221 protein-coding genes, 2 tRNA genes and 1 riboswitch (2 of these 224 only partly in view) are annotated in these 223541 nt (G+C 64.2%); of the genes, 131 read left to right on the top strand and 92 right to left on the bottom strand.

The window, feature by feature from the left end; all coding sequences use genetic code 11:
- Both tilS and ftsH read left to right on the top strand, forming a co-directional pair.
- Positions 1-1273: the 3' portion of a tRNA lysidine(34) synthetase TilS gene (tilS, locus tag MJ8_RS30055; protein ID WP_201412169.1), read on the top strand. 116 nt of this gene lie to the left of the window's left edge; 1273 of the gene's 1389 nt are visible here — the last part of the coding sequence; the start codon falls outside the window, past its left edge; it ends in the stop codon at positions 1271-1273.
- A gap of 104 nt (positions 1274-1377) precedes the next feature.
- On the top strand, positions 1378-3312 hold the full coding sequence (gene ftsH / locus MJ8_RS30050; RefSeq protein ID WP_040991702.1) for an ATP-dependent zinc metalloprotease FtsH: 1935 nt from the start codon (positions 1378-1380) through the stop codon (positions 3310-3312).
- Positions 3313-3529: 217 nt separating this feature from the next.
- Here ftsH and MJ8_RS30045 read toward each other — a convergent pair whose 3' ends face one another.
- Complete coding sequence (locus MJ8_RS30045) at positions 3530-3991, bottom strand: hypothetical protein (protein WP_201412168.1); 462 nt, start codon at positions 3989-3991, stop codon at positions 3530-3532.
- 240 nt (positions 3992-4231) lie between these two features.
- A complete protein-coding gene (locus MJ8_RS30040; RefSeq protein WP_201412167.1) occupies positions 4232-5062 on the bottom strand; it encodes a hypothetical protein in 831 nt (276 codons plus the stop codon).
- Positions 5063-5426: 364 nt separating this feature from the next.
- Here MJ8_RS30040 and glmM point away from each other — a divergent pair, with 364 nt between their 5' ends.
- The 5 genes from glmM (at position 5427) to serA (ending at position 12023) form a co-directional block, all read left to right on the top strand.
- Positions 5427-6779 (top strand): phosphoglucosamine mutase, encoded by a 1353-nt coding sequence (glmM, locus tag MJ8_RS30035; RefSeq protein WP_201412166.1) that lies wholly within the window; start codon positions 5427-5429, stop codon positions 6777-6779.
- A gap of 216 nt (positions 6780-6995) precedes the next feature.
- Positions 6996-7832, top strand: coding sequence for an outer membrane protein (locus MJ8_RS30030; RefSeq protein ID WP_201412165.1), 837 nt, complete (start codon positions 6996-6998; stop codon positions 7830-7832).
- A gap of 297 nt (positions 7833-8129) precedes the next feature.
- Entirely contained in the window at positions 8130-8990 is an 861-nt protein-coding gene (locus tag MJ8_RS30025; RefSeq protein WP_201412164.1) for an outer membrane protein, read from the top strand.
- Between the two features lie 198 nt (positions 8991-9188).
- Positions 9189-10364 (top strand): phosphoserine transaminase, encoded by a 1176-nt coding sequence (locus tag MJ8_RS30020; RefSeq protein WP_201412163.1) that lies wholly within the window; start codon positions 9189-9191, stop codon positions 10362-10364.
- A gap of 57 nt (positions 10365-10421) precedes the next feature.
- On the top strand, positions 10422-12023 hold the full coding sequence (gene serA / locus MJ8_RS30015) for a phosphoglycerate dehydrogenase (RefSeq protein ID WP_201412162.1): 1602 nt from the start codon (positions 10422-10424) through the stop codon (positions 12021-12023).
- Between the two features lie 106 nt (positions 12024-12129).
- Here the strand turns inward: serA and MJ8_RS30010 are convergent, their stop codons facing one another.
- The gene (locus MJ8_RS30010) at positions 12130-13029 is read right to left on the bottom strand and encodes a DMT family transporter (protein WP_201412161.1); all 900 of its coding nucleotides are present in this window, start codon (positions 13027-13029) and stop codon (positions 12130-12132) included.
- 247 nt (positions 13030-13276) lie between these two features.
- Between MJ8_RS30010 and MJ8_RS30005 the strand changes: the two genes are divergently transcribed.
- Both MJ8_RS30005 and MJ8_RS30000 read left to right on the top strand, forming a co-directional pair.
- Complete coding sequence (locus MJ8_RS30005; RefSeq protein ID WP_140752732.1) at positions 13277-14575, top strand: adenylosuccinate synthase; 1299 nt, start codon at positions 13277-13279, stop codon at positions 14573-14575.
- Between the two features lie 70 nt (positions 14576-14645).
- Complete coding sequence (locus MJ8_RS30000; RefSeq protein WP_201412160.1) at positions 14646-16442, top strand: hypothetical protein; 1797 nt, start codon at positions 14646-14648, stop codon at positions 16440-16442.
- Positions 16443-16570: 128 nt separating this feature from the next.
- On the opposite strand, the gene MJ8_RS29995 is transcribed toward MJ8_RS30000, so the two are convergent.
- Positions 16571-18385: an ABC-F family ATP-binding cassette domain-containing protein gene (locus MJ8_RS29995; RefSeq protein ID WP_201412159.1), complete on the bottom strand. Its 1815-nt coding sequence runs from the start codon at positions 18383-18385 to the stop codon at positions 16571-16573.
- A gap of 1 nt (position 18386) precedes the next feature.
- Positions 18387-19034: a thiamine diphosphokinase gene (locus MJ8_RS29990; RefSeq protein WP_201412158.1), complete on the bottom strand. Its 648-nt coding sequence runs from the start codon at positions 19032-19034 to the stop codon at positions 18387-18389.
- A gap of 138 nt (positions 19035-19172) precedes the next feature.
- A riboswitch (TPP riboswitch) is annotated at positions 19173-19278 on the top strand.
- 42 nt (positions 19279-19320) lie between these two features.
- Here MJ8_RS29990 and thiB point away from each other — a divergent pair.
- The 4 genes from thiB (at position 19321) to MJ8_RS29970 (ending at position 24579) form a co-directional block, all read left to right on the top strand.
- Complete coding sequence (thiB, locus tag MJ8_RS29985) at positions 19321-20331, top strand: thiamine ABC transporter substrate binding subunit (protein WP_201412157.1); 1011 nt, start codon at positions 19321-19323, stop codon at positions 20329-20331.
- A 236-nt stretch (positions 20332-20567) separates the two neighbouring features.
- Positions 20568-22181 (top strand): thiamine/thiamine pyrophosphate ABC transporter permease, encoded by a 1614-nt coding sequence (thiP, locus tag MJ8_RS29980; RefSeq protein WP_201412156.1) that lies wholly within the window; start codon positions 20568-20570, stop codon positions 22179-22181.
- Complete coding sequence (gene thiQ, locus MJ8_RS29975; RefSeq protein ID WP_201412155.1) at positions 22178-22960, top strand: thiamine ABC transporter ATP-binding protein; 783 nt, start codon at positions 22178-22180, stop codon at positions 22958-22960. Before thiP ends, thiQ begins: the two co-directional genes overlap by 4 nt.
- Positions 22961-23112: 152 nt before the next feature.
- Complete coding sequence (locus MJ8_RS29970; protein WP_201412154.1) at positions 23113-24579, top strand: M48 family metalloprotease; 1467 nt, start codon at positions 23113-23115, stop codon at positions 24577-24579.
- A gap of 72 nt (positions 24580-24651) precedes the next feature.
- On the opposite strand, the gene MJ8_RS29965 is transcribed toward MJ8_RS29970, so the two are convergent.
- Positions 24652-26628, bottom strand: a complete 1977-nt coding sequence (locus MJ8_RS29965) for a caspase family protein (protein ID WP_201412153.1) — start codon at positions 26626-26628, stop codon at positions 24652-24654.
- A 161-nt stretch (positions 26629-26789) separates the two neighbouring features.
- On the bottom strand, positions 26790-27653 hold the full coding sequence (locus MJ8_RS29960) for an RNA polymerase factor sigma-32 (protein ID WP_201412152.1): 864 nt from the start codon (positions 27651-27653) through the stop codon (positions 26790-26792).
- A gap of 289 nt (positions 27654-27942) precedes the next feature.
- Between MJ8_RS29960 and MJ8_RS29955 the strand changes: the two genes are divergently transcribed.
- From MJ8_RS29955 to MJ8_RS29945, 3 genes are all read left to right on the top strand, one after another.
- Positions 27943-28716 carry an amino acid ABC transporter substrate-binding protein gene (locus tag MJ8_RS29955; protein ID WP_040991744.1) on the top strand — a complete coding sequence of 258 codons (774 nt, stop codon included), beginning with the start codon at positions 27943-27945 and terminating at the stop codon, positions 28714-28716.
- Positions 28717-28877: 161 nt separating this feature from the next.
- Positions 28878-29558: an ABC transporter permease subunit gene (locus MJ8_RS29950; protein WP_201412151.1), complete on the top strand. Its 681-nt coding sequence runs from the start codon at positions 28878-28880 to the stop codon at positions 29556-29558.
- A complete protein-coding gene (locus tag MJ8_RS29945; protein ID WP_201412150.1) occupies positions 29555-30325 on the top strand; it encodes an amino acid ABC transporter ATP-binding protein in 771 nt (256 codons plus the stop codon). Before MJ8_RS29950 ends, MJ8_RS29945 begins: the two co-directional genes overlap by 4 nt.
- Before the next feature lie 251 nt (positions 30326-30576).
- Here the strand turns inward: MJ8_RS29945 and MJ8_RS29940 are convergent, their stop codons facing one another.
- The 6 genes from MJ8_RS29940 to MJ8_RS29915 form a co-directional block, all read right to left on the bottom strand.
- Positions 30577-31158 carry a CarD family transcriptional regulator gene (locus MJ8_RS29940; protein ID WP_071071352.1) on the bottom strand — a complete coding sequence of 194 codons (582 nt, stop codon included), beginning with the start codon at positions 31156-31158 and terminating at the stop codon, positions 30577-30579.
- Positions 31159-31530: 372 nt separating this feature from the next.
- A complete protein-coding gene (fdxA, locus tag MJ8_RS29935; RefSeq protein ID WP_112129660.1) occupies positions 31531-31869 on the bottom strand; it encodes a ferredoxin FdxA in 339 nt (112 codons plus the stop codon).
- Positions 31870-32071: 202 nt separating this feature from the next.
- Positions 32072-32458 (bottom strand): RNA-binding S4 domain-containing protein, encoded by a 387-nt coding sequence (locus MJ8_RS29930; RefSeq protein WP_201412149.1) that lies wholly within the window; start codon positions 32456-32458, stop codon positions 32072-32074.
- Between the two features lie 69 nt (positions 32459-32527).
- Positions 32528-35953, bottom strand: coding sequence for a helicase-related protein (locus tag MJ8_RS29925; protein WP_201412148.1), 3426 nt, complete (start codon positions 35951-35953; stop codon positions 32528-32530).
- 755 nt (positions 35954-36708) lie between these two features.
- Positions 36709-37434, bottom strand: coding sequence for an acetoacetyl-CoA reductase (gene phbB / locus MJ8_RS29920; protein WP_201412147.1), 726 nt, complete (start codon positions 37432-37434; stop codon positions 36709-36711).
- 131 nt (positions 37435-37565) lie between these two features.
- A complete protein-coding gene (locus MJ8_RS29915) occupies positions 37566-38750 on the bottom strand; it encodes an acetyl-CoA C-acetyltransferase (RefSeq protein WP_201412146.1) in 1185 nt (394 codons plus the stop codon).
- A gap of 305 nt (positions 38751-39055) precedes the next feature.
- Here MJ8_RS29915 and phaR point away from each other — a divergent pair, with 305 nt between their 5' ends.
- On the top strand, positions 39056-39649 hold the full coding sequence (phaR, locus tag MJ8_RS29910) for a polyhydroxyalkanoate synthesis repressor PhaR (RefSeq protein ID WP_041004768.1): 594 nt from the start codon (positions 39056-39058) through the stop codon (positions 39647-39649).
- Positions 39650-39841: 192 nt separating this feature from the next.
- Here phaR and MJ8_RS29905 read toward each other — a convergent pair whose 3' ends face one another.
- Complete coding sequence (locus tag MJ8_RS29905) at positions 39842-40987, bottom strand: citrate synthase (protein WP_201412145.1); 1146 nt, start codon at positions 40985-40987, stop codon at positions 39842-39844.
- An 89-nt stretch (positions 40988-41076) separates the two neighbouring features.
- On the opposite strand from MJ8_RS29905, the gene MJ8_RS29900 reads away from it, so the two are divergent.
- The 6 genes from MJ8_RS29900 to MJ8_RS29875 all read left to right on the top strand — a co-directional run bounded on the left by MJ8_RS29900 (position 41077) and on the right by MJ8_RS29875 (position 50080).
- A complete protein-coding gene (locus MJ8_RS29900; protein WP_201412144.1) occupies positions 41077-42162 on the top strand; it encodes a citrate synthase/methylcitrate synthase in 1086 nt (361 codons plus the stop codon).
- A gap of 188 nt (positions 42163-42350) precedes the next feature.
- A complete protein-coding gene (locus MJ8_RS29895; protein ID WP_201412143.1) occupies positions 42351-43481 on the top strand; it encodes a patatin-like phospholipase family protein in 1131 nt (376 codons plus the stop codon).
- A gap of 125 nt (positions 43482-43606) precedes the next feature.
- On the top strand, positions 43607-45028 hold the full coding sequence (locus MJ8_RS29890) for a coniferyl aldehyde dehydrogenase (protein WP_201412142.1): 1422 nt from the start codon (positions 43607-43609) through the stop codon (positions 45026-45028).
- Between the two features lie 357 nt (positions 45029-45385).
- Positions 45386-46579: an efflux RND transporter periplasmic adaptor subunit gene (locus tag MJ8_RS29885; protein WP_201412141.1), complete on the top strand. Its 1194-nt coding sequence runs from the start codon at positions 45386-45388 to the stop codon at positions 46577-46579.
- A 67-nt stretch (positions 46580-46646) separates the two neighbouring features.
- A complete protein-coding gene (locus MJ8_RS29880; protein WP_201412140.1) occupies positions 46647-49823 on the top strand; it encodes an efflux RND transporter permease subunit in 3177 nt (1058 codons plus the stop codon).
- 98 nt (positions 49824-49921) lie between these two features.
- Positions 49922-50080: a DUF3309 family protein gene (locus MJ8_RS29875; protein ID WP_041000854.1), complete on the top strand. Its 159-nt coding sequence runs from the start codon at positions 49922-49924 to the stop codon at positions 50078-50080.
- A 50-nt stretch (positions 50081-50130) separates the two neighbouring features.
- Here MJ8_RS29875 and MJ8_RS29870 read toward each other — a convergent pair whose 3' ends face one another.
- Positions 50131-51087 carry an SDR family oxidoreductase gene (locus tag MJ8_RS29870; RefSeq protein ID WP_201412139.1) on the bottom strand — a complete coding sequence of 319 codons (957 nt, stop codon included), beginning with the start codon at positions 51085-51087 and terminating at the stop codon, positions 50131-50133.
- 96 nt (positions 51088-51183) lie between these two features.
- On the opposite strand from MJ8_RS29870, the gene MJ8_RS29865 reads away from it, so the two are divergent.
- On the top strand, positions 51184-52098 hold the full coding sequence (locus tag MJ8_RS29865) for a LysR family transcriptional regulator (RefSeq protein ID WP_201412138.1): 915 nt from the start codon (positions 51184-51186) through the stop codon (positions 52096-52098).
- Here MJ8_RS29865 and MJ8_RS29860 read toward each other — a convergent pair.
- Complete coding sequence (locus MJ8_RS29860) at positions 52056-53237, bottom strand: MFS transporter (protein WP_201412137.1); 1182 nt, start codon at positions 53235-53237, stop codon at positions 52056-52058. The genes MJ8_RS29865 and MJ8_RS29860 overlap by 43 nt on opposite strands.
- A 177-nt stretch (positions 53238-53414) precedes the next feature.
- Between MJ8_RS29860 and MJ8_RS29855 the strand changes: the two genes are divergently transcribed.
- Positions 53415-54008 carry a hypothetical protein gene (locus tag MJ8_RS29855; RefSeq protein ID WP_201412136.1) on the top strand — a complete coding sequence of 198 codons (594 nt, stop codon included), beginning with the start codon at positions 53415-53417 and terminating at the stop codon, positions 54006-54008.
- Between the two features lie 23 nt (positions 54009-54031).
- Here MJ8_RS29855 and MJ8_RS29850 read toward each other — a convergent pair whose 3' ends face one another.
- A complete protein-coding gene (locus MJ8_RS29850; RefSeq protein WP_201412135.1) occupies positions 54032-54340 on the bottom strand; it encodes a DUF1244 domain-containing protein in 309 nt (102 codons plus the stop codon).
- A gap of 28 nt (positions 54341-54368) precedes the next feature.
- Positions 54369-55166 (bottom strand): N-formylglutamate amidohydrolase, encoded by a 798-nt coding sequence (locus MJ8_RS29845; RefSeq protein WP_201412134.1) that lies wholly within the window; start codon positions 55164-55166, stop codon positions 54369-54371.
- A gap of 236 nt (positions 55167-55402) precedes the next feature.
- Between MJ8_RS29845 and MJ8_RS29840 the strand changes: the two genes are divergently transcribed.
- Positions 55403-55894, top strand: a complete 492-nt coding sequence (locus tag MJ8_RS29840) for a DUF1036 domain-containing protein (RefSeq protein WP_140901679.1) — start codon at positions 55403-55405, stop codon at positions 55892-55894.
- On the top strand, positions 55891-57318 hold the full coding sequence (gene pyk, locus MJ8_RS29835; protein WP_201412132.1) for a pyruvate kinase: 1428 nt from the start codon (positions 55891-55893) through the stop codon (positions 57316-57318). The genes MJ8_RS29840 and pyk overlap by 4 nt, the downstream gene beginning before the upstream one ends.
- Positions 57319-57595: 277 nt before the next feature.
- On the opposite strand, the gene MJ8_RS29830 is transcribed toward pyk, so the two are convergent.
- From MJ8_RS29830 to ykgO, 3 genes are all read right to left on the bottom strand, one after another.
- Positions 57596-58657 carry an alpha/beta fold hydrolase gene (locus tag MJ8_RS29830; RefSeq protein WP_201412131.1) on the bottom strand — a complete coding sequence of 354 codons (1062 nt, stop codon included), beginning with the start codon at positions 58655-58657 and terminating at the stop codon, positions 57596-57598.
- Positions 58658-58778: 121 nt separating this feature from the next.
- Complete coding sequence (locus tag MJ8_RS29825) at positions 58779-59399, bottom strand: tetratricopeptide repeat protein (RefSeq protein ID WP_201412130.1); 621 nt, start codon at positions 59397-59399, stop codon at positions 58779-58781.
- A gap of 137 nt (positions 59400-59536) precedes the next feature.
- Positions 59537-59662, bottom strand: a complete 126-nt coding sequence (gene ykgO, locus MJ8_RS29820) for a type B 50S ribosomal protein L36 (protein WP_040974291.1) — start codon at positions 59660-59662, stop codon at positions 59537-59539.
- Positions 59663-59905: 243 nt separating this feature from the next.
- Here ykgO and MJ8_RS29815 point away from each other — a divergent pair, with 243 nt between their 5' ends.
- Positions 59906-60328: a lysozyme inhibitor LprI family protein gene (locus MJ8_RS29815; protein ID WP_201412129.1), complete on the top strand. Its 423-nt coding sequence runs from the start codon at positions 59906-59908 to the stop codon at positions 60326-60328.
- 6 nt (positions 60329-60334) lie between these two features.
- On the opposite strand, the gene MJ8_RS29810 is transcribed toward MJ8_RS29815, so the two are convergent.
- From MJ8_RS29810 to MJ8_RS29800, 3 genes are all read right to left on the bottom strand, one after another.
- On the bottom strand, positions 60335-61411 hold the full coding sequence (locus MJ8_RS29810) for a 5-(carboxyamino)imidazole ribonucleotide synthase (protein ID WP_201412128.1): 1077 nt from the start codon (positions 61409-61411) through the stop codon (positions 60335-60337).
- Positions 61408-61905 (bottom strand): 5-(carboxyamino)imidazole ribonucleotide mutase, encoded by a 498-nt coding sequence (gene purE, locus MJ8_RS29805; protein WP_201412127.1) that lies wholly within the window; start codon positions 61903-61905, stop codon positions 61408-61410. The genes MJ8_RS29810 and purE overlap by 4 nt, the downstream gene beginning before the upstream one ends.
- A gap of 220 nt (positions 61906-62125) precedes the next feature.
- Complete coding sequence (locus MJ8_RS29800; protein ID WP_040985243.1) at positions 62126-62329, bottom strand: YdcH family protein; 204 nt, start codon at positions 62327-62329, stop codon at positions 62126-62128.
- 233 nt (positions 62330-62562) lie between these two features.
- On the opposite strand from MJ8_RS29800, the gene MJ8_RS29795 reads away from it, so the two are divergent.
- The 3 genes from MJ8_RS29795 (at position 62563) to MJ8_RS29785 (ending at position 65109) form a co-directional block, all read left to right on the top strand.
- Positions 62563-62742, top strand: a complete 180-nt coding sequence (locus MJ8_RS29795; protein WP_040998838.1) for a YdcH family protein — start codon at positions 62563-62565, stop codon at positions 62740-62742.
- Positions 62743-62993: 251 nt separating this feature from the next.
- Positions 62994-64244 carry a flavodoxin-dependent (E)-4-hydroxy-3-methylbut-2-enyl-diphosphate synthase gene (gene ispG / locus MJ8_RS29790; protein ID WP_201412126.1) on the top strand — a complete coding sequence of 417 codons (1251 nt, stop codon included), beginning with the start codon at positions 62994-62996 and terminating at the stop codon, positions 64242-64244.
- A 4-nt stretch (positions 64245-64248) separates the two neighbouring features.
- Positions 64249-65109, top strand: coding sequence for a lytic transglycosylase domain-containing protein (locus tag MJ8_RS29785; protein ID WP_201412125.1), 861 nt, complete (start codon positions 64249-64251; stop codon positions 65107-65109).
- Here MJ8_RS29785 and MJ8_RS29780 read toward each other — a convergent pair whose 3' ends face one another.
- The 3 genes from MJ8_RS29780 to MJ8_RS29770 all read right to left on the bottom strand — a co-directional run bounded on the left by MJ8_RS29780 (position 65110) and on the right by MJ8_RS29770 (position 68172).
- Complete coding sequence (locus MJ8_RS29780) at positions 65110-67443, bottom strand: response regulator (protein ID WP_201412124.1); 2334 nt, start codon at positions 67441-67443, stop codon at positions 65110-65112. It lies immediately after the preceding gene.
- Positions 67444-67615: 172 nt separating this feature from the next.
- A complete protein-coding gene (locus MJ8_RS29775; protein WP_201412123.1) occupies positions 67616-67834 on the bottom strand; it encodes a hypothetical protein in 219 nt (72 codons plus the stop codon).
- Between the two features lie 14 nt (positions 67835-67848).
- On the bottom strand, positions 67849-68172 hold the full coding sequence (locus MJ8_RS29770) for a hypothetical protein (RefSeq protein WP_201412122.1): 324 nt from the start codon (positions 68170-68172) through the stop codon (positions 67849-67851).
- Positions 68173-68269: 97 nt separating this feature from the next.
- Between MJ8_RS29770 and MJ8_RS29765 the strand changes: the two genes are divergently transcribed.
- Entirely contained in the window at positions 68270-70273 is a 2004-nt protein-coding gene (locus tag MJ8_RS29765) for a PAS domain-containing sensor histidine kinase (protein WP_201412121.1), read from the top strand.
- Positions 70274-70290: 17 nt separating this feature from the next.
- On the opposite strand, the gene MJ8_RS29760 is transcribed toward MJ8_RS29765, so the two are convergent.
- Positions 70291-70863: an HXXEE domain-containing protein gene (locus tag MJ8_RS29760; protein WP_201412120.1), complete on the bottom strand. Its 573-nt coding sequence runs from the start codon at positions 70861-70863 to the stop codon at positions 70291-70293.
- Positions 70864-71265: 402 nt separating this feature from the next.
- Between MJ8_RS29760 and MJ8_RS29755 the strand changes: the two genes are divergently transcribed.
- Entirely contained in the window at positions 71266-72240 is a 975-nt protein-coding gene (locus tag MJ8_RS29755; protein ID WP_201412119.1) for an alpha/beta fold hydrolase, read from the top strand.
- A 76-nt stretch (positions 72241-72316) separates the two neighbouring features.
- On the opposite strand, the gene MJ8_RS29750 is transcribed toward MJ8_RS29755, so the two are convergent.
- Positions 72317-72535, bottom strand: coding sequence for a tautomerase family protein (locus tag MJ8_RS29750; RefSeq protein WP_201412118.1), 219 nt, complete (start codon positions 72533-72535; stop codon positions 72317-72319).
- Positions 72536-72727: 192 nt separating this feature from the next.
- Positions 72728-73645 (bottom strand): polyprenyl synthetase family protein, encoded by a 918-nt coding sequence (locus tag MJ8_RS29745; RefSeq protein WP_201412117.1) that lies wholly within the window; start codon positions 73643-73645, stop codon positions 72728-72730.
- A 128-nt stretch (positions 73646-73773) separates the two neighbouring features.
- Between MJ8_RS29745 and MJ8_RS29740 the strand changes: the two genes are divergently transcribed.
- The 4 genes from MJ8_RS29740 (at position 73774) to MJ8_RS29725 (ending at position 75666) form a co-directional block, all read left to right on the top strand.
- The gene (locus MJ8_RS29740; RefSeq protein WP_201415622.1) at positions 73774-74481 is read left to right on the top strand and encodes a biosynthetic peptidoglycan transglycosylase; all 708 of its coding nucleotides are present in this window, start codon (positions 73774-73776) and stop codon (positions 74479-74481) included.
- 154 nt (positions 74482-74635) lie between these two features.
- Positions 74636-74818: a 50S ribosomal protein L32 gene (rpmF, locus tag MJ8_RS29735; RefSeq protein WP_006203806.1), complete on the top strand. Its 183-nt coding sequence runs from the start codon at positions 74636-74638 to the stop codon at positions 74816-74818.
- 122 nt (positions 74819-74940) lie between these two features.
- Positions 74941-75105, top strand: a complete 165-nt coding sequence (locus tag MJ8_RS29730; RefSeq protein WP_412177081.1) for an arginase family protein — start codon at positions 74941-74943, stop codon at positions 75103-75105.
- 159 nt (positions 75106-75264) lie between these two features.
- Complete coding sequence (locus MJ8_RS29725) at positions 75265-75666, top strand: hypothetical protein (RefSeq protein ID WP_095816725.1); 402 nt, start codon at positions 75265-75267, stop codon at positions 75664-75666.
- 169 nt (positions 75667-75835) lie between these two features.
- On the opposite strand, the gene MJ8_RS29720 is transcribed toward MJ8_RS29725, so the two are convergent.
- Complete coding sequence (locus MJ8_RS29720; protein ID WP_201412116.1) at positions 75836-76354, bottom strand: winged helix-turn-helix transcriptional regulator; 519 nt, start codon at positions 76352-76354, stop codon at positions 75836-75838.
- A gap of 91 nt (positions 76355-76445) precedes the next feature.
- Here MJ8_RS29720 and MJ8_RS29715 point away from each other — a divergent pair, with 91 nt between their 5' ends.
- The 4 genes from MJ8_RS29715 to MJ8_RS29700 all read left to right on the top strand — a co-directional run bounded on the left by MJ8_RS29715 (position 76446) and on the right by MJ8_RS29700 (position 78834).
- Positions 76446-77273, top strand: a complete 828-nt coding sequence (locus tag MJ8_RS29715) for an alpha/beta fold hydrolase (protein WP_201412115.1) — start codon at positions 76446-76448, stop codon at positions 77271-77273.
- An 86-nt stretch (positions 77274-77359) separates the two neighbouring features.
- On the top strand, positions 77360-78016 hold the full coding sequence (locus tag MJ8_RS29710; RefSeq protein ID WP_201412114.1) for a glutathione S-transferase family protein: 657 nt from the start codon (positions 77360-77362) through the stop codon (positions 78014-78016).
- A gap of 6 nt (positions 78017-78022) precedes the next feature.
- Positions 78023-78358 carry an ArsR/SmtB family transcription factor gene (locus MJ8_RS29705; protein WP_041011211.1) on the top strand — a complete coding sequence of 112 codons (336 nt, stop codon included), beginning with the start codon at positions 78023-78025 and terminating at the stop codon, positions 78356-78358.
- An 11-nt stretch (positions 78359-78369) separates the two neighbouring features.
- The gene (locus tag MJ8_RS29700) at positions 78370-78834 is read left to right on the top strand and encodes an SRPBCC family protein (protein ID WP_201412113.1); all 465 of its coding nucleotides are present in this window, start codon (positions 78370-78372) and stop codon (positions 78832-78834) included.
- A gap of 200 nt (positions 78835-79034) precedes the next feature.
- On the opposite strand, the gene MJ8_RS29695 is transcribed toward MJ8_RS29700, so the two are convergent.
- From MJ8_RS29695 to MJ8_RS29685, 3 genes are all read right to left on the bottom strand, one after another.
- Positions 79035-79310, bottom strand: a complete 276-nt coding sequence (locus MJ8_RS29695; RefSeq protein WP_040998815.1) for an ArsR/SmtB family transcription factor — start codon at positions 79308-79310, stop codon at positions 79035-79037.
- A 32-nt stretch (positions 79311-79342) separates the two neighbouring features.
- Entirely contained in the window at positions 79343-80590 is a 1248-nt protein-coding gene (locus MJ8_RS29690; protein WP_201412112.1) for an MFS transporter, read from the bottom strand.
- A gap of 95 nt (positions 80591-80685) precedes the next feature.
- Positions 80686-80880 carry a DUF1192 domain-containing protein gene (locus MJ8_RS29685; RefSeq protein ID WP_040998812.1) on the bottom strand — a complete coding sequence of 65 codons (195 nt, stop codon included), beginning with the start codon at positions 80878-80880 and terminating at the stop codon, positions 80686-80688.
- 109 nt (positions 80881-80989) lie between these two features.
- On the opposite strand from MJ8_RS29685, the gene MJ8_RS29680 reads away from it, so the two are divergent.
- The 3 genes from MJ8_RS29680 to MJ8_RS29670 all read left to right on the top strand — a co-directional run bounded on the left by MJ8_RS29680 (position 80990) and on the right by MJ8_RS29670 (position 83450).
- Positions 80990-82000: an NAD(P)H-quinone oxidoreductase gene (locus MJ8_RS29680; RefSeq protein ID WP_201412111.1), complete on the top strand. Its 1011-nt coding sequence runs from the start codon at positions 80990-80992 to the stop codon at positions 81998-82000.
- Positions 82001-82356: 356 nt separating this feature from the next.
- Positions 82357-82497 (top strand): DUF1127 domain-containing protein, encoded by a 141-nt coding sequence (locus MJ8_RS29675; protein WP_071074868.1) that lies wholly within the window; start codon positions 82357-82359, stop codon positions 82495-82497.
- Positions 82498-82751: 254 nt separating this feature from the next.
- Positions 82752-83450: a DUF1013 domain-containing protein gene (locus MJ8_RS29670; RefSeq protein WP_201412110.1), complete on the top strand. Its 699-nt coding sequence runs from the start codon at positions 82752-82754 to the stop codon at positions 83448-83450.
- Positions 83451-83521: 71 nt separating this feature from the next.
- Here MJ8_RS29670 and MJ8_RS29665 read toward each other — a convergent pair whose 3' ends face one another.
- Complete coding sequence (locus MJ8_RS29665) at positions 83522-84241, bottom strand: helix-turn-helix transcriptional regulator (protein WP_127225314.1); 720 nt, start codon at positions 84239-84241, stop codon at positions 83522-83524.
- A 355-nt stretch (positions 84242-84596) separates the two neighbouring features.
- Positions 84597-84761, bottom strand: a complete 165-nt coding sequence (locus MJ8_RS29660; RefSeq protein WP_095767353.1) for a hypothetical protein — start codon at positions 84759-84761, stop codon at positions 84597-84599.
- Between the two features lie 187 nt (positions 84762-84948).
- Here MJ8_RS29660 and MJ8_RS29655 point away from each other — a divergent pair, with 187 nt between their 5' ends.
- Entirely contained in the window at positions 84949-85128 is a 180-nt protein-coding gene (locus tag MJ8_RS29655) for a hypothetical protein (RefSeq protein ID WP_042641561.1), read from the top strand.
- 15 nt (positions 85129-85143) lie between these two features.
- Here MJ8_RS29655 and MJ8_RS29650 read toward each other — a convergent pair whose 3' ends face one another.
- From MJ8_RS29650 to tkt, 7 genes are all read right to left on the bottom strand, one after another.
- The gene (locus MJ8_RS29650; RefSeq protein WP_201412109.1) at positions 85144-85869 is read right to left on the bottom strand and encodes an SGNH/GDSL hydrolase family protein; all 726 of its coding nucleotides are present in this window, start codon (positions 85867-85869) and stop codon (positions 85144-85146) included.
- Positions 85870-85933: 64 nt separating this feature from the next.
- On the bottom strand, positions 85934-86674 hold the full coding sequence (locus MJ8_RS29645; RefSeq protein WP_201412108.1) for a DUF899 domain-containing protein: 741 nt from the start codon (positions 86672-86674) through the stop codon (positions 85934-85936).
- A gap of 154 nt (positions 86675-86828) precedes the next feature.
- Positions 86829-87854 (bottom strand): class I fructose-bisphosphate aldolase, encoded by a 1026-nt coding sequence (locus MJ8_RS29640; protein WP_201412107.1) that lies wholly within the window; start codon positions 87852-87854, stop codon positions 86829-86831.
- Positions 87855-87970: 116 nt separating this feature from the next.
- A complete protein-coding gene (locus MJ8_RS29635) occupies positions 87971-89167 on the bottom strand; it encodes a phosphoglycerate kinase (RefSeq protein WP_201412106.1) in 1197 nt (398 codons plus the stop codon).
- A gap of 105 nt (positions 89168-89272) precedes the next feature.
- Positions 89273-91162: a potassium/proton antiporter gene (locus tag MJ8_RS29630; protein WP_201412105.1), complete on the bottom strand. Its 1890-nt coding sequence runs from the start codon at positions 91160-91162 to the stop codon at positions 89273-89275.
- A 156-nt stretch (positions 91163-91318) separates the two neighbouring features.
- The gene (gene gap, locus MJ8_RS29625; RefSeq protein WP_201412104.1) at positions 91319-92329 is read right to left on the bottom strand and encodes a type I glyceraldehyde-3-phosphate dehydrogenase; all 1011 of its coding nucleotides are present in this window, start codon (positions 92327-92329) and stop codon (positions 91319-91321) included.
- A gap of 155 nt (positions 92330-92484) precedes the next feature.
- On the bottom strand, positions 92485-94476 hold the full coding sequence (tkt, locus tag MJ8_RS29620; protein WP_201412103.1) for a transketolase: 1992 nt from the start codon (positions 94474-94476) through the stop codon (positions 92485-92487).
- A gap of 260 nt (positions 94477-94736) precedes the next feature.
- Between tkt and MJ8_RS29615 the strand changes: the two genes are divergently transcribed.
- From MJ8_RS29615 to MJ8_RS29605, 3 genes are all read left to right on the top strand, one after another.
- Positions 94737-95009: a DUF4164 domain-containing protein gene (locus tag MJ8_RS29615; protein WP_023763725.1), complete on the top strand. Its 273-nt coding sequence runs from the start codon at positions 94737-94739 to the stop codon at positions 95007-95009.
- A 4-nt stretch (positions 95010-95013) separates the two neighbouring features.
- Entirely contained in the window at positions 95014-95379 is a 366-nt protein-coding gene (locus MJ8_RS29610; RefSeq protein ID WP_140755654.1) for a cell division protein ZapA, read from the top strand.
- A 197-nt stretch (positions 95380-95576) separates the two neighbouring features.
- Entirely contained in the window at positions 95577-96236 is a 660-nt protein-coding gene (locus MJ8_RS29605; RefSeq protein ID WP_201412102.1) for a peroxiredoxin, read from the top strand.
- A 257-nt stretch (positions 96237-96493) separates the two neighbouring features.
- On the opposite strand, the gene rpoH is transcribed toward MJ8_RS29605, so the two are convergent.
- Both rpoH and MJ8_RS29595 read right to left on the bottom strand, forming a co-directional pair.
- A complete protein-coding gene (gene rpoH / locus MJ8_RS29600; RefSeq protein ID WP_201412101.1) occupies positions 96494-97405 on the bottom strand; it encodes an RNA polymerase sigma factor RpoH in 912 nt (303 codons plus the stop codon).
- A gap of 215 nt (positions 97406-97620) precedes the next feature.
- Positions 97621-98685, bottom strand: coding sequence for an RluA family pseudouridine synthase (locus tag MJ8_RS29595; protein ID WP_201412100.1), 1065 nt, complete (start codon positions 98683-98685; stop codon positions 97621-97623).
- A 26-nt stretch (positions 98686-98711) separates the two neighbouring features.
- Here MJ8_RS29595 and MJ8_RS29590 point away from each other — a divergent pair, with 26 nt between their 5' ends.
- The 3 genes from MJ8_RS29590 to MJ8_RS29580 all read left to right on the top strand — a co-directional run bounded on the left by MJ8_RS29590 (position 98712) and on the right by MJ8_RS29580 (position 99664).
- A complete protein-coding gene (locus MJ8_RS29590; protein ID WP_201412099.1) occupies positions 98712-99095 on the top strand; it encodes a fimbrial protein in 384 nt (127 codons plus the stop codon).
- A complete protein-coding gene (locus MJ8_RS29585; protein WP_201412098.1) occupies positions 99092-99505 on the top strand; it encodes a VOC family protein in 414 nt (137 codons plus the stop codon). The genes MJ8_RS29590 and MJ8_RS29585 overlap by 4 nt, the downstream gene beginning before the upstream one ends.
- A gap of 84 nt (positions 99506-99589) precedes the next feature.
- A tRNA-Glu gene (locus tag MJ8_RS29580) sits at positions 99590-99664 on the top strand.
- A gap of 29 nt (positions 99665-99693) precedes the next feature.
- Here MJ8_RS29580 and MJ8_RS29575 read toward each other — a convergent pair.
- The 3 genes from MJ8_RS29575 to MJ8_RS29565 are packed head-to-tail and all read right to left on the bottom strand — an operon-like array spanning position 99694 to position 102423.
- Entirely contained in the window at positions 99694-100200 is a 507-nt protein-coding gene (locus MJ8_RS29575; protein ID WP_201412097.1) for an ADP-ribosylation factor-like protein, read from the bottom strand.
- On the bottom strand, positions 100200-102068 hold the full coding sequence (locus MJ8_RS29570) for an OmpA family protein (protein ID WP_201412096.1): 1869 nt from the start codon (positions 102066-102068) through the stop codon (positions 100200-100202). Before MJ8_RS29570 ends, MJ8_RS29575 begins: the two co-directional genes overlap by 1 nt.
- A gap of 1 nt (position 102069) precedes the next feature.
- Positions 102070-102423, bottom strand: coding sequence for a hypothetical protein (locus MJ8_RS29565; protein ID WP_201412095.1), 354 nt, complete (start codon positions 102421-102423; stop codon positions 102070-102072).
- A 388-nt stretch (positions 102424-102811) separates the two neighbouring features.
- On the opposite strand from MJ8_RS29565, the gene MJ8_RS29560 reads away from it, so the two are divergent.
- From MJ8_RS29560 to MJ8_RS29545, 4 genes are all read left to right on the top strand, one after another.
- Entirely contained in the window at positions 102812-103162 is a 351-nt protein-coding gene (locus tag MJ8_RS29560; protein ID WP_201412094.1) for a YidB family protein, read from the top strand.
- Positions 103163-103263: 101 nt separating this feature from the next.
- Positions 103264-103605 (top strand): DUF2853 family protein, encoded by a 342-nt coding sequence (locus tag MJ8_RS29555; RefSeq protein ID WP_201412093.1) that lies wholly within the window; start codon positions 103264-103266, stop codon positions 103603-103605.
- 137 nt (positions 103606-103742) lie between these two features.
- Complete coding sequence (gene mscL / locus MJ8_RS29550) at positions 103743-104165, top strand: large conductance mechanosensitive channel protein MscL (RefSeq protein WP_201412092.1); 423 nt, start codon at positions 103743-103745, stop codon at positions 104163-104165.
- 145 nt (positions 104166-104310) lie between these two features.
- A complete protein-coding gene (locus tag MJ8_RS29545; RefSeq protein ID WP_201412091.1) occupies positions 104311-104532 on the top strand; it encodes a hypothetical protein in 222 nt (73 codons plus the stop codon).
- 174 nt (positions 104533-104706) lie between these two features.
- Here the strand turns inward: MJ8_RS29545 and MJ8_RS29540 are convergent, their stop codons facing one another.
- Together MJ8_RS29540 and MJ8_RS29535 are read right to left on the bottom strand one after the other, a co-directional pair.
- Complete coding sequence (locus tag MJ8_RS29540; RefSeq protein ID WP_201412090.1) at positions 104707-105372, bottom strand: response regulator transcription factor; 666 nt, start codon at positions 105370-105372, stop codon at positions 104707-104709.
- A gap of 4 nt (positions 105373-105376) precedes the next feature.
- On the bottom strand, positions 105377-106450 hold the full coding sequence (locus MJ8_RS29535) for a sensor histidine kinase (protein WP_201412089.1): 1074 nt from the start codon (positions 106448-106450) through the stop codon (positions 105377-105379).
- A 74-nt stretch (positions 106451-106524) separates the two neighbouring features.
- On the opposite strand from MJ8_RS29535, the gene MJ8_RS29530 reads away from it, so the two are divergent.
- The 6 genes from MJ8_RS29530 (at position 106525) to MJ8_RS29505 (ending at position 110074) form a co-directional block, all read left to right on the top strand.
- Positions 106525-106827, top strand: a complete 303-nt coding sequence (locus tag MJ8_RS29530) for a hypothetical protein (RefSeq protein ID WP_201412088.1) — start codon at positions 106525-106527, stop codon at positions 106825-106827.
- A 51-nt stretch (positions 106828-106878) separates the two neighbouring features.
- Positions 106879-107304 (top strand): helix-turn-helix domain-containing protein, encoded by a 426-nt coding sequence (locus tag MJ8_RS29525; protein WP_201412087.1) that lies wholly within the window; start codon positions 106879-106881, stop codon positions 107302-107304.
- Positions 107305-107472: 168 nt separating this feature from the next.
- Positions 107473-107832, top strand: coding sequence for a hypothetical protein (locus MJ8_RS29520; RefSeq protein ID WP_201412086.1), 360 nt, complete (start codon positions 107473-107475; stop codon positions 107830-107832).
- Positions 107833-108012: 180 nt separating this feature from the next.
- Complete coding sequence (locus MJ8_RS29515; RefSeq protein WP_201412085.1) at positions 108013-108594, top strand: VOC family protein; 582 nt, start codon at positions 108013-108015, stop codon at positions 108592-108594.
- Between the two features lie 22 nt (positions 108595-108616).
- Positions 108617-109450, top strand: a complete 834-nt coding sequence (locus tag MJ8_RS29510) for a glutathione S-transferase family protein (protein ID WP_201412084.1) — start codon at positions 108617-108619, stop codon at positions 109448-109450.
- 258 nt (positions 109451-109708) lie between these two features.
- A complete protein-coding gene (locus tag MJ8_RS29505) occupies positions 109709-110074 on the top strand; it encodes a hypothetical protein (protein ID WP_201412083.1) in 366 nt (121 codons plus the stop codon).
- A gap of 88 nt (positions 110075-110162) precedes the next feature.
- On the opposite strand, the gene MJ8_RS29500 is transcribed toward MJ8_RS29505, so the two are convergent.
- Together MJ8_RS29500 and MJ8_RS29495 are read right to left on the bottom strand one after the other, a co-directional pair.
- Complete coding sequence (locus MJ8_RS29500) at positions 110163-110384, bottom strand: hypothetical protein (RefSeq protein WP_201412082.1); 222 nt, start codon at positions 110382-110384, stop codon at positions 110163-110165.
- Between the two features lie 170 nt (positions 110385-110554).
- On the bottom strand, positions 110555-110902 hold the full coding sequence (locus MJ8_RS29495; protein WP_201412081.1) for a hypothetical protein: 348 nt from the start codon (positions 110900-110902) through the stop codon (positions 110555-110557).
- A 197-nt stretch (positions 110903-111099) separates the two neighbouring features.
- Here MJ8_RS29495 and MJ8_RS29490 point away from each other — a divergent pair, with 197 nt between their 5' ends.
- The 7 genes from MJ8_RS29490 (at position 111100) to phoB (ending at position 120125) form a co-directional block, all read left to right on the top strand.
- Positions 111100-114438, top strand: coding sequence for a response regulator (locus tag MJ8_RS29490; protein ID WP_225248072.1), 3339 nt, complete (start codon positions 111100-111102; stop codon positions 114436-114438).
- A gap of 487 nt (positions 114439-114925) precedes the next feature.
- Positions 114926-115984, top strand: coding sequence for a phosphate ABC transporter substrate-binding protein PstS (gene pstS / locus MJ8_RS29485; RefSeq protein WP_201412080.1), 1059 nt, complete (start codon positions 114926-114928; stop codon positions 115982-115984).
- Positions 115985-116049: 65 nt separating this feature from the next.
- Positions 116050-117036 (top strand): phosphate ABC transporter permease subunit PstC, encoded by a 987-nt coding sequence (gene pstC, locus MJ8_RS29480; RefSeq protein ID WP_201412079.1) that lies wholly within the window; start codon positions 116050-116052, stop codon positions 117034-117036.
- Between the two features lie 3 nt (positions 117037-117039).
- Positions 117040-117891 carry a phosphate ABC transporter permease PstA gene (gene pstA / locus MJ8_RS29475; protein WP_201412078.1) on the top strand — a complete coding sequence of 284 codons (852 nt, stop codon included), beginning with the start codon at positions 117040-117042 and terminating at the stop codon, positions 117889-117891.
- The gene (pstB, locus tag MJ8_RS29470) at positions 117888-118691 is read left to right on the top strand and encodes a phosphate ABC transporter ATP-binding protein PstB (RefSeq protein WP_201412077.1); all 804 of its coding nucleotides are present in this window, start codon (positions 117888-117890) and stop codon (positions 118689-118691) included. Before pstA ends, pstB begins: the two co-directional genes overlap by 4 nt.
- A 20-nt stretch (positions 118692-118711) precedes the next feature.
- The gene (phoU, locus tag MJ8_RS29465) at positions 118712-119419 is read left to right on the top strand and encodes a phosphate signaling complex protein PhoU (protein WP_201412076.1); all 708 of its coding nucleotides are present in this window, start codon (positions 118712-118714) and stop codon (positions 119417-119419) included.
- 16 nt (positions 119420-119435) lie between these two features.
- Positions 119436-120125, top strand: coding sequence for a phosphate regulon transcriptional regulator PhoB (phoB, locus tag MJ8_RS29460; RefSeq protein WP_010911896.1), 690 nt, complete (start codon positions 119436-119438; stop codon positions 120123-120125).
- Between the two features lie 150 nt (positions 120126-120275).
- Here the strand turns inward: phoB and MJ8_RS29455 are convergent, their stop codons facing one another.
- The gene (locus MJ8_RS29455) at positions 120276-121511 is read right to left on the bottom strand and encodes an ROK family protein (RefSeq protein WP_201412075.1); all 1236 of its coding nucleotides are present in this window, start codon (positions 121509-121511) and stop codon (positions 120276-120278) included.
- A gap of 270 nt (positions 121512-121781) precedes the next feature.
- Here MJ8_RS29455 and xylF point away from each other — a divergent pair, with 270 nt between their 5' ends.
- The 4 genes from xylF to MJ8_RS29435 all read left to right on the top strand — a co-directional run bounded on the left by xylF (position 121782) and on the right by MJ8_RS29435 (position 126972).
- Complete coding sequence (gene xylF, locus MJ8_RS29450) at positions 121782-122822, top strand: D-xylose ABC transporter substrate-binding protein (protein ID WP_201412074.1); 1041 nt, start codon at positions 121782-121784, stop codon at positions 122820-122822.
- A gap of 224 nt (positions 122823-123046) precedes the next feature.
- A complete protein-coding gene (locus MJ8_RS29445; RefSeq protein WP_201412073.1) occupies positions 123047-124399 on the top strand; it encodes a sugar ABC transporter permease in 1353 nt (450 codons plus the stop codon).
- Positions 124400-124416: 17 nt separating this feature from the next.
- Positions 124417-125217 carry an ATP-binding cassette domain-containing protein gene (locus tag MJ8_RS29440; RefSeq protein WP_201412072.1) on the top strand — a complete coding sequence of 267 codons (801 nt, stop codon included), beginning with the start codon at positions 124417-124419 and terminating at the stop codon, positions 125215-125217.
- A gap of 132 nt (positions 125218-125349) precedes the next feature.
- Positions 125350-126972: a CHASE domain-containing protein gene (locus MJ8_RS29435; RefSeq protein ID WP_201412071.1), complete on the top strand. Its 1623-nt coding sequence runs from the start codon at positions 125350-125352 to the stop codon at positions 126970-126972.
- A gap of 93 nt (positions 126973-127065) precedes the next feature.
- Here MJ8_RS29435 and MJ8_RS29430 read toward each other — a convergent pair whose 3' ends face one another.
- From MJ8_RS29430 to MJ8_RS29410, 5 genes are all read right to left on the bottom strand, one after another.
- Positions 127066-127311, bottom strand: coding sequence for a YMGG-like glycine zipper-containing protein (locus MJ8_RS29430; RefSeq protein WP_027166589.1), 246 nt, complete (start codon positions 127309-127311; stop codon positions 127066-127068).
- Between the two features lie 83 nt (positions 127312-127394).
- A complete protein-coding gene (locus tag MJ8_RS29425; RefSeq protein WP_201412070.1) occupies positions 127395-127721 on the bottom strand; it encodes a hypothetical protein in 327 nt (108 codons plus the stop codon).
- Positions 127722-127845: 124 nt separating this feature from the next.
- The gene (locus MJ8_RS29420; RefSeq protein ID WP_201412069.1) at positions 127846-128016 is read right to left on the bottom strand and encodes a hypothetical protein; all 171 of its coding nucleotides are present in this window, start codon (positions 128014-128016) and stop codon (positions 127846-127848) included.
- 129 nt (positions 128017-128145) lie between these two features.
- A complete protein-coding gene (locus MJ8_RS29415; protein WP_201412068.1) occupies positions 128146-129177 on the bottom strand; it encodes a sensor histidine kinase in 1032 nt (343 codons plus the stop codon).
- A 174-nt stretch (positions 129178-129351) separates the two neighbouring features.
- On the bottom strand, positions 129352-129516 hold the full coding sequence (locus MJ8_RS29410) for a DUF1328 domain-containing protein (protein ID WP_018429836.1): 165 nt from the start codon (positions 129514-129516) through the stop codon (positions 129352-129354).
- On the opposite strand from MJ8_RS29410, the gene MJ8_RS29405 reads away from it, so the two are divergent.
- Entirely contained in the window at positions 129515-129658 is a 144-nt protein-coding gene (locus tag MJ8_RS29405) for a hypothetical protein (protein WP_201412067.1), read from the top strand. The two genes, MJ8_RS29410 and MJ8_RS29405, sit on opposite strands and share 2 nt — an antisense overlap.
- 27 nt (positions 129659-129685) lie before the next feature.
- On the opposite strand, the gene MJ8_RS29400 is transcribed toward MJ8_RS29405, so the two are convergent.
- Positions 129686-130480 carry a response regulator gene (locus tag MJ8_RS29400; protein WP_201412066.1) on the bottom strand — a complete coding sequence of 265 codons (795 nt, stop codon included), beginning with the start codon at positions 130478-130480 and terminating at the stop codon, positions 129686-129688.
- A gap of 218 nt (positions 130481-130698) precedes the next feature.
- Here MJ8_RS29400 and MJ8_RS29395 point away from each other — a divergent pair, with 218 nt between their 5' ends.
- The 3 genes from MJ8_RS29395 to MJ8_RS29385 all read left to right on the top strand — a co-directional run bounded on the left by MJ8_RS29395 (position 130699) and on the right by MJ8_RS29385 (position 132520).
- A complete protein-coding gene (locus MJ8_RS29395; protein ID WP_140755541.1) occupies positions 130699-130902 on the top strand; it encodes a NepR family anti-sigma factor in 204 nt (67 codons plus the stop codon).
- A 3-nt stretch (positions 130903-130905) separates the two neighbouring features.
- Complete coding sequence (locus tag MJ8_RS29390; protein ID WP_201412065.1) at positions 130906-131457, top strand: RNA polymerase sigma factor; 552 nt, start codon at positions 130906-130908, stop codon at positions 131455-131457.
- Between the two features lie 136 nt (positions 131458-131593).
- A complete protein-coding gene (locus MJ8_RS29385) occupies positions 131594-132520 on the top strand; it encodes a DMT family transporter (protein WP_201412064.1) in 927 nt (308 codons plus the stop codon).
- Positions 132521-132555: 35 nt separating this feature from the next.
- On the opposite strand, the gene MJ8_RS29380 is transcribed toward MJ8_RS29385, so the two are convergent.
- Positions 132556-132933 (bottom strand): response regulator, encoded by a 378-nt coding sequence (locus MJ8_RS29380; RefSeq protein WP_201412063.1) that lies wholly within the window; start codon positions 132931-132933, stop codon positions 132556-132558.
- 166 nt (positions 132934-133099) lie between these two features.
- Here MJ8_RS29380 and MJ8_RS29375 point away from each other — a divergent pair, with 166 nt between their 5' ends.
- The 4 genes from MJ8_RS29375 to MJ8_RS29360 all read left to right on the top strand — a co-directional run bounded on the left by MJ8_RS29375 (position 133100) and on the right by MJ8_RS29360 (position 135314).
- On the top strand, positions 133100-133861 hold the full coding sequence (locus MJ8_RS29375) for a Crp/Fnr family transcriptional regulator (protein ID WP_201412062.1): 762 nt from the start codon (positions 133100-133102) through the stop codon (positions 133859-133861).
- A 148-nt stretch (positions 133862-134009) separates the two neighbouring features.
- Positions 134010-134336 (top strand): DUF883 family protein, encoded by a 327-nt coding sequence (locus MJ8_RS29370; protein WP_201412061.1) that lies wholly within the window; start codon positions 134010-134012, stop codon positions 134334-134336.
- Positions 134337-134342: 6 nt separating this feature from the next.
- Positions 134343-134822, top strand: coding sequence for a phage holin family protein (locus MJ8_RS29365; protein ID WP_201412060.1), 480 nt, complete (start codon positions 134343-134345; stop codon positions 134820-134822).
- Positions 134823-135092: 270 nt separating this feature from the next.
- Complete coding sequence (locus MJ8_RS29360) at positions 135093-135314, top strand: hypothetical protein (RefSeq protein ID WP_201412059.1); 222 nt, start codon at positions 135093-135095, stop codon at positions 135312-135314.
- A 14-nt stretch (positions 135315-135328) separates the two neighbouring features.
- On the opposite strand, the gene MJ8_RS29355 is transcribed toward MJ8_RS29360, so the two are convergent.
- Positions 135329-136249, bottom strand: a complete 921-nt coding sequence (locus tag MJ8_RS29355) for a diacylglycerol/lipid kinase family protein (protein ID WP_201415620.1) — start codon at positions 136247-136249, stop codon at positions 135329-135331.
- Positions 136250-136493: 244 nt separating this feature from the next.
- Here MJ8_RS29355 and MJ8_RS29350 point away from each other — a divergent pair, with 244 nt between their 5' ends.
- On the top strand, positions 136494-137861 hold the full coding sequence (locus tag MJ8_RS29350) for a PRC-barrel domain-containing protein (protein WP_201412058.1): 1368 nt from the start codon (positions 136494-136496) through the stop codon (positions 137859-137861).
- Between the two features lie 36 nt (positions 137862-137897).
- Here MJ8_RS29350 and MJ8_RS29345 read toward each other — a convergent pair whose 3' ends face one another.
- Complete coding sequence (locus MJ8_RS29345; RefSeq protein ID WP_225248070.1) at positions 137898-139466, bottom strand: alkaline phosphatase family protein; 1569 nt, start codon at positions 139464-139466, stop codon at positions 137898-137900.
- Between the two features lie 213 nt (positions 139467-139679).
- Here MJ8_RS29345 and MJ8_RS29340 point away from each other — a divergent pair, with 213 nt between their 5' ends.
- The 4 genes from MJ8_RS29340 to MJ8_RS29325 all read left to right on the top strand — a co-directional run bounded on the left by MJ8_RS29340 (position 139680) and on the right by MJ8_RS29325 (position 142917).
- Positions 139680-140612 (top strand): VOC family protein, encoded by a 933-nt coding sequence (locus tag MJ8_RS29340; RefSeq protein ID WP_201412056.1) that lies wholly within the window; start codon positions 139680-139682, stop codon positions 140610-140612.
- 3 nt (positions 140613-140615) lie between these two features.
- Positions 140616-141245 carry an alpha/beta hydrolase gene (locus MJ8_RS29335; protein WP_201412055.1) on the top strand — a complete coding sequence of 210 codons (630 nt, stop codon included), beginning with the start codon at positions 140616-140618 and terminating at the stop codon, positions 141243-141245.
- Positions 141246-141302: 57 nt separating this feature from the next.
- On the top strand, positions 141303-141602 hold the full coding sequence (locus MJ8_RS29330; RefSeq protein WP_059188038.1) for a GNAT family N-acetyltransferase: 300 nt from the start codon (positions 141303-141305) through the stop codon (positions 141600-141602).
- Between the two features lie 256 nt (positions 141603-141858).
- Positions 141859-142917, top strand: coding sequence for a dipeptidase (locus MJ8_RS29325; RefSeq protein WP_201412054.1), 1059 nt, complete (start codon positions 141859-141861; stop codon positions 142915-142917).
- A gap of 7 nt (positions 142918-142924) precedes the next feature.
- On the opposite strand, the gene MJ8_RS29320 is transcribed toward MJ8_RS29325, so the two are convergent.
- The 4 genes from MJ8_RS29320 to MJ8_RS29305 are packed head-to-tail and all read right to left on the bottom strand — an operon-like array spanning position 142925 to position 147655.
- Positions 142925-143182, bottom strand: a complete 258-nt coding sequence (locus MJ8_RS29320; protein WP_201412053.1) for a hypothetical protein — start codon at positions 143180-143182, stop codon at positions 142925-142927.
- A 1-nt stretch (position 143183) separates the two neighbouring features.
- Entirely contained in the window at positions 143184-144422 is a 1239-nt protein-coding gene (locus MJ8_RS29315; RefSeq protein ID WP_201412052.1) for an aminomethyltransferase family protein, read from the bottom strand.
- Positions 144423-144474: 52 nt separating this feature from the next.
- A complete protein-coding gene (locus MJ8_RS29310; RefSeq protein WP_201412051.1) occupies positions 144475-146049 on the bottom strand; it encodes a phytoene desaturase family protein in 1575 nt (524 codons plus the stop codon).
- Positions 146036-147655 carry a phytoene desaturase family protein gene (locus tag MJ8_RS29305; protein WP_201412050.1) on the bottom strand — a complete coding sequence of 540 codons (1620 nt, stop codon included), beginning with the start codon at positions 147653-147655 and terminating at the stop codon, positions 146036-146038. The genes MJ8_RS29310 and MJ8_RS29305 overlap by 14 nt, the downstream gene beginning before the upstream one ends.
- A 199-nt stretch (positions 147656-147854) precedes the next feature.
- On the opposite strand from MJ8_RS29305, the gene MJ8_RS29300 reads away from it, so the two are divergent.
- The 5 genes from MJ8_RS29300 to MJ8_RS29280 all read left to right on the top strand — a co-directional run bounded on the left by MJ8_RS29300 (position 147855) and on the right by MJ8_RS29280 (position 152991).
- Positions 147855-148649, top strand: coding sequence for a class I SAM-dependent methyltransferase (locus tag MJ8_RS29300; protein WP_201412049.1), 795 nt, complete (start codon positions 147855-147857; stop codon positions 148647-148649).
- 6 nt (positions 148650-148655) lie between these two features.
- Positions 148656-149339 (top strand): transcriptional regulator BetI, encoded by a 684-nt coding sequence (gene betI, locus MJ8_RS29295; RefSeq protein ID WP_140755503.1) that lies wholly within the window; start codon positions 148656-148658, stop codon positions 149337-149339.
- A gap of 82 nt (positions 149340-149421) precedes the next feature.
- Positions 149422-150504, top strand: a complete 1083-nt coding sequence (locus tag MJ8_RS29290; protein WP_201412048.1) for an ABC transporter substrate-binding protein — start codon at positions 149422-149424, stop codon at positions 150502-150504.
- A gap of 115 nt (positions 150505-150619) precedes the next feature.
- Positions 150620-151696, top strand: coding sequence for an extracellular solute-binding protein (locus MJ8_RS29285; RefSeq protein WP_201412047.1), 1077 nt, complete (start codon positions 150620-150622; stop codon positions 151694-151696).
- Positions 151693-152991: a flavin monoamine oxidase family protein gene (locus MJ8_RS29280; protein WP_201412046.1), complete on the top strand. Its 1299-nt coding sequence runs from the start codon at positions 151693-151695 to the stop codon at positions 152989-152991. The genes MJ8_RS29285 and MJ8_RS29280 overlap by 4 nt, the downstream gene beginning before the upstream one ends.
- On the opposite strand, the gene MJ8_RS29275 is transcribed toward MJ8_RS29280, so the two are convergent.
- The 3 genes from MJ8_RS29275 to MJ8_RS29265 are packed head-to-tail and all read right to left on the bottom strand — an operon-like array spanning position 152955 to position 155801.
- Entirely contained in the window at positions 152955-154028 is a 1074-nt protein-coding gene (locus tag MJ8_RS29275) for an ABC transporter ATP-binding protein (RefSeq protein WP_201415619.1), read from the bottom strand. The two genes, MJ8_RS29280 and MJ8_RS29275, sit on opposite strands and share 37 nt — an antisense overlap.
- Before the next feature lie 37 nt (positions 154029-154065).
- On the bottom strand, positions 154066-154887 hold the full coding sequence (locus MJ8_RS29270; RefSeq protein ID WP_201412045.1) for an ABC transporter permease: 822 nt from the start codon (positions 154885-154887) through the stop codon (positions 154066-154068).
- Entirely contained in the window at positions 154884-155801 is a 918-nt protein-coding gene (locus tag MJ8_RS29265; protein WP_201412044.1) for an ABC transporter permease, read from the bottom strand. Before MJ8_RS29265 ends, MJ8_RS29270 begins: the two co-directional genes overlap by 4 nt.
- 290 nt (positions 155802-156091) lie before the next feature.
- Between MJ8_RS29265 and MJ8_RS29260 the strand changes: the two genes are divergently transcribed.
- Positions 156092-157510 carry an aminotransferase gene (locus tag MJ8_RS29260; RefSeq protein WP_201412043.1) on the top strand — a complete coding sequence of 473 codons (1419 nt, stop codon included), beginning with the start codon at positions 156092-156094 and terminating at the stop codon, positions 157508-157510.
- Positions 157511-157553: 43 nt separating this feature from the next.
- On the opposite strand, the gene MJ8_RS29255 is transcribed toward MJ8_RS29260, so the two are convergent.
- Positions 157554-158756, bottom strand: coding sequence for an aromatic ring-hydroxylating oxygenase subunit alpha (locus MJ8_RS29255; RefSeq protein WP_201412042.1), 1203 nt, complete (start codon positions 158754-158756; stop codon positions 157554-157556).
- A 478-nt stretch (positions 158757-159234) separates the two neighbouring features.
- On the opposite strand from MJ8_RS29255, the gene MJ8_RS29250 reads away from it, so the two are divergent.
- Positions 159235-159645 carry a hypothetical protein gene (locus tag MJ8_RS29250; protein ID WP_201412041.1) on the top strand — a complete coding sequence of 137 codons (411 nt, stop codon included), beginning with the start codon at positions 159235-159237 and terminating at the stop codon, positions 159643-159645.
- Between the two features lie 238 nt (positions 159646-159883).
- On the opposite strand, the gene MJ8_RS29245 is transcribed toward MJ8_RS29250, so the two are convergent.
- The gene (locus MJ8_RS29245) at positions 159884-161992 is read right to left on the bottom strand and encodes an ATP-binding protein (RefSeq protein WP_201412040.1); all 2109 of its coding nucleotides are present in this window, start codon (positions 161990-161992) and stop codon (positions 159884-159886) included.
- 136 nt (positions 161993-162128) lie between these two features.
- On the bottom strand, positions 162129-162857 hold the full coding sequence (locus MJ8_RS29240; protein WP_225248069.1) for a response regulator transcription factor: 729 nt from the start codon (positions 162855-162857) through the stop codon (positions 162129-162131).
- 93 nt (positions 162858-162950) lie between these two features.
- Here MJ8_RS29240 and MJ8_RS29235 point away from each other — a divergent pair, with 93 nt between their 5' ends.
- A complete protein-coding gene (locus tag MJ8_RS29235; protein WP_201412038.1) occupies positions 162951-163652 on the top strand; it encodes a response regulator transcription factor in 702 nt (233 codons plus the stop codon).
- Positions 163653-163721: 69 nt separating this feature from the next.
- On the opposite strand, the gene MJ8_RS29230 is transcribed toward MJ8_RS29235, so the two are convergent.
- Both MJ8_RS29230 and MJ8_RS29225 read right to left on the bottom strand, forming a co-directional pair.
- Entirely contained in the window at positions 163722-163886 is a 165-nt protein-coding gene (locus MJ8_RS29230) for a hypothetical protein (RefSeq protein WP_201412037.1), read from the bottom strand.
- A gap of 30 nt (positions 163887-163916) precedes the next feature.
- Positions 163917-164249: a hypothetical protein gene (locus MJ8_RS29225; RefSeq protein ID WP_201412036.1), complete on the bottom strand. Its 333-nt coding sequence runs from the start codon at positions 164247-164249 to the stop codon at positions 163917-163919.
- A 350-nt stretch (positions 164250-164599) separates the two neighbouring features.
- On the opposite strand from MJ8_RS29225, the gene MJ8_RS29220 reads away from it, so the two are divergent.
- Positions 164600-165055 carry a L,D-transpeptidase gene (locus MJ8_RS29220; RefSeq protein ID WP_201412035.1) on the top strand — a complete coding sequence of 152 codons (456 nt, stop codon included), beginning with the start codon at positions 164600-164602 and terminating at the stop codon, positions 165053-165055.
- Positions 165056-165233: 178 nt separating this feature from the next.
- On the opposite strand, the gene MJ8_RS29215 is transcribed toward MJ8_RS29220, so the two are convergent.
- Entirely contained in the window at positions 165234-168317 is a 3084-nt protein-coding gene (locus MJ8_RS29215; RefSeq protein WP_201412034.1) for an efflux RND transporter permease subunit, read from the bottom strand.
- On the bottom strand, positions 168314-169621 hold the full coding sequence (locus MJ8_RS29210) for an efflux RND transporter periplasmic adaptor subunit (RefSeq protein ID WP_201412033.1): 1308 nt from the start codon (positions 169619-169621) through the stop codon (positions 168314-168316). The genes MJ8_RS29215 and MJ8_RS29210 overlap by 4 nt, the downstream gene beginning before the upstream one ends.
- 146 nt (positions 169622-169767) lie before the next feature.
- Between MJ8_RS29210 and MJ8_RS29205 the strand changes: the two genes are divergently transcribed.
- Both MJ8_RS29205 and MJ8_RS29200 read left to right on the top strand, forming a co-directional pair.
- Positions 169768-170301 (top strand): TetR/AcrR family transcriptional regulator, encoded by a 534-nt coding sequence (locus tag MJ8_RS29205; protein ID WP_201412032.1) that lies wholly within the window; start codon positions 169768-169770, stop codon positions 170299-170301.
- Positions 170302-170468: 167 nt separating this feature from the next.
- A complete protein-coding gene (locus MJ8_RS29200; RefSeq protein WP_201412031.1) occupies positions 170469-172079 on the top strand; it encodes an inorganic phosphate transporter in 1611 nt (536 codons plus the stop codon).
- Between the two features lie 153 nt (positions 172080-172232).
- On the opposite strand, the gene MJ8_RS29195 is transcribed toward MJ8_RS29200, so the two are convergent.
- The 3 genes from MJ8_RS29195 to MJ8_RS29185 form a co-directional block, all read right to left on the bottom strand.
- Positions 172233-173075 carry an MFS transporter gene (locus tag MJ8_RS29195; RefSeq protein WP_201412030.1) on the bottom strand — a complete coding sequence of 281 codons (843 nt, stop codon included), beginning with the start codon at positions 173073-173075 and terminating at the stop codon, positions 172233-172235.
- Positions 173076-173258: 183 nt separating this feature from the next.
- Entirely contained in the window at positions 173259-174422 is a 1164-nt protein-coding gene (locus tag MJ8_RS29190) for a patatin-like phospholipase family protein (RefSeq protein ID WP_201415618.1), read from the bottom strand.
- Positions 174415-175203, bottom strand: coding sequence for an acetoacetate decarboxylase (locus MJ8_RS29185; protein WP_040989343.1), 789 nt, complete (start codon positions 175201-175203; stop codon positions 174415-174417). Before MJ8_RS29185 ends, MJ8_RS29190 begins: the two co-directional genes overlap by 8 nt.
- Positions 175204-175454: 251 nt before the next feature.
- Between MJ8_RS29185 and MJ8_RS29180 the strand changes: the two genes are divergently transcribed.
- Complete coding sequence (locus tag MJ8_RS29180; protein WP_201412029.1) at positions 175455-176243, top strand: 3-hydroxybutyrate dehydrogenase; 789 nt, start codon at positions 175455-175457, stop codon at positions 176241-176243.
- A gap of 21 nt (positions 176244-176264) precedes the next feature.
- Here the strand turns inward: MJ8_RS29180 and MJ8_RS29175 are convergent, their stop codons facing one another.
- On the bottom strand, positions 176265-177461 hold the full coding sequence (locus MJ8_RS29175) for an ROK family transcriptional regulator (protein ID WP_201412028.1): 1197 nt from the start codon (positions 177459-177461) through the stop codon (positions 176265-176267).
- 134 nt (positions 177462-177595) lie between these two features.
- Here MJ8_RS29175 and MJ8_RS29170 point away from each other — a divergent pair, with 134 nt between their 5' ends.
- From MJ8_RS29170 to msuE, 15 genes are all read left to right on the top strand, one after another.
- Positions 177596-178861, top strand: a complete 1266-nt coding sequence (locus MJ8_RS29170; RefSeq protein ID WP_201412027.1) for an ABC transporter substrate-binding protein — start codon at positions 177596-177598, stop codon at positions 178859-178861.
- A 55-nt stretch (positions 178862-178916) separates the two neighbouring features.
- Positions 178917-179852, top strand: coding sequence for a carbohydrate ABC transporter permease (locus MJ8_RS29165; protein WP_201412026.1), 936 nt, complete (start codon positions 178917-178919; stop codon positions 179850-179852).
- Entirely contained in the window at positions 179845-180741 is an 897-nt protein-coding gene (locus MJ8_RS29160) for a carbohydrate ABC transporter permease (RefSeq protein WP_201412025.1), read from the top strand. Before MJ8_RS29165 ends, MJ8_RS29160 begins: the two co-directional genes overlap by 8 nt.
- Positions 180738-181859, top strand: a complete 1122-nt coding sequence (locus tag MJ8_RS29155; RefSeq protein ID WP_201412024.1) for an ABC transporter ATP-binding protein — start codon at positions 180738-180740, stop codon at positions 181857-181859. The genes MJ8_RS29160 and MJ8_RS29155 overlap by 4 nt, the downstream gene beginning before the upstream one ends.
- A gap of 26 nt (positions 181860-181885) precedes the next feature.
- Positions 181886-182653, top strand: coding sequence for an SDR family NAD(P)-dependent oxidoreductase (locus MJ8_RS29150; RefSeq protein WP_201412023.1), 768 nt, complete (start codon positions 181886-181888; stop codon positions 182651-182653).
- A gap of 40 nt (positions 182654-182693) precedes the next feature.
- The gene (locus tag MJ8_RS29145) at positions 182694-183695 is read left to right on the top strand and encodes a sugar phosphate isomerase/epimerase family protein (protein ID WP_201412022.1); all 1002 of its coding nucleotides are present in this window, start codon (positions 182694-182696) and stop codon (positions 183693-183695) included.
- Positions 183692-184504 (top strand): SDR family NAD(P)-dependent oxidoreductase, encoded by an 813-nt coding sequence (locus MJ8_RS29140; RefSeq protein ID WP_201412021.1) that lies wholly within the window; start codon positions 183692-183694, stop codon positions 184502-184504. Before MJ8_RS29145 ends, MJ8_RS29140 begins: the two co-directional genes overlap by 4 nt.
- A gap of 11 nt (positions 184505-184515) precedes the next feature.
- The gene (locus MJ8_RS29135) at positions 184516-185292 is read left to right on the top strand and encodes an SDR family oxidoreductase (protein WP_201412020.1); all 777 of its coding nucleotides are present in this window, start codon (positions 184516-184518) and stop codon (positions 185290-185292) included.
- Between the two features lie 139 nt (positions 185293-185431).
- On the top strand, positions 185432-186250 hold the full coding sequence (locus MJ8_RS29130; protein WP_201412019.1) for a chromate resistance protein ChrB domain-containing protein: 819 nt from the start codon (positions 185432-185434) through the stop codon (positions 186248-186250).
- Complete coding sequence (gene chrA / locus MJ8_RS29125) at positions 186247-187635, top strand: chromate efflux transporter (RefSeq protein ID WP_201412018.1); 1389 nt, start codon at positions 186247-186249, stop codon at positions 187633-187635. Before MJ8_RS29130 ends, chrA begins: the two co-directional genes overlap by 4 nt.
- Positions 187636-187883: 248 nt before the next feature.
- Positions 187884-188093: a hypothetical protein gene (locus tag MJ8_RS29120; protein ID WP_201412017.1), complete on the top strand. Its 210-nt coding sequence runs from the start codon at positions 187884-187886 to the stop codon at positions 188091-188093.
- 16 nt (positions 188094-188109) lie between these two features.
- A complete protein-coding gene (locus tag MJ8_RS29115; protein WP_201412016.1) occupies positions 188110-188682 on the top strand; it encodes a sigma-70 family RNA polymerase sigma factor in 573 nt (190 codons plus the stop codon).
- Complete coding sequence (locus MJ8_RS29110; protein WP_201412015.1) at positions 188669-189583, top strand: anti-sigma factor family protein; 915 nt, start codon at positions 188669-188671, stop codon at positions 189581-189583. Before MJ8_RS29115 ends, MJ8_RS29110 begins: the two co-directional genes overlap by 14 nt.
- Positions 189584-189764: 181 nt before the next feature.
- Entirely contained in the window at positions 189765-190655 is an 891-nt protein-coding gene (locus MJ8_RS29105; RefSeq protein ID WP_201412014.1) for an adenylate/guanylate cyclase domain-containing protein, read from the top strand.
- Between the two features lie 274 nt (positions 190656-190929).
- Positions 190930-191493, top strand: coding sequence for an FMN reductase (msuE, locus tag MJ8_RS29100; RefSeq protein WP_201412013.1), 564 nt, complete (start codon positions 190930-190932; stop codon positions 191491-191493).
- Positions 191494-191517: 24 nt separating this feature from the next.
- Here the strand turns inward: msuE and MJ8_RS29095 are convergent, their stop codons facing one another.
- Entirely contained in the window at positions 191518-192948 is a 1431-nt protein-coding gene (locus MJ8_RS29095; RefSeq protein ID WP_201412012.1) for an NAD-dependent succinate-semialdehyde dehydrogenase, read from the bottom strand.
- A gap of 129 nt (positions 192949-193077) precedes the next feature.
- Between MJ8_RS29095 and MJ8_RS29090 the strand changes: the two genes are divergently transcribed.
- The 10 genes from MJ8_RS29090 (at position 193078) to MJ8_RS29045 (ending at position 204079) form a co-directional block, all read left to right on the top strand.
- Positions 193078-193755, top strand: coding sequence for a GntR family transcriptional regulator (locus tag MJ8_RS29090; RefSeq protein ID WP_201412011.1), 678 nt, complete (start codon positions 193078-193080; stop codon positions 193753-193755).
- Between the two features lie 5 nt (positions 193756-193760).
- Positions 193761-194753: a proline racemase family protein gene (locus MJ8_RS29085; protein WP_201412010.1), complete on the top strand. Its 993-nt coding sequence runs from the start codon at positions 193761-193763 to the stop codon at positions 194751-194753.
- Between the two features lie 29 nt (positions 194754-194782).
- The gene (locus MJ8_RS29080) at positions 194783-195625 is read left to right on the top strand and encodes a transporter substrate-binding domain-containing protein (RefSeq protein WP_040989330.1); all 843 of its coding nucleotides are present in this window, start codon (positions 194783-194785) and stop codon (positions 195623-195625) included.
- A gap of 88 nt (positions 195626-195713) precedes the next feature.
- Positions 195714-196370 (top strand): amino acid ABC transporter permease, encoded by a 657-nt coding sequence (locus MJ8_RS29075; protein ID WP_201412009.1) that lies wholly within the window; start codon positions 195714-195716, stop codon positions 196368-196370.
- The gene (locus MJ8_RS29070) at positions 196367-197221 is read left to right on the top strand and encodes an amino acid ABC transporter ATP-binding protein (protein ID WP_201412008.1); all 855 of its coding nucleotides are present in this window, start codon (positions 196367-196369) and stop codon (positions 197219-197221) included. Before MJ8_RS29075 ends, MJ8_RS29070 begins: the two co-directional genes overlap by 4 nt.
- A gap of 74 nt (positions 197222-197295) precedes the next feature.
- Positions 197296-198771, top strand: a complete 1476-nt coding sequence (locus MJ8_RS29065) for an aldehyde dehydrogenase family protein (protein ID WP_201412007.1) — start codon at positions 197296-197298, stop codon at positions 198769-198771.
- 13 nt (positions 198772-198784) lie between these two features.
- Entirely contained in the window at positions 198785-200479 is a 1695-nt protein-coding gene (locus tag MJ8_RS29060) for a GMC family oxidoreductase (protein ID WP_201412006.1), read from the top strand.
- 14 nt (positions 200480-200493) lie between these two features.
- Positions 200494-201276, top strand: a complete 783-nt coding sequence (locus tag MJ8_RS29055) for an HpcH/HpaI aldolase family protein (protein ID WP_201412005.1) — start codon at positions 200494-200496, stop codon at positions 201274-201276.
- Positions 201277-201331: 55 nt separating this feature from the next.
- The gene (locus tag MJ8_RS29050; protein ID WP_201412004.1) at positions 201332-202567 is read left to right on the top strand and encodes an NAD(P)/FAD-dependent oxidoreductase; all 1236 of its coding nucleotides are present in this window, start codon (positions 201332-201334) and stop codon (positions 202565-202567) included.
- A 105-nt stretch (positions 202568-202672) separates the two neighbouring features.
- Complete coding sequence (locus MJ8_RS29045) at positions 202673-204079, top strand: NAD(P)-dependent oxidoreductase (protein ID WP_201412003.1); 1407 nt, start codon at positions 202673-202675, stop codon at positions 204077-204079.
- Between the two features lie 42 nt (positions 204080-204121).
- Here MJ8_RS29045 and MJ8_RS29040 read toward each other — a convergent pair.
- Positions 204122-204198: transfer RNA gene (locus MJ8_RS29040), tRNA-Arg, on the bottom strand.
- 137 nt (positions 204199-204335) lie between these two features.
- Positions 204336-205499 carry a M20 aminoacylase family protein gene (locus MJ8_RS29035; protein WP_201412002.1) on the bottom strand — a complete coding sequence of 388 codons (1164 nt, stop codon included), beginning with the start codon at positions 205497-205499 and terminating at the stop codon, positions 204336-204338.
- Positions 205500-205720: 221 nt separating this feature from the next.
- On the opposite strand from MJ8_RS29035, the gene MJ8_RS29030 reads away from it, so the two are divergent.
- Complete coding sequence (locus tag MJ8_RS29030; RefSeq protein WP_201412001.1) at positions 205721-206893, top strand: D-alanyl-D-alanine carboxypeptidase family protein; 1173 nt, start codon at positions 205721-205723, stop codon at positions 206891-206893.
- An 8-nt stretch (positions 206894-206901) separates the two neighbouring features.
- Positions 206902-208017: a CobW family GTP-binding protein gene (locus tag MJ8_RS29025; protein ID WP_201412000.1), complete on the top strand. Its 1116-nt coding sequence runs from the start codon at positions 206902-206904 to the stop codon at positions 208015-208017.
- A gap of 8 nt (positions 208018-208025) precedes the next feature.
- On the opposite strand, the gene MJ8_RS29020 is transcribed toward MJ8_RS29025, so the two are convergent.
- From MJ8_RS29020 to MJ8_RS29000, 5 genes are all read right to left on the bottom strand, one after another.
- Complete coding sequence (locus MJ8_RS29020) at positions 208026-208265, bottom strand: sulfurtransferase TusA family protein (protein ID WP_201411999.1); 240 nt, start codon at positions 208263-208265, stop codon at positions 208026-208028.
- 30 nt (positions 208266-208295) lie between these two features.
- Complete coding sequence (locus MJ8_RS29015) at positions 208296-209585, bottom strand: L,D-transpeptidase family protein (protein WP_201411998.1); 1290 nt, start codon at positions 209583-209585, stop codon at positions 208296-208298.
- A 209-nt stretch (positions 209586-209794) separates the two neighbouring features.
- The gene (locus MJ8_RS29010; protein WP_140756454.1) at positions 209795-210745 is read right to left on the bottom strand and encodes an acetyl-CoA carboxylase carboxyltransferase subunit alpha; all 951 of its coding nucleotides are present in this window, start codon (positions 210743-210745) and stop codon (positions 209795-209797) included.
- Positions 210746-210845: 100 nt separating this feature from the next.
- The gene (locus tag MJ8_RS29005) at positions 210846-211760 is read right to left on the bottom strand and encodes a site-specific tyrosine recombinase XerD (RefSeq protein WP_201411997.1); all 915 of its coding nucleotides are present in this window, start codon (positions 211758-211760) and stop codon (positions 210846-210848) included.
- Entirely contained in the window at positions 211757-211933 is a 177-nt protein-coding gene (locus MJ8_RS29000; RefSeq protein WP_140756185.1) for a histidine kinase, read from the bottom strand. The genes MJ8_RS29005 and MJ8_RS29000 overlap by 4 nt, the downstream gene beginning before the upstream one ends.
- A gap of 290 nt (positions 211934-212223) precedes the next feature.
- Here MJ8_RS29000 and MJ8_RS28995 point away from each other — a divergent pair, with 290 nt between their 5' ends.
- From MJ8_RS28995 to MJ8_RS28985, 3 genes are read left to right on the top strand one after another with little or no spacing between them, the layout of a single operon-like run.
- Positions 212224-212844: a shikimate kinase gene (locus tag MJ8_RS28995; RefSeq protein ID WP_201411996.1), complete on the top strand. Its 621-nt coding sequence runs from the start codon at positions 212224-212226 to the stop codon at positions 212842-212844.
- The gene (gene aroB / locus MJ8_RS28990) at positions 212841-213956 is read left to right on the top strand and encodes a 3-dehydroquinate synthase (protein WP_412177080.1); all 1116 of its coding nucleotides are present in this window, start codon (positions 212841-212843) and stop codon (positions 213954-213956) included. The genes MJ8_RS28995 and aroB overlap by 4 nt, the downstream gene beginning before the upstream one ends.
- Positions 213953-214849: an HlyC/CorC family transporter gene (locus MJ8_RS28985; protein ID WP_201411995.1), complete on the top strand. Its 897-nt coding sequence runs from the start codon at positions 213953-213955 to the stop codon at positions 214847-214849. The genes aroB and MJ8_RS28985 overlap by 4 nt, the downstream gene beginning before the upstream one ends.
- 27 nt (positions 214850-214876) lie before the next feature.
- Here MJ8_RS28985 and MJ8_RS28980 read toward each other — a convergent pair whose 3' ends face one another.
- The 3 genes from MJ8_RS28980 to MJ8_RS28970 are packed head-to-tail and all read right to left on the bottom strand — an operon-like array spanning position 214877 to position 219713.
- Positions 214877-216421, bottom strand: a complete 1545-nt coding sequence (locus MJ8_RS28980; protein WP_201411994.1) for a SpoVR family protein — start codon at positions 216419-216421, stop codon at positions 214877-214879.
- Between the two features lie 11 nt (positions 216422-216432).
- On the bottom strand, positions 216433-217743 hold the full coding sequence (locus tag MJ8_RS28975; protein ID WP_201411993.1) for a YeaH/YhbH family protein: 1311 nt from the start codon (positions 217741-217743) through the stop codon (positions 216433-216435).
- A gap of 20 nt (positions 217744-217763) precedes the next feature.
- A complete protein-coding gene (locus MJ8_RS28970; RefSeq protein ID WP_201411992.1) occupies positions 217764-219713 on the bottom strand; it encodes a PrkA family serine protein kinase in 1950 nt (649 codons plus the stop codon).
- Between the two features lie 291 nt (positions 219714-220004).
- Here MJ8_RS28970 and MJ8_RS28965 point away from each other — a divergent pair, with 291 nt between their 5' ends.
- A complete protein-coding gene (locus MJ8_RS28965; protein ID WP_201411991.1) occupies positions 220005-220811 on the top strand; it encodes an alpha/beta hydrolase in 807 nt (268 codons plus the stop codon).
- On the opposite strand, the gene MJ8_RS28960 is transcribed toward MJ8_RS28965, so the two are convergent.
- Positions 220812-221114 carry a BolA family protein gene (locus MJ8_RS28960; protein WP_201411990.1) on the bottom strand — a complete coding sequence of 101 codons (303 nt, stop codon included), beginning with the start codon at positions 221112-221114 and terminating at the stop codon, positions 220812-220814. It abuts the gene before it with no gap.
- Between the two features lie 136 nt (positions 221115-221250).
- Here MJ8_RS28960 and MJ8_RS28955 point away from each other — a divergent pair, with 136 nt between their 5' ends.
- From MJ8_RS28955 to cobT, 3 genes are all read left to right on the top strand, one after another.
- Entirely contained in the window at positions 221251-221874 is a 624-nt protein-coding gene (locus tag MJ8_RS28955; RefSeq protein WP_201411989.1) for a J domain-containing protein, read from the top strand.
- A 123-nt stretch (positions 221875-221997) separates the two neighbouring features.
- Positions 221998-222984 carry a cobaltochelatase subunit CobS gene (cobS, locus tag MJ8_RS28950; protein ID WP_201411988.1) on the top strand — a complete coding sequence of 329 codons (987 nt, stop codon included), beginning with the start codon at positions 221998-222000 and terminating at the stop codon, positions 222982-222984.
- Between the two features lie 55 nt (positions 222985-223039).
- Positions 223040-223541 carry the start of a cobaltochelatase subunit CobT gene (cobT, locus tag MJ8_RS28945; protein ID WP_201411987.1) on the top strand. The gene runs 1397 nt beyond the window's last position, so 502 of the gene's 1899 nt are visible here — the first part of the coding sequence; the start codon lies at positions 223040-223042; its stop codon lies beyond the right edge, outside the window.

Below are 223541 nucleotides of genomic sequence, written 5' to 3'. Positions count from 1 at the left end.
CCTCCTCAAAGATCATCTCGACCGGGCCGCATCGGGCGCCAAGCTGCTCGTGGTGACGATCGATCACGGCTTGCGGCCGGACTCGGCCGTCGAGGCGCGGCAGGTCGCCAATTTCTGCGCCGAGCGCGGCATCATGCATCGCATTCTCGCCTGGCGCGGCGACAAGCCTGCAAGCGGCCTGCCTGCGGCGGCGCGCGAGGCGCGCTACCGACTGCTTGCCGAAGCAGCCGGTGCCGAAGGCATCCAGCTGATCCTGACCGGCCACACCGCCGACGACCAGGCCGAGACGGTGCTGATGCGCCAGGCGCGCGACGATGACGGCCGCGGTCTCGCCGGCATGGCGCCCGCCACGCTGCACGACTGGCGGACATGGATCGTCCGGCCGCTGCTCGGCATAAGGCGCGCGGCGCTGCGCGACATGCTGCGGCATCGCAAGATCGGCTGGATAGAGGACCCGACCAATAGGGATAGCCGCTTCGAGCGGCCGCGCGTGCGGGCGAAGCTCTTGGCGGGTGAAGGCGAACGACGCATCGCGGAGGCGTTGGCACGCTCGCAGCAGGCGGCTTTCCTGCGCCAGGACATTGGTCGCCGCGCCGCCATGCTTATCGACGCCCTTGCCGACAGACCGTGTGCGGGCCTCATCCGCCTCGATCGTGATTTCGCCGGGCAGGAGGATGGCGAGGCGGCCATCTATGCGCTGCGCATCCTTTTGGCCGCCGTCGGCGGCGTGTCCTTTCTTGCCGACGAGGCGCGCTGCGCCGCGCTGTTTTCCCGTCTGCGGCTGGGATCGCTTCGCGCCACATTGTCGCGGACGGTGGTCGACGCGCGCCGCACAGGCATTTTCCTCCACCGCGAAAACCGCAACCTGCCCGTCCCGGCGCCGCCGGTTGACAACCGGCTCTGGGACAATCGCCTCCGCATCAGTTTGAAAGAAGGCATCACTTTGAAAGACAGGCCGGGCGATTTGGTGATCGCGCCGCTGGGGCCCGCCGCCGCCAGGCGAGCCTCACCGAGCGAGATTCCACAAAGCCTCGCACGCGCGGCGCTGGCTGCGGAGCCTTCGTTATGGTCTAACGGCGAACACGTTGATTTTACTGGTGATGCCGGCCCACGGTCGATCTCAATCGATCCGGTGGTCGCCCCCTTCGCGCGCTTCCTGCCGTCCTTCGATCTCAAGCCCGCCGCCGCCATCGCGGCGCTTGTCGGCGCGCCGCCTTTGCCGGCGCCGCCATTCCTCGGCCATGATGGTGGTCGAGGGTGGGCGAAAGCTTAACCGATACATGCTGTTCTGCTTGGCAAGGGGAGGCGCTCTCCCTATGTTAAGCCCAAGCTTCTCCATCATCGCGGGCTCGCAGGCGAGCCCCAACGGGACAATAGATGAATCCGAATTATCGCAACCTCGCGCTCTGGGCGATCATAGCCGTCCTGCTCATCGCCCTGTTCAATCTGTTCCAGACGCCTCAGACGCGCGGTGCCACGACGGATATCGCCTATTCGCAGTTCCTGCAGGATGTCGCCTCCGGCCGGGTCAAGAGCGTGACCATCGCCGGCGCCCGCATCTTCGGCAATTACACGGACAACGCCAACGGCTTCCAGACCTATTCGCCAGGCGATCCGTCGCTGGTCTCCAGGCTGCAGGACAAGAACGTCACCATCACCGCCAAGCCTGAGACCGACGGCTCCAATTCGCTGTTCGGCTACTTGATCTCGTGGCTGCCGATGATCCTGATCCTGGGCGTGTGGATATTCTTCATGCGCCAGATGCAATCCGGCTCCGGTCGCGCCATGGGCTTCGGCAAGTCGAAGGCAAAGCTGCTCACGGAGGCGCATGGCCGCGTCACCTTCCAGGATGTCGCCGGCGTCGACGAGGCCAAGGAAGACCTTGAGGAGATCGTCGAGTTCCTGCGCGATCCGCAGAAGTTCCAGCGCCTCGGCGGCAAGATCCCGCGCGGCGTGCTCTTGGTCGGCCCGCCCGGCACCGGTAAGACGCTGCTCGCCCGCTCGGTCGCTGGCGAGGCCAACGTGCCGTTCTTCACCATTTCCGGCTCGGACTTCGTCGAGATGTTCGTCGGCGTGGGCGCAAGCCGCGTGCGCGACATGTTCGATCAGGCCAAGAAGAACGCGCCCTGCATCATCTTCATCGACGAAATCGACGCGGTCGGCCGCCATCGCGGGGCCGGCCTCGGCGGCGGCAATGATGAGCGCGAGCAGACGCTGAACCAGCTGCTGGTCGAGATGGACGGTTTCGAGTCCAACGAGTCGATCATCCTGATCGCGGCCACCAACCGGCCCGACGTGCTGGACCCGGCATTGCTGAGGCCCGGCCGCTTCGACCGTCAGGTCGTGGTGCCGAACCCCGACATCGTCGGCCGCGAAAAGATCCTCAAGGTGCATGTGCGCAACGTTCCGCTGGCGCCCAATGTCGACCTCAAAGTCATCGCGCGCGGCACGCCCGGCTTCTCCGGCGCCGACCTGATGAACCTCGTCAACGAATCCGCGCTGATGGCGGCGCGCCGCAACAAGCGGCTTGTCACCATGGCCGAGTTCGAGGACGCCAAGGACAAGATCATGATGGGCGCCGAGCGCCGCTCGTCGGCGATGACGCAGGCCGAGAAGGAGCTGACCGCCTATCACGAGGCCGGCCACGCCATACTGGCGCTCAACGTGCCGACGGCCGATCCGCTGCACAAGGCGACCATCATCCCGCGCGGCCGCGCGCTGGGCATGGTCATGCAGCTGCCGGAAGGCGACCGCTATTCGATGAGCTACAAATACATGATCTCGCGGCTCGCGATCATGATGGGCGGCCGCGTCGCCGAGGAGTTCAAGTTCGGCAAGGAGAACATCACCTCTGGCGCCTCCTCCGACATCGAGCAGGCGACCAAGCTGGCGCGCGCCATGGTCACGCGCTGGGGTTTCTCCGATAAGCTCGGCCATGTCGCCTATGGCGACAATCAGGAAGAGGTCTTCCTCGGCCATTCGGTGGCGCGCCAGCAGAACATCTCGGAAGAGACCGCGCAGATCATCGACGCCGAGGTGCGGCGGCTGATCGACGACGCCTATTCGACCGCGAAGTCGGTGCTGACCAAGAAGAAGAAGGATTGGATCGCTTTGGCCGAAGGGCTGCTCGAATACGAGACGCTGTCCGGCGACGAGATCAAGCAGTTGATCGCCGGCCACAAGCCCGCCCGCGATCTCGGCGACGACACGCCGCCCAGCCGCGGCTCGGCCGTGCCGAAGGCCGGCACCGGCGGCCGCCGCAAGAAGGGTCCCGAGCCGGAAGGCGGCATGGAGCCGCAGCCGTCAAGCTGAGGTTGGTGCGAGAAAGACTGATCGAGAAACGCCGCGGCTTGGTCCGCGGCGTTTTTGTTTGGGCATCGGAGACAAGGCAAGGCTTCCCTCGTTCTGGCGCCAGAGCATTTCACCGTTTCACGGAAACGGTGAATGCTCTATCTCCTTGTTTTTACGCAATTCCGGGCGGAAAACCGCTCACACTTTTCCTGGAATTGCTCCAGCCGTTTTTGATTTTTTATGATTCAGCTTTCAGCCGCGCATTGCAGAGGCTGTAGTAACCGCCGCCCTTCTGGATCCAGCGAAGGCCGTTCAACGTACCCGCCTCCTTGTTGTCGTGATAACCCTGCAGGCAGGTCTTCATCCGGGCCTTCGCGGGTTTTTCGGTCTTGAACTCGGCGGCGAGGGTGGTCGGGAATGTCACGCCCGCCGGCGCCACAGTGGAGGCGACCGACGCCGCGCTGGTTTCTGTTTTCTGCTGCTCCGCGGTTTTGGCCGAATCCGCGCCGACATTCTCCCCGGCGGACGTCGCGCACTTCTCCTTGCGGAAAGCGGCCCAATCCATGCCGTTCAGAGTGCCGCCTTCCTTGGCTGCCCGATAGGTCTCGCCGCATTCCTTCATCGTCAATGCGCTCGCAGGTGAGGCGTTCCACGCGACCAGTGCCGTCACGGCCAGCGCCGCCAATTTCAAACTGAACATTGAGAACCTCCTGAGTAATGATAAAGTTGACGCCCGTTTGTATACTGTTTGTTCCTGATATGTTCAATCAGAATCTTTGCGAACTACCGACAGGCCTGGGTGGTGGCAATGTGGGCAGATCGACGGTGCCGACAGTCCGACATATGCACAAAGCGAGCAGGGCCGCGGCGTGTTCGCCCGCAACAAAAAGGCCCGCGCATCTTGCGATGCGCGGGCCTTCCTCTTCGACTGTTTAGGCGATCAGCTCTTCAGCTTGGCATTGCACAGGCTGTAGAAGCCGCCGCCCTTCTGGATCCACTTCAGGCCGTTCAGCGTGTTGGCATCCTTGTTGGCATAGTACTGCTCGAGGCAGGTATGCATGCGGCCCTTGGCCGGGGTCTCGTTGGCGAATTTCGGCGAAATCGCCTTCGGGAAGGTCACGCCCTTCGGCGCCGCGACGGTCGGCTTTGCCGGCTCGCTGGTGTAGGTGGCTTCCGTCGGTGCCGGCACGGTGTCGTCATCGGCGGCGCTGGCGCCGCACTCGGCCTTGCGGAAGTCGTTCCACTTCATACCGTTCAGCTTGTTGGCGGTCTTCGCGGCCTGGTACTTGGTGCTGCATTCGGCCATGGTCAGGCCCTTGCCGCCATCGGCGGCGGCGGTGGAGGTCTTGGTCGTCGTGGCCGGGGCGGCGGCAGCCGCGGCGGTTGCGCCAGGACCGCACTCGGCCTTGCGGAAGTCGTTCCACTTCATGCCGTTGAGCGTGCCGGCGGATTTTGCAGCCTGGTACTTGGCGCTGCACTCCTTGGAGCTCAGGCCCTTGGCTGCGTCGTCGGTAGCGGCGGCGGTCTTCGCCTTCTTGGTGTCGGCGGCCTTCGTATCGGTCGCCGCCTTGGTGTCGGTCGCCGCCGAAGCATCGCTGCCGCACTGCGCCTTGCGGAACTGGTTCCAGGTCTGGCCGCCGAGCGTTCCCGCATCCTTGGCCGCGTTATACTTGGTGCTGCACTCGGCCATGGTCAGCGCGTTGGCCGGCGCCGCCATGAACAAGGTTGCGACGGCGAGACCCGTCAAAGCTGCAAGTCTATGAATAAGCATGGCGTTTTCTCCCTTGCTGCCGCCAATAAGTGTCCCTATGCCAAATCAATAGCTCTCAATGTGCGGTTGCGCCAGATGCTTCCGGCGCGGGGCGCGTCACAAAGTGTGTTGCTCCCGATATGGTGATGAATTGCTTGCGGGTTCGCCGCTGCCCAAGGTTTACCGGTGGATAGGGCGCCGACAAGCCTCGCGTGGGCAGGTGCAGCGCCGCCAAGCCAAAGGTGGTGATAGGCCGTCGAACCACTTGCCCCGCCCGCGACAATGTTTTTCTAAGGATTGGTAATATATAATCACGAAATTTGATGATCGGATGCGGCCCAATTGTGGCAATACGGGCGGCTGAAAACCCGATGGGGACTTAAGCATGGCAGGTCAGTATTTCGGCACGGACGGCATTCGCGGTCGCGCCAACAAATTTCCGATGACGGCAGAGGTCGCCATGCGCGTCGGCATGGCCGCCGGGCTCTCGTTCCAGCGCGGCAATCATCGTCACCGCGTCGTGCTCGGCAAGGATACGCGGCTTTCCGGCTACATGATCGAGAACGCCATGGTGGCCGGGCTGTGCGCCGCCGGCATGGACGTCTTCCTGCTCGGCCCGATCCCGACGCCCGCCGTCGCCATGCTGGTGCGCTCGCTGCGCGCCGACATCGGCGTGATGATCTCGGCCTCGCACAATCCTTATTACGACAACGGCATCAAACTGTTCGGGCCCGACGGCTACAAGCTTTCCGACGAGATCGAGGAGCGCATCGAGAGCATGCTCGACAAGGACATCGAGCTTGCGCTCGCCGATTCCGACGGGCTCGGCCGGGCCAAGCGCGTCGATGGCGTGCATGACCGCTATATCGAATTCGCCAAGCGCACGCTGCCGCGCTCGATGTCGCTTTCGGGCCTGAGGATCGTCGTCGACTGCGCCAACGGCGCGTCCTACAAAGTGGCGCCCGAGGCGCTGTGGGAACTCGGCGCCGAGGTGGTGGCGATCAATGTCGAGCCGAACGGCTTCAACATCAACAAGGAGTGCGGCTCGACCCATCCGGCCGGCCTGCAGAAGAAGGTGCATGAGGTGCGCGCCGACATCGGCATCGCGCTGGACGGCGACGCCGACCGCGTCGTCATCGTCGACGAGAACGGAGCGATCGTCGACGGCGACCAGATCATGGCGCTGATCGCCGAATCCTGGTACCAGAGCGGACGGCTGGCCGGCGGCGGCGTCGTCTCCACCGTGATGTCCAATCTCGGCCTGGAACGCTTCCTCGGCGACATGAAGCTGCAGCTTCATCGCACCAAGGTCGGCGACCGCTATGTGGTCGAACATATGCGCGCGCATGGCTTGAATGTCGGCGGCGAGCAGTCTGGTCACATCGTGCTTTCCGATTTCTCGACCACGGGCGACGGCCTGGTCTCCGCCTTGCAGGTGCTGGCCTGCATCAAGCGGCAGAATCGCCCGGTCAGCGAATTGTCGAAGAAGTTCGAGCCGGTGCCGCAGCTTCTGAAGAATGTCCGCGTCTCCGGCGGCAAGCCGCTCGAGGAGGCGACGGTCAAGGCGGCGATCGAGGAAGGACGCAACCGGCTTGGCAAGTCCGGCCGCCTCGTCATCCGGCCCTCGGGCACCGAGCCGCTCATCCGCGTCATGGCCGAGGGCGACGATCCGCAACTGGTCGAGGCCGTCGTCAACGACATCGTCGGCATCCTGCAGGAAACCCGCAGCGCCGCCTGAACCCGTACGCCGGGCTTACTCAGGTCACCGAGCCCGCCGTCTGGCGGGCTTTTTCGTCGATGGGGAGCCGTTCGGACAACGGGGTTCCCTCTAAAATTGTATAGATTCGTGGTTAATCGGTACGGTTAAACGGCTTTTAACCTTTGCAATTCATTATCCACACCCGAGGCAACCATCTTCGGGCGGCGTCGTCCCGAGGCTTCTTAGGGGTGATGCATGTTCAATATAAAGAGAATGGCAGTGCTTGCCGCGCTGTTCGCGGGGCTAGCCGGCCCGGCGCTGGCGGCCGATCTTCCGCAGCCGATCGAAGAGGCTCCGCCGCCGGTCGTCGAAGCGCAGCCCATCGATGTCGGCGGCTGGTACATCCGCGGCGACATCGACTATCACAAGTCGACCGTGCGCGGCATCGACTATATGACCTATGCCGTCGATCCCTGTAACTGTTCGGTCACTCCCGGCAGCAAGAGCTTCGATTTCGGCAAGCTGAAGGGCGGCTTCTCGCTCGGCGGCGGTGTCGGTTACAAGGTCAATGACTACTTCCGCACGGACGTGACCGCCGACTACTGGTTCAAGTCGAATTTCAACGGCGGAACTTCGGATCTCAGCGGCGCAACGTCGGTTGAAGTGTCGAAGATGAGCGCCCTGCTGCTGCTCGCCAACGCCTATGTCGATATCGGCACCTGGCACGGTATCACGCCCTATGTCGGCGCCGGTATCGGCGGCGCGCACATCAAGTGGGACACTGTCCACGATCCGAACACCACCGAGACCAATCCGGGCTCCTCCAACTGGCGCTTCGCCTACGCCCTCATGGCCGGCGCATCCTACTGCCTGACCGACAGGGTGATCCTCGACGCCGGCTACCGCTTCACCCACATCCAGGGCGGCCGCATGTTCGAATGGAGCCCGACCAGCACGGGTCCGGGCTTCGACCGCGGCATCAACACGCATGAGGTGCGCGGCGGCCTGCGCTACCAGTTCGGCGGCAACAATGGCTGCGCCGCACCGGTGGTCGCCTATCAGCCGGAACCGGAACCGATCTACACCAAGTAATCGCTTTCTAGGGCGTTCACCGTTTCGCAGAAACGGTGAACGCCCTCTCTCTTGCTTTACGCTATTCCGACGGAAAACCGCTCACACTTTTCCTGGAATTGCTCTAGATCCTCGATTGAAAGCCGCCCGGCGCCAGCCGGGCGGCTCTTCGTTTGTGCAACGGCGATAAATATCGATCGAAATCAATTCGGTAACCGGCTGTTATCCTTAACCGGCACTTAACCACTATGGTTAACAATAGGATCTTGAAACGGCGCCTGCGTTCGTGATTGGCGCCAATTTCAGGAGCCGGGGACCATGATATCCAGATCGCGTATCGCGTCAGCGCTTGCCGCAATCATCCTGTTGCCGATGACGCCGGCGCTGGCGGCGGACTACGATCCGCCGATCTATGTCGACCAGGCGCCGGACTACCAGCCCGTCGAAGTCGGCTCGGGCTGGTACCTGCGCGGCGATGTCGGTTATGCCTTCAGCCATCCGTTCGAACACAGGGAGGTGTCCTCCGGCCCTCTTAACAGCTTCAGCGACGAGGCCAGCCTCTTCACCGGCAGCATCGGTATGGGCTACCACATCAACGATTATCTCCGGGTCGAGTTGAACGGCGGGATTCTGCCAACCGACAAATTCAAAGAAAGCGCCAAGCTGGCGGCGACCTGCAACGGACATACGCTGGTGGACGATGGTTTCGGCACCATCAATTCCGTCGCGGCCACCCAGGCATGCGACCTCACCGATAACGCTTCCAACAAAGGCTACAGCATCATGGCCAACGGCTATGTTGATCTGGGCACTTATGTCGGGATCACTCCATATCTCGGCGGCGGCATCGGTCTCGCCTACAATAAATACTATAGGAGTATAGGGGCGCGCGACTGTATTGAGGTTGCCCCTAATTCTGCCGGCACAGGCGGGTTTACCTGCGACGACCCCGCAGGATACGAAGGTCAGACCGACACGGAGGGCAAATTCAATTTTGCGTACTCGATCGGCGGCGGCCTATCCTACCAGGTGACCAAAAACGTGTCTGTCGACCTCGGCTACGAGTATTTTTCGGTGCCGGGTGCCAAGTATGTCGCGTATGACGGTGGAGCCTTCAACATCCACAAGGGCATCGACTACCAGACAGTCAAACTCGGATTGCGCTACGACCTCTGGTAAGCAGCAAGGCCGACTATTAGACAGCGACGGCGGATCGGTCAGTCCGCCGTTTCCTGTTTCACTCGTCACCGTGATGTGAAGCCAGTGTCCCGTCCGCGACAAAAACTTTGCTCTTGACGCCGAAGCTCTGAGCGCATATCGCCGTCCGTGGGCCACCCCTCCCCAACGAGGGGCCACTATCTGGAAGGATAGACCACGATGACGACACCTACCAAGCCCGGACTCCGTCCGGCAAACCCCAATTTCTCTTCAGGTCCCTGCGCAAAACGTCCCGGCTGGTCGGCCGAGGCGCTGAAAGCCGCCGCGCTCGGGCGATCCCACCGCGCCAAGATCGGCAAGGCCAAGCTCGAACAGGCGATCGAGCTGACGCGCGAGATCCTCAAGGTTCCCGCGAACTATCGCATCGGCATCGTGCCGGCGTCGGACACCGGCGCGGTCGAGATGGCGCTGTGGTCGCTGCTCGGCGAGCGCGGCGTCGACATGGTCGCCTGGGAAAGCTTCGGCTCTGGCTGGGTGACGGATGTCGTCAAGCAGCTCAAGCTCGCTGACGTGCGCAGGTTCGAGGCCGGCTACGGCAAGCTGCCCGACCTCAAGCAGATCGATTTCGATCGCGACGTGGTCTTCACCTGGAACGGCACCACCTCCGGCGTGTGCGTGCCGAACGGCGATTTCATTCCGGCCAACCGCGAGGGCCTGACCATCTGCGACGCGACCTCGGCGGCGTTCGCGCAAAGGCTCGATTTCGAGAAGCTCGATGTCGTCACCTTCTCCTGGCAGAAGGTGCTGGGCGGCGAGGGCGCGCATGGCATGCTGATCCTGTCGCCGCGCGCCGTCGAGCGGCTGGAGACCTACAAGCCGGCCTGGCCGCTGCCGAAGATCTTCCGCCTCACCTCGGGCGGCAAGCTGATCGAGGGCATCTTTAAGGGCGAGACCATCAACACGCCTTCGATGCTGTGCGTGGAGGATTATCTCGATGCTCTTCAGTGGGCGAAGTCGATCGGCGGCCTGGAAGCGCTGATCGCCCGTGCCGACGCCAATGCCGCGGTGCTCGACCGGTTCGTGGCGAAGTCGCCCTGGCTCGGCCATCTCGCCGTCGATCCGGCGACGCGCTCGAATACGTCCGTGTGCCTTTCCTTCACCGATCCGGATGTTGCGGCGCTCGACGCCGACGGCCAGGCGGCCTTCGCCAAGGGGATCGTGTCGGCGCTCGAGAAGGAAGGCGTCGCCTACGACATCGGCTCCTACCGCGATGCTCCGCCCGGCCTGCGCATCTGGTGCGGCGCAACCGTCGAGGGCGCCGATCTCGAAGCGCTGCTGCCCTGGCTCGACTGGGCCTTCGCTACGCAGAAGGCGTCGCTGAAAGCAGCGGCCTGAGTTCCATGGCGGCCCCGGGCCGCCATTTCCCGACATTTCCACGTCAAGGAGGCCGCAATGGCGCCCCGCGTTCTCGTTTCGGATAAACTTTCAACCACCGCCGTGCAGATCTTCAAGGATCGCGGCATCGACGTCGACTATCTGCCCGATCTCGGCAAGGACAAGGAAAAGCTCGCCGAGGTGATCGGCCAGTATGACGGTCTCGCCATCCGCTCGGCGACCAAGGTCACCGAGAAGCTGATCAATGCTGCCAGCAGGCTCAAGGTCGTCGGACGCGCCGGCATCGGCGTCGACAATGTCGATATCCCGGCCGCCAGCCGCAGGGGTATCATCGTGATGAACACGCCCTTCGGCAATTCGATCACCACGGCCGAGCATGCCGTCGCGATGATCTTCGCCCTGGCGCGGCAGATCCCGGAGGCCAATGCCTCGACGCACGCCGGCAAATGGGAAAAGAACCGCTTCATGGGCATCGAGATTACCGGCAAGACGCTCGGCGTGATCGGCTGCGGCAATATCGGCTCGATCGTCGCCACACGCGGCGTCGGTCTGAAGATGCATGTGATTGCCTTTGACCCGTTCCTTTCGGACAGCCGCGCCGAGGAGCTCGGCGTCGAGAAGGTCGAGCTCGACGAGCTCTTCGCCCGCGCCGATTTCATCACCTTGCACACGCCGCTGACCGACAAGACGCGCAACATCATCGACGCGGCCGCGATCGCCAAGATGAAGGACGGTGTGCGCATCATCAATTGCGCCCGCGGCGGGCTGGTCGTCGAGGCCGACCTGGTCGCGGCGCTGAAGAGCGGTAAGGTGGCCGGCGCCGGCATCGACGTCTTCGAGGTCGAGCCGGCGGAGAACAACCCGCTGTTCGGCATGGAGAATGTCGTGGCGACCCCGCATCTCGGCGCCTCGACCACCGAGGCGCAGGAGAATGTCGCGCTGCAGGTGGCCGAGCAAATGAGCGACTATCTCATCAAGGGCGCCGTCTCCAATGCCATCAACATGCCCTCGATCACCGCGGAGGAGGCGCCGCGGCTGAAACCCTTCGTCAAGCTCGCCGAAGTGCTCGGCGCCTTTGTCGGTCAGGTCACCGAGGACCCGATCAAGGAGGTCGAGATCCTGTTCGACGGCTCGACTGCGACGATGAACACGCGCGCGCTGGTGAGCGCCGCCCTTGCCGGCCTCATCCGGCCGCAGGTCTCAGACGTCAACATGGTGTCGGCGCCGATCATGGTGAAGGAGCGCGGCATCATCGTCGCCGAGGTCAAGCGCGACAAGTCGGGCGTGTTCGACGGCTATATCAAGCTCACCGTCAAGACCGAGCACATGACGCGCTCGATCGCCGGCACCTGCTTCTCCGACGGCAAGCCGCGCTTCATCCAGATCAAGGGCATCAATCTCGACGCCGAGGTGGGCCAGCACATGCTCTACACGACCAATGCCGACGCGCCGGGCATCATCGGCCTGCTCGGCACCGTCTGCGGCGAGAACGGCGTCAACATCGCCAACTTCCAGCTCGGCCGCAACCGGCCGGGCGGCGATGCGATCGCGCTGCTTTACCTCGATGCGCCCTTCCCGGAAAAGGTGCTGGAGCAGGTGCGCGCGCACAAGTCGATCGATTCGGCGAAACGGCTGCGCTTCGACGTCGGCGCCGAGTAGCCGTGCCGGTCGATAGAATCGAAACGGCCCGCCTGCGGCTCCAGGCGGGCCGCTAATTTATGATATGGCCGTCACCCGGCGGCTGCTTGGTGCATGATTTGAGACATCACCCTGCCTGCAGCGCTGCTCGGCTGCCGCTGTACTCGGCAAGCGCGATGCCGCCGAGGACCAGCGCCAGCGCGAGGGCCTGATAGGGCTGGAACTGCTCGCCGACGATCAGCACCGAAAGCAGCGTGCCGAAGATCGGCACGAGGTTGATGAACAGCCCGGCGCGGTTGGCGCCGATCAGCTCGTTGCCCTTGATGTAGAGAACCTGAGAGACGACCGAAGCGCCGAGCGCGGTGTAGAGCGTGAGCGCCCATCCGCTTGCGTCCGGCATGACGGCGCGGCCGGCCACGATCTCCCAGACCAGGAACGGCACGGATACCAGCAGCGCGGCGATCGACAACGCCAGCATGAAACTTTGCCAGCGGATTGCCGGCTTGAGGCGCAGTCCCACCGAATAGAGGCTGTAGCAAAGCACCGCGACGAGCATGATGGCGTCGCCGAAATTGAGGTCGAGCTTCAGCAGCTGGCCGAGGTCGCCATGGCTGGCGGTCAGCGCGACGCCGACGATGGTGAGCACGACGCCGACGATCTGCAGAGGCTGCACGCGCAGCCTGAACAGCACGAAATTGGCAAGGATGATGACAATCGGGATGGCTGCCTGCTCGATCGAGACGTTGATGGCGGTCGTATAGTTGAGCGCGGTGTAGAAGATGACGTTGAAGATGGTGAAGCCGCAAGCGCCGAGCCCGGCAAGCAGCTTCCAGTGGCTGCGCACTTCGGGCCAATCCTCGCGCAGCGTCCGCCAGCCGACGGGCAGCAGGATCAGCACCGCCATCACCCAGCGCAGGAACACCAGCGTCATCGGCGAGACATGGCCGACCGCAAGCTTGCCCGCCACCGAATTGCCGCCCCACAAGAGCATGGTCGACAGAAGGAACAGATAGGCGGCTCGGTGCATGGAGGATCCGGCCCTGCAGGATATTCGAGGGTTCAGGCCGACCTAGAGCGGCGGCGGCGACAAGTAAATGATGCGAAAGCCGGATTTTGTTGTGCCTGGATCAGGTTGATGTTCGCCGGCCTTCGGCTCGCGGATCATGCTGCAAGGATGGTTTCGGCGGCAAAGAAAGGGTCGCGCCGGCCGGCGCTTGACGCTATAGAGGCCTGTCGTTTCAGGCCGCCCGCGCGGCATTTCAAGGGAAAAGAACATGGCCAATGTGGTGGTCGTCGGCTCGCAGTGGGGCGACGAAGGCAAGGGCAAGATCGTCGACTGGCTGTCGGAACGGGCCGATGTGGTCGTGCGCTTCCAGGGAGGCCACAATGCCGGCCACACGCTTGTCGTCGACGGCAAGGTCTACAAGCTGTCGCTGCTGCCTTCGGGCGTGGTCAGGCAAGGCAAGCTTTCGATCATCGGCAATGGCGTGGTGTTCGACCCGCATGCCTTCGTCGCCGAAGCCAAGAAGCTCAAGGAGCAGGGCGTGGAGGTGACGCCGGAGCGCCTGAAAATAGCCGAAAACACCGCGCTTATCCTGTCGCTGCACCGGGAGCTGGACGGATTCCGCGAAGACGCCGCCTCGAATTCCGGAACCAAGATTGGCACGACCCGTCGCGGCATCGGCCCCGCCTACGAGGACAAGGTGGGTCGGCGCGCGGTGCGGGTGATGGATCTGGCGGATTTGGAAACGCTCCCCTTGAAGGTCGACCGGCTGCTGACCCACCACAACGCCCTGCGCCGCGGGCTCGGCCATCCGGAAGCGACGCATGAGGCGATCATGCAGGAACTGACCTCGGTGGCCGCCGAGATCCTGCCTTACATGGACCGCGTCTGGAAAGTGCTCGACGACAAGCGCCGCGCCGGCGAGCGCATCCTGTTCGAGGGCGCGCAGGGCACGCTGCTCGACATCGATCACGGCACCTATCCCTTCGTCACCTCGTCCAACACGGTCGCGGGGCAAGCCGCCGCCGGCTCCGGCGTCGGCCCCGGCGTCATCGGTTATGTGCTCGGCATCACCAAGGCCTACACGACGCGCGTCGGCGAGGGACCGTTCCCGACCGAGCAGAAGAACGAGATCGGCGAGTTCCTCGGTACCCGCGGCCACGAGTTCGGCGTTGTCACCGGCCGCAAGCGCCGCTGCGGCTGGTTCGACGCGGTGCTGGTGCGCCAGGCCGTCGCCGTCAACGGCATCAAGGGCATCGCGCTCACCAAGCTCGACGTGCTCGACGGGCTCGACGAGATCAAGGTCTGCACCGGCTACCGGCTCGACGGCGAGACGATCGACTACCTGCCGGCCAGCCAGGGCGCGCAAGCGCGGGTCGAACCCATCTACGAGACCCTCGAAGGCTGGAAGGGAACCACGGCCGGCGCCAGAAGCTGGAACGATTTGCCGGCGCAAGCCGTCAAATATGTCCGCCATATCGAGGAACTGATCGGCGCCCCGGTGGCGCTGCTCTCCACCAGCCCGGAGCGGGACGACACAATACTTGTGACCGACCCGTTTCAAGACTAGCTTCGCAGCCCTTCCCGGCGCTATGGCTGATTTGCGGCCAGCGGGAAATAGAATGCAGGTCACCTGACGCATGGCAGATTTCGTTAGCGTTCTGAAAAAGCAGCTCGACAAGAAGGGTGATCCTTCCTTCGAAGTGCGCAAGCAGATATATGACGGTGCCCGCGCGGTGCTGGCGAAGAAGCTCGCCGACTATTCCCCGCCGCTTGGGCCCGACGTCGTCGCCAAGCAGAAACGCTCGCTGGAAGACGCCATCTCCAGCGTCGAGCGCGACTATGTCAAACGGGTTCCGGCCGAGGACCCGCTGGCGGAGTTGGAGCATATCTTCTCCTCCATCGATCGTAACAGAAACCAGCCCAACCACTCGCGCCAGCCGGCGACGTCCGCACCCGCGGCTGCGCCTGCCAAGCCGGATCCGTTCAAATCCGAACCGTTCAAGCCGCCGGCCCCGCCCGCCAGGACGGAACCGAGCTGGCAAAGCGCGCCGAAGGCGGAGCCCGCGCCGCCAAACCCTGTGAAGGCCGAGCCGGCCTGGCAGAATACGGCAAGGACCGAGCCAAGCTGGCAGCCTGCGCCGAAGGCGGAACCTGCCTGGCAGAAGGCGGCGCCACCGATGCCGTCGCCGCGTGAAGATGATGTCGGCCTGGCGGGGATGGACAATGCCGACGATGGCGGCGACGTCTTTGCCAATGACGAGCAGCCGGCGGCCGACACTTTTCAGCGCCTGCGGCCGCAGCCGCAGCAGCGCAAGCGCGGCTATGGCGGCTTGATCGCCGCCGTCATCGCGCTCCTGGTGCTGGCGGGCGGCGGCTACGGCGTATGGCTGAACAAGAATGCGTTCGGCTCGCTCTTCGGCCTTGGCGGCGGCAGCAAGACGGTCTCGACCGAGCCGCTGGTGAAGCCGGCTCCGGCCAAGCCCGCCACCGAGACGGCCGCGGCGCCGGCCCCCGCCGGCGCCAGCGAGCCTGCCGAGACGACCAAGTTCACGCAGCGCCTGACGCCCGAAGGCAAGGAGACCGATCCCGGTCCCGCCGGCGGGCAGGCCACGATCGGCGAAGGCGAATCGGTCGCGGCGCTGACGTCGCGGCCGCCGGCTGCGCCGGCAACGACCCCGCCCGCTGCGGCTACGCAAACGCCTGGGGCGCCTGCGGCGGGAACAACGCCGGCGGCGCCGGCGACCGCCGCGGCCAATCCGACCCCGCCGGCGGCCGGAACCGCACCGCCCGCGGCTGGCGCTACGCCGCCCGCCGCCGGAGCAACGCCGCCGGCCGCAGGCACGACGCCATCCGCGCCGGCGGCAGCCGAGGCGACCGTGCCGGTCGGGCAGAAGGCGATCTTCTATGAGGAGCGCACCAGCACTCAGCAGGGCACGGCCGAGCCCGGCAGCATCGTCTGGTCGCTAGTGCAGGAATCGCCCGGCGGCGACCTGCCGCCGGAGCCGGCGATTCGCGCCGAGGCGACGATCCCGGGCAAGAATATCCAGCTGCGCATGACGATCCGGCGCAACACCGACCAGACCCTGCCCGCCAGCCACATCATCGAGATGATCTTCCTGACGCCTGAAGGGTTTGACGGCGGCGGCGTCGACAACATCCTGCGCATCGCCATGAAGAGCTCCGAGCAGGATGCCGGCAGCCCGCTGATCGGCATTCCAGCCAAGATCGCCGACGGCTTCTTCCTCGTCGCGCTGAACGATACCAAGGCCGACGAGGACGCCAATCTGACGCTGCTCAGGGGGCAAGACTGGATCGACGTGCCCGTGGTCTACAAGACCGGACGGCGCGCGTTGCTCACCATGGAAAAGGGCATCCCGGGCGAGAAAGTGTTCGACGAGGCGCTGAAGGCCTGGGCTGCGAAGACGTCGGGGTGAGGTGGAAGCGGCTTAAAGCGCGTCGCAATTGACTGGCTGGCGGTTTGCGTTCGTCGCGATCTTGCGCCTGGCGTCACCTTGATATGCGCATACTTTATGCGCATCAGTGCGTCGGCGCAATGACGATGCTACCCCTCCATCTCCTCCCGCAGCATCTCCAGCTCCAGCCACTCTTCCTCGAGCGCGGCAAGCGTCGTGCGCTCCTTGTCGAGCGCGGCGATGGTCTTCTGGAAAGAGACCGGATCGCGTTCGTAGAAGGACGGGTCGGCGATGTTGTTTTCCAGCCGCGAGATCGAGGCCGTCACTGCTTCGATCTTCTTCGGCAGGGAGTCCAGCGCGAATTTCTGCTTGAACGAGAGCTTTCTTGCCGGGCCCTTTTGCACTGTCTGGTCGGCTTTCGGCGAAGTTTCGGTCGCCTCGGCCTTCGACCTTGCCTTGCGGTCTGCCAGCTTCGAGCCGCCGCGCTGCTCCAGCATGTCTGAATAGCCGCCGGCATATTCGATCCAGCGGCCGTTGCCCTCCGGCGCGATCACGCTGGTGACGGTGCGGTCGAGGAAGTCGCGATCGTGGCTGACCAGGATCACCGTTCCGGCAAAGCCCGCGACCAGTTCCTGCAAAAGCTCCAGGGTCTCCATGTCGAGATCGTTGGTCGGCTCGTCGAGCACCAGAAGGTTCGCCGGCCGAGCCAGCACGCGGGCGAGCAGCAGCCGCGCGCGCTCGCCGCCCGAAAGCTCGCGCACCGGCGTGCGCGCCTGCTCCGGCTTGAACAGGAAATCCTTCATGTAGGAGACGACGTGGCGCTGCTCGCCGTTGACGAGCAGGTTCTCGCCGCGCCCGTCGGTCAGGTAATGCGCCAGCGTCTCCTGCGGGTCGACGGCCTCGCGCTTCTGGTCGAGCGTCGCGATCTCCAGGTTGACGCCGAGCCGCACGCTGCCGGCGTCCGGTGCGAGTTCGCCGGTCAGCATCTTCAGCAGCGTCGTCTTGCCGGCGCCGTTCGGGCCGACCAGGCCGACGCGGTCGCCGCGCTGGATGCGGGTCGAGAAACCCTTCACCACGGCCAAGTCGCCAAAACTCTTGTCGATACCCTTGGCCTCAATCACCAGCTTGCCGGATTCGGCAGCGTCGCTTGCCACCATGGTGGCGGTGCCTTCGGCGCCGCGATGGCTGCGGAAGCGCTGGCGCATGGTCTGCAATTCGCCGAGGCGGCGCATGTTGCGCTTGCGCCTGGCGGTCACGCCGTAGCGCAGCCAATGCTCCTCGCGCACGATCTGGCGGCCGAGCTTGTGCTGCTCGCGCTCTTCTTCTTCCAGCACCTGGTCGCGCCACTCCTCGAAATGCGCGAAGCCCTTGTCCAGCCGCCGCGTCTGGCCGCGATCGAGCCAGACGGTGGCGCGGGTGACACGTTCGAGAAAGCGGCGGTCGTGCGAGATGAGGATAACGGCGGAAGAGGTGCGGGCAAGCTCCTCTTCCAGCCATTCGATCACGGAAAGATCGAGATGGTTGGTCGGCTCGTCGAGCAACAGAATGTCCGGCTCGGGCGCCATGACGCGGGCAAGTGCGGCGCGCCGTGCCTCGCCGCCGGACAGGTCGTTCGGACGCTCCTCGCCGGTAAGGCCGAGATGTTCCATCAGATAGGTGGCGCGATGCGGATCGTCGGCCGGACCGAGGCCGGCTTCGACATAGGCGCGCACCGTAGCGAAGCCTTCCATGTCCGGCATCTGCGGCAGGTAGCGGACCGTGGCCGAAGGCTGGCGGAAAACCTCGCCATCTTGCGGCTCGATCATGCCGGCGGCGATTTTGAGCAGTGTCGACTTGCCCGAGCCGTTGCGGCCGACCAAAGCGATCTTCTCGCCGGCGGATGCGCTGAGCGCCGCGCCGTCGAGCAGCGGGGTGCCGCCGAAGGTCAGTTTAATGCCGTCGAGATTGAGGAGTGGCGGCGCCATGTCAGCTTTCTGGAAGAGGATAGGGGTGGGCCAGAAGCAGCGCCCGGCCGCGCTCCAGCGCGATGCCGAGCCGCCCTTTGACCTCGTTTGATATAGTGAGCGAGGAGCCGAACGCCACCTCGACGCTGTCGAGCGGCCATTTGGCACCGGTCACCGTCAGGCCAGAGAGATCGGAGAAACCGAGCACGGAGAACAAAGTACCATCGGCATAGTCGAAACCGGCTGCTTTCCCTGACAGGATGGGGGCGCCTTCCTGCGCGCCGCTGGTCAGCAAGACCTTGGTGCCGGTCTCAGCCAGACGCACAGCCAGCGCAAGATGCAGAAAGGCATGGTCGGCGCGTTTGCCGCCGAAGGCGCCGGCCAGCACGAGGTTCGTGGCGCCGCGCTTGAGCGCTTCCGCTATGGCAAGCTCGCCGTCGGTCATGTCCTTCTCGGCCGGAAAGACTTTTCGCGGAACGGCGGCCAGTTCATCGGGCAGGTTGGGCGGCACGGAGTCGAAATCGCCGACCCAGAGTTCGGGAACGAGCCCAAGCATGCGGGCATGGCCGATGCCGGCGTCGGCGGCAATGACGCGCGAGCCGGCGATCTGGCGTTCGAGCCGGGGCGTACGGAAAAGCTCGCCGCCAAGCAGGATGGTGAATGTGCCCATGGCCGTCGCCCTTACCAGCCCTCCAAGCGAAACGGAAGCCGGATGGGCCGCGCTTCGGGTGCGAGTCTTGCCCAGGAACATTAGCTGCCCCCGGCAAACTTCCGCTTGCGCGCCGCTGCCGCCCGCCGTATCTCTCGAAACGCTCTAACGGGGTGCCGGACGTGATCCGGCTGAGAGGCAGTCAAGCCAACCCGCTGAACCTGATCCGGTTTGTACCGGCGGAGGGATTAGACGTCTCGGACATCCGGCGCCTCAATTCCTTGTCACTCGAACGAAGGAGGCGCCGATGCGCGCAGTGCTGTGCAATCTCATTCTCGCAACCGGTCTTGTTTCGCTTCTGGCCGGCGTCGCGCCCGCCGAGGCCAAGGACAAGCTCACCGTCTACACCTATGAGAGCTTCACCGCCGACTGGGGTCCCGGTCCGGCCGTCAAGAAGGAGTTCGAAGCCGAATGCGGCTGCGACCTCGAATTCGTCTCGGTGGCCGACGGCGTGGCGCTGCTCAACCGCGTCAAGCTGGAAGGCGCCGGCACCAAGGCCGATATCGTGCTCGGCCTCGACACCAATCTGACGGCGGATGCCAAGGCGAGCGGCCTGTTCGCGCCGCATGGCGAGGTGTCGGGCATCAACGTGCCCGGCGGCTGGAGCGACGACACTTTCGTGCCCTTCGACTATGGCTATTTCGCCGTCGTCTATGACACTGAGAAGCTCAAAGTTCCGCCGAAGAGCCTGAAGGAACTGGTCGAAGGCGCCGGCACGGACAAGATCGTCATCCAGGATCCGCGCACCTCGACGCCCGGCCTTGGGCTGCTCTTGTGGGTGAAATCGGTCTATGGCGACAAGGCGCCGGAGGCCTGGGCCAAGCTCAAGACCAAAGTGCTGACGGTGACGCCGGGCTGGAGCGAGGCCTATGGGCTGTTCACCAAGGGCGAGGCGCCGATGGTGCTCTCCTACACCACCTCGCCGGCCTACCACATGGTGGCCGAGAACACCGAGCGCTATCAGGCGGCATCGTTCGAGGAAGGCGAATACCTGCAGATCGAGGTGGCCGGTATCACGACGGCCGGCGCGAAGAATCCGCTGGCGCAGAAATTCATCGCCTTCATGACCGGGCCGAAGTTCCAGGACGTCATTCCGGAGACCAACTGGATGTTCCCGGTCGGCAAGACCGACAAGCCGCTCAATCCGGCCTTCGACAGACTGGTGAAGCCGACCAAGACCCTGCTGTTCAGCCCGGAAGAAGTGGCGGCCAACCGCAAGGCCTGGGTGGATGAGTGGCTGGCGGTGATGAGCAAGTAGGCTTTGAGGCCAATCGCGTGAGATGACCGCTTTACGGCGCCCCCCTCTGTCCTGCCGGACATTGCCCCCACAAGGGGGGAGATTGGCTTTCATCGGCGATTTCGCTAGCCGCCGACGTAGGAAAGAGCGGGGCGTCAAAACTGCCAATCTCCCCCCTGGAGGGGGAGATGTGCGGCAAGACAGAGGGGGGCGCGAAGGAACGCGGCATGCGTTAACTCGAACCCAAATGGTGCAGCGTGCACCCTGCGCGTGACTCCCGCGTCACCGCCGGCCTCATCGCGCTTGCGGCCATAACGCTGCTCATCGGCGGCGCCTTCGCCGGCCTCATCCTCGAGGGCGCGCGGGATCTCTCCGGCGCCGCCGCCTTCGACGGCTACCTGCTGCGCGTCGCCCGCTTCACACTTTGGCAGGCGCTGCTGTCGACGCTGTTGTCGGTCGCGCCGGCGCTGCTCGTGGCGCGCGCCCTGTCCCGGCATCCAGCCTTTCCCGGCCGCCGACTGATCCTGCAACTTTTCACCGTGCCGCTGGCTCTGCCGGCGATCGTCGCCGCGCTCGGCATCTTGGCGCTCTACGGCCGCGCCGGATTTTTTGCCGGCATCTTCGCCGGGCTTGGCGGCGGAGGGTGGCCGGGCATATACGGCCTCTCCGGCATCCTGATCGCGCATGTCTTCTTCAACCTGCCTCTGGCGACGCGCCTGTACCTGGAGGCGTTGGGCACGATTCCCGCCGACCGGTGGCGGCTGGCGAGCCAACTCGGCATGGGCGCCCGGCCGGCCTTCCGGCTGATCGAATGGCCGGCGCTGCGCGCAGCTTTGCCGGGCGTCGCCGGACTGGTCTTCATGCTCTGCGTCACCTCCTTCACCATCGTGCTGACGCTGGGCGGCGGTCCGGCCGCGACGACGCTGGAGGTCGCCATCTACCAGGCGTTGCGCTTCGATTTCGATCCCGCGCGCGCCGTGGTGCTGACGCTGATGCAGATCGCGCTGACCTTCATCGTGGTCGTCGCCCTCACGCGGCTCGGCGCCAACACGGTCGGCGACGCCAATCTACCGGTGGCGCCGCGCCGCTACCTTTCGGTGAGCCGCATGGAGAGCATGCTGAATGCCAGCCTAATCATGCTGGCCCTGCTGTTCGTCGCCGGACCGATGGCGGCGACGGTGTTCTCAGGCCTCGGGGCCGATCTCGGCCGATTGGCGGGCGAGGAAGCGGTGCGCCGCGCGACCCTCACCAGCGCGGGCCTCGGCTTGCTTGCGGCGCTGCTCAGCGTGATCTTGTCGCTGGCGTTGATCGCGGCGCGGCGCTCGCTGGCCCTGCGGCGCCGGGCAGGCGGCGCCATGGGCCTGCTCGAGCATGCCGCCGACACCGGAGCCGGATTCGTGCTCGTCGTGCCGCCGATCGTGCTCGGCGCCGGCTGGTTCCTGGCGCTGCGCAACATCACCGATGTCTTCGCCGTCGCGCCGGTCATGGTCGTCGCCGTGAACGCGGTGATGGCGATGCCCTTCGTCATCCGCGCCATTCGCCCGGCCTATGATGCGGCGAGCGAGCGCCATGAGCGGCTTTGCCTTGCGCTCGGCATATCCGGCTGGACCCGGCTCAGCCTGATCGACTGGCCGTCGCTGCGGCGGCCGCTCGCCACCGGCTTCGCCTTCGCCATGGCGCTGTCGCTCGGCGATCTCGGCGTGATCGCGTTGTTCGGCAGCGATTCCGTGCAGACCTTGCCCTATCTGCTTTTGGCGCGCATGGGCAGTTACCGGACCGCCGACGCCGCGGGACTCGCCTTGCTGCTCGGCCTCGTTTGCCTGATGTTGGTCGTCGTTGCCGACCGGCTGGGGCGGGAAGGAAAGTCATGACGACGAGCACCGACGGCTCGCAAAAGGGCCTCGCCGTCGCGCTGGACGGCGTCTCGTTCAGCTATGGCGAGTCTTCCTTCCGCTTCGATGCCGAATTCGCTGCCGGCAGGATCACCGCCATCATGGGACCGAGCGGCTCCGGCAAGTCGACGCTGCTCAATCTGATAGCCGGCTTCGAAACACTCGACGCGGGCAAGGTGCTGATCGGCGGCATCGATGTCGGCAACGCGCCGCCCTCGGCGCGACCGGTGTCAATGGTGTTCCAGGAAAACAACCTCTTCGCGCATCTTTCCGTCGAGGCCAATGTCGGGCTCGGCCGCTCGCCGTCGCTGAAACTCGGTGACGCCGACCGCATTGCCGTCGCCGACGCGCTGGCGCGTGTGGGCCTGGCGGGCAAGGAAAAGCGGCTGCCGCGCGAGCTTTCCGGCGGCGAGCGGCAGCGCGTGGCGCTGGCAAGGGTGCTGCTGCGCGACCGGCCGGTCCTGCTGCTCGATGAGCCCTTCGCATCGCTCGGCCCGGCGCTGCGCGAGGACATGCTCGACCTTGTCGCCGGCATCCATGCCGAGCGCGAAATGACGGTGCTGTTCGTCACACATCAGCCGGAAGATGCGCGCCGCATCGGCCAGGAGGTGGCCTTTCTCGATGAAGGCACGATCGCGGCGGCCGGGCCGGCCGACGATTTCTTCGGCCGGTCTGGACCGGATGCATTCCGGCGCTATATCGGCGATCGAGGCGGCACCGTTGCCGGATCACAACATATTGCCCGGAAGCGGACATAATTTATGGCCAAACCGGCAACGGGCGATCCGGCGTTTCCTTGCCTTGTCCGGGGGAGTGTGGCTAGGTCCGGCCATGCTGGTCCGGCTGGGCCGTGATTTGCCGAAAGATTGGAAAGGAAGCCGACCTGTCGACCGGCGCTGAGAAAGTGTGGATGAGGCCCCTGGCGCGATTTTTCGCTCTGGCGAGCGTCGCCGTGCTGGCGAGCTGCCAGATGTTCACGCCGCCGGACGTGCAAGAGAGCGGCTTCCAGCCTTCCGACAAGCCGATCACCGTCGACAATGTCGTCGCCAACGCCAAGCTCGCCGAAATGGCGAAAGCCCAGCATCCGCGGATTCTCGCCACCTATGGCGGCGAGTATTCCGATCCGAAGCTGGAACGTATGGTGGCCAAGGTCGTCGGCAATCTCACCGTGGTGTCGGCCAACCCGACCCAGACCTACCGCATCACCATCCTCAATTCGCCCAACGTCAACGCCTTCGCGCTGCCGGGCGGCTACCTCTATGTGACGCGCGGCCTGCTGGCGCTCGCCAACGATTCCTCCGAGCTTGCCGCGGTCATCGCGCATGAAATGGGCCACGTCACCGCGAATCATGGCCTGCAGCGGCAGCAGCTCGAGGCCGAGGAAGGCCTGGCGACCAAGGTCGTCTCCGACGTGCTCGGCGACAGCCCGACCGCCAAGGCGGCGCTGATCCGCGGCAAGCTGAGGCTCGCGCAATTCTCGCGCAATCAGGAACTCCAGGCCGACGCCATCGGCATCAAGTCGATCGGCGAGGCGGGCTACGATCCTTATGCCGCGGGCCGCTTCCTGCAGTCGATGTCGGCTTACACGGATTTCCGCTCGGTCAGCGGCGCCACCGACGCCAGCCTCGACTTCCTGGCGACGCACCCCAACACGCCGCAGCGTATCGAGCTGGCGCAGCGGCTTGCGCGCAACTTCGGCCCGCCCGGCGTCGGCACGCGCGATCGCGACGCGTTCCTCGCCGGCATAGACGGCCTGCTTTACGGCGATACGCCGGAAGAAGGCTATGTGCGCGGCCAGACCTTCATGCACCCCAATCTCGGCGTTTCCTTCACTGTGCCGGACGGCTTCGTCATCGACAATTCGGCGGCCGCCGTCACCGCGACCGGACCGGGCGACATCGCCATCCGCTTCGACGGCGTGGCGATCGACAAGTCGGTCTCGCTCACCGATTACATCCGCAGCGGTTGGGTGGCGGGGCTCGAGGACGCCAGCGTGCGCCAGGAGACGGTCAACGGCAACGAGGCGGCGATGGCGCATGCCACCGCGCAAGGCTGGCAGTTCGACATCGCGGTGATCCGCGCCGGCGGGCAGGTCTACAGGCTGCTGACGGCGGCGCCATCGGCCAGCACGGCGCTGGATTCGGTCGCACGCTCGGTCAGCGGCTCCTTCCGCGTTCTCAGCCCGGCCGAGAAGGCGGCGCTCAAGCCGCTGCATATCCGGGTCGTCACCGTCCAGGCCGGCCAGACGATGGGCTCGCTCGCCGCGCAAATGGTCGGCGTCGACCGCAAGCTCGACTTGTTCCGGGTGCTCAACGCGATGTCGCCGGGCGCCAGCGTATCGGCCGGCGACAAGGTCAAGATCGTCACCGACAGGTAGGGACCTGCGGGTTCAGCCCGACCGAGCGTCGTCGGATATTTGAGCAATCGCTCGGCCGGGGAGCAGCTGTCGTCACAAGCCGTCGCTACTGGTGTCGCCACCTTCGCCGCCGCCGGTATTGCCACGGCTGGTGGGACCAGCGCCTTGGTTACCGCCACTCCAGGATGTCCTGCCGGTTCCCGTCGGCCCCGGCTTGACCTTTGGTGCTCCCGGAATTGTCCGTGTGGTGGTCTTCGGTTTCGACACGGGCACGCGAACCACCTTTATCTTCGTGATGACCTTCGGGGCCTTGCACGCCATGACCACCGGGGTGTTACGCGCGGTGGGCACGGCAAGGCCCAGGATGCCCATCGAGTACACGTCCTGACGCTCCATGCCGGCCTTCAGGAAAGCCAGGGCGCGGTCCGGGTCGGCGGGCACGCCGTTGCGCCCTTCCTTGAAGATCATCGCAAGGTCCTTCATGGCATCGACATGCCCCATCGCCGCTGCCTGGAGCAGCAGGTCCAATCCCTTGCCGGTATCACGCTGAACGCCGAGACCGCCGAACAAAGCGCGGCCCCAGGCGGCCATGGCGTAGGGGTCTCCCTTGTCGGACGCTTTCGAATAGAGGTCATTGGCCTTCGACACGTCGACAGCCATCCCGGACGAGGCGATGGAGCCGAGCGCGAACAGGGCGCGTATATGTCCCTTGTCCGCGGCCTCCTGGATCGCCTGCCTGGCTTCGTCGATCCTGCCCGCTGCCAGAAGCGCCCGCCCCAGTTCGTAACGGAAGCGCGCAATGTCGGGATAGGATTTCACCGCCGCCTCGCAGGCGTCGACAGCCCCGCCGCCGATCTCGTTCGGCAACCGGCCCGGGGTAGCGCCCTGCAGGTCGAGCGGCTCGCCGGCGGCCTGGTCGCAAGGGTCGACGTTCGGCGACAGTTTCACCGTCGCCTGCTTCGCGGCGTTGCCCACGCCAATCTGGAAGCCGATGTCGACGGGAGCGGACGAGCCGATCTGTGGCTCGTAGCGCAGATTGCCGACCTCGGCGGCCATCAGGCTCGATTGCGGCGACAGCACGCGATCCGGCAGGGACAGCGTTCCGGTCGCCGGGTAGCTCGCAAGCTTGAGGCTGACCCCGGCATCCCTGGCCGGGAACTCCAGCTTCAGCGGCACCGGACCGACGCCGACCGGCACGCGGATGTCGCGATTTCCAATCGCTTCGGCGGCGGCGGCGACTTCGATCCCGCGCTCCGCCGTCTGCTGATCCTGCTCAGTATCGGGCGGCGGCGCCGGTTGCTCGGTCCCGCGCATCAGCACGACGTCGTCAATCAGCGATGAGTTCTCCCACGGTACCTGCTTGCCGTTGGTCGCCTTGACCACATCGCGGCGCACGGCAGCCATCACCGAGCGTATCTCCTGGTTCGGCGTCAGCGCGCGGCGGGAGAAGGCAGATGAAAACGGGCTGAGATCGCCGGATCCGTCATAGGCGACCGCCCCTGGCTCGGTGGCGAAGGCGATCAGCGTGTTCTGCGAGCCTGTCACCTGCGCAAGGCCGCTGCCGCCGGCGACGATCAACTGATCGCGCAGCCAATAGTCCTTGCGCGGGAACGGGTTGTTGCGGCAGGCATCGAGAATGATCATCTGGATCTTCGATCTCGAGCGCAGCTGCCGCAGTATGTCGTCGACCTTGATGGCCTGGACTTCCATGTCGGCCGCGTCTTTCAGCGACGCGTCGACCGGGATCAGGAAATTCTCGCCGCCGATCTGAAAGCCGTGGCCGGAATAATAAACGACCGCCAGATCGGCGCCGTCGGCCGCCGCCAGATAGTTGCGGAACTTTTCTTCGAACTGAAGCCTGGTGAGGTCCTTGGCCGCGAAGACCTCGAAGCCGGCCAGCCGGAATGTCTTCGATACATCCTCGGCGTCCTTGTCGGGATTCTTGAGCGCCGGGATTTCGCGGTATTGCGAATTGCCTATGACAAGGGCAACCCTTCGATCGGCATGCGCTTCAAACGTCGTGAGACCCACGAGGATCAAGGCAGCAAGGAGTGCGCAGCATCGCAGCATGGCAAATCCCCCAATATGTGAGCTGGAGGCTTCAAAGAGGCCAATTGCGACGCAGTGATCTGTTAAAGACCTCACAATTCAGAAGTAAAGATGAGGGAAAATTGCCCAGGTGACGATAATTTTCTTGTTTACTAATATCTTATCGCCGAGCGCTGTTAGCCTCAGGCGGCCTCCGCCAAAAATTCCGGGTTCTGTTTCACCAGGGCCAGCTTCAGCTTTTCCATGGCGCGGGCCTCGATCTGGCGGACGCGCTCCTTGGAGATGCCGAGCTGTTCGCCAAGCGATTCCAGCGTGGCGCCGTCATCGCTCAACCTGCGCTCCTCGATGATGCGAAGCTCGCGGGCGTTGAGCGCGCCGAGCGCGCTCTTCAGCCAGACGGCCCGGCGCTGGACATCGATTCTTTCGCCGACGATCTCGTCGGGAAGCGGATCTTCGGAGACCAGGAAATCCATCCGCTCGGCGGCGCCGTTCTCGTCGGCCAAAGGCGCGTTGAGCGAGCTGTCGGGCGAGGACAGGCGCGAATCCATCATCGCCACGTCGGCTTCCGGAACGCCGAGCGCCGCCGAAACCTCGCGGTAGAGCGAGGCGTTGGAAATCGGCTCGGTCCCATTGGCAAGCCGGGCGCGCAAGCGCCTGAGGTTGAAGAAGAGCGCCTTCTGCGCCGAGCTGGTGCCGCCGCGCACGATCGACCAGTTGCGCAGAATATAGTCCTGCATAGAGGCGCGGATCCACCAGGTGGCATAGGTCGAGAAGCGCACTTCGCGCGCGGGCTCGAAGCGGGCCGCCGCCTCGAGCAGGCCGACATGGCCTTCCTGGATCAAATCGCCGAGCGGCAGGCCGTAATGGCGGAATTTCGAGGCCATAGAGATGACCAGGCGCATATGGGCGACGGTGATCCTGTGCAGCGCGTGCTGGTCGTTCTCTTCCTTCCAGCGGAGCGCAAGCACATGCTCCTCGTCGCGCTCGAGATAGGGAGCCCTCATTGCCGCCCGGACCAGTGTCCGTCCTGCCGCGTCCTCGATCATGCCAGCTCCTGTGGGCCGTATTGCACCGACGATGGTTGAAAAGACGCCGTCGCGCCCTACAACAGCCATGCAACGTGTCAGGCGCAGGGATGGTTCCGCCCGCCCGAGGGGCAGATGTTGCCAGCGGGAACATTTTGTTATCGGCTGGGAAAGCTGGTTGGTTTTGAGAATCAGATTTCTGACAGAGCTGATTTTTGAAATCTGGTTCCTTATTTTGCAGCCTTCTATCTGTCAGTTTCCGGCTCTCACAATCGCGCCGGGGCACCGGTCAAAACGGGATCACAGAAAAATGAAATGGCTTAAACCGCTCCTTATCGCCGGAACGCTGCAGGTTCTGGCGATCACCGCCGGCCATGCCGGCGCCAATCTCGACCAGATCAAGCAGGCCGGGGTGTTCAAGGTCGGTACTGAAGGCACCTACGCGCCCTTCACCTATCACGACGAGTCCAACGCGCTGGTCGGCTTCGACGTCGAGATCGCCAAGGCCATCGGCGACAAGCTCGGCGTCAAGGTCGAGTTCCTCGAAGGCAAGTGGGACGGGCTGATCGCCGGCCTCGACGCCAACCGCTACGACGCCGTCATCAACGAGGTCGGCATCACCGATGCCCGTAAGGCCAAGTATGATTTCTCCGATCCCTACATCGCCTCGAAGGCGGTGCTGATCGTGCGCGGTGACAACACCGACATCAAGACCTTCGCCGATCTCAAGGGCAAGAAGTCGGCGCAGTCGCTGACCTCGAACTTCGGCAAGCTCGCCGAGAAGAACGGCGCCGAGCTCGTCGGCACCGATGGCTTCGACCAGTCGATCCAGCTTCTGCTCACCGGCCGCGCCGACGCCACCATAAACGACAGCCTGTCCTTCCTCGACTTCAAGAAGCACAAGCCGGACGCCAATGTGAAGATCGCCGCGCAGGAAGAGAATGCCGACTATTCCGGCGTCATCGTGCGCAAGGGCGATCCGGAGCTGGTCGCCGCCATCAACAAGGCGCTGGCCGACATCAAGGCCGACGGCACCTATCAGAAGATCGCCGACAAATATTTCGGCCAGGACGTTTCGAAATAAGACAATCGTCCTCTTGTTCGCAAACCGGCGGGCCGTCTTTGGCGGCCCGCCCTTTTTTGCACGACATTCATCGGGGCCGTCTTTGACGGCCCGCCGGTTTTTGCATGATAGTCTGTCCATACGGGGGAACGCGCCGCCGTATCTGAAGGGAGAAGCGCCCCGTGCCGCACTGGCTGCAATTGATGCTGGAATCGTTGCCGACGCTGTTATGGGCGGCGCTGATCTTCACCGTGCCGCTGACGCTTTTGTCCTTCGCGCTCGGACTCATCGCCGGGCTGGTGACGGCGCTGATCCGGCTGTTCGGCCCGAGGCCGCTGGTCGCGCTGGTGCGATTCTATGTCTGGATCTTTCGCGGCACGCCGCTTCTGGTGCAGCTCTTCCTGATCTTCTACGGGTTGCCCTCGGTCGGCATCCTGCTCGATGCTTTTCCCGCCGCGCTGATCGGCTTCACGCTCAACATCGGCGCCTACACCTCCGAGATCATCCGCGCCGTCATCGGCTCGGTGCCGAAGGGGCAGTGGGAAGCGTCCTATTCGATCGGCATGACCTGGAGCCAAGCGATGCGGCGCACCATCCTGCCGCAAGCCGGCCGCGTCGCGGTGCCACCGCTTTCCAACACCTTCATCTCGCTGGTCAAGGACACCTCGCTGGCGGCCGCCATCACAGTGCCCGAAATGTTCCAGGCCGCGCAGCGCATCGTCGCCACCACCTATGAGCCGCTGATCCTCTATGTCGAGGCGGCCGCGCTCTATCTCGTAATGAGCTCGGTGCTGTCGGCGCTGCAGGCGCGGCTGGAGGTGCGGCTCAACCGCTATGGCGGGTTCCTGGAGGCCAACGCATGATCGGCCTCACCGACATCGAAAAGCGCTTCGGCGACAATCTGGTTCTGAAGGGCGTCACGGTCAGCCTCGACGAGGGCAGCGTGACGGCGCTGGTCGGCCCTTCGGGCGGCGGCAAAAGCACGCTCCTGCGCTGCATCAACCTCTTGGAGATCCCGACCTCCGGTTCCTTGCGCATCGGCGACGAGACGCTGGCGTTCCATCCCGGCATCAAGGTGCCGGCCAGGGACATCCAGCGCATCCGCCTGCAGACCGGCATGGTGTTCCAGAATTTCCAGCTCTTTCCGCATCGCACGGCGGTCGAGAATGTCATGGAAGGGCTGGTGACGGTGCTGAAATGGCCCGAGCCGAGGGCGCGCGAGCGGGCGATGGCGCTGCTCGAAAAAGTCGGCATGGCGCACAAGGCCGACGCCTGGCCGGCGACGCTGTCCGGCGGCCAGCAGCAGCGCGTGGCGATCGCCCGGGCGCTGGCGCCATCGCCGCGTGTTTTGCTCTGCGACGAGCCGACCTCGGCGCTCGATCCGGAACTGGCGCAGGAAGTGGTCGACGTGCTCGGGCAGTTGGCCCGCGAAGGCACCACCATGGTGATGGCCACGCATGATCTGAGGCTCGCCTCCAAGATCGCGCAGGAGGTTGTCTTCCTCGATGCCGGCGCGATCGTCGAGAAGGGGCCGGCCTCGGTCGTGTTCGACAATCCGGAGCGCGAGCGTACGAAACGCTTCATCGCCTCGCTGCGGCAGGAGGAAGCACAGAAGGAATCTGGCGGCTGAGTTGCCCACTTTCCACTTTGTGGGCCACTCGCATATGGCAGCGCCAGCCCCCTCATCCGGCCGCTTCGCGGCCACCTTCTCCCCAGCGGGGAGAAGAGGTTGGCGCCGGCGCTGACAGCCTCCTCTCCCCTTGGGGAGAGGTCAGCCGAGCGAAGCGGAGGCTGGGTAAAGGGGGAGCGCCGTATGCGAGAGGCCACAAACAAAAAACCCGGCGCGAGGCCGGGTTTTCGTAACTCCAGAAGCGAAAAAGCTCAGGCAGCCTCTTCCTGCTCGGCTTCCTCGTTGTCGGCCTTGGCGCCGCGCTTCGGACCCTTGTTGAGGTTGACCTCGATGAGGCGCACCGCCTCGGTCTCCGACATGCGGTTCACCGCAGCGATCTCGCGGGCCATGCGGTCGAGCGCGGCTTCGTAGAGCTGACGCTCGGAATAAGACTGCTCCGGCTGGTTGTCGGCGCGGTAGAGGTCGCGCACCACTTCCGAGATCGAGATCAGGTCGCCGGAATTGATCTTGGCGTCATATTCCTGCGCGCGGCGCGACCACATGGTGCGCTTGATGCGGGCGCGGCCCTGCACGACCTTCAGCGCGCGATCGACATAGTCCTCTTCCGACAGCTTGCGCATGCCGATCGAGGTCGCCTTGGCGACCGGAACCTTGAGCCGCATCTTGTCCTTCTGGAAATCGATGACGAACAGTTCCAGCTTGTGACCCGCAACTTCCTGCTCTTCGATCGCCACGATCTGGCCGACGCCATGCGCCGGATAGACGATGAACTCGCCAGTCTTGAACCCGTGGCGAGCCGCGTTGGACTTCTTCTGCGGGGTGATCGTTGCCATTACGCCCTGAACTCCTTAGTTGTGCAGCCGGCATCATGCCGGCTCGAACCCATGGGGTCGGCCATAGCCGACCATTAGCCGCGCAACAGGGTGAGCCCACCGGAAAAAGCAGAGGCCGGCAAACCGCACGAATGCGACCGCCTGCCCCAGATCGCTCTGGTCCGGATCTAAAGCTCACCTTTCAGTGATTTGGGGCGTTAGCGCCTTAAATCGACGTTGTGTCACCGGCATGTTTCGCTTGTGTAACACAAAAAGTCGGAAGAATCAAGGTTTTGCTGCATTCGCTAACGCCAAGCGGCAGCGCTGCCTGTCAAGACAGTAATTGTATCGATCCCGTTACGTCGCGTCAGGCCGACGTCATCGGCTCTTATATCAATCGCCCTCGCCAGGCTCCGCCGAAAAATATTTCTCGAATTTTCCGGTCTCGCCGTCGAAGGTCTTGGCATCCGCCGGCGGCTCTTTCTTGGCGGTGATGTTGGGCCATTTCTCGGCGTATTCGGCGTTGATCTGCAACCATTTGTCGAGGCCGCCCTCGGTGTCCGGCTTGATTGCGTCGGCCGGGCATTCGGGCTCGCACACGCCACAGTCGATGCACTCGTCGGGATGAATGACGAGCATGTTCTCGCCCTCGTAGAAACAGTCGACCGGACAGACCTCGATGCAGTCCATATATTTGCATTTGATGCAATTATCGGTCACGACATAGGTCATTGCAGGCTCCGGAACGTCCCATTTTGTTGGGCTTTTTGGCTGAGGTAACGCCTTTGCCCGCCGCATGCAAGGGCAGGGATTGCTGCCAGGGCCAGGGGTCCGGAATGGAATTACGGCCGGAGGGTCACATCGAGATCACCGAGCCTGATCGCCATGCGTTCTTCCCGGAATTGCTCCGGCCGCGCCCCGAGGCGGTGATATCTCAATCATCGCCGAGCAGACGGTCGGTTTGCCGCCGCTCGCGCTTGGTCGGGCGGCCGCTACCGGCCTCGCGCAGCGCCGGAATGGCGTCCGGAACCGCCCCGCCTTTGGGTGTCGGCGCCGGCGACATGTCCTCATAGAGCAGCCGCGCCTCGTCGGCCGGTCCGCGCCGCGTGCCGCAATTCACCACCTTCCAGACCAGAATGCGGCCCTCGAGCGTGATGGTCAGCACGTCGCCGGGCTTGACCAGATCCGAGGCCTGCGCTGCTTTGTCGCGATTGATGCGCACACGCCCGGCGACGACCACCTTCGCCGCCAGCGAGCGCGATTTCACCGCGCGCGAGAAGAACAGCCATTTGTCGATGCGCTGGCGGCCTTCTCCAACCATCAGGGCTAGCTTTGTTGGAGCATGATCTCGCCCGAAAACCGGTTCCCGCCTTTCAGGATCATGCTCTAGCTATTTCTTCAGCTGGTCGCGCAAGGCGGCGAGCTTGGCGAAAGGCGAATCCGGGTCGAAGCGCTGCGGGCGTTCCTCGCGTGGCTTACTCTGGAAGGCCGGCTTGCCGCCAGGAGGGTTGCGACCGCTCTGAGCGTTGCCCTTGCCGTCCTGCCTGTTGCCCTTCCAGTCGGGCCGGCCCTCGCGACGACCTCCTTCGTGGCGATCCGGGCGCTCGCCCTGCGGCCTGCCTTCGCGCCGGTCGCCTGCATCCGGCCTCGGCTTGAACTTCGAGCGGTCGAAGCGCGGCTTGCCGGCGCCATCGCGGTGGCCTTCATGCGCCGGCTTGTCGCCAGGCTGGCCGCCGGCGCCGGCCTCGCGTGCGGGCTGTCCGCCGCGCGGACGATTGTCGCGCCGGTTGTCATGACGGTGACGCGGGCGTTGATGGTCGAAACGCGCCTGGCGCCACAAAAGGACAGGCTTCGGCTCTTCAGCCTCGGCCGGGGTTTCGCCAGCCTTGCCCTCTCCCTCGAGGGGGGCGTCGGCGCGCAGCGCCGGGGCGGCGGCGGGAGTGCCAACCGTATCGGTGTCTGTGTCGCCGGCGCCGTCACCCCCAGCCGCGCCGCTTCGCGCCGCGGCCTCCCCCATTGAGGGGGAGGCAGGCGCCTCGGTGGTCTCGGTCGCCTCAAGAGCTACAGTGTCCTCTGCAGGATGAGCCTCTTCCGCCACCTCGGACAAAGCTTTCGCCGGCTCTCCCGCGGCAGGTGCCGCTGCCGCTTCCGCGACGGCTTCAGCCGGAGCTTCGGCTACGGGTTCGACGGTGGTCGGCTCCGAGCCCTCGGCCGATGTCTCGGCAGCCGTGTCCGTCGTTACAACTTCAGCCGCCGCCGCCTGCGCGGCGCGCGCCGCCTCTTCCGCGGCGAGCTTGGCCGCTGCCTGCTCACGGGCGGCATCGTCCAGCGCGTCGAGCTTCGCCTTCACCTCGGCGGCCGGCTTGGCCTCGGAGCGATAGCCGAGACCCTTCAGGATCTCTTCCATGTCGTCAGCCGTGGCACCGAGGATCGACATCATCGGTGGCGTCACCATGAAGGCGTGGCCGTCATAGGCACCGTCCGGACGCTGGCCGAGGCCGGGTTTCCAGTTGGTCGCGGGGCGAATGAGGTCGGCAAGCCGCTCGAGGATGTCGACGCGCACCGCGCGGCGGCCGAGATTACGGTAGCCGGCGAGCTTGTAGAAGGTCTTGTCGAAGGCCGGGTCGATGACCACCGAGGTGCGGCCGGAGGCCAGCGCATGCACCACGTCGCCGAAGCCCGGCTTGTCCTTGCCGTCGTTCTTCAGCGCCCACAGCAGCGTCACCAGTCCGGCCGGAGCCGGCTTGATCAGGGCAGGCACAAAGACGTGATAGGCGCCGAAGCGCACGCCGAGGCGGCGGAGCGCCGCGCGGCCCTCCTGGTCGAGCGACTTCATCTCCTCCGCGATGTCGCGGCGGTTGATCAGCCCGAAATGCTCGACCAGCTGGAAGGCGAGGCCGCGCGCGATGCCGGTGATCTGGTCGGCATTCTTCAAGTCGACCAGCGGCTTCAAAAGCTGTTCGATCTGGAAATTGACGAAACGCTCGGCCCGTGCCGCGACCTTGTCGCGGGCAGGGCCGGTCAGTTGCTCATCGGCAAGCAGGACCAGGCGCGGCTTCAGCGCGTCCTCGCCGGCGACCAACGTGCCGATCGGTGCGCCGATCCAGCGCAGGATGCCATCCGAGCCCAAAGCCAGGTCGCCATTGGCGCAGGCGGCAAAGCGTTCGGCACGCGCGTCGAACTCGGCCGCGAGCGCCTTCTGGGCGGCGGTGCGCACCGCCTTGGCGTCCTCGCCGCCGGCGCTCTGGTCGGCGGTGAAGCGGAACCCTTGCAACTCGCCGACATGATGGCCTTCGACGAGGACGGTTCCGGTAGGGCTGATTTCGGCTTCAGGCATGGTATTTTCTCTAAGGCGCCGCATGAGGACGGAAGTCCTGCGGTCTACGAAGCGTTTCGTCAACCGCTCATGCAGCGCATCCGACAATCTGTCTTCGATTTCGCGCGTCTTTTCCTGCCAGTGTAGCTGATCGGCCAGCCAGCCTGGCCTGTTGGAGACGAAAGTCCAGGTGCGGATCTGCGCGATCCGGTGCGAGAGCGTGTCGATATCGCCGTCCGTCGTGTCGGCGCGCCGCACCTGCTCGGCCATGTAATTCTCATCGACATGGCCGTGGCGCGCAAGGTCCATATAGATGGAGGCGATGAGGTCGGCGTGCTGCGCCGGCGCGATCTTGCGGTAGTCGGGCAGCGCGCAGGCCTCCCAAAGCAGCGCCACGCGCTCCTTGCCGGTTACCAAATCACGGATGTCGCCATCGCGCGACAAATGCTCCAGCGCCTGCGCGTCCACCGCCGGCAGCGCGCGGGTCAGCCCTTCGACCGGCGCATTGGCCTCGATCGAGCGCTTCAGCGCGTCGAGGCTGGAAAAGTCGAAATCGGCGGTGCGCCATTGCAGCACCTTAACCGGGTCGAAATCATGCGCCTCGATCTTGGCGACCAGTTCCTCGTCGAACGGATCGACCTGGCCGGTGACGCCGAACGTGCCGTCGCGCAGATGCCGGCCGGCGCGGCCGGCGATCTGGCCGAGCTCGGCGGCGGTCAGGTTGCGATATTGATAGCCGTCGAACTTGCGGTTCTGGGCGAAAGCGACATGGTCGAGGTCGAGGTTCAGGCCCATGCCGATGGCGTCGGTGGCGACGAGATAATCGACATCGCCCGACTGGAAGATTTCCACCTGCGCGTTGCGGGTGCGCGGCGAGAGCGCGCCGAGCACGACGGCCGCACCCCCCTGCTGGCGTCGGATCAGCTCGGCGATGGCATAGACCTCGTCGGCGGAGAAAGCGACGATCGCCGTGCGCCGCGGCAGCCGGGTGAGCTTCTTCGACCCGGCATAGGCGAGATGCGACAGCCTGGGCCGCGTCACTACCGACACGCCCTTCAGCAGGCGCTGCAGGATGCCATGCATGGTGGCCGCGCCCAGGAGCAGCGTCTCCTGGCGGCCGCGCAGATGCAGGATGCGGTCGGTGAAGATATGGCCGCGCTCAAGATCGCCGGCGAGCTGCACCTCGTCGATGGCGACGAAGGCGGCGTCGGTCTCGCGCGGCATCGCCTCGACGGTGCAGACCGAATATTTCGCGCCGGCAGGCACGATCTTCTCCTCACCGGTGATCAGCGCCACCTTGTTGGCGCCGACCTTCTCGCAGACGCGCGAATAGACCTCGCGGGCAAGCAGCCTCAGCGGCAGGCCGATGATGCCGGTCTCGTGCGCCACCATGCGCTCGATGGCGAGATGGGTCTTGCCGGTGTTGGTGGGGCCCAGCACGGCCGTGACGTCGCGGCCCGAAAGGATCAGCGGCTGGGAGTGTTTCGGCTGGATGTTCATCGGCTCTGAAATAAGTGTTTCTGCCGCTTTGATTGTTTAAGCACGATCTTTCTCCGAAAACCGGTTCCCCCTTTTCGGGATCATGCTTTTGGTCGGAGCGCGGCGGTGTCGCCGCGTGTGACAGCCGACACATAGGGATTTAGGACGCCGAGCGAAAGCGGAATGTTCTTCTGGGAGCAGACGAGCATGGACGCGCCGGTCAAAACCGGCTGCTGTTAACGGCTGGAACGAGTCTGGAACGAATCAGCGACGAATCGCTGACTCGTTCTGATTCAGGTTTTGTTCACGGCTATATGTGGATTTTTTGGCGACGAGTCGCACCACATGCTGAATCGGGAAATTGGCCCGATTCATGCTTCGCCTTCGCAGGAGCTGGACCGTCGTTAACCTTTGCCAGAGAACAGTCGCGGTCGGCTCGGGGTCCGTCGTCAAGGTTATGAAATTGTTGAACTTTCCTAATTGCTTTTAACGATTTCAGCGATGTTTGGGTCGCCCGCCGTTAACTTTTCGGCCAAAGCCGGAACGAATCGGCGACGAATCAGCGATCCGGCGATTTTCCCGGTTTGTTCACCCCTAGATATGGTGTTGTCCACAGCTTACCCACCGAGGATTCACAGTTTGTCAGAGGGGTTGTGCACAGATTGCGGTCAGGCCGTTAACTTTTGCGTGCCGGATTGAGGCAAGGTGTCGCGCCGGCTCGGCCGCCGGCGAAAAAAGGCGGCCCCGGTGCCGGAGCCGCCTTGCGACAAATGATGTCAGGCGAAGTACTGGCCGCCATTGGCGGTGATGGTCGAGCCGGTGATGAAACCGGCCTCGTCGGAAGCCAGGAAGACGACGCAGCGCGCGATCTCTTCCGGTTCGCCGAGACGACCGACCGGGATCTGTGGGATGATGCGCTCGTTGAGCACCTTCTCGTCGATCGCCTTGACCATGTCGGTGGCGATATAGCCCGGGCAGATGACGTTGACGGTGATGCCCGCACGCGCCCCTTCTTGCGCGAGCGCCTTCGAGAAGCCGATATCGCCGGCCTTCGAGGCCGAATAGTTGACCTGGCCGGCTTGGCCTTTCTGGCCGTTGATCGAAGAGATGGTGATGATGCGGCCGAATTTGCGGTCGCGCATGCCGGTCCACAACGGATGCGTCATGTTGAAGACGCCGGAGAGGTTGGTGTCGATCACTTCCTTCCACTGCGCGGGCGTCATCTTGTGGAACATGGCGTCGCGGGTGATGCCCGCATTGTTGACCAGAACCCCGACCGGACCGAGATCGGCCTCGACCTGCTTGATCCCGGTGGCGCAGGCGTCGTAGTCGGCGACCGACCATTTGTAGACCGGGATGCCGGTCTCGGCCTTGAATTTCTGCGCCGCTTCGTCATTGCCGGCATAATTGGCCGCGACCGAATAGCCAGCGTTCTTCAAGGCGACCGATATTGCGGCACCAATGCCGCGCGATCCGCCGGTGACGATTGCTACCTTGCTCATGTGGTCCTCCCTTTGAAATCGTCTGAGCGAATAGGGAGTAGCGAGTAGCGAGCAGGGATCTGATGTCCCGCCGCGCGACGCTTTTTTCTTCCCTATTCCCTATTCGCTACTCCCTATTCGCTACTGGCTGTTCAGAGCGCTTCCACGCACATGGCAACACCCATGCCGCCGCCGATGCACAGCGTGGCAAGCCCCTTCTTGGCGCTTCTGCGGCGCATCTCGTAGACCAGCGTGTTGAAGATGCGGGCGCCCGAAGCGCCGATCGGATGGCCGATGGCGATGGCGCCGCCGTTGACGTTGACGATCGAGGGGTCCCAACCCATGCCCTGATTGACCGCGCAGGCCTGCGCGGCGAAAGCTTCATTGGCCTCGACGAGATCGAGATCCTTCACCGACCAGCCTGCCTTTTCCAGCGCTCGCTTCGAGGCAGGGATCGGACCCGTGCCCATGATCGCCGGATCGACGCCGGCGGTCGCCCAGGAGGCGATGCGCACGAGCGGGGTGATGCCGCGGCGGGCGGCCTCCGCCTCGGTCATCAGCAGGGCGCCGGCGGCGCCGTCATTGATGCCGGACGCATTGGCGGCAGTGACCGTGCCGTCCTTGTCGAAAGCGGGCTTTAGCTTGGTCATGGCGTCGAGCGTCGCGCCATGGCGGATATACTCGTCCTGGTCGACGATGGTGTCGCCCTTCTTGCCCTTGATGGTGAAGGCGACGATCTCGTCCTTGAATTTGCCGGCCTTCTGCGCGGCCTCGGCTTTGTTCTGCGAGGCCAGCGCGAACTCGTCCTGGGTTTCGCGGGTGATCTGGAACTGGCGGGCGACGTTCTCGGCGGTGTTGCCCATATGGTAGCCGTTGAAGGCATCCCACAGGCCGTCCTTGATCATGGTGTCGATCATCTTGTAGTCGCCCATCTTGACGCCGGCGCGCAGATGCTCGGCGTGCGGCGACAGCGACATCGATTCCTGGCCGCCGGCGACGATCACCTTGGCGTCGCCTGTGGCGATCTGCTGCATGCCGAGCGCAATCGCGCGCAGGCCCGAGCCGCAAACCTGGTTGAGGCCCCAGGCGGTGGTCTCCTTCGGCAGGCCGGCATTGATCGAGGCCTGGCGGGCCGGGTTCTGCCCCTGGGCGGCGGTCAGCACCTGGCCGAGAATAACCTCGTCGACTTCCGCCGCCTCGACCTTCGCGCGCGCCAGGAGTTCCCTGATGACGACGGCGCCGAGCTCATGCGCGGGCGTGGCGGCGAAGCTGCCGTTGAAGGAGCCGACCGCGGTGCGGGCGGCGCTGGCGACGACGATTGAATTGGAAGCGGACATTTTCTTCTCCAGACTTCGAGGTGTCGTATTTTCGAGATCGCTTTAGGACTTTCTTGCCCGTTCGAACCCTTGAGTCAAACCGGAAATGGGCATGGCCGTCATGCGCGGCAAGCAGGCCGCGCGGCAGTCGCGGTAACGTGACGTCGGCCATGCGGCGGATTTTGCAATGGCTGTGCAGCATTAAATGATGCCGCAGTGCACAAACCGCTTGGAATTGTGACGCTTTTGCGCGTATCCTCGTCAAAGGGCGCAATCGTTACCGGCCGCTTACTCCTAAAGGTGCCGGTGTCCTGGGGAGGATACGGATGGCCGCAAAAGACGACCCGATCGTCATCAAGAAATATGCCAATCGCCGGCTCTACAATACCGGCACCAGCACCTATGTGACGCTCGAGGACTTGGCCGAGATGGTCAAGAAGGGCGAGGAGTTCACGGTCCAGGACGCAAAGACCGGCGACGACATCACCCATCCGGTGCTGACGCAGATCATCTTCGAGCTGGAGAACAAGGATGGGCAGAACATGCTGCCGATCCCGTTCCTGCGCCAGCTCATCTCCTTCTACGGCGACCAGATGCAGATGATCGTGCCGAGCTTCCTCGAACAGTCGATGATCGCCTTCTCAAAGGAACAGGAGCGGTTTCGCGAGCAGCTCAAAGGCGCCTTCGGCAAGACGCCGATGGACATGATGAAGACGCCGATGAAGGCGCTCGAGGAGCAGACGCGACGCAATGTCGAGATGTTCCAGAACGCCATGCGCATGTTCACGCCGTTTCCGTCCGCCGGCGGCAATGCCGCGGCGCCCGCCGAGCCGCCGAAGAAGGAAGAGAAATCCGACGATCTGCAGGAACTGAAGGCGCAGATCGCGGCCATGCAGCGCAAGCTCGACACAATGTCTTAGCTTGTGTTGATATTCAGGTGAGGCCGGTCTGCAAATAGCGGCTTTCTGCGCTTCCGGTGCTCACGTACTTTAAGTACGCTCCGCTCCGGTTCTCGAAATCCACTATTTTCGACTCGGCCTGACCCGAATCTCAACACAACCTGGCGCACTTCATCCTGACGGTGAGGCGCTAAATGTTGCCATCAGTCCCCATCATCCGGCGCCCGTAGGCCCATCATAGCGGGCGCGCGGCCTGATCGGCCTGTTGCTGGTCACCTGCTCGATGGCATGCGCGGTCCAGCCGACGCTGCGGCCGAGCGCGAACAGGCGGAACGGCGCGTCGGCCGGCAAGCCCAGGCTGCGGGTCATCGCGGCCAGCGCGAAATCGATGTTCGGGTGCAGGCCGGTCGCAGCAAGGACCGCCTTGCGCAGCCGCGACAGCCCGTCATCGATCTCGAGGCCGGAGAAGACGCCCTCGGCGCGCGGGTCGCCTTCCGGATAGAGCGGATGGCCGAAGCCGGGCAGCGGGCGATCTTGCGCCAGCCAGCGGGCGATCGCTTCGTCCGCGCCCAGCCGCTCGGCATCCTCGACGAGCGCGATCGCCGCCGCGCCCGCGCCGCCGTGACGCGGTCCAGTGAGCGTCGCGAGACCGGCGAGCAGGCAGGCGGCGACCGGCGCGCCGGTGGAGGCCGCGACGCGGGCTGCGAAGGTCGAGGCGTTGAGCTCGTGATCGGCCAAAAGCACCAGCGCCTTGCGGATGAGATCGGCGCCGGCGGCTTCCACCGACCAGCCCTGGGCCAGCCTGATGTGCACGGGTTCGGATCCCGGCATCGCGCCGAGCGCCGTCGCCAGCGCGCTGGTCGCGGCGGCGCCGTCCTGCTGCAGCATGACCGGCCTGCGGCCAAGCGAGGACCAGCCTTCGGCCGCAAGCGCCGAGAGCCGGGTAAAGGCCGTCGGCGTGCCGCTTTGCCGGGCGGCTGACGGCGTCAGCGAGGCGAATGACACCGGACGGTCGGAGGCCCACAGCAGGGCGGCGGCCTCCTCGAGCGTCGCCGTCGCCGAAAATTCCACCGCGTCCCTGCCGCGATAGATGAGGCGGCCATGCAGCACCGTCGAGATCGAGGTGGCGATGGCCGGCTCGCCCCAGGCGATGGCGCTTTCGGCGATCGCCTGCGGGCTCCTGCCGCGGTCGCGGCGCGTGGCAAGCGCCGCGATATCGTCGGCGCGGTACTGGCTGCGGCGCGGGTCGGCGTCGTCCGGCTTCATGCCGATGCGGCCGCGGCTGACATAGGCATAGAGCGTCTGCGGCCGGATGTTCAGCCGCTCCAGCGCTTGCTCCCGCGTCAGCCATTCCGTCATTTGCCGCCTTACATTGATTATCTTGATCAAGATTGATGCATTGATTGACGAGCATTAATTGCAAAGCGCAAAAGGTCAAGGAGACGGTCATGGCGAATGGGCTCGATGATGTTGTGGCGGCCGACACGGTGCTTTCCGATGTCGACGGGGCGGGCGGGCACCTCACCATCCGAGGACATTCGCTGGCGGAGCTCGCCGGCCGCTGGCGCTACGCGCAGGTGGTGCATCTGCTGTTCGACGGCTTCTTCGACGATCTTCCCGGCGATGCCGAACTGGAAAAGGCGATCGGCAAGGCGCGGGTGGACGTATTCGAGCGTGTGAAACCGCTGCTCACCCAGCTTGCCCGGCTCGACATCTACAGCGGCATGCGAGCGGGCATGGCCGTCCTGCCGGACGGCGACGGGCTTGCCGACGCGCTGCGGCTCATCGCGGCGCCGGCGGTGCTGACGCCGGCCCTGCTGCGCCTCGGCCGGGGCGAGACGCCGGTCGCTCCCGACGCAAAAGCCGATCATGCCGGCGACATGCTCAGGATGCTTGCCGGCACCGCCTCGCCGGCGCTTGCAAAGGCGCTCGACAGCTATCTGGTGACAGTCTGCGACCACGGGCTCAATGCCTCGACCTTCGCGACCCGCGTGGTGGCGTCCACCCAGGCCGGCCTGACCTCCGCGATCCTGGCCGGGCTCGGCGCGCTGAAGGGCCCGCTGCATGGCGGCGCGCCGGGGCCGGTGATCGAGATGCTGGACGCCATTGAGGCGAGCGGCGATGCGACCGCCTGGCTCCGCAACGAGATCGCCCGTGGCGAGCGCATCATGGGTTTCGGCCATCGCATCTACCGCGTGCGCGATCCGCGCGCCGACGCGCTCAAGGCGGTCGTGCGGCAACTCGGCTCGCGCAACGAAACCGGTAGCCGGCTGGCCTTCGCCGAAACGGTGGAACTAGCCGCGCTCGAGGTGCTCAGGATCGCCAAGCCGCAGCGCTCGATCCAGACCAATGTCGAGTTCTACACCGCGCTTCTGCTCGAAGCGGTCGGCTTCCCGAAAGAGGCGTTCTCCAACGTATTTGCCGCAGGCCGTGTCGCCGGCTGGATCGCGCACGCCCGCGAGCAGCAGGCGACCGGACGGCTGATCCGGCCGCAGTCGCATTATGTCGGGCCGGTGCCCGATCTGGTGGCTTGAGCTCAGTTCCTCGCCCGCACCTCTCCAACTTCGTGCACTTCGTGGGCGAGGAAAAAATCTCCTGATCACACTTGTGTGTTCGTGTTCTTGCCTTGGTCCGCCCTTATATGCTGCACTGCAACATAGGCTGATGGCGCCGACTCCGTTCAAATGACGGCGGCAGGCGGCGCATCGAGACAAGGAACGCCATGGCGAAGAACGGCAAGGCGGAGGAAAAGAAGAAGATCAACGTCGCGCTCCAGGGCGGCGGCTCGCACGGCGCCTTTTCCTGGGGCGTGCTCGACCGTCTGCTTGAGGATGGGCGGCTGGGGATCGCGGCGGTGTCCGGCACCAGCGCGGGCGCCATGAACGCGGTGGCGCTGGCCGACGGATTCGTCCGGGGCGGCGTGGAAGGCGCGCGAAAAAAGCTCGACGATTTCTGGCGGGCGGTGGCCTCGAAGGGACGTTTCAGCCCGGTGCAGCGCATGCCGTGGGACGTGGTCTGGGGCAACTGGTCGATCGAGAACACCCCCGGCTATGTCTTCTTCGACACGATGTCGCGGGTGTTCTCGCCCTATGTCGCTAACCCGCTCGGCCTCAATCCGCTGCGCGATGTGGTAGCGAAGGAGATCGACTTCGACAATGTTCGCGCCTGCAAGTCGATGGAGCTGTTCATCTCGGCGACCAATGTCGAGACCGGACAGCTGCGCGTCTTCTCCGACGGCGAGATCGACCTCGACACGGTGATGGCGTCGGCCTGCCTGCCGCAATTGTTCCGCGCCGTGGAGATCAAGGGCGTGCCCTATTGGGATGGCGGCTATGGCGGCAATCCGGCGCTCTATCCGTTCTTCAAGACGGCGGCGACCGAGGACGTGCTTCTGGTGCAGATCAATCCGGTGGTGCGCGAAGGCACGCCGAAAAGCGCCAACGAGATCCAGAACCGCATCGATGAGATCACCTTCAACGCCGGGCTGCTGCGCGAATTCCGCTCGATCGCCTTCGTCAAGGAACTGATCGCGGCCGGACGCCTGCCGCATGGCGAATATCGCGACATCCGCATGCACCGCATCGATGCCGACGAGGCCTTCAAGGACCTTTCGGCGTCGTCCAAGGTCAATGCCGAATGGGCTTTCATCGCCTATCTGCGCGATCTCGGCCGAAGTGCGGCCAGCGACTGGCTGGAAGAGAATTACGAGGCCGTCGGCCAGCGCGCCACGCTCGATCTCTCGGGCGAGCTCGACGACGGCTTCAAGCCGCTGCGCGGTCCGGCGCCGGGGCGGCGCGTCAAGGAGTTCCTGGCAGCGCGCATCAAGCCGGAATCGGCGCGGCGTCGGGCTTAGAGCGCCTCGCGGCCTGGCAGCAGGTCCGTCTCGACTGTCAGTGGTTTCCCCTGCGGAACCGGCGGGGCGCTGGATCACATCTGCGGCGCGATGTAGTCTTACCTGAACGTAAAGGGGAGGTCGCGATGCTGCAGACCAGACAGAACGCCCTCGGGGTCCGGTTTGAAGCGCAATGCAGGGCTTTCGAGAAGGAGCCTTTCCCGACACTTGCCGCGCGCAAGGACAGGCTGAAGCGCCTGCTGGCGCTCACGGAAAAGCATCAGGCCGAGATCTGCGCCGCGATCGACAGCGATTTCTCGGCGCGCTCGGCCGAGGAAACGCGGCTTGCCGAATTGTTCGTCGTGCGCGCCGGCATCAGACATGCGCTGTCGCATCTGAGCGCCTGGATGCGCGAGCGGCGCGTCGCCACCAGCCTGCCGTTCCTGCCCGGCCGCAATCGCCTCCTGCCGCAGCCGCTCGGCGTCGTCGGCATCGTCTCGCCCTGGAACTATCCGTTCCAGCTCGCCATCGCGCCGGCGACCGCGGCACTCGCGGCGGGCAACCGCGTCATGATCAAGCCGTCTGAGCTGACGCCGAAGTTCTCGGACCTGCTCGCCAACCTGGTCGAAAAATATTTCGCCGCCGACGAGGTCGCCGTGATGGTCGGCGACGCCGATGTCGGCAAGGCGTTCGTGTCGCTGCCTTTCGACCACCTCCTGTTCACCGGCTCGACCGCCGTCGGCCGCCAGGTGGCGCTGGCCGCCGCGGCCAATCTGACGCCGGTGACGCTCGAGCTCGGCGGCAAATCGCCGGCGATCTTCGATCCCTCCTGCGACCTCGACGCGGCCGTCGCCAGCGTCGCCTATGGCAAGCTGCTCAATGCCGGCCAGACCTGCATCGCGCCGGACTATCTCCTGGTCCCGCAAGGCCAGGGCGCGGCGATCGCGGCCAAATTCGCGGTCGCCATGGCCAAGCTCTATCCGCGCCTTGGCGACAATCCCGACTATACGGCGATCGTCAGCGAGCGGCATCACCGGCGACTGAGCGAGATGGTCGCCGAGGCGCGCGACAGCGGCGCCGATATCATCGAGGTCAATCCGGCGAATGAGACGCTCGGCATCAGCGACCGCAAGATGGCGCCGGTGCTGGTGCGCAACGCCGGCGACAATCTGCGGCTGATGCGCGAGGAGATTTTCGGGCCGGTGCTGCCGATCGTCGAATATGACACGGTCGACGAGGCCATCGAGCATGTGAACCGGGGCGAGCGGCCGCTGGCGCTCTACTGGTTCGGCAGCGACAGCGCCAACCGCCAGAGGATGATGCGCGAGACGGTGGCCGGCGGCGTCACGATCAATGACTGCATGCTGCATCTGGTGCAGGAGCGGCAGCCCTTCGGCGGCGTCGGCGAGAGCGGCAGCGGCGCCTATCACGGCGAATGGGGGTTCCGTACCTTCAGCAAGGAAAAGCCGATCTTCATCCAGTCTAAGCTCAGCGCCGGCGGTTTGCTGCGCCCGCCTTACGGCAGGACATTCGAGCGGATCTTCCGGCTGCTCAATCTCATCACTTGACACCTTCAACCCGAGGGTAACGGGGGGTGACCGCGTACCGACCGGGCGGCTGTCGCCGATTATGGACGATTTCTCGCATCATTGCTGACGGCTGTTGCCAGTAACCTCAAGGAAACCTGCCGCCGCGCCGGCAAAAGCGGCGGCCGGCTGGCGGAAAAGCCTGCGTTTGTCGAGGCACAGCGTTCCACGCCGCAATGTTCCCGCAACTTTTCCGACTATATTGCGCCGCAACTTTCAGGTAGAAGCGCGCGTCCGCCGATCACGGCAAATTGAACTAGGCCCCGCGCACACCCATATCGGCCGCGCGCCCAAGTCGGAAGCGCCGACCTCGCCAGGTCCTGCTACGGAAAAATGACGATGCCGAAAATCAGGTTTCACAAGCTTGCAGCCATTGCCGTGCTCATCGGCTTCGCGGCCTGGATGGGAACGGGCGAGTTTTCCTCCGTCGGCAGCGCCGCCGACAAGTCGGTCACCACCGACAAGTCGGTAACCACCGACAAGCAGGCCGAAGCCGGCAAGCCGGAGGTCGCCAAGCCGAACAAGGCAGAGACTGAGCCGAAGGCGGCGCCGCGCACCGTCGCGGTGGTGACGCCGCCGCGCAAGACCTTCGCGCGCGCCATCCGCATCTCCGGCCTGACCGAGGCTGACAAGCGCGCCGTGCTGGCGACGCGCGTCGCCGGCGTCATCGAGAAGCTGCCGGTCAAGCAGGGCGACCGCATCAAAACGGGCGATCTCGTGCTGATGCTCGCGGCCGAGGAGAAGATTTCCAATGTCGACAACGCCAAGCAGCTTCTTGTCCAGCGCAAGGCGGAGCTCGACGCCGCCGAGCGCCTGGCCAAGACCGGCAATCTGCCGAAGCTGCAGCTCGACACCGCACGCTCGAACCTGACGCTGGCGCGATCGCAGCTCGACACCGCGCAGGCGGAGCTCGACCGCAACGAGGTCAAGGCGCCCTTCGACGGGGTCATCGACCGCATCCCGGTCGAGCTCGGCAGCTCGGTGATGCAAGGCGGCGAGGTGGCGACGATCCTGAAGCTCGATCCCATAATCGCGCGCGGCGAGATCAGCGAGCGCGACCTGCGCTACATCAAGATCGGCGACGAGGCTGATGTGCGCCTGGTCAACGACCAGAAGGTCACCGGCACGGTCCGCTACATCAGCCGCGACGCCTCGGCGCAGACCCGCACCTTCCGTGTGGAAGTGGCGATCCCCAATGCCGACGGCTCCATCCCCGCCGGCATGACGGCCGAGATCACGCTCAGCGCCGAGCCGACCAATGCGGTCATGCTGCCGCGCTCGGTGGTGACGCTGGGCGACAAGGGCGACCTCGGCATCCGCGCCGTCGGCAAGGACGACAAGGTGGCATTCTTCCCGATCGACCTGGTCGACGACACGCCGCACGGCCTGGTGCTGGGCGGCATTCCGGAAGATGCGCGCATCATCGTAGCCGGCCAGGAACTGGTGAAGGAGGGCGATCCGGTGAAGCCGGTCGAGGCCGACCAGGCGACCATCAACAAGCTGATCGGCGAAGCTTCCGCCGGCACGCAGTAAACGCGCGATTGCCGGATCAATCCGGCGATGGCGGTCCGCAGCCTTTGAAGCATAACAGGCCGAAGTCATGGATATCGTCAGACTCGCCATCAATAACGCCCGCCTCACGATTTCGGCGCTGCTGTTCCTGCTCGTCGCGGGCTGGGTCGCCTATCAATCGACGCCGAAGGAAGCGGAGCCCGACGTTCCGATTCCGATGATGTATGTCAGCCTGATCTATCAGGGCATCTCGCCGGAGGATTCCGAGCGGCTGCTGCTCAGGCCGATGGAAAGCAAGCTCAAGAGCCTCAAGGGGCTCAAGGAGATGCGTTCGGCCGCATTCCAGGGCGGCGGCTACGTGCTGGTCGAGTTCCAGCCGCAGACGGATCTCGCGACGGCTCTGCAGGATACCCGCAGCAAGGTGCAGGACGCCAAGGCCGACCTGCCGCAGGCGGCCGAGGAGCCGACGGTCAACGAGGTCAACGTCTCGGAATTCCCGGTTCTGGTCGTGACGCTTTCCGGCGACGTGCCGGAGCGCGTGCTGACATCGGCCGCGCGCGAGTTGCGCGACCGCATCGAGGAAGTGCCCGGCGTGCTCGAAGGCTCGCTGCAAGGCGCGCGCGACGACCTCGTCGAGGTGGTCGTCGATCCGGTGAAGCTGTCCTCCTACGGGCTGCAGCTCGACCAGGTGATCCAGGGCGTCGCTTCGTCCAACAGCCTGGTCGCGGCCGGCAATCTCGAGGGCTCGGAAGGCAAATACGCGGTCAAGGTGCCGTCGCTGATCGAAACGCCCGAAGATGTCGCCAACCTGCCGGTGGTCGCCACGCCGAACGCCGTGGTGCAGGCCAAGGACATCGCGACCATACGCTCGACCTTCAAGGACGCCGAGACGGTCACGCGCCTCGACGGCAAGCCCGCCATCGCCATCGAAGTGAAGAAGCGCATCGGCGCCAATCTGATCGACACGCTGACCCATGTCCGGGAAGTGTCGGACAATTTCATCAAGACGATGCCCGAGGGCATGCACGTCACCTACACGCAGGACAAGTCGGTCTTCGTCAACCAGCTGCTGGGCGACCTGCAGAACCATGTGATGATCGCCGTCATCCTGGTGTTCATCGTCATCCTGTACGCGCTGTCGGGGCGTGCTTCGCTGCTCATCGGCCTTGCCATCCCGTCGTCCTTCCTGATCGGCATCCTGCTGCTCGCGATGATGGGCTACACGATCAACATGATCGTGCTGTTCAGCCTGATCCTGGCTGTCGGCATGCTGGTGGACGACGCCATCATCGTCACCGAATTCGCGGAACGGCGCATGAGCGAGGGCATGCCGAAGGCGGACGCCTTCGCGCTCGCCGCCAAGCGCATGGCCGGGCCGGTGATCGCGGCGACGATGACGCGCATCGCCGCCTTCTCGCCGCTCTTGTTCTGGCCCGGGATCATCGGCGACTTTATGAAATACATGCCGATCACGCTGATCGTGACGCTGTCGGCCTCGATGCTCTACGCTCTGGTCTTCGCGCCGACTTTGGGCGCGATCTTCGCCAAGGCGCCGGAGCATCACGAGGAGGGCAATCGCGACGGCTGGTACATGGCTGTCGTCAAGCAGGCGGTACGCTTCCCGATCACCGTCATCCTGCTCACCGTCGGGCTTCTGGTCGGCGTCGGCTTCGCCTATTCGAAATATGGCGCCGGCGTCGAGTTCTTCCCCAGCGTCGAGCCGGATTACGGCCTGCTCTATGTGCATGCGCGCGGCAATCTCTCGCTGGCGGAAATGGACGCCGCGACCAAGACGGCGGAAAGCCGCCTGCTCGGCTGGCCGGGCGTGAAGTCGGTCTATACGCGTGTCGGCAAGACGCAGGGCGGCGGCCAGGATATTCCCGAGGACGTGGTCGGCGTCATTCAGTACGAGTTCGTCGACTGGCGCCAGCGCAAATCCGCCAACCAGATTCTCGACGACCTGCGCGGCGTGATGGCCGGCATTCCCGGCGTCGATGTCGAGGTGCGCGTGCCCGAAGCCGGCCCGCCGACCGGCAAGCCGATCCAGATCCGGCTGTCGGCCGCCGATCCGGCCGGGCTCGACGACAAGGCGCGGGCGGTGGCGGCGCGCATCGCCAAGATCCCCAACGTCATCGACATTTCGGACGGCCTGCCGCCGCCCGGCGTCGACTGGGCGATCGAGGTCGACCGCGCCAAGGCGGCGCAATACGGCATCAGCCCGACCTCGGTCGGCACGGTGGTGCAGCTGGTGACCAACGGCCTCAAGCTGTCGGAGTATCGGCCGGCCGGCGCCGACGACGCGGTCGACATAAGGCTGCGCCTGCCGGAGGACCGGCGCACGCTGTCGACGCTCGACGAGCTGCGCGTGCAGACCTCGCAAGGCTCGGTGCCGATCTCGAACTTCGTCGTCAGGAAGCCCGAGCCGACCGTCGGCGTGCTCAACCGCATCGACGGCGCGCGCACCGTGGTGGTGCAGGCCAATGTCAGCGCCGGCGCGCAGGTCGCAGCGGTTCAGGAACAGGTCACCAAGGCCGTCGCCGACATGGATCTCGGCAGCGGCATCCGCTGGAAGCTCGCCGGCTCCAACGAGGACAGCGCGGAAGCCAGCGCCTTCCTCGGCAAGGCCTTTGGCGCGGCGATCTTCCTGATCTTCCTGGTGCTCTTGGCGCAGTTCAACAAGTTCACCAGCGTGTGGCTTGTCTTGTCCTGCGTGGTCATGGCGACGATAGGCGTGTTCTTAGGATTGCTTCTGACAGGCGAGGCCTTCGGCATCGTCATGTCGGGCATCGGCGTGATCGCGCTGGCCGGCGTGGTGGTGAACAACAACATCGTTCTCATCGACACTTATGACCGGCTGCGCGAGGAAGGCTGGGACAAGATGGAGGCGGTGCTTCAGACCTGCCGCGAGCGCGCCCGTCCGGTGGTGCTCACGGCGGTGTCGGCGATCCTCGGCGTGCTGCCGATCGCCTTCGGCCTTGGTCTCGAAATCTTCCATCACGAGACGACGATCAACGCGCCGTCGACGCAATGGTGGATATCGCTGTCCTCGGCGATCGTCTTCGGCCTGTCCTTCGCGACGCTGCTGACGCTGGTGGTGACGCCGTCGATGCTGATGGTATTCACCCGCGCTAAGGTGAAGCCCGGCCAGCGGCGCGGCTGGCTCAGCCGCCTGTTCCGGCGCGGCAAGGGCGAGGTCTCGACGGGCGAGGCGGCCCAGGAAGCCGCCGCCGAACCAGCGGTCGCCTTCCCGAAAGCCGCGGAATAGAGCGGTTTCGGTAACCCCAAGGACAAAAGCTGTCCGGAACAACCGGGCGGCTTTTTGCATTGTCCCCTCGAGGTTCAACCAGACGGCGAGGGTTTTTCATGACGATCGGCACAATTCTCGTAATCATCCTGATCCTGATCCTGATCGGCGCCGTGCCGGCATGGCCGCATTCGCGCTCCTGGGGTTATGGACCGTCCGGCATTGTCGGCGTCATCCTGATCGTGCTGCTGATCCTCCTGCTGATGGGCAGGATCTGACCCAAAACGAATTGCGGCCGGGCTGAGCCCGGCCGGTCTGATCAGTCATATCAGGCGGCGAGGCGTGACGGTTCCGCGGCGACACCGATATCCTGCAAAGCCTCCTTCACCGCCTGGTCCAGCGGGGTATGCGGGATTTCGCCGATGACCTCCTCCAGCCGCGTCGAGACCAGCCGGTGCGCTTCGAAGCGCAGATAGGACATCGAGACGATCTCCTTCCACATAGCGACAAACGGGCTGCCGGCGCGCAGCACCCACCAGGGCATGAAGGAGAGCTTCAGCTTGCTGCCCAGCGCCTTTTCGGCCGCCGACTTCATGTCGAGGTCGGTGATGGCGTGGCCGGGGAAGTTGATGGTTTCGAAGAAGCCCGTTTTGTCGAGGTTCTTCGCCAGGCCGACGAAGGCAACGGCGAAGTCGGGCAGGTACGCCCATTCGTGCGTCAGATCGGCCGGCCCAGGCGCGGTGTAGATGCCCTTCTTCATCTTGGCGGCGACGACGAGGTCGAACCAGGAGCCCGAACCGGTGCCGCCGAAGAAATCGCCCGCCCTGAGCACAATGGTGCGCACGCGGCCGGCTTCGGCCTCGCCGCGGAACAGGTCTTCCATGGCGCAGCGGATGCGGCCCTTCTCGGTCGTGGGATGGAAGGGCGTCGCTTCGGTGATCACCTGCGGCATCGGCGAGCCGTAATTGTAGACGGTGCCCGGGAAGAGGTGCAGCGCGCCATTTTCGCGGCAAGCAGCCATGACGTTCTCGGCCATCGGCATGCACTTGCCCCAGTCGGTGTAGATCGGGTTCAGGCCGTTGAAGACGATGTCGACGCCATGCGTCGCGCGGATCAGGGATTGGCGGTCCAGTGCGTCGCCGGCGACTGCCGTGGCGCCCTTCAGCTCCGCAGGAACCTTGCCGGTGCGGGTGACGGCGCGCACGTCGAAACCGGCGTCGATGAAAGCCTTGCCGACCACGCGGCCGAGCCGGCCATTGGCGCCGAGAATTGCGATCTTGGTCATGTGTTTTCTCCGTTGTTTGCGGTTGCCAAGCCAATCTGATGCCTTCATCGACGAATTGAAATTGACTGAAATCGGCGATTTGTTATTCAAGGATGAATGAAAGAATTCGACTGGAACCTGATCAAGAGTTTCGTGACAGTGGCCGAGACCGGCAGCCTTTCGGCCGCGGCACGCAGGCTGGCGGCCAGCCAGCCGACGCTCGGCCGCCACATCGCCGAGCTGGAACAGGCGCTCGGCGTCACGCTGTTCCGGCGCGGGCGGCGCGGCTATGAGCTGACGGAAGCCGGCAGCGCGCTCTACGAGCGCGGGCGGGCGGTCAGCGAGCAGGCCAATGCGTTCTCGCTGCTGGCGCTGGGTTCCGTGGAGGCGATCGAGGGCACGGTGCGCATCGCGGCAAGCGAGGTGGTCGCCGCCTTCGTGCTGCCGCCGATGATGGCACGGCTCGGCGAAGAAGAGCCGGGCATCGAGGTCGAGATCGTCGCCTCCAACCAGGTCGAGAACCTGTTGCGCCGCGATGCCGACATCGCCATTCGCATGGTGAAGCCGGCGCAGAACGAGCTGGTGGCGCGCAAGGTCACCGACATTCCGCTCTGCCTATGCGCGGCAAGTGCCTATCTCGACCGGCGCGGCCGGCCGGAAACACCCGCCGATCTGGCCGAGCAGGCCCTGGTCGGCTTCGACCGCAGCGACGAGATCATTCGCGGGTTCACCGCATTCGGCATTCCGGTCGGCCGCAGCCATTTCCGCTTCAGGACCGACAACCAGATCGTGCTGTGGGAGGCAGTGCGGGCGGGAAACGGCATCGGCATCGGCCAGGAGCCGCTGGTCGACCGCGATCAGGACCTGGAGAAGCTGCTGCCTGACGTGCCCCTGCCGGTCCTGCCCGTATGGCTCGCCATGCATCGCGACGTGCGCACCAGCATGCGCATCCGCCGCGTGGCGGATTTCCTGCACGAGGAGCTGAAGCGCTATTCCGCGGGCACAGGTTCGGGAGCGAATTCAGCCCGGTGAGCGAGCCCGGCCATCAGGAGCACGATGACCAGCAATCCGGACAGCGCGACGAAGATCGGGCCGAAGCTCGAATGCTCGGCGACGAAGCCGATCGCCGAGGGCGCCACCAATATGCCTGAATAGCCCATCGTGGTGACGACGCTCATGCCGGTGCCGGATGACATGCCTTCCTGGTTGCCGCCAGCCGAAAACAAGATCGGCACCATATTGGCGATGCCGAAGCCGCAGAAGGCGAAGGCGGCGATGGCAAGGTAGGGCGAGGGCGAGAGACCGGCGACCAGCATGCCGGCCGCGGCCACCAACGCCGAGCCGCGCAGCGTCGCCACCGCGCCGAAGCGGTTGCGCACGCCGTCGCCCAGGAAGCGCATGAGCGCCATGACGCCGGAGAAGGCGGCATAGGCGAGGCCGGCGACCGCGAGATCGGCGCCCAGCTCCTGGTGCAGGAACAGCGCCGCCCAGTCGAGCACCGCGCCTTCGGAGATCATGGTGAGCAGCGCCATCAGCCCGACCAGATAGACGGCGGCGTGCCGCGGCAGCGTGAATTTCTGGTGCTCGACCGCCTGCGGCTTGTCGTCCGCGACGAGATAGCGAATGGCGAAGGCGATGACGGCAAAGGCGATCACCGTCACCACGACGGCATGGGGAAGATAGCCGTAGGTCTGGATCGAGTAGCCGCCGAGCGCGCCGCCGGCGAAGCCGCCAAGGCTCCAGAAGCCGTGCGAGGACGACATGATCGCCCGCGAAAGCCTTCTTTCCACCACCACGGCGTTGGAGTTCATCGCGACATCCATGCCGCCGATCGAGCCGCCGAAGATGAGCATGGCGATGGCCGCCAACGGCACGTTGGGCGCGAGCGCCACGATCAGCAGGCCGAAGCTGCCGCAGACGCCGAACCAGCGCGTCACGCTGCGCGAGCCATGCCTGGAGATGAGATGGCCGCACCAGGTCATGGCAATGACCGCGCCGACTCCGAACAGGAAGATCAGAAGGCCGAGCGTGAATTTGGTGATCTCCAGCCGGGTCAAGAAGACCGGGATCTGCGGCGCCCAACTGCCGGTCAGAAAACCATTGGCGAGGAAGATGCCGGCGACGGCCCAGCGGCCGCGCGTCGCGGCCTGCATCATGGTTTGCACGCTCATGGTCCGATGCCTGCCAAGCAAATGGTTCGCGCGGCAAATTAGATCGATTCAATCGGCAGTCAAGCGCTGCCGCCCGAAAGTGCTTGGGCCAAGCCGCGTCACCGACACGGTGCTTACCGTTCGGGCCGGAACGGGGCACAGTGGCAGTGTCCATCCCTAGACAACACAGGACCCAGCATGACCGCTCTGCTTCCCGCCGAACTCGCCTGGTACGCCACCGGCCGCTTCTATCGCGCCAAGGATGGCGCGATGGCCGATTACGGATATTTCCTGCATCTGCCCTTCTTCGACGTGCCGCTGTCCGACGCCAAGCGCGCCGAGACGGGGGCGTGTTTCACTTTCGCGGCAAGGCCTTTCAAGGCTCAGGGGATCGAGAATGGGGCGTTGTCGCTCGGGCTCGACCCGGTGGGCGAGTTCTCGCTTTATCTGCAGCGCCGGCCGACATGGACCTTTGACGACCCAGCTTCCTTCGCGCAAGGCGAATGCATCGCCACCTTCCGCCGCACCAGCCTGGTGGCGGGCACGACGGTTGCGGTCTCCGCCGGCACCACGATGGTGCAACTGATCGGCACCAACGTGTTCAGCGCGCGCCTTGTCGCCAGCAGCGCATTCGAGTTCGGCGGCGGCCGCCACGATCTGGCGCGCTATATCGGCGAGGGCGTGACCCAGTTCGGCACCTCGGCGGCGACGCCGATCGCGCCGCCGCCGACCGGCTATGATCTGGTGCTGCCGTTCACGGGATACGCCATAGCGCTGGGCCGAGCCGGGTAACGCTTCGACCAGGATCGCGATCGTCAATGATCCTTCGGCCGCTTTGCCTCGAACTCGGCCTTCTTGGTTGCGGAAGCCTCGGTCTGGTGGAGCGCCTGCCATTCGGCATAGGGCATGCCGTAGATGATCTCGCGCGATGCATCCTTCGACAGCGCGACACCCTCGGCCTCGGCGGCTTCGCGATACCAGTTGGACAGGCAGTTGCGGCAGAAGCCGGCGAGGTTCATCAGGTCGATGTTCTGGACATCGCCGCGTTCGCGCAGATGCGCCACCAACCGACGGAAGGCTGCCGCCTCGAAGTCGCGCTTCTGGTCGTCGCTGAGTTCGGTCATGGCGAAAACTCCCGGCCTGTCGGCTTTCTCACACCGGCCCGGTGCGCGAGCCGAACATTTTAACCTGGTGTATATCGGGACGGCGGTCGATGGCGTCAACGATCGGCGCCAGCCGCTCGGCCCAGGCAAGCGCCCCGGCGCGGTCGGCGATCAGGTCCTGGCGGATCTCGATCAGCGCATGCGCGTAGCCGTTGACGATGGCATGGCGGAACATGGTGTCGCCGCGCAGGGCGCCGTCATAGGGTTCGTTGTCGCCGACGACGAGAGACTTGTCCTCAGCCAACATGTCGATCAGCGGCCGCGCCACGCGGTCGTCGCGGTCCCACAGCACGCCGACATGCCAGGGGCGGACGAAACCTTGCATCACCGGCGTGAAGGAATGGACAGAGAAGATGAACGGCGCCTTGCCGGAGGCGTGCGCCACGGAAGCGATCATCGCGCCGACGGCGTCGTGATAGGGCCGGTAGAAACGTTCGAGCCGCCGCTCGCGTTCTTCCGCGCCAATTGGATAATTTCCCGGCACCACGGTTCCGTCATAGAGCTGACGGATCATGGTCGGGTCGTCCTCGCCCCGGTTGGGGTCGATCAACAGCCGCGAGAAACCGGCCAGTACGGCCGGCGCGTCGAGCGCGGCCGCCAGTTCGCGCGTCACCGTCTCGACGCCGATGTCATAGGCGATGTGACGGTCGAATTCGGCCGCCGGCAAACCGAGGCTGCCATATTCCTCCGGCAGGTCGCGGCGGGCGTGATCGGCCAGGAGCACGACGCCTTTCTTGCGGTCGCCCTCGACGACGTCGAACGGCGTGAAAACTGTGGATCGGGTCATCGGCTGAAAATGGGACGGCGGCTGCGATGTGGTATCGTCATTTCATGAAGAGGACGCCGGCGCAATGCCGTTGTTTGGCCAAGGTTTCCGCAAAAAATGTCCGGTACGGGGAAAATTTGCGCGAGGGGCCGTTCTAAATCGATTGGAATTGAACAAAACGGCGCGTTGACATGCGACCGGAGTTTGCTGAAAAGGGGCTTCGAGAGATGCAAATGTGGTTCGCAAGGGGATCTGCGATGGGTTTTGCCGGCCGGTTGCGCAAGCGCCTGGCCGTGCCGTTGCTGATCATCGGCGCGGGATTTTTCGCGATTGCCGCGACCTCGCCGGCCCGGGCCGACTTCCGCGTTTGCAACGCAACGCAAAATCTGGTGGGCGTCGGCATCGGTTATCGCGCCAAGGCCGGCTGGATCACCGAGGGTTGGTGGCATATCGAAGGATCGACCTGCAAGACGCTGATCGAGGGGCCGCTGTCATCAAGATTTTATTATCTTTATGCAGAAGACGCCGAACGTGGCGGGCGCTGGGACGGCCCGATCAACATGTGCGTCGCCGAAAAAGAGTTCAAAATCGCCGGCGTAAATGATTGCGTCGCCCGGGGCTTCCAGCGCGCCGGATTCCAAGAATATGACACGGGCGAGCAGGCCAGCTGGATGGTCCAGCTGACCGACGAGCCCGCAACGGGAGGCGCGCCAGCAGCGGCCCCCGCTCCGGGAACAAACAGTCAATGAGACGTAACCGCAAGGTCAAGATCCTCGCCACCATCGGTCCGGCTTCCTCCTCCGAGGAAATGCTGCGGAAGCTCTTCGAAGCGGGCGCCGATGTCTTCCGCATCAATATGAGCCATACGGACCACGAGCTGATGCGCACGCTGGTCGGGCGCATCCGCGCGGTCGAGGCCGCCGTCGGCCGGCCGATCGGCATCCTCGCCGATTTGCAGGGACCGAAGCTCAGGGTGGGCAAGTTCGCCAACGTCAAGGAAGCGCTGACACCCGGGCAGACCTTCACCCTCGACGACAATCCGGAGCCAGGCAATTCCAGCCGTGTCTACCTGCCGCATCCCGAGATCCTGAGTTCGGTCGAGGCCGGTCACAGACTTTTGATCGACGACGGAAAGCTGGAGCTGAAGGCGGTGAAGGCCGACGGCAAGTCGATCACCTGCACGGTCGTCGCCGGCTCGGGAATTTCCGACAAGAAGGGCGTCAGCCTGCCCGACACCGACCTGCCGGTCGGCGCGCTGACCGAGAAGGACCGGGCCGACCTCGACGCGGTGCTCGCCGCCGGTGTCGACTGGGTGGCGCTGTCCTTCGTGCAGCGGCCGGAGGATCTGGCCGAGGCGCGCAAGATCGCGCGCGGCCGCGCACTGATCATGGCCAAGATCGAGAAGCCGCAGGCGGTTGCCCGGCTCCCCGAAATCATCGAGCTCTCCGACGCGCTGATGGTCGCCCGCGGCGATCTCGGCGTCGAGATGCCGATCGAGGCCGTGCCCGGCATACAGAAGCAGATCACGCGCGCGGCGCGCCGCGCCGGCAAGCCGGTGGTGATCGCCACGCAAATGCTGGAATCGATGATCACCGCGCCCGTGCCGACCCGCGCCGAGGTCTCCGACGTGTCGATCGCGGTGTTCGAAGGCGCGGACGCGATCATGCTGTCGGCCGAATCCGCGGCCGGCGCCTATCCGGTCGAGGCGGTCGGCATGATGAACCGCATCGCCACCAAGGTCGAAACCGACCCGACCTATGCCGGCATCATCAATGCGCAGCGCTCGGAGCCCGAGGCGACCGGCGCCGACGCCATTTCGCTCGCCGCGCGCGAGATCGCCGAGACACTGAAACTGTCGGCGATCATCTCCTACACGGCGTCCGGCACGACCGGCCTGCGCGCCGCGCGCGAGCGCCCGCAGGTGCCGATCGTGGCGCTGTCGCCGATCCTCAACACGGCGCGTCGCCTGTCGCTTTTATGGGGCACGCATTGCGTCGTCTCGGAGGACGCCACCGATCTCGACGACATGGTCGACCGGGCCTGCCGCATCGCGCTGGAGGAAGGTTTCGGCAAGCCGGGCGACCGGGTGATCATCACCGCCGGCGTGCCGCTGAGGACGCCCGGCTCGACCAATATGCTGCGGATTGCCTATGTGGGGTCTGAGACGCATTAGGGCGTTTCACCGTTTCACGGAAACGGCGAAAACGCTCTATCTCTTTGTTTTTACGCAATTCGGAAAACCGCTCATACTTTCCTGGAATTGCTCTATCTATGCCGATATTCAGGTGAGGCCGGTCTGCAAGTAGCGGCTCCTTCGCTTCCGGTGCTCACGTGCTTTGAGTACACTCCGCTCCGGTTCTCGGAAGCCACTACTTTCGACTCGGCTTGACCTGAATCCCGACATAGCTGACCGTCTCGCCGTGGCATTCAGGAGCCAATTCCCGAAAATTTCAGCCCGGCGCGAGCTCGGCGTCGGGCACTTTGATGTCGGGGCATTTGCCGTCGTTGTGGGCATCGCCGGCGATCCGGCCCTCCACGGTCCTGGCCAGCGCTTGCAGATCGACATCTTTGCCTGCGACTTTCTGGATTGCGCCAACGATGAGGTCAGGGGCGATCCAGTCCGGCTTGTGGCCGAGATTTGGGACCCAGATCAATTCGGCGCCGGGAATGTCGCGCTTCAGGCCAACGGAATGGATCGTGGCGTAGACCACCTTGTCGCGGTCGCCCGAGATGACGATGGTCGGCGCCTTGATCTCGCGGTATGAGGGTGCGGCGGCGCGGACATAGTCGTAGAGCTGGGCGACGTCGCGGGCATTCGCCCGGAAAGCGGATGGCCTGAGCACCAGCGGGATCGAGGCGTCGCCGATATAGAGTTCCGGCACTTTGTTGGGCGAGAAGACGCAAGCGGTGGCATCGCCGATCCGCAGCATGCCGGCCGGATAAGCGAGCGTTTCGGAAAACAGCCAGCCGATCGCCGGTGTGACGGTGAGCTTGTAATACCAGGCGGTCGCGCCGCCCGGCCAAGGATGCGTGGCGGCTGACACGAAGACGAGGCCGGCTGTTTTGTCTGGATGCTGGCGGGCGAAAGCCGTGGTGATCGCGCCGCCGAAGGAATGCGCGACGATGACGGCCTTTGCGATGCCGAGCCGGTCCATCAGCGCGGCGATCGTGTCGGCCTGCGCGGCAAGCGTTTCGTTGTCGCCGCGCTCCGACCAGCCGAAACCCGGACGGTCGAGGAACAGCATCTCGGCGCGGCCTTCGAGCAAGGGCTTCAGCGGCAGCATCTGGTCCTTCAGATTGGCGCTGGCGCCGTGGATGAACACGACCGGCGGCAGGTCGGCGCCGGCCGGCGCCGGGACATGGACATAGTGGACGCGCGCGCCCCTGATCTCGGCGAACGCGCCGACGGGCGGGCTGCGGCGCTCGATCGACCGGGCGCCGACGCGGGTGATGCCGGCCAGGGCAAAGAGGAGCGCAACGAGGAAGAGGAGGACGGCGCAGGTGAGATTCATGCAGGGGAGATACGGGCGAAGGCTGGATTGGTTTTAGGGGGCAGTAGGGCAGTAGGGCAGTAGGGCAGTTGGTGAGCTCTTTCCCTACTGCCTTACTGCCCTACTCCCTTACTGCCTTAAATCAAATTCCCTCGCCGGCCAGCTCTTCCGAGAGCGTCGAGACCTGGTTCTGGGCGCTGCGCATCATCGGGTAGATCGCCAGCACCTTCTGCCAGGCTTCCAGCGCCGACTGCTTGTGGCCGGTCTCGGTCATGATCTGGGCGAGGCCCGAAAGCGCGCCGAAATGGCGCGGCTCGAGCTGCAAGGTGCGGTCGATGTCGGCCATCGACTTCCCGTAGTTCTTCATCAGGAAATGCACGGTGGCGCGGCGGTTCCAGCCCTCGGCATAGTCGGGCTGCAAGGTCACGACCTGGTCGAGGAAGTCGAGGGCGACGTCGAACTTCTGGTCTTCCGTCGCCTTTTGCGCCCACTGCATCATCAGGTCGATCGAGGCGCTGCCCGACTGGTTCCACTCGTTCCAGATGCGGCCGGCGATGCGCTCGGCCGCCTTCTCATTGCGCTCGCGCTTCAGCTCGGTGAAGAGCTGGTCGAGACGGCCTTGCTTGGTCGGGGCAGTTGGCGGCGGCGTGGCGGCCGGCGGCGCGGTATCCGGAGGCAGCGCGCCCGGCACCTCCTCAGCCCCCGCAGGCAAAACCGTGCCGGAAAGCAAAAGGGCGGCGAAAAATGCAAAAAGAATCCGCATCGCCGGAATCTAGTCCCGCACGGCGGATCGTCAAAGTGATTTTAGCGTGAGAGCGCCGGCGAACCGGCGTTCGACATCAGCGCGGCTGCCGCATGTCACTTCCTTCGGGCGACATGCATCGCGCCGCGCAGCAAGGCTCAGCCCTGGCGCGCCTTGTAGCGCGGAGCGGTCTTGTTGATGATGTAAATGCGTCCCTTGCGGCGAACCAGCCGGTTGTCGCGGTGACGCGCCTTGAGCGCCTTGAGCGAATTCTTGATCTTCATGGTCTTGCCTGTTCGGTCAGGGCCCGTCCCGGGCCGAATTTTAAAGGCGCGCCCGGAAAAAGCGCGCCTTTGAACTTGGCGTGGCTCATAAACGAGGACTGTTGTCCGTGTCAACCACGTGACGATGCCCGAATGCCACAAGTGGCGCGGCATATCAAATATTCGCCATCCGGCCGCATGGCATTGCGCGACTCAAGGGCGGCTGGAATGGTGGAATCAGCGCGAAGCGACCGGAGATTGCACATGCGCCGCCTGCTTTTGCCTGCCTGTCTGGTCTTGGTTGCGACCGCCCCGGCCGCCTGGGCGGAAGATTGCGACCGCAACGACGACAGCCAGTCGATGCTGAACATCTGCGCCGATGCCGACTACCAGGCGGCCGATGCCAAGCTCAACGCCGCCTATAAGAATATAATCAGCAGCAACGACCAAGCCTCGAACAAGCTGCTGCAGGCGGCGCAGCGCGCCTGGATCGCATTTCGCGATGCCGAATGCGCCTATTCGACCGCCGACAGCGAGGGCGGCTCCATCCACCCGATGGAGGTGTCGCAATGCCTGACGAAGCTTACCGACGAGCGCATCAAGCAGCTCACTTCCGGCGCCAACTGCAAGCTCAGCGATCCGAGTTGCGCCGGCTCGGACGCGGGCGACGACCAGGATATCCAGTAGCGACGCCTATCGGGGCCTGATGAGGCGCGTGAAATGGCCCATCTTGCGGCCGGGGCGCGACTCGGCCTTGCCATAAAGGTGCAGCATCAGGTCGGGTTCGTTAAGCAGCGTCGCCACCTTCAGCATGTCGTCGCCGATCAGGTTTTCCATCACGCAGTCGAAATGGCGGAAAGGCGAGCCCAGCGGCAGCCCGGCGACGGCGCGGATATGCTGCTCGAATTGCGAGACGACGCAAGCGGCTTCCGTCCAGTGGCCGGAATTGTGCACGCGCGGCGCGAGCTCGTTGGCGAGCAGCGAGCCGTCGGCGAGAACGAAGAACTCGACGCCGATGACGCCGACATAATCGAGCGCGGCGAGGATTTTGGCCGCCCCCTCCTTGGCCGCTGAAGCCGTTTGCCCACCGATGCCGGCAGGCAGGGTCGAGGTCCGCAATATCCCTTCGCGGTGAACATTCTCGGCCGGATCGTAAACCGCGACCGCGCCGCCCAGCCCACGCGCGGCGATCACCGAAATCTCGCGCTCGAAGGCGACCAGCGATTCCAGGATAAGCGGCACATTGCCCATCGCCTCGCAAACGCCGGCAAAGCCGCCCGTTTCCATGTTGCGGAAGACACGCTGGCCCTTGCCGTCATAGCCCATGCGGCGCGTTTTCAGCACGCCGCGGCCGCCGAACTTCTTCAACGCTTCGGTCAGCTGGTCGTCGTTGTCGACCGGGCAGAATTCGGCGGTGGGAATGCCGATGCCGTTCAAAAAACTTTTCTCGGTGACGCGATCTTGCGCCACGTCGAGCGCGCGGGCCGGCGGATAGACCGGAACCCTCGCCGCCAACGTTTCGGCAGCGACGACCGGGACATTCTCGAATTCGTATGTGACGACGGCGCAGGCAGCCGCCAGATCGGCAAGTGCCGCCGGATCGTCATAGGCGGCGACGATCTGGCGGTTGGCGACTTGCGCGGCCGGGCAGTCGGCCTGCGGCTCCAGCACGATGGTGCCGTAACCGAGGCGCGCGGCAGCCATGGCCAGCATGCGGCCAAGCTGGCCGCCGCCAATGATGCCGATGGTCGATCCGGGCGCCAGGCTCACGGGGCGTCCGTCGGCTCGGCGGCAACCTTGGCGGTTTGCGCCGCGCGCCAGGCGTCGAGCCGGGCGGCGAGCTTGTCATCGCTGAGCGCCAGCACGGCGGCGGCGAGAAGGGCGGCATTGGCGGCGCCTGCCTTGCCGATGGCCAGCGTGCCGACCGGGATGCCGGCCGGCATCTGCACGATGGACAGCAGCGAATCCTGGCCCGACAGCGCCTTGGATTCGACCGGGACGCCGAAGACGGGCAGCGGCGTCATCGCCGCCGTCATGCCGGGCAGATGCGCCGCGCCGCCGGCGCCGGCGATGATCACCTTGAAGCCGGCGGCCTTGGCGCCCTTGGCGAACTCATAGAGGCGGTCGGGGGTGCGGTGCGCCGAGACGATCAGCCTCTTGTGCGGGATGCCCAACGCCTCCAGCGTTTCCGCGGCCTGACGCATCGTCGCCCAGTCGGACTGGCTGCCCATGATGATGGCGACGTCGGCACGCTGATCGGTCAAGGTTTCGCTCCCGGCGGCAAAGGCGCGCCTTAGCGGAATTCGCCGATAGGCGCAAGGATTGTCGCGACGGCGGTCCTCCCGGCCGGCGGGGTCCGCAGCCTTGGCCGTCGCCCTGCGCCTGAAGCGCGTCGCGATCTTTCAGGTTCGCTCCCTGCGCTTTAGGCTTTGATTGTGCGCATGTCTTCATCCCGAAACCGGTCTCCACTTCGGGAGACATGCTTTACGCGATGATGTCGGGGATGATGCGGTCTTCCAGCGCCGACAGCCGGTCTTTCAGCATCAGCTTCTTCTTCTTCATGCGCTGGATTTGAAGCGGGTCACAGCCTGTGGCGATCATCGCGTTGATGGCGGCGTCGAAATCGGCGTGTTCCTGTTTGAGCCGGGAATATTCAAGGCGTATTTCAGCCTGTTCCTGTTCGGACATTATCTACCATCTGCGTATGCATCGCCCAATCGGGCTGTCTGGGCGGGGCCGGTCCGTTTGTGACCGGCGCGCTGCCCTTATCACATTTCACTTTGTCGTGGAATGCTACCACGTGGCATTCGACATCGAGGTCGGTTGGTGGCAAACTGTCATCGTGCCGTCACAGTCGCAACCTGCGGTGGAGGCGCCTGCGACGGCTGCAATCGAGGAAACCATGAAAGGGAGAACCAATCATGTCTCTTGCATCCCATCTTGATGAGCTGCAGCGAAAGCATGGCGATATCGAGCGCGAACTTATCGACGCGATGAACCATCCCTCGGTAGACGACCTCGAGATCGCCACTCTCAAGCGGCGCAAGTTGGCAATCAAGGACGAGATTGAAAAGCTGAAGGCGAAACCGACCGCACACTGAAACTCCTCCGGCATCATAACCGCTCCCGCCGCGGTGCAGCCTCCCGGTGGCAAGAAATGCCACCGGCTTGGTGACTTACACTGAATTCTTTCACCGTTTTGGGCGCGCATCCCCCGCCCCGATGCCCCTTCTAGCCGCATGGCGGCCGATCGGGAGCAGCGGATTTGCCGCTCTTGCCCGCCGCTTGCCATTGACAAGCCATCTTTGCTCCGCCACCTCATGCCCGGAACTTTCAGATGAAGGCGGCCGGCATGACCGGATATTTTTCCTCTCCCTTTCCGCGGCGCAACTCGGTCGGCGTTTCGGTCGGTGGCGTGATCGTCGGCGGCGGCGGCCCGGTGGTCGTGCAGTCGATGACCAACACCGACACGGCCGATGTCGACCAGACGGTCGCCCAGGTCGCGGCGCTGCACCGCGCCGGCTCGGAAATCGTGCGCATCACGGTCGACCGCGACGAGAGCGCGGCCGCGGTTCCGCGCATCCATGAGCGGCTGCTGCGGCTCGGCATCGATGTGCCGCTGGTCGGCGACTTTCACTATATCGGCCACAAGCTGCTCGCCGATCATCCGGCCTGCGCCGAGGTGCTGGCCAAATACCGCATCAACCCCGGCAATGTCGGCTTCAAGGAAAAGAAGGACCGCCAGTTCGCGGCGATCGTCGAAATGGCGATCAGATATGACAAGCCGGTGCGTATCGGCGTCAACTGGGGCTCGCTCGACCAGGAGCTTTTGACCCGGCTGATGGACGACAACCAGGCGAAGGGCTCGCCGCTCACCGCGCAGGAAGTGACGCGCGAGGCGATCGTGCAGTCGGCGATCCTGTCGGCCGAGATGGCGGAAGAGATCGGGCTTGGCCGCGACAAGATCATCCTGTCGGCCAAGGTCAGCGGCGTGCAGGACCTGATCGCGGTCTACACCGAGCTCGCCACCCGCTCCGACCATGCCCTGCATCTAGGCCTCACCGAGGCTGGCATGGGCACAAAGGGCATCGTCGCCTCGTCGGCGGCGATGGGCATCCTCCTGCAGCAGGGCATCGGCGACACGATCCGCATCTCGCTGACGCCGGAGCCGAATGGTGACCGCACCCGCGAGGTGCAGGTGTCGCAGGAACTCCTGCAGACCATGGGTTTTCGGCAGTTCGTGCCGATTGTCGCGGCCTGCCCCGGCTGCGGGCGCACGACGTCCACGGTCTTCCAGGAGCTCGCCCAGAGCATCCAGGCCGACATCCGCAAGAACATGCCGGTCTGGCGCGAGAAATATCCGGGTGTAGAGAACCTCAAGGTCGCGGTGATGGGCTGCATCGTCAACGGTCCGGGCGAATCCAAGCATGCCGATATCGGCATATCGCTGCCCGGCACCGGCGAGACACCGACGGCGCCGGTCTTCATCGACGGCAAGAAGGCGGCGACGCTGCGCGGCCCCTCGATCGCGCAGGATTTCGAGAAGATGGTCGCCGACTATATCGAGCAGCGCTACGGACACGGCAAAGCAGCGGCCGAGTAGGCCGATGCACCGTTTCCTCACGGCGACCCTGGCCTTGCTTTTCTGCTTGAGTTGGGTGGCGGCCGCGTCCGCCGATCCGCCGCAGTCGAAATCGGCTGCCAAACGGCTGATCGACCGTGTCTGCGACCTGATCGAAACCCAGGCCCAGCAGAATGGCCTGCCCAAGGATTTCTTCGCCAGGCTGATCTGGAAGGAAAGCCGCTTCGATCCGAACGCGGTGAGCCCGGTCGGAGCGGAAGGCATCGCACAATTCATGCCCGGCACCGCCAAGATGCGCGGCCTGGCCAATTCCTTCGACATCGAGCAGGCGATCCCCGCTTCGGCGAAGTATCTCGCCGAAATGAAGGCTGGCTACGGCAATCTCGGGCTCGCGGCGGCGGCCTACAATGCCGGCGAGAACCGCGTGTCGCGCTGGCTCGCCTCCGGCGGCTTCCTGCCGATGGAGACGGAAAGCTATGTGTTCGACATCATGGGCGAGCCCGTCGACAAGTTTTCCGACAAATCCTATGCCGGCACCGTGCCGCCGCTCGACCCCAAGACGAGTTTCGCGGTCGCATGTCGCCGGCTGCCGGTGATCATGTCGCGGACCGTCGCCATGGCTTCGATCAACGTCAAGCCGTGGGGCGTGCAGGTGGCGGGCAATTTCCGCCGCTCGGCCGCGATCGGCCAGTGGCTGAGGGTCAAGAGCCGGTTCCCGGCGCTGCTCGCCAGCCATGATCCGGTGGTGAGCCGGGTGCGCACGCCGATCGGTCGGCGCGGCATCTACGCGGTCAGGATCGGCGCGGACTCGCGCGGCGAGGCCAACACCATCTGCAACAAGCTGCAAAGCGTCGGCGGCGCCTGCGTGGTGTTGCGCAACCGGTGACTACGCCGTCTTCGCCGCCACCGTCTCGCTGAGCCAAGTGCCGATCTTGGCGCCGAGGCGGTCCGGCGAGACCGGCTTGGGCAGATAGTCGTCCATGCCGGCTTCGATGCATTTTTCGCGATCGCCCTTGAGCGCGTGCGCGGTGACGCCGATGATCGGCGTGTGATCGCCATTGCGCGCTTCGATGGCGCGGATGGCGCGGGTCGCCTCGTAGCCGTTCATCTCCGGCATCGAGACGTCCATCAGCACCAGGCGGGGGCGCAGCGAACGGTACATCTCGACAGCGGTGCGGCCATTGCCGGCGATGCGGTAGCTGAGACCGAAGCCGTTGAGGATCTGGCCGAAGACTAGCTGGTTCACGTCATTGTCCTCGGCGATCAGGATATCGATCGGGCCGCTCGGGGCGGCGGTCGACTCCGGCGCGGCCGGGATCGGAACGGCCGGGCCGCGGATGACGGTAAAGGCCGGCGGCGCGGCCTGCGTCGCGACCGGCTCGCGCACGAAATGGGCCTTGGCGCCTTGCGTGCGTGCCTTCTGGATGGCGGAGATGACGGTGCCCAGCAGCACCGCCGAGCGGGCCGGCTTGGTGAGATGCGCGACGATGCCGAAATCGATCACCATCCTGCCGAAATCGACCTGGTCGACCGAGGTGAGCAGCACGACCGGAATGGTGGAAAGGCGGCTGTCGGCGGCAATCGCCCTCGCGACATCGGCCCCGTTCATGCCGGGCATCTGGTAATCGAGGATGATGCAGTCGACCGAGGCGCCGAGTTGGCAGGCGCGATCGAGGAAGGCAAGTCCGACGGCGCCGCTTTCGGCCGCCGCGCAGTCGAAGCTCCAGCTTCTGAGCTGCTCCAGCAGGATCGCGCGGTTGACCGGATTGTCGTCGATGACCAGCACCCGGGCGCCGGTGACATCCATCGGTACGAGCTCGTCGCGCGACTGCTGTTCGTGCACCGGCAGCGGTACTGCGAACCAGAAGACGGAGCCGCGGCCGATCTCGCTTTCGACGCCGATCTTGCCGCCCATCAGGTCGACGAGACGAGCGGATATGGCGAGACCCAGCCCGGTGCCCTCATGGCGGCGGGTCGAGGAGCCGTCAACCTGGGCGAATTTCTCGAACACGCTTTGCAGCTTCTCGGCAGGGATGCCGATGCCAGTATCCTCGACGCGGACCTTGAGCTGGACCACGCCATCGACGACATCGCCGCCGACATCGACCAGGACATGGCCCTTTTCGGTGAACTTCACGGCGTTGCCGAGCAGGTTGGTGACGATCTGGCGGAAGCGCCCGGCATCGCCGACGACGAAGGCCGGCAGGCGCGGATCGACGCGCACGATGAGCTCGAGGTTCTTTTCGGCAACGCGCGCCGACACCAGCGTCGCCACGTCCTCGACCGCTTCGGCCAGGCGGAAGGGTGCGGGGTCGAGGGTGAGTTGGCCGGCGTTGATCTTCGAGAAATCGAGGATGTCGTTGATGATGGTGAGCAGCGCGTTGCCGGATTTGACGATGACGTCGGTGAAGGTTTTCTGGCGCGGCGTAAGCTCCGTCTTGGCGAGCAGCTCGGCCATGCCGAGAACGCCATTCATCGGCGTGCGAATCTCGTGGCTCATATTGGCGAGGAATTCGGACTTGGCGCGGTCGGCAGCCTCGGCCTTGAACAAGGATGCTGCGGTCTCGGCGAAGGCGCGGCGGATCGCGTTCTCCATCGGCCGGAAGATCAGCACCGCGGCGATGGCGAGCACGGCGAACAAAAGGCCGCTCGCCCACAACAGCAACCGGTCGCTTGAAGCATCGGCGAGGCGGCGCTCCTCGTCGAGCGCGGTGCGCACCTTCACCAGCATGGGCTGGGCGAAAAGGTCGTTCTGGTTTCGGATCTCTCGGTAGCTCCACTCGTCGACCTTCTGGGCGACCGCCATCAGGTTGAAGTTGCGCACCATATCGCGCGCCGACCAGAACAGGTCGCCATTGACCGAAGCGGTGTCCAGCGCGTTGAGAGTGCCCTTCGACAGGCGCGGCCTGATCGCGGCAAGCTGGGCGTTCAAGATGCCGATCTCGGCCATCAGGCGTTCGGAATGACCGCGCGCGGCGGCGGTCAGCGCGTCGCGCGTCTCGCTGCGCCAGGCGGTGCCGGTCGTCTCGGCGAAATTCGTGGCGTTGCGCAAGTCGCGCGCGAAGATGACGAAGTTGCCGCTGAGAGCATCGACCTCGTGGCGATAGGAATTCACACGGTTGAGCGCGAACATGACGGCGGCCGAAGCCAGCGCGAAGACAAGCAGTCCCGAAATGTAGCGGATCCGGATCGACCGGAGGAAGGAAGAATATTCCGGCATGCGCAACCCCAACACATACGCACAATTTTAATGGGCGGGATTACGCTTGATTTACATTAAGATTTCGTATGGGGAGGTGGTTGCCCAGGTGCAGAGGCGACGTATCGCCTCCGCGACAGGTAAGCCAAGCGCCGGACTTGCGGGCAGCGCTTTGAAACCGGACGGCAGATGGTCATTCCGTCGTATCGGAGAGGATACGGTTTCCCTTGCGCAGCGTGATCCGCCGTTGGGGATGCTCGTCTCTTGCGGCTTGAAAAATGGCGCGGGCAAGCTGCGCCGTAACGGCGCGTGCTAGAACCCGTTCGATGGTCTCGTGACTTTCGGCGTGCCAGAGCTCGATACGATAGGGCAGCGCTTCGGCCGAACGGGAAGAGTTGGCGCTCCGTGTCATAGACAGGCCTCTGCCTAGTTCGTCGGGCCGTTCCATCTCGAAACGAAATTGTTCTTGTGGCGCAAGGTGACGTAACGGTCCGGATGCTCGCGCGTCGCTGCGTAATAAGCGGCGTAGCCGATGCTGGCATTTGCCGTGACGGCAAGAACTTGTTCGACGCCGTTCTTGGCGGTGTTCCACAACTCGACCCTGTACGGGAGTTCGTCATGCTCGGCAGAGCCAAGTTCGTGAGAGACGGGGTTTTCCTCGTCGTCTCCAGGATCGTTTTCCGGGGCAAAGCTGTACAAATAGCCCGGGTTTGTCAGGTTCGATGCGAGCGCGGATGAATATGTCGCCATTGGTCCAAGCTTGTTGCTGTGCCGGATCGGCGGGGCTATGCTGCTGACGCGTCACCGGACGAACTGCTTAACGCGAGCGTAGAACGCGGGTTCGACAATGCCACTGACCACAACGGACGCGCAACATTTTTCCGACAGCCATCGGCTCGAATTCTTCATCGACGCTGTTGCCGATTACGCCATCTATACCCTCGATGCAGATGGCTTCATCACCAGCTGGAACACCGGCGCGGAGAAAATCAAGGGCTACGTGGCTTCGGAAATCCTGGGACAGCATTTTTCCCGGTTTTTCACCACCGAAGATCAGGCGAACGGCGTTCCGACCGAGATGCTTGCCAAGGCAAAGGCGGAGGGAAGATACGAGGCCGAAGGGTGGCGGGTGCGCAAGGACGGAACCAGGTTCTGGTCGAATGGCCTTGTTCAACGGGTGCTGGATCGCAACGGCGTTCTTTTGGGCTACGCGAAGATCACGCGAGACATCACCGAACGTGTCGCCGCGCATCAGTCGCTCCTGCAGAGCGAGCGGCGCTTCCGCATCCTTGTCGACGGAGTTACTGACTACGCCATCTATATGCTCGATCCAAGCGGTATGATCACCAATTGGAACGCTGGCGCCGAGCGGCTGAAAGGCTACGCCGCCGAGGAGATCGTAGGCCAGCATTTTTCCAAATTCTATACCCGTGAAGAACGCGCAAAGGGCACGCCGCTGCGCGTCCTCGAAGCAGCCGTGCAGAACGGGCGATATGAAGGCGAGGGCTGGCGCGTCCGCAAGGACGGCAGCCGTTTCTGGGCGTCGGTTGTCGTCACCCCGATCCATAACGACGCAGGCCAGCTCGAGGGATTCGCCAAAGTCACGCGCGACATCACCGAGCGCCGGGCGGCGCATGAAGCTTTGCGTCAAAGCGAGCGCCAGTTCCGCCTGCTGGTGAGCGGCGTGACCGACTATGCGCTTTTCATGCTTGATCCCAACGGGCTGGTGACCAGTTGGAACGCCGGCGCGGAGCGCATCAAGGGCTACACGGCCGAAGAAATCATCGGTCAGCACTTCTCACTTTTTTACACGGAGCATGACCGTGCCGCCGGTTTGCCTGGTCGCGCGCTCCATACGGCAACACGGGACGGGCGCTTCGAAACCGAGGGCCATCGCGTCCGCAAGGACGGGACGCTGTTCTGGGCGAATGTCGTGATCGATCCGATCCGCGACGAGCGAGGAGAACTGATCGGCTTCGCCAAGATCACGCGCGACATTACCGATCGACGCGATGCGGAAATCGCACTCCGGCAGGCGCAAGCGCAACGCGTTCATGCCCAGAAAATGGATGCGCTTGGTCAACTGACCGGCAGCATCGTGCATGATTTCAACAACCTTCTGACGGTGGTCGAAAGCTATGTTCGCCTGGGGAAGAAAGTCGGCGCCGATCCCGAGATGAAGCGGGCGACCGAATCCGTGGAACGTGCACTCCAGCGCGGCACCGCATTGACACGCCAGCTGCTGGCCTTCTCGCGCAAGCAGGGTGCCCACGCCGAGGTGGTGTCGCTGGCAGAGCGAATAGAAGCCGTTCGCGGGATGATAGCGGGCTCCATGCGCAAATCGGTGAAATTGGTCGCCTCCGTCGGACCCGAAATCTGGCCGGTGAAGGTCGACCCCGGCGAACTGGAGCTTGGTCTCGTCAACATTGCCTTCAACGCGCGGGACGCCATGCCTGACGGTGGCCTGGTAACGGTCACGGCGGAGAATATGCTGCTATCGAGCGATGATAACGCGGCCGGCCTGCAAGGTGAATTCGTCGCGTTACGGGTGGCTGACACAGGCATCGGCATTGCGCCAGACGTGCTTCCGCAGGTCTTCGAACCGTTCTTCACGACCAAAGGGCCCGAGAAGGGCACAGGCCTCGGGCTCGCGCAGGTCTATGGCTTCGCGCAGCAGTCGGGCGGCGCGGTCACGATCGACAGCGAAGTCGGCAAGGGCACGACGGTGACGGTCTATCTGCCGCGGGCCGATATGGCAGTCGCCGCGCAGAGCGCGGAGCCGGAACAGCCGGCCAGCGCAAATGTGGTGCCGTTGAGGACAAAGGGCCGCCTTGCCGGGGATCAAGACTGACAACGTTGCCACACATGCTATGAGGCGGGGACGAGAGAGCGGTATCGGCCGGCCACCACCGCAACGATCGCCAGGTGAAGCAGGATCGCGAGAGCCGCGCCGATCAAGTGCGGGACAAGACCTTCCGTCCGGCCAATCGTCCAGATCGTTGCGACGCTCAGCGGCAAAAACAAAAGGACGCTGGTGACGAGGCCGGGATTGTATTTGCGCAGCCGCGCCGATGTGACGAGATGCGCGAGCGCGTTGACGATCATGACATAGGGAGCGACGAGGCCCCAGGCGGGTCCCCATAGGAATGCGGCGTAAAGAGCCAGCAAGTTGATGCTCCAGACGAAGGGCAGGTTGATGACGAGAACAGAGGCGATGGTCAGGGCGTCGCGACCGCCGAAGACATGCTCGTTGGCAAATTTGCGGAACCGGTCGCCGGTGTGCTCCTCGACCTGATGGACCATGTAAAACGGGCTGTGCAGGAAGATCAGGAACAGCGGCAGCGGGAGCGAGAGAATTGGCGCGGCCGCCATAAGCGACGCAGCCATGAACCCCGCGCCAATCACCCAATATTCGGCCAGCCAGCCTTGCAGCTTGAGCATGGTTCCCGGCGTCCTCCGGCATTTGTTCAGCCGGCGATCTTGCACGAACGGATGCGCATCGCCAGAGCCATTCGAGGGCGTGGACGCCCTGCCGATTTGCTGCAACACCACTTTTCACTGGAACTGCACCGCGGGGTGATCGACGAAAGAACGAAGCCTCAATAACCTTGACCGTCGCGGCGCGGATGGTCGGCTGCGACCGGTGGCTGATTTCCGTTCGGAAGCGGTCCTACCGCGCCAAATCCGGCTGGCGGATCCGCGTCGGACGTTGACTGCCGCGACTGTCCCTGAGACAGTCGATAAAAGTTGCGCTCCAAAGGGTGGTATTCCGCAGGTCAGCCGCCAGTTGCTCTGGCTGCGTGCCGTCGATCAGTAGTGGGAACGCGAGCATGAGGAGCGGCCGTGAGAGAACCTATACAGCGGACAATTGAAACCAACGGCATCCGCCTCAATGTCGCGGAGCAGGGCGAAGGGCCGGTGGTGCTGTTGTGCCATGGCTTCCCTGAATCCTGGTATTCCTGGCGGCATCAGCTGGGCGCGCTCGCAGCGGCGGGCTTCCGCGCCGTCGCCCCCGACATGCGAGGCTACGGCAAGAGCGACCGGCCGGAAGCGATCGACCAATACACGCTCTTTCATCTGGTCGGCGATATGGTGGGCCTTCTCGACGCTCTCGAGGTCCCCAGCTCCGTCATCGTCGGCCACGACTGGGGCGCGGTGGTCGCCTGGCATGCCGCGCTGCTGCGGCCGGACCGCTTCCATGCCGTCGTCGGCCTCAGCGTGCCGTTCCGGCCGCGCGGCAATGCGCGTCCGACCAGCCTCATGCCGCGAACGGCGGAGTCCCAGTTCTACCAGCTCTATTTCCAGCAACCCGGCATTGCCGAGGCGGAGCTGGAACGGGACCCGCGGGCCACGGTGCGCGCCATGCTTTACGCGGTGTCGGGAGACGCTTCGGACGGCGGCGCCGGAATTGCCATGGTCCCGCACGGCGGACGCCTCCTGCAAGCCGCCGAGGTTCCTGCAAGCCTGCCGCACTGGCTCAGCGAAAGCGACATCGATTTCTACGCCGGCGAGTTCCAACGCGCCGGCTTTGCCGGGGGTCTCAACTGGTACCGCAACATCGACCGGAACTGGGAACTGATGGCGCCCTTTGCCGGCGCGCGGATCAAGGTGCCCGCGCTTTACGTGGCGGGCGACCGCGACCTTGTGGTCGCCTTCCCCGGCATGGATCAACTGTTAGCCAATATCAGGAACTTCGTCCCGCAAATCCGCGACACGCTGATGCTGCCCGGCTGCGGGCATTGGACCCAGCAGGAGCGTCCGCACGAGGTCAACGCCGCGATGATCGATTTCCTGCGGAGCTTGCCGAACTGGGGCTAATCCAAGGCAAAAGCGAGTATCGGCTCCGACACGGAAGTTGGGCGTGCCGCTCGGCAAGCGACTCGCCCGGTTCAAGTCAGGCACTATCCTTGGCGCGGTAGGCGTCGGGAAGAATGAAGACCTCGTCGGCACGGCCATAGCCGCCGTCGGGAACTTCCTCGATCAGCACCATGGTGTACGGGCGCACGCCCTCGCCGAAATAGTCGACGAACATCTGCGTGGTCTTGTGGATGAGGTCCTCCTTCTGCGCTTTTGAGAGGGCGGTCTCAGGCATCTTGAAGTTGGCGAAGGGCATTTCCAGGTTCCTTCCGGGTTGGATTCACGGCTCTGAAGATGGCCGGCGCGGGCCGGTCTCAGTTCGTTGTCCCGGAGCGGATATAGACTGCGGCGCACGCCGGATAATTACCCAGCCATGGACAGCAGTATTCGGAGAGAGCGAACAATCGGAGCCGTTGTCGGCCGGCATCGGCCGCCGGCCTGTCACGGGTCAGTTGCTGCGCGTCGCCACGAAGGTCGCGGCTTGCTTGAGCAGCTCGGCCGCGTCGCCATAGGGGTCGAGCAGGGCATGCGCCTGGTCGATCAGGCCGTGGAGCTGGCCGCGCGCCCAGTCGGGGCCGTGCAGCGAAACAAGAGTCGCCTTACCGGCGGCGGCGTCCTTGTTGGTCGCCTTGCCCATCTGCTTGGCGTCGGCGGTGAGATCGAGCAGATCGTCGGCGAGCTGGAAGGCAAGACCGATCGCCGAGCCGAATTCCGCCAGCCGCTCACGGTCGGCGGGCGGCGCGCCGGCGACGATCGCGCCGGCCTCGCAGGCGAAGCGGATCAGCGCGCCGGTCTTCATCGCCTGCAGGGTGATGATGCCGGCCTCGTCCGGCCGTTTGCGCTCGGCCTCGAGGTCAAGCATCTGGCCGCCGACCATGCCGCCGGCGCCGGCCGCGCGGGCAAGGGCGAGAACGAGCGTGGCGCGGCGCTCGGCCGGCAGCAACGTCGCGTCGTCGGCGATGATGTCGAAGGCCAAAGTCAAAAGCGCATCGCCGGCGAGGATCGCGGTCGCCTCGTCGAAGGCCTTGTGCACGGTCGGCTGGCCGCGCCGCAGATCATCGTCGTCCATGGAAGGCAGATCGTCATGGATCAGCGAATAGCAATGCACGCATTCGAGCGCCGCCGCGACGCGCAACGCGGCGTCATTATCGGCGGAAAACAGCGCGGCGCTTTCCGCGACCAGAAAAGGCCGCAGCCGCTTGCCGCCATTGAGCACGCCATGGCGCATCGCCGCCATCAGCCGCTCGGGCCGCGCGATCTCGCCGGTGAGCGGACGCGCGTCGAGGATCCGGCGCAGCTCGGTCTCGACGGCGGCGGCGCGCATGAAAAGCGCTGTGTCGAAGGCGATCTCGTCGTCTTTGCTCATGGCCGGGACCGGTAGCCGACACTCAGACATTGCGCAAGCAGGCGCGCGCCTTTATGCCGATGGGGGCGAGGCATGGGTGGGACGGCTTGACGGAACCGATCGTCGAACATGGAAGCGAAGGGCTGGACATGGCGCGGCCGCGGCGCCTGAACCGCGCCGGTCTGAGGCGCCTCGGCCGGCGTTGCCTGGTCGTCGCCATCGTTCTGGCGGCCATACCGGCCGTGCTCACCTTCCTCTACCTGCCGTCCTTCGTGCATCCGGTCTCGACCCTGATGCTGAAGGATCTCGTGACTTTTTCCGGCTACGAGCGGCGCTGGGTGTCGATCGACGACGTGGCGCCGGTGCTGGCGCATTCGGTGATCATGTCGGAGGACGGGCAGTTCTGCTTCCACCGCGGCGTCGATCTCGGCGAATTGCGCGGCGTGGTCGACGACGCGCTGGCCGGCGAGGCGACGCGCGGCGCCTCCACCATCACCATGCAGACGGTGAAGAACCTTTTCCTGTGGTCGCGGCCATTGGGCAGCGTGCGCAAGGTGGTCGAGCTGCCGCTGGCGGTCTATTTCGACGCGGTGATGTCGAAGCGGCGGATCATGGAGATCTATCTCAACATCGCCGAATGGGGGCCGGGCATCTACGGCATCGAGGCCGCCGCGCGGCATCATTTCGGCGTCTCGGCCAAGCAATTGTCGCGACGGCAGGCGGCGTTGCTGGCCGTCAGCCTGCCCAATCCGATCGCGCGCAATCCGGCGAAGCCCGGACCGGGCTTGCGGCGGTTGGCCTCGCTGATAGAAAGGCGCGCCAGCCGATCCGGCGCCTATGTCGGGTGTCTCGATTAGGACGAAGCGGCGGCGCCACAAAAAAATTCGCGGCCAGCGCTGGCCAAAACGGCGTAAGGCGTGTATAGGCACCCGACTTTCTCAGATTATGGCCTCGATGCGGCCCTTTCGCGAGGGTTGCCGGGGCATTTTGACCATGTAGTGGAGCATATCCATGGCCGTTCCAAAAAGAAAAACCTCTCCGTCGAAGCGCGGCATGCGCCGCTCGGCCGACGCTCTCAAGGCCCCGACCTATGTCGAGGACAAGAATTCCGGCGAAATGCGCCGCCCGCACCACATCGACCTGAAGACCGGCATGTATCGCGGCCGCCAGGTGCTGGAGCCGAAGGAAAGCTGAGAAGCTTCCACGGTTTCGGGCGTTTCAAAAGACCGGCCTCTGGCCGGTCTTTTTGCTTTTTGGCGCCCCTGTCGGCGCGGCCGACCGAAATCGGCACGGCCTGATTTCGCGCCCGGATGGCCTTGAGCCGTCCCCTCTATAAGCACTCCAAGGGCAGACTGGTCGGCATGGACATCGTCGAGATCGCGCCGGCGCGCGATGTCAACGAGATCACCTCGATGACGGCCGGCCACATCATCCTGAACGTCATCGGCGCGGCGGTGCGCGCCGGTTACTTCAAGCGCTAAGGGTCCTTCGCGCGGGCATGATGGTGCGATGTCGGCCGGGCAACCGGCTGACATCGTTATTTCATTAGGTCTTCGAGCGTGTTCGCCGGCGCCTGCGAAAAGCCTTGACGGCGTGCTTGCCGCGGATTTTACAAAAGGGTGCCCATTGGAGTCGCCCAGATGTTCGGTGCCGTCCCGCTGCTGATCGTGCCCTTCGTCCTTTACAATCTCGGCCTGCTGGGATTGTTCGGCGGCGGCGACGATCCGTGGATGACCGAGATGTTCTCCTTCCGCATGATGTCGGGCGGGGTGTTCTCGATGACGCTCGGCGACCTGATGGTGCTGATCGGGCTGATCTTCCTGTTCGTCGAGATTTCGAAATCGGTGCGCACGACCAATGCGTCGATCCTGGATCACCTTTTGTCGACGCTGGTCTTTATCGCCTTCCTAGTCGAATTCCTGCTGGTGAAGGGTGCTGCGCACTCGGTCTTCTTCACGCTGATGATCATCGCGCTGTTCGACGTGCTGGCCGGCTTCTCGGTGTCGATGCGGTCGGCCAGCCGGGATATCAATTTGAACTGACGGATGTGCCGATATTCAGGTGAGGCCGGTCTGCGAACGACGGCTTCCTGCGCTTCCGGTGCTGACGTACTTCAAGTACGCTCCGCTCCGGTTCTCGCAAGCCATCATTCTCGACTCGGCCTGACCTGAATATCGGCATATCCCGGCCGCTGCAGCTGTGTAGGAGCGTTCACGTCGCGGCGGGTTCGGCCTTCCGCGCGACCACTTCTTCGTAGGCAGCGCGCAGTTGCTGGCGCACGGTCGGCGAGCCCGGCGGCGTCTTCGACGGCGCGTCCAGATGCTCGTGGCGCAGTTCGTCCATGAATTGATCCCATAGCGGCGGGCCGCCTTTTTCGAGCAGCTCGGCACGGATCGACAATTCTTCCGTGACGGGCAGCCAGACCCGTCCCCACGCCCCGAGCTGCGCCATGATCGGGACGAGCGTGATCGCCATCTCGGTCAGGCTGTAGATGGCCTTCTGCTTGTGGCTGGGATCGTCGGCCTTGGTCAGCAGCCCGAGCTCCATCAGCCGCTTCAGCCGGTCGGCCAGGATGTTGGAGGCGATGCCTTCCAGCGATCCGTTGAGCAACTCGCGAAAATGGCGCCGCCCGCCGAAGATCATGTCGCGCAGGATGATCAGGCTCCAGCGGTCGCCGAAGACCTCAAGCGACAGATTGATCGGGCAACCGGACCGACGGTCGATGCTCATGCGTACTGTCTCCAGAAAAACCAGTTGCATTATGATATCGGTTTTATTATCGTGCAACTGATTGCAAAATGCAATCGGACTGGAGGAGCAGATGACCAGCCCAGCGCAGCGTCCCGACATCGTTTCGGAGACTTTCGGCAGTCCGAAAGATCCGCCGATCCTTCTGATCATGGGCGCCATGGCTTCGATGCTGTGGTGGCCCGAAGCCTTCTGCCGGCAGCTTGCCGGGCGCGGCCGCTTCGTCATCCGCTACGACAATCGCGACACCGGCCTGTCGACCAAATATCTGCCGGGCGCGCCGACCTACACCTTCGAGGACATGGTGGACGATGCGGCCCGCGTGCTCGACGAGCATGGCGTCGCCAAGGCGCATGTCGTCGGCATGTCGATGGGCGGCATGCTCGCGCAGAGCATGGCGCTGAAATATCCCGAACGCGTCAGCGCGCTCACCGTGATCTCCTCTTCGCCGCTCGGCGTCGACACGTCCGGCCTGCCCGGAATGACTGAAGCCTATAGGGAGCATTCGGCGCAAGGCGGCGACGTCGACTGGTCGAACCGGCGGCAGGTGCTCGACTTCATGGTCGAGGACGCCCGCGCGATCGCCAGCACGCTGCATCCGTTCGACGAGAAACGGACGCGCGCGATGATCGAGGCGGACTACGATCGTTCCGGCGGCCTAGCCAGCGCGACCAACCATTTCCTGCTCAAGGGCGGCGGTCCGGAGCGCACGGTGCGAAACCTGACCGCGCCGCTTCTCGTCATCCACGGCACCGCCGATCCGCTCTTCCCGGTCGAGCATGGCGAAGCGCTGGCAAAGGCCGTTGCGGGAGCAAGGCTGGTCAAGATCGAAGGCGGTGGCCATGAACTGCACCGCAACGACTGGCCGCAGATCGTCGAAGCCATCGCCGCACACGGCTAGCCTATATGAAGCTATACGAAGCTGCCTTGACTCATGCCGCCCGGGACAATAGTGAAGTGATCACTTAAGTATCAAAGAGAGCAAGCATGTCCCTGACGTTGCATTTCCACCCGCTGGCCTCGTTCTGCTGGAAGCCGCTGATCGCGTTCTACGAGAATGACACGCCTTTCGAGCCCGTCATCGTCGACCTCGGCGACGATGCTTCCCGCGCCGCCTTCCTGAGGGTGTCGCCGACCGGCAAGATGCCGGCGCTGCGCGACGATGCGCGGGACCGCACGGTGCTGGAATCGACCATCGTCGTCGAATATCTCGCCGCGCATTATCCCGGGCCGGTCGAGCTCATCCCCGCCGACGTTGATCTCGCCTTGCAGGTCCGCCAGGCGGACCGCTTCTACGATTTCTACGTGCAGCATCCGATGCAGAAGATCGTCGGCGACAGACTGCGGCCGAGGGACAAGACCGATCCGTTCGGCGTCGAGGAGGCCCGGGCGCAACTGCGCAATTCCTACGCCATTGTCGAGGAGGAGATGCAGGACAAGACCTGGGCGGTGGGCGAAAGCTTCACCATGGCCGACTGCGCCGCCTCGCCGGCGCTGTTCTATGCCAACAAGGTCGAGCCGTTCGGCGACAAGTACCCGGCGGTGAAACGCTACCACGACCGGCTGCTCGCGCGCCCGTCCTTCGCCCGCGTCATCGAGGAAGCGGGACCCTACTTCAAGCTCTTCCCCTATAACAACGGCTAGAGCGCGATGCTGCACGATCCCGCCCAGCTCGATCTGATGTTCCAGGCACTCGCCGATCCGGCGCGGCGCCAGATGGTGGACCGTCTGTCGCGCGGGCCGGCATCGGTCAGCCAGCTGGCGGAACCGCTGGCGATGTCGCTTTCGGCCGTCGTCCAGCATCTCAACGTGCTCGAGGCAAGCGGCCTGGTCAGGACCGAAAAGCTTGGCCGGGTTCGAACCTGCCGGATCGAGCCACAGGCGCTCCGGGCCGCCGAGCGCTGGATCAACGAGCGGCGGCTCGCGTGGGAGCGCCGGCTCGACCGCCTCGGCGATTTCCTCGCCGAAACAAAAGATGAAAGCTGAAGGGTCCCGTCATGACCGAACGATCCGTCGTCCATTCCACCTTCGTCATCGAGCGCTTCTATCCGGCGGCGCCGGAGAAGGTTTATTTCGCGCTGAGCGACCCGGCGGCGAAGAAGCGCTGGTTCGTCGACCCCGACAACCCGATGCCCAGCCGGCATGAGATGGATTTCCGTGTCGGCGGCAAGGAGGTGAATGCCGGCTGTCCCAGCGACGGACAGATGCATTTCTACAACGCGGTCTATCAGGATATCGTGCCCAACCGGCGCATCGTCTACAGCTATGAGCTCCTGTTCGGCGAAATCCGGGTCTCGGTGTCGCTCGCGACGATCGAGCTTATCCCTGAAGGCAAGGGAACGCGGCTGATCCTGACGGAGCAGGGCGCCTTCTTCGACGGCATCGACACGTCGGCCACCCGCGAGCATGGTACCGGCGAACTGCTCGACGCGCTCGGGACAGCACTGGAACCGGCAAGTTGAGGCTCAAGAGCGTTTCACCGTTTCACGGAAACGGCGAACCGCTCTATCTCTCTGTTTTTATGCAATTCCAGACGGAAAACCGCTCACATTTTTCCTGGAATTGCTCAAGCCAAAGCGCATCGCTTTGGTTTTCCTTACGCGGCGCATATCGTTGTCTCGGACCACTGCAGTTTCGAGCGACGTGCTTTAACGGCCAAAGACTATTCCCCCGGCGCTGTTTCCCAGAACTGGTCGAGCCAGATGTTGAGCCTGAGGAATCCGGCGCTGCTGACAGTATAGACGCGCCGTGTGCCTTCGGCCTTGGCATTGACCAGGCCGGCGTCGAGCAGAACCTTCAGATGCTGGGAAACCGCCGGGCGTGAGACGGGCAACCCGGCCGCCAATTCGTTCACCGTCTTCGGGCCGCGCCGGAGTTCTTCCAAGAGATAGCGCCGATTGGGATCGGCTATCGCCACGAAGGCGTCAGAAAACATCATGCCTTTATTTGTGAGGCAAAGTCTTGCGAATCTCAACTATTGGTTTCAACCTTTCTGCGCGGATCGAGCCGGGTTGCCTCGGGGGTGACCGCGCGGTCCGCAGGTTGCGTCTTGAAGGCGTCGCGGTTTTCGATCGGCACCGGCGCGCGGGCGCGGATACGCAGCAGCGTATAGCCGGCAAGACTGAGATGCGCGAGCGCGGTCGCCAGGAAAAGCCCCTCCGGACGCACCGAGCCCATCAGCGCCGCGGCCAAAAGCGGGCCGATCATCGTGCCGAAGCCATAGAGCAGGAGCAGCCCGCCGGAGACCTTGACGAAGTCCTCGGCGCGGGCGTGGTCGTTGGCATGCGCGACGGCGATCGAATAGAGCGTATAAGCGAAGGCGCCATAGGCGGCGGTCATGACGATGACGAAGACGCCGGAACGCGGCGCGAACAGGAAGATCAGCATCGCGACCAGCGCCGCGCCGAAGGCAGCACCCGCCAGCACGAAGCGGCGGTCGGTCGTGTCCGACAGGCGCCCGGCCGGAAGCTGCATGGCGGCGCCGGCGATGACCACGAGGCTCATCATCAGCGCGATCTCGGCGGTGGAGATGCCGATGCGGGCGCCATAGACGGCGCCGAGCGTGCCCCAGGCGCCGTTGGCGATGCCGATCAAAAGGCAGGCCACCGCCGACACCGGCGAATTGGCGTAGAGGCCTTTGACGTCGAGCTTGACGTCCTGCAGGGGTTTTGGATGCGACTGCGTCGACACCGCCGTCGGAATGAGCGACAGGCAAAACAGGATGCCGGTGATCATGAACAGCGAAGCCGAGCGCACGTCGCCGCCGGCCACGATCATCTGGCCGCCCATGATCGAGGCATAGGTGACCATCATATAGAGACCGAAGACGGTGCCGCGGTTCTCGTTGGTGGCCTTTTCGTTCAGCCAGCTCTCGATCACCATGAAGGCGCCGGCCATGGTGAAGCCGGTGAAGGCGCGCAAGAGGATCCAGACATATTCGTCGATGATGAGGCCGGTGAGCAGCGCGATGATCGCGCCGGACGCGGCGAAGGTGCCGAAGGCCCTGACATGGCCGGCGCGGCGAACAAGCCGCGGCGCGAAGAAGCAGCCGGTAACGAAGCCGCCGGCCCAGGCCGTGCCCATCAGGCCGAGCGATGCGGTCGAAAAGCCTTCCACCTGACCGCGCAGCGGCAGCAGCAGCCCGTGCAGGCCGGATGCGGCAAGCAGGAACGCCGTGCCGCGAAGCAGCGAGAGGATCGGTCTGTAGGTTGCGAACATGGACTGATCCGGCTGGAATCTCGGGGCGCAGGTCTGTTTCAGCGTCTGGCAGTCGCAATCAGGCTTTTCCGGGGCGGACTGGCACGCCGGCGGAACTATCCTCTACGAAACAGCGCCTCGGCCGCGGATTTGGTTGCCCCCTTGGCGGCCCGTGCCTCTTCCAGCCGGGCAATCTCGTCACGCAGCATCGCAATGCGCTCGGACAATTCGTCGACGGAAAGCAGCGAGAGGTCCTGGCCGATCTCGTGCGGGCGCGGCTTCTTCCTGGGTTCGTCGTCGAAGATCGCCATCGTCGCTTCTCCCTTACTTGGCCATTTGCCTGATTTGGCAATCAGCATACATAGGGCAGGGGCGCCGATGCAAACCACTCAAGACGGGATTCGAGGAGACCGGACAGCCATGGCGAACAATCACAAGATTCCGGCGAAGATGACGGCCATTGCGATCTCGCAGCCCGGCGGGCCAAGGGTGCTCAAGCCGGAAACACGCGACGTGCCGGTGCCCGGCCCCGGCGAGGTGCTGATCCGGGTGCATGCGGCCGGCGTCAACCGGCCGGACGTCCAGCAGCGCAAGGGCGCCTATCCGCCGCCGCCCGGCGCCTCTGACCTGCCTGGATTGGAGGTGGCCGGCGAAATCGCGGCGCTCGGCGACGAGATATCGCGCTGGCGCATCGGCGACCGGGTCTGCGCGCTGACGCCGGGCGGCGGCTATGCCGAATATGTCAAGGTCCATGCCGGCAGCGTGCTGCCGATCCCGGCCGGCTTCACCTATTCGGAGGCCGCCGCCGTGCCGGAGAACTATTTCACCGTCTGGCACAATGTGTTCGAGCGCGGCGGGCTGAAGAAGGACGAGACGCTGCTCGTCCATGGCGGCTCGTCCGGCATCGGCACCACCGCCATCCAGTTGGCCTCGGCCTTCGGCGCCACTGTGATCACCACCGCCGGCAGCAAGGAGAAATGCGACGCCTGCCTGAGGCTCGGCGCCGGGCGGGCGATCAACTATCGCGAGGAGGACTTCGTCGCCGCGGTCAAGGATGCGACCGACGAGAAAGGCGTCGACGTCATCCTCGACATGGTCGGCGGCGACTATGTCGCGCGCAATTACGAAGCCGCGGCCGTCGAGGGGCGCATCGTCCAGATCGCGGTGCAGGCCGGCGCTGTCGCAAGCACCAATTTCGCGACGCTGATGGTGAAGCGCCTGACCCATACCGGCTCGACGCTCCGGCCGCGCACCGTCGAGTTCAAGGCTGCCATCGCGGCCGCGCTGGAGGCGCAGGTGTGGCCGCTGCTCGGCACACGCAAGGTGGCGCCCGTCATGGACATGATCTTTCCGCTGAGCGAGGCTTGGCGGGCGCATGAGCGGATGGAAGAGGGCGAGCATATAGGCAAGATCGTCCTCGACGTCGGGTAGGATCGGTCGCTATTCAGGTGAGGCCGGCCTGCAAATGCCGGGCTTCTGCGCTTCCGGTGCTCACGTAGTTTTTGGTTGCCGCATGTCCTTGTCGGAAAACCGGAAAACCACTTTTCCGGAACATGCGGATGTACGCTCCGCTACGGTTCTCGAAGTCCATCATTTTCGACGCGGCCTGACCTGAATCTCGACCATCCTGGCGTCGGCGCGTGTCCCAGTTCCAAGCTGAACGAATCCTTAATGGTGCAATGCACAAAATGCATTGCGGCCATGCAAAAGCGTCCGTTCATTTCTTGGGCAGGCATGCCTATTTACGCGCCATCAGACGATTTCATCAAATGACTGGAGAAACTGAAATGAACCCGATCCGTGCTTTCCGTAAGTGGCGCATGTACAACGAAACCGTGCGCGAGCTGAACAAGCTCAATGCCCGTCAGCTCAGCGACCTCGGCATCAACCGCGCCGACATCGAGCGCATCGCCCGCCAGGCTGTGTAACGGACGCCGCCCGACCGCAAGGCCGGGCCGCGTCTTGAAAGCCAGAGCCGTCGAGACGCTTGCTTCGTTTCCGGTTCCGAGCCCGCTGGACCCCGTCCAGCGGGTTTTGTCTTTTCAGGGCCGTGAATCGAGTCTTTCCCAAAAACATTGCGAAAATCGGAGGGAGCGTTTATACAGGCCGCGAATTTCCCATTTTGGTGGCTCTAAAACCACCGCCCGCGCGGGAACGCGGGCGAACGAGAAGGATTTTTGATATGGCCAATACGCTGCTGATGCCCAAGGCGACCGCCGTCTGGCTGGTCGACAACACCGCGCTTTCCTTCGAACAGATCGCGCAGTTCTGCGGGCTGCATCCGCTCGAGGTCAAGGCGATCGCGGACGGCGAGTCGGCGCAGGGCATCAAGGGCATGGACCCGATCATCACCGGGCAGCTGACGCGAGACGAGATCGCGCGCGGCGAGAAGGACGTCAATTACCGGCTGAAGCTGTCGGAGCCGAAGGTGCGGGTGCCGGAATCGAAGCGCAAGGGTCCGCGCTACACGCCGCTGTCGAAGCGCCAGGACCGGCCGAACGCCATCCTGTGGCTGGTGCGCAACCATCCCGAGCTCAAGGATGCGCAGATCGCCCGTCTCGTGGGCACCACCAAGTCGACGATCGAGCAGATTAGGGAACGCAAGCACTGGAACTCGGCCAACCTGCAGCCGATGGATCCGGTGACGCTCGGCCTCACCTCGCAGATCGACCTCGACCTCGAGGTCAACCGTGCCTCACGCGGCCGCGAGCAGCCGCAGCCCGTCGGCGACACGTTACTGCCCGCCGCACTCACCGAACGGCTGGTGCCGACGCCGGAGAAGCTGAAGGACGAAGATCAGGAGCTCGACGCCAACGCCGTCTTCGCCAAGCTTTCGGCGCTCAAGTCGAAGGACAAGGACGAAGACGACGATCAGGAGTAAGCCTCTCGGCGTCCAACAAAAAAGCCCGCTTTCGAGCGGGCTTTTTTGTTGGACAATGGCTTGGGAGGAAGTCACGTCCGCGCGGCGCGGTCGGGCGCCATGCCGTAATCCTCCGAGCGCTCGACGGCGCGGTAGAAATCGGCAAGCTGCTTGCCGCGCTCCGGCTTGAAGATGCGGCCGGCGATAACGACCGAGGCGATGCGGTCGATGCGGAAGGCGCGGAAATCGTCGCGCATCTCGCACCAGGCGACCAGGGTCCAGACTTTGCCCCAGAACCACAGGCCGAGCGGCCTGATGTCGCGCGCGGTGCTGCGGCCGGCCTCATCGGAATAGTCGATCGTCAGCACCTGGCGTTTCTCGACGGCGCGCTCGATCAGGTCGATCGCCTCGCGCGCGGCGTCGCTCACCACCCACATCGGCGTGTGGATCTCGGTGCGGGCGATGCGGTCCTTCTCGGTGTCGGGCAGCACCGCGCCGATCTTGACCAGCGCCTCGTCGGCGGCCCTTGCCATCGCCGCGCCCCCAAACGCGCGCACCATGCGCGCGCCGGCCACCAGCGCCACGATCTCGTCACGCGTGAACATCAGCGGCGGAAGGTCGAAACCCTCCCTCATCATGTAGCCAACGCCCGCTTCGCCGTCGATCGGCACGCCGGTCGACTGCAGGTCGGCTATGTCGCGGTAAATGGTGCGCTCGGAAACCTCGAGCCACGTGCCGAGCTTCTGCGCGGTGACCAGGCGGCCGCCCCGCAAATGCTGCACGATCTGGAAAAGCCTGTCGGCGCGGCGCATCGATCTCTCCCCCGGGGTTTATGGCTTCAGCCCTTCGCGCTTGCGCGCGGTCGGTACCAGCATCGACTGGCCTTCAACGACATCGCCGACCGTGTGCGGCCACGGCTTGATGCCTGGCGTGTTCAATCTGTCGCTCCAGCTTTTCACCATACGCGGATTACTCCTGATCGTCGGTTCATGTTCGCCACTGTCAGGATCGAAGCCGTCCCAATTACCGCAGACCTCCTGACAACATACTGTCAGGAGGTTACGGCGGAACCATCGCCGAACAGCCTTCTTTCCATGAACTCGACATCACTGGCCGCATTACATCTGGGCGCGGCGGCGCCCCACTCCAAGTCGCGACGGCAAAATTTCAGTTTTCACGCACCCGGCCCTGATAAAGGTCCGGCCAGCCGATGTCCTTGCGGATGTCAGCCGGCAAGGTGTTCAGGAAACGCTGGGTGCGGATCTCGTTGCGCACAGTACGAATCCTGCCGACATAGTGCTGCACACTGCGCAGAATGGTAAAACCGTTCATGACCTCACTCCTCTCTTTTCGATGAGAAGAGTATCGCACACCCCTCCTGACAGCAGTCTGTCAGGAGGTCGGCAGGGTGCCGAAGAAGGCGGCGCGGCGCCTCTGGCAGGGTTCGGATGAGCCCAGTTTCCGTCAGGAATACTCCGTCCGGAGGGCGCCTCAAGAACAGCTTTGACAGCCGTCATCGATGCTGGTCAAAGGCGGCATGACGAAACTGCTCGCCCTTGTCATCTGCGGCATCATGCTGATCCAGGTCATCAAGCCGCTGGGATGGCCGGGGCTGAAGCGGCGCGGCGATTTCTGGAAGCTGGCGCTGCTGGCGATGGCGGCAATCTCATTGGCCGCCGTGCTTGGACACTGGGCTTAAGCTTGGCCGATCCGGTCACGATGCTTCGCCGCCCAGCACAAAATCCAGCAGATGCTCGGCCCAGGCGCGGTAGCCCGCTTCGGAAGCGTGGAAGCCGTCGGACGCGAAGCCGGCTTCGGGATTGGTGATCGGCAGGCGCGTGGCTGCGATCGCGCCGCGCTCGTTGCAGAGCCGCACGCCCATGCGGTTCATCTCCATGGCACGGGTTTCGAGAATCTGGCCCAGCAATGGCGGCATTGCAGGCGCGCGGGTGAATTCCAGCACCGGCGACCACACCACGCGCGCTTCCGGCCATTTGGCCCGCAACCCGTAGAGCAGGCCACCGAACTCCTTCTTGAAGCGCGGCACGGAGCGAAAATTCTTGGTGTCGTTGGTGCCGATGGCCAGCACGATATGCGTCCAGGGATCGGCCGACAAATTGGGCAGGACATGGTCGCGAATCTGGCCGGAGGTCGCAGAATTGAAGCCGGCGGCGCGCCAGTGCACGGCCCGGCCGGTTCGCTCCGCGATCAGGCCGGCAAGCTGCGCGGCAAGGCCGTATTCGGATTGTTCGATCCCGACCGATGCTGCCGAGGAATCGCCCAGCACCAGCAGCGCGATCGCCGGCGGCTGCCCCGGTATTTCGTGCAGGACCGGCCCACGCGCCGGCAGCATGCGCGTGGTGCGCCGGCGCACGCCGAGCCCCTGCCAGACATAGACGGGGAAAGCGAGCCAGGTGAGAAGGGCAAGCAGGCGCTGCATGGCACATCCGTTGAAAACAGCGGGAAGCCTTAGCGCATGTTCAGGTCGAGGTGAACGAGGCCACTCATGCGCAGCAGTCGGGCCGGTCCTCGCCCTTGTCCTGGTATTCGTCGTGGAGGCGCACCCAGTCCATCAGGTTGTGATACGGGCCGGTCTCGTCGCGACCCTTCGGCGTCATGTCGAGATAATGATAGGCGCCGATCAGCGCGTCGCCGCCGCGGGCGCGCGATATGAAGGTGAGGAAGATGTCGCCGCATTCGTTGCGATAGAAGATGCTGGTGCCGGGCAGGTCTTTCGACCGCAAGGGCCGCTTCTCGAAATTGTAGGTGGTCTCGCCCGCCGCGATCTGCTTGTCGGTGAAGGAGACCTGCAGGTCGAAATTGAAGTCGGAGGCGTAGGACGACATCCAGTCGAACTTCCATCCCATGCGCTGCTTGTAAGGCAAGATCTCGGCCAGCGGCGCGCGCGAGACGACCACCAGCGAGGCGTCATGGTGCTTCAGATGCTGGTTGGCGCCGTCGATATGGTCGGCGAGGAACGAGCAGCCCGCGCAGCGATGGTCGCAGCCTGGCGTCATCATGAAATGATAGACGATGAGCTGGCTCTTGCCTGCGAACAGCTCGGCCAGGCGCTTCGGCCCGGCTTCGCTCTCGAAGACATAATCCTTGCGCAGCTTGAACCAGGGCAACTGCCGCCGCTCGGCGGCGACGAGGTCGCGGAAGCGTGTCAGCTCCTTCTCGCGCTCGAGGTGCCTTCGGTGCGCCTCGAACCAGTCCTCGCGCGAAACCACGGCATTGCGTTGCATGACCATCTCCTGTCCTCTCCTGCCAAGGACGTTCGACATCGGCGCGATCCGACATCGCTGCCGCCGTTTCATCGAATGAGGTAGGAACACTGCCGGCAAAAAACAAAACCCGGGCCGTTGGCCCGGGTTCTTGGTGGCTGTTGGAAGAGATTCCTCAGGCGGCCTTTTCCAGCGCCGGCTGCCATTTCCCAAGCGCGGCAAGATGGTTCATATGGGCGCGGTGGGTGAAGGCGGCCTGGCCGGCGGCGACGTTCGAGGCCTTGCCGCTCCATGCCTTCTGCGGCGCGGCCTGCAGCGCGCGGCCATAGGAGAAGGTCAGCTTCCACGGATGCGGGCCGATGGCGTTGATGGCGTTGAGGTTGGCGGTCGCCTCCTCGTCCTCCTGGCCGCCGGACAGGAAGGCGATGCCCGGCACTGCCGCCGGCACCACTTCGCGGAACAGCTTTATCGTCTTCTCGGCGATTTCCTCGGGCGCGACGGTCTTGCCCGACTTCTTGCCCGAGATGACCATGTTGGGCTTCAGAATCGAGCCTTCCAGCACGACGTGCGCCGCGTAGAGCTCGTCATAGAGCTTGACCAGCGTCGCCTTGGTGACGTCGTAGCAGGTATCGATCGAATGCGCGCCGTCCATCAGCACTTCCGGCTCGACGATCGGCACGATGCCGGCCTCCTGACAGAGCGCGGCGTAGCGGGCCAGCGCGTGGGTATTCGAGGCGATCGAATTGGCCGAGGGCACGCCCTTGCCGGTGTCGATATCGATCACCGCGCGCCATTTGGCGAAGCGGGCACCGAGCTTGTAATAGTCGGCAAGCCGCTCGCGCAGTCCGTCCAGGCCCTCGGTGATGGTGTCGCCGGGAAAGCCGGCAAGAGGTTTGGCGCCGAGGTCGACCTTGATGCCGGGAATGGCGCCGGAGGCCTTGATGATGTCGACCAGCGGGGTGCCGTCGGCGGCCTTCTGGCGGATGGTCTCGTCATAGAGGATGACGCCGGAGATGTATTTGGACATCGCGTCGGAGGCGCGGAACATCATCTCGCGATAGTCGCGCCTGTTGTCGGCGGTCGACTCGACGCCGATGACGTCAAAACGCTTCTTGATCGTGCCGGAGCTCTCATCGGCGGCCAAAAGGCCCTTGCCACCGCTCACCATCGCGGCGGCGATATCTTCGAGACGTTCACTCATGGGTGCTCTCCTAGGCTGCGTTTGTTCCGCGCTAGCAGAAGACTACCGCCAAAGGAATGACGCCGGAAAGTTAGAATCGATTGAAAGCCGCGCGGGCTTTGCCGGTCTCGGATTGTTTACCGCTTCAGCACCTCGACGCCCGGCAGCGGCTTGCCTTCCATCCATTCGAGGAAGGCGCCGCCGGCGGTCGAGACATAGGTGAAGTCGTCGGCGACGCCGGCGTGGTTGAGCGCGGCCACCGTGTCGCCGCCGCCGGCGACCGAGACCAGCTTGCCTGCCTTGGTGCGGCCCGCGGCGTGCTTTGCCGCCGCCACCGTGGCGCGGTCGAAGGGCTCGATCTCGAAGGCGCCGAGCGGACCGTTCCAGACCAGCGTCGCGGCGCGGTCGATCCAGTCGTTGACGGTCTGCACGGTCTTTGCGCCGACATCGAGGATCATGCCGTCGGCCGGCACGTCCGAGATGGCGACGGTCTCGCTCGCCGCACCAGCCTTGAATTCCTTGGCCACCACGCCGTCGGCGGGCAGGACGATGGCGCAGCCGGCTTCCGCCGCCTCGATCATGATCTGCTTGGCTGTGCCGGCAAGATCGTGCTCGCAGAGCGACTTGCCGACATCGGTGCCGCGCGCGGCCAGGAAGGTGTTGGCCATGCCGCCGCCGATCACCAGCGCGTCGACCTTCTTCACCAGGTTCATCAGGAGGTCGATCTTGGTCGAGACCTTGGCGCCGCCGACGATGGCAACGACCGGCCGAACCGGATTGCCGAGGCCCTTTTCCAACGCGTCGAGTTCGGCCTGCATGGTGCGGCCGGCATAGGCCGGCAAATGACGCGCCAGGCCTTCGGTGGAGGCATGTGCCCGGTGCGCGGCGGAAAAGGCGTCATTGACATAGATGTCGCCATTGGCGGCGAGCTTCTCGGTGAAGGCCGGCTCGTTCTTTTCCTCGGCCTTGTGGAAGCGGGTGTTTTCGAGCAGCAGGACGTCGCCGTCCTTCATCGCCGCGACCGCTTCGGCAGCCTTGTCGCCGACGCAGTCGGCGGCGAAGCCGACAGGGCGGCCGAGCACTTCCGCTGTCGCGCGGGCGATCGGCTCCAGCGAGAACTCGGCCGAAGGACCGTCCTTCGGGCGGCCGAAATGCGCCAGCAGGATCACCTTTGCCCCCTTTTTCGAGAGCTCGGCGATGGTCGGCGCGATGCGCTCGATGCGGGTGGCGTCGGTCACCTTGCCGTCGGCGACGGGAACGTTGAGGTCGACGCGCACCAGCACCCGCTTGCCGCTGACGGCGCCGATATCATCGAGTGTCTTGAAGCCGGCCATGGTCGTTCCTTTCCGCGAAAAAGCGCGGCGACCTTACCCGGCGCCGGGGACGATGCAAGCGCTGCGTGGAGGGCGGGCGCGCAAAAATGATGTCGGCGTGAGACATCAGCCCTCCCCGGTTGCCTTCTGCCCGTCCGGTGCCGGCCCCTGAGTGTCGATCGGCACGCCCTCGGCCGCCTGTTGTTGCGCCGGCTTGCGCCAGTTGCGGATCATGGCGGCTATGCGGTCGGCGATCTCGCCGGCGCTCAGGAAGACCGGCACGCGCGCGACCGGCGCGGTCGGCTCGAAGGACAGGCCGAGCCCGGTGATCCTGCCTTTCTCGTCGACATCGCGCACGATCAGCTCGATCGGGCCGATCACCACGCGGTCGGCATATTCGGGGCGGCCGCCGAGCCGCTCGGTAACGAGCGCCGCGACCGTGAGCTTCTGTTCGGCCTCCGTCAGGCCCGGCGCATAAGCGGCTTCCAGCTCCGCGGCCGAGCGGGCAGGATCGACGGCGAAGGCGCCGAAGAAGTCGGCGTCCTCCGGATCGACCACGGCGCGGCTGGCGAAAAGCTTGTCGAGAAGGCGCGGGTAGCGGTCCGGCACGAAGATGTAGACCTGATCGCCGGCTGCCAGCCGGCCCATGTCCTGGAAGCGCATGGAGCGGCCGTCGCGCAGCACCAGCGAGGGCCTTGCCCAGCGTGGGATGCGCTCGCCACGCGCCACCGGGCTGCCGGGCGCGACGCGATAGGCAAGCAGCTCGTGATGGGCCGAGCCCGGCAGTTCGAGCTCGACCTTGTCCAGCGGCCCGAGACGGGCCGGCACGATCAGACCAAGACGCCGTGCCAGCGGACCGACGGTCCAGCCCTGCACCACCAGCGACACGAGTACGATGATGAAGGCGGCGTTGAAGATCAGCCGGCCGTGCTCGATCCCACCGAGCAGCGGCGTGATGGCAAGCAGGATCGAGACCGCGCCGCGCAGGCCGACCCAGGAGACGAAGGCGACCTCCGGGCGCGGCAGGCGGAACGGGATCAGGCAGAGCCAGACGGCCAAGGGCCGCGCCACGAAGATCAGGAACAGACCGAGCAGGACCGCCGGGACCAGGATCGCCGGGAACTGCGAGGGCGTGGCGAACAGGCCGAGGATCAGGAACATGATGATCTGCGCCAGCCACGACATGCCGTCCTGGAAGCGCTTCAGGATGGTGACGGCGCGGATGTCGGAATTGCCGGCGATCAGCCCGGCAAGGTAGACGGCGAGGAAGCCCGAGCCGCCGATGGCGCCGGCTGCCGCGAACACCATCAGCGAGAGCGTCAGCACGAAGATCGGCAGCAGTCCATGGTCGAGGTTCAGCCGCTCGACGAGGCGGACGATGCCGAAACCGCCGAGCACGCCGACGATGGCGCCGACCCCCATATTGGCGAGGAAGCCGAGCAGAAGGTTGGTGGCCAGCACGTTGGCTTCGGGGTTGGCGTGCGCGGCGATGATCTCGACCAAAGTGATGGTGAGGAAGATGGCGATCGGGTCGTTGGTGCCGGATTCCACTTCGAGCGTCGAACGCACACGCTCGCGCAGATGGATTTCGCCGGCGCGCAGCAGGAAGAACACGGCCGCCGCATCGGTCGAGGCGACGGCCGCGCCGAGCAGCGAGGATTCCAGCCAGTTGAGACCGAGCAGATAATAGGCGGCCACGCCAAAAATGCCGGTGGTGAGGATGACGCCGATCGTGGCCAGCGACAGCGCCGGTCCGGCCGCCTGACGCAGCGCGTTGAGCGGCGTGCCGAAACCGGAATCGAACAGGATGATGGCCAGGGCCAGTGAGCCGGCAAAATAAGCCAAGCGGGCGTTGTCGAATTCGATGCCGAGGCCGTCGACGCCGGTGGCAAGGCCGATGCAGAGGAAGAGGAGCAGCAAGGGAGCGCCGAAGCGGAAGGCGATCAGGCTCGAAAACGCGGCGGCGACGATGAGCGCCGTGCCGACCAGCGTCACGAGATATATCGCATGCTCCATCCGCCAGCGCCCCTCAAGTCCCTCTCATTGGTCGATTTACGGGAGAGTGGGGCGAAGACATGACCAGTGCAAGGCGACAGCGTGGTTTTTGGCTCGGCGGCCAATAAAAAACGCCCGGTCAAGCCGGGCGTTTCAAACCGCTTAGCGGGCGTTCGATCAGGCGATGGTCTTGCCGAAGGCGACGGCGGTGTCGCCCATGCGGTTCGAGAAGCCCCATTCGTTGTCGTACCACGACAGGACCGAAACGAAGTTGCCGTCCATGACCTTGGTCTGGTCGAGCGCCGCGATCGAGGAATGCGGATCGTGGTTGAAGTCGATCGACACGTTCGGGTGGTGGGTGACCGAAAGGATGCCCTTCAGCTTGCCCTTGGAGGCGGCGATCAAAGCTTCGTTGATCTCCTGCGCGGTGGTCGAGCGCTTGGCGATGAACTTGAAGTCGACGACCGACACGTTCGGGGTCGGCACGCGGATCGAGATGCCGTCGAGCTTGCCCTTGAGGTCGGGCAGCACCAGGCCGATCGCCTTGGCGGCACCCGTCGAGGTCGGAATCTGCGACAGCGCGGCGGCGCGGGCGCGATAGAGATCCTTGTGCATGGTGTCGAGCGTCGGCTGGTCGCCAGTGTAGGAGTGGATCGTCGTCATCATGCCCTTCTCGATGCCGACGGTTTCGTGCAGCACGGCCGCCAGCGGCGCCAGGCAGTTGGTGGTGCAGGACGCGTTCGAGATGACGATGTGGTCCTTGGTCAGCTTATCGTGGTTGATGCCGTAGACGACGGTGAGGTCGGCGCCTTCGGCCGGGGCCGAGACGATGACACGCTTGGCGCCGGCGGTGAGATGCGCGGCGGCCTTGTCGCGGGCGGTGAAGATGCCCGTGCATTCGAGCGCGATGTCAATGCCGAGTTCCTTCCACGGCAACTGGGTCGGATCCTTGATCGCGGTGACCTTGAACTTCTCCTTGCCGACCGAGATCTGGTCGCCATCGACGGTCACCTCATGCGGGAAGCGGCCATGCACGCTGTCGTAGCGCAGGAGATGCGCATTGGTCTCGACCGGGCCGAGGTCGTTGACGGCGACCACCTCGATGTCCTTGCGGCCGGATTCATGGATGGCGCGCAGGATGTTGCGGCCGATGCGGCCAAATCCATTGATGGCAACTCTGACGGTCATTGTTCTCTCCCTTGGGGGCTGGAAAGCGGGTGGTCCACAGCTTCATAGCGGCGGAAGGCGCAAGAATCCAGCCGCAGAACGTCGCATTTAAATCGATTAGGTTGGTCCAGCCCGGCAGAGCCGCCAATCGGGGCACTGCCGGGCCCGGGCCAGTCCTATTTGCCGTGCAGGCGGGCTTCGACCGCCTTGGCCGCGGCCTCGGCAGTGATGCCGAAATGCGGATAGAGCTGCTCGATCGAGCCGGAGGCGCCAAAACCGTGCATGCCGACAAAAATACCGTCGGTACCGATCAGGTGATCCCAGCCCTGGCGGATGCCGGCCTCGATCGCGACCTTCACCTTGGCGTTGCCGATGGTCTTGGCGCGATAGTCTTCGCTCTGCTGGTCGAACAGCTCGAAGCAGGGCACCGATACGACGCGGGTCGGATGGCCGTGCTTTTCCAGGAGGTCGCGCGCGCCGAGCGCGATCTCGACCTCGGAGCCGGTGGCGAAGATCGTCACCACGGCCTCGCCGTTTGCCGCGGCAAGCTCGTAGGCGCCCTGGCTGGAGAGATTCTTCGCCGAATGTTCGGTGCGAACGGTCGGCAGGTTCTGGCGGGTCAGCGCCAGGGTCGAGGGCGTCTTTTCCGATTCCAGCGCGATCTGCCAGCACTCCGCGGTCTCGACCGCGTCGGCCGGACGGAAGACATTGTGGTTCGGGATGGCGCGCAGCGCTGCCAGATGCTCGACCGGCTGGTGGGTCGGGCCGTCCTCGCCGAGGCCGATCGAGTCATGCGTCATGACGAAGATCGAACGGATGCCCATCAGCGAGGCCAGGCGCATCGAGGGGCGGGCATAGTCGGAGAAGCACAGGAAAGTGCCGCCATAGGCGATCAGGCCGCCATGCAGCGTGAGACCGTTGATCGCCGCCGCCATGCCATGCTCGCGGATGCCGTAATGGACATAGCGCTGGCCGTAATCGTCGGGCGTGATGTTCTTGGTCTGGCTGGTCTTGGTGTTGTTGGAGCCCGTCAAGTCGGCCGAGCCGCCGATGGTTTCCGGCACGGCGCCGTTGATGACTTCCAGGGCCATTTCGGAGGATTTGCGGGTCGCGACCTTCGGCTTGTCGGCCGACAGCTTCTTCTTGTAGTCGGCAATGACAGCGTCGAAGTTGGAGGGCAGCTTGCCGGCGATGCGGCGTTCGAACTCGGCCTTTAGCTTCGGCTCGGCCTTGGCAAGCCGGCCTTCCCAATCGGCGCGCGCCTTGGCGCCGTTCTTGCCCACGGCGCGCCAGGCGTCGAGGATGTCGGCGGGGATCTCGAAGGCCGGCGAGTCCCAGTTGAAGAACTTGCGAGCGCCGGCGATTTCCTCGGCGCCCAGCGGCGAGCCATGCGCCTTGTTGGTGCCGGCCTTGGTCGGGGCGCCGAAGCCGATGGTGGTCTTGCAGGCGATCATCGTCGGCTTGTCGGAATGGCGCGCCGCCTCGATGGCGTAGGCGATCGCTTCCGGATCGGTGCCGTCGATGTGGCTGGCGTTCCAACCGCTAGCCTGGAAGCGGGCAACCTGATCGGTGTTGTCGGCCAGCGAGACCGGGCCGTCGATCGAGATGTTGTTGTTGTCCCAGAAGACGATCAGCTTGTTTAGCTTCAGATGCCCGGCCAGCGCGATGGCTTCCTGGGAGACGCCTTCCATCAGGCAGCCGTCGCCGGCCAGCACATAGGTGTAATGGTTGACGAGGTCATTGCCGAAGGCGGCGTTCATGATGCGCTCGCCGAGCGCGAAGCCGACCGAATTGGCAAGGCCCTGGCCGAGCGGACCGGTGGTGGTCTCGATGCCCGCGGCATGGCCGTATTCGGGATGGCCCGCAGTCTTGGAGCCGAGCTGGCGGAAATTCTTGATCTGGTCGATCGTCATGTCCTCATAGCCGGTGAGGTAGAGGAGCGAATAGAGCAGCATCGAGCCGTGGCCGGCCGAGAGGATGAAGCGGTCGCGGTCGGCCCAGTGCGGCGCTTTGGCGTCGAATTTCAGGAAACGGCTGAACAGAACCGTGGCGATGTCGGCGCAGCCCATCGGCAGGCCGGGGTGGCCGGAATTCGCCTTCTCGACGGCGTCCATGGAAAGGAAACGGATCGCGTTGGCCATCCGATCATGTTGTTCACGCGAGGTCATGCTTCCTCCGGAAGTGGGTTGGAGCCTGGGAGAACCCTTGGAAAGGATGCCGCGACACATAGCAGGCACGGCCTTTTAGTCAACAAATCGGGACGGATTTTGCCGGGCTTGTGATGGCATCGAGCGCCTTACATTAGCGATAGCGGGGGACAGTCGCGAGAGCTTTGTTGACGCGCCCTTCACCCGGTGCCTAATCTTTCCGAGGTAACGCGTTCTGAATGCGCGCGATTCGGTGATGGGCAGGGCATAGGACGAAGGCCATGACCGGGGAAACGACCCTTAAGGAAGTCATCGCCAGGCTGGGCAAGGCCATGGAAGGGCTGGAAAACGCCGTGGCGGCGAAGCTCGAGCACGAGCGCGATTATTCGGAAGCCGAGGCCGAGGTGCAGCGCATGAACGCCGACCGTTCACGCCTGGCGCAGGAGCTCGACAATTCCGAGGCGCGCGCCGAGCGCCTGGAAGATGCCAACAAGGAAGTGTCGCGGCGGCTGGTGACCGCCATGGAAACCATCCGCGCGGTTCTGGACAGGTAAGGCAATGGCACAGGTCACGGTTTCCATCGACGGCAAGCAATACCGGATGGCCTGCGACGAGGGCCAGGAAGAGCATCTGATCGACCTTGCAGAGCGCTTCGACCGCTATGTCTCGCATCTGAAGGATTCCTTCGGCGAGATCGGCGACCAGCGGCTCACCGTCATGGCCGGCATCATGGTGATGGACGAGCTCTCAGAGCTCACCAAGCGCGTCAAGGGCATGGAGAGCGAGGTGCTGACCTTGCGCAAGACGCGCGACGAGGCGCTGACCAAGGCCGACAAGAGCGACAGCGTGCTCACGACCGCGCTCGCGGCGCTTGCGCAGCGCATGGAAGATCTCACCGCGACGCTGGCGATAAAGAAGGCTTAAGCCGCGCCATCCGGCCCCAACTCTCGTCGCGGAAATTCCGCCTGCCTTTTCCAGGAAAAGACGAAATTTTTCCGCTCTCCCGATCACGCTTGCAGCCACAAGCCTTTTGAACCGGACCGTGCGGCAGTATACAAGACTGACCCACGCCGATGGGTTGGCCCATGCCGGCGGTATGTCACAAGGGTAGGGAGCACGTCATGAGTCTTCGTATCAACGATGTCGCGCCGGATTTCACGGCCGAGACCACGCAGGGCACCATCAAGTTCCACGACTGGATCGGCGACGGCTGGGCGGTGCTGTTCAGCCATCCGAAGAACTTCACGCCGGTCTGCACCACCGAGCTCGGCACCATGGCAGGGCTGGAAGGCGAGTTCAAAAAGCGCAACGTCAAGATCATCGGCATCTCGGTCGATCCGGTGTCGAGCCACGACAAGTGGCAGGCGGACATCAAGACCGCGACCGGCCATACGGTGAACTATCCGCTGATCGGCGACAAGGATCTCAAGGTCGCCAAGCTCTACGAGATGCTGCCTGCGGGCGCCGGCGAGAGCTCGGAGGGCCGCACGCCGGCCGACAACGCCACCGTGCGTTCGGTCTATGTCATCGGCCCAGACAAGAAGATCAAGCTGGTCCTGACCTATCCGATGACCACGGGCCGCAACTTCGACGAGATCCTGCGCGTCATCGATTCCATCCAGCTGACCGCAAAACACCAAGTGGCGACGCCGGCGAACTGGAAGCAGGGCGACGACGTGATCATCACCGCCGCTGTCTCGAACGAGGACGCGATCAAGCGCTTCGGAGCGTATGAGACGGTGCTGCCTTATCTCAGGAAGACCAAGCAGCCCTCGGCATGATTTTTCCTTCTCCCCGTTCACGGGGAGAAGGTGCCCCGAAGGGCGGATGAGGGGCGGCGCGGCGGTTCGACGCGATAGCGCCGCAAGCCTCATCGGATGGTTCTGAGAGAAAACCTCGCAGCGTCGGCGCTGCCCCTCATTGTCCTGCCGGACATTTCTCCCCGTATAGTGACGGGGAGAAAGGAGCGCGCCACCACTTTCGCCAACAAAAAAGGCGGCGCCGAAGCGCCGCCTCTTTCTTTTCGATATCGGCGTGATCAAGCCGCCGGCTGCGCTTCGATGGTGCGCAGCGCCTGGGTCTGGCGCTTGGCGGCGGCCTTGACCGCGTCCTGTACCTTCTCGAAGGCGCGCACCTCGATCTGGCGCACGCGCTCGCGGCTGATGTCGAACTCGGCCGAGAGTTCCTCCAGCGTCAGCGGCTCTTCGGCGAGGCGACGCGCCTCGAAGATGCGCCGCTCGCGGTCGTTGAGGACCGACAGGGCGCCCGACAGCATGGCGCGCCGGTTTTCCAGCTCGTCCTGTTCGATCAGCATCTCTTCCTGGCTTTCGTGGTCGTCGACCAGCCAGTCCTGCCATTCGCCGGACTCGCCTTCGCTCGCCCGGATCGGGGCGTTGAGCGAAGCGTCGCCCGACAGGCGGCGGTTCATCGACACCACTTCGGCCTCGGAAACGTTGAGGCGGGTGGCGATCTCGGCGATCTGGTCGGGCTTCAAGTCGCCTTCGTCGAGCGCCTGGATCTTGCCCTTCACCTTGCGGAGGTTGAAGAACAGACGCTTCTGGTTGGCGGTGGTGCCCATCTTGACCAGGCTCCACGAGCGCAGGATGTATTCCTGGATCGAGGCCTTGATCCACCACATGGCATAGGTGGCGAGCCGGAAACCACGCTCCGGTTCGAATTTCTTCACGGCCTGCATGAGGCCGACATTGCCTTCCGAGATCACCTCGCCGATCGGCAGGCCGTAGCCGCGATAGCCCATGGCGATCTTGGCGACGAGCCGCAAATGGCTGGTGACGAGCTTGTGGGCAGCCGAAGTGTCCTGATGCTCGGCGTAGCGTTTCGCGAGCATGTACTCTTCCTGCGGCTGAAGCATCGGAAAGCGGCGGATTTCTTCCAGGTAACGGGCGAGACCGCCTTCACCGGAAACGATACTGGGTAATGATTGGGCCATGATAGCGCCCCTCTCTCTTTGGAGTGGATGCCCCCGAAACGTGGCGGGCACTCGTCACGGATGCCAAAGGCTCATCCGCGACAACCTGTGTATATAGGAACAAAACCAGAAAAGACAGGCATTTGTTCAACGCTAAACAGTCTGTCACGCTGAAGTGAACAACGCCAGTCAGGTTTTTTGATGGCTGGTTTGCAGCTTGTTGGTGGCGGGTGGAATCAGAGTCTCCTGAAGTCGCCGACGAGTTCCTCCATGTCTCCAGGCATCGGCGCTTCGAACCTCATCGTTAGATGGGTGGTCGGGTGCCGGAATTCAAGGAGCCAGGCGTGCAGTGCCTGTCGGGGAAAGGCTTTGACCTTGGTTTTCAGGGGTTCGGGCAGCCGGTTGGCCTTGGTGCGGAAGGCCTGGCCGTAGTCCGGGTCGCCGACAACCGGATGGCCGATATGGGCCATGTGGACGCGGATCTGATGGGTGCGGCCGGTTTCGAGCCGGCATTCGACCAGGCTTGCGGTGGCAAAGGCCCGCTGCTCCTCGCCGAAGCGCTCGACGACCGAGAAATGGGTGACGGCATGGCGGGCGTCGTCGCGGCTTTCCGGCACCACCGCGCGGCGCACGCGGTCGGCGGCGCGGCCCAAGGCGGCGTCGATCGTGCCGGTCGGCCGCTGCGGAATGCCCCAAACCAGCGCCAGATAGGCGCGCTCGAGATCGCCGGCGCGGCCATGGTCGGCAAAAGCCTCCGACAGGGCCTTGTGGGCGCGGTCGGTCTTGGCCACGACCATGACGCCGCTGGTTTCCTTGTCCAGCCGATGGACGATGCCCGGCCGTTTGACGCCGCCGATACCGGAGATGCTGTCGCCGCAATGGTGGATCAGCGCGTTGACCAGCGTGCCGGTCCAGTTGCCGGCGCCAGGATGGACGACCAGCCCCGCCGGCTTGTTGATGACGATCAGCTCGTCATCCTCGTAGAGGATGTCGAGGGGGATGTCCTCACCCTGCGGCGCGGCCGGCTCGGGCGCGGGCACCAGGATTTCGATCCGATCGCCGGCCGTCAGCTTGCGCTTGGCTTCCAGCACCGCCTTGCCGGCGATGGAGACCGCGCCCTGTTTGATCAGCGCCTGCACGCGGCTGCGCGACAGCTCCGGCCCGAGCCGGGCGGCGAGCCACTGGTCGAGGCGCTGGCCGGCGGCGTCCGCACCGGCTCCAAGCACGACGGCTTCGCCGGAATCCTCGTCCGCCGATTCGTCCTCTATCAATATCGGGGCCTCTTCGTTATGAGCGCTCATCGAAACCCGTTGCGGATTGTTTAGCCATGGCCCGGCCGATCGCCGAAGAAGATGAGGAAAAGCCGCTCGACCCAGCGGCCGAGAACGTGCGCCGCAAGCTCGTCCGCTTCATGATCGTCAATCTCGGCCTTCTGTTCCTCGCCCTTATGGTGGTGATCGGGGCGCTTGTCTACAAAGCCCGCAACGCGCCGGTGGCTGGACCGGCGCCCGCCGGCGATATCCCGGCTCCGGCCGGCGCGCCGCCGTCGGGCGACATCGTGCTTCCCGTCGGTGCCAAGGTGATCAGCCAGTCGCTCTCCGGCAACCGCCTGTCTATCGACGCCGAGCTTGCCGACGGCAGCCGGTCGATCTTTGTCTACGACATCGCCGAGCGCCGCATCATCGGCCAGTTCGCGATTCGCAGCAAATGAGCGGTTTTGCCGAACGCCGCAGCGTCGCGACCGTGGCGCTTGTCGTCGCCAATTACGACGAGGCGATTTCCTGGTATGTCGAGCGGCTCGGCTTCGTGCTCATCGAGGATCTCGACCTCGGCGGCGGCAAGCGCTGGGTAACCGTCGCGCCGGCGAACGGCCAAGGCGCACGGCTGCTCCTGGCGGAAGCTTCCGGCGAAGAGCAGGCAAGCCGCATCGGCAACCAGACGGGCGGCCGGGTGTTCCTGTTCCTAGAGACCGACGATTTTTCCCGCGACCATCAGGCGATGCTCGGCAGGGGCGTCGAATTCCGCGAGGCGCCGCGCCACGAGGCCTATGGCACGGTGGCGGTCTTTTCCGATCTCTACGGCAATCTCTGGGACCTGATCGAGCCAAAACGGCAAGGCTGACACGGCCGTTTCGTAAAGTGCTTCGGGCGCCAGAACCCCAGTTGCTTTTTCCCCGCCGCCAGCCTATGTAGCCGGTTCTTGAGCGCGCCCATCGTCTAGCGGTCAGGACACCGCCCTCTCACGGCGGGAACAGGGGTTCGATTCCCCTTGGGCGTACCAAGACATCGAACAAACCAGATTTTTACCGGCTACAGCTGCCGACGCCGTATCGTTTCGGCGAGTTCGGCAAAGGCATCCACGACACCCTCGCCGCTCTTGGCGCTCACGAACTTGACGCTCGAGCGCGGCAACTGGCCGACCTCTTCGGCGCTGCCGGGGGCCTCGGCGAGATCGATCTTGTTCACGAGCGCCCGGTATGGCCTGCCCGGGAATCGCGTCTCGAAGCTGCGGACCAGCTCGACCATGCGGGTCACCGTTTGCGGGCGCGTCACGTCCGAGACGATGATCGCGGCCGACGCGCCGGTCACATAAACGGTGTCGAAAATACGCGCGCCGAAATCGCCGTCGGTGTCCCACAGAACGAGCCGCGCCGCCTCGCCCCCGCGAAGCGGATCGGCCGGAACATCGTAGCTCAGCACCTCGACGCCGAGCGTGGATTTGTATTCGCCGTCGAAACGATCATGCACGAGGCGGTACATGATCGAGGTCTTGCCCACACCCATGTCACCCAGCAGCATGACCTTCGCGCTGAACATCACTGAAGGCGCTCGGCTTGAAAGACGTTTTCGAAGGTGACACGCCGGTTTCCTTCACTCCGTACGTCCGAAATCGGCATCGACGACGAGCGTGAAACCGCGAACAATCGCGACGGCTCGATTCCGAGCGAAACCAATTTGTGTACCACCTGGTCGGCCCTCTTGCGGGCAACCACGCGATTGATCGTTTCCGTCCCGGTGTCGTCCGCGTGGCCGACAATCCGGATTCTCAGGTCGTTGCCGGCAAGAAGCCCGGCCAGAACGCGGATTTGTTGCTCGGCCTGCTTGTCGTCGGCGAATGCGTCGGCCGTGCCAAAGAAGATCGCGGTCGAAGCCATGAAGCGATCGAGCCGCTCGGCGGGGCCGTCGGCTATCGACCGCAGCGCCTCGTATTGCTGGTTCCTGACTTTTGCTTCCTCGGCCATCGCCGCGTGTATCTCGTCGATACCCGCCCGCAGTCCGGCAAGGGATTGCAGCTCCTCCTGGCTCGGCCCGCGCGTCTGATCGATACGGGCCTGCAGGCCCGCGAGAGACAGCTGCTGGCCGGCGAGCGCTTCGCCGGTTTCGCCGGCGGACTTGCGCAAGCCGGCAAGGGATTGTTGCAGCTCGGCGATCGCCCGGCGGTTTTCGTCGATACCCGCCTGGAGACCGGTCACCGACTGCCGCAGGGCGTCGATATCGGCACGCAGCGCCGCCGACTGTTCCATGCCCGGCACGACGCCGATTCGGCCGACCACCCGATAGGGCGCGGCGGCCTTGGCCAGGGCGTCGATCAGCGGAGCCGTCTGCACCTCGCTTGGCTCTATGCCGGAGACCGAGACGCTGCGATCGCGATGGTCAAAGTCCAGCCGCAGCGGGAAGTTTTCCAACAGCGGCTCCCTGCCGACCAGTTCATGGAGTGCGGCGTTCGTACGTCGCTCCAACATCGTGCGGGTCAAATAGACGCCGGCCAGCCATGCCAGCCCGGCGGCGACGAGAGCCGCGAGCACGAACAGGGCGACCTTTCCGCCCCGACGCGGTTTGGCCTCGGCGGCGGGATCGGCTTCGATGGAGGAGGCCAGCGACGCCAGCGTGGCGGCGTCGCAGTCCGAGCCGCCGTCCATGCTCTCGATCGTGTCGAAGAAAAGCGAATTGATCCTGGCGCCGTCGACCGGACGGAGGGGGCCGATGCATTCCGCCGCCAGAATGAACCGGGGCGAAGCGCGAAGCACGATCTCGCGTCCGCCGAAATCGAGCTGCTGCAGATTGCCTTCGCCGGCCAGGGCCTGGACGGAAAACTCCAGGATCGCCGCCACCATCGCGCTCAGCAGGTCGGCCCGCTCGTCGGAGGTCTCGTCGCGCTTCCAGTCCGCGACGAGGCGTCCGTTGCCGCGCTCGATCATCAGCAGCCGGTTGACGCGCGGCGGGCTGGCGTTCGCCAGAACGAACTCGCTGATCGGACGGCCCGTCGCCAGCGACTTGATGCGCCCGATCCACAGCTCCGTCGATGTCAGCGCGTTGAGGCGCTGCTCCAGCCGCGCGACGAGTTCCTTGAAGGCGTTCGCCACGGCCGCGCTGACCAGCCGGCCGGTGATCGGGTAGAGGGCGTCGACCATGAGGTCGCGCGAGTTCCTGATCTCGCTACGGATCGCGGAGACCACCGACGGCGCGATGACATTGGCCAGCTCGCGCGGCCGAACGACTTCGGCGCGTTCCAGCGCGGCGACGAGGATGTCGGCTGTCGCCATTTCCAGTCGGTCGGGGCTGCCGATATATTGCTGAAGCAGAGCGACGTCCGCTCCCAGGGCCTCGAGACGCGCCGCCTCCGTTTGAAAGAGCAGTTTTCTAAGCTGCTCGATCTCACGATTCTGGCCGGCGGCGGACGTCATGCTACTTTCCCGCGCGGCCGGACCCTAGCCCGCTGATGGTTGCTCCAAGGTCCGAAATCGCGGCGCCGATGTCCCGTTGCGAGGCGAGCCGCTTCTGCTCGGTCTCCCGCTCGAGCTCCAGGACGTGGGCCTGCAGGGCCGCCAGCTCCTTCGCAAAGTCCGCCTGGAGCTGCTTGATGCTGGCCTGCATCTCCTCGCGCAGATCGGCCAGATTGCTTTCGAGCGATCGCTGCGCGCCTCCGAACAGGAGATTGCGAACCTGATCGATCGTGGCCTCGGCATGGATCGTGGCTTCCGATCCATTGGCGGAGGCAGCTCTGTCCGCGGCTTTTGCGGCTTGCTCGGCGGCTTTCATTTTCTTTCCTCGATTCTCGCGCTCACTGACTGTGACGACCGTTATATCAAATCCTAATTCGTATGACAGGCAACCGACTTATTGCCGTCGTGGGCTTTCGAACGTCTGGCGTGGCATTTACGCAGCCCTGTCCATCGTCACCTACCGCAATGACGAGGCTCACGCCAGTCGTCCTTCGAACTGGGTCGGATCGAGCTTACCCGTCCCTTACCGGAAACGAGCGCGCCAGGAACGGTGCCTGGTGTAAGTGCGATCAGCCTGCCGCCGAATGTGACTTTCGTCATCTTCGGTCCTGACCTTCGTCAAGTGTCGCAATCCCGCGAAACGGCATACATCACGCCGAACGCTGCGCGACGGCGGATGTGATTTTTCGACGGGAGGTTCCCAGATGGGATTTTTGGACAGTCTGCAAAGCGCATTGCAGGGCGGGCAGCAGGGCGGAGGCTCAAACCTCCTGGCCGATGCGCTGACCAGCGTCGGCGGTTACCAGGGCGTGCTTGCCATGCTGCAGAAGTCAGGTCTCGGCGACCGCGTCGAATCATGGCTGAGCACCAACGCCGCAAATCTTCCGATCGCGCCCGACGAGATCCAGGCGGCGCTTGGCGACCAACGCCTGCAGCAACTGGCCAGCCAGTTCGGGATTCCTCTGGACCAGGTGGCCGGCGTCCTGGCTGAGCATCTGCCCGCCGCCGTCGACAAGGCTAGCCCCGACGGCGTGCTTGCGACGCGCAACAGCTGACACCTACGGGCAGCAAGACAATCCGGACATGGCTTTGCGGCAACCAGGCCGCGCGGCTCGACGGCAACATCGCTGTCCGGCCGGAAAACGAGGGCAAGCGTGTGAGCAAGCAAGACGAACTGATCAGCAAATATGCGGCGGACCTGAGGGTCAAGTGCGGCCTTACGGCGGACATGGATCTCCTGACGAAAGTGACGAAGGGCTGCGGCCCGGCGATCTACGACAAGGATGCATCCACCGTCTCGGCCTCGGACAAGGAGGAACTGGAACGGGTCAAGAAGAATTTCCTCGTCAAAAGACTGGGGCTGGCCGACGATGTCGGCCTGGATGCGGGGCTAGCCAGGGTTATCGACCAGTACGGCCGGACCAACCGCAACAAACATCGCGCGGTCTTCTACTATCTGCTCGTCAAGCATTTCAGGCGCGAGAGCGTCTTCGCCTGACGGCGCAAATGGCAAATGGGGCAGAGCAATCCCGGGAAAACTGTGTTCGGTTTCCGTCCGGAATTGCGTCAAATCAAGGAGATAGGGCGGTTCGCCGTTTTTCGTGAAACGGTGAGCCGCCCTAAGAGGAGATGGGGATGCTGAAAGAATTCCAGGAATTCATTTCCAAAGGCAATGTGATGGACTTGGCCGTCGGCGTCATCATCGGCGCGGCCTTCTCCAAGATCGTCGATTCGCTCGTCAACGACATCATCATGCCGATCGTCGGCGCGATCTTCGGTGGGCTGGACTTCAACAATTACTTCTTCGGACTGTCCTCGAACGTCCATTCGGCCACGCTGGCCGAGGCCAAGAAAGAAGGCGCCGTCTTCGCCTACGGCTCCTTCATCACCGTGGTGCTGAATTTCCTGATCCTGGCCTTCATCATCTTCCTGATGGTCAAGGCGGTGAACAATCTGCGCAAGCGGCTGGAACGCGAGAAGCCGGCGCCCGCCGCCGCGCCGCCGCCGGCCGATGTGCAGCTTTTGACCGAAATCCGCGACCTGCTCGCCAAGAAATAACGGGATCGTTCGATGCGGTCGGGCCTTGGCCCGGCCGCCTCGGATTCTGCAACGTCTATCCTCGTTTTTTCGGTCCGCAAGCCTTCGCGGCCGACCAGCGGAAATCCTCCGGCACAGCATTTCTGCCTTCAACGGGGTCACCCACGTGACCATCGGCAAGGCCTCGAACAATGAAGATCGTTGCGGATTGTTCACGAGGCTCGAGGAGACCATGCGGACCGTCAAGGCCCAACTGGCCGAAATGGGCGCCATGCAACTCCACGCGCCCCTGTCCCTGCTTGCGCCGGAGCTGTCGATCGGTAGCGCCGAAATGATTCTGACCATACTGGCGCTTCGCGAAAGACGTAGCCGCCAAGCACTACTGTGAGGCGTCGACGCGGCCTCCCTCGACCTGCCGACAAGAGCAGGAACTCAGGCAACAAGACTGCCCGTGGCTCCCCCACCTCCGAAACCCCGGAGCCGCGGGTCTTTTTGCAGGTTCGATTGACTGGCAGGCCCCGTGCTGGAGAAAAACTCGAGGTCACGGCGCATCGAACGGCGTTCAACTTATCGTTTTTATGGCCAGCTCGGTCCTGTTCTTGGCCCCGCACTTCTCCAGGATCGTGCTGACGTAATTCTTGATCGTGCCCTCGGCCAGATGCAGTTGCGCGCCGATCTCGCCATTGCTCTTGCCTTCGATGACCAGTTTCAGGATCTCGTTCTCGCGCGCGGTCAGATCGCTGCGGACCGACGCGCTCGCCGGAGCGTGCCGCGGACGCAACCGCTTGAATTCTTCCAAAATTTTCGTGGCGACACCGGGTGAAAGCGCGGATTGGCCGTTCGCCACCGTTCGGATCGTCGCCGCGATCTCGTCGATCCTGGAGTCCTTCAACAGATAGGCCTTGGCACCCGCGCTCACAGCCTCGAAAATCAGCTCGTTGGTCTCGAAAGTGGTCAGGACCACTATGCCGGTGCCCGGAAATTCGCGCAGGATGCGCTGGGTCGCCGTGACGCCGTCGGCGCGCGGCATCTGCAGATCCATCAGGACGACGTCCGGACGGTAGCGGCGCGCGAACTCGATCGCCTGCTCGCCATTGGCGGCAGCGCCGACAATCTCGAAATCGTCATTTTGCTGGGAAAGGAGCGTGGCGAGGCCTTCCCGGATCAATGTCTGATCCTCGGCGATCAACACGCGTATCCTTTCGGGCCTCGACTGCGGATCGGTCATCGTTCTACACCCCCACAGCGCCGGACCGGTCGTTCGTCGCCGGCACGGTCAGGGGAAGGGAGGTCCGGACCAGCGTTCCCGCGCCCGGCGCGCTTTCCACAGCGCAGCGTCCCCCTGCGAGCTCGGCGAATTCGGCCATTCCAATCAGCCCGAAATGCCCTTGCTTGGGGATGGTCCGGTCAAAGCCGCGCCCGTCGTCGCGGATATCGACAACAAGGCTTCGGCCAGCTTCGGTCTTCTCCACGACCGCGTCGAACCGGACGTGTCGCGCTTTCGCGTGCGCCTCGACGTTGCGCAACGCCTCGCCGACAATGCGCCGGATCGTCGTCGCGTGATCCTGCAAACCGGCGCGGGCTCCGTCGTCGATCCGCGTTGAGACCTCGATGCCGGTCTGCTGGGCGAACTCAGACAGCATCTCCTCGACGTCCGAACCCGGTTCGAGGTCGTCAGGCATCCTGAGCCGGGCGATGGCGTCGCGCGCCCGCGCCAAGCCGTTTATCGCGGCTTCCTCGGCAGTCGCCAGCCCGTCCGAGACGCGAGCCGGATCGGTCGCCAGAAAATGCCGCGTCAGCCGGATTTGCGTCAGCAATGCGATGATCGAATGCACGAGCGTGTCGTGGAGATCGCGCGCCAGGCGCAGCCGTGTGCGGGCGAGCGAGGCGAAGCGCACCTCGGAGCTGGCAGCTTCGAGCTGCTGCTCCATCAGGCGTCGGGCGCGCCGCTCGCTTTCGAACATGATCTCGGCCTGGCGCGCCGTGAAATCAGGCATCGCGATCACGACATAGTGCGATCGATCGCCGTTCCACAGGATGACCGCGGTGACGGGGCGGTCCAGTCCCGGCAATTCGGCCCGCACGCCGGACAAGGCGATCAGATCGCGGCGCCCTTCGGACAAGGCCGCCATCTCGGCCTCCATCCCGACCAGCAGCGTGCACAGGCAGCAGTCGGCTCCAAGGGCCGGCAGCCACTCGACCAGGCGCCCCACCTTTTGCTGAACAGTCCTGTCGGCCTGCAAAACAGCAAGTCCGATGACTTCCGCTTGCGCGGCCGGCAGTAATTCTGTGCCGATATCGATCATTCGTTCTCACAAAAACAGCCGCAGGCGCGCGGCGGCCCCACTTTGACGTAAGCCTGAACCGGCCGCAAACGAATATGACTATCGTCATATCGTCCCTGACTTTCGGCAGATGTCACTCCCAGGCTGAAGGCGCTAGATCGCAGTTCGTCGATATCGGCAACCTGTCGGCGTGGTCGATCGCTGCCCGGTTCGCCGAGGCGACGGGGCTCGGACCAAGGGAACAGTGGTTGCCGCGATTTCAGCACTGGGAAAAGGAACCGTGGACGTGGAAACGGTTTCGGCAGTTGCCGATCAGCTTTCAGATATTGGCGGTTCTGTCCGCAGCCGCGGTCCTGTCGATCTCATCCCTGATCGCCATGCTCCTTATGTTCCGGTGATTCAGGCGACGCCTCGAACCGTGCCGCAAGCCAAACTAAAGGCCGGCTGACATGAAGCTAAATGTCCAGTTTATCAAGCATCCTGGCGCCAAGGAGCGCATGGTCGTGCTGCCGGAATCCCAGTTCCGCTTGCTCAAGCGGACTGCCATGGCCGGTGTGGCCGACCTTGACGAACCTGCCCCCAACAGTCCCTTGCCCAAGCGCATCCTCGACAAGATTGCCGCCGGCGAAAACCCGGTCCGCGCCGTCAGGATCCTGCGTGGCCTGAGCGGAAGGCAGCTTGCCGCCCAGGCCGGGATAACCCCGAGCATGCTGTCGCAGATAGAGCGCTCCGGAAAGACTGCCTCCACCAGAACCCTGAAGGCGATCGCGCATATTCTGGATGTGCCCCTTGGGGCCATTTCGCCTCATCTGTCCGCCGGAATCGGTGGTGTCCCGGCCGATGCCGGCAGGACCGTGGCCTGGATCCTGACCTGAGGGATCGGGACGCCTGCCACGGCCCTGACTTCGGTCACCGTCGATCGTGACCTTCGTCGGATAGCCCCGCCTTCGAGAGCAAGGGTAGGTGATCCGGGCCGATCGTCGACCGCGCGTGTAACAGGCCTTCGCGCTTCGACACAGGCAAGTAAAGCGTGGACGAGTAAGATGGATGCAACGGACAGCCGCGTCTCGCGGCCGCTGGCAGGGTTCTCAGGGTGGATGGCCATGCATCCGGTGGCGACCGCCGCCCTGATCGCATCCGGCTGCTGCCTGGTCCTCATTGTCGTCGGCTCGGCATCAGGCCTCCCTTCAACCGTGCATGATCCGGGTCCTCTCGTCGTGAACACCACCGAGAAAGGCCCGCGCATCGCACCCGGACCGGGGATCGACTCCGCCTGCAAGGGGCAGAACTGGGGCCATGAATCGAGGGAATGCCTGACCGCGATCCTCAGCCGGTCACAAAGCGGGCGGCAGCGATCGATCCGCATCATTGCCGACGGCGGCGACGCCTCGCAAACACAGTGAGCGCCCGGCGCTTCTGGCGCAACGCCCCCGATTGAATTAGCATCACCTTATCAACGCTTCGACCGCGATCCAACAGGATGCGGCATGCGGAGCGACGAGAATCGAGCGGCGGTCGCCCAGGGCCGATGCAAGCACGGCCGGGCACCTGGGAACCAGCCAGCCGGCAGGCGGGAGGAGCCAATGCGGAAGCTGCAGTCGCAAGGCGTTCATCACATCACGCTGGTCGGCGCCGGGCGCCAGACCTCGATCGACTTCTGGGAGGGCGTGCTCGGCATGCCTTTCATCTTCGAGCAGCCCAATCTCGACAAGGCGAGCGAAAGCCATCTCTATTTCGATCCGGGCGACGGGCGTCTGATCACCGTCTTCACCGACGAGAGCCGCACCCCGGTCAAGCGGCGGACGCCGACCGATATCGGCTGCGTCCACCACATCGCGTTCTCGGTGTCGCGGGTCACCTTCCTGCAGGCGGTCGCGCGGCTCGACGAGCGCGGCATCAAGCACAGCGGCGTCAAGGACCGCGGCTTCATGGACTCGATCTATTTCGAGGACCCGCTGGGGCTGTTGATCGAACTTGCTTCCTACCGCTTCGAACCGCCGGCCGGCTTCACCCATGCCGACGTGCTGATGGAAGCGCACAAGATCCGCGTGGCCCGCGGCGACTACAACATCGCCGAAGTCCATCTCGCGGACGCCATCCAGGCGCTGATCGAGCGGTCGCGTGAAACATTGTCCGAGGGCAGGACGCCGAAGAATCCTTATTAACCAGGTCAGAGGGAGGACCGATATGGCAAAGGCTGCAACCAAGAGCGCGAAGAAACCCGCGGCCGAGGCCGCGGCAAGAACGGCCGCAAAGGTGAATACGAAAGCCGCGTCCAAGCCGACGGCAAAAGCCGCGCCCAAGGCCAATGCGAAGCCGGCCAAGAAGCCCGGCATAAAACTCAGCATGCTGAGGCCAAGCGTCAACAACATGACCGTGCGGGTTTTCGCGCGCGCGGCCGGGCTCGATCCGGCGGAGACCGATGCCTGGGGTCATACGCGTTCGCCCGAGTTCCTGGCGCGCAATCCTGCGCATCTGACGCCGATGATCGAGGACAAAGGCCTGCCGCGCGGCGTGCTGTGGGAAAGCTGCGCCATCATGCAATATCTCGCCAACAAGCACGGGCTGGATAAGTTCTATCCGAAGGCGCCGGCAAAGCGGGCCATGATCGACAGCGCCATGTTCTACCTGGTCGGCACGCTTTATCCCTATGTCGCGCGCGCGACCTATCCGGCGCTTGGCTTTCCGCAATATGCCGGCGAGGTCGGCCACAGCGACGCCCACCCGGACAAGAAATCGGAAGCGCAGAAGGCCGCGATGGCCGCAATCGCCGAGCCGCTCGAGGTGTTCCACTCCTTCTTCCGCGACGGCAAACCGTTCATCGGCGGCAACAACCCGTCGATCGCCGACATAAGGCTGGCGGCAACGCTCGAATTCCTGGCGGTCATCGATTACGCGCTGCCCGGCTGGGCGAAGGAATACATGGCGGCGCTGGAGAAGAAGCTAGGCAAGGCCTATTCGGAGCCGGCAGGCGACGTGCGCGGCTACATCGCGCATGTGAAATCGCAGGCCAGGGCATAGCCGGCCCTCGCGTTAAGGTTTCGTTTACCCAAGACCTGTCTACTGGGTCCAGTCCTCGCCGCGACCACGGATGTACTGGCGCAATGACGAGGCAAGGGAAAGGTCGGCTCGTGCCGGCCTTTTGCTTTCATGGCCATCGCGCGGAAATCACGACAGTATGATCGCACCGCCGGCGGGCGGACCGAAAGCCTATTGTCATCCTCGTCATGGATCGTACGATGCCGTTCAGGGGCAGAGCAACGTCGACGAGGACCTGCGATGAACGCGGCAAGATTTCTGATGATGGCGGGCGCGCTGTCGGTTGTGTCCTTTCCGTCGGCCGCCGCACCGCTCAACGGTATGAACGAGGTCGGCGCCGCCCTGCTTGCCTGCTGGACGCCGCCGGCCAATTCGGACAATTCCTCAGTCACGCTCAGCTTCAGCTTCAAACGCGACGGCACGCTGATCGGGCCGCCGAAAACAACCGCCATCCATGTCAGCGGCGACGACAAGGCGCGTAAAGCGTATGTCGACGCTGCGACCAAGGCCCTGAACGATTGTCTGCCGCTCAGCCTGTCGCCCTCGCTGGCGCAAGGCATTGCCGGAAACGTCTTCACGCTGCAATTCAATTCGCCGAAGAAGTAAGCGGCAGGCCTGACTGCTTTTCCGATGCAATTCCGGATAGAAGGCCACGGCAAAGCCGCCGAGCCTAACCGCTCTCCTGGAATTGCCTTCAGGTCGACCCGCGTGTGCGCCTGAGCTCGGCGTGCTTTTGCAGTTCGGGCATCTCGAAGACATAGTCGCTCCAGGCGGAGTCCGGAATCTGCCCGGCCAGATAACAATCCAGCAGAAGGCTTTGTTCGGGGGTAAGGGGTCTCGGCGCCTGCTCATGATCCAGCCCAAGCGAATGGATCAGATTCCTGGTCAAGCCAGAGACGGTGAAGTGAACGGACATCTTCGGTTTCCTCTGCACCGCGCGGTCATACCAACGCCAACAACGTCCATCGCCGGTCAAAGGTTTCATCGGCGATCCGTGATCGCGCGGCGGATTCCACCGCCAGCCGGGTTGTCTTTCTCCGTCCGAGCAGTGGACCAAGCCGGCATCGGCTGGCGCATTGAGGCAGGCTATTCGCAGACGACGCGATAGCGCTTGCCGCTTTCGCCGACATTCCTGCAGGTGAGGGGGTTCTGCCCGTCGGAAGGCTGATCGGGCAGATCCTGATTATGGGAGGGCCTCGCCTGGGCGGGCCTGGAATGGCGCCGCACGGCGGGGCTCTGCGGCGGGGTCGGCGGTAGAGGAAACACGTCCGACGCGACCTGCCGCGACGCGGTCGTTCCCGGCGGCGCCTCGTCCCAGACACGCCTGACGTCCATCCGGCTCGGAACGATCACCGTGCCGTCGTCGCTGCGCGCGCAGCCACCCGCCGCAAGCAGCGCCGGGCACAGGATGAAAGCCGCGATTCGATCAAACATTAGCAACACCTCAGACACCTTATGATGCGTCGTTGCCTCGATCGTCAACGGGCGGATTACCGCAGCCGGTGCCATGATCGCAATCCGCCTCAACGGCACCAGGCGGCAGGCGGTTGCATCATTATGGTTAGCGGATCGTTAATGCTTATCGGGCACATTCCGCAACGAACCTGCACGGTTCGGCCTTGGGGGTAGGAATGGCGGATACGGACGGAACTGTCGGGACGGACAGCGCGCGGAATTTCGACAAGACGGATATGCGCGGCAACGGGGCCCTTCCCGTTGACATGGCCGGGACGTCGCAGGCGCTTGCCAATCTGAGCCTGATGGTCGATTCGATGCCAATCGGCGTCGTCGTCCTCGATGCCGACTTGCGGGCCGAGGTGGTCAACCGGGCATTCTACGACTTCTGGAAGGTCGATCCGCTGCGTGCACCGGCCGGCAGTCGATTTCGCGACCTCATGGAAGCCAGCCGCGACGCCGATCCGTTCGGCGGCGAGGAACAGGCCTGGCAAAACCATGTTGCCCAACGGGAGGCCGAGATCCGGGCCGGTGCCGCTGGATCCAGGCAATTGCCGCGCAAGGACGGCCGCACGCTGATCGCCTCGCTGGCGCCTCTTCCCGGCGGCAAGCGGCTGATCTCCTATGTCGACATCACCGACATGAAACAGCGCGAGACCGAGGCCGAGGAGGCGCGCAGGAACCTCGCCATCGTGCTGGAATCACTGCCGGCGGGCGTCATCATCTACGATCGCGACGACCGCTTCGTCTTCGCCAACCGCAAGCTGCAGGACACGTTGCCGGCGCTGAAGCCGGCCTGGCAGCCGGGCCGCACATTCCGCGAGGCATTGGCGCTTGGCCATTCGGTCGGCTATTTCCGCTCGAGCGGCGACACCGAGATCGACGATCTGTATGGCGTCGACACCGAGCGCTGGCTCGACGCCATGCTAAAGCGGTACCGCTTGCCCAACTCTTCCTACGAGCGCGTCAATCCGGATGGGCGTTGGTACCAGGTCTATGACATGCGCACCGACGACGGCACGTTCATCGGCGTGCGTGTCGATATCACCGACATCAAGGTCCGCGAGAAGGCGCTGCGCGATTCCATGCGCCAGATCGACCTCTACCGGCATGTCATGGACGAGCTGCCCGTGGCCGCCTTCATCAAGGCCGACGATCTCAGCATCGAATTCGTCAACAAGGCCTGGTGCGCGCTGACCGGCCTCGCCAAGGACGAGGTGTTCGGCAAGACGGACCGCGAGCTTTTCGCGACGGCAGAGGCGGACGGCTTCAGCAATGACGACACCGAAGTCGTGACGACCGGTCTGGGGCGCGAGGTCGAGGAAGCCGTCACCCATCGCGACGGCACGGTGCGGCAATTGATGACGCGCAAGAGCCGGCTGGTGGCGACCGACGGGTCGGTGCATCTGGTCGGTTCCAGCACCGACATCACCGACGTGAAAGCGCGCGAACAGGCGCTGAAGCAAAGCATGAGCGAGAACGAGGTGTTCCGCAGCCTCATCGACAATGTGCCGGTGTCGATCTACGCCAAGCGCTCGGACCTTAGGCAATTCTATGTCAACAAGGGCTGGTGCGATCTCACCGGCTTCAGCCGGGAAGAAGCGATCGGCAAGACCGACGTCGAGATCTTCGGCGCGGACGGCGAAGCTTTCGTCGCCGGCGACCTTGCCGTGCTGCGCACCGGGGAGACGCAGGAGATCGAGGAGACGGTGACGCTACCGGACGGCAGCGTCAGGCACCAGTTCGCGCGCAAGGGCGCGATGATCGCCTCGGACGGGTCGCTCTATCTCATCGGCTCGACCACCGACATCACGGAGCTCAAGCGACGTGAGGCCGAGCTCAGCGAAGCGCAGCGGCGCGCCGTGCTCGCCGACCGGGCCAAGTCGGAATTCCTCGCCAATATGAGCCACGAGATCCGCACGCCGATGAACGGAGTCCTTGGAATGGCAGAGCTTTTGGCAAAGTCGGACCTCGATCCGAAGCAGAAGACGTTCACCGACATCATCGTCAAATCCGGCAACGCGCTGCTCACCATCATCAACGACATCCTCGACTTCTCCAAGATCGACGCCGGCCAGCTGGTGCTCGACCCGGCGCCCTTCAATCTCGCCGAGGCGATCGAGGATGTGGCGACGCTGGTATCGACGCGCGCCAAGGAGAAGGACCTCGAGCTCATCGTCCGCATCCAGCCCGGACTCGACGGTCAGTTCGTCGGCGATGTCGGCCGCGTCAGGCAGATCGTCACCAACCTGCTCGGCAACGCCGTGAAATTCACCGACGAAGGCCATGTCCTGGTCGACGTCACGGGCGAGCGGGTTCCGGCGGGAACAAGGCTCACCATATCGGTTACCGATACCGGCATCGGCATTCCGGAAGAGAAGCTGAAGCTGGTGTTCGAAAAATTCAGCCAGGTCGATACGTCCTCGACCCGGCGGCACGAAGGCACCGGACTTGGCCTTGCCATCACCTCGCGGCTGGTCGAGATGATGGGCGGCGAGATCGGCGTCGACAGCGCCGAGGGCAAGGGCTCGACCTTCTGGTTCACGGTCACGCTGCCCCGGGCAGAGCAGGGCGGCCAGCGCATCATGCCGGTCGACGTCACCGGCGCGCGCGTGCTCATCGTCGACGACAATGCCGTCAACCGCTCGATCCTGAGCGAGCAGATGGCGTCGTGGACGTTCGATTCCTGCGCGGCCGAAAGCGGCGCCGAGGGGTTGAAGGTGCTGATTGCCGCCGCTGCCTATGGCGTGCCGGTCGACTGTGTGGTGCTCGATTACCAGATGCCCGGCATGACCGGCGCCGAGATGGCGCGCATCGTGCGCAACACGGCGGGCTTGGCGCATACGCCCATCATCATGCTGACCTCCGTCGACCAGTCGCTTGCCAACACGACCTATCGCGACCTCGGCATCGATGCGCAGCTTATCAAGCCGGCGCGCTCCTCCATCCTCCTAGAGACGCTGGTTGCGACCATCCAGCGTCATCGCCACAGCGGTGCCGCGGCGCAACCGACCGACTCCGGCACGCCGCGAGCCGCGCCGGCGGCGGCATCGGAGCGCGCCATGCTGCAGCCGCCGCCGGCGCGGGCGCGTCCACGCCCAACCGACGCGGAGCGCGGGCTCGACGTCCTCATCGCCGAGGACAACGAAGTGAACCAGCTGGTGTTCACCCAGATCCTGGGCGAGACCGGTTACCGCTTCGAGATCGTCAGCAACGGCCGCAAGGCGCTCGACGCCTTCGGCAGGCTCAATCCGCGTATGATCCTGATGGATGTGTCCATGCCGGAAATGAACGGTCTGGAGGCTACGGGCGCCATCCGCCGGATCGAGGAGGATATGGGCACGCATGTGCCGATCGTGGGCGTCACCGCGCATGCGCTGAAAGGCGACCGCGAACGCTGCCTGGAAGCCGGGATGGACGATTACCTGCCGAAGCCGATCAGTCCGCGGGCGCTGCTCGAAAAGCTCGAGCGCTGGCTGGGGTCGGACGTCGAGACCCGGCGCAACGCTGGCTAGAGAATTTAGCGGCAGGCGAGATCAAGGCGTTGACGCACGCGTATGGTGCGATCGCGCCATACCAAAGCAAAAGCCAAGCTTGGACAATGTGGTCATCGATTTCCGCCCTTCGGTTACGGGCGGGAGCAGCGACCGCCAACAAGAAACAGCGTCGACTCTACCCCAACGGACCTGTTTTCGGCGATGGCCAGGCCATGATCCGCTCTGGTGCTCAGGCAACGCGCTCTCGTCCGGATTTTATTTCCCGGCGGCCGCGACGCGGCCGCCGGGATAATTTTCCTTCAAAAGTCAGACAAGTTACTGATTTCCACCGCAAACTCCGGCCGGTCCTTGCTGGGCCGCCGCCCCCCTCTCCAGGCATCCCTTTCAGACGTTACCGGGCTGACACGAAACTGTCATGCGACTGTAATAATCGAGGGCTATTGCGCTCACCGGGCGCCGATAGAACGGGTGCCGAAAGACCATCTTCCGAACAGGAGCAGGCCACATGAGACATTTCATCCGCTCGGCGGCCGTTGCGATTGCAATGGCTGCGGCATCAACCCTTAGCATGGCCGCCGCGATGGCTGCCGACATCTCCGGCGCCGGCGCCACCTTCCCCTATCCGATCTATGCAAAGTGGGCCGACGCCTACAAGAAGGAGACCGGCATCGGTCTCAACTATCAGTCGATCGGCTCCGGCGGCGGCATCAAGCAGATCAAGGCCAAGACCGTGACCTTCGGCGCTTCCGACGCGCCGCTGAAGGGCGAGGATCTCGACTCCACCGGGCTCGCGCAGTTCCCGATGGTGATGGGCGGCATCGTTCCGGTCGTCAATCTCGAAGGCGTCAAGCCGGGCGAACTGGTGCTCGACGGCCCGACGCTGGCCGACATCTTCGCCGGCAAGATCACCAACTGGAACGACGAAGCGATCAAGAAGCTCAACCCCGACATCAAGCTGCCCGACCAGGCGATCGCCGTCGTCCACCGTTCGGACGGCTCGGGCACCACGTTCAACTTCAGCTACTACCTGGCCGACGTCAGCGCCGACTGGAAGTCGAAGGTCGGTGTCAACACCGCGCTCGAATGGCCGGTTGGCATCGGCGCCAAGGGCAATGAAGGCGTCGCCAACAACGTCTCCCAGACCGGTGGCGCGATCGGCTATGTCGAATACGCCTATGCCAAGCAGAACAAGCTCACCTATACCGACCTGATCAACAAGGACGGCAAGAAGGTCGAGCCGACCGCCGCCGCGTTCTCGGCCGCCGCGGCCAATGCCGACTGGAGCTCGCAGCCGGGTTACGGCGTCATCCTGGCCAACCAGGCCGGTGCCGAATCCTGGCCGATGACCTCGGCCACCTGGATCCTCGTCTACAAGAAGCCGGACGACGCGGCGGCTACGGCCGAAGCGCTCAAGTTCTTCGCCTGGTCCTATGCCAAGGGCGACGAGCTGGCTTCCAGCCTGGACTACGTTCCCATGCCCGACTCGGTCGTGAAGAGCGTCGAGGAAATGTGGAGCAAGGACATCGTCGACGCGAACGGCAAGCCGCTCTACTCCGGCATGTAATTCTTGGCGAACAAAGGGGGGCGCTTCCAGCGCCCTCCTGTCTCTTTCGAAATGCGAGGGGCTCAATGACAGCCATTTCCGAAGCCGCGACATCGTCCGCCATGCGGACCAGGGAAGCGACAGTGCGCCGCTTCGCCGTCACCGACATGGTCTTCCGGGCGGCCACGCGCGCTTCCGCCATCCTCGTGCTGGTTCTGCTCGGTGGGGTCGCTATCTCGCTGATCGCCGGCTCGTGGGAGGCGCTGTCGAAATTCGGCTTCTCCTTCCTGACCACCGAGTCCTGGAACCCGGTCACCGAGAATTTCGGCGCGCTCGCGCCCATCTACGGCACCATCGTCACCTCGGCGATCGCCATCCTCATCGCCGTGCCGATCGGCATTGGCATCGCCGTCTTCCTGACCGAGCTTTGCCCGCGCCCGCTCCGCCGCCCGATTGGCATCGCGGTCGAACTGCTCGCCGGCATTCCCTCCATCATCTACGGCATCTGGGGCCTGTTCGTCTTCGCACCGTTCCTGCAGACGACGGTGCAGCCTTTCATCATCAACCTTTTCCACGGCATACCGGGGCTCTCCAGCCTGTTTGCCGGTCCGCCCTACGGCATCGGCCTGCTGACCTCGTCGCTGATCCTCGCCATCATGGTGCTGCCCTTCATCACCTCGATCACCAAGGACGTGTTCGACACGGTGCCGGCGGTGCTGAAGGAATCGGCCTACGGCATCGGCTGCACGACCTGGGAAGTGACCCGGCGCGTGACCATTCCCTATACCCGCGTCGGCATCATGGGCGGCGTCATGCTGGGCCTCGGCCGAGCGCTTGGCGAGACGATGGCCGTCACCTTCGTCATCGGCAACGCGCATCGCATCAGCGCCTCGCTGTTCGCGCCGGGCACGACGATCTCGGCGACCATCGCCAACGAATTCACCGAAGCCGACGGCAATCTCTATACATCCTCGCTGGTGTCGCTCGGCCTGATCCTGTTCATCATCACCTTCATCATCCTCGCGCTCGCACGCTACATGCTGTTGCGCATCGATAGCCGCACGGGAGCCTGACCGATGTCGACTGCCCAATCGCTTCACCAAAGCCGCAAGCGCAAGAACGCCGTGATGATGGCGCTGTGCGTCATCGCTGCGGGCATCGGCCTCGCCTGGCTGGCGCTGATCCTCGGCGCCCTGCTCTACAAGGGGCTCTCGGGGGTGAACCTTGCCGTGTTCACGGAAATGACGCCGCCGCCCGGCGACGCCGGCGGCCTGCTCAACGCCATCTACGGCAGCATCGTCATGACCATCATCGGTATCGTCGTCGGCACGCCGATCGGCGTGCTGGCCGGCACCTACATGGCGGAATATGGGCGATTCTCGCGGCTCACGACGGTGGTGCGCTTCATCAACGACATCCTTTTGTCGGCGCCTTCGATCATCGTCGGCCTGTTCGTCTACGAGCTGATGGTGCGGCCGATGGGGCATTTCTCGGCGATCGCCGGCGCCGTCGCGCTGTCGATCCTGGTGATACCCGTCGTGGTGCGCACCACCGAGGACATGCTGAACCTCGTGCCCAACGCGCTGCGCGAGGCAGGCACGGCCATCGGCGCGCCGCGCTGGGTGGTGATCCGCTCCGTCGCCTACCGCGCGGCGCTCTCCGGCATCGTCACCGGCATCCTTCTGGCGATCGCCCGCATCTCCGGCGAGACGGCGCCGCTCCTCTTTACCGCGCTCAACAACCAATTCTGGTCGAGCAATCTCAATGCCCCGATGGCCAGCCTGCCGGTGACCATCTTCCAGTTCGCTCTCAGCCCTTACGAGGAATGGCAGCAGCTGGCCTGGACGGGCGCACTCATAATCACCCTGACGGTTCTCGGGCTGAGCATCTTCGCCCGCAGCCTAACCGGACGCAGAGAGGACAGATGAAACCGATGTTGTCCACCGACCTGAACGCACCCGACACGACCGTCGAGAAGGCCAAGATCGAGGTCAAGAACCTCAACTTCTACTATGGCCAGTCGAAGGCGCTGAAGGACATCAACCTGTCCCTGCCCGAGCGCAGCGTGACGGCCTTCATCGGCCCGTCGGGCTGCGGGAAGTCGACGCTGCTGCGCGTGCTCAACCGCATCTACGAGCTCTATCCGAAACAGAGCGCCGAGGGCCAGGTGCTGCTCGACGGCAAGAACATCCTCGACCGCTCGCAGGACCTCAACCTGCTCAGGACCAAGATCGGCATGGTGTTCCAGAAGCCGACGCCGTTCCCGATGTCGATCTACGAGAACATCGCCTTCGGCGTCAGGCTCTACGAGAAGATCAGCAAGGCCGAGATGGACAACCGCGTCGAGTCGGCGCTGAAGCGCGCCGCGCTCTGGAGCGAAGTCAAGGACAAGCTCAACGCCAGCGGCCAGAGCCTCTCGGGCGGCCAGCAGCAGCGCCTGTGCATCGCCCGCACCGTGGCGGTGAAGCCCGAGGTCATCCTGCTCGACGAGCCGGCCTCGGCGCTGGATCCGCTGTCGACGGCCAAGATCGAGGAACTGATCGACGAATTGCAGGCCGACTACACGATCGTCATCGTCACCCACAACATGCAGCAGGCGGCGCGCGTGTCGCGGCAGACGGCGTTCATGTATCTGGGCGAACTGGTGGAGTTCGACCGGACCGAGAAGATCTTCACCTCGCCCCGCGAGAAGCGCACGCAGGACTACATCACCGGCCGCTTCGGCTAAGCACATACGAGGACATCATCATGGCCGAACATACCGTCGCCTCCTTCGACGAGGATCTGAGGCAGATCAGCCGGCTCATCAACGACATGGGCGACCTCGCCGCCTCGATGGTCGGCGCCTCGACCAGGGCGCTGCTCGAAAGCGACAACGCGCTGGCGCAGCGCGTCGTCTCCGACGACGCCATCATGGACGCGAGACAGCGCGAGCTTGACGACCGCGCCATCACGTTGATCGCCAAGCGCCAGCCGATGGCCGACGACCTGCGCAGCGTGGTGGGAGCGATCCGCATGGCGGGCGACCTCGAGCGCATCGGCGATCTCGCCAAGAACATCGCCAAGCGCGTCGGCTCGGTCGGCGTCAGCGCCGCGCCGCGGGACCTCACGCATTCGATCGATTCCATGGCGCAGATGGTGCTGATCCAGGTCCAGGGCGTGATCCAGGAATATACGGTGGGCGATGCCACGGCGCTGGCCAGACTGCGCAACGACGACGAGCGCATCGACGTCAAATACACGGCCGTCTTCCGCGAGCTGCTGACCTACATGATGGAGGATCCGCGCAACATCACCGCTTGCACGCATCTTCTGTTCTGCGCCAAGAACCTCGAGCGCATCGGCGACCATGTGACCAACATCGCCGAGAACGCCTATTATGTGCTGACCGGCACGCAATTGCCCGCCAACCGTCCGAAGCAGGACGAGACGGCAATGTCGGCTCCGGCTGCCTGACGAAAAGGTTACCCCGATGATCGCGCCACGCATCATGGTGGTGGAGGACGAGGAGCCGCTGGGGGTGCTGCTCCGCTACAATCTCGAATCCGAGGGCTACCAGGTGGAAGTGGTGACCCGCGGCGACGAGGCCGAAATCCGCCTTCAGGAAAACGTTCCCGACCTGCTCGTGCTCGACTGGATGGTGCCGGCGGTTTCCGGCATCGAGCTCTGCCGGCGTCTCAGGATGCGGCCCGAGACCGAGCGGCTGCCGATCATCATGCTGACCGCGCGAGGTGAAGAGAGCGATCGGGTTCGAGGTTTGTCCACCGGCGCCGACGACTATCTGGTCAAGCCGTTCTCGACGCCGGAGTTCATGGCGCGCGTCAAGGCTCTGCTGCGCCGCGCCAAGCCGGAGGTGCTGTCCAGCGTGCTCAAGGTCGGCGACATCGTGCTCGACCGCGAATCGCACCGCGTCTACCGCAAGAAGAGCGAGATCAGGCTCGGCCCGACCGAGTTCCGGCTGCTCGAATTCATGATGCGCCACCCCGGCCGCGTGTTCTCGCGCAGCCAGCTGCTCGACAATGTCTGGGGCGAGACGATCTATATCGACGAGCGCACGGTGGACGTCCATGTCGGGCGGCTGCGCAAGGCCGTCAACAACGGCCGCATGCCGGACGTCATACGCACCATCCGAGGCGCGGGCTATGCCATCCGCGAGGACTAGGGATATGCAGATATTCAGGTGAGGCCGGCCTGCGAATGGCAGCTTCCTGCGCTTCCGGTACTCACGTACCCAAAAGTACGCTCCGTTCCGGTTCTCGGAATCCACCATTCTCGACTCGGCCTGACCTGAATCTCAGCATATCCCTTGCGCCTATGCGACGTGCTTGCCCGCTCGCGCCTGCATGCCCGGCGCGAAGATTTCCTGGTCGACGAAGGTCAGCGCGCGCATGGCGCAGCCTTCGCGGATCAGCGGCAGCTCGTTCGGCTCGGTGTCGAAGGAGATCGATTCCGAATGCTGGCCGCCGGCGGTCTGGGCGATCGCCTTCCTCAGCGCCGGCTCGATCAGGTCGAAGGCGGCCGCGCTGACGCCGACCATCGCGACGGGCGCCGGGTCGATCAGCGCGAACAGGCTGCCAAGGCCGAAGCCCAGCGCTTCGCCGGCCCGGCGATAAGCCTCCCGCTCAGGGCCGTCCTGTTGCCGGGCCTTTGCGGCAAGCGCGCGCATGTCGGCGTCGCCGACGTCGGTCGGCGCGGCATCCTCGCTTATGCCCATGGCGCTGCGCCAGATCGCGTAATTGCCGGCATAGGCCTCGACGCAGCCGCGCCGGCCGCAGCGGCAAAGCGCGCCGCCGGGACGGTGGATCATGTGCCCGAACTCGCCGCCGGAGGAATGCGTGCCGGTGAACAACGCGCCCTTCAGCACCAGACCCATGCCGATACCATGCGACAAGAGGATGGCGATGAAGTCGTCGCGATAGCGGTCGGGATCGCGCCATTGCAGCGCCACCGCCATCATGTTGCAGTCGTTCTCCATGGTGGCGGGGATGCCGAATTCCGTCTCGAGAAGGTCGGCGAACGGGATATCGGTCAGCGGCGTGATCGGCGACCACAGCATGGCGCGCGAATGGGAATCGGTGATGCCCTGGATGCCCATCGCGATGCGGGCGACGCTGCCCACGTCGAGGTCGGGATCCTGCAGCCGGCGCCGGACGATCGCCAAGCATTCGCCGATCAGCTCGTCGCGAGGCATGACGAGCGTGTCCAGGCGCAGCTGTTCCTCGGCAACCACCTGGCCGGCATAGTCGATCACGGCAACCGACAGGAAGTTCAGCGAAAGCACCACCGTCAGCACCGCGGCGGCTTCGGGGTTCAGCGCCAGGCCGATCTGCGGCCGGCCGCGTTTCAACGCCGTCGGCTCGCTGGCCTTGCTTTCCGTGAGGATACCTTCCTGGATCAGATCGGCGGAGATCGCCGAAATGGTCGAGTGGCTGAGCCCGGTGGTGGCGGCGATCTCCGTCCGCGACGGCTGGCCGGCGCGGCGCACGGCCGAAATCACCATGGCGCGATTGCGCCGGCGCAAATCGTCGTGGCGGATCCCGACCGACATTGTCTCGCACGTTCCTCCCGCGTCATCGCGGCCTTGTGATGATGCCATGGCCTGTCGCTGACACGCTAGGGATTGTGACAGAAGCCGGGGTTCATGTCATTATTTATTGCGAATGTCGAAAAAAATGTCCGCACCCATCAAAACCCATCAGAATCGCAGTTGACAGCGTCGTTTTGCTGGATCACTATTTTTTTGAGGCTCGAAAAAAAGCCTCTGTGCAGGCCTTCGGGCCAGTTTGGGTCGCGCCGCACGGGGCGCAGGGAGGATATCATGAAGAAATTCGCAGCCGCCATTCTGGCGGGCGTTGCCATGTCGCTGACGCTGGCGTCGGTCGCCGAGGCGAAGGACAAGGTCATCGGCGTGTCGTGGTCGAATTTCCAGGAAGAGCGCTGGAAGACCGACGAAGCGGCGATGAAGAAGGCCATCGAGGCCGCCGGCGACAAGTATATCTCGGCCGACGCGCAGTCCAATCCCGGCAAGCAACTGACCGACGTCGAAAGCCTGATCTCGCAGGGCGCCAACGCGCTGATCATCCTGGCGCAGGACGCCTCGGCAATCGGCCCGGCGGTGCAGAAGGCGCTCGACGAAGGCATCCCGGTCGTCGGCTATGACCGCCTGATCGAGAACAAGGACGTGTTCTACCTGACCTTCGACAACAAGGAAGTCGGCCGCATGCAGGCCCGCGAGGTGTTCAAGGCCAAGCCCGAAGGCAACTACGTCTTCATCAAGGGCTCGGGTTCCGATCCGAACGCCGATTTCCTGTTCTCGGGCTCCATGGAAGTGCTGAAGGAAGCGATCGACAGCGGCAAGATCAAGAATGTCGGCGAGGCTTACACCGACGGTTGGCTGCCCGCCAACGCGCAGAAGAACATGGAGCAGTTCCTGACCGCCAACGACAACAAGGTGGACGCGGTCGTGGCCGCCAATGACGGCACCGCCGGCGGCGTCGTCGCTGCGCTCACAGCACAGGGCCTGGCCGGCACCGTTCCGGTTTCCGGTCAGGACGGCGACCACGCGGCACTCAACCGCATCGCGCTCGGCACGCAAACCGTGTCGGTGTGGAAGGACGCGCGCGAGCTCGGCAAGAACGCCGCCGAGATCGCCTCGCAGCTCGCGGACGGCAAGAAGATGGGCGACATCGCCGGCGCCAAGGACTTCACGACGCCCGGCGGCAACACCGTCAAGTCGCTGTTCCTGACCCCGATCGCGATCACCAAGGACAATCTCAACGTCGTCATCGACGCCGGCTGGATCAAGAAGGACGAAGTCTGTGCGGGCGTGCCCGCTGGCAGCGTCAAGGTCTGCGACTGAGCTTTGCCGACACTGGACCAAAAACCTTGCGCCGCGCCTGGAGCGGTTCATCGAACCGCTCCATTTCTTTGTTGCCGCAATCCCGGACGGAAAACCGCTACGCACTTTTCCTGGGATTGCTTTAAAGCCGCGGCGTTTTCTCGAAGATTGCCGTTCCGCCTCTAGCGGATAGCTTCTAGGCTTGCTCCGGCACCCGCAGACGGGCAAGCCGGCGGGAGGAAATCATGACCGACACGACGTCCACGCAACCGGCCGACACCGCGCGCGCGTCGGAACTGGGCGCCGTCGCCCGGTTCCTGAAGGCGACCGAGCTCGACACCCGCATGCTCGGCATGATCGGCGCGCTGCTCTTGATCTGGGTCGGGCTGCATGTGATCTCCAGCCTGCGGCTCGGCGTCAATCCGCTCGACTTCGACAGCCGCACCTTCCTCACGCCGCGCAATCTATGGAACCTGTCGGTGCAGACGTCGGCCGTGGCGATCATGGCTTCCGGCATGGTGCTGGTCATCGTCATGCGCAACATCGACCTGTCGGTCGGATCGGCCGAAGGGGTGATCGGCATGATCATGGGCTTTGCCCAAGTGCATTTCCTGGTGCGCTTCGTCGGGCTCGAATTGGGCAATCCCTGGATATGGGTCCTGGCATTGCTGATCGGCCTGGCGCTCGGCCTCATCATCGGCGCCTTCCAGGGCTTCATCATCGCCTATCTCGAAGTGCCGGCCTTCATCGTCACGCTGGGCGGATTGCTGGTGTGGCGGGGCGCTGCCTGGTGGGTCACCAGCGGCCAGACCGTGGCGCCGCTCGACACCACCTTCCAGCTGATGGGCGGCGGCCCGGCGGGTTCGATCGGCGCCAAATGGAGCTGGGTCGTCGGCATCGTCGCCTGCCTTGCGGTCATTTTCATGCATTATAACGGCCGCGTGCAGCGCAAGCGCTTCCGTTTCCCGCTACGTCCGGTCTGGGCCGAGACGCTGCTCGCCACGGTCACCTGCGCGATCATCCTGGGCGCCGTCTGGCTCGCCAACTCCTATCCCTGGCCGGTCGGTATCGTGAACCGCTACGCCGCCGCCAACAACATCACCGTCCCCGAGGGCGGGCTGTTCATCGCGCATGGCATCGCCATTCCGGTGCTGATGGCGGTCGCCGTCGGCCTGATCATGACCTTCGTCACCAAGCGCACGCGCTTCGGCCGCTATGTCTTCGCCATCGGCGGCAATCCGGAAGCGGCCAACCTCGCCGGCATCAACACGCGCTGGATCACCATGAAGGTGTTCATGATCGTGGGCGTGCTGGCGACGATCGCGGCGGCGATCTCGTCGGCCAGGCAGAATTCGTCGACCAATGCGCTCGGCACGCTGGACGAGCTGCTGGTCATTGCCGCCGCCGTCATCGGCGGTACGTCGCTTGCCGGCGGTTCCGGAACCGTGCTCGGCGCCATGCTCGGCGCGCTGCTGATGCAATCGCTGCAGTCCGGCATGGTGCTGCTCGGCGTCGACTCGCCGCTGCAGAGCATCGTCGTCGGTGCCGTGCTGGTGATCGCGGTATGGCTCGACACCCTCTATCGCAAACGCGTCTGATCAGGGAGAGATCCAACATGGCTGAGAAATCCGCTCCCGCCGGCGTCCCGTTGGTCGACATGCGCAACATCTCGATCGCCTTCGGCGGCATCCGCGCCGTCGACGATGCATCGGTCGATCTTTTCCCCGGCGAAGTGATGGCGCTGCTCGGCCACAACGGCGCCGGCAAGTCGACGCTGATCAAGATCCTGTCCGGCGCCTATAAGCGCGACAGCGGACAGATCTTCATCAATGGCGAGGAGGCTTCGATCTCCAACCCGCGCGACGCCAAGAAATACGGCATCGAGACGATCTACCAGACGCTGGCGCTGGCCGACAATGTCGATGCCGCCGCCAATCTTTTCCTCGGGCGCGAGCTTATGACCGGCTGGGGCACGCTGGACGATGCCGCCATGGAAGCCGAGGCGCGCAAGGTCATGGGCCGGCTCAATCCACGGTTCCAGCGCTTCAAGGAGCCGGTCATCAAGCTGTCGGGCGGACAGCGGCAGTCGGTGGCGATCGCACGCGCGATCCTGTTCAACGCCCGCATCCTGATCATGGACGAACCGACCGCGGCGCTCGGCCCGCAGGAGACGGCGCAGGTCGGCGAGCTGGTCAAGCAGCTCAAGGCCGACGGCATCGGCATCTTCCTGATCAGCCATGACATCCATGATGTTTTCGAGCTCGCCGACCGGGTCTGTGTGATGAAGAACGGCCAGGTGGTCGGCACGGCGCGCACGACCGATGTCACCCAGGACGAGGTGCTCGGCATGATTATCCTCGGCAAATGCCCGCCAGGGGCGATTCCGGGCCCAGGCGCGCTGAAGATAGCGGCATGAAGCCTAACGGGTAGCCGGCTAATTAACAGCTGCATGATGTGCCAGCCGCCGCGATGATTTGACCGCGCCATTGTGTTGACGCGGAGACTTGCCCATAAAGATTGCCAACCGTCCACGGGCCGCATCCTTGATTTGAAGAAGCTGTTTCCGATCGTTGCCTTTGTCGCCGTCGCGCTGATCAGCCTGACCATGGCGGGGTTCGCCTATTTCGCCACGCAGGAGGCGGCGCGGATCAAGTTCGAGGGGACGGCCGACGACGCGCTGAGCCGCATCGAAAGCCGCATGGACCTGCATCTGTCGCTGCTCCGTTCGACGCAGGCGCTGTTCGATGCCCGCAACGGCGACATCACGCGCGGCGAATTCAAGGCCTTCTTCAGCGCGCTCGATATCGACGACAATTTCGCGGGGCTTCGCGGCATCGGCTTCCTGAGGCTCGCAAAGGCCGGCGACGAGGCGGCGGTCGAACGCGATATCCTGCATGACCTTGGGTCAGCGCACCCGGTCTACCCCGCGACGACTGAGCAATGGCGCACGCCGATCGTTCTGTTCGAGCCGCTCGATACGTCAAACCAGTCGATCATCGGCTTCGACATGTTCAGCGAGCCGGTACGGCGCGCGGCGATCCAACAGGCGATGGCCGACGACCGGCAGCATGCGAGCGGCATCGTCCAGCTCGGCCAGGGCGCCGGCGTGGGGCAGACCTTCACCGGATTCCTGGTTTTCGTGCGGCTGAACGTCGAAACCGCGCCCGAGGTGATCAACGCAAGCCGCTCCTCCACAGCCGGTTTTCTCTACGCCGCCTTCCGCGCGCAGGACCTGTTCCAGGTCGCGCTCAGCCATTCGCCGCTGCTGCCGGTGAATGTCGAGGTCTATGACGGCAAGCCGGAGGACGGCAATCTTTTGTTCCGCTCGGAAGCGCCGCCGGCGGAACGTATCGGGGCGAAGCTTCTGGCGCGCCGCGATATCGTCGTCGCGGGCCGGCCCTGGACCGTGCTGTTCAGGCCGACAAGCGCCTTCGAGCCGCCGTCCTCGCGCGCCATTCCGGTGATGCTCGGGCTGTTCGGCCTTTTGCTCGCCGGCGCCATCGCCTTGGTGGCGCGTTATCAGGAACGCGCCTATGAAGCCAAATCGGCGTTGCACGAAGCGACCGAAAAGAGCCTGCTGGAAAAGGACCTGATCCTGCAGGAGATGAAGCACCGCATCAAGAATTCGATCACCCGCGTGCTGGCGATCGCGCGGCAGACGGCCTCGCAAGCCACCGACGTCAAGGAGTTTTCGGCGTCGTTCTCGGCGCGCCTCCAGGCCATGGCCGCCTCGCAGGATATGCTGACGCGCTCGCGCTGGCAGAAGGCCGATCTTGGCGACCTGCTGCGCACCGAACTCGGGCAGGTCTTCGGCAAGGATCTTCCCGATGGGGTGTTGTCGGGGCCGCAGGTGCTGCTCGACGAGACGACGACGCAAGCGCTCGGGCTGACCTTCCACGAACTCGCCACAAACGCGCTGAAATATGGCGAAGCCGGCAATTCGGTGGGCGCTCTCAAGGTCGACTGGAGCATCGAGGGACGCGGCCGCGAGCGGACGCTGCGTTTGAACTGGCGCGAAACGGGTCAGAAGGACCTGGAAGCTCCGGCCAAGACCGGCTTCGGCACCAAGCTGATAGATCTCAATGTCACGCGCGAATTGCGCGGCACGATCGCGCGCGACTACCGTGACGATGGACTGAAGGTGGAAATCAGGATTCCGCTGGCCACGTGAGCGGCTCGAAAGGTCTTGGCTGGCGAATCAGCATTTTAGTCCGAGGAGAACCGGAGGCCGGTTGCCGGCCTCCGGTCTCTCTCAGGTACCGAACTAGTTGCAGCGAGCCGTGTAGATCCGGCCGCGATGATCGCGATACTGGCAATAGCCGTTGCGCAGGTTGCGAACCAGAAGGCCCGACCCGGCGCCGACGGCCGCGCCGATCAGCGCGCCCTTGCCGCCGCCGACCAGGCCGCCCACACCGGCACCGATCAGGCCGCCGCCGACGACGTCCTGCTCGGTCGTGGTGCAGCCGCTGACAGCGACCACGGCAACCATGGCAATGATCATCTTCCGCATAGAATTGCTCCTCACTTTTGTCCTCACTTTTGGCAGTGCCAGCAGCCATTTAGCACGAAAAAACGCGCTTTGCCTGCCAGATCTCACTGTTGTTTAAGATAGTCTTTTTCGGAGCGCCCGGCATTCGACGCGACAAGCATGCCGGAAACCTCCAGGGATGCGACCAGCGTGCCGTCGGGCCGCACATTCCAGGCGATCCGGTCGTAGTCGTCCTCCAACGCCGGGTCGACGGCGAGGCATTTGCCGATGATGCGGGGCGCCTGGCCCTGCAGGTTGCCGAGGGCGAACGGCCTTTCGGCGGCGCATGCCTCAGCGCTCTCGAAGACGCTGACGGGCACTTCGAGCTCGCGGCAATCGGTCATTGTGCTCGAACAGCCGACGACGAAAAGCAACGCAGCGATGTGTTCCATGGCTCCAAACCTCTCGCCGCAAACAACGATTCTCGGCGAACGAAAGTTCCGGGCCCGGGTTTCAAGACGTCGCGCCGAGCGACTTAAGGCGACGCTGCAAAGTCCTGTCTTGATCCGGAGTGGGTCAGAACAATTGCCAGGCCGCGGTCAAGGCCATGGCGGCCAGAAGCGCGATCGCGCCCAGGCGGAGCGGGAGATGCGATGATCGGGGGGCCAGCGGTGGCTCGGCATCCTGGAAGCCGCTCATCGAGACGCGGGCGGCCTCCTCCAGCCTGTTCATGTCGGCAACCATCATCTCAGTCTCCCAGGTCTTGCCAGCGCATGGATGGGTTTCCGCGCATCGCTAGCCGGGAGCACAGGATCGGACTTTATGGTGAACAGCCGGTTAAGGTCGTTGCCGGCAAGCTTCGCGTCGGCTGCGCCATCAGTCCGTCTCGAAATTCCCGTGCGGGACGGTGAGGCGGTATTCCATACAGTCCTTGCCGATTTCCAGCGTCGCGGAGCCATTCAGCGACATCGGCACGACGCGTTCCAGCGCCACGCTGCCGAAGCGCTTCTCGTTGCGCGGCGCGTCGCCGACCGCCTCGGTCCAGGTCAGCAAAAGATCGGGCGGGGTTCCGTTCTCGGGATCGAGCCTGGCGCGCACCTCGACATGGCCGTCCGGCCGGGACAAGGCGCCATAGCTCACCGAGTTCACGGCCAGCTCATGTATCGCCAGGCCGATATGCAGGGCGGCGTTGGGATTGAGATAAGGATTTTCGCCCGTGAACCGCAGGCTTTTGGCCAGATCGCTGCTATAGCGGCCGACCTGGCCGGATACGAGCTCCCGCAGCGCGGCTCCCCGCCAGTTGGAGGATGTTACCAGGTCCTGCGAGGAAGCGAGTGACTGCAGCCTGCCGCGGAACCGCGCGAGGAAATCGCCAAGCGTCTCCGTATAGCGCCCGGTCTGTGTGGCGATGCTCTGGATGATGGCCAGGAGATTCTTCGACCGATGGCTGACTTCGCGCAGCAAGGCCTTCAGCGTCTGCTCGCGACGTTTCTGCTCCGTCGTCTCCACCATCGTCGTGACGACGCCAAGGACGTCGCCGGCTTCCCCGCGATCGGCATCGATCCAAAGCTGGAACCAGCGGACGCCCTGGCTTCCGGGAATGCTGAGCTCGAGCTGCTCCGCGTTGCCGGACTCGATCACCCTGAGCTTGGCGGCCTGTATGCGCTCGGCCTGCGCCGGCGAAAGCAAATCCTTGCCGTCGGCCGTTTCGGACGCCCAGGGCGCGCTCATGTTGCGTGCCCAGACCGTCTTCATCTGCCGGTCCTGGTAGAGGACCGAGATCCCGGCATTGTGCAGGGCATGAAGCAGGGCTCGCCCCAACTGCATCCCGCTCTCCGAGGGATGCATCGCGATCACTTCGCCGTTCTGCTTCTTACCCCTGTCTTTCGTGGGACCCTCGGAAGGCATTGGAAATATCCCGCGCTCTGCCCTTGAACGGCTCAGTCCGCAAACTGGTTCCCGCGGTTCACCGCCCCGCAATCACGAGGCTCTCCAAAAACGGTCCGCCGGACGGTGCTCTTTCGAGGCGCCGCCCGGCGGTGGCTGGAAACCGTTTGAGGGGTGCGGCTTCCAGTGTTGCGGTCAGGCTCTCCTGAAGAGGCCGGCGATGAGCGAAATCACCAGGAAGGCGAGGAAGATGAAGAACAGAATCTGCGCGATGCCTGCAGATGTGCCGGCGATGCCGCCGAACCCAAGCGCGCCGGCGATGATCGCAACTACGAGAAATACGAGCGCCCAGTACAGCATGATGCGTCTCCTTCTTCTGTCGGGAAAAGAACGTGGCTCGGTGTCGTTTGTTCCACCATTTGCCGAAAAAGACGATCCCCTTGAAGGGGTTTTCAAACCGCAAAACGACAAGCGTCATGCGCGACGAAAAAGCGGCGCATGACGCTCCAAGGGCTAGGCTTCGGCGGGCTCAGGCGGCGGCTTTTGCCTGACGGTCGAAGAACAGCGCCTGGCTGATCAAAGCCTTGACCATGTCGGGATTGAAGGGCTTGGTGACCAGAAAGGCCGGCTCCGGGCGCTCGCCGGTCAGCAGGCGCTCCGGAAAGGCGGTGATGAAGATGACCGGCACCGGGGTCGAGGACAAAATCTCGTTGACGGCTTCGATGCCCGAGCTGCCGTCGGCGAGCTGGATGTCGGCCAGGACCATTTTCGGCCGCGTCTTGCCGAACATAGCCACTGCCTCGGCATGCGTGCGGGCCGTGCCCACCACGCGGTGGCCGAGACTTTCGACCATTTCCTCGATATCCATGGCGATCAGAGGCTCGTCCTCGATGATCAGCACGTCTGTCGCCACCTGGCGGGAAATCTCGTTGCTCGCCTGAGCCAGCAGTTCCGAGAACTCTTCCTCCTCGACGTCGAGGATTTCCGCCGCCTCGTCCTCGCTGAAGCCCTCGACGGCAACCAGAAGGAAAGCCTGTCGGGGAAGGGGCGCGAGCGCGTTCAGATTGGCCGCGGCCCGCTGCTCCCAGGCGGTCTGAGCCTGTTCCTGCGGTACGCGGATGGCCACGGAGGTGAACAGCCTGGCGAAGACCTTGTAGAGCGCGATGCGGTCGCTCGAGGCTTCGGGGAAAATATTGGTATCGGCGATGATGGCTTCCAGCATCGCGGCGACCAGCGCGTCACCGCTCTCCTGCGATCCCGATACCGCCCGCGAGAAGCGGCGCAGGAACGGAAGATGCGGGGCGATGGTAGCTGACAAACTCATTATTGACGTCTCCCTCAGATGACGTTGCATGTTGAAGGCTACGCGATTGCCAGCCCCAGAAAGCCAAACGCCGGCTTTCGGAAAAAGTTCCGACAGCCGTGGAACTAAATTAAGAAGCGGGCGTTTCGGGGTTTCGGGATGGGCAACCAGACGAGGGTTCCGCTTGCGTTGCGGTTTGTAGTCGAAGAGCGGTTCGGGTGCTGGAAATTAGGGCTATTATGAAAGAAATGTCAAAAAAGCAGATGGCTGATGCCGCAAGCAGGCATCGGAACGGGGATGGCAACCCGCTGGGGGCGAATTCCGAAATCGCGCGCAAGCTCAAGCAGTATTATGACGAGTTGGTCTCGGACCATGTGCCGGACCGCTTCGCTCAGCTGCTCAGCCAGTTGGAACAGGCCGAACCTGCCCAGAAAAAGGACTGAGGCATGGCGGCGGTAACCCAGACATTCAAGACCGAGCTGCTCGGCGCCATCCCGAGCCTGCGCGCTTTCGCCGTGTCGCTGACACAGAATGCCGACCGGGCCGACGACCTCGTCCAGGAGACCCTGGTCAAGGCGTGGGACAAGCATGAAAGCTTCCAGCCGGGCACCAATCTCAAGGCGTGGCTGTTCACCATCCTGCGCAACGAATTCTATTCGCAGATGCGCAAGCGAGGCCGCGAAGTGCAGGACAGCGATGGCATCATGACGGCCAGGCTTGCCGTCCACCCGGCCCAGCACGGCCAGCTCGACCTCAAGGATTTCCGCGGCGCGCTCGAGCAGCTGCCCGAGGACCAGCGCGAAGCCATCATCCTGATCGGCGCTTCAGGCTTCTCCTATGAAGAAGCCGCCGAAATCTGCGGCTGCGCGGTCGGCACGATCAAGAGCCGGGTCAGCCGCGCCCGCGCCAGGCTGCAGGAGATCCTCAAGATTTCCGGAGAGGATGAGTTCGGGCCCGACGCCATCTCGGCGCAGGTCACAGGTTCGAACGCGGCGTGATTTTCGGGACACCAGGCGCCGCCTGGTTAGTTGGCGTGCGGGATCGGTCAATGCGGCGAGCGTAAGCCGCGCGCGGAGCCTTTGTTGTTTCCCCGAGGACTTGCTTGCCGGGCCAGCCCGCGGTCTACTCGGCGCTATGGAAACAGTCTCCACGGCAACGGTCTTCCGCTTCCGCCTGCCTTTGGACGGGCTCCGGCCGCTTGGACCGCGCACCAGGGCCGCCGCGCTTGCCGTTGGGGCCGTGCTTTTCTGGGCGACGTGGCCGACACTGGCCACGCTGGCGAGCCCCGCGCCTCCGTTCCTGGTCTTTGGACTGGCTGCGGCAGTAGGCTTTGCCGCCGCGCTTTTCATGGCGGTCTTGCGTGGGCGTGCAGCTTCCTTCGTCGCCACGCCGTTCCCCAGCATGCTTCTGGTCGGCGTCGGCCTGCTCGTCAACAACGTCCTTTATCTTTTCGCCATGCCCAGGATCGGCCCGGCGGAGGCGAATGTCGTCGCTTATCTGTGGCCGTTGATGCTGGTCCTCATCATGGCCGGGAAGCGGCGTGAACGGCTCAGCCCGTCGCGCCTGGGAAGCATCGCCCTCGGCTTCGTCGGCGCGGTGGTGGCGATCGGCCCCCGTTTCGCGCTCGGTTTCGATCTTTTTGGCGTGCTCCTGGCATTTTTGAGCGGCCTTACCTTCGCCATCTATGCCGCGGTCCGCTCGGACGGTCGGGAGGCCGAGGACGTCATCGGGCCGTCAATGGGACTTCTGGCGGTGTTTGCGCTGGCCTTGCACTTCGGTTTCGAGGCGCCGACCGCCCTATCATCATCCCAACTGCTGGCGATCGCAGCCATAGGGATCGTTCCTTTGACGCTTTCCAACGCGCTTTGGGACCGGGCGACCCGGACAGGCCATACCGCCCTGATCTCGGCAATCGCCTACGCGACGCCATTGGCCGCATTGTCCCTGCTTGCGCTGTTCGGCGTCGGCCATGTTTCTTACGGGGTTGCCGCCGGCGCCGTGCTGATCGTCATCGGGGCCTTTGGCGCTTCCGGCCTTTCGCGAAAGCCTGGGCGCAGCTGAATCAGCGGCCCGGGTCGCGTTCGGCGACTCCTACGTTACGCCTTTGCCCGGCCGCAGGCCATGGCCACAGCTTCGATCAGATCGTCGCCCGAGTAAGGCTTGGTGACCAGCCGGACGTCCGGGAACGCGTCCTGGATCTCTTCCCGATCGGAATAGCCGGAGGCAAATACGAACGGTATGCCCTCACTGCGCAGCCGGGCGGCGAAATCCAGGGTCGAAACGTCGCCGAGCATCAGGTCGACCACCGCCGCGTCGAAACGCGCGGACAGCGCGTGTCCGTCGACCTCGCCGAGTTCGCGCGCGATCGTGACATCCGCCGCGCCGTGGTCGCGGCAAAGCTGCTCGACATCCATCGCGATCAGGAACTCGTCTTCCAGGACGAGGATTCGCAGTCCGTCAAGCAGTGCTGGCACTTATCGGTGTCTCCTGGGCAGGGCCGCACTGATGCGCGGAATTCATAACCATGTCATTTAAAAAAGACATGGCAAAACGACAGGTACCCCAGCCTCGCGGAACCCCTGACAATCTCAAGCGTTTCTTTGCGCCCGATAGGGGCAGGGATTTCGAAGAGGGGTCGAAATGTCCATTCAGAGCGCACGTCCGGCTCCCAGTCGTCAATATCATTGTGAAGAATGTCCGCTGCGGCCCTTGCCGGCCTTTCGTGCGTTCGAGAAGGAGGAACTGTCGTTCGTAAGCACTTTCAAGCGCGGCGAACTCGCGGTCGACAAGGGAGCGACAGTGCTGGTCGAAGGCAGCCACAGCGCGCATCTCTACACTGTACTATCGGGCTGGGCGTTTCGCTACAAGCTCTTGCCCGACGGGCGCCGCCAGATCCTCAACTATTCCATGCCTGGCGACCTTATCGGCTTGCAGGGAAGCCTGATGGGCGAGATGCAGCATTCCGTCGAGGCCCTGTCGCCGATGCTGCTGTGCGTCTTCGAGCGCGACCAGTTGCAGGAGCTCTATCGCAACCATCCCGGCCTTGCCTATGACATCACCTGGATCGCGTCGCGCGAGGAACGCATGCTGGACGAGAACCTGCTCAGCATCGGCCGCCGTACCGCTCTCGAACGAGCGGCCTACCTCATCGCCTTCATCGCCAGCCGGGCGCGCGGTGCCGGACTGAACGGCAAGGCGCCAGTGCGGATCCCGATCACGCAACAGCACATCGCCGACACGCTCGGCCTTTCGCTGGTCCATACCAACAAGACCATCCGCAAGCTGATGGACCGCAAGCTCGTCCTGTGGCGGGATGGCGGCTGCGAGGTGATCGACTATGACGGACTGAAGAAGCTTGCCCGCTGGGAGGGGCTGGGCGAGGAGCGCCGGCCGCTGATCTAGGGTCTCGATATTCAGGTGAGCCGGCCCGCTTGCTGCGCTTTCGGTGCTCACGGACTTGAAGTACGCTTCGCCCCGGGGCTTTGAGCGGCAGACCGGAACCATGGTGCTGAACGGGCGTTGAAAGCAACGCAAACGCAAGGAGTTACAGATGGCAACCGCCGCAGGCAGATCCGCAACGGATGAAGCGACCACCGCCGACCTTCAGGCTGATATCGAGCAGTTGAAAGCCGATATCCAAGAACTCACCGAGCAACTCGCCAAAACCGGCCAACACGGTTATGGGGCAGCTCGTCGCGCTGCCGCGGATAGCGTCGAGCAATTGCGCGCGCAAGGCGAAGCCGCCTTCGAGAGCATGCGTGGCAGCGCCGAGGACATCGAAGCGCAACTCATCGCCAAAGTCCGGGAGAAGCCCGTGACGTCGCTGGCGATCGCGGCGGGTGTCGGCTACCTCTTTGCCCTGCTTTCCCGCCGCTAGCCTCAGATGGGGACGCTTGTCTCGCTGGTCTCGGCCCTTGCCTCGGGCGAGGCGATGGCTGCTTTGCAAAGGGCGCGGACCACGGCCATCCTTTACGGACTTGCCGCCATCTTTGCCCTGTGCGGCGTCGGCTTCCTCATCGGCGCCGCCTATATATGGCTGGCGGCGCGCTATGGATCGCTGGCGACCAGCCTCGGCTTCGGCGTAGGGTTCCTGGTGGTTGCCGGGCTCATCCTCGTCGTCCACAAGCTGACGGCGAGCATGCGCGGCAGGCGGCGCGCGCGGCGGCGGCAGGCCGACATGACCGCGTTGGGCGTCACCGCGGCGCTTGCCCTGCTTCCGGCCCTTGCCAAGAGCAAGGGCGGGCTGGGAGCCGTCATCGCGCCTGCCTTGGCGGTCGTCGCCTACGCCATCTATCGCGAGAACGCCAAGCCAAAGCCGCGCAAGCCCGACCCGGAAGACATGCATCGAAGCGCGTTGCGCTGAACCGGTTTCAGGCGACGCACCTAAAGTCTCTGTTTCGAGGAATGTCCTCGTCCAGAACCGCTGCACACTTTGGGCGGCGAGCTTCAGGTTGCCCGACACGTCTCAAGCTGGCGGCCGCTTCAAGCAATTGCCTTGTGATTTGCTCGCCAGCCTCAAACACGTGCTCCGATGATCGGAAAGCAAGGCTACCGATCGGGGAACCTTCACGTAAAGGACCCGTTACCCGACGGTGCCCTGCCTGAAACGCCGCCGCCCAACATGGAGGCCATCATGACTAAGATCGTTCCTGAAAACAAAGCCCGTCAGGGACACTGGGGCTGGCATGCTCTGAGGATACTCATCGCCGGTCTGTTGCTGGCATTCATCGCGTGGGGTGCGGTGGAGATATACGGCGAACTGATCAAGTCGCCGAATTCCGGCGCGCAACATGTACCGCAGCCGCCGGGCACCGAGCAGGGCCCCGCTCCGGCGCAACCGACTTCGCAGCCCTGAAGAAGCGCTTCTGTTCAAGCTGCCTTTGCGCTGACGCCGCGCGACGGTACCAGGACGTTCAGAGCGCCCGGGTGGATTTCAATCGTCGTCTCACGAGCAAGCTGTATCAGTTCGCCATCCAGCACCGCACGGACTTTCTTCGTCGGGGAATGGATTTTCAGCACTGCCCTATCGGCCTGATGCACCTCGACATGCGCGCTTTGGCGCCATCTGCCGCGCAGCATGTCCAGCAAAAGCTTTGCCAGATGGTGACGACGGCGCGCGACGCTTACGTAAATGCCGAGCACGCCGCCGGCTGGATTGTCGGCATAGGGCAGGTGGCCTTCGCCGAACAGGTTGTTGGAGATGCCGATGCCGGTGGTGCGGGTGACGATCTCCGCCTTGCCGATGGTCAAGCTCACTTTGAGCGCCGGCGGGTTCTTGATCGCCTCCCATGCGGCACGCACGGAAGCCCGCATCTTTCCAAGACGCGAGCCGAAATCCATTTTCTCGCGTAGCTGAACCATCCTGGCATGCATGCCGACCGAGAACTGATGCACGAAAGGCCGGCCGTTGGCGCTGGCCATATCGACGGCAATCACCTCGCCATCGGCAAAGGACTGCAGTGCCGCTCCCAATGTCTGCGGAATGCCAAGCCCGCGCGCGAAGAGGTTCATCGTGCCGGCGGGCAAGATGGCCAGGGCCTTCTTCTTGTTCATGAGCAGGGACGCCGCGGTGGAAATCGTGCCGTCGCCGCCTCCGGCGAGGACGACATCGATATTGCGCCTGGCGATCGCTCGTTGCAGCGCCGCGGCGACGTTGCGGCCAGCCACGATATCAATCTCGACAGAATGCCCCGCCGCCTCGAGTGTCTGACGAAGCTGTTCGGAAAACGCCTCAATATCGATCGCGCGGAGCGTGCCGCCGTCCTGGTTCAGCACCGCAGCAAACCGCATGCACCTCTCCGTGTTGAGTTCAGGCCAGCCGGGCCAGCAGACCTTGGGCCGCGGGCTGAACGACGATGCTGCCGCAAAGGTTCCGCGGAGGTCCCCAGGAGTCCGGCCACTGGGGGAGCGCGTTGTGGTTGGAACAACACCCCGGTCACAACGTTGTGAACCTGTCGACACTGCCGCTCCCACTCGCCGCACAGAGCTGGCCAAGGGAGCGCAATGCACAGATCAGGCACGAGGAGAGACCAAGATGATCCGCACTCTTTTTGCAACGACCGCGATCGCGACGCTGCTCGCGACAGGCGCTTTTGCACAGACGACACCCGCTCCGGCTCCACAAGCCCCCGCAGCTGAAAGCACGGCCCCGGTGCCGCGCGCCGATGGCGCGTTGATGTCCAATATCATCGGCGAGTCCGTCTATAACGGGACCGGCGACGACGCCCAAAACATCGGCAAGGTCGATGATGTGGTCTTCGATTCCAGCGGCAATGCCAAATCTGCCATCATCGGGGTGGGCGGGTTCCTTGGCGTCGGCAAGAAGGACGTCGCGTTCGACTATGGCAAGCTGGAATGGGCCGAGAAGAACGGCGATCGCTGGTTGGTCGCCAAGTCTACGAAGGATGAGCTGAATGCCCTGCCGGCATTCGACCGCAAACCTTATGATCCGGCGCCGGCGCAGTCGGCCGATGCCACGCAGCCCGCCAACAACAACACGACGACGACCCAGGCTCCGGCGGCCGCACCGGCCGAGCCGGTGAAGAAGGCGGAGGGCAATCTCGCCACCAATATCATGGGCGAGTCCGTCTATAACGGCACCGCGGACGACGCCCAGAAGATCGGCGATGTGAAGGACATCGTGCTTGCCAAGGACGGCAAGGCCGAGTCGCTGGTGATCGGCGTCGGCGGCTTCCTCGGCATCGGCACGAAGAATGTCACCTATGACTTCGCCAAGGCCAAGTGGGCGGAGAAGAACGGTGACCGCTGGCTGGTGGCCGAGACGACGAAGGAGGAGCTGCAGGCCCAGCCCGATTTCAACCGCAAGGCCTATGATCCGGCGCCAGGCTCGACAACGGCCGCGAACAACGCTCCTGCGGCGACCACGCCCGCGGTGGTGTCTTCGAATACCACGTCCGATAAGGGGGCCAAGCCGGCAGAGCCCGCCAAGTCGACGGCCGAGAACAAGCCTGCGGCGCCGCCGGCCCAGAGCACGGCCGAGAACAAGCCCGCCGATAACGGTGTCGCCGCAACCGACCAGACCAAGACCGCCTCCATCGACAAGTCGACATTGACCGAGATGCCGATGGGCAACATGCGTGTCGACGACCTCAAGGGCACGACGGTCTATGGCGCCAACGACGCCAAGATCGGTTCGATCGGCGACGTCGTCCTGACGCCCGACAACAAGCCGGACGCGGTCGTCGTGGACGTCGGCGGCTTCCTGGGCATCGGCGCCAAGGAAGTTGCGATCGGCATGGACAAGCTCAAATTCATGACCGACAAGAACGGCAAGAAATACCTCTACACCAACTTCACCAAGGAACAGCTGCAGGCGCAGACGGCCTATGACAAGAGCAGTTACGCCGCCAACCGCGACCAGCAGCGGATGATGCTGAAGTAGGTAAGAGGCGTAAGGCAGTTTGTAGGGCAGCGGGCGTTAAGCGTGCTGCCCTACTGTCTTGGGGACGTGACCTGCCACGCCGTCTGCCGTCAGCTCCGCCAGCGCCAGCGATTGGTCGAGATGCGCGGCGCGCCAAGCGAGCATCTTTTCCGCAAACTCCAGCCGCACCCGCAGATAGGCCGGGTCGCTCGCCACGTTATTCAGTTCGCCCGGGTCTTTCGACAGGTCGAACAGAAGCGGCGGCAGGCCGCCGCCGAAATGGACATATTTGAAGTCATCCGTGCGGATGACGGCGAGGTTGCAGGCGCTGGATCCGATCCCGAAATGGCGTTCGGCCTCCCCTTTGGCGACCGTGCGGAAATCGAACTCCCAATGCGCGGCATCGCGCCAGGTCTCCGGCTCCTTCCCGTCGATCCAGGGCGCGAGCGAGCGGCCGTCGAGATGGGGCTGCGGCGCGGCGCCGATCAGATCGAGCAAGGTCGGAAAGATATCGACGGCCTCGGTAAAACGATCGATCGATAGGCCGGCTGTCGATCTGCGCCGCGGATCGCGGATGACCAGCGGAATATGATAGCTGGCGTCGAAGAAGCCGCCCTTGCCGAGCATGAAGTGATCGCCCATCATCTCGGCGTGGTCGGAGGTCAGCACGATGACGGTGTCGTCCCAAGCCCCCGCCGATCTGATCGCCTGCCAGATGCGCCCGAGCTGGGCGTCGACCTCGGAGATCATGCCGTAATAGATGGCGCGGATGCGGCGGAAATTCTCCTCGCTCCAGTCCGGCACGTGGCCTTCGATGCCAGGAATGAATTTTGTCCGCTTCTGCCGGTCGAGATCGTAAGCGACGTAAGGGTGGCTCTCGGCTTCAGCTTGCCAACTTGCCGCGCGCTTGAAGGCGGGGCCTTCAGCCGGATCGTACATGGCGTTGTACGGCTCCGGCACGATGAAGGGCGGGTGGGGGCTGATGAACGAAATATGCGCGAACCATGGCGCGCTTTTCTCCTGCTCGCCGAGCCAGCGGATGAATTCGCCGGCGAGGAAAGCGGTTGGCGTCTGGTCCTTCGAATAGACCGGCGGCGCGTTGGTCACGTCGCTTTCCGCCTGGCCGCTCGCCGGACGGTGGATGCCGGGACTCCCGGCGCTTATATCGACGCCTTGCGCCAGCAGCCATGACAGCCACTGCTTCTGATGCTCGGGCAGGGCCTGGCGCACGGTGAAGCCCGGCAGCACGCCTTCATAGCTGCGCAGCCGGGGATCCTCGGACGAGAGTTGCCGGGGGTCGAGCGAGACATCGGTGTAGCCGAACAAAGTGGGGTCGTAGCCCGCCGCGCGCGCCGAAAGAGCGATGTTGCCGTGGCGCGCATCGAGCGGCGTACCGTTGCGGCAGACGCGATTGTTCATCTGATAGAGCCCGGTGTAGAGGCAGGCGCGGGCGGGCGAGCAGGGTGCTGCGCCGCCATAGTGGCGGCGGAAAAGCACGCCTTCCGCAGCGAGCGCATCCACATTCGGCGTCTTCACCACCGGATGGCCGGCGGCCGACAGGCAATCGCCACGCCATTGGTCGCAGGTGATGAGGAGAACATTCGGGCGGCTGGTCGGATTGTCCAAGATCGTCTCCTTGTGGAAGCGCTCAGATGGAACGGAAATCACCGGCGTTGCAAGCCAATGTCGGTGGTAGATTGGTGAACATATTTCAAACATTCGTTCACTTTTATGACACAGTCCATTCTGTGTTTGGCCGCTTTGCCGCCGACCCGCCCACCCTCATATTGGCGTGGACAGCGGCGAGGGCCGCACAAGGACAAGGGAAGGAGCACGATCATGCTCAATCAGATCCAGGGCCTGCATCACGTCACCTCGATGGCGAGCGACGCCCGCCGCAACAATGAGTTCTTCACGAAGAAGCTCGGCTTGCGCCGGGTGAAGAAGACCGTCAATTTCGACGCGCCGGACGTCTACCACCTCTACTATGCCGACGAGGTCGGCACGCCGGGTTCGGTGATGACCTATTTCCCGTTCCCCGATATCGGCAAGGGCCGGCACGGCGTCGGCGAGGTCGGCACAACGGTGTTCTCGGTGCCGGAAGGCACGCTCGCCTATTGGGAAAAGCGCTTCGCCGACGAGGGCGTGGGCAACGTCGCCCGCACCGAGAGTTTTGGCGAGAAGCGGCTGACCTTCACCGGCCCCGACGGCGACAGTTTCGCACTTGTCGAGGACAAGGCCGACAGCAGAGCGCCATGGGTCAAGGGTGGCGTTCCAAGCGATGAGGCGATCCGCGGCTTTCACTCGGTCTCGCTCCGACTGAAGGATGGCGGCGCCACCGAGGAGCTGTTGAAGTTTATGGGCTATGAGGAGGTCGACAAGTCCGGCAACATTCGCCGGCTGGCGATCAAGAACGGCAACGGCGCCGATGTGGTCGACATCGAATCGCTGCCGGGTGCCGGCTTCGCCAATCTCGGCGCCGGCTCGGTGCATCACGTCGCCTTCGCGGTCGAGGATCGCGCCAAGCAGCTCGAAGTGCGCAAGGCGCTGGTCGACACGGGCTATGGCGTGACCCCGGTCATCGATCGCGACTACTTCTGGGCGATCTACTTCCGCACGCCGGGCGGCGTGTTGTTCGAGGTGGCGACCAACGAGCCGGGCTTCGACCGCGATGAGGACACCGCGCATCTTGGCGAGGCGCTGAAGCTGCCGACGCAGCATCAGCATCTGAGATCTTACCTCGAAGAACACCTGCAGAAGCTGGAAGACTGAGCCATGAGCAAGGACGCTTACATCCACAAGGTCCTGCCCGGTTCGCCGGGCAGCCCGCTGCTCTTCGTCTTCCACGGCACCGGCGCTGATGAGAACCAGCTTCTCGGTTTCGGCCGCGATCTTGTGCCTTTGTCCACGATCATCTCGCCGCGTGGCGACGTGTCGGAGCATGGTGCTGCCCGCTTCTTCCGCCGCACCGGCGAGGGCGTCTACGACATGGACGACCTGGCGCGCGCGACAGGGAAGATGGTGGGCTTCGTCAAGGCGCATGTCGAGGCGGCAAAGCCCTCGGCGGTGTTCGGCCTCGGCTATTCCAACGGCGCCAACATCCTGGCCTCGGTGGTGTTCGCCGAGCCTGGCCTGTTCGACGCCACGGCGCTTATGCATCCGCTGATCCCGTTCGAACCGCAGGTGCAGGGCAGCCTTGCGGGCCGCCATATCCTGATCACTGCCGGCAGGCGCGACCCGATCTGTCCGCCCAATCTGACGTCGCGGCTCGAGGCCTATTTGCGCGCCGACGGCGCCGATGTCACAGTGGAATGGCATGACGGCGGGCATGAGGTTCGGCCGAATGAAATCGAAGCGGCGCGGCGGCTTTTCGCGCCGGCGCCAAATCAAAGTGACGGAGCGTGATGTCGTCCGAAAACCGCTTCACACTTTTCGGCATCATGCTCCAAGGAGGCAACCAAAATGGCTGACCAACTGCCCGAGATCGAACTGGAAGACCACGGCTCCAAGGGGCGTTACGTGCTGCGCGGACCGGGCGGCGCCGAGGCCGAGATGACCTTCACCAAGATCGGCGAGCACCAGCTCATCATCGATCATACCGAGGTGCCGGACGTCTTTCGCGGCCAGGGCGCCGGGCTTCGGCTCGTCACCCGCGCTGTCGAGGACGCGCGTGCCGCCGGCAAGAAGATCATCCCGCTCTGCCCCTTCGCCAACGCCCAGTTCAGGCGTCATCCGGAATGGGCGGACGTGCTGAAGCGGTGAACGCTTTTACCTTCTCCCCTTGTGGGAGAAGGTGGCCGCGAAGCGGCCGGATGAGGGGTGCTCCAGCGGAGTGAGACGTCTGCATTCCCTCGAACACCCCTCATCCGTCTCGGCGCTATCGCGCCGATCCACCTTCTCCCACAGGGGGAGAAGGGGAAGTCTTCGCATTTGCACCGCCCGGTCATCTTGCCTAAGTTGACGGTTCGCCTCGGACGAACCTGTCGTCCCGCCCGTCACCGATTTGAATGGCTCCCCGATGACCGATACCGACCTGATCCCCGTTTTCGACGGACATAACGACACGCTGCTTCGGCTCTACCAGTCGAAGGAAGCCGACGCCGAAAAGTTGTTCATCGAAGGAACGCCGGGCGGCCATATCGACCTGCCGCGCGCCAGGAAGGGCGGTTTTGCCGGCGGCATGTTTGCGATCTTTCCGCCGCCGGTCGAAAAGTCGAAGCGCAGCGCGGTGCCGCCGGCGCCAAGCGACAACGAGCCGCTGCCGCCGGAACTGCCGCAGGCCGAGGCGATCACCTCCACCATCGGCATGGCTTCCATCCTGTTCCGCCTGGAACGCGCCGGCGCGCTGACCGTCTGCCGCAGTGCCGGCGATGTACGGGAGGCCATGGCCAAGGGTTCGATCGCGGCCGTGTTCCACATCGAAGGCGTCGAGGCGATCGATCCCGGGCTTGCCATGCTCGACGTGCTGCATGCCGCGGGCCTGCGCTCGCTGGGCATCGTCTGGAGCCGCCCGAACGCCTTCGGCAACGGCGTGCCCTTCCGCTTTCCTTCCTCGCCCGACACCGGGCCTGGCCTCACCGATGCGGGCAAGGCTCTGGTCAAAGCGTGCAACCAGCTCAGGATCATGATCGACCTTTCGCATCTCAACGAGAAAGGTTTTCGCGATGTGGCGGGCTTGAGCGACGCGCCGCTGGTCGCGACCCATTCCAACGTGCATGCGATCTGCGGCCATTCGCGCAACCTGACCGACTGGCAGCTCGGCGCAATCCGCGAATCGGGCGGCATGGTGGGCCTCAACTTCGCCACCGGCTTCCTGCGCGAGGACGGCCGCATGAATGCCGACACCAGCATCGACATCATGGTGCGCCATATCGATTCGCTATTGCAGGCGCTGGGCGAGGACGGCGTCGGCCTCGGCTCCGATTTCGACGGCGCCATGATCCCTGCCCCCATCGGCGACGTCGCCGGCCTGCCCAAGCTGATCGACGCGCTTGCCGCGCGCGGTTTCGGGCGGGCGCTCATCGAGAAGATCGCTTATCGGAATTGGTTGAGCGTGCTGGAGCGCACCATAGGCTAAGGCAGATCTATCCGTCGTGGCCGATACGCTTCAGCCAGTCCTTCCCGACGCCGCGGTCGCGGATGATCGGCAAGGGATCTTCATGATCGAGCCGGGCGCAGATGCGGTAGACCTCCAGCGTCTCGGCGTTCATCTCGCCGCGCTTGAAGAAGAACATCGCCGCCGCGTACCGGGTGCGGCCGGACCACATCTCCCCGAGCGGCGTGTTGACCAGCTCCCACTGCTCGGCGGATTCCGCTTCCAGATCTTCCGCTTCGCTTGCCATGTCAAAAGTCCGCAGGCGGGTTGGCGGTGCGGCGGTCGAGCCTGATGAAGGGTCGCGGCACCACCTTCGCCTTCTTCATCAGCTTCTGGTACTGTAGCTCGCGCATGGCGTAAATCTCGACCCAGAGGTCGTCGACGATCGTTTCGCCATAGGGTCGCCGCAGCGAGGCGAGCGCGATGTTGCGCTTGGCCATCGGCGACCACATCGCCGCGCTCACCAATCCGACCTCCTGGCTTTTGCGGTAATAGACGATGGCATGCTCGGCCGGAATATTGCCTTCGATCTCCAGTCCGACCAGCACGTGACGCAGTTTCTTTTTCGCCCGCGCTTCGAGGATGGCGCGGCGGCCGTTGAAATGACCCTTGTCGGGATCGATCATGAAGCCGAGGCCGATTTCGTCGGGCATGCGCAGGCGGTCAGCGCGGATGGCGTGCTCGGACGTGGTGAAGTCGGCATTGGCGACGATCAGGCCTGCTTCCAGCCGGGCCCGGTTCAGCGCGGTATAGCCGATGGCGCGGATGCCGCGCAGCTCGCCCGCCGCCATCAGCCGGTCCCACAGGCTGAGCGCCTTGTCGGCCGGCACGAACAGCTCGTAGCCGAGATCGCCGGTGAAGCCGGTGCGCGAGATGGTGACGGCGCCACCGTCATGCGCGAACTCGGCGAGGTCGAAGACCTTCAGCCGCTCGACACCGGCGAAACCGGCTTCGCGCAGGATGGCGAAGGAGGTCGGTCCTTGTAGGGCGAGCCCGGCGATGCCCTCGGTCTCTTCCTCGACGCTCACGTCGTAGCCGATGGCGCTGTCGAGCAGCCAGGGCAGGTGCCGCTCCTGCGAGCACAGCCGGAAGCGCGTCGGCGAGAGCCGGAACAGCGTGCCGTCGTCCAGGACGAAACCTTCGTCGTCGCACCAGGCGGTGTAGTGGACCCGGCCGGGCTTCAGTTTGGTCACGTCTCGCAGCGTGACGCGGTCGAGATAGGCTTCGGCGTCACGGCCCTCGATCCGGTATTTGGTCATCGGCGAAATGTCGAAGAGTGCCGCCTGGCTGCGGATGGCGAAATATTCAAGCTCCTCGTCCCACAGCGAATGCGGGGCGCGATAGCCGGCCCAATTGTACCAGTCCTGCTTCAGGGCCAGCGCGTCGACACGCGGCTGGAAGGGCGTGCCGAGCCGCAGCGTGCGGAAATGGGGTTGGGCGGCTGTACGAGTGTCGGCCGAGCTCTTGATCGTGGGATGATGGTTCATGACGGCGTCCCTTCGCCGTAGAGGGTGGCCTCAGCGATTTGCAAAATCATGCTCATGCTCCCACCGCAATGACACGCCGCGCGGCGTTGAGGCCGGGCGCGCCGGAGATGCCGCCGCCCGGATGCGAGCCCGCGCCGGCGAGGAACAGCCCTTCGAGCGGCGTGTCGTAGCCCGACCAGCCGGAGACCGGCCGCGACATCAGCATCTGGTCGGCCTGCAACTCGCCATGGTGCCAATGGCCGCCGGGCATGCGGTAGCGCGCCTCGATGTCGGCCGGGGTCAGCAACTCGGCGTGGCGCACCGTGACGCCGATACCGGGAGCATAGGCTTCGAGCTCACCCATGATCGCCTTCAGGAATGGCGGCTTGCCGGCGGTCCAGCCTTCCTTCAGCGCATAGGGCGCATATTGCACCACGGCCGACAGCACGCAGGCCCCGGAGGGGGCGAGCGATGGATCGGCGAGGCTGGGCAGCGTGATCTCCATCACCGGCTCAGGCGAGAATGCCCCATATTTCGACGGGTTGAAGGCGCGCTCGACATGGTCGGGCGAAGGCGCGATGACGAGGCGGCCCTTGTGGCCGGCGGCATCGACGCCCGCGAACTGCGGCGGCCGGTCAAGCGCCAGATGAAGCTTCGCCGCATCGCCCTTCATGCGGATGTTCTTCACCTTGCGCACGAAGCCGGTGTCGACCTCGCGCGGGCCGACGAGATCGAGGATCGTGGTCGCCGGGTTGACGGCGGAGACGACGGTCTTTGCGCGCAGCGTCTCGCCGCCCTGCGTGATGACACCGACGGCGCGGCCTTTTTCAACGATCACCCTGGCGACCGGCGAAGCATGGCGGATGGAAACGCCGGCCTTTTCCGCCGCGGCGCGGATGGCGGCGACGACGGCACCCATGCCGCCTTTCGGCTGCGCTTGCGCGCCGGCGAGGCCGCCGATCTCGCCGGCCAGCCGGTAGTAGAGGCCGAGCAGTGAGGTGGGCGAGCGTGGTCCCAGATGCGAGCCGAGCGTCGCGTCGAAAGCGAGCAGGCCTTTCAGCCGGTCGTCCGAAAGCTGCTCGTCGAGCAGATCGTAGACATTCATCAGAAGCACGCGCAGGAAGTCGCGCATGTCTTCCTTGCCGAGCCGCTTCAGCGCCAGCGCGGTCTGACCGAGCCCGGTCATCTCGGCGAGCGACATGTTACCGAGGTCCGGCGGCCGGCGCGACAGGAACGGCTTCAGCACGCCGGCGTAGCGCAGCAATTGCGCGCGGAGCCCTTTCCAGGCGGATTGCTCCGCCGAACTCGCGCCTGTCAGCACCTCGCCATAGGCGCCATGCAGCGTAAGCGGGCCGTCCTTCGACAGCGCAACCGACGGCACGAAGTCGCCACGCTCGATCGTCAGCCCATGGCGTCCCAGCTCCAGCGTCTTCACCACATCGGGATGCAGGCGATTGAGCAGATGGGCGACCGCCGAAACGCGGAAGCCGGGCGCGAATTCCTCGGTGCGCGCGGCGCCGCCGACCTCGTTGCCGGCCTCGAGCAGCAGCACCTTGCGGCCGGATTTGGCGAGCGTCGCGGCGGCGACGAGGCCGTTATGGCCGCCGCCGATGACGATGGCGTCCCAGTGCACTTCAGATGACGTCATGGGCCGGGCTCATATGCAGGGTTGGCTTGGCGAGGTCGCGCAGGATCTCGGCGGCGGCGTTGCGTCCGGGCGCGCCCATGACGCCGCCGCCCGGATGGGTTGAGGAGCCGCACATATAGAGCCCGCCGACCGGCGAACGGTATTGGGCGTAGCCCGGCACCGGGCGGTTGAAGAGCAACTGGTCGAAGGTGAGCTCGCCCTGGAAGATATTGCCTTCGGTGAGGCCGACCTCGGCCTCGATCTCGCGCGGCGTGCGCACCTCCATATGGACGATGCGGTCGCGGAAGCCGGGCGAATATTGCGCGATCTGGGAAATCAAGCTTTCGGCGAAGCCGTCGCGGTCGGCGTCGGTCCAGTCGCGCCCTTCTATCTTGGGTGGCGCGTATTGCACGAAGCAGCTCATGAAGTGCTTGCCCGGCGGCGCCATGGTCGGGTCGAGCGTGGTCGGGATCATCATGTCGAGGAAGGGATCGGCCGACCAGCGCCCGGCTTTCCAGTCGTCATAGGCGCGCTCCATGCGCTCGATGGAATCGGTGAAATGCATGTCGGCGCGATAAACCGGCGAATCCTTCGGCAAGGCGGGAAATTCGGGGAGCGAATCCAGCGCGATGTTGACCTTGCCGGACGAGCCGCGGATTTTGAAATTCCTGACACGGCGCAGGAAGATGTCGGGCAGTTCCTTCTCCTCGACCAGCTTCAGGAAGGTGCGTTTGACGTCGGCGTTGGAGATGACGAGCTTGCCATAAATCTCCTCGCCGCCGGCGAGCACTACGCCCTTGGCCTTGCCGTTCCTGATCAGCACATGATCGACCTCGGCGCCGGTGCGGATGGTGCCGCCTGAAGCCTTGAACGAGGCGGCCAGCGCCCTGGTGACGGCGCCCATGCCGCCGCGCGCGTAGCCCCAGGCGCCTACCGAGCCGTCGACCTCGCCCATATAGTGGTGAAGGAGCACATAGGCCGTGCCGGGCGACATCGGCCCGAGCGCCGTGCCGATGATGCCGGAGAGCGCGAAGTTCGCCTTGATGACGTCGGTTTCGAAATATTCGTCCAGGAAGTCCGAGATCGACATCGTCCAGAAGCGCAGGGTCAGCGCCATTTCCTCGGCCGAGAGCCCGGCGAATTTCTTACCGAGATAGAGCAGCTCGCCGAGATCGCGCGGCCGAAAACGGGTCGGGTCAGGGGCAGTGCGCATCAAGAGCGGCTGGATGAAGCGGCACTGTCTCGTGACGTCGCGCGAATAGCGGTCATAGGCTCCGGCGTCGCGCTTCGAGAAGCGGGCGAACTCGCGACGATGCGCGTCGTGGTCGCGGTAATTGGCGAGATAGTCGCCGTCGCGGGTGAACACGGCGCCGCCCTCGTAGGAGATCACTTGCAGGCCGAAGCGCGGCAACTCCAGATCGCGCATGATCTCGGGCCGGAACAGCGAGCAGACATAAGAGCAGTTGGAATAGAGGAAGCCCGGCGTCAGCTCGCGGCTGGTGGCGGCACCGCCCACCCAGTCGTTCTTCTCGACCACCAGCACGTCCAGTCCGGCGCGCTGCAGGTAGCAGGCGTTGACCAGCCCGTTATGGCCGCCGCCGATGACGATCGCGTCCCATGCCTTCATGCGCGCAGAACCTCCATCCGGCCGCCTCTCTTTCGGTGCGGTTTGTTCCCCGATTGCCCGAATTTGACACGGATCACAGTTTTTTGTCCAGCCATTTTGAATGAATGTTCAACAAATGATGTTGCGTTTTCCTGTTGATGCGGTAGGCTTTGGCAGCATTCTGGACTGATCTGCATCGGCATTTGGGGCTAAGGATCCGATGATCGAAACGGCTGACGCCGAGCCGGAATATGACGACACCGCCATCCGCTTCCTCGAAGCGCTGTGGGGCGAGGGCTACCTGTCGCCGGGCGGTCCGGACGAGGTCGACCGCGTGGTCGAAGGCCTCTCGCTCAAGGGTAAGACGATCCTCGATATCGGTTGCGGCGCCGGCGGCATCACGCTGCATCTGGCGGCAACGCACGGCGCGGCTCGAGCCACCGGCTTCGACGTCGAAAAGCCGGTGATCGAGGCGGCGAGGCGAGGGGCGATCAGGCGGGGCCTCGAGGATCGTGTCAGCTTCGTCCAGGCGCCGCCGGGGCCGCTGCCTTTCATGAACGCTTCCTTCGACGTCGTCTTCTCCAAGGACGCGCTGCTGCACGTGCCGGATAAGGACGCGCTGTTCGCCGAGATCTTTCGCGTGCTGAGACCCGGAGGGGTGTTTGCGGCGTCGAACTGGATGATTTCGCATGACGGGGAGCCGTCGCCTGAGATGAAGGCCTATATCGCGGCCGAGGGGCTCTCCTTCGCCATGGCCTCGCCAGCGCGCTATGCCGAAGCCATGCGGCGCGCCGGCTTCACCGACATCACCATCCGCGACCGCAATCCATGGTACCGCGAGGTCGCGCGCGAAGAGCTTTCGCGGCTCAAGGGGTCGCTCTACGCACGGGCCGCGGCAGCGGTCGGCGCGGCCTATGTCGACAAGAACATCAGGACTTGGGAGGCGATGCAGAAGGTGCTTGACAGTGGCGAGCACCGCCCCACTCATCTGCGCGGTTGGAAGCCGGTCGGATAGCCGGTGATGCTGGAGACCGTGACACCCATGAAGACTGAGGCGAGCGACGCTCTCTCCGAAACGGCGCGGAAAGGCGACGCCGACAAGCGCGGCCGCAAGGCCTCGAAAGAGGTCAGGCGTCTGCAACTGATCGAGGCGACGATCGATTCACTGGCCAAGCGCGGCTATGCCGAAACGACGATGGCCGACGTTGCCGACGGCGCGGGCCTGTCGCGCGGCATCGTCAACTTCCATTTCGAGAGCAAGGAAAAGCTGCTCATCGCCACGCTGCAGCATATGTATGACGAGTATTCGGCGCATTGGCGCACCGCCTTGCAGAAGGCGGGCGACGATCCGGCGCGACAACTGCAGCAGCTGGTGTGGGCCGATTTCGACCGCTCGATCTGCAACAAGCGCAAGCTCGCCGCCTGGCTCGCCTTCTGGGGCGAGGCCAAGTCGCGGCCGACCTACCAGGCGCTGAGCAGCTCGCGCGACGCCTATTATCAGCAGGTCTTCATCGATCTCTGCACGACGCTCAAGAAAAGCGGCGGCTACAGCTATGACCCCCAGGCCATCGCCCTGGCGCTCAGCGCCATGCTCGAGGGCCTGTGGCTGCGGCTGATGATGGGAACGGAGGACACCACGCGGGAGACGGCATTGCAGGCGGCGAACGCGTTCCTGGCCGCCGCCTTCCCGAAACACTATGGTTAGCAAAGGATGTGGGGCTAGCAAAAGCAGGGTTAGCAACAGCCGGCCAAACAAGACCGGCAAAACCAAAAGAGGATGGAACAGCATGAAGAAACTCAGCCGACGCCTGACACTGACCCTGGCGCTTGGGAGCGCGATCGCGGCTTCGGCGGCGGCGTTCGCCGTCGCCGCCGACAAGGACCTGATCGTGTTCGACTGGTCCGGCTACGAGGATCCGAGCTTCCATGGCAAATATGTCGAGAAGAACGGCGACTCGCCGACCTTCGCCTTCTTCGGCGACGAGGACGAGGCATTCGAAAAGATCCGCTCCGGCTTCAAGTCCGATCTCGGCCATCCCTGCTCGCAGAGCGTGGTGAAGTGGCGCGAAGCGGGGCTCTTGCAGCCGCTCGACACCTCGAAGATCACTGGCTGGAAGGATCTCAACCCCGGCATCATGGCGATGAAGGACCTCGCCACGACGTCCGACGGCAAGGCCTGGTTCATGCCCTGGGATTGGGGCGATACCCAGCTCACCTACAATTCCGACAAGATCGCCGAGAAGGACGTGCAGTCCCTCAAGGTGTTTGCCGATCCGAAATACAAGGGCCGTGTCTCGATCGGCGACAATGTCGACGACGCCTACGCGCTGGCCAGCCTCGCCATCGGGCTCAAGGACTGGACCAAGATGACGGACGACCAATTCAAGCAGGCATCGGACTTCCTGCGCCAAGTGCACAAGAATGTGCGCTCCTACTGGACCGACACCACCGACATCGTGCAACTGCTCTCGGGCGGCGAGGTCGACCTAGCCTGGGCTTGGAACGACGCGACCGTGCAGTCGGTCAAGGCCGGCGTGCCGATCAAGTCCAAGAAGGACACCGACGAAGGCATCTCGACCTGGGTCTGCGGCTATGTGCTGTTCAAGGACGCGCCCGGTAACATCGACAAGGCCTATGACTATCTCAACGCCGTGAACGATCCGGAAGTCGCCAAGACACTGGTCAAGGACTGGGGCTACGGCCAGGCCAATGCCAAGGGCATGGCCGGCGTCGACCCGGCGATCCTGAAGGAAAAGGGCTACGACAATGTGGAAAAATGGGTCGACAAGACGCTTTTCCAGCAGCCGCTGCCTTCGGAGCTCAAGCTCAAGATGATCGCCGAGTTCGAGAAGATCAAAGCCGGCTATTGAGGCCAACCCTGCGGCCCGCTCGTTTGCCAAGCAGAGCAAAGTGAGCGGGCTCGCCAAAGCTTCTGAATTCTCTTAACTTCCTCCCGTCGTCCGCGATGGGGGAGTTTCTCGCGCCATGAAAACCATGCTTCGCCGTCTTGTCTTGGCCGCCCTCGTTACCGTCGGCGCGGGCACCGCCTATGCGCTTGCCGAAGGTGGCGGCGACCTCGTCGTCTTCGACTGGTCCGGTTACGAGGACCCGCTGCTGCATCCGGCCTACACCGCCAAATACAATGCCGAGCCGACCTTCTCCTTCTTCGGCGATGAGGACGAGGCGTTCGAGAAGATGCGCGCCGGCTTCAAGGCCGATATCGCGCATCCCTGCTCGCAAAGCGTGGTGAAATGGCGCGAGGCCGGGTTGCTGCAGCCGCTCGACACCTCGAAGATCGCCGGTTGGAAGGACCTCAATCCAGGCATCATGGCGATGAAGGACCTGGCCATCACCGCCGACGGCAAGGCCTGGTTCATGCCTTTCGACTGGGGCAACACCTCGCTGCTCTACCGCACCGACAAGGTGACGGCCGACGAGGCGCAGTCGCTAAAGGTCTTCGCCGATCCGAAGTTCAAGGGACGCGTCACCATCGGCGACAATGTCGACGACGCCTATGCGCTGGCGAGCCTGGTCATCGGCCTGAAGGACTGGACCAAGATGACCGACGAGCAGTTCAGCCAAGCCTCCGCCTTCCTGCGCGACGTGCACAAGAATGTCCGCTTCTATTGGACGGACGACACCGATCTCAACCAGGCCTTCACCGGCAACGAGGTCGATCTGGTCTGGGGCTGGAACGAGACCTATGTGACGCTGAAAGGGCAAGGCCTGCCGATCGCCATGAACCGCGACACCAAGGAAGGCATCTCGACCTGGGTGTGCGGCTATGTGCTGCTCAAGGATGTGCCGGGCAAGCTCGACCAGGCCTATGATTTCCTGAGCGCCGTCAACGCGCCGGGTGTTTCGGAGTATATGGTGAAGACCTTCGGCTACGGTCACGGCAACAGTGCAGGCATGGCAGCGATGGACCAGAAGCTGCTCACCGAGCGCGGTTTCGACAATCTCGACAAGTTCCTCGACAAGACGCTGTTCCAGCAGCCGGTTGCGCCCGACTTGAAGCAGCGCATGGTCGCCGAATTCGAGAAGATCAAGGCCGGCTATTGAAGAGCGGCATTGAAAGAACCGACGTCGTCATCGTCGGCGCCGGCTTTACTGGCCTGTCAGCCGCGCTCGAGCTGAAGCGCGCCGGCATCGATTTCCTTGTGCTGGAGGCGCGCGACCGGGTCGGCGGCAGGGTGGAGGCCGTCCGCAATGGGCTCGACGAGCGTATCGACAGCGGCGGCCAGTTCCTGTGCGTGGACATGCCGGAGGTGATGGCGCTGGCGAGGGCCTACGGCAAGGCCTTCGTCGAGACCTATGTCGAAGGCGAGTTCATCACCCATCCGTCGATGACGCCGGCGCGGGCGGAGCGGACTTATCATGTCTCGATGGCGATCCGCGAGCGCATGAACCGGATCGATCCGGACGACCCGGCGATTGCCGGGCTGACCGTCGCCGATTGGCTGGAACGCCAGCACGACGAGGCCGATGCCAAGGCCGCTTTCCGCTCGCTGGTCGAGGGTCTGTGGTGCCTGGCTGCGGACAAGGTGCCGCTCTGGTACCTGATCGACAATGATCGCCGCATCACCAACGAGGTGTTCGAGCTGCAGTATTTCCTGGGCGACACCATGCAGTCGCTGGCCGAGGACCTTGCCGCCGCGCTCGGCGACCGGTTGCGCCTGAACCAAGCGGCGACGCGCGTCGAGCGCGTGCCGCAAGGCGTTCGCATCAGCACAGGCGCGGCCACGATCGCAGCGCGCCAGGTCCTGGTCGCGCTGCCGCCGGCGACGGCCGCGAAGCTTGATTTCGCGCCGGCCTTGCCGGCGGAGCTCGCAACCGCGCTCGGCGTCTGGGAAAGCGGCGCGGTGATCAAGATCCTGGTGCGCTACGCAAAGCCGTTCTGGCGCGAGCGCGCCTTGAGCGGCATGGTCATGTGGCGCGATCAGCCGGGGCTGTTTGCCTGCGACGCCAGCAAGGATACCGATCACGCCGCGCTTGTCGTCTTTGTCGGCGGGCCGCTCGCGCTGCGCTGGCATATGCTCGGCGAGGCGGCATTGCAGGCGGAAATCATCGCCAGGCTTGTCCAGGCGCTCGGCTCGCAGGCCGCCGATATCGTCGATTTCAGCGCGCGTGACTGGACGCATGACCGCTGGAGTGGCGGCGCCTATAGCGATCTCATCATCGACGTGAGCGCGCGCGATGCCGAGCGCGTCATCCTTGCCGGCGCCCCGCCGGTCCATTTCGCCGCCTCGGAACTCTCGCCGTCTTTTCCGGGCTATGTCGAGGGCGCGATCGTTGCGGGACGCATCGCGGCCGGAAAGATTCAGTCGGCCATCGCCACCAGCGCCTCGGGATCGTAGGCGAGGCGGATCGGTGCGCCGACCGGAATGTCGTCGGCGCCGAAATCATTGGTCTCGGTGACCGAGAGCGGCTTTTCGAGCCCCGGTATCTCGACGATCAGATGCGTGATCTCGCCGAAATAGTGGCGCTCCACCACCTTGCCGGCGACCTCGAATTTCGCCGTCGCATTGTCCCACAAGACGCGCAGGCGCTCGGGCCTGATGCCGAGCGTCGCCGCGCCGCCATTGCGCACGAAAGCCTTCGGCTTGTCGGTCCTGACGCGGCCGAAGCCCAGCGTGTCGAGCACCAGCGAAGCGCCGTTCTCCTCGACGATCTCGGCCTTGACGAAGTTCATGCCGCCGAGAAAATCGGCGACCTGGCGGTTGACCGGGCGCTGATAGATCTCCTTGGGCGAGGCGACCTGCGCGATGCGCCCGCCGAACATCACCGCGATGCGGTCCGACATGGCAAGCGCCTCGTACTGGTCGTGCGTGACCAGCACAAAGGTGATGCCGACGGCCTGCTGCAGGCGGCGCAATTCGACCTGCATCTGCTCGCGCAGCTTCTTGTCGAGCGCCGAAAGCGGCTCGTCGAGCAGCAGCACCTTGGGCCGCATGACCAGGGCGCGGGCCAAAGCCACGCGCTGGCGCTGGCCGCCGGAAAGCTCGGTGGCGCGGCGCTTGCCGAGGCCGGTCAGCGAGACCTGCGCCAGCGCTTCCTCGACGCGGCGCTTCTCCTCGCCGGCGTCGAGCTTCAGCCGCTTCAGCCCATAGGCGACGTTCTGCTCGACATTGAGATGCGGGAAGATCGCATAGCTCTGGAACACCATGTTGGTCGGCCGGCGGTTGGCGGGAATTCCGTCCATCGGCTGGCCGTCGACGGCGATGGAGCCGCTGGTCGGCGTGTCGAAGCCGGCGATCATGCGCAGCAAAGTGGTCTTGCCGCAGCCGGAAGGCCCGAGCAGCGAGAAGAACTCGCCTTCGCGGATCGCCAGCGAGGCATTGTCCAGCGCTTTGAAGGACCCGTAGCTGCGGGTGACGTCGCGGATCTCGATCATGGTTCGATCCGACTGCGTGCGCTCGGACTGGACCCGCTCAAGCATATAGGCCTCCCTCGTTCTGGGTGCGTCTCGCTGCGCGGCGGCGCAGGATTTCGGCAATCGTCATCAGCACGAAGGAAGCGAAAAGCAGCAGGGTGCCGAGCGCCAGCACGCCGGGGAGCTTGGCCGCGAAGCGCAACTGGCCCCAGATGTAGATCGGCAGCGTCGCCTCGGTGCCGGTGAGAAAGAAGGCAATGATGAATTCGTCGAGCGAGATGGTGAAACAGACGAGCAGGCTGGAGATGATCGCCGGCGCGACCATCGGCAGCGTCACGCGCCGGAAAGTGCCGAAGGCGCTTTCGCCCAGATCGGCGGACGCCTCCTCCAGGCTGCGGTCGAAACCCTCGAAGCCGGAGGTCAGAACGGTCATCGAATAGGGGATGCAGACCAGGACGTGGCCGAGCACCACGGTGAACAGCGACAGGCTGAGGCCAAGCTGCAGCATCACCAAAAGCATGGAGATGGCGACGATCACCTCCGGCAGCACCAGCGGCGCCATGATCAGGCCGTTGATGGCGCGGCGGCCGGGGTAGCGGTAGCGGGTGATCGAGCGGGCGGCGAGGATGCCCAGCACCGTCGACAGGATCGAGGCGGAGACGCCGACGATCAGGCTGTTCCAGGTCGCGTCGATCAGCGCCGGCGTGCGCGGCAGATCCTCGTACCAGTGCAGGGTGACGCCCGAGAGCGGGAATTTGGGCGTCGCCGCCGTGTTGATCGAGAAGATCGGCAGGAAGATCACCGGCAGATAAAGGAACAACAGATAGAGGACGGCGTAGCTCGACAGCCAGCTAGGCAGGAAACGTCTTATCGCCGTCATCGCGCCAGCTTCTGCAGGGCGCGGATGGCCAGCACGGTGGCGCCGGCCATCAGCGAGACGATGATCATGGTGGTGACGGAAAGTGCCGCGCCCAGCGGCCAGTTCGACGCCTTGCCGAACTGCGCCTGGATGGCATTGGCGATCATGACGCCATCCTTGCCGCCGACCAGCTTCGGCGTCACATAGTCGCCGACGGTGGGGATCATGACGATCAGCGCGGCCGAGATGACGCCGGGCGCCGACAGCGGCAGGGTGACGCGCAGGAAGGAGCGCAGCGGTCCGTCGCCGAGGTCGGTCGCGGCCTCCACCAGGGTGCGGTCGACCTTCTCCAGCGACACGAAGATCGGCAGGATGGCGAAGGTCGCCCAGGCATGGGTGAGCGTGATGATGACGGCGCTGGAATTGTAGAGGAGCGCCGTCGACGGCTGGTCGATGATGCCGAGGCCCATAAGGCCGGAGTTGAGGACGCCGTTGTAGCCGAGGATCACCTTCCACGACATCACGCGCAACAGGTAGCTGGTCCAGAACGGGATGGTGATGAGGAACAGCCACAGGCTCTTGTGGCGGCCGCCGTGGAAGGAAATGAAATAAGCGATCGGGTAGGCGAGCGCCACCGTCAGCAGGCTGACCGTCAGCGAGATGTAGAGCGAGCGCCAGAGCAGGTCGCGGTAGATCGGCTCGGTCAGCGCGATCCGGTAGTTGTCCAGCGTGAAGGTGTGGTCGATGGTGAGGTAGTTCTGCGTCCAGAAGGAATGGGCGATGACGACCAGGATCGGCAGGACGAGGAGAATGAGGGCGTAGACGAAGGTGGGACTGATCAGGGCAAAGCCCTGGACGGCTTCCGATTGCAGAAGGGGACTTCGTCTCGATCCCGCCATGCGCAGCGGGGGCGACCCTTCCGCGGCAACCGTCATTGCAGCGCTCCGGGCGTGATTTCGGTAGCTGGCTCGGACTGTCCCGCCATGCGGCCTTCCCATTCGCGGCGCCGGCCGCCTGTTCCCGAATTATGCTTGGAGCGCGATCGCTCCTGGCTTGCCGGCTTTCTTTCATCATGAGCGCATCCGCCGATTGAAATCAAGCGCTATTTCTGCGATATTGATTGAACGGATATTCAAAATGAAGTGATGAAAAGCCGAGTTCCCATGGTTTTCCGCGTCGTTTGATACCCGATGAAAATTCAGCAACCTGGCGATGCGAGGCGAAAATGGCGGCTCAAAGCAAGATCAAGGCAAGTGAACTCATCGGGCCTGACGATGACGACGCGGTCGAGCTCGCCAAGCGCCATCTCGTCCAGCCCTGGCCTTATGCCGGCTCGGTCGGCAACGAGGCGCGCGCGCTGATCGGCGAGGGCGACGGCATCTACATCACCGACGGCTCCGGGAAGCGCCTGATCGACGGGCCGGCCGGCATGTGGTGCATCAATGTCGGCCATCGCCGCGAGGAGCTGGCCAAGGTCATGTACGACCAGGCGATGGCACTCTCCTACAACACGCCGTGGTACACGATGAACGCGCCCTCGGCCGAGCTCGCGCGGCGCATCGCCGATGCGGCACCCGGCGATCTCAGCCACACCTTCTTCACCACCGGCGGCTCGTCGGCGGTAGAGACGGCGCTGCGCTTCATGCAGTTCTACAACAACGTCCGCGGACGGCCGGAGAAGAAGCTCATCCTCAGCCGCGGCGGCGCCTATCACGGCTCGACCTATCTGTCGGCCTCGCTCAACGGCCGCCCGCGCGACCGCGACTGGATGGACGGCGCCGACGATCTGGTGGTGAAGCTGTCCTCGCCCGATCCGTTCCGGCGGCCGAAGGAGATGAGCATCGCCGCCTTCACCGATTTTCTCGTCGAGCAGTTCCGCGACACCGTCGCGCGCGTCGGCGCGGAGCGCATCGGCGCCTTTGTCGGCGAGCCGGTGCAGGCTTCCGGCGGTGTCGTTGTGCCGCCGGACGGGTACCTGAAGCGCATCCGCGAGATCTGCCGCGAGAACGACATCCTCTATGTCTCGGACGAGGTGGTGACCGGCTTCGGGCGGCTCGGCCACGTCTTCGCCTCCCGCGACGTGTTCGGCATCGATCCGGACATGATCACCTTCGCCAAGGGCGTCACGTCGGGCTATTTCCCGCTCGGCGGCGTCATCATCTCCGAGCGGCTGCTGGAAGAGCTGCGCCGGTCCAACCACCCTGACGCCCTGTTTGGCCATGGCCTCACCTACACCAGCCATCCGATCGGCTGCGCGGTGGCGCTGAAGAATCTCGACCTGCTGGAGGGGGGCGTGCTTGCCCACGCGCGCGAGATCGCGCCCTATTTCCAGGCGCAACTGAAGACGCTGGAAGAGCTGCCGCTGGTCGGCGAGGTACGCGGCGTCGGCCTGATGGCTTGCGTCGAATGCGTCGCCGATCGCGAAAGCAAGGATCCGCTTCAGCTCGACAAGGATGTTGGCAAACGCATCGACGCGCATTGCCACGAACTCGGCCTTCTGGTGCGGCCGCTGATCAACATGTGCGTGATGTCGCCGCCGCTGATCATCACCAAAGAGCAGGTCGACGATATGGTGGCGATCCTGCGGGAAGGGATTTCGCGGACCATGGATGACCTCAGGAAGGAAGGCGTCTGGCGGGGGTGATTGGCTCTTCCTTCTCCCCGTGGGACGGGGAGAAGAAAAGAGCTCATCCCCTCGACCTCAGCGCTTCGTTCAGCCCCCACATGTCCTTTTCCTCGGGCGCCGTCTCCAGGTTGAGCACCGGGACCTGCCTGCGCAGATGGTCGTGGTGGGTGCGCACGCCATATTCGAGGTCGGAGAGATAAAAACCCTCGAAGGCTTCCGACAGCATGGATTCGTTCGACCACACGGAAAGCTGCACGTCCTCGTTCATAGTGTCGCGGTCGATGCGATAGGCTAGGTAGCGTGCGGCCGCCTGTTCCCTGGTCTCGTCCTTGTAGCGGTAGACCGCGCCGCGCAGCAGCGTCTCGCCGGTCGACATCGGGAACTCCTGATAGAACTGCACCGATTCCGGCATGATCGACAGCGCGTTGTTGGGGAAGATGCCGTAATAGATCCAGGCCTTGCGCAGATGCTCCGGCAGATGCGTGGCCTCGGGCGCGAGCTTGATGTACTCGCGCACGCTCCAGCGCCGGCCGGCATGCGGATTGTAGGTGGCGAAGGAGCGCGACACGCCGTTGACGAAAGGCTCGTCGAAATAGGTGGCGCCATAGAGGTCCTGCAGCGCCGGATGCGCCATGGCGACGTGATAGCCCTCATTGTCGACGTCGCGCACCGACTTCCAGTTGACCGGCGATCTCTGTGTCCAGATGCCCCAGGACGGCACCATTTCGCCGACGTTGTAATGCGCCATCTCGGCTTCGATCGGCTTCAAGAGCTCGGCCACCGAAGGCTGCGGGCCGCCCTTGCGGAAGCGGATGAAGATGAAGCCCATCCAGATTTCGAGGTCGAGCGGCATCAGGCCGAACTCGGTCTTGTCGAGCTCGGGGAAGGAGCGCGGACGGGCGGCACCGCGCAGAGTTCCGTCGAGATTGTAGACCCAGCCATGGAACGGGCACACAAGCGCGTTCTTGCAACTGCCCTGGCTGTCGGCGACGACGCGGCTGCCGCGGTGGCGGCACATATTGTTGAAGGCACGCACGACGCCGTCCTTGCCGCGCAGGATCAGCGCGCGTTCGCCGATGACGTCCATGGTCAGATAGTCGCCCGGATTCGGCACGTCGGAGACATGGCCGACGATCTGCCAATGATTGCGGAAGACGTATTCCTTCTCGAGCTCGAGAAGAGCGTTGGAATGGTAGCTCCACCCCGGCAAACCCCGCCGGTCCCAATCGTTGGGAATCGCCACGTCACGGAGGTGCGGGTTCATCGGTATGCTCTTCTTTTTGTTGAATACTCATTCAATATAAACATATTTTTCGTTGAAATGCAATGGCTTGCGAAAGTATGGAATTTTTGTGGCGGCAAGTTCGACCCGCCTGAGCCGGAAAAATCCCGGAAAATCCGGGCCTTAATCGAAGAGCGGAACGGCGATCGTAAGTGGCCGCAGACTGCCTGCAGGAGGGCATGTCTCGATCGATCCAGGGGCGTGTGGCAGGCGGCCGCGAAGCGCTCGGTTCAGGCATCGCTGTGTGAGGCTGTTTACAGTCGGTCGGGCGGGACAGGCGCATTGTCTACACCGACCAGCTTCGAAGACCGGTCGAATGGTTGCCTCGGATTGGGATGCTGGAGCCTTCGGTGCCTGTTTCAATCCTGTTACACAGATAATCGCCATCGATCATTCGGCTGTTACCTGGTGCGATTAAGTTCGTTTCATAGCGAAAAGAAAGATAGCGAAGGGAACAACCGTGTTTGCGAAAGTTCGTACCGCCGATAATGATCGCCGCCTGCATGGTCCGGAGCGCAATGACCGCCGGCCGAAGCTGGCGTTGCGCCAGCGCGCCAGCGATCATCCGATGGCGATGTTCATGGCGATCGGCGCTTGCGCCTTCGTCGGCATGCTGGCGGCACCCGCCTCGGGCCCGGCTTTCGCCTCGATCAATCCGCCCGCCAATGTCATCGAGGGCGCGCAGACCACGCTCAAGACCGCCCGTCTGCCGGAATCCGCGGTCGACTTTGCCTGCAAGGGCCAGAACTGGGGCGCCGAGAGCCTCGATTGCCTGCGCGCCATCGCCGAACAGTCCGGCCAGCGCCGGGAACGCGCGGTGCGCATGATCGCCAACGCCGCGCCGCTCACCAACACGCCGAACGTTTTCTAAGAGCTCCCCTGAGCGCACCCTCCTGCGCTCCAGTCAGGCTCCCGCCGCGAAAGTGGGTCGGGAGCCTCTTTTTTTCGGATCCGGCGATGTTCAGGTGAAGCCGGCCTGCGAGTGGCGGCGTCCTTGGCTTCCGGTGCTCACGTACTTTTCGTACGCTCCGCTCCGGTTCTCGGATACCGCCACTCTCGGCTCGGCTTGACCTGAATCTCACCAGATCCTGCAGTGGTGCGATCTCGGCTCAGATATGCGCGCCGTTGTCGGCTGCGGCGGCGGCTTCGTCGGCGACCGTCGACAGGATGCCGCGGACGTCGAGCGTCGAGAAAGGCTTTTCCAGTATATGCGGGCGCTGCTGCGGCGGCAGCGCTTCGATCTCGGCCTTGGCACCGATCATGTCGCCGGTCACCAGCACGAAGCGCTTGGCGAGCGGGGGCTGCTGCGCGAGCAGCTCGCGGTAGATCGCAATACCGCTGATGCCCGGCATGCGCAGATCGGAAAAGACGATGTCCGGCGGCATGTGACCGTTCAACACGTCGGCCGCCGATGTCCAGCTTGCCACGACGCGCGACTTCACGCCCATCAACTCGAGTATGTCGGACAAGGAGGCGGCGACGTCCGGCTCGTCGTCGATCACCAGCGCATGGCGCAGCCCGCTCGAACGCGCAGGGCCTTCGCCTGGCCTGGCGCCGCCGACCGCGATCGCCGGCAATTGCACGACGAAGCGCGCGCCGTTCGGTTGCACTTCCTCGAACCGGATGCTGCCGTGATGGCGCTCGACGATCGATTTCGAGATCGACAGGCCGATGCCGGTGCCGACGCCGACCGGCTTGGTGGTGAAATAGGACTCGAAGATGCGCGCGCGGATCGCTTCCGGAATGCCCGGGCCGTTGTCCTCGACAGAGAAGCCCGGATTGCCGTGTTCGTTGCGGAAGGTCCGCACCTTGATGTGCCGCTCGCCGGGCATGCCGGCCAGCGCGTGCTGGCTGTTGATGAGAAAGTTGGCCACCACCTGGGTGATGTGGTCGGCGTCGGCCAGGGCAAGCAGCGGTCCGTCGGCAAAATCGGTGTCGATGATGATGCCGCTGGAGCGCGCGCCGTAGGCGGTGACCTCGAGCGCCGAGCGCATCACCTGGTTGAGATCCGTCTCGGCCTGTTCGGTCGGGTGCAGCCGCACCATCGACAGGAAGCTCTTGACGATGCGACCGCATCGCTCCGCGGCGGCGCGCACCTTCTCGGCGCGCACTTTGGTCTGCGGGTCGCCGGCGAATTCATGCAGCAACGTCGACTGCGCCACCACCACCGCCAGCGGGTTGTTGAGCTCATGCGAGACGCCGGCAAGCAGCGAGCCCATCGCCGCCATCTTCTCGTTCTGGTGCAGCTTCTCGCGCTGTCGGTTGATCTCCTCCTCGGCCTGCAGCTTTTCACGCAGGTCGCGGATCGAGCCGAAGATCAGGCGGCGGTCGGCAACGCGCATCTCGGTCGCCGTCAGCTCGATCGGGAAGATCTCGCCAGCGGCGTTCTGGGTGACGGTCTCCAGCCGCTGGCCGACCATCGGCGCGCCTCGGCCGGCCATGTATTCGGCGCCGGAGGCATAGCCTTTGCGGTAGTAAACCGGAACGATGGTATCGAGCAGGTCCTTGCCCAGGATGGCGCTGCGCTGGAAGCCGAACATCTTCTCGGCGGCGGGATTGAACTCGATGATCGAGCCCGTCTCGTCGATGACGATGATGGCGTCCAGCGAGGCCTGCAGCATGGTGCGGCGGATCACCTCGCTGGCGTGCGCCTCGGATGGCGAGCGCTCGATGGCGTCGCCGATGGCCAAGGCGATGATGTGCAGCGTCGCCTCTTCCTCATCCGTCCATTCACGCTCGGCGACGCAGTCGTTGACGGCCAGCGTGCCCCAGAGGTGGCCATGCGCGAAAACAGAGACGGACAGGAACGACTTGATGTTCTGCTTCTCGAAGTCGGCCCGCAGGAAGCCGTCGAGGTCGCGCGTGTGGCCGGAGAAGATCTTGCCTTGCCGCTCGTCTTCCTGCAGCCGCTCCAGCAAGGAATCCGAGTTGATGATCGACTGCACGATCACCGTGGGCGAGGCCAGCTCGCCGCCGAAATCAGGGTCGATCCAATAGGCGGCGACGGACTGGGCAAAGCCTTGGCCCGGCAATTCACGCAGGCGAAAGAGGATGCCGCGCTGGCATTCCATCTTGCGGCAGACCGTCCCCAATATGTCGTCCATCTCGCGCTGCCAGTCGCCTGCCTCGCGCAGGCGGCGCACGACATGGACTGCCGCCATCGCGGCGCCGCCCGGACGCGAGCCATGCATATCGGTGCGTGCTGCATCAGCAGTCATGGTCATACCTGGCCGGGACGCCGGTCGTTCAGAGTGTCCCTCCGTTCCACGGGAACCGCTCTTTCCTTTTTGTTTTGACGCAATTTCGGACGGAAGGCTACGGCCAAGGCGCCCAGCCCGGCCGTTTCACGCCATTCTAATTGGCGTCGCCACTCGGCAGCGAGAAGATATAGCCTTCGCCGCGCACCGTGCGCAGGAATTTCGGATTGGCGGGGTCGGCCTCGATCTTCTTTCGCAACCGCATGATGCGGATGTCGACCGCACGCGAGGATTCCGGATCCTCGACGAAGCCGATCGCTTCCGAAATCGCTGCCCGCGTCAGGAGCCGGTTGGCGCGGGTGAGGAAAACCTCGAGCACATCGAACTCGCTCTTGGCCATCTCGATCACCGCGCCGTTGGCGGTGGTGACCAGGCGGCCGTCGAAATCGGCCTGGAAGCCGCCGAAATTCATGAAGCGGCGATTGCCGGCTTCGGCCTTCCGCGCCTGCGGCTCGGCCGGTTGCGGCACGCGGCGCAAAACGCTGCGCACCCGCGCCAGCACCTCGCGCAATTCATATGGCTTGACGATGTAATCGTCGGCGCCGAGCTCCAGCCCGACGATGCGGTCGAGCGCTGTGCCGGCGGCGGTGGCGTAGATGATGCCGATCTGGGTCTTGGAGCGCAGCCAGCGGCCGAGCGACAGCCCGTCCTCGCCGGGCATGGCGATGTCGAGGATGGCAAGGTGGAAGGGCTGCGCTTCGAACAGCGCGCGCGCCGCCACGGCATTCTCGGCCGTCACGACGTCATAGCCGCTGGCGCCGAGATACTCGGCCACGGCCTCCCTCAGATCCGGTTCGTCCTCGACGACGATGATGCGTGCCTTCACGACGCGCTCGCTCCCGCTTTCAGCGGAAAGTAGATTGGGTATAAACATGATGTCCAGCACTCATCTCGAGTTGTCTGTGGCGGGGTGGAGAAAATGGCCGCACGATCCGTCATTGCGCTTGTGTCCGTCGCCGAGGTGGTGGCCGGCGATCTCGCCGACCATCTCGAGCGGCGCGGGCACGACGTGCGCCAGGCGCGCCAGCCCTGGGAGGCGGAGACGCTGCTTTCGGCCGGCGGTATCGATGTCGTCGTGGTCGGCGATGAGGTCACCCAGGCCGAGGGGCGCGAACTTCTCAGGCGTTACAGTAGCCAGGGCGGAGGTGGCGAGGGCGGTCCTGATTTCATCCTGATCTGCCGGCCGCGCGACCTCGTCGACAAGGTGCTGGCGCTCGAACTCGGTGCCGCAGACGTCATCGAAAGTCCGCTCAACGTGCGCGAGCTTGCCGCGCGGATCGGCGGCCTGCTGATGAGACGCGGCCGGGCGGCAGGGGAACTGATCGTGCTGGAAAACGCCACCGTCGATCTGCGGTCGGCCATGGTGATGCATCGCTCGGGCACGGAGGAGCAGCTTTCTCCCGGCCAGGTGGCGCTGCTGAAGCTGTTCCTGGCGAGTCCGCGCAAGGTGCTGACGCGCGACGACATCATTGCCGCGGCGCCGGCCGAGAATGCCGACGCTTTCGACCGTTCGATCGATTCGCGCATCGTGCGGCTGCGCCGCAAGCTCGACACCGAGACCATCACCACCATCCGCGGCGCCGGCTATCGTTTCGATCCGCCGCTCTCGCGCAACGAGTGAGTTCAGGTCGAGCATCGGATTCACGAAAGCGGTGATCATTTTGGGCGATGGTCATCCAATGTCCGGCGCTCAGCGCACCACGACGACCGAGGGTCCAGTTGGAAGGTTGGCGCTGACGGTCATTTCAACCGGGGTGCGCTCCTTCAGCAGCACCGTTGCCAGCGCGGCGAAGCCGAGCAGGCCCTGCGCGTAGAGAAGCGCGGAAAGCACCGAGGCGGCAAGGTTCGTCTTCATGTCGTATTCCCAATCTCGATCGTCAGTGCTTCAGGAAACTCCCGAAGCGCCCGCGCCGCTGACGGAGCCCCCCGCTGCGGCGCGGGCCTTCGGTCCTCTCGGCAGCAAGTAGCCGGAGGGGCCGCGCGTCCTCATCAGCCGACGGCCGACCCGCCAGAGGGCCTTCAGCCGGTGGACGCGCAGGCTGGAAACAATCCAGACCGTGGCGATGAACAGAACCATGTGCAGCGTCGAAACCTCGGCGGTACCCGTCGCCGACAGCGTCGTCGCCGGGTTGCCGGCTACCGAGCCGGTGCCGCCGAGCACGATCACCGCGACGCCGATCCCGAGAAGCCAGGAGCGGAGTTTCGATTTCCTGCCCATTTTCGTTTGCAGATGTCTGTTCCCGTTGCGTCAAATGTGCCGCCGGCCTGTATCCGGATCATGCCGCCGTGGCTGCACTTTGTTGCAGATTGGTTTCGAAAACGGCCCCGCATCTTTCATATACAGGCGAAATGAACTTTCGTTCCTGATCCGAGCTCATTGTGCGGCGCCTGAACGCCTGGTCTCGAAAAGGCCGCGCCGAGCCGTTCAGCCGGCCTCGCCATAAGCTTGTAGAAACCGATCCGAAACAGAAACGAGCATCAAGCGAAATAGGTCTGAAACGGACGGACCCGATAAGAGCCCATCGATTTGAAGCCGGCGCGACCGGCAAGAAACAGAGAGGGATCGTCATGCATACCGCCATTTCCGCCAAGCTCATCAATATCACCGCCGCCGCGCTCACGGGTGCTGCACTGCTGTTCGGCGCCGGCAACGCCGCCCATGCCAACCAGATCGTGGCCAAGGTTTCGCTGTCGCAGCAGATCATGGAGGTCACGGTCGATGGCCGCCCGACCTACACCTGGAAAGTCTCGACCGGCGACAGGAGGCACATCACGCCGACCGGTTCGTTCAAGCCGACCCGCATGCATGAGATGTGGTATTCGAAGAAATACGATAACGCGCCGATGCCGCATTCGGTGTTCTTCAGCGGCGGTTATGCCGTCCACGCCACCTATGCCATCAGCCGTCTCGGCCGTCCCGCCTCGCATGGCTGCGTGCGGCTGCATCCGGATGCGGCGGCTGATTTCTATCAGTTGGTCGAGGCGTTCGGCCCCGGCAACACCAGCATCCTCATCGTGAAGTGACGCGCCGGGATAAAGTAGCTGGCCGGTTGCCGCCTTCCGCGCGGTTTGTGAGACGCAATTCCTGACGGAAAGCCGTTATACGCTTTTCCTGGAATTGCTCAGCGCCGAAGCCGTGAGGCGACCGCCAAAAAAAGAGGCCGGGATTTCCGGCCTCTTTTGCTTTCGGTTCGTCGCTTTCTCAGCTCGGCAGCGCCGGCATCAGCTTCGGATCGGGCTTCTCGGCGAGGTGCGGCAGGTCCTTGCTGGCGATGAAGGTGTAGAACATCGGCACGACGAAGAGCGTGAACATCGTGCCGACCAAGATGCCGGTGAAGATGACCAGGCCCATCGAATAGCGCGCGGCCGCGCCCGCGCCGCTCGAGACGATCAGCGGCACGACGCCCAGCGCCATGGCCGCCGTGGTCATCAGGATCGGCCGCAGGCGCACCTTGGCCGAAGCGATGATGGCGTCGCGGCGGCGCATGCCGTGGATCTCCCGCTGCTGGTTGGCGAATTCCACCAGCAGAATGCCGTGCTTGGTGATCAACCCGATCAGCGTGATCAGGCCGACCTGGGTGTAGATGTTGAGCGTCCCCAGCCCGATGTTGAGCGGCACGATCGCGCCGAAGATCGACAGCGGTACCGCCATCATGATGATCAGCGGGTCGCGGAAGCTCTCGAACTGGGCCGCCAGCACCAGGTAGATGACGATGACGGCCGCGGCGAAGGCGATCAGGATGGTGTTGCCCTGCTCCTTCTCCTGCCGCGACTGGCCGGAATAGTCGACGAAGAAGGTGTCGGGAAGGGTCTCCCTGGCGAGATCCTCCAGCACTTTCAGGCCGTCGCCGGTGGTCACGCCGGGCAGAGGCAGGGCCGAGATCGTCGAGGAGTTCAGCTGGTTGAACTGTTCGATGGCCGCCGGCGAGGCATTGGTCGAAATCTTCACGACCGCCGACAGCGGCACCATCTTGCCGTCGACGCTGCGGACGAAATACTCGCCGAGCTTCTCGGGATTGTCGCGGAATTCCTGCGGCACCTGCGGGATGATGTCGTAGCTGTTGGAATCACGATCGAACTGCGCCACCTCGGCGCCGCCGACCAGCAGCGTCAATGTGTTGCCGATATCGGCAATCGGCAGGTTCAAAGCCGCCGCGCGCTCGCGATCGATGGTGACGGTCACTTGCGGCGCATCGTAGGCCATCGAGTTCTGCACGACGATGAAGCGGCCTGAGGCCTGCGCCTTGTTCTTGATCTTCTCCGCCTGCTCGAAGACTTCCGAGGGATCGCCGGTGGAGCGCACGACCATGGAAATCGGCAGGCCGCCGCCGGAACCGGGCAGCGTCGGCGGCGCGAAGACGAAGGCCTGAACGCCGGCGACCTTGGCGAGCCGTGCGGTGATGTCGGCCTGCAGTTCCTTCGAGTTGCGCTTGCGGTCGGCCCAGTCCTTGAAGGCGAAACCGACGAAGGCGCTGTTGGTGGCGCCGCCGAAGGCAACGGCCGAGAACTGCGCCCGGGTCTCCGGGATGTCCTTCACGAGCCCCAGGATCTGATTGACATAGGTCTCCGTGTAATCCGACGTCGCATAGCGCGGCGCGGTCACCAGCGACAGCAGGAAGCCCTGATCTTCCTCAGGCGCCAACTCGGTCGATGTCTTGGTGAACATGAAGCCGGTGAGGGCGACAAGCGCGACGACGATGATCAGCGTCACCGGCCGGTTCCTGAGCGAAGCGGTGACGGCCCGTTCATAAACGCGCTCGACGCGCGTGAACGTACCGTCGACGATGCGCTGGAAGCGGCCGTGCTGGCCCGGCTTCAGCAAACGCGCCGACATCATCGGCGTGATCGTCATGGCGATCAGGCCCGACAGCACCACGGAGCCGGCCAGCGTCACCGCGAATTCGCGGAACAGCGCGCCGGTCAAGCCGCCGGTGAAGGCCAGCGGGGCAAACACGGCTGCCAGCGTGATGGTCATCGCCACGATGGCCGTCGCGATCTCGCGCATGCCGTTGAATGCCGCCTGCATCGGCGACATGTGATCCTCCTCCATGTGGCGGTGGATGTTCTCCACCACCACGATGGCGTCGTCGACGACAAGGCCGATCGCCAGCACCATGGCCAGCAGCGACAGAAGGTTGATCGAGTAGCCGACCGCGAACAAAAGGAAGCAGACGCCGATCAGCGACAGCGGGATGGTGACGATCGGCATCATCACCGAGCGGAACGAGCCGAGGAAGAGAAGGATCACCACGATGACGATGGCGACGGCCTCGCCGATGGTCTTGAACACTTCCTCGATCGAGGCGCTGATCTGGCCCGTGGCGTCGTAGACGATCTCGATCGTCATGCCTTTCGGCAGCGTGTCCTGGATTTGCGGCACGAGTTTGGTGAGCGCCGCCGCCGTCGTCAGCGGGTTCGCCGCCGGCGTCGGGAAGATGGCCAGGAAGGTTCCCGGCTTGCCGTTGAAGCTCACCCTGGTGTCGGTGTTCTTCGCACCGAGCTCGATCCGCGCGACATCGCGCAGGCGGACAACCTCGCCGTTGGTCGAGCGAACCGGCAACTGCGCGAAGGCCTCGGGCGTCTGCAGGGTCGAATGCACGGTGATCGAGGACACCACATATTCGTTCTCGGTGTTGCCGGGCGCCGACAGGAAGTTCGAGTTGTTGATGGCCGTCAGCACGTCCACCGCCGTGGCGCCGCGCGCGGCGAGCCGGACCGGGTCGATCCAGATGCGCATGGAATATTCCTGGGCGCCGAAGATCTGGACGTCGGCGACGCCCTCCACGGTCGAGATGCGAGGCCGGATGACGCGCTCGATATATTCGGTGAGCTGCTCCTTCGTCATGTTCGGGTTCTGCATCGAGATGTACATCATCGCGAACTGCTGCCCGGTGCCTTTGACGATGACGGGATCCTTGGATGCCTCCGGCAAGGTGCCGCGCACACCCTGGACCTTGGACAACACCTCGGCGAGCGCGACGTCCGGATTGGAGCCGAGCTTCATCTGCACCGTCACCGTGCTTGAGGACGGACGGCTGGACGAGGTGACGTAGTCGATGTTTTCGGTCGAGGCGACGGCGCGCGCGATCGGCGCCGATATGAAGCCCTGGATCAGGTCGGCGCTGGCGCCCGGATAGGCCGTGGTGATGGTGATCGCCGTCTCGTCGACCTTCGGATACTGGCGGATCGACAAGCTGAAAATGCCCTGGAAGCCCAGAAGCAGGATCATGCAGGCCAGCACCGTCGAGAGCACCGGCCGGCGGATGAAAAGGTCGGAGAAGCTCATTGCTGAACCTGCTTGTTCGCCGATTTGCTGGGGTCGATGGTGTTATCGACGGCAACCGACATGCCGTTGAAAAGCCGGTTCTGGCCGGCGGTGACGACCTGGTCGCCGTCCTTCAGGCCCTCGACGATCTCGACCATGCCTTCGTTGCGGCGGCCGAGCTTCACGAAGACCTGCGAGATGGTGAGCGGCTGTTGCGCGCCCTCGGCCGGCTTGGCGGCGTCGCCGGCCGCCTTGTCGGCCGGCTTCGCGTCAGCCGGCTTCGCCGCATTGTCGACGGCGGGCTTGGAAGCGTCGGCCTGCGGCTTGGCGGCATCGCCGGCCGCCTTGTCGGCGCCGGCCTTCTGCTCATCCGGTTTTGCCGGCGCGGCGGCAGCACCCTGGGCGGGCTTCGCCGGCTGGACGACGAAGACATAGTCGCCATAGAGGCTGGTCGTCACCGCCGTCTGCGGCACGGAGATGACGTTGTTCTCCTGCGGCAGCTCGACACGGATCTGGACGAACTGGCCGGGCGTCAGCTTGCCTTCCGGATTGGCGACCTCGCCGCGGATCGAGACCAGCCGGCTGGCGGGGTCGATCTTGGGGTCGATGCCGCGAATGGAGCCGGCAAAGGACATGTCGGCGAGACTGCTGCCAAGCTTGATGGTCTGGCCGATCTTGAGCAGCGGCAACTGCTGTTCGGGAACCGTGAAGTCGACCCGCATCGTGTCGAGGTCCTGGATGGTCACGACAGAGTTGCCCGGGGCCAGATACTGGCCGATATCGATCTTCGGGATACCGACCGTGCCGCCGAAGGGCGCGGACAATTGCTTCTGGTCGAGCACCGCCTGCAGCTTGTTGACCTGCGCGGCCGAGGCGTCCGCCGCGGCGCGCGCGGCGTCGAGCGTCGCGTCCGTGCCGACGCCGCGCCGCTGCAATTCGATCGCGCGGGTCAGCGCGGCCTGGTCCGAGGCGGCCTGCGCCTTCTGCGCCACCAGATCGGCCTTCTCGACCGCGTCGTCCAGTTGCAGGAGCACCGCGTCGGCGGCAACCTTCTGGTTGGCGTGGAAGAGGATGTCCTTGACGATGCCGCTGGTCTCGACGGTAAGGTCGACACCGCGCACGGCATTGACGGTGCCGATGGCCTCGACGCCCGGGGTCCATTCCGACGGCTTCACCGTCACCGTCGAGACCGTCGCGGCCGGGGGCTTCATGGTGGCGAAATACTGCTTGATGCCGGCGTCGCGCATGAAGTTGAAGCCAACGATGCCGACGCACACCAAGGCGAGCAGCAGCAAGAATCCGGCGATGATGAAAAAGCGCTTCACGGATAGTCCCCCTCGGCTGGCAACCGGCAAAACAATCGAAGCCGGGACACATATCGACGACAGGTCCCGATTTCAAATGGCGCGCCTTACTGTACCGGCTGGACGGTCTTGTCAATTCCGCCTAGGCTAATGTACGGGGAGGCGCGATGAGAGCACCCAGGGCAAACTCACGCGAAAAGATACTAGCCGCCGCCGCCGACGTTGCGCGCGAGGCAGGCCCGGGAAGCCTGTCGCTCGAGGCAGTCGCCAGCCGCGCCGGCGTGTCGAAGGGCGGGCTGCTCTACAATTTCCCGACCAAGGCCAAGCTCATGCAGGGGCTGGTCGAAAACTATCTCAGCGATTTCCAGAAGGCGCTGGAGGCACGTGCCGCCGAGGCCGGCCGCGAAAGCGTGCTCTCGGCCTATATCGAGCTGTCGGCCGACGACTGCGAGCGGCCGAAACCCTCGGCGTCCTGGATGTTCTCGGCAATCGCGGAGGATCCCGACTTCCTGACGCCGATAAAGGCCTTCAAGCGCCAGCTGTTCGAACGGCTGAAGGGGGAGACGCAGGACCTTGGCTCGCTGCTGGTCTGTTTTCTCGCCATCGAGGGGATGCGCAGCATGAACCTGTTCGATTCAGACGTGCTTTCCGAAGACGAGCGCAAGCTGCTGGTGTCCTCGCTCCTGAAGATAGCCGGATAGGCACCAAAACAGTTTGGTGGCGACCAGCTGTTTGGCCGCGGCCAAACTGTTTGGTGGTGACCAAACTGTTTGGTGGTGACCAAACGGTTAAGGGCGTCACACCAGCTTCATCCTAGCGACATAGCGTCCTTCCCGGTTCTTTGCTGCAATGCAAATGGAGTGGGACAATGGTGGACGTAGTTTCCAGTGAGGCGGGGATCCCGAGACCGGATCATCCCCTAGAACAATCGAGCGGAGCCAAATGGTTCCTGCCGGCTTTCGGCGTGCTGGTGCTCGTCGGCATCATCTATGTCGGCTATGCGCTCAGCCAGGATCTGGCCATCGCCAAGACGGTGCCGTGGATCCTGCTCGGCATCGCGCTTCTGATCGCGCTCGGCTTCGAGTTCGTCAACGGCTTCCACGACACCGCCAACGCGGTCGCCACCGTAATCTACACGCGTTCGCTGCCGGCCGAATTCGCGGTCATGTGGTCCGGCGTCTTCAACTTCCTCGGCGTGCTTACCTCGAGCGGCGCGGTGGCGTTCGGCATCCTGTCGCTGCTGCCGCTCGAGCTCATCCTGCAGGTCGGTTCGTCATCCGGCTTCGCCATGGTGTTCGCGCTCCTGGTCGCCGCCATCCTGTGGAACCTCGGCACCTGGTTCCTCGGCCTGCCGGCCTCGAGCTCGCACACGATGGTCGGCTCGATCATCGGCGTCGGCCTCGCCAATCAGTTCATGGCCCCGGCCGGCAGCGCCACCAGCGGCGTCGACTGGGGCCAGGCGACCAATGTCGGCACCACCCTTTTGGTCTCGCCGATCGTCGGCTTCTTCGCCGCCGCGGCGCTGCTCTATGCCATGAAGCTTCTGGTGCGCAACCCGGCGCTCTACGAGGCGCCGAAGGGCAACACGCCGCCGCCATGGTGGATCCGTGCGCTGCTGATCTTCACCTGCACCGGCGTCAGCTTCGCGCATGGCTCCAATGACGGCCAGAAGGGCATGGGCCTCATCATGCTGATCCTGATTGGCGTGGTGCCGACGGCTTACGCGCTCAACCGCACACCCGACGTCAACTATCTCGACGCCTACAAGTCGGCCTCGGTTTCCGTCGAGCAGGCGCTGGGCAAATACGTCAAGCCCGGCGTCACCGTCGCGGACGCCAATGCCGCCAAGGCAGCCGTGCAGGAAGCCGTGCGCAGCAAATCGTGGACCGACCAGACGACGCTCGCGCTGCAGACCTACATCCACAACACGACGGCCGAACTGCAGCCCTACGCTACTGTCGACAAAGTTCCGACAGACCTGGTCAGCAACGCGCGCAACGACATCTACCTGATCGGCGAAGCGCTGAAGCTGATCGACAAGAAGAAGCTGCTGCCGATGCAGGACGCCGACCTGAAGGCGGTTACCGACTATCACAAGGCGGTCGACAACGCGACGAAGTTCATCCCGCTGTGGGTGAAGATCGCGGTCGCGCTGGCGCTCGGCCTCGGCACAATGGTCGGTTGGAAGCGCATCGTCGTCACCGTCGGCGAGAAGATCGGCAAGAGCCACCTGACCTACGGCCAGGGCGCCGCCGCCGAGCTGGTCGCGATGATCACCATCGGCATGGCCGACCGTCTCGGCCTGCCGGTGTCGACCACCCATGTGCTGTCGTCCGGCGTCGCCGGCACGATGGCGGCCAACGGCTCCGGCCTGCAGTGGTCGACCGTGCGCAATCTCCTGCTGGCCTGGGTGCTCACGCTGCCCTGCTCGATCGCGCTGGCCTTCGTGCTGTTCGTGATCTTCCGGCAGGTGTTCTGAGCCGGGAAGGCCCTCAGGGAAACGGCGCCGCTGGCGGCGCCGTTTCCTTCTACCGCTGCTCAACGTCCGCCCTGCTAGAACATTTCGCCATTTTACGGAAACGGTGAGATGTTCTATCTCCTTGTTTTTACGCAATTCCGGGCGGAAAACCGCTCACACTTTTCCTGGAATTGCGCTAAGGCGGCGTAGCTGGCGCAGCGATAAAACGTGCAGCAGTATTGAGCTTGGCACCACGAAAGCAGGGGTCAGCACACCCGGATAATTCCCGGCGCCGATGCTCAGCACATCCGGAACGATCAATTGCCACGGGCCGGGCGAAGTGATTATGCCCATGGTGATCGCGACAGCGAAATCGGCAAGGCCAAGGATGTTCCAGAGGGTTGCTGCCCTCCGGCCGCCGGCTGTGCCGGTCGCCGCAGCGATCGCCGCCGGCAACGCGAACAGCCCTGTCAGCACGTCGCCGATACCCGCGGGCACTGCGAACACGGCGGGCAGCGCGCCGTGCAGCCACGCCGCGAGCGCCCAACTGCCGAATACCCGGTAGAGCTGAAGCGCGACGAGCCAGCTCGCCGGCATCGCATCGAGCACCTGCCCGATCCGCCTGGAAAGCAGCAACAGCGGTGCGCCGATGATCACCGGCAGGACGATGGCCGACGGCAACGCCGGTAAGGATGTGGCGTCCGGGTGGAAGACGCCATTGATCGCGGCGCTCCAAGCGACGGCGAACCATAGCGTATCCGGGATCATGATCGCCAGCCAAGTCGCGCGACGTTGGCCCGCCGTCAGGCCCGTCTGCTCGAGGCCGAGCCACAATCCGAGAGCGATGAGACCGTGAGCGGCGAGCTGGTGAAACGTGGTCGGAACGCCGCTGTCCGGGATCGCCGGCCAACGATAGATCAAGAGTAGCCACAGCCCTGTGAGCGGCACGAACCACAGCAGGCCTCGCCAGGCGTCGCGCAGTGGAACGACGGCAGGGGAAACAGCTTCGGCGGTCATTGACGGTACTCCATCGGGCCCAGCGCATTTTGCTGACGCTCAGATGTAAGTCCGCTCGCCGCGAGCGGCTATTCGCGACAATGTTGATGGCCCGTGAAGCAGAGCTTCACAGTTTGCGGGCTCCCTGGCGAGCGACCGCTGTGGCTTTCCCGAGACTACTCCGCTCGTTGCGGAAGGCAGATATCAGGTCGGGTCTTCGCGGTGCAGATCGTGGATGGTGACGCCTTCGGCGTTGTCCGGCAGCATCAGCCATTTCTTGTGGCGCAGCGTGCGCTCAGTGTCTTCCAGGCCCATCTCCCAGTGCTCGCGCATGGAAGTGCCGGAGAACTCGTAGTCCTTGGCGTGGCCTTCATAGCCTTTGTGCTGGTAGATCAGGTGGACGATGTTGACGACGCCGGCGTCGGAGTAGTCGGCCATCAATTCCTTCTCGCCATCCTTGAGCTGCTCCGGCGGCACGCGCCTCAGCGCATCCAGCAGCTTCATCTTCAGCGCATGGATGCGCTGGAAGTTGTCGGTGTTCTGGCGCGTGCGGCTGGAATACATGATGTCCTTGTGGCGCGACAGGACGTCGGCCATGCCGCGCGGCAGCACGCCGCGGGCGCTGAACAGGTCGACCTGGAACACCAGTGAGGAGCGGTCCTCCTCCTGGTCGAGCAGATATTGCAGCGGCGTGTTGGAAACGATGCCGCCGTCCCAGTAATACTCGCCCTCGATGCGGATCGAGGGGAAGGCCGGCGGCAGAGCGCCGCTCGCCATGATGTGCTCCGGCCCGATGCGCACCTTGTCGGTGTCGAAATAGACGAAGTTGCCGGTCCGGACATTGACCGCGCCGACGCTCAAGCGCTTTTTGCCGTCGTTCAGCACGTCGAAGTCGATCAGGCTTTCCAGCGTGTCCTTGAGCTCGGCGGTGTCGTAGAAGCTGGTGGCGCCTTCGGCTCCCGCCAGCTGGAACCAGGGGTTGGGGCTGCGCGGCTTGAAGAAGCCGGGCTGGCCCATGGTCATGGTCATGAAGGACGAGGTCTGGTTGCGGATATCGCGATAGATGTCGCCTTCGGGCGTATAGGCCCAGATCTTGCGGCCCGAGACGGTCTGCCAGAACTGCTCCAGCCGCTGCAGGCGGCGGCTCGGCTCGTTGCCGGCGATGATCGAAGCGTTGATGGCGCCGATCGAGACGCCCGAGAGCCAGGTCGGCTCGCAGCCGGCGTCGGCAAGCGCCTGATAGACTCCCGCCTGATAGGCGCCGAGCGCGCCTCCGCCCTGAAAGACCAGGGCGACGCGATCGTACTGCGCCGTGATTTCCGCAATGGTAGCGGCGGCGGTCGTCTTGCTGCGGTTACGCTCAAGCACCGGCTTTCTCCAGTTCCTTCGCGCCGGCGGCCGATCGGCCGTGGTCGGCGAGATAATCATGCACGACCTCCCCGAGGCCGAGCGTCAGGTCGGCGGTGAAGTGAACAGCCGAGACGATGTCGAGCACAGGCAGCTTGGCGACATCGGCCATGACATGCGGGCGCAGGTCGAGCGCGGCCGGCGCCGTCCAGGCCTCCTTCAGCGTGACGTCGGTGAGATAGTAGCGGACCAGCTCGCAGATGCGCGGGCTGCCGTCGACATGCGGGATGATCTTGATCAGGAAATTGGGCGCGGCGAGCGAGGCCAGCACCTGGTCGTGATCGGCCTCGCGATGCTTGTAGCCCATGGTGCCGGTGGCGCACAGAACGCTGCCATAGTGCAGCGTGCCCACCACCACCTCGCCCTCATGCACGATCTTGGGGCTGGCGAGCTTCTTCGGGAAACCCCAGAGCTCGCGGCCGCCGGCGATCGGCGCGTCGTCGTCGAGATACATCGAGTGCACATAGCCGCCGTGCTGGCCTTTGTAGCGCACCGGGATGACCTGGCCGGTCTCGGTGTAATCGCCGAAGCCGGTCGAATCCGGCATGCGGATGAATTCGTATTTGACCAGCGGCTCGTCGATCTCGAGCGGCGCCGGCACGACGGCTTCGAGCGCCTCGCGCGTCGTGCGGTAGGTGATGATGATGTATTCGCGGTCGAAGAAACGATAAGGGCCGGGCGGGAAGGACGGGTTGGTGAGCGGCATCGCATAGGCGCGCTTCACGACATCGGCGATTTCCATGGCTGGTGCCCCAAACAGATTTGAAATGACCCCGCGCGAATGCGCTGGCAAATATGTTGCACGGCAGCATGACAGTGCCGTGTCAACGCCAAGACGGCGCTTCCGCAAAGCCGGCAAATGCCGTCGTGAAGCTGTAACAGCGCCGACATATGGGTGTGGCATTGTGATGCTGCGGCGCACAAATCGTGTGCCTTCCGGATTGTCTGCCTTCATACTCTTCCCCCTGTCCTCCTCCTGTCGTGAGATCTCCCATGGCTTCCCTGTCCTCGAAGAATGCGCTCGTCACCGGCTCAACCAGCGGCATCGGCCTTGCAATCGCCCGGGCCTTCGCCGCCGAGGGCGCCAACGTCACCATCAACGGCCTGGGCGATGCCGCGGCGATCGAGCAGGAGCGGGCCGGCATCGAAAAGGATTTCGGCGTCAAGTGCCGCTATTCGGGCGCCAACATGATGGACGGCGCCGCGGTCACCGCCATGATCCACGAGGCCGAGGAAGCGTTCGGCAGCCTCGACATCCTGGTCAACAATGCCGGCATCCAGCATGTCGCGCCGATCGAGGAATTTCCCGACGACAAATGGGAAGCCATCATCCGCATCAACCTTCTCGCCGCATTCTATGCGATCAAGGCGGCGGTGCCCGGCATGAAGAGCCGTAAATGGGGCCGCATCATCAACACGGCTTCCGCCCATGCGCTGGTCGCCTCGCCGTTCAAATCGGCCTATGTCTCGGCCAAGCACGGCATTGCCGGCCTGACCAAGACGGTGGCGCTGGAAGTGGCGCAGGACGGCATCACCGTGAACGCGATCGCGCCCGGCTATGTCTGGACGCCGCTGGTCGAAAAGCAGATCCCCGACACGATGAAGGCGCGCGGCATGACCGAGGAACAGGTCAAGCACGACGTGCTGCTCGCAGCGCAGCCGACCAAGGAGTTCGTCACCGTCGAGGAGCTTGCCGCGCTGACGCTCTTCCTGTGCTCGGATGCCGCCAAGCAGATGACCGGCACGACCCTGCCGATGGATGGCGGCTGGACGGCGCAGTAGGGGCGCCTCCGGTCCTCATGGCTATTGAAGTCGCCCGTAATGGCTCAGGACGAGGCCGACGGCTCCAAGCAGCGAATCGTTTTCGGTGTGCTTGCCGACGATTATTCGCGTGCGCCTGTCGGGGGCGACATCCCGCGCCTTGATTAGGGTGTGCCGCTCATAGGCTGCAATGAGTGGCGCAAGCAGGATGTCGCCAGCGAGCGCCATGCGTCCTCCGATGATGATGAGGGGCGGATTCAGAACGGATCCGATCATGCCCAGGCCTCGGCCCGCCATGTCCGCCGTATCCTCGATCATCCGCAATGCTCCGACATCGCCCTGTTCGGCCATGCCGATCACGTCGTCCATCGTGACGCGCCGGCCCATCACGCGCGCGATCTGCTCCAACGGCCGGTTGAAGCTGGCGTAGAGTTCCAGGCAGCCTCGATTGCCGCAGCGGCAAAGATCGCCTGCCGGATCGATGCTCATGTGACCGAATTCGCCTGCCCCGCCGGCAATTCCGGTGACGACGCGTCCGTGCTGGACGATCGCGCCGCCGACCCCGAGGTCGATCTTGAACAGGACAAAGTCCTCGTAACCGACAGCGGCGCCCCACATCATCTCGGCAATGGCGGCGCAGTTGCTTTCATTGGCTGCGAAGATCGGCTGCTCCAGCACCGGCCCAAACACATGTCGGATGTTGACGCCGGCCCAAGTGGGAACGATGCTGGCCCGCTGGACGAAGCCTTCGGGGCTGACCGGTCCCGACACAGAAACCCCGACACCCAGGAGGCCGGACGCAGACAAGCTGTTCTCCTCGTAGCATTGCGCGATCGCCGCCTTGGTGAGCTTGGCCGCCCGGTCTGGAGGATAATCCAGACCGAGTGGGATAATTTTTTCGGAGATGAATGAATGCGAGACGTCGGCTACAGCGACCCGGATTTCGTCGAGACTAAGATGAACGCCAACGCACGTGCCGGCTTCAGGATTGAGCGTCAGCGTCGCCGGCGGCCGGCCGACGCTTTTGGCTGTTTCGTCAGCCGCCGCCAGTTCCGCCACGATTCCTGACTTCTTCAGACCAGTCAAAGCCGTGGAGACGGTCGAGCGGGCTAAGCCGGTGAGTCGGGCGATTTGCGCGGCGGAAATGGCGCCGCGCTGGCTGAGACAGCGGACAATCAGACTTTCAGGCGTGCCCGGAGGTTGACCGTCCAGCAGCGATCTGAGGAGGCTTTTTGTCATTTTCGTCTTAAAACTCCTTGACTGTCGATCGTATTTGATCATTCTAGAAAAAACTAGAGGCCTTCTGCGATGCGTGAGCGGTCTCGACGAAACGGTCGTGATGAACCGTGCCGAAATCAAATGGGAGTGAGACGATGAGATATCTGAGGGCGACCCTTGTCGCCACGGCGGCATTTGCCTTTCTTGCCAACGCAGCACTCGCCGAGCCGAAGACCAATCTGCTCCACCAATGGGCGACCGGATCGGATGCGCAGGCCATCGCCAAGCTTGGCGAGATGTTCGAGGCGAAGGGCGGAAAATGGCAGCAGACCTCGATCGCCGGCCATACCGCCAACACGCTTGCAAAGCTGCGCGCCGACGTGATCGCAGGCAATGCTCCTCCGGCGGTTCAGCTCAAGGGTCCGGAGATCGCCGAATGGAACAAGACCGGCATGACAGCCGATCTGGACGATCTCGCGAAGGCGGAGAATTGGGAGAAGGTGGTGGCGCCGGAATTGCTGCCGGTGATGAAGCCGAGCGGCAAGTGGGTGGCGGCGCCGATGAACATCCACCGCATCAACTGGATATGGGCATCGCCGAAGGTCATGCAGGCAGCCGGCGTGACCGAAATTCCCAAGACCTGGGCGGAATTCAACGCGGCCTGCGACAAGATCGTGGCTACCGGCAAGATATGCATCTCGCACTCGACCGCCGACTGGACCGATTCCACGGTCTTTGAAGTCGTCGTCTACGGCCAGGACCTCGACCTCTATCGCAAGGCCTTCGTCGAAGGCAACGTGGACGCCATGCGCAGCGACGGAATGGTCAAGGCCTTCGAGCAACTCCGCATCATGACGTCCAAATACATGGACCCCGGCATGAACGGCCGCGACTGGGATTCGATGTCGGCCCTGGTCGGCCGCGGCGAGGCGGCGTTCCACATCATGGGCGACTGGACGATCGGCCTGCTTACCGCCGCCGGATTCAAGGAGGGAACGGACTATGTCTGCGCCCAGGCGCCGACCGACTGGGGCAAGCCCGGCTTCATCCTGAACTCCGATTCCGTCGTGTTCTTCCAGCAGAAGGATCCCGACTACGTGGAGGGCCAAAAGCTGCTCGCCAGCACCATCTTGTCGCCGGAGTTCCAGACCGTCTTCAACCAGGCCAAGGGCTCGATCCCGGCGCGCCTCGACGTCGATCTGTCGAAGGGTTTCAATCCCTGCCAGCAGAAGTCCCAGAAGGACCTGCAGGCCTCGATCGAAGCGGGTACGCTGGTCCGCTCAATGGCCCACAACATGACCGTCCCGCAAAAGGTCCGCGGCGCCATGATGGACACGATCACAGAATTCGTCGCGACGCCGGACATGTCCGCCAAGGATGCGGCCAATGCCATGGCCGACGCCGCCGAAGCGCAGGAATGACGTGCGGAGAGCGCCGGCGCGCCATCGCGCCGGCGAACGGCCGGCAGGAAGCCCAATGTCCATCCACGACCTATCCGTTCCGATAGCCGTGCCCGCCCGCTCGTGGCGGGATCGTCTGGGATCGATCGTGCCGATCCTCGTGCTCGCCCCTTCGCTCGCGGCGAGCTTCGTCTATGTCTTCGTGTTCACGGGCTGGACGCTCTATCTGTCGCTGTCGGACTCGACACTTTTGCCGAGCTACGGCTTTGCGGGCCTCGACAACTACGTATCGCTCTGGTCCAACCGGCGCTGGAACATCGCCTACACCAACCTTTTCCTGTTCAGCGGCTTCTATATCGTGGGCTCGATGGCGGTCGGGCTGCTGCTGGCCATCCTGATCGACCAGCGCGTGCGCGGCGAGGCGGTGTGGCGGACGATCTTCCTCTATCCGCTGGCGGTTTCCTTCATCGTCACCGGCACCGTCTGGAGCTGGCTCTACAATCCGGCCGACGGCATCCAGGCGCTGGTGCGCGGGCTGGGCTGGAGCGACTTCAGCTTCGCGCTCACCAGCGATCGCAACCACGCAATCTATGCGGTGATCATCACCGGCGTCTGGCAGTCTTCCGGTTTCGCCATGGCGCTTTTCCTGGCTGGCCTGCGCTCGGTCGACCCGGATCTGGTGAAGGCGGCGCAGATCGACGGCGCATCGGTCGTGCGCACCTACAGGAAAGTCATTCTGCCGACCATCGCGCCGATCTTCCTTGCGGTGGCCGTCATCCAGATCCAGTTCGCCATCAAGACGTTCGACCTCGTTGCCGCCCTGACCCGCGGCGGGCCGGGCATCTCGACCACGTTCCCAGCCATCTACGTCTACGATCTGATGTTCCAGCGTGGTGAGATCGGCGAGGGCGCGGCCGCAGCGGTCATGATGCTGGCCGCGCTTGCGGTGGTGCTGGTGCCCTATTCGCTGTGGGTGGTGTGGCGCCGACGGGCGGAGGCGGGAAATGGCTGAACTGGCCGCCGCCATCGACCTGGAAGCGGCTTCAGCGAGCCGCAGGCACTTCTGGAGCCGGTTCGCGATCTATGGCCTGCTCACGGTCTTCGCCGCAATCTATCTGATCCCGCTGCTCGTGGTCGTCTTCAATTCCTTCCGCGAGCAGGCGGAGATCGCGCGCGACGGCCTCATCTCGCTCCCGAAGACCTTCCGGCTGGAGGCATGGACGCAGGCCTGGAGCACCTATTGCATCGCGGGCACATGCCAGGGAATGCAACGGAATTTCCTGAACTCGCTGTGGATGACCATTCCGGCGACGATCATTTCCACGCTGCTCGGCGCCGTGAACGGCTACGTGCTGTCCAAATGGCGCTTCAGGGGCTCGGAAGTCCTGTTCACCCTGATGCTGCTCGGCGTCTTCATGCCGGGGCAGATCGCGCTGATGCCCTGGGCATTCGTTCTTGGAAAGCTCGGCCTGACCAACTCGACCTACGGGCTGATCCTGGTGCATGTCGTCCAGGGAATTTCCTTCACCACCCTGTTCTGCCGCAACTACTATGTCGGCATCCCCGACGACCTGATCAAAGCGGCGCGCATTGACGGCGCCGGCTTCTGGCGGATCTTCTGGAAGATCATGATGCCGCTGTCGCCGCCCATCCTGATCGTGACCGTCATCTGGCAGTTCACAGGCATATGGAACGAGTATCTGTTCGGCGTGGTCTTCACGTCCGGCCAGGCGCAGCCGATCACAGCCGCGCTCGTCGCGCTGACGGCGAGCGGCACGACCGCCCGCAGCTACGACGTGATGAGCGCCGCCGTGCTGATCGGCGCGCTGCCGCCGCTCCTGATCTATCTCTTTGGCGGCAAATACTTCGTTCGCGGTCTGACACAGGGCGCCATCAAATGACGAGCCAATCCCTATCAGCCCTGACCATCCGCAATCTTCACAAGAGCTACGGCGCCGTGGACGTCTTGAAAGGCATCAACCTCGAAGCGCAGCCGGGAGAGTTCATCGCTCTCGTCGGACCTTCCGGTTGCGGCAAGTCCACCCTGCTTGCCATGATTGCCGGACTTGAAAGCGTGACGTCGGGCGAAATCCGCATCGGCAACCGGCTCGTCAATTCCGTGCCGCCAAAGGATCGCGACATCGCAATGGTGTTCCAGTCCTATGCGCTCTACCCGACCATGACCGTGCGCCAGAACATCACCTTCGGCATGGAGAGCCGAGGCGTGCCGAAGGCCGATCAGGCCGAAGCCGTCAAGCGCGTCGCGGCGCTGCTGCAGATCGAGGCGCTGCTTGGCCGCAAGCCCGGGCAACTCTCCGGCGGCCAGCGCCAGCGGGTCGCCATGGGCCGGGCGCTGGTGCGGGACCCGAAGCTCTTCCTGTTCGACGAGCCGCTTTCCAACCTCGATGCCAAGCTGCGCGTCGACATGCGCACCGAGATCAAGAAGCTGCACAACCGTGTCGGCAAGACCACGGTCTATGTCACCCACGACCAGGTGGAGGCGATGACGCTCGCTTCGCGCATCGCCGTCATGCATCAGGGGTCGGTGCAGCAGTTCGACGCGGCCCAGATGATCTACAGCCGCCCCGCCAACATGTTCGTCGCGGGTTTCATGGGCTCTCCGGCGATGAATTTCATTCCTGCCGAGCTTGGCGACGGGGCGGGCCGGCCCTGCGTCACGGTTCGGACCGTGGATGGCGGCACGGCGGCGTTGGAACTTGCCCAGCCGGTGCCGGCCGGCGCGCCAAGGAAGGTCGTGCTCGGCGTGCGGCCGGAACATATCTACCGCTTGTCGGACGACCTGACCCACCGCAAGCACGCCATTGCGGCGGTGAAGGCCCCGGTCGAGCTGGTCGAGCCCACGGGTGCGGAGACCTTGGCGGTGCTGCGCTTAGGCGATCTCGAAGTCACCGGCCGTTTCGACCCGGACAGTGCGCCACGCATGGGCGAGACAATGACCCTCGGCATCGACATGGCGCGGGCTTGCCTCTTCGACCCGACGACCCAATCCCTTCTTTGAAAGCTCAGCCCTAGAAAGCTCAACCTTTGACATTCGCTACCTATCCAAGCCTCGCAGACCGTGTCGTGCTGATCACCGGAGGAGCCTCCGGCATCGGCGCCGAAATGGTTCGCGCCTTCTCGGCCAACGCGGCGCGCGTGGCATTTCTCGACATTCAGGAAGCGGTCGGCCGGGAGCTCAAGGCGGAGCTTGCGGGCGCCACGCGCCACGCGCCCCTGTTCGTGCCATGCGATGTGACCGACATCGCGGCCCTGCGCGCGGCGATCGAGCATGTGCGGGAAAAGGCCGGGCCGGTTGCTGTCCTGGTGAACAACGCCGCCAATGATGACCGCCACGCAGTCGCCGACGTGACGCCGGACTACTGGGATCATGCCCAGAACGTCAATCTGAAGCACCAGTTCTTCGCCGCCCAGGCCGTCCATCCGCAGATGAAGTCGCTGGGTTTTGGCTCCATCATCAATCTTTCCTCGACCTCCTGGCGCTTCGGCGCCGACCAGATGACCGCCTATGCCACGGCCAAGGCCGCGATCATCGGCATGACGCGGTCATTGGCCCGCGCCTTCGGTCCCGACAACATCCGCGTCAACGCCATCGAGCCAGGCGCCGTGATCACCGAACGGCAGCGCCGTCTCTGGTACACAACGCAGGAGTCCGTCGATCAGATGGTCGGGCGCCAGTTGATCAGGCGGGTTCTGCTGGCCGACGAGATCGCCCGCACGGCGCTTTTTCTCGCCGCCGACGACAGCCGCATGATCACCAAGCAATCCATCACCGTCGATGCGGGCCTGCGCTGATGCAGCTTCTCCGTCTCCCCTCGTCCGACCGGCTGGCCTGATGCTGCGCGTTGGTTTGAACCCCTATGGACTTACCTATCATCTTGGGCTGCAGGGCCGTGGTACGCCGCGCGCCAACCCCAAGGGCGCGGGGCTCGAAGGCTTCATTGCGCTCGCCGAAGAGCTCGGCGCACGCACGCTGGAGATCTATGATCCGTGGCTGGCGGAAATGTCCGATTCCGGACTGGCCGCGCTGAAGGAACGGCTCGATGGGCTTGGGATGACGCCCGTCGTCAGCGCCGGGCTCAACATGATGGGGCCGCTGGAGAGCGCGTTCCGTTCCGCCCGCTTGCTCGGCGCGAAGACCATCCGGCTCGGCCTGACACCGGTTCTGTGCGGTGACCGCAATGCCTGGGGCGAGAAATGGGACGAGCTCAACGCCTCGATCAGGTCGGCGCTTCGGCAATGGGGGCCGCGGGCCGAAGCTGAGGGCCGCGTGCTCGCGATCGAGAACCATCAGGATTTCGGCAGCGCCGAGCTGGTGGCGTTCTGCGAGACCGGCGGGCGAGGGGTCGGCATCACGTTCGACACCGGCAATACGTTTCCCGTCGCCGAAGCGCCGCTCGACTTCGCCCGTCGCGTCGCGTCTTATGTGCGGCATGTCCATCTGAAGGACTATCGCGTCCAGTTCACGAGCGAAGGATACCGGCTCGTGCGCTGCGCCATCGGCGACGGCGCCGTGCCCTTCCGTGCCCTCGCGGCCCTGCTTGGCGACGTCCACGACGAGCTCACCGCGGTGCTCGAGCCGGGGGCGCTCGAGGCGCGCCATGTTCGCTTTCTTCTCGACGACTGGTGGAACGGCTATCCGCCGAAAACCGCTCGCGAATTCGCTGCCTGCCTTGCGGCCGCGCAAGAGAATTGCCTGCCCGACGACGCCGATTTCCGCACTCCCTGGGAGAGCGGCGACGACGGCGCCCTGGTTTCCTACGAGCTCGACATGATCCGGCGCAGCGCCGCCAACATGAAGGAGCTCGGCCTCATGACCTTGGAGAACCCTTCATGACAACTCGCGAACTCAGCGGCCTCACCGCCTTTGTCACCGGTTCCGGACGCGGCCTCGGCCACGTCATGGCCGACCGGCTGGCGGAACTCGGGGCGGACGTAGCAATCCACGACCTGGACTGGACCCAACCGGCGAAGTATGGCGAGTTCGCAGACCTCGGTGAATCGGCAAGGCACCTGGGACGACACGGCACTCGGGTGACCGCGGTGACCGGCAATATCGGCGACCGTGCCGCCGTAGCCGAGATGAAGCGCAACATCGAGGCGGAACTCGGCGATGTGCATGTGCTCGTCAACTGCGCAGGCGGGGATATCGGCGCCAAGGGAACCAAGCCCAGCCCCAACAATGCCCTCGACATCGATTACGAGGACATAAAGGTTCTCACCGAAAACAACCTGGTCGGCACCATGCTGGTTTGCCAGGCCTTCGTGCCGCCGATGGTGAAGCGCGGGTCGGGTTCGGTGATCAATATCGCCTCGGCGGCCGCTCACATCGGCTGCTCGCCGGAGGTCGTCTATTCGACGCTCAAGGCCGCTGTCGTCCACTATACACGTTGCCTTGCCAAGGAGCTGATCGACGAGGGCGTGCGGGTCAATGCGGTCAGCCCGGGGGCTACGAAAACCGCCCGGTTCCAGGCGACGCGCGTCGTCGATCCGGCCAGGATGGATTCGTCGAAGCGTTCGCTCAACCGCTATGCCGAGCCGGAAGAGGTTGCCGAGGCTGTCGCCTTCCTCGCCGGATCGCGCGCCCGTTTCATCAATGGCCAGGTGATCCGCGTCGACGGCGGCTTCACGATTTTTCCGGGGTGACGCAGGTGACGATGAGGGAAACTGCCATCAAGCGCTTCGACCTTTCCGGCCGGCTTGCCCTGGTAACCGGATCCTCGAAGGGGATAGGCTTCGCGATCGCCCGCGGCCTGGCCGAAGCAGGCGCGGAGCTGGTGCTCAACGCGCGCAACGAAAGCGTGCTGGAGGAGGCGCGGGCAAGGCTCGCCGCCGAAGGCCATAAGGTTCACGCTCGCGCCTTCGACGTGACCGACGCGGCCGTCGTGGCGGCAGCGGTCGATGCCATCGAGAGCGAAATCGGTCCGATCGAGATCCTCTTCAACAATGCCGGCACGCAATTTCGCGCGCCGCTCGAGCAATTTCCGCTGGATGCCTGGGAAAGGCTCAAGGCGACCAACATCGACAGCGTGTTCCATGTCGGTCAGGCCGTGGCACGCCGCATGATCCCGCGCGGACACGGCAAAATCATCAACATCGCTTCCGTGCAGAGCGAGCTGGCGCGCACGAGCATCGCTCCCTATACGGCGACCAAGGGTGCCGTGAAGATGCTGACCAAGGGCATGGCGACCGACTGGGCGCGATATGGCCTGCAGGTCAATGCGATCGGCCCAGGCTATTTCAACACCGAACTCAACGCCGCCCTGGTCGCCGACGCCGACTTCACCGCCTGGCTGGAAAAACGCACGCCTGCCGGCCGCTGGGCGGAAGTCGGGGAACTGATCGGGGCCGCGGTCTTCCTGGCATCGGATGCATCTAGCTTTGTCAACGGCCACGTCCTCTATGTCGACGGCGGCATCACGGCATCGCTTTGACGGGACGAGCGTGGAAGCTCTTCCTTGACAATCGGCGGGGAGCGTTCCAGCATTATTGGAAGGGGTTCTCCGCGACGACCCCGTGAGGCGTCAGCCCAACGATCGCGTCCAGGCTCTCTTTGTTCAGGAGGTGGACGCCATGCCGTCAACAACCCAAATCACCGTTCCGCAACTCACCCGTCTCGTCGGCCTGCCGGATGCGCCGGTTCTGATCGACGTGCGCATCGACGAGGACTATGAAGCCGATCCGCGGCTGCTGCCGGCGTCCTGCCGGCGCGATTTCAGGACCGTCTCGACCTGGGCGGCCGAATTCGCGGGGTCAAAGGCCGTCGTTATCTGCCAGCGGGGGGAGAAACTCTCGCAAGGCGTTGCCGCATGGCTGCGCCACGAAGGCATTCCGGCTGAGTCGCTGGAAGGCGGCTTCGAGGTCTGGGGCGCCGCCAAGGCGCCATTGGTCAGGGCCGGCGCGATCCCGCCGCGCGATGAAAAGGGGCGCACTGTATGGGTCACCCGTTCGCGGCCCAAGGTCGACCGCATCGCCTGTCCCTGGCTGATCCGCCGCTTCGTCGATCCCGAGGCGGTGTTCCTGTTCGTCGATCCGGCCGAGGTGCCTCTGGTGGCGGACCGCTTTGCAGCGGTACCCTTCGACATCGAAAGCGTGTTCTGGAGCCATCGCGGGGACCGCTGCACTTTCGACACCATGATCGAGGAATTCGGCCTGCGCGTCGAGGCGCTCGATCGCCTGGCGCTGATCGTGCGCGGCGCGGACACGGCGCGGCTCGACCTCGTGCCGCAAGCGGCCGGGTTCCTCGCCGCCTCGCTCGGCCTGTCGCGCATGTTCCGCGACGACCTCGAACAGCTCGAAGCCGGTATGCTCTTCTACGACGCCTTCTTCCGCTGGTGCCGCGACGCGACCGACGAGACGCATAACTGGCCGGTCGGAGGCAAGACCCCATGACGATCCTTGCCAAAGGCCGGGCCGCACGGCCGTCCGACGCCCCGGCGATGCCGAGCTTCCGCGAGGCGACGCGGCTCTGGGCCAGGATCGGCCTGCTGTCGTTCGGCGGGCCGGCCGGGCAGATCGCGCTGATGCACAAGGAGCTGGTCGAGGAGCGCCGCTGGATCGGCGAGGAGCGTTTCCTGCACGCGCTCAACTACTGCATGCTCCTGCCCGGGCCCGAGGCGCAGCAGCTTGCCGTCTATATCGGCTGGCTGCTGCACCGAACGGCGGGCGGGCTGGTCGCGGGCATCCTGTTCGTGCTGCCCGGCGCGCTGGTCATGCTTGGTCTGAGCAGCTTCTACATGCTCTACAACGACGCGCCGGTGGTCGAGGCGCTGTTCTTCGGCGTCAAGGCGGCGGTGCTCGCCGTGGTCGTGGAGGCAGTGATCCGCATCGGCAAGCGCGCGCTGAAGAACCGCGCGATGGTAGCGATCGCCGTGGCGGCCTTCCTCGCCATCTATGTCGTGAAGCTGCCGTTCCCGCTCATCGTGCTCACAGCCGGACTTATCGGCTGGGCCGGCAATCGCTTTGCACCGGCGCTGTTTTCCGGCTCGGCGCATGGCAAGGGCGGCGCCGCCGCCGATCACAAAGGCGTGGTCGACCTGATGTTCGAGCGCGGCGAGCTCGGCCACACCGTGCCGTCACGATGGCATGCGGTCCGGACCATCGGCATCTGGCTTCCACTTTGGCTAGGGCCGGTGGCGCTGATCGCCTTGCTGGCGGGCCCAGCTAGCGTGTGGGCGCAGATCGGTGGCTTCTTCAGCCTGATGGCCGTCGTCACCTTCGGCGGCGCCTATGCGGTGCTCGCCTATGTGGCGCAGGCGGCGGTCACCTCGTTCGGCTGGCTTTCGCCTGGACAGATGGTCGACGGGCTGGGACTCGCCGAAACGACGCCAGGGCCGCTGATCCTGGTGCTGCAATTCGTCGGCTTTGCCGCCGCCTATCGCCATGCAGGCGCGATCAGCCCTTTGCTCGCCGGATCGCTCGGGTCGGCGCTGACGCTCTGGGCCACCTTCGTCCCCTGCTTCTTCTGGATATTTCTGGGCGCGCCCTACATCGAGCAATTGCGGCAGAACAAGGCGCTGGCGGCGGCGCTCGGCGCCATCACCGCGGCGGTGGTCGGCGTCATCATGAACCTTGCATTGTGGTTCGCGCTGCATGTCGTCTTCGGCAAGGTCGCAAGCGTCGGCTGGGGCGTGGAGGTGCCGTTCCCGTCCTCGCTCGACTGGCGCGCCGCGCTGCTGTCGGTTGGGGCGATGGTCGCCATGTTCAGGCTGAAGCTCGGCATGTTGCCGACGCTGGCGGGGTCGGCTCTGGCCGGGCTTGCCTTGCTGGCGCTGTAGACCCGCGCGCCCCTCGATCACGTCAGCGTGAAGGAAAAGGCTGACCGGCCGGGAATAAACGGCCCGGTCCGCCGGTCTCCAGGGCATGCGCCGTTTACGCGCAACAGCAGGAGACCATCATGAAGCGGCATGAAGACAAATACGCACGGGCGGAAGAGGGCGACGGCCTAAGCCGCCGTCGCCCCTTGGAGCGCTGGAGCTGGGCGCACCTGTTCTGGGCAATACCGCCCCGCCGGCGTCCCTGATCCGTGCCGATCGCAACCATCGAGATCCACGACCATGACGGCAAGCACCCCGTTGCAGCCAGCGATGCGCCGTCCCCTTCCAAGGCGCCCCTTGCTTCCGAGACACTTGACTCCGGTGACACCAATGCCTTCTCCTCCCTCGAAGCAGGCGCCCTCGCCTGCGGTCGCGATCTTCACCCGCACGAGCAGGGACAGATCGTCGCCTCCCGCTGAGGGCGGCGGCACACCCATGGCGGGAGCGCCCGACGGCGGAACGGTGTTGAGCGAAAAGATGCTGGCCGCGCGTTTTGCCGAGGTGGTGCTGCCGCATCTTGGCGATGCGCTGTCGCTCGCCCGCTGGCTGACCGGCAACGCGGCCGATGCCGAGGATGTCGTGCAGGAGGCCTGCCTCAAGGCGCATGCGGGCATTGCCGGCTTCGCTGGGGGAAACCCCCGCGCGTGGCTGCTCACCATCGTGCGCAACGCCTCCTATACATGGATGGCGAAGAACCGTCCGCGCAGCGTGGTCGCCGTCGGCGACCTCGCCGATCTCGACGACGTGTCGCCGCCGACCGACAATGATGCCGACAGCCCCGAGGCGGTTCTGATCGCCAAGGCGAATTCGGCGGCGGTGGAAGCGGCGATCGCAAGGCTGCCGCAGGCCTTCCGCGAGACGCTGGTGCTGCGCGACATAAACGGTCTCAGCTACCGCGAGATCGCCGCCATGCTCGGCGTGCCGCAAGGCACGGTGATGTCGCGGCTGGCGCGAGCCCGCGGCCTCTTGATGACGGAACTTGGAGGGCGCGACCATGAGCCCGCATGAAGATCGCTCGCGTGAGGATGGATTGCCGCAAGACCCGCAGGATATGAAGCTGATGATCCACGCCCTGGTCGATGGCGAGCTCGATGCCGCGGCCGCTTTGGCGGTCGAGCGCCGCATGGCCGCAGATCCGGAGCTGGCCGCCGAGCATGCGCGCCTGGTGGCGCTGCGCGGCGCTCTCGCCAACGTGCAGCGTCCCGTCGTGAGCGACGATTTCCTGGCGCGGATCGCGGCGATTGCCGAGGTGAAAGATGCCGAGGACGCCGCCGAACCCGCGACCGCGAAGGTTGAGCCGCTGCCACAATGGCAGCAGAGCAACGTCGTCGAGATGCGGCCGCGCGCGTCACGCTGGTTCAACTCTTTCGACTGGCGCCAGATGGCGGCCTCGATCGTGCTGACGGCGTTCCTCGCCAGCGGCGCGACGCAGTGGCTGGCCACGGCGGACAATGGCTCCGAGAGCTTTGCGGTCGCCGTCGCCAATGGTCATCGCCGCAGCCTGCTCGCGGCGACGCCGGTCGATATCGTCTCGTCCGACCGCCACACGGTGAAGCCATGGCTTGACGGTCGCATCGGCGTGTCGCCGGCGGCGCCGGACATGGCCAAGGACGGCTACGCGCTGCTCGGCGGACGCGTCGAGGTGATCGGCGACAAGCCGATGCCGGCGCTGGTCTACCGCCATCACGAGCATCTGATCACGCTGGTGGCCGCGCCTCGGCAGAACGAGGCCAAATCGGTGCCGGTGGCGGACGACCTCTCGGCGGGGGGCTTCTTTCTGGTCCACTGGACCGACGACGCCTTCTCCTATTGGGCGATCTCGGACGCCGAACGCCCGGCGCTGGACGATTTCGTCGTCCGCTTTCGGGCGGCGATCATCGCCAATCCGGCTGCCGGCAGTCCGGGTTAGGGAACGAACGTCCTTATCGCCGCTGTTTTGAGGTTGGCTAACCCATTTGGCGGGAAGCCTGATGCCTGTCCGTCCGCGAGAATCACGCCTCGGTTGCGCCGGCTCCTTGGCGCACAAGTGATAAGTCAAGGTCGACTTCGGTGTGTTATATACGCCGCGTTCTCGGGGCGGATACGAGTCGATGGATCAGGAAAGACTTCTGGCCGCAGTCCTTCTGGCCGATGTCGTGGGCAGCGTGCCGCTCTATGAGCGCATCGGCGACGATGCCGCGCTGCGGCAGGTCTCGGATTGCCTCGACGCGATACGCGAGATCGTCGCCAAGCATGGCGGTGACTTCATCTACTCGAAGGGCGATGATGTGCTCAGCCTGTTCGAGACACCGGAGGCGGCGCTGAGGGCGGTCTGCCAGATCGGCGGCCAAATGACGAAAGAGCCCTTGATCGTCCGGATCGGATTGCATTTCGGGGCGGTCATTCGCGCGCGCGGCGCGGTATTCGGCGACGTTGTCAATGTCACCGCAAGGCTGTCCGCCACGGCCAATCCCGGGGAGGTCCTGATCAGCCAGAGCTTCTTCGAAGCCCTTTCCGCGGACAGCCGCGGTACCTTGCGGCTCCTCGACAAAATGGCCTTCAAGGGAAAGCAAGAACTCTTCGATGTCTATACGCTGCGGAGCGACGATGGCGCCCCCAGCACGCATGTCGTCAACCGGGGCACCTTTGTCGACAGGCGCTCGGCCCCGCCGCCGCGGATCAATCTGGTCATCCGCTATGAAGATCAATTGCGATCCTGCCGAAACAACGAATTGGTGACGATCGGCCGATCGCCGGAATGCGATATCGTCGTCCAGCGGCCCTGGGTTTCGAGGCACCACGCGACCTTCACCATTTCGAATGGCAAGGCGAGGCTTGTCGAGCGAAGCTCATCGGGCACATTTGTGTCGATGGGATCCGGCCAAGACGTCTTCGTGCGCCGCGAGGATATTCTCCTCTTCGGCTCCGGCGTTATCTCACCCGGACGCAGATCGACCCTCGGCGACGCCCAGATCCTTCGCTACGAGATTATCCCGGGCTGATCCGGCCGGCCATCCGATTGAAGCCGAGGCGGAATGGCGTGCCGCGCAAATTCTTCATCAGCGGCCGATTAAACGCCTGCCATGCCTGGCAGATAGGCGAGCCATGAATCGAGTGCGCCGCTCATTCCGATCCAGGCGACCACGATCGGTCCGATCCATGGAAAAATTGTTCGGGGAGACGCCCTCGAAAGGCGGATCGTTCCTTCTAAGGCGGGCTAGAGTCTATAAAAATTATAGACATAAGATCTGGCGCCGGCATACCGAGGGAATGAACATGGCCAATCCAACCGTTGTCGGTTTCTCCGGAAATTTCACCCGGCCGTCGAAGACGCGCGGTTTCGTCGAGCAGGTGGTGAGGGACATCGCGGCCCGCAACGCTTTGTCCGCGAGCACCTTTGACATCGAGGACGTCGGACCTTCGCTCGGCAACGCCAAATGGGCGCGCGATCTCGATCAGCAGGCCCGCGATATCCTCGACAGGGTCGTCAACGCCGATGTGCTGGTGGTCGGATCGCCGACGTACAAGGGCAGCTACACCGGCCTATTCAAACATTTCTTCGACCTGCTCGATCCGGCCTCGCTGAGGGGCAAGCCGGTGCTGCTGCTCGCAACGGGGGGCGGCGAGCGGCATGCGCTGATCGTCGAGCATCAATTGCGGCCGCTGTTCGGCTTTTTCGAGGCGCTTGCCTTGCCCACCGGGGTCTATGCGACGGACAAGGATTTCGCCGACGGCGTCCTGGTCTCCGAAGCGATCCGCAAGCGCGTCGCGCAGGCGGTCGACGAGGCGGGCCATGCGCTCTCCCGCCGCGCCGCCGGCCAGCGGATCGCGGCGGAATAGCCGAGGCAACCCGCTTGAAGGTGCTTACGTTTCTGTGACGAATTTGGTCCGCAGATAGGCGTCCAGGCCCTCGATTCCGGATTCCGATCCGTAGCCGGATTCGTTGACGCCGCCGAAAGGCGTTTCCGGCGTGGACACCATCATATGGTTGACGCCGACCAGGCCGGCTTCGAGCGCGAGCTCGCTCTTTTGCGCAAGCGCCATGTCACGGGTGAACACGAATGAGGCCAGTCCATAGGGCAATGCGTTCGCGCGCTCGATCACTTCGTCGAAGGATGAGAAAGTGGTTGCGGGAGCGATCGGTCCAAACGGCTCTTCCGACATGATGCGGGCGGTATCAGGAACGTCCCGCAGCAGGGTCGGTGCATAGAAGTATCCCTTGTTGCCGCGACGCTGTCCGCCGGTGACGACTTTTGCCCCGCGAGATTGCGCGTCCGAGACGAAGGCGTCCATCGCCTCGAGGCGGCGCGGCGCGATCATCGGTCCCATCTGGACACCGTCTTCCAGGCCGTCGCCGATCTTCAGGCGGTTGGCGCGGTCGACGAATCCCGACAGGAAGGGTTCGTAGACGGATTCGTGGATGTAGAAACGCGTCGGCGACGTGCAGACCTGCCCGGCGTTGCGGAACTTGAACGCCACCAATGTGTCCAGTGCTTTCTCAATGTCCGCGTCCTTGTGGACGATCACCGGCGCGTGGCCGCCAAGCTCCATCGTGCAGCGCTTGAGCGTGTCCGCCGCCTGTTTCTGCAGAAGCTTTCCCACCGCCGTCGAGCCGGTCAACGACACTTTCTTGATGATGGGCGATGCCAGCAGGTAGCTGGACACTTCCGACGGAACGCCGAACACGATGTTCAGCACGCCCGCCGGCAGCCCCGCTTCCTGGAAGCAGCGGGCCATCGCGACGGCGGTCCCGGGCGTCTCTTCCGCCGGCTTCAGGATGATCGAGCATCCGGCGCCGAGAGCGCCGGCGATCTTGCGGATCGTGTTGCTGGCCGGAAAGTTCCAGGCGGCGAAAGCGGCTACCGGCCCGACCGGTTCCTTCAGCACCATCTGGCGCACGCCAGGCAGCCTGGCGGGCACGATCCGGCCATAGGCGCGCTTGCCTTCCTCGGCGTACCATCTCGTGGCGTCCGCGGCGAACTGGACCTCGCCAGTGGCTTCAGCCAGCGCCTTGCCGTTCTCCATGGTCAGGATCCGGGCAATATCGGCCTTGCGTCGTTCGATCAGATCGGCGGCCTTGGACATGATCAGCCAACGCTGTTGCGCCGTCATCGCCTTCCAGACCTTGAAGCCCTGCGCGGCAGCCGCCAGCGCCTCGTCCAGGTCGGCAACGCTGGCATGCGGGACTTCGGCAAGGACTTCCTCATTGGCCGGATTGACCAAGGGTTCCGATCTTCCCTCGGAACCTTTCCGCCACACGCCTGCAATCAGCAGCTCAATCTTTTCCGAATACATTGTCCGTTCTTCCTCTTGGATCCTGACCGTCCTGAATCTTGCGACGCCGAATGCGCCCCTCGACGGGTGCCCACGGCAACTTCTGCAAAGGGCGCTTGACTTGTATTCTGTATACAATATGGTGTCGACATGATTTTGCAACGATTACCGAAACTGGCAGCCGCCATCCCCGAGAGCCTCGCCGAAATGCTGGAGGAGGAGATCATTTTCGGGCGCCTCAAATCCGAGGAGCGATTGACCGAAGAAGTCGTCGCCGAACGCTACGGCGTCAGCCGTTCGCCCGTGCGTGAAGCGCTACGCTTGCTGGAGCGAGACGGACTGGTCATCCGCGAAGCGCGGCGCGGGATCTGGGTCGCGCCCATGTCGCAGCGTGATTTTGACGAAGTCTATACGTGCCGGATTGCGCTTGAGGGCCTCGTCGCTCGTCAGGCTGCCGAATCCACGGATGCGGTACGGAAGAAGGAGTTCCGCGGCCTTTTGGTCGAGCTCAAGGAAGCACAGGCGCGCAACGACGCCCGGCAGTTCTTCACCGTCGACGTCCGCGGCTCGGCCCTGGTCTACGACCTGGCCGCGAACCGCACGTTGACCCGTCTGCTGCAGGGCCTTGAGAAGCAGGCGCTGCGCTACCGCTTCCACGCCTACGAGCAGGATCCGAAGATCGTCAAGCTGTCGCTGGACGACACGGCTCGGATCTACGACGCGATCACGGCCGGCGACGGCGACGCGGCCCAGGCGATGACGGAGAAGCTCATCCGCGAGATTTGGCAGAGCATGCGCGAAAAGGTGCGCGACTATTTCGGTCAGTAATTATCATGTTGGCGTTGAACTCTTCCTTCGCTGTCGTGGACAGCCACACCGCCGGGCATCCGACGCGCGTGATCTTCAGCGGAATCCCCCGGCTCGACGGCCGGACCGTGTGGGAACGCCGCGAAGATTTCCGCAATCGCTTCGATCATCTGCGCGCCGCGCTCCTGCATGAGCCGCGTGGCCACGCCGCGATGGTCGGGCTGGTTCCCGTGCCGTCCGACGTGGCGGACTACGGCGCCTTCTTCATCTCATCGTATGTCTATCTCGATATGTGCGGTCACGGCACGATCGGCTTTGCCAAGACGCTCGCTTTCACGGGGCAGATCGGACGGTCGACGGGAGACAGCTTCACGCTCGAAACGCCGGCGGGCGTCGTCACCGTCGGGCTGGTCTGGGGCGAGGGCGGCGCGCTGCAATCGGTGCGGCTGAAGAATGTGCCAAGCTATGTCGGCCTGGAAGGACTGGAGGTCGACGTCGCCGGTATCGGCCGGATCCGGACGGATATCGTCTATGGCGGCATGTGGTATGCCCTGGTCGACGCCACGCAGCTGGGGCTGGAACTCGCTCCGGACCATGCATCGCAGCTGATGCTCAAAGGCTCCACCATCAAGGCGGCGATCAAGGAAGCGGTCGCCGACATGCCGCTTTTCGCCGGCGCGACGGCGCCGAGCGTGCTCTTCTACGCGGCCGACGCGCCCGACAGCGCGACGCATTTCCTGGTGCTCGAGGTCAACAAGTACGACCGGTCGCCCTGCGGCACCGGCACTTCGGCGCGCATGGCCCATCTCCTGCACAAGGGCATCCTGCGATCCGACCAGGTTTATCGCGCCCGCAACATATTCGGCATCCCGTTCGAGGCCCGCCTTTCCGAGAAGGTGGCAATTGGGGAGCGAGAGGCCGCAATCGTCGAGGTCGAAGGCAGCGCCTTCATCACCTCGGCGCAGACGATCTTCTTCGAAGCGGACGATCCGCTCTCGAAGGGATTCCTCAGTCGTTAACAACCCAACCACAAGAAAAGGGGAACGTTATGATATCGTTCAACTTCAGCAAGCTGTTTGCGGCGGCGACCGTCGCGCTCTCCCTTCTGGCGGCGCCCGTGGCAGCTGTCGCGGACGACAATCCGTCGGCCGTGCTCGACCAGATCCGCGCCTCGGGCGTTCTCAAGGCGCCCGTCATGGTCGGCGAGGAACCCGGTTACATCAAGGATCCGGCGACGGGACAGTGGAGCGGCTTCTACGTAGAGTTCCTCACCGAGATCGCCACCGAGCTCGGCGTCAAGCTGCAGCCGGTCGAGACGACCTGGGGCAATCTTGCCGCCGACTTCCAGTCGAACAAGATTGACATCGCCATCGGCGTCAATCCGAACCCGAAGCGCGGCCTCGTGGTCGACTATCTGTGGGAGCCGCTGTTCACTGACGCCTGGGCCGTGCTCACGCCGGTCGGCAAGCCGGTGAAGACCTGGGCCGAGCTCAACGACCCGTCCAAGACGGTGGTCGTCCAGAAGGGATCGACGATGCAGATCGTCGCCGAGGCGCTTCTGCCCAAGGCCAAGATCACGCCCGTGGAGGACCGCGGCCTGGCGCTGATGGAGCTGCAGTCGGGCCGCACCGACGCCGTCCTGCTGTCGATCTTCGACGCGCTGCAGGTCTCGGAAAAGAAGATCGGCGAGGTCTCCCTGCCTGAGCCGATCCTGCGCAACCCCGCGACGCTGGCGGTCGCCCGCAAGCCCGGCAATGCCGGCTACATCAACTTCCTGACCAACTGGATCGAGCAGCAGCGCTCGCTCGGCCAGGCGCAGGGCAAGCTGGCGCGCGCCTGGGAGGCACGCGGCATCGACCTGTCCATTCTGCCGAAGGGTTTCAGCTTCTGATCGCTGCCCCGCACCAGCTTGACCGCTTTCCGGAGCGGTCAAGCCTTCCTCGGCGCGTTCAGTTCCGCCGACGAGACGAGCACGGACCATGTTTGATTTCACCGTACTGACCAACAACTGGCCGCTGCTCTGGGACGGCCTGCTGATGACGCTATACTTCACCGTCATCACCATCCTGGCGGGGCTTGCCATCGGGCTGATCGTCGGCCTCATCCAGCTCAGCACCTTCCGACCGCTTGTACTGCTCGGCCAGCTCTATGTCGAATTCTTCCGCAACATCCCGCTGCTGGTGACCTTGCTCTGGGTCTATTATGCCTTCCCGATCTTCGCCGGCATCAACGTGACGAAGTTCTGGGCCGGCTTCATCGGCCTCAGCTGCTATGTCGGCTCCTTCTATGCGGAAATCCTGCGCGCCGGCGTCCAGTCGATCGACCAGGGACAGACCGACGCGGCGACCGCCATCGGCATGTCCTACAGCCAGCGTATGCGTCGCATCATCCTTCCCCAGGCGTTTCGCCGGATGATCCCGCCGCTCGCCGGCCAGTCGATCATCCAGATGAAGAACACCACGCTATTGTCGATGATTACGGTGCCCGACCTGCTCTATCAGGCCAGCTATATCTCCTCCTTCACCTATCGGCCGATGGAGGTCTACACGGCCGTCGGCGCGATCTTCCTCATCATCTTGGTGCCGCTGACCTACCTGGCGCGCAAGCTGGAAAAGAGCGGGGTGATGTCCAAATGACCGGCAATCCAACATCGCTGCTGCCCAACGGCGCAAACGTCAGGCAAGTCCTGGAACTGGAACGCATCTGCCTGGATTTCGCCGCCAGGAGGGTCCTGCACGGCGTCGATCTGAAGGTGGCCGAAGGCGAGGTGGTCGTCCTGATTGGCGCAAGCGGATCGGGCAAGACCTCGCTTCTGCGCTGCATTAACCTGCTCAACAGCCCTACCAGCGGTCATATCGTCATCGACGGCGAGACGATCTTCGACCGTCAGGCCGGCGGCGGCCGCGAGATCGCCAAGCAGGAGATCAATCGGATTCGCGCCAAGACCGGCATGGTCTTCCAGCAGTTCAACCTGTTCCCGCACATGACGGCGCTTCAGAACGTCATGGAAGGTCCCGTGACGGTCAAGAAGGAACCCGCAGACGCGGCGCGCGAGAAGGCCATGCGGCTGCTCAAGACCATGGGGCTGGAGCAGCACGCCGACAAACTTCCGCGCCAGCTTTCCGGTGGCCAGCAGCAGCGCGTGGCGATCGCCCGCGCCATGGCCATGCAGCCGAAGGTCATGCTTTTCGACGAGCCGACATCGGCGCTCGATCCGGAGCTCGTCGGCGAGGTCATGAAGGCGATGGTCGAATTGGCCAAGAGCGGAATGACGATGGTGATCGTAACGCATGAGTTGGGCTTCGCCTTCGAGATCGCCGATCGCATCGTCTTCCTCGACCAGGGCCTGATCGCGGAAGAAGGCCCGCCGCACAAGATATTGCTCCATCCGACGCACGAGCGGCTGAAGAGCTTCGTCGGCCGCTTCCATGAATCGGCGGACATGCTTCGCCCGTTCCTGGAAGCCATGCACGCCGACGGAGCGTGAGCGCTTCGTGGCATTACCGCGCAGGAAGAATTCGCCGTCGACGGGCGCCGACACGCCTCCGAAAAGGAAAGAATATGCTCAGTTTTGACCCGAAAATCGTCGATATTCCCAAAGGCCACCATGTTGGTGGTCGATATCTCGATCTTCCCGGCGACGAGATCGAGGTGCTTCGTCCGTCCGACCAGCAGTTGATGGGCATCGTCAACGATGGCGGCGTGGCCGCCGTCGACCTTGCGGTCCAGGCCGCGAAGGAAGCGCTCCGGGCAAGCAGGTGGGCAAAAATTGCTCCTCGGGAGCGCGCGAAAATCCTGTTCCGTTTTGCCCAGCTGATTGAGGAGAACAACCTCTATCTCGGCCGGCTCGAGGCCATGGGTTCGAGCCGCCTGATTTCGGGCACGGTCACCGGCGACGCTATCCGCACGGCCGGCGTCGTGCGCTATTTTGCGGAATTCTGCGACAAGCTGGAAGGCATCGTCACAGCCACCGAAGACAACACGCTGAGCTACGTCAAGCGCGAGCCCTACGGCATCATCGGCGCGATCGTGCCGTGGAACTTCCCGATGATCACCGCTGCCTGGAAATTCGCACCGGCGCTCGCGGCGGGCAACGCCGTCGTCATGAAGACCTCCGAGCTTACACCGCATAGTCTCCTTGCGCTTGCTGAGCTTGCCGCCAAGGCAGGGCTGCCGGCGGGCCTGCTTAACGTCATCAACGGCTACGGGCATACGACCGGAGTCGCGATCGTGCGCCACCCCGATGTGATGATGGTTTCCTTCACCGGATCGACGAACACGGGCGCGGCGATCATGTCGCTGGCGGCGCAGTCAGGCATCAAGCCGGTGACGCTGGAGCTTGGCGGCAAGAGCCCTCAGCTGGTGCTCGCCGATGCCGGCGATCTGGATGTCGTGGCAGGCCGCGTATCGGCGGCCTTCATGGCCAATGCAGGCCAGGTCTGCACGGCGGGCTCGCGCATCCTGGTCGAGAAGAAGATAGCCGACGAACTGATCGAGCGTATCGTCGGCAAGACCAGGGAGATAAAGGCTGGTCCGACCTGGGACGAGACCACGACCTTCGCCCCTATAATCAGCCGCAGGCAGCTCGACCGGATCGACGGCATGGTCCGGCGGACCGTCAGCGAGGGCGGTTCATTGATCACCGGCGGCGCACCGATGGAATCGCGCAACGAGGGCAACTTCTACGCTCCGACGCTGTTGGAGAACGTCGACCATGACAATGTCGGCTTCCGCGACGAATTCTTCGGACCCGTCGCGACGGTCGGCACCTTCACCGAACTTGAAGAGGGCATAGCTCTTGCCGCCCATCCGACCTACGGGCTTTCCGCGAGCGTCCATACTTGCGATGTGAAGAAGGCGCTGAAGGCGGCCGACGGCATCGAGGCCGGCATGGTCTGGGTGAACCAGCACGGCCGCAGCCCCGAATTCACCTACACCGCCGGCGGCTACAAGGGGTCCGGATTCGGCAAGGACATGGGCCGGGCAGGGTTCGAGGAATTCACCAGGCAAAAAGCCGTCTGGGTCAACTACGCCTGAAACGAGCCATACCATGCAATTCGATTACATTATCGTCGGCGGCGGCTCCGCGGGGGCCGTGCTCGCCAGCCGGCTTTCGGAAGACGGGACCAAACAGGTTGCGCTGTTCGAGGCGGGTCCGGACACGCCGCCGGATGGTGTTCCCGACATCATCGCCGACAGCTATCCCGGGCTCTCCTATTTCGATCCGAAATATCATTGGACCGAACTCAGGGTCTACAACCGCTCCCCGAAGCTGAATACGCAGCCGGCCAAGACCGCCAAGCTCGAGCAGGCCAAGGTCATGGGCGGCGGCTCCAGCATCAACGGCCAGTTCGCCGTGCGGGGCCTTCCCCATGACTATGACGAATGGGAGAGCCTTGGCCTGAAAGGCTGGGGGTGGGAAGGCATGCTTCCCTACCTGAAGAAGCTCGAGCGCGACCTCGACTTCGGCGGCGAACTGCACAACAAGGCCGGCAACATCCCCATCCGCCGCGTGTTCCCGCCGGAATGGGCAGGCTTCACGAAATCGGTCCTGAAGGCAACCGAACAGGACTATCCCTATCGGCCCGACTACAATGGGAGCTTCGAGGACGGCTCCTTTCCCCTGCCGCTGTCCAACGAGAACGATCGTCGCGTCTCGACGGCGGTCGGCTATCTCCACAGCAAGGCGCGCGCCAGGAAGAACCTGCATATCTTTGCCAACGCCTTCGTCGAGGGGCTGGTAAGCGAAGGCACGCGCATCGTCGGCGCGACCGTCACGATTGGCGGCGAGACCAGGACTTATCGCGCCCGCGAAGTGATCGTCGCCGCCGGTGCGCTGCATTCGCCGGCGATCCTCATGCGCGCCGGCATCGGCCCGGCAGGACAGTTGGCGAGGCTCGGAATCCCGATCGTGGCCGACCTGCCCGGCGTCGGCGAGAACCTGACCGACCATCCGCACATCGCGGTCGGCGCCCATTTCAAGAAATCGGCCCGGCTGCGGCCTGGCCAGCGCAGGCACATCTTCCTCGGCGTGCGCTATTCGTCCAACCTGGATGGCTGCCATCCGGGCGACATGCTGCTGATGCCGGTCAACCGCGCCGGCTGGCATCCGCTGGGCAAGGCGATGGGCGCGCTCAATGTCTGCGTGAACAAGTCCTATTCGCGCGGCACGGTGACGCTGAGGTCGCCGAACCAGACAGACGAGCCGGTCGTCGATCTCAACATGGCCTCCGATGGCCGTGACCTCATGCGTCTGGTGGATGGCTTCAAGCGCATTTACCGCATCATGACGACCCCGGACGTCCAGGCTCATGTCAACACCTGGTTCCTGGCCGGCTACAGCGACGAGGCGCGGGCGCTCAGCGTGCGCAAGGCCTCGAACTGGATCAAGACGGCCAGTGCCGCCTATGCTTTCGACTATCTGCCGTTCTTCCGCGAGGCATTGCTCAAGCGCAAATTCGGCACCACTGACCGGATGCACCAGATGATGCGGAACGACGATCTGATCGCCGATTGGGTCAAGCAGTCGGTCTGGTCAGGCTGGCATGTCTCGGGCACCTGCAAGATGGGCGCCGACGCCGATCCGCTCGCGGTCCTCGACGGCGAATGCCGCGTGCGCGGCGTGCAGGGACTGCGCGTGGTCGACGCCTCGATCATGCCGACCATCATCGCCGCCAACACCAACATCACCACGATCGCGATCGCCGAGAAGGCGTCGGATCTCATCCTCAATTCCGCAGCTTGAAAGGACGAACGACCATGCGCAGGAACAAGGTAAGGGACATCTGGGCAGCCGGCGGCGAGGTGGTGACGGGATGGCTGGGCATCCCTTCCACCATCTCGGCGGAATTGATGGCGCAGCAGGGCTGGGACGCACTGACCGTCGATCTCCAGCACGGCGCGACCGACTACGCCGACATGGTTCCCATGCTCCAGGCCATTTCCACGACGGATACAGCGCCATTCGTGCGCGTTCCGTGGAACGACCCGGCAATCATCGGCAAAGTGCTCGACGCCGGAGCGTACGGCGTGATCTGTCCGATGGTGAACACGGCCGACGAGGCCGATGCCTTCGTCAAGGCATGTCGTTACTTCCCCAAGGGCGGCCGTTCGGTCGGCCCGTTGCGCGCCTCGCTCTATGCAGGCCCGGACTATTTCAAGCACGCCAACGAGACCATCGTCACCATGGCGATGATCGAGAGCGAGCAGGCGGTCAAGAATCTCGAGGACATCCTCAAGACGCCGAATCTCGACGCGATCTTCGTCGGCCCGTCGGACCTTGCCGTCACCATGGGAGAGGCGCCCGGCTTCGATCCGCGCTATCCCGCCGTCTACGAGGCGATCGAATACATCGCCGCCAGGTGCAAGGAAGCAGGTGTCATCCCAGGCATCCATTGCGGGTCGGTCGCCTATGGCGTGGATATGCGCAAGATGGGCTATCGCTTCATGGCCTATCTGTCGGACTTCCGCATGCTGCAGCAGATCGTGTCGCGGTCGCTGCCGGCGTTCCGGACCGGCTCCGTCAGCGACCTGACGCCGTAACGGCATAGCAAGGGCTATCGGCATGCGGGGCGATCGCGATGGTGCAGGCAGGAAGGTGACCGTCATCGGCGCGGGCATCGTCGGCGTGTGCAGCGCCAACTATCTGCTTAAGCAGGGCTTCGACGTCGAGGTGATCGACCCTACCCTGCCCGGTTCCGAGGATCAGTGCTCCTACGGCAACGCCGGCGGCATCTGTCCTGGGTCCTGCATTCCGAACTCCATGCCGGGCGTCTGGAAAAACGTCCCCAAATGGCTGATGGACCCGGAGGGGCCGCTTTACGTGCGGCTGGCTTACCTGCCGCACGCCTTGCCGTGGCTGCTGCGCTTCCTGGCGGCAAGCCGCAAGTCCCGCGTCGAGGAAATCTCGGCGGCGATGCGCGCGCTGCACCGCTACACGTTCGAATGCTACGAGCCGTTGATGAAGCAAGCGGGTTGCGAGGAGCTTTTGCAAAAGCGCGGCCAGCTCTTCGTCTATGAAAGCGTGGATGGGCCGGGCAAAAGCAACTACGGCCTCGAATTGCGCCGTGCGCATGGCGTGCGCGTCGATATCCTCGACGCCGACGAAATCCGGCAGCTGGAGCCTGCGCTGGCGTCGATCTTCAAAAGCGCCGTCTACCTGCCGGAGCAGGGGCAGTGCCCGAATCCCGGGCGGTTGGTGCGAAAACTGGCGGAAAACGCCGCGCGGCAGGGCGCCAGATTCCTCCAGGCACGGGTCAAGGATTTCGAGCTGAACGGGCAGGAACTGACCGGGGTCGTTCTCGAAGGCGGGGAGCGCCGCGCGGTCGAGCAAGCAGTCCTTGCCACGGGCGCCTGGTCGGCGGAACTCGCCCGCAAGCTCGGTAATCGCATCCCTTTCGAGACCGAGCGCGGCTATCACGTGATGGTCAAGGGTGCCGATACGGGGCTGCGGATCCAGACCATTTCCGCGGATCGCAAATTCGTGGCCTCGCCGATGGAGGAGGGCTTGCGCATCGCAGGCAATGTTGAGTTCTCCGGCCTGCGGGCGCCGCCGAACATGTTCCGCGCCGACACGCTGTTGAAGCAGGCTCGGCCCATGTTCAGGACATTCCGGGAGGGCGAAGTGAAGCGGTGGATGGGCCATCGTCCGGGAACGCCCGACAGCATCCCCGTCATCGATCGCGCAAGGCGCGCCCGTAACGTCATCTATGCGTTCGGCCACGGGCATCAGGGGCTGATCGCTGGGTCGGTCACCGGTAAGCTCGTCGCCGAGCTGGCGGCGGGACTGCCGACCACGGTCGACCTGTCGCCATTCAGGGCCGACAGGTTCTAGTTTTCCTGGGACATCTCTCGCTTGCGACCCGGATATGCCGTTTCGCGCGGTCCATCGGATCACGGATTGGAGTAGCTGGAGACAGCTGCAGGGAAACGACGCTTCATGACATCAGCCAATATTCTGATCTGCGATTTTGTCGGGCTGCGCTTCGGCGCGGACGGCAATCCCGACCACAGCGAGGTCAAGGCCCATATCGAAGCCAAGGGTGGCGTGTTCCACGAGACAGGCCTCGCCGGTGCCGGCGCGCTTGACCCCGGCAAGCTGCATTTCTTCTACTTGCCGCAATTGAGCACGCGCGACGAATTGCTGGCCGAGGCCGGCGACGGCCGCTACGACGCCGTCATCGCCGCCGCGACCTTCATTCCGGCCGAGACCAGGTTCCGCCTCGGCGGCGTGCGCATCGGCGCCGGCACCGGCAATATGGGCTCGGCATCCTGGGGCGGCGGCAGTGGCGAAGGCGGCGAAGCGCCCTTGATGAACACGCCCGGCATCAACAGTCGCGCCACCGCGCAGATGGCCATGAAGGCGCTGCTGAAAGTCAGGCCGGATCTTCCGGTGGACAGGCTCAACGCCCTGGTCGCCGCTGGGCAGTTCGACACGGGAAAGGACCTGCGCCATTACCCGACCGAGAAGCTCGAAGGCAAAAGACTGGCCGTGATCGGCTATGGCAATATCGGTCGCGAATTCGCCAGGCTCGGCCAAGCCTTCGGCATGCGGGTCGCCGTCCATGCGCGGCCCCGTCACCAAAAATGGATCGAGCTGGAAGGCTTCGACTATGCCGCAACCATGGAAGACGCGGCGCGCGGCGCCGACGCGCTTTCGGTCCATCTCGGACTGGGGGCTTTCGATGCCGACCGGCAACGACACGCCAATGCCGGACTGATCGGGGATGAAGTCCTCTCCCTCCTCAATCGCGGTGCCGTGCTCATCAACTACGATCGCGGCGAATTGGTCGATGTTGCAGCGCTGGAGCGCGCGCTGGCGTCAGGACGCGTTGCCCATGCGGCGATCGATGCGGACCTGTTCAAGGACGGCGGCACGCTTTCGGGACCGATGCTGCCCTATCTCAGACTGGTCGAGGCCTATGGCCCGCGACTGGAACTGCTCCCTCACGCCGCGGCCGACACCGACCATCCCTCCCGTGTCGCCGGCGCCAAGCAAGCCGTCGACCAGATCTACGCGGCCATTGCCGAGCATCGCGTCCACAATCTGAAAGGATCCCTGCCTCCGGGCTTCGTCGACATGGGAGCGAAGGTCGCGCCCGGCATCGGCGGCATCACATCTCGGGATTTGGCGGCGCTGGCCGCCGATCAGGCCGTGGCCGCCGACCTCGCCCGGTCGAGCGCACTCATAGCCGCATTTTGGGAACGCATCCTGGCTGCGCCCGAGCAGGAACGAGCGGCATTGATCGCTTCCGGAGGCGAAGCATTCGCCGAAGCGGCGAACCGTCTCTCCACGCTCATGCGCAGGCACCATCTTTCGGGGCCGTTCACTTCGGGGTCGCTCTGACCCCGGCGCGCGGCGACCTGCTCGCCAAGCCTTTGAAAAATATGGTGATCCCGACAGGAATCGAACCTGTGACCTACAGATTAGGAATCTGCCGCTCTATCCTACTGAGCTACGGGACCACGCGGCCCGACACATAAACGCTTCGGGCCGGTTCGCCAAGGGGCATGCTGACCTCCCCTTGGACTGCAACTCATCTCGGTGGGGCCGAGCTGCCCAAGCCTGATGGCGGAGTGCTCGCCGCCGTCGCCCGCAGCGCTCAAGCGGCCAGCGCGGTCTCGGCCAGCTTCACCCAGTAGCTCATGCCGTGCGGGATGACCTCGTCGTTGAAGTCGTAAGCCGGGTGATGCAGGCCGGCCGAGTCGCCATTGCCGATAAAGATGAAGGCGCCGGGGCGGGCTTCCAGCATATAGGAGAAATCCTCGCCGCCCATCACCGGCTGGATGGCGCGGTGGACATGGCTGTCGCCGGCGATGTCGGCCGCGACATCGCCCGCAAACGCGGTTTCTTCGGCATGGTTGAAGGTGACGGGGTAATTGGCGTCGTAATCGACCTCGATGGTGGCGCCGAAGGCAGCGGCGAGCCCGGCGCAGAGCGCGCGGATGCGCTCTTCCGACTTCTTGGCCACTTCCTTCTTCAGCGTGCGCACGGTGCCGGCGATCTCGGCGCTTTCAGGAATGACGTTATAGGCGTCGCCGGCATGGAACTTCGTCACCGACACCACCACGGCCTCGACCGGATCGGTGCTGCGCGATGCGATGGTCTGCAGCGCGCCGACCAACTGGCTGGCGATGACGATCGGGTCGATCGTGCCGTGCGGCATCGCGGCATGGCCGCCGCGTCCCTTGACGGTGATGGTGAATTCCGCCGTCGCGGCCATGATCGGGCCGGGCTTGATGGCGAACTGGCCGACCGGCAGGCCCGGCATATTGTGCATGCCGAACACTTTCTCGATGCCGAAGCGTTCCATCATGCCGTCCTTGACCATCTCGTTGCCGCCGCCGCCGCCTTCCTCGGCCGGTTGGAAGATCACCGCCACGGTGCCGGCGAAGTTGCGCGTCTCGGCAAGATATTTGGCCGCGCCCAAGAGCATCGCGGTATGGCCGTCATGGCCGCAGGCATGCATCTTGCCTGGCACGGTCGAGGCCCATGGCTTGCCGGTGATCTCGTCGATCGGCAGCGCGTCCATATCGGCGCGCAGCCCGATGGTCGGGCCATCGCCCTTGCGGCCGCGGATGATGCCGACGACGCCTGTCTTGCCCAGCCCCGTCACCACCTCGTCGCAGCCGAAAGCCTTCAGCTTCTCGGTGACGAAACCGGCGGTCTGGAACACGTCGAAATTCAGTTCCGGTGTCTGGTGCAGATGCCGTCGCCAGCCGGCGACTTCTTCCTGCATTTGCGCGGCGCGGTTCAGAATCGGCATGATCGGTCCATCTCTTGGTTGATTGGCGGCAGTCGGTTCAGAGCCGATGCCCAGCAATTGTGATTGTCTTGAACTTTGCCATTTTGGCGTCACATAGGGTAAATAGCACCGCAACAATGCGGTCCGGGTCGAGGGGCCGAGCCGCATTTATGCTGGCGATGGGTAACGAAATCTTACGGACCCAGCGGCGATCACGGCAAGAGGCGATTTCGGATTTGATCATGCGGCAAAGGCATTTCCTCAACCTGTTGCTGGCAGGCGCGCTGGCGCTTCCGGTATTTGCCGGGGTGGCGCGGGCCAATCCGATCGTCCTTTTCGACCTCAAGAGCGGCTCCATTCTGGAGCATCAGGATGCGTTCAAGCGCTGGTACCCGGCCTCGCTCAGCAAGCTGATGACCGCCTATGTCGCCTTCCGCGCGATCCAGGCGGGCGAGGTGGCGCTCGATTCGCCGATCAAGGTGACGAAGCACTCGGCCGGCGAGCCGCCGAGCAAGATGGGCTTCAAGCCCGGCTCGGTGATGCGGCTCGACAATGCGCTGAAGATGATGCTGGTCAAGTCGGCAAACGACATTGCCATGGCCGTCGGAGAGAATATCGGCGGCTCGCAAGCCGCTTTCGCCGACCGCATGAACGCCGAGGCGGCCCGGCTCGGCATGACAGGCACGCATTTCGTCAACCCAAACGGGCTCTATTCGCCGGAGCAGTACACGACGGCCCGCGACCTCGCCGTGCTGGTGACGGCGTTGCGCAATGATTTTCCGCAATATGCGCCCTGGTTCTCGATCGAGGGCCTTGCCGTCGGCAAGAAGGCGCTCCCGAACTACAATCTGCTGATCGGCCGCTATCCGGGCGCCGACGGCATGAAGACCGGCTTTGTGTGCTCTTCCGGATTCAACATGATCGGTTCGGCGACGCGCAATGGGCGCACGCTGGTGGCCGTGGTGCTTGGCGAGAAATCGGCGATCAGCCGCGCCGAAGCGGCGGCGAAGCTGCTCGACCAGGGTTTCGACATGCCAGCGGCGGGATCGACCACGCTAGCCGCGCTCAAGCCCTATGGCGACACACTGTCGCCCAATGACATGCATGACGAGATCTGCAAGAAGAAGCCGAAGGAGGAGCAGTCCGAGGCGGCCCCCGAGGTTGCGGCCAAGGACAAGCCCAAGTCGCCATACCAGGTGAAGCTCGACCACCCGACGCTCGTCGCCGTCGGCCTAGGAGGCGCCACGGGGCCGGCGCCCAAGGCATTCGTCGACCAGACCGATCAGAACTATGCCGATGTGCCGCTGCCGAGCTGGCGGCCCGACAGGCCGACGCCGGCCGGCGCCGAGCCGCTGGCGACCGGAACGGCCGCCGCCGCGGCGCAGGGCGACCAGTCCGCCAAAGCTGCCAACTAGCCAAGCTGATGAACAGTTTTCCCATTCCCGTATCGGTGCTCACCGGCTTCCTCGGCGCCGGCAAGACGACGCTGCTCAACAGGCTGCTCAAGGATCCGGCGCTTGCCGACACGGCGGTTATCATCAACGAGTTCGGCGAGGTGGCGATCGACCATCTTTTGGTCGAGCAGGCGTCCGACGGCATCATCCAGCTTTCCGACGGCTGCTTGTGCTGCACGGTGCGCGGCGATCTCGTCGACACGCTCGCCGATCTCGTCGACCGGCTGCAGACCGGCCGTATCGCCAAACTGGCGCGTGTCGTCGTCGAGACGACGGGCCTGGCCGATCCGGCGCCGGTGCTGCAGTCGATCATGGCGCATCCGGCGCTGGTGCAGGCCTTTCGGCTCGACGGGGTCATCACGCTGGTCGACGCCGTCAATGGCGAGGCAACGCTCGATGCCCATGTCGAGGCGGTGAAGCAGGCGGCGGTGGCCGATCGCATCGTGCTGACCAAGACCGACCTTGCCGATGCGGCCGAGGTCGAGGCGTTGCGGGCGAGGCTGAAGCAGGTCAATCCGGGCGCCGTCGTGCTCGACGTCGACGAGGCCAGCGCCGCGGCGCTGTTCAATTGCGGCCTCTATAACCCTGAAACCAAGTCCGCCGACGTGCGGCGCTGGCTTGGCGAAGAGGCGGCGCATGGTGATGATCATCAGCATGGTCATGACCACCATGACGGCGACCATGATCACCACCATCATCATCATGAGCATCGCCACGATGCGCGCGTGCGCACGCACTCGCTCGTCCATGACGGCCCGGTGCCGTTCTCGGCGATAGAGATGTTCCTCGATCTTCTGCGCTCGACGCATGGCGAGAAACTTCTGCGCATGAAGGGCGTCATCGAGCTTGCCGAGGATCCGTCGCGGCCGCTGGTCGTTCACGGCGTGCAGAAGATCCTGCATCCGCCGGCAAGGCTGCCGGCCTGGCCCGACGGCCAGCGCGGCACCAGGCTGGTGCTGATCACGCTCGACATGCCGCAGGATTATATCCAGCGGCTGTTCGCCGCCTTCACCAACAAGCCGTCGATCGACACGCCGGACCGTACGGCGCTTGAAGCCAATCCGCTGGCGATAGCGGGATTGTAATCCACCCGTCAGGCGGCGTTGCCGCGTTGGACCAAAAAGCGGTGGCCACCGGTGACCGCGGCCGTTTCGATCAATTGGTGGCCAGCATCGGCGCAGAAGGCCGGGATATCGATGACCGCGAGCGGATCGGTGGTTTCCAGCCAAAGCCGGCTGCCTGGCCGCATGGCCGCCAGCCGCTTGCGCGCCTTCAGCACCGGCAACGGGCAGTTCAGCCCCTTGAGATCGTAGGTGGCGGGCGGCTTCGGCATTTGTTCACGCATGTCGTTACGCGCGAAGTCTCAGCCGCCGAACATGCCGAGCAGTTTCTTCTTCAGCTTCGACACCGTGCCCTGATCGGCTTCGGCCGCCTGCTGGGTTTCCTGCGCGGGCGCTGTCTCGACACCGGCGGTGACGACCGGCTGCTGCGCCGCCTGCTTGGCGGCTTCCTTCTCGGCCAAAGCCTGCTGCTTGGCCGCTTCCTTGGCGGCCTTGGCCGCCTCGATCGCGGCCAGACGCTGCTCCTCGGCCTTGCGCTTGGCCTCCTTTTCCGCGTCGAGCGCCGCCATCTTGCGGCCAAGCGGGGAATCGATGCGACCCATGCGGGTCGTTTCCGTCACCGAACCGTCGGCATTCATCGACGGCGGCTCGATCGGCACGCGCTCGCCACGGGCGCGGCGCTTCGACCAGTCGGAAACGATGCTGGCTTCCTTGATGCCGGCAATGGTCGGCTTTGGCGGCGGCGTGCTGGAATTGACGGCTGCCTTGAAGGCCGCGTCATAACGCTTCTCATAGTCGGCATAGGCCGTTTTCAGCGAATCCGGCTGCGTCGTCGCGGGGCAGGGGCCGGTCGGGTCGAAAGTGGTGCCTTCCGGCGCCACCTGGTTGAACACGTAGCGCTTCTCGCAGACATCGACCTTCGGCGGCACCTTGGTGATCTCGAAATTATCGTAGCCGACCTTCAGCATCTTCCAGAACTCGTAGTTCGGGTCGTTGCGGTAGCGCGCCATGTTGGCGGCGGTCATGCGGAACGGAAAAGCCTGGATCTGGAACTCGGTCTGGCCGCCCTCGAAGGCGTCGCGGCCGAAGGCATAGATCTGCTCGATCTGCGCGTCGGTCATCGAATAGCAGCCGGACGACGAGCAGGCGCCGTGCACCATCAGGTTCTGGCCGGTTCGGCCATTGGCGCGGTCATAGGCGTTGGGAAAGCCGATGTTGAAGGACAAATGGTAATGCGAGCGCGGGTTCATCTGCGAAGGGCGCACCGTGTAGAAGCCTTCCGGCGCCTGGCGGTCGCCCTCGGTGTATTTGGGACCGAGCTTTCCCGACCATTTGCAGATGTCGTAGGTGGCGACGAGATCGTAACGGCCATTGGTCTTGGCCTTCCAGATCTCGAGCTTGCCTTCTTCCTTGAAGATGCGCGCCATCACCGAGGAGGTGCGCACCATGCCCTTGGCCTTCATGTCAGCGAGGATCTTGTCCGGCAGCGGCTTGTTGGCCTCCGGCGCGAAATCCTTCATCGACGAATCATTGCAGCCGGCGACGCCGATGGCGGCAATCAGGGCTCCGGTGCGGGCAAGCTTGGCAAACATCGATACGGCTACGTCTTTTCTCTCTGGCCAACGGCTCTCGGCATGGCGGAGCCCGCAGGCTGAACACCAGCGGACCGTAAGCCCGTTAACCTTGAAAATTCCTTACCGCAAGCCTTGGCAAACCCCTCACGGCAAATCCCATTGAGCCGAATCCGGCGGCATTTTTGTGGCAAAAATGCTCATCTTGGCCACAGTTGAAGGTTGGCGCGTCAGAGACTGCGGCCCATCGCCAGGTATTTCTCGCGGCGCTGCTCGCGGAAATCGGTGTTGGCGCCGGCAAAATCCTTCATCGTCCTGGCGATGAGGTCGCCGGTCGAGGCGATCACCGTTTCCGGCGCGCGCTGGGCGCCGCCGATCGGCTCGGGAATAATGGCGTCGATGATCTTCATCTCGAGAAGATCCTGCGCGGTTATCTTCATGTTGGTCGCCGCGTCCTTGGAGCGGGTCGTGTCGCGCCACAGGATCGAGGCCGCGCCCTCGGGCGAGATCACCGAATAGATGGCGTGCTCCAGCATGTAGACGCGGTTGGCGGTGGCAATCGCGATGGCGCCCCCTGAGCCGCCTTCGCCGATGACCACCGAGATCGACGGCACTTTCAGCGAAAGGCACGCCGAGGTCGAACGCGCGATCGCTTCGGCCTGGCCGCGCTCTTCGGCGCCGACGCCGGGATAGGCCCCGGCGGTGTCGACCAGGGTCAAAAGCGGGATCTTGAAGCGGTCGGCCAGTTCCATCAGGCGCACCGCCTTGCGGTAGCCCTCCGGCCGCACCGAGCCGAAATTGTGCTTGATGCGGCTTGCCGTGTCGGAACCCTTCTCCTGGCCGATCACCGCCACCGGCTCGCCGCGGAAACGCGCGAAGCCGCCGACGATCGCCTGGTCGTCGCCGAAATTGCGGTCGCCGGCCAAAGGCGTGAAATCGGTGAACAGGCCTTTGATGTAGTCGACGCAATGCGGGCGGTCGGGATGGCGCGCGACCTGCACCTTCTGCCAGGGCGTGAGCGCCTTGTAGAGGTCGCGCAACGCGTCGCGCGAGCGCTTTTCCAGCCTGCTGATCTCTTCGGCGACATCGACCGCCTCGCCGTTTTCGGCAAGCTTCTTCAGCTCAAGGATCTTGAGCTCCAGATCCTGCACCGGCTTTTCAAAGTCGAGGTAGTTGTACATGCTTGAGCGGACCGATCCGTCGGAAGGCAAATGGCTGGCGGAACCGCTGAAATGCCGGCTCCGGGCGGTGGAACGTCGCCCTCACATAGCGATATGAGGCCTAGTCGGCAAGCGGATGATGATCGTTGACCAGCCGCACCAGCCGCTCCTCCAGCACATGGGTGTAGATCTGCGTGGTCGAGATGTCGGCATGGCCAAGGAGTTGCTGAACGGCTCTGAGATCGGCGCCGTTCTGCAGAAGATGGCTGGCGAAAGCATGGCGAAGCACATGCGGCGAGATCTTGGCCGCCTCTATCCCGGACCGGGCGGCCAAGCCCTTGAGATCGCGGGCGAAAACCTGCCGGGAGAGATGACCGCTGTCGGAAGAGGCCGGGAACAGGAACGGGCTCTCGGCAAAGGCCGGCCGCTCGGCCCTTGCGGCAAGCCAGGCCCGCATGGCGGCGCGCGCCTTGGCCGACAGCGGCACCATGCGTTCCTTGTCGCCCTTGCCGCGGACCATGAAGAAACGGTCGTCGCGCAGCGCCACCGTCACCGGCAGTCCGACCAGTTCCGACACGCGCAGGCCAGTGGCATAGAGCACCTCGACGAGCGCGTGCAGGCGCAACGCCGCCAACCGGTCGTCATCCGGTCCGGCTTCGGCCGCCTCCTGCGCTGCGCGGTCGAGCAGGCGGCCGGTCTCGGCCTCGCTCATCGTCTTCGGCAACGGCCGGCCCTTGCGTGGGCTGTCCAGAGTGCCGGTCGGGTCGTCGCCGCGCAGGCCCTCGGCATAGAGGAATTTGAAGAACTGCCGGATCGCCGACAATTTGCGCGCCTGCGAGGTCGGCGCGAAGCCCCGCGCGGCAATATCGTCGAAATAGGCGCGGATGTCGGCCGGTCCCGCGCCGGCAAGCCCGCCTTTGATCGCTTCGGAAGCGTCCTCCAGGTCGCGGCGGTAGGAGGAAAGCGTGTTTTCGGCCGCGCCTCGCTCGGCGCTCATCATTTCAAGGAAGGCTTCGATGCGGGCGGCGCTGTTCATCGGGCCGGGATCAGCGCTTCGTCGGTTTTCTTGGGGTTCAGTTTTTCGGCCGGAATACGGATGCTCATTTCCGCCTTTTTGGGCTCCACGAACATCGCCAGCGCGAACATCGCGCCATAGGCAATGCCTGCAAGAACCGCCAGCGTCACGACGAAGCGAAACAAAGTCGGCATTCAAATTTCGCCCGTCTTCTTGTTCTGCGTTTCCAAAGCCCTGTGCCCTTATGGGACGCCAATCCAGGCAATTCAAGGACGAAGGATTCCGGTCGCTGCAGGTTTTTGCCGGAAAAGCTTCTAAGCAGGCATTCGCGGGCAAGCCCACGAATGCTGCTTAGGGATTGTTGTTTTCGCAGGTTCTCTTCGCAACACCGTGGGCCACCTTTGCGGAATCTGCTTAGCACGTCTGTCCGGCCGCGCTTGACGCAAACTGGCTTTTGATGTCGATACGGCGCAAAGAGGCCCCGATGAACGCTCTGCCACCAAATCCGACGGACGAAGGCCGCGCCGCGCTGATCGAAGCGCTCGGCAGCCGTTCGATCGTCTTCGTCGGGCTGATGGGGGCCGGCAAGACGGCGATCGGCCGCAAGGTGGCGACGATGCTTTCGCTGCCCTTCATGGATAGCGACCAGGAGATCGAAAGCGTCTCGCGCATGACGGTGCCGGAGCTGTTCGAGCGCTATGGCGAGCCGGAATTCCGGGCGCTGGAGCAGCGCGTGATCCTGCGCCTGCTGGAGAACGGACCGCAGGTGCTGTCGACCGGCGGCGGCGCCTTCATGAACACGCAGACGCGCGAGGCGATTTCCGCGCACGGCGTATCGGTCTGGCTAAAGGCCGATCTGGACCTGTTGATGGAGCGCGTCTCCAAGAAGCAGAACCGGCCGCTGCTCAAGAATCCCGATCCGCGCGGCGTGCTGGAGAAGCTGATGGGCGAGCGCTATCCCGTCTATGCCACGGCCGACCTCACTGTGCCGACGCGCGACGACCGCAAGGAGATCATCGCCGGCGAAGTGATCTGCGCGCTTTGCAGGTATCTGGGGGTCGCCGCGATTGCGACAGGCGCCACAACCGACGAGGTGGAATCGTGAGCGAGGCGGTGAAGGTCGAGGTCGGGCTCGGCGACCGCACCTATGACATCCTCATCGGCTCGGGGCTCCTGGCGCGCTCGGGCGAAGAGGTCGCGCGCCGCCTTCCAGGCACTCGCGCGGCCATCGTCACCGACGAGAACGTCGCGGCCGGGCATCTCGACACGCTCAAGGCGGGGTTGGAGAAAGGCGGCATCCAGTCCGCCGTCATCACGCTGCCCGCCGGCGAAAAGACCAAGAGCTTCGCCCATCTTGAGGAGGTGGTCGACGGCGTGCTCGCCGCAAAGCTCGAACGCCGCGACGTGGTGATCGCGCTCGGCGGCGGCGTCATCGGCGACCTTGCCGGCTTCGCGTCCGGCATCGTGCGGCGCGGCATGAATTTCGTTCAGATTCCGACCTCGCTGCTGGCGCAGGTCGATTCCTCCGTCGGCGGCAAGACCGGCATCAACAGCGCCCGCGGCAAGAACCTTGTCGGCGTCTTCCACCAGCCCAGGCTGGTGCTTGCCGATACGGGCGTGCTCGATACGCTGCCGATCCGCGAGTTCCGCGCCGGCTATGCCGAGCTCGCCAAATACGGACTGATCGACCGCCCGGGCTTCTTCGCCTGGCTGGAACAGAACTGGCGGGACGTGTTCGCCGGCGGTCCGGCGCGCGTCGAGGCGATCGCCGAGGCCTGCCGCGCCAAGGCCGACGTCGTCGCCCGCGACGAGTTCGAGACCGGCGACCGCGCGCTGCTCAATCTCGGCCACACATTCGGCCACGCGCTGGAAGCCGCCACCCAATATGACGGCGCGCGCCTCGTCCATGGCGAGGGCGTCGCCATCGGCATGGCGCTGGCGCATCGTTTTTCGGCGCGGCTCAACCTGGCAAGCCCGGACGACGCGGAACGCGTCGAGGCGCATCTCAGGGCCGTCGGCCTGCCGTGGCGGATGGCCGACATTCCGGGCGGGCTGCCGGACGCCGAGGCGTTGCTCGGCTTCATTACCCAGGACAAGAAGGTCTCGCGCGGCGCGCTGACCTTCATCCTGACACGTGGCATCGGCCAGTCGTTCATCGCCAAGGACGTGCCGCCCTCGGAAGTGCTGGCTTTCCTCAAGGTGAGCCATCCCGGATGAACGGCGCCGGCTGGATCGTCGCCGCAGTCCTTGCCGCCATCGTGGTTTTGGCGCTTCTGTTCCACGCCCGGTTGCTTGCCGCTTGCGGCTATGCGTTGCGGCCGATCGAACCGCCGCAGGGCTCCGAGCGCAACGGCGAGGATGAAGAGGACGACGATGCCCGCCGCGAGGGCGCGGCTGCCGGTGAGGAGCGCAATCGGCTCGAGGGCCTCTTCGACCTCGATGAGCTCGAAGTGTCGGACGTCATGGTCCACCGCACCAATATGCGCTCGGTCAATGCCGACAATGCGCCCGAAGCGGTGGTGCGCGAGATCCTCACGAGTCCGCACACCCGAATGCCGCTGTGGAAGGGCTCGCTCGACAACATCGTCGGCGTCCTGCACGCGAAGGATCTGCTGAGGGCCCTCAACGAGGTCGGCAACGACTTTTCGCGGATCGATGTCATGAAGATCGCGGCGAAGCCGTGGTTCGTGCCGGACACCACCACCTTGCAGGACCAACTCAACGCCTTCCTGCGGCGAAAGGCGCATTTCGCCATCGTCGTCGACGAGTATGGCGAGGTGGAAGGACTGGTGACGCTGGAAGACATCATCGAGGAGATCGTCGGCGAGATCGCCGACGAGCACGATGTCGACATGCAGGGCGTGAAGAAGGAAGCCGACGGCTCGGTGGTCGTCGACGGCACGGTGCCGATCCGCGACCTGAACCGCGCGCTCGACTGGGACCTGCCCGACGAGGAGGCAACGACGATCGCCGGTCTCGTCATCCATGAGACGCAGTCGATCCCGGAGGAGAAGCAGGCGTTCACCTTCCACGGCAAGCGCTTCGTGGTGATGAAGCGCGACAAGAACCGTATTGCGAGGTTGAGGATCAGGCCCGCGGGCGAGGGCTGAGGCGGCCTGCGGTGCGAACGATGCCGCTCAAAGTTCCTTGGTCCAGCGCTCGCTGAGCGTTGCGCCGGTTCCGCCGTCGATCGCGGCCAGGCTGACGTCGTAGCCCCAGAGGTTGCGGATATGGCGCAGCGTCGCGTCGCGGCTTTCAGCCTCGAGCATCACGCCGTCCTTCACCGTGTGCTGGAGCCGCAGGTGCCGGTCGCCGAGAAGGTCGACGTCGACCACCTGGATGTCGGGACGGCTGGCGCCGATATCGTAGCTTTGCGCCAGCGCCGACCGTATCTTGGCGTAGCCACGCTCGTTGTGGATGGAGGCGACTTCATAATGCGGCTCGTCGGCACCGTCGGCCAGCACGAAGAACCGCCATTTGCGGATCAGCGTCGGGCTCAGATACTGGCGGATGAAGGATTCGTCGCGATGGTTGGCCCAGGCGTCGAGCAGGGTGTCGCGCCAGTCGCCGCGGCCGGCGATGTCGGGAAACCAGTCGCGGTCCTCGGCGGTCGGCGCGGTCGAGATGCGCTGGATGTCCTGCATCATGTCGAGACCGAGCGCATAGGGATTGATGCCGGAAAAGCGAGGGTCGTCAAAAGCCGGCTGAAAGACCACGTTGGAGTGGTTGCGCAGGATCTCGAGCATGGCGCCTTCGCTGATGCGGCCGCGATCGAACAGCGTGTTCATGAGCGTGTAATGGACGAAGGTGGCGCAGCCTTCGTTCATCACCTGGGTTTGCCGCTGCGGGTAGAAATATTGCGCGATGACACGCACGATTCTGACAATCTCGCGCTGCCAGGGCTCAAGGACGAGGCTGTTCTTCTCGAGGAAATAGAGCAGGTTCTCCTCCGGCAGATTGAGCGATTTCTTCCGCTCGGCAAGGTTTTCGTCCCCTGCTTCCGACTTGCTCTTCTCCTGCGAGGGCGGCAGCGTCCGCCATAGATCGTTGAAGGAGCGCTCCTCATATTCGAGGCGCTCGCGCAGCCCTTCGCGCTGTTGTTCCGATGACAGTTTCGGCGGCCGATGGTAGCGGAACACGCCCTGCTCCATCAGCGCGTGGGCCGAATCCAGAATCGCCTCGACCGCGGCCAGGCCATGCCTTTCCTCGCATCGGGCGATATAGCTCTTGGCAAAATCCAGATAGTTCAAAATGCCGCCGGCGTCCGTCCACTGCCGGAAGAGATGATTGTTCTTGAAGAAATGGTTGTGCCCAAGCGCGGCATGGGCGGTCACCAGGGCCTGCAGCGCCATGGTGTTTTCTTCCATCAGGTAGACGATGCAGGGGTTGGAGTTGATGACGATTTCATAGGCCAGGCCGCGCGCGCCCTTGCGGTAGAGAAGCTCGTCATAGAGGAAACGCTTGCCGAACGACCAGTGCCGGTACATCAGCGGCATGCCGACCGAGGAATAGGCGTCGAGCATCTGCTCGGAAGAGATGACCTCCATCTGCACCGGGTAGATGTCGAGGCGAAGCTCTTCGCGGCCGACCGCTTCGATCTCGTCATAGACCCGGGACAGTTTCTTGAAATCCCAGTCCGACCCGGAAAACAGCAGTTCGGATTTGCGCGCCTGACCGACCATTGCCAAAGCCCTCAAGCGCTCTTGCGCAGATCAGGCTGCCTGGCGAAGAGCTGCCGGAAGACCGGGTATATGTCGGCCGGCGCGGCGATGCGCCTCATCTGGAAGTTCGGCCATTTCCCGTCGACGGCGTTGTAAGCCCGCCAGAGCGACGTCCCGTTCTCGGTCGAGCCGAAGATATGGCTTTCCCGCTCGTCGATGATCTCCACATAGGCGAAATACTGGCAAAGCCGCATGAGCTTGCGGTCGAGCAGTTCTATGCAGCGCTCGGAGTCGGTGGCGAAATTGTCGCCGTCGGAGGCCTGGGCGGCGTAGATGTTCCATTCGGCGACCGGATAGCGTTCCTCGATGATGCGGTGCATTTCCTCGAGCGCGGTGGAGACGACCGTGCCGCCGCTTTCGGTGTGGTAGAAGAATGTATGTTCGTCCACCTCCTTGGCTTCGTGGGTGTGGCGGATGAAGACGACCTCGATGCGCTCGTAGCGGCGCGTCAGGAAAAGATGCAGCAGCACGAAGAAGCGTTTGGCCAGATCCTTCTCGCGCTCTCCCATCGAGCCCGAGACGTCCATCAGGCAGAACATGACCGCATTCGCGTTGGGCACGGGCTGGGGATCGAAGCGATTGAAGCGGATATCGACCGGGTCGACATAGGCGATGCGCCTGCGCCGGCGCTCAAGCCGCTCGAGCTGTTCGCGCAGGGTGGCGATGCGTTCGCGCACCGCAGGACTTGCCGGCTTCGCTTCCAGCTCGGCGATCTGCCTGGCGATCGCGTCGAGCTCCTCCTGTTTGGGGCGCCTCAGTGCTATGCGCCGCCCATGGCTGTTGCGCATCGTGCGTCCGACATTGATGTTGGTCGGCGCCCCGCTTGCCGCGAAGCCCGCCCGTCTCGGCTTAAAGCTCAGTATCTGCTTGAGGTTGAGCTTGACCAGATCGGGCAGTTCGAGGTCCTCGAAGAAAAGATCGAGCACTTCCTCGCGCGACAGCACGAAACGGAAGTCGTCTTCTGATTCCATGGTCCCCGGGGCGGATCCAAAGCCGCCGCCGCCGCCCGGCTTGGCGATAAGATCGCCGGGGCTGAATGTCCTGTTGCCGGGCAGGATGTGCTGGCGCTGGCCGCTTGCCTTGTCGTCGCCGAAGGTCGGTTCGCTGGTGCCTTTGCGAGGCATCGGCACGGCATGTTCGCGGTCGACCTCGGCGATACCGCCGGTGCGGACCTGGTCGCGGATGCTGCGCTTGAGCTCCTCGCGCGCGCGCCTGAGGAAGCGCTGGCGATTGCCCAGGCTCTTGTCCTTCGGGTTCAGGCGGCGGTCGATGAAGATCGGCATGGGAACCGTCCCCGCTTTGTTCAGCCCGCCTTGTTCACGCGCATGTACCAGTCGACCAGCCGTCGCACCTGCCGCTGGGTGTAGCCGCGCTCCATCATGCGCTGCACGAATTCATTATGCCGCTTCTCCGTGACGCTGTCCTGCTTGGAGCCAAAGCTGATCACCGGCAACAGATCCTCGACCTGACCGAACATGCGCTTCTCGATGACCTCGCGAAGCTTTTCATAGCTCGTCCAGGAGGGATTGCGGCCATGGTTGCGCGCCCGGGCGCGCAACGTGAATTTGACCACCTCGTTGCGGAAGTCCTTGGGGTTGGCGATGCCGGCGGGCTTCTCGACCTGCGACAGTTCCTTGTCCAGCACCTCGCGGTTGAGGATCTGGCCGGTGTCGGGATCCTTGTAGTCCTGATCCTCGATCCAGGCATCGGCGTAGGCGATGTAGCGATCGAAGAGGTTCTGACCGTACTCGCTGTAGGATTCCAGATAGGCCTTCTGGATCTCGTGGCCGATGAACTCGGCATAGCGCGTCGCGAGTTCCGACTTGATGAACTCGAGATAGGCGGCTTCCGTCTCCTTCGGGAATTGCTCGCGCTTGATCGCCTCCTCGAGGATGTACATCAGGTGCACCGGGTCGGCCGCCACCTCCTTGGTGTCGTAGTTGAAGGTCTGCGACAGGATCTTGAAGGCGAAGCGGGTGCTGACCCCGGTCATGCCTTCATCGACGCCGGCCGCATCGCGATATTCCTGGACCGACTTCGCCTTCGGATCGACCTCCTTGAGGTTCTCGCCGTCATAGGCGCGCATCTTTGTGTAGAGCGGCGAGTTCTCATGCTCGGCAAGGCGGGTCGAGACGGTGAAGCGGCTGAGGATGTCCAGTACCTCGGGCGCGCAGGGGCTGTTCGCCAACTCGCTCTCGCGCAGCAGCTTCTCGTAGATGTGCCGTTCTTCGGTGATGCGAAGGCAATAGGGAACCTTGACCACGAGGATGCGGTCGAGGAAGGCCTCGTTGTTCTTGTTGTTCTTGAACTGCTGCCATTCCGACTCGTTGGAATGGGCGACGACGATGCCCTGATAGGGAAAGGCGCCGAAATTCTCGGTGCCGTTGTAGCTGCCTTCCTGGGTTGCGGTCAGCAACGGATGCAGGACCTTGATGGGCGCCTTGAACATCTCGACGAATTCGAGCAATCCTTGCGTCGTCCGGTTGAGGCCGCCGCTGTAGGAATAGGCGTCCGGGTCGGACTGGCTGAAATTCTCCAATTGCCTGATGTCGACCTTGCCGACCAGGGCCGAGACGTCCTGGTTGTTCTCGTCGCCGGGTTCGGTCTTGGCGATCGCTATCTGGCGCAGCCGCGACGGCATCAGCTTGACGACGCTGAATTTGGAGATGTCGCCGTTCAGCTCATCCAGGCGCTTGGCCGCCCAGGGCGAGATCAGCCCATTCAGGCGGCGGCGGGCTATGCCGTACTTATCCTCCAGCAGATCGCCCATGCGATCAGGATGGAAAAGGCCAAGCGGCGATTCGAATATCGGGCTGATCTGGTTGCCGACCTTGAGCGTGTAGATCGGCCGCTCCTCCATCAGCTTCTTCAGCCGTTCGGCGAGCGAGGACTTGCCGCCGCCGACCGGGCCAAGAAGGTAGAGGATCTGCTTGCGCTCCTCGAGACCTTGCGAGGCATAGCGGAAATATCCGGCGATGCGCTCGATCGTGTCTTCCATTCCGTAGAAGTCGGAGAAGGAGGGATAGATCTTGATGGTGCGGTTGGAGAAGATGCGGCCGAGCCGCTCGTCCTTGCTGGTGTCGATCAGATTCGGCTCGCCGATCGCCTCGACCATACGCTCGGGCGCCGAGGCGTACATGGATTTGTCCTCACGGCAGGCCAGCAGATATTGCTGGAGGCTGATCTCTTCCTGGGCCGCGTTGGAATAAATCTCCGAAAACAGATCGAAGACGTCGGATTGGTTTTCGCGCATGATGCTTTGCCTCGGAGCCGATAGGCTGCCAATCGGCTCATCGCTTCATCAACCGCCAGAAAGCATTGTGGTTCCCTTCACGTGAAGGGAGAACGCGCAATGCAATCCGGCGCTGGCCTCGGGGCACCCCGATTCGGCCGCAAATGCTCGCCTGTAAACATACGTGGTGATTGCCAGCGGACGGTCAAGGAGCGGATTTGGTTTCGCACCGAAAGTTGTCATTTTTGGTTCGTAGACGAAGCACGCGGCGAGCACCCGTGCCGACACCGCGCAACCTGGCCGGAGATGGCGATGATTAATCGACGCAGCTTCATCGTGGCAGCCCTGGCGGCGCTGTCGTCGGCGGGTGCGTCAGCCGCCGGGCGCCCGGGCCACCCGGAACCGCAAACCTTCGATTACGGTCCGGCCAAGCTGGACATCTACGCGCCGGCCGGCGCGAAGAACCTGCCGGTGGTGTTCTTCGTCCATGGCGGCGCCTGGCGTTTCGGCAAACGCAGCCAGGTGGGCGCCAAACCGGGCTTCCTGCTCGCCAACGGATTCGTCTTCGTCTCGATCGATTACCGCATGCTGCCGCAGGCCGATGTCGCCACCCAGGCCGGCGATGTCGAAAAGGCCTATGCCTATGTGCGCGCCAACATCGCCCCGCATGGCGGAGACCCGAACCGGATCGTCGGCATGGGCCATTCGGCCGGATGCCACCTGGTCGCGCTGACCGGCTTGCGAGGAGGCCTGCCTGGCGTCGCTGGCCTGCTTCTCGACGACACTCGGGCCTATGATCTCGCCGCGCTTTCCAGGGATGGCGGCATGGTTCGGGCTTATGCGCGTGTCTTCTCCGACCCCGCGCAATGGGCCGCTCTGTCGCCGGCGAGCTATGTCGACGGCAGGAAGCATCCGCCGACCTTCATCGCCTATTCGCGTGCGCCCGGGCGAGGCGAAGAGTCGCAAGCTTTCGCGAAACGCCTACGCGCCACAGGCACCGAGGTCACGCTGTTCGACGGCAGCGCCTATACGCATATGTCGATCGATCGCGATTTCGGACAGGACGGCGACGCCCTGACCGCGGCCGCGTTGGCGTTCCTCAAGGCGACCGTCGGTTGACTACCAGCGCGTCTTCTCGCCGGGCGCGGCCGGTTCTATCGCCAGCGCATGCACGCCGGCTTTCAATTCGTCGGCCAGCAGGTCGTTGACGGCGCGGTGGCGCTCGACGCGGCTCATGCCGGCAAAGGCGGCCGAGACGACGCGGACGCGGAAATGCGTTTCGCCGGTGCCGTCGAAGTGGGCCTCGTGGCCGTGCTCGACGTGGTGATGGCCGGCGTGAAGGTGGCTTTCGTTGATGACGGCGAGCCGTTCGGGCGAGAACGCCGCCTTCAGCTTATCTTCCATGGTCGCCTGTATGGACATTCGGGCTTCCCTTCACCACATTTTCGGCACAGCCGCAAAATCTATGTTTTCGACCGCTTTTAAGCCGCGATTCAGCGGTTAGGGCGATCATCGGCGAAATGTCAATTCTTGTTTCGCATATGCGAACAGCCCATAAATGGGGGAAATGAAAGCGTATCCCAAATATTTCGAGAAAATTCGAATCCGGCCGGAAAAGGACGCGGAGCTGAAGTCGCGCGCCCCGATCTGCCAGTGGGATGGCTGCAACGAGGCGGGCACGCATCGCGCGCCGGTCGGACGCCTCAAGGAGGGCGAGTATTTCCGCTTCTGCTTCGAGCATGTGCGCGAATACAACAAGGGCTTCAACTATTTCTCCGGCGTGTCGGACAGCGAGATCGCACGCTTCCAGAAAGAGGCGCTCACCGGCCACCGGCCGACATGGCGCATGGGCGCCAATGGCGGCGGGACGCGCTCGGCGCCCGACTTCGCGCAGCAGCGTTCGGGCCGCGCCGGCTACTACAACCGGATGCGCGATCCGTTCAATCTGTTCGGTGCCGGCTCGCGCGAGCCGCGCGAGCGCAAGGCAAAGCCGCTTGAGGCCAAGGCGCTGGAAACGCTTGGCCTTGACACAAAGGCGACTGGTCAGGACATCAAGGCGCGTTATAAGGAACTCGTTAAGCGCCACCATCCGGATGCGAATGGCGGCGACAGAGGTTCGGAAGACCGGTTCCGCGATGTGCTGCAGGCCTATCGCGTGCTCAAGCAGGCGGGATTGTGCTGAGCGGCCCCACGGTCCGTGTCGTTTTCCAACTTTCATAAGGTTGGAAAAGGCTCTAAGACCGCCCCCGGACAAAATCGATTGCCGGCGAAACGCGGCGTTTCGCCCGTGGAGACGTTGATAGTGATGAACAAGGTCGATCGCGACATCGCCAACCTGCCCGACACGACGGTGCCGGTGAAGGAGAAATTCGGCTTCGAGTCCAAGATGGTCGTTCCCGCCTATTCGGCGGCGACCGAGCACGTGCCGGACATCGACCCGGATTATCTGTTCGACAAGGCGACGACGCTGGCGATCCTCGCCGGCTTTGCCTACAACCGCCGCGTCATGGTGTCGGGCTATCACGGCACCGGCAAGTCGACGCATATCGAGCAGGTGGCGGCGCGGCTCAACTGGCCCTGCGTGCGCGTCAACCTCGACAGCCATGTCAGCCGCATCGATCTCGTCGGCAAGGACGCCATCGTCGTCAAGGAGGGGCTGCAGGTCACCGAGTTCCGCGACGGCATCCTGCCCTGGGCCTATCAGCACAATGTCGCGCTCTGCTTCGACGAATACGATGCCGGCCGTCCGGACGTGATGTTCGTCATCCAGCGCGTGCTGGAATCCTCGGGCCGGCTCACGCTGCTCGACCAGAGCCGGGTCATCCGCCCGCACCCGGCGTTCCGGCTGTTCGCCACCGCCAACACGGTCGGCCTCGGCGACACCACCGGCCTCTATCACGGCACGCAGCAGATCAACCAGGCGCAGATGGACCGCTGGTCGATCGTCACCACGCTCAATTACCTGCCGCACGACAATGAAGTGAACATCGTGCTGGCCAAGGCCAAGCATTATCGCGACAACAAGGGCAAGGACATCGTCAACAAGATGGTGCGCGTCGCCGACATGACGCGCTCGGCCTTCATCAATGGCGACCTGTCGACCGTGATGAGCCCGCGCACCGTCATCACCTGGGCCGAGAACGCCGAGATCTTCGGCGATATCGGCATGGCGTTCCGGCTGACCTTCCTCAACAAGTGCGACGAGCTGGAGCGTTCGGTGGTGGCCGAGTTCTACCAGCGCGCCTTCGGCGAGGATTTGCCGGAGAGCGCCGCCAACGTGGTGCTGGGCTAGGCGCGCCGCTGAAGGGCCTCCGGCCTTTCAGCATGCAACGCGCAGGGAATGATCGATGGCGGGTCCGGGCGACAACACGCGCAACAAGTCGAAGAACGGGTCTGAAGCCGACAGCTTCAAGCGCGCCGTGACGGTGTGCATGCGCGCTGTTGCCGGCGACAAGGACCTCGAGGTCGGATTCGCCAAGGACCGGCCGGCGCTGGCCGGCAACCGTGCCCGTTTGCCGGAATTGCCGAAGAAGGCGTCCCGAAACGATATCGCGATCACCCGCGGCCTGGGCGATTCCATGGCGCTGAAGCGCGCCTGCCACGATCAGCGCATCCACAACAAGCTGGCGCCGGAGGGCAAACTCGCGCGGTCCATCTTCGATGCTGTCGAGCAGGCGCGCGTCGAGGCGATCGGCAGCCGCGCCATGCAGGGCGTGGCCGACAATATCGGCTCGATGCTCGAGGACAAATACGCCAAGGCAAACCTTGTCGACGTCAGGGACAAGGCGGACGCGCCGCTCGAGGAGGCGGTCGCGCTCATGGTGCGCGAGAAGCTCACCGGACGCCCGG

The organism is Mesorhizobium sp. J8 (assembly GCF_016591715.1).
Lineage (GTDB): Bacteria > Pseudomonadota > Alphaproteobacteria > Rhizobiales > Rhizobiaceae > Mesorhizobium.
Note: the sequence above shows the minus strand (reverse complement) of the source record. Positions and strands in the feature narration are given on the sequence as shown.

Coding starts and splice junctions, on each gene's coding strand:
- MJ8_RS29195 (WP_201412030.1), bottom strand. CDS start 173,075: ATGACCGCCGAAGCTGTTTCCCCTGCCGTCGTTCCACTGCGCGACGCC.
- MJ8_RS29425 (WP_201412070.1), bottom strand. CDS start 127,721: ATGGAACACATCGCTGCGTTGCTTTTCGTCGTCGGCTGTTCGAGCACA.
- MJ8_RS29595 (WP_201412100.1), bottom strand. CDS start 98,685: ATGAGCGCTCATAACGAAGAGGCCCCGATATTGATAGAGGACGAATCG.
- MJ8_RS29610 (WP_140755654.1), top strand. CDS start 95,014: ATGGCACAGGTCACGGTTTCCATCGACGGCAAGCAATACCGGATGGCC.
- MJ8_RS29030 (WP_201412001.1), top strand. CDS start 205,721: ATGCGGCAAAGGCATTTCCTCAACCTGTTGCTGGCAGGCGCGCTGGCG.
- MJ8_RS29845 (WP_201412134.1), bottom strand. CDS start 55,166: ATGACCCGATCCACAGTTTTCACGCCGTTCGACGTCGTCGAGGGCGAC.
- MJ8_RS29235 (WP_201412038.1), top strand. CDS start 162,951: ATGGCCGCACGATCCGTCATTGCGCTTGTGTCCGTCGCCGAGGTGGTG.
- MJ8_RS29685 (WP_040998812.1), bottom strand. CDS start 80,880: ATGGCGATCTTCGACGACGAACCCAGGAAGAAGCCGCGCCCGCACGAG.
- MJ8_RS29905 (WP_201412145.1), bottom strand. CDS start 40,987: ATGACGGAATGGCTGACGCGGGAGCAAGCGCTGGAGCGGCTGAACATC.
- MJ8_RS29395 (WP_140755541.1), top strand. CDS start 130,699: ATGAAAGAAATGTCAAAAAAGCAGATGGCTGATGCCGCAAGCAGGCAT.
- MJ8_RS30030 (WP_201412165.1), top strand. CDS start 6,996: ATGTTCAATATAAAGAGAATGGCAGTGCTTGCCGCGCTGTTCGCGGGG.
- MJ8_RS29010 (WP_140756454.1), bottom strand. CDS start 210,745: ATGTACAACTACCTCGACTTTGAAAAGCCGGTGCAGGATCTGGAGCTC.
- pstS (WP_201412080.1), top strand. CDS start 114,926: ATGAGACATTTCATCCGCTCGGCGGCCGTTGCGATTGCAATGGCTGCG.
- MJ8_RS29525 (WP_201412087.1), top strand. CDS start 106,879: ATGAAGCTAAATGTCCAGTTTATCAAGCATCCTGGCGCCAAGGAGCGC.
- cobS (WP_201411988.1), top strand. CDS start 221,998: ATGAACAAGGTCGATCGCGACATCGCCAACCTGCCCGACACGACGGTG.
- betI (WP_140755503.1), top strand. CDS start 148,656: ATGCTGGAGACCGTGACACCCATGAAGACTGAGGCGAGCGACGCTCTC.
- MJ8_RS29065 (WP_201412007.1), top strand. CDS start 197,296: ATGCTCAGTTTTGACCCGAAAATCGTCGATATTCCCAAAGGCCACCAT.
- MJ8_RS29490 (WP_225248072.1), top strand. CDS start 111,100: ATGGCGGATACGGACGGAACTGTCGGGACGGACAGCGCGCGGAATTTC.
- ftsH (WP_040991702.1), top strand. CDS start 1,378: ATGAATCCGAATTATCGCAACCTCGCGCTCTGGGCGATCATAGCCGTC.
- MJ8_RS29970 (WP_201412154.1), top strand. CDS start 23,113: ATGAGGCCCCTGGCGCGATTTTTCGCTCTGGCGAGCGTCGCCGTGCTG.
- MJ8_RS29230 (WP_201412037.1), bottom strand. CDS start 163,886: ATGAAGACGAACCTTGCCGCCTCGGTGCTTTCCGCGCTTCTCTACGCG.
- MJ8_RS29015 (WP_201411998.1), bottom strand. CDS start 209,585: ATGTTTGCCAAGCTTGCCCGCACCGGAGCCCTGATTGCCGCCATCGGC.
- MJ8_RS29155 (WP_201412024.1), top strand. CDS start 180,738: ATGACGAGCCAATCCCTATCAGCCCTGACCATCCGCAATCTTCACAAG.
- tkt (WP_201412103.1), bottom strand. CDS start 94,476: ATGACCTCGCGTGAACAACATGATCGGATGGCCAACGCGATCCGTTTC.
- MJ8_RS29225 (WP_201412036.1), bottom strand. CDS start 164,249: ATGGGCAGGAAATCGAAACTCCGCTCCTGGCTTCTCGGGATCGGCGTC.
- MJ8_RS30020 (WP_201412163.1), top strand. CDS start 9,189: ATGACGACACCTACCAAGCCCGGACTCCGTCCGGCAAACCCCAATTTC.
- MJ8_RS29290 (WP_201412048.1), top strand. CDS start 149,422: ATGAAGAAACTCAGCCGACGCCTGACACTGACCCTGGCGCTTGGGAGC.
- MJ8_RS29605 (WP_201412102.1), top strand. CDS start 95,577: ATGAGTCTTCGTATCAACGATGTCGCGCCGGATTTCACGGCCGAGACC.
- MJ8_RS29320 (WP_201412053.1), bottom strand. CDS start 143,182: ATGGCAAGCGAAGCGGAAGATCTGGAAGCGGAATCCGCCGAGCAGTGG.
- gap (WP_201412104.1), bottom strand. CDS start 92,329: ATGACCGTCAGAGTTGCCATCAATGGATTTGGCCGCATCGGCCGCAAC.
- MJ8_RS29710 (WP_201412114.1), top strand. CDS start 77,360: ATGTCCCTGACGTTGCATTTCCACCCGCTGGCCTCGTTCTGCTGGAAG.
- pyk (WP_201412132.1), top strand. CDS start 55,891: ATGAGACGTAACCGCAAGGTCAAGATCCTCGCCACCATCGGTCCGGCT.
- MJ8_RS29390 (WP_201412065.1), top strand. CDS start 130,906: ATGGCGGCGGTAACCCAGACATTCAAGACCGAGCTGCTCGGCGCCATC.
- MJ8_RS29990 (WP_201412158.1), bottom strand. CDS start 19,034: ATGGGCACATTCACCATCCTGCTTGGCGGCGAGCTTTTCCGTACGCCC.
- MJ8_RS29840 (WP_140901679.1), top strand. CDS start 55,403: ATGGGTTTTGCCGGCCGGTTGCGCAAGCGCCTGGCCGTGCCGTTGCTG.
- MJ8_RS28985 (WP_201411995.1), top strand. CDS start 213,953: ATGAACGGCGCCGGCTGGATCGTCGCCGCAGTCCTTGCCGCCATCGTG.
- MJ8_RS28995 (WP_201411996.1), top strand. CDS start 212,224: ATGAACGCTCTGCCACCAAATCCGACGGACGAAGGCCGCGCCGCGCTG.
- MJ8_RS29640 (WP_201412107.1), bottom strand. CDS start 87,854: ATGAGTGAACGTCTCGAAGATATCGCCGCCGCGATGGTGAGCGGTGGC.
- MJ8_RS29850 (WP_201412135.1), bottom strand. CDS start 54,340: ATGACCGAACTCAGCGACGACCAGAAGCGCGACTTCGAGGCGGCAGCC.
- MJ8_RS29745 (WP_201412117.1), bottom strand. CDS start 73,645: ATGAGCAAAGACGACGAGATCGCCTTCGACACAGCGCTTTTCATGCGC.
- MJ8_RS29400 (WP_201412066.1), bottom strand. CDS start 130,480: ATGAGTTTGTCAGCTACCATCGCCCCGCATCTTCCGTTCCTGCGCCGC.
- MJ8_RS29080 (WP_040989330.1), top strand. CDS start 194,783: ATGATATCGTTCAACTTCAGCAAGCTGTTTGCGGCGGCGACCGTCGCG.
- MJ8_RS29575 (WP_201412097.1), bottom strand. CDS start 100,200: ATGTTCAGCGCGAAGGTCATGCTGCTGGGTGACATGGGTGTGGGCAAG.
- MJ8_RS29960 (WP_201412152.1), bottom strand. CDS start 27,653: ATGATCGAGGACGCGGCAGGACGGACACTGGTCCGGGCGGCAATGAGG.
- MJ8_RS29680 (WP_201412111.1), top strand. CDS start 80,990: ATGGCGAACAATCACAAGATTCCGGCGAAGATGACGGCCATTGCGATC.
- MJ8_RS29115 (WP_201412016.1), top strand. CDS start 188,110: ATGGCGGGAGCGCCCGACGGCGGAACGGTGTTGAGCGAAAAGATGCTG.
- ykgO (WP_040974291.1), bottom strand. CDS start 59,662: ATGAAGATCAAGAATTCGCTCAAGGCGCTCAAGGCGCGTCACCGCGAC.
- MJ8_RS29775 (WP_201412123.1), bottom strand. CDS start 67,834: ATGACACGGAGCGCCAACTCTTCCCGTTCGGCCGAAGCGCTGCCCTAT.
- MJ8_RS29855 (WP_201412136.1), top strand. CDS start 53,415: ATGACCGCTCTGCTTCCCGCCGAACTCGCCTGGTACGCCACCGGCCGC.
- MJ8_RS29750 (WP_201412118.1), bottom strand. CDS start 72,535: ATGCCCTTCGCCAACTTCAAGATGCCTGAGACCGCCCTCTCAAAAGCG.
- MJ8_RS29370 (WP_201412061.1), top strand. CDS start 134,010: ATGGCAACCGCCGCAGGCAGATCCGCAACGGATGAAGCGACCACCGCC.
- MJ8_RS29875 (WP_041000854.1), top strand. CDS start 49,922: ATGACGATCGGCACAATTCTCGTAATCATCCTGATCCTGATCCTGATC.
- MJ8_RS29070 (WP_201412008.1), top strand. CDS start 196,367: ATGACCGGCAATCCAACATCGCTGCTGCCCAACGGCGCAAACGTCAGG.
- MJ8_RS29540 (WP_201412090.1), bottom strand. CDS start 105,372: ATGACCGATCCGCAGTCGAGGCCCGAAAGGATACGCGTGTTGATCGCC.
- MJ8_RS29715 (WP_201412115.1), top strand. CDS start 76,446: ATGACCAGCCCAGCGCAGCGTCCCGACATCGTTTCGGAGACTTTCGGC.
- MJ8_RS29830 (WP_201412131.1), bottom strand. CDS start 58,657: ATGAATCTCACCTGCGCCGTCCTCCTCTTCCTCGTTGCGCTCCTCTTT.
- MJ8_RS29720 (WP_201412116.1), bottom strand. CDS start 76,354: ATGAGCATCGACCGTCGGTCCGGTTGCCCGATCAATCTGTCGCTTGAG.
- MJ8_RS29765 (WP_201412121.1), top strand. CDS start 68,270: ATGCCACTGACCACAACGGACGCGCAACATTTTTCCGACAGCCATCGG.
- pstC (WP_201412079.1), top strand. CDS start 116,050: ATGACAGCCATTTCCGAAGCCGCGACATCGTCCGCCATGCGGACCAGG.
- MJ8_RS28960 (WP_201411990.1), bottom strand. CDS start 221,114: ATGTCCATACAGGCGACCATGGAAGATAAGCTGAAGGCGGCGTTCTCG.
- MJ8_RS29650 (WP_201412109.1), bottom strand. CDS start 85,869: ATGCAGCGCCTGCTTGCCCTTCTCACCTGGCTCGCTTTCCCCGTCTAT.
- MJ8_RS29705 (WP_041011211.1), top strand. CDS start 78,023: ATGCTGCACGATCCCGCCCAGCTCGATCTGATGTTCCAGGCACTCGCC.
- MJ8_RS29675 (WP_071074868.1), top strand. CDS start 82,357: ATGAACCCGATCCGTGCTTTCCGTAAGTGGCGCATGTACAACGAAACC.
- MJ8_RS29265 (WP_201412044.1), bottom strand. CDS start 155,801: ATGACGGTTGCCGCGGAAGGGTCGCCCCCGCTGCGCATGGCGGGATCG.
- MJ8_RS29300 (WP_201412049.1), top strand. CDS start 147,855: ATGATCGAAACGGCTGACGCCGAGCCGGAATATGACGACACCGCCATC.
- MJ8_RS29455 (WP_201412075.1), bottom strand. CDS start 121,511: ATGTCGGTCGGGATCCGCCACGACGATTTGCGCCGGCGCAATCGCGCC.
- MJ8_RS29645 (WP_201412108.1), bottom strand. CDS start 86,674: ATGCAACGCAATGCCGTGGTTTCGCGCGAGGACTGGTTCGAGGCGCAC.
- MJ8_RS29510 (WP_201412084.1), top strand. CDS start 108,617: ATGGCAAAGGCTGCAACCAAGAGCGCGAAGAAACCCGCGGCCGAGGCC.
- MJ8_RS29180 (WP_201412029.1), top strand. CDS start 175,455: ATGGCTTCCCTGTCCTCGAAGAATGCGCTCGTCACCGGCTCAACCAGC.
- MJ8_RS29965 (WP_201412153.1), bottom strand. CDS start 26,628: ATGCTGCGATGCTGCGCACTCCTTGCTGCCTTGATCCTCGTGGGTCTC.
- MJ8_RS29760 (WP_201412120.1), bottom strand. CDS start 70,863: ATGCTCAAGCTGCAAGGCTGGCTGGCCGAATATTGGGTGATTGGCGCG.
- MJ8_RS30005 (WP_140752732.1), top strand. CDS start 13,277: ATGGCCAATGTGGTGGTCGTCGGCTCGCAGTGGGGCGACGAAGGCAAG.
- MJ8_RS29220 (WP_201412035.1), top strand. CDS start 164,600: ATGCATACCGCCATTTCCGCCAAGCTCATCAATATCACCGCCGCCGCG.
- MJ8_RS30045 (WP_201412168.1), bottom strand. CDS start 3,991: ATGTTCAGTTTGAAATTGGCGGCGCTGGCCGTGACGGCACTGGTCGCG.
- MJ8_RS29800 (WP_040985243.1), bottom strand. CDS start 62,329: ATGTCCGAACAGGAACAGGCTGAAATACGCCTTGAATATTCCCGGCTC.
- MJ8_RS29160 (WP_201412025.1), top strand. CDS start 179,845: ATGGCTGAACTGGCCGCCGCCATCGACCTGGAAGCGGCTTCAGCGAGC.
- MJ8_RS29565 (WP_201412095.1), bottom strand. CDS start 102,423: ATGAAAGCCGCCGAGCAAGCCGCAAAAGCCGCGGACAGAGCTGCCTCC.
- MJ8_RS29955 (WP_040991744.1), top strand. CDS start 27,943: ATGAAATGGCTTAAACCGCTCCTTATCGCCGGAACGCTGCAGGTTCTG.
- MJ8_RS29825 (WP_201412130.1), bottom strand. CDS start 59,399: ATGCGGATTCTTTTTGCATTTTTCGCCGCCCTTTTGCTTTCCGGCACG.
- MJ8_RS29430 (WP_027166589.1), bottom strand. CDS start 127,311: ATGCGGAAGATGATCATTGCCATGGTTGCCGTGGTCGCTGTCAGCGGC.
- MJ8_RS29035 (WP_201412002.1), bottom strand. CDS start 205,499: ATGCCGATTCTGAACCGCGCCGCGCAAATGCAGGAAGAAGTCGCCGGC.
- MJ8_RS29355 (WP_201415620.1), bottom strand. CDS start 136,249: ATGCGGTTTGCTGCGGTGCTGAACCAGGACGGCGGCACGCTCCGCGCG.
- MJ8_RS28965 (WP_201411991.1), top strand. CDS start 220,005: ATGATTAATCGACGCAGCTTCATCGTGGCAGCCCTGGCGGCGCTGTCG.
- MJ8_RS29815 (WP_201412129.1), top strand. CDS start 59,906: ATGCGCCGCCTGCTTTTGCCTGCCTGTCTGGTCTTGGTTGCGACCGCC.
- MJ8_RS29045 (WP_201412003.1), top strand. CDS start 202,673: ATGACATCAGCCAATATTCTGATCTGCGATTTTGTCGGGCTGCGCTTC.
- MJ8_RS29570 (WP_201412096.1), bottom strand. CDS start 102,068: ATGACGTCCGCCGCCGGCCAGAATCGTGAGATCGAGCAGCTTAGAAAA.
- MJ8_RS29105 (WP_201412014.1), top strand. CDS start 189,765: ATGGATCAGGAAAGACTTCTGGCCGCAGTCCTTCTGGCCGATGTCGTG.
- MJ8_RS29385 (WP_201412064.1), top strand. CDS start 131,594: ATGGAAACAGTCTCCACGGCAACGGTCTTCCGCTTCCGCCTGCCTTTG.
- MJ8_RS29795 (WP_040998838.1), top strand. CDS start 62,563: ATGTCTCTTGCATCCCATCTTGATGAGCTGCAGCGAAAGCATGGCGAT.
- MJ8_RS29780 (WP_201412124.1), bottom strand. CDS start 67,443: ATGCCGGAATATTCTTCCTTCCTCCGGTCGATCCGGATCCGCTACATT.
- MJ8_RS29245 (WP_201412040.1), bottom strand. CDS start 161,992: ATGACTGCTGATGCAGCACGCACCGATATGCATGGCTCGCGTCCGGGC.
- MJ8_RS29695 (WP_040998815.1), bottom strand. CDS start 79,310: ATGATGTTTTCTGACGCCTTCGTGGCGATAGCCGATCCCAATCGGCGC.
- MJ8_RS28955 (WP_201411989.1), top strand. CDS start 221,251: ATGGGGGAAATGAAAGCGTATCCCAAATATTTCGAGAAAATTCGAATC.
- MJ8_RS29530 (WP_201412088.1), top strand. CDS start 106,525: ATGACTATCGTCATATCGTCCCTGACTTTCGGCAGATGTCACTCCCAG.
- MJ8_RS29060 (WP_201412006.1), top strand. CDS start 198,785: ATGCAATTCGATTACATTATCGTCGGCGGCGGCTCCGCGGGGGCCGTG.
- MJ8_RS29000 (WP_140756185.1), bottom strand. CDS start 211,933: ATGCCGACTTTGTTTCGCTTCGTCGTGACGCTGGCGGTTCTTGCAGGC.
- MJ8_RS29900 (WP_201412144.1), top strand. CDS start 41,077: ATGGCGAATGGGCTCGATGATGTTGTGGCGGCCGACACGGTGCTTTCC.
- MJ8_RS29165 (WP_201412026.1), top strand. CDS start 178,917: ATGTCCATCCACGACCTATCCGTTCCGATAGCCGTGCCCGCCCGCTCG.
- MJ8_RS29110 (WP_201412015.1), top strand. CDS start 188,669: ATGAGCCCGCATGAAGATCGCTCGCGTGAGGATGGATTGCCGCAAGAC.
- MJ8_RS29930 (WP_201412149.1), bottom strand. CDS start 32,458: ATGGTTGGAGAAGGCCGCCAGCGCATCGACAAATGGCTGTTCTTCTCG.
- MJ8_RS29005 (WP_201411997.1), bottom strand. CDS start 211,760: ATGAACAGCGCCGCCCGCATCGAAGCCTTCCTTGAAATGATGAGCGCC.
- MJ8_RS29350 (WP_201412058.1), top strand. CDS start 136,494: ATGATCCGCACTCTTTTTGCAACGACCGCGATCGCGACGCTGCTCGCG.
- MJ8_RS29505 (WP_201412083.1), top strand. CDS start 109,709: ATGAACGCGGCAAGATTTCTGATGATGGCGGGCGCGCTGTCGGTTGTG.
- MJ8_RS30040 (WP_201412167.1), bottom strand. CDS start 5,062: ATGCTTATTCATAGACTTGCAGCTTTGACGGGTCTCGCCGTCGCAACC.
- MJ8_RS29255 (WP_201412042.1), bottom strand. CDS start 158,756: ATGAACCCGCACCTCCGTGACGTGGCGATTCCCAACGATTGGGACCGG.
- MJ8_RS29880 (WP_201412140.1), top strand. CDS start 46,647: ATGGATATCGTCAGACTCGCCATCAATAACGCCCGCCTCACGATTTCG.
- MJ8_RS29870 (WP_201412139.1), bottom strand. CDS start 51,087: ATGACCAAGATCGCAATTCTCGGCGCCAATGGCCGGCTCGGCCGCGTG.
- MJ8_RS29995 (WP_201412159.1), bottom strand. CDS start 18,385: ATGGCGCCGCCACTCCTCAATCTCGACGGCATTAAACTGACCTTCGGC.
- MJ8_RS29925 (WP_201412148.1), bottom strand. CDS start 35,953: ATGAACATCCAGCCGAAACACTCCCAGCCGCTGATCCTTTCGGGCCGC.
- MJ8_RS29405 (WP_201412067.1), top strand. CDS start 129,515: ATGATGCGTCTCCTTCTTCTGTCGGGAAAAGAACGTGGCTCGGTGTCG.
- MJ8_RS29890 (WP_201412142.1), top strand. CDS start 43,607: ATGCTGCAGACCAGACAGAACGCCCTCGGGGTCCGGTTTGAAGCGCAA.
- MJ8_RS29330 (WP_059188038.1), top strand. CDS start 141,303: ATGGCTGACCAACTGCCCGAGATCGAACTGGAAGACCACGGCTCCAAG.
- MJ8_RS28970 (WP_201411992.1), bottom strand. CDS start 219,713: ATGCGCGAAAACCAATCCGACGTCTTCGATCTGTTTTCGGAGATTTAT.
- MJ8_RS29360 (WP_201412059.1), top strand. CDS start 135,093: ATGACTAAGATCGTTCCTGAAAACAAAGCCCGTCAGGGACACTGGGGC.
- MJ8_RS29285 (WP_201412047.1), top strand. CDS start 150,620: ATGAAAACCATGCTTCGCCGTCTTGTCTTGGCCGCCCTCGTTACCGTC.
- MJ8_RS29310 (WP_201412051.1), bottom strand. CDS start 146,049: ATGACGTCATCTGAAGTGCACTGGGACGCCATCGTCATCGGCGGCGGC.
- MJ8_RS29630 (WP_201412105.1), bottom strand. CDS start 91,162: ATGGAGCATGCGATATATCTCGTGACGCTGGTCGGCACGGCGCTCATC.
- MJ8_RS29520 (WP_201412086.1), top strand. CDS start 107,473: ATGGATGCAACGGACAGCCGCGTCTCGCGGCCGCTGGCAGGGTTCTCA.
- MJ8_RS29215 (WP_201412034.1), bottom strand. CDS start 168,317: ATGAGCTTCTCCGACCTTTTCATCCGCCGGCCGGTGCTCTCGACGGTG.
- MJ8_RS29940 (WP_071071352.1), bottom strand. CDS start 31,158: ATGGCAACGATCACCCCGCAGAAGAAGTCCAACGCGGCTCGCCACGGG.
- MJ8_RS29500 (WP_201412082.1), bottom strand. CDS start 110,384: ATGTCCGTTCACTTCACCGTCTCTGGCTTGACCAGGAATCTGATCCAT.
- MJ8_RS29700 (WP_201412113.1), top strand. CDS start 78,370: ATGACCGAACGATCCGTCGTCCATTCCACCTTCGTCATCGAGCGCTTC.
- MJ8_RS29410 (WP_018429836.1), bottom strand. CDS start 129,516: ATGCTGTACTGGGCGCTCGTATTTCTCGTAGTTGCGATCATCGCCGGC.
- msuE (WP_201412013.1), top strand. CDS start 190,930: ATGGCCAATCCAACCGTTGTCGGTTTCTCCGGAAATTTCACCCGGCCG.
- MJ8_RS29440 (WP_201412072.1), top strand. CDS start 124,417: ATGGCTGAGAAATCCGCTCCCGCCGGCGTCCCGTTGGTCGACATGCGC.
- MJ8_RS29860 (WP_201412137.1), bottom strand. CDS start 53,237: ATGAGCGTGCAAACCATGATGCAGGCCGCGACGCGCGGCCGCTGGGCC.
- fdxA (WP_112129660.1), bottom strand. CDS start 31,869: ATGACCTATGTCGTGACCGATAATTGCATCAAATGCAAATATATGGAC.
- MJ8_RS29865 (WP_201412138.1), top strand. CDS start 51,184: ATGAAAGAATTCGACTGGAACCTGATCAAGAGTTTCGTGACAGTGGCC.
- xylF (WP_201412074.1), top strand. CDS start 121,782: ATGAAGAAATTCGCAGCCGCCATTCTGGCGGGCGTTGCCATGTCGCTG.
- MJ8_RS29655 (WP_042641561.1), top strand. CDS start 84,949: ATGCTGGTCAAAGGCGGCATGACGAAACTGCTCGCCCTTGTCATCTGC.
- MJ8_RS29130 (WP_201412019.1), top strand. CDS start 185,432: ATGCCGTCAACAACCCAAATCACCGTTCCGCAACTCACCCGTCTCGTC.
- MJ8_RS29095 (WP_201412012.1), bottom strand. CDS start 192,948: ATGTATTCGGAAAAGATTGAGCTGCTGATTGCAGGCGTGTGGCGGAAA.
- MJ8_RS30000 (WP_201412160.1), top strand. CDS start 14,646: ATGGCAGATTTCGTTAGCGTTCTGAAAAAGCAGCTCGACAAGAAGGGT.
- MJ8_RS29740 (WP_201415622.1), top strand. CDS start 73,774: ATGGCGCGGCCGCGGCGCCTGAACCGCGCCGGTCTGAGGCGCCTCGGC.
- MJ8_RS29535 (WP_201412089.1), bottom strand. CDS start 106,450: ATGATCGATATCGGCACAGAATTACTGCCGGCCGCGCAAGCGGAAGTC.
- MJ8_RS29335 (WP_201412055.1), top strand. CDS start 140,616: ATGAGCAAGGACGCTTACATCCACAAGGTCCTGCCCGGTTCGCCGGGC.
- pstA (WP_201412078.1), top strand. CDS start 117,040: ATGTCGACTGCCCAATCGCTTCACCAAAGCCGCAAGCGCAAGAACGCC.
- MJ8_RS29325 (WP_201412054.1), top strand. CDS start 141,859: ATGACCGATACCGACCTGATCCCCGTTTTCGACGGACATAACGACACG.
- MJ8_RS29915 (WP_201412146.1), bottom strand. CDS start 38,750: ATGTCCGCTTCCAATTCAATCGTCGTCGCCAGCGCCGCCCGCACCGCG.
- MJ8_RS28980 (WP_201411994.1), bottom strand. CDS start 216,421: ATGGTCGGTCAGGCGCGCAAATCCGAACTGCTGTTTTCCGGGTCGGAC.
- phbB (WP_201412147.1), bottom strand. CDS start 37,434: ATGAGCAAGGTAGCAATCGTCACCGGCGGATCGCGCGGCATTGGTGCC.
- MJ8_RS29445 (WP_201412073.1), top strand. CDS start 123,047: ATGACCGACACGACGTCCACGCAACCGGCCGACACCGCGCGCGCGTCG.
- MJ8_RS29895 (WP_201412143.1), top strand. CDS start 42,351: ATGGCGAAGAACGGCAAGGCGGAGGAAAAGAAGAAGATCAACGTCGCG.
- MJ8_RS29615 (WP_023763725.1), top strand. CDS start 94,737: ATGACCGGGGAAACGACCCTTAAGGAAGTCATCGCCAGGCTGGGCAAG.
- MJ8_RS29145 (WP_201412022.1), top strand. CDS start 182,694: ATGCTGCGCGTTGGTTTGAACCCCTATGGACTTACCTATCATCTTGGG.
- MJ8_RS29785 (WP_201412125.1), top strand. CDS start 64,249: ATGCACCGTTTCCTCACGGCGACCCTGGCCTTGCTTTTCTGCTTGAGT.
- MJ8_RS29420 (WP_201412069.1), bottom strand. CDS start 128,016: ATGATGGTTGCCGACATGAACAGGCTGGAGGAGGCCGCCCGCGTCTCG.
- pstB (WP_201412077.1), top strand. CDS start 117,888: ATGAAACCGATGTTGTCCACCGACCTGAACGCACCCGACACGACCGTC.
- thiB (WP_201412157.1), top strand. CDS start 19,321: ATGCGCGCAGTGCTGTGCAATCTCATTCTCGCAACCGGTCTTGTTTCG.
- MJ8_RS29275 (WP_201415619.1), bottom strand. CDS start 154,028: ATGATCGAGATCCGCGACGTCACCCGCAGCTACGGGTCCTTCAAAGCG.
- MJ8_RS29135 (WP_201412020.1), top strand. CDS start 184,516: ATGAGGGAAACTGCCATCAAGCGCTTCGACCTTTCCGGCCGGCTTGCC.
- MJ8_RS29515 (WP_201412085.1), top strand. CDS start 108,013: ATGCGGAAGCTGCAGTCGCAAGGCGTTCATCACATCACGCTGGTCGGC.
- MJ8_RS29770 (WP_201412122.1), bottom strand. CDS start 68,172: ATGGCGACATATTCATCCGCGCTCGCATCGAACCTGACAAACCCGGGC.
- MJ8_RS29690 (WP_201412112.1), bottom strand. CDS start 80,590: ATGTTCGCAACCTACAGACCGATCCTCTCGCTGCTTCGCGGCACGGCG.
- phoB (WP_010911896.1), top strand. CDS start 119,436: ATGATCGCGCCACGCATCATGGTGGTGGAGGACGAGGAGCCGCTGGGG.
- MJ8_RS29025 (WP_201412000.1), top strand. CDS start 206,902: ATGAACAGTTTTCCCATTCCCGTATCGGTGCTCACCGGCTTCCTCGGC.
- MJ8_RS29665 (WP_127225314.1), bottom strand. CDS start 84,241: ATGCGCCGCGCCGACAGGCTTTTCCAGATCGTGCAGCATTTGCGGGGC.
- thiQ (WP_201412155.1), top strand. CDS start 22,178: ATGACGACGAGCACCGACGGCTCGCAAAAGGGCCTCGCCGTCGCGCTG.
- MJ8_RS29590 (WP_201412099.1), top strand. CDS start 98,712: ATGGCCCGGCCGATCGCCGAAGAAGATGAGGAAAAGCCGCTCGACCCA.
- MJ8_RS29090 (WP_201412011.1), top strand. CDS start 193,078: ATGATTTTGCAACGATTACCGAAACTGGCAGCCGCCATCCCCGAGAGC.
- MJ8_RS29415 (WP_201412068.1), bottom strand. CDS start 129,177: ATGCCTTCCGAGGGTCCCACGAAAGACAGGGGTAAGAAGCAGAACGGC.
- MJ8_RS29945 (WP_201412150.1), top strand. CDS start 29,555: ATGATCGGCCTCACCGACATCGAAAAGCGCTTCGGCGACAATCTGGTT.
- phaR (WP_041004768.1), top strand. CDS start 39,056: ATGGCCGCAAAAGACGACCCGATCGTCATCAAGAAATATGCCAATCGC.
- MJ8_RS29185 (WP_040989343.1), bottom strand. CDS start 175,203: ATGGAAATCGCCGATGTCGTGAAGCGCGCCTATGCGATGCCGCTCACC.
- MJ8_RS29170 (WP_201412027.1), top strand. CDS start 177,596: ATGAGATATCTGAGGGCGACCCTTGTCGCCACGGCGGCATTTGCCTTT.
- rpmF (WP_006203806.1), top strand. CDS start 74,636: ATGGCCGTTCCAAAAAGAAAAACCTCTCCGTCGAAGCGCGGCATGCGC.
- MJ8_RS29200 (WP_201412031.1), top strand. CDS start 170,469: ATGGTGGACGTAGTTTCCAGTGAGGCGGGGATCCCGAGACCGGATCAT.
- rpoH (WP_201412101.1), bottom strand. CDS start 97,405: ATGGCCCAATCATTACCCAGTATCGTTTCCGGTGAAGGCGGTCTCGCC.
- MJ8_RS29075 (WP_201412009.1), top strand. CDS start 195,714: ATGTTTGATTTCACCGTACTGACCAACAACTGGCCGCTGCTCTGGGAC.
- MJ8_RS29725 (WP_095816725.1), top strand. CDS start 75,265: ATGTTCGGTGCCGTCCCGCTGCTGATCGTGCCCTTCGTCCTTTACAAT.
- MJ8_RS29375 (WP_201412062.1), top strand. CDS start 133,100: ATGTCCATTCAGAGCGCACGTCCGGCTCCCAGTCGTCAATATCATTGT.
- MJ8_RS29305 (WP_201412050.1), bottom strand. CDS start 147,655: ATGAAGGCATGGGACGCGATCGTCATCGGCGGCGGCCATAACGGGCTG.
- MJ8_RS30025 (WP_201412164.1), top strand. CDS start 8,130: ATGATATCCAGATCGCGTATCGCGTCAGCGCTTGCCGCAATCATCCTG.
- MJ8_RS29560 (WP_201412094.1), top strand. CDS start 102,812: ATGGGATTTTTGGACAGTCTGCAAAGCGCATTGCAGGGCGGGCAGCAG.
- MJ8_RS29085 (WP_201412010.1), top strand. CDS start 193,761: ATGTTGGCGTTGAACTCTTCCTTCGCTGTCGTGGACAGCCACACCGCC.
- MJ8_RS29365 (WP_201412060.1), top strand. CDS start 134,343: ATGGGGACGCTTGTCTCGCTGGTCTCGGCCCTTGCCTCGGGCGAGGCG.
- serA (WP_201412162.1), top strand. CDS start 10,422: ATGGCGCCCCGCGTTCTCGTTTCGGATAAACTTTCAACCACCGCCGTG.
- MJ8_RS29020 (WP_201411999.1), bottom strand. CDS start 208,265: ATGCCGAAGCCGCCCGCCACCTACGATCTCAAGGGGCTGAACTGCCCG.
- MJ8_RS29340 (WP_201412056.1), top strand. CDS start 139,680: ATGCTCAATCAGATCCAGGGCCTGCATCACGTCACCTCGATGGCGAGC.
- MJ8_RS29315 (WP_201412052.1), bottom strand. CDS start 144,422: ATGAACCATCATCCCACGATCAAGAGCTCGGCCGACACTCGTACAGCC.
- MJ8_RS29205 (WP_201412032.1), top strand. CDS start 169,768: ATGAGAGCACCCAGGGCAAACTCACGCGAAAAGATACTAGCCGCCGCC.
- MJ8_RS29270 (WP_201412045.1), bottom strand. CDS start 154,887: ATGACGGCGATAAGACGTTTCCTGCCTAGCTGGCTGTCGAGCTACGCC.
- MJ8_RS29660 (WP_095767353.1), bottom strand. CDS start 84,761: ATGAACGGTTTTACCATTCTGCGCAGTGTGCAGCACTATGTCGGCAGG.
- MJ8_RS28975 (WP_201411993.1), bottom strand. CDS start 217,743: ATGCCGATCTTCATCGACCGCCGCCTGAACCCGAAGGACAAGAGCCTG.
- MJ8_RS29260 (WP_201412043.1), top strand. CDS start 156,092: ATGGCGGCTCAAAGCAAGATCAAGGCAAGTGAACTCATCGGGCCTGAC.
- MJ8_RS29585 (WP_201412098.1), top strand. CDS start 99,092: ATGAGCGGTTTTGCCGAACGCCGCAGCGTCGCGACCGTGGCGCTTGTC.
- ispG (WP_201412126.1), top strand. CDS start 62,994: ATGACCGGATATTTTTCCTCTCCCTTTCCGCGGCGCAACTCGGTCGGC.
- MJ8_RS29495 (WP_201412081.1), bottom strand. CDS start 110,902: ATGTTTGATCGAATCGCGGCTTTCATCCTGTGCCCGGCGCTGCTTGCG.
- phoU (WP_201412076.1), top strand. CDS start 118,712: ATGGCCGAACATACCGTCGCCTCCTTCGACGAGGATCTGAGGCAGATC.
- MJ8_RS29885 (WP_201412141.1), top strand. CDS start 45,386: ATGCCGAAAATCAGGTTTCACAAGCTTGCAGCCATTGCCGTGCTCATC.
- MJ8_RS29055 (WP_201412005.1), top strand. CDS start 200,494: ATGCGCAGGAACAAGGTAAGGGACATCTGGGCAGCCGGCGGCGAGGTG.
- MJ8_RS29175 (WP_201412028.1), bottom strand. CDS start 177,461: ATGACAAAAAGCCTCCTCAGATCGCTGCTGGACGGTCAACCTCCGGGC.
- mscL (WP_201412092.1), top strand. CDS start 103,743: ATGCTGAAAGAATTCCAGGAATTCATTTCCAAAGGCAATGTGATGGAC.
- MJ8_RS30010 (WP_201412161.1), bottom strand. CDS start 13,029: ATGCACCGAGCCGCCTATCTGTTCCTTCTGTCGACCATGCTCTTGTGG.
- MJ8_RS29140 (WP_201412021.1), top strand. CDS start 183,692: ATGACAACTCGCGAACTCAGCGGCCTCACCGCCTTTGTCACCGGTTCC.
- glmM (WP_201412166.1), top strand. CDS start 5,427: ATGGCAGGTCAGTATTTCGGCACGGACGGCATTCGCGGTCGCGCCAAC.
- MJ8_RS29635 (WP_201412106.1), bottom strand. CDS start 89,167: ATGGCCGGCTTCAAGACACTCGATGATATCGGCGCCGTCAGCGGCAAG.
- MJ8_RS29670 (WP_201412110.1), top strand. CDS start 82,752: ATGGCCAATACGCTGCTGATGCCCAAGGCGACCGCCGTCTGGCTGGTC.
- chrA (WP_201412018.1), top strand. CDS start 186,247: ATGACGATCCTTGCCAAAGGCCGGGCCGCACGGCCGTCCGACGCCCCG.